Source organism: Paenibacillus sp. JNU01 (assembly GCF_059130585.1).
Genome location: NZ_CP169723.1, coordinates 6,459,200 through 6,689,885 on the forward strand (window position 1 = coordinate 6,459,200; position 230,686 = coordinate 6,689,885).

The 230,686-nt window shown below is 45.2% G+C and carries 228 protein-coding genes and 1 other annotated feature (2 of these 229 cut by a window edge); of the genes, 213 read left to right on the forward strand and 15 right to left on the reverse strand.

Annotated elements, in window-relative coordinates; translation table 11 throughout:
• On the forward strand, positions 1-36 hold the end of the coding sequence (locus tag NLBNIHML_RS28390) for a hypothetical protein (RefSeq protein WP_494353307.1). It extends 1,212 nt beyond the left edge of the window; the window shows 36 of its 1,248 coding nt (coding positions 1,213-1,248); its start codon lies beyond the left edge, outside the window; it ends in the stop codon at positions 34-36.
• Between the two features lie 3 nt (positions 37-39).
• On the opposite strand, the gene NLBNIHML_RS28395 is transcribed toward NLBNIHML_RS28390, so the two are convergent.
• A complete protein-coding gene (locus tag NLBNIHML_RS28395) occupies positions 40-1,005 on the reverse strand; it encodes a polysaccharide deacetylase family protein (RefSeq protein WP_494353308.1) in 966 nt (321 codons plus the stop codon).
• Positions 1,006-1,399: 394 nt separating this feature from the next.
• Between NLBNIHML_RS28395 and rplS the strand changes: the two genes are divergently transcribed.
• The 10 genes from rplS to NLBNIHML_RS28445 all read left to right on the forward strand — a co-directional run bounded on the left by rplS (position 1,400) and on the right by NLBNIHML_RS28445 (position 10,135).
• A complete protein-coding gene (rplS, locus tag NLBNIHML_RS28400) occupies positions 1,400-1,741 on the forward strand; it encodes a 50S ribosomal protein L19 (RefSeq protein ID WP_024630190.1) in 342 nt (113 codons plus the stop codon).
• 358 nt (positions 1,742-2,099) lie between these two features.
• Complete coding sequence (lepB, locus tag NLBNIHML_RS28405; protein ID WP_339241544.1) at positions 2,100-2,720, forward strand: signal peptidase I; 621 nt, start codon at positions 2,100-2,102, stop codon at positions 2,718-2,720.
• Positions 2,721-2,750: 30 nt separating this feature from the next.
• A complete protein-coding gene (gene ylqF / locus NLBNIHML_RS28410) occupies positions 2,751-3,614 on the forward strand; it encodes a ribosome biogenesis GTPase YlqF (protein ID WP_339241545.1) in 864 nt (287 codons plus the stop codon).
• 462 nt (positions 3,615-4,076) lie between these two features.
• Positions 4,077-4,778 (forward strand): ribonuclease HII, encoded by a 702-nt coding sequence (gene rnhB / locus NLBNIHML_RS28415; RefSeq protein ID WP_339260415.1) that lies wholly within the window; start codon positions 4,077-4,079, stop codon positions 4,776-4,778.
• A gap of 30 nt (positions 4,779-4,808) precedes the next feature.
• Positions 4,809-6,875 carry a TP0910 N-terminal domain-containing protein gene (locus NLBNIHML_RS28420; protein ID WP_494353309.1) on the forward strand — a complete coding sequence of 689 codons (2,067 nt, stop codon included), beginning with the start codon at positions 4,809-4,811 and terminating at the stop codon, positions 6,873-6,875.
• Complete coding sequence (locus NLBNIHML_RS28425; protein WP_253433732.1) at positions 6,872-7,183, forward strand: EscU/YscU/HrcU family type III secretion system export apparatus switch protein; 312 nt, start codon at positions 6,872-6,874, stop codon at positions 7,181-7,183. The genes NLBNIHML_RS28420 and NLBNIHML_RS28425 overlap by 4 nt, the downstream gene beginning before the upstream one ends.
• On the forward strand, positions 7,177-7,575 hold the full coding sequence (locus NLBNIHML_RS28430) for a YraN family protein (protein WP_339260422.1): 399 nt from the start codon (positions 7,177-7,179) through the stop codon (positions 7,573-7,575). The genes NLBNIHML_RS28425 and NLBNIHML_RS28430 overlap by 7 nt, the downstream gene beginning before the upstream one ends.
• Before the next feature lie 380 nt (positions 7,576-7,955).
• Positions 7,956-8,057 (forward strand): hypothetical protein, encoded by a 102-nt coding sequence (locus tag NLBNIHML_RS28435; RefSeq protein ID WP_494353310.1) that lies wholly within the window; start codon positions 7,956-7,958, stop codon positions 8,055-8,057.
• A 56-nt stretch (positions 8,058-8,113) separates the two neighbouring features.
• Positions 8,114-9,289, forward strand: coding sequence for a carboxypeptidase-like regulatory domain-containing protein (locus NLBNIHML_RS28440; RefSeq protein ID WP_472478723.1), 1,176 nt, complete (start codon positions 8,114-8,116; stop codon positions 9,287-9,289).
• Between the two features lie 294 nt (positions 9,290-9,583).
• A complete protein-coding gene (locus tag NLBNIHML_RS28445; protein WP_339241560.1) occupies positions 9,584-10,135 on the forward strand; it encodes a nitroreductase family protein in 552 nt (183 codons plus the stop codon).
• A 183-nt stretch (positions 10,136-10,318) separates the two neighbouring features.
• On the opposite strand, the gene NLBNIHML_RS28450 is transcribed toward NLBNIHML_RS28445, so the two are convergent.
• The gene (locus tag NLBNIHML_RS28450; protein WP_339260426.1) at positions 10,319-11,929 is read right to left on the reverse strand and encodes a YifB family Mg chelatase-like AAA ATPase; all 1,611 of its coding nucleotides are present in this window, start codon (positions 11,927-11,929) and stop codon (positions 10,319-10,321) included.
• Positions 11,930-12,395: 466 nt separating this feature from the next.
• On the opposite strand from NLBNIHML_RS28450, the gene NLBNIHML_RS28455 reads away from it, so the two are divergent.
• The 104 genes from NLBNIHML_RS28455 to NLBNIHML_RS28970 all read left to right on the forward strand — a co-directional run bounded on the left by NLBNIHML_RS28455 (position 12,396) and on the right by NLBNIHML_RS28970 (position 119,942).
• Complete coding sequence (locus NLBNIHML_RS28455; RefSeq protein WP_339260428.1) at positions 12,396-12,851, forward strand: MarR family winged helix-turn-helix transcriptional regulator; 456 nt, start codon at positions 12,396-12,398, stop codon at positions 12,849-12,851.
• 244 nt (positions 12,852-13,095) lie between these two features.
• Entirely contained in the window at positions 13,096-14,256 is a 1,161-nt protein-coding gene (gene sucC, locus NLBNIHML_RS28460) for an ADP-forming succinate--CoA ligase subunit beta (RefSeq protein WP_339241565.1), read from the forward strand.
• Between the two features lie 63 nt (positions 14,257-14,319).
• Positions 14,320-15,249 carry a succinate--CoA ligase subunit alpha gene (sucD, locus tag NLBNIHML_RS28465; RefSeq protein ID WP_036609382.1) on the forward strand — a complete coding sequence of 310 codons (930 nt, stop codon included), beginning with the start codon at positions 14,320-14,322 and terminating at the stop codon, positions 15,247-15,249.
• A 245-nt stretch (positions 15,250-15,494) separates the two neighbouring features.
• Positions 15,495-16,625: a DNA-processing protein DprA gene (dprA, locus tag NLBNIHML_RS28470; protein ID WP_339260430.1), complete on the forward strand. Its 1,131-nt coding sequence runs from the start codon at positions 15,495-15,497 to the stop codon at positions 16,623-16,625.
• A 116-nt stretch (positions 16,626-16,741) separates the two neighbouring features.
• Positions 16,742-18,841 (forward strand): type I DNA topoisomerase, encoded by a 2,100-nt coding sequence (gene topA / locus NLBNIHML_RS28475; protein ID WP_339241569.1) that lies wholly within the window; start codon positions 16,742-16,744, stop codon positions 18,839-18,841.
• Between the two features lie 56 nt (positions 18,842-18,897).
• The gene (gene trmFO, locus NLBNIHML_RS28480) at positions 18,898-20,241 is read left to right on the forward strand and encodes an FADH(2)-oxidizing methylenetetrahydrofolate--tRNA-(uracil(54)-C(5))-methyltransferase TrmFO (RefSeq protein WP_445252948.1); all 1,344 of its coding nucleotides are present in this window, start codon (positions 18,898-18,900) and stop codon (positions 20,239-20,241) included.
• Between the two features lie 26 nt (positions 20,242-20,267).
• Positions 20,268-20,810, forward strand: a complete 543-nt coding sequence (gene hslV, locus NLBNIHML_RS28485) for an ATP-dependent protease subunit HslV (RefSeq protein WP_076208907.1) — start codon at positions 20,268-20,270, stop codon at positions 20,808-20,810.
• A 116-nt stretch (positions 20,811-20,926) separates the two neighbouring features.
• Complete coding sequence (gene hslU / locus NLBNIHML_RS28490) at positions 20,927-22,327, forward strand: ATP-dependent protease ATPase subunit HslU (protein ID WP_339260435.1); 1,401 nt, start codon at positions 20,927-20,929, stop codon at positions 22,325-22,327.
• A gap of 977 nt (positions 22,328-23,304) precedes the next feature.
• A complete protein-coding gene (gene flgB, locus NLBNIHML_RS28495; protein ID WP_339241571.1) occupies positions 23,305-23,712 on the forward strand; it encodes a flagellar basal body rod protein FlgB in 408 nt (135 codons plus the stop codon).
• Between the two features lie 6 nt (positions 23,713-23,718).
• Positions 23,719-24,168, forward strand: coding sequence for a flagellar basal body rod protein FlgC (flgC, locus tag NLBNIHML_RS28500; RefSeq protein WP_253433759.1), 450 nt, complete (start codon positions 23,719-23,721; stop codon positions 24,166-24,168).
• A 58-nt stretch (positions 24,169-24,226) separates the two neighbouring features.
• Entirely contained in the window at positions 24,227-24,538 is a 312-nt protein-coding gene (gene fliE / locus NLBNIHML_RS28505) for a flagellar hook-basal body complex protein FliE (RefSeq protein ID WP_253433762.1), read from the forward strand.
• Between the two features lie 137 nt (positions 24,539-24,675).
• Entirely contained in the window at positions 24,676-26,259 is a 1,584-nt protein-coding gene (gene fliF, locus NLBNIHML_RS28510; RefSeq protein WP_339241576.1) for a flagellar basal-body MS-ring/collar protein FliF, read from the forward strand.
• An 11-nt stretch (positions 26,260-26,270) separates the two neighbouring features.
• The gene (gene fliG, locus NLBNIHML_RS28515) at positions 26,271-27,287 is read left to right on the forward strand and encodes a flagellar motor switch protein FliG (RefSeq protein WP_047842476.1); all 1,017 of its coding nucleotides are present in this window, start codon (positions 26,271-26,273) and stop codon (positions 27,285-27,287) included.
• Positions 27,280-28,143 carry a FliH/SctL family protein gene (locus tag NLBNIHML_RS28520; protein WP_253433768.1) on the forward strand — a complete coding sequence of 288 codons (864 nt, stop codon included), beginning with the start codon at positions 27,280-27,282 and terminating at the stop codon, positions 28,141-28,143. The genes fliG and NLBNIHML_RS28520 overlap by 8 nt, the downstream gene beginning before the upstream one ends.
• Positions 28,130-29,449 (forward strand): flagellar protein export ATPase FliI, encoded by a 1,320-nt coding sequence (gene fliI, locus NLBNIHML_RS28525; protein WP_339241579.1) that lies wholly within the window; start codon positions 28,130-28,132, stop codon positions 29,447-29,449. Before NLBNIHML_RS28520 ends, fliI begins: the two co-directional genes overlap by 14 nt.
• An 11-nt stretch (positions 29,450-29,460) precedes the next feature.
• Complete coding sequence (fliJ, locus tag NLBNIHML_RS28530; protein ID WP_339241582.1) at positions 29,461-29,913, forward strand: flagellar export protein FliJ; 453 nt, start codon at positions 29,461-29,463, stop codon at positions 29,911-29,913.
• Between the two features lie 43 nt (positions 29,914-29,956).
• Complete coding sequence (locus tag NLBNIHML_RS28535) at positions 29,957-30,898, forward strand: MotE family protein (RefSeq protein ID WP_339241584.1); 942 nt, start codon at positions 29,957-29,959, stop codon at positions 30,896-30,898.
• 40 nt (positions 30,899-30,938) lie between these two features.
• A complete protein-coding gene (locus tag NLBNIHML_RS28540; protein WP_494353311.1) occupies positions 30,939-32,327 on the forward strand; it encodes a flagellar hook-length control protein FliK in 1,389 nt (462 codons plus the stop codon).
• Between the two features lie 19 nt (positions 32,328-32,346).
• Complete coding sequence (locus NLBNIHML_RS28545) at positions 32,347-32,904, forward strand: flagellar hook capping FlgD N-terminal domain-containing protein (RefSeq protein WP_339260439.1); 558 nt, start codon at positions 32,347-32,349, stop codon at positions 32,902-32,904.
• 50 nt (positions 32,905-32,954) lie between these two features.
• Complete coding sequence (locus NLBNIHML_RS28550; RefSeq protein ID WP_494354774.1) at positions 32,955-33,284, forward strand: TIGR02530 family flagellar biosynthesis protein; 330 nt, start codon at positions 32,955-32,957, stop codon at positions 33,282-33,284.
• 81 nt (positions 33,285-33,365) lie between these two features.
• Positions 33,366-34,181 carry a flagellar basal body rod protein FlgG gene (gene flgG / locus NLBNIHML_RS28555; protein WP_315936327.1) on the forward strand — a complete coding sequence of 272 codons (816 nt, stop codon included), beginning with the start codon at positions 33,366-33,368 and terminating at the stop codon, positions 34,179-34,181.
• Between the two features lie 68 nt (positions 34,182-34,249).
• Complete coding sequence (locus tag NLBNIHML_RS28560) at positions 34,250-34,471, forward strand: flagellar FlbD family protein (protein WP_494353312.1); 222 nt, start codon at positions 34,250-34,252, stop codon at positions 34,469-34,471.
• Positions 34,471-34,929, forward strand: a complete 459-nt coding sequence (locus tag NLBNIHML_RS28565) for a flagellar basal body-associated FliL family protein (RefSeq protein WP_339241590.1) — start codon at positions 34,471-34,473, stop codon at positions 34,927-34,929. The genes NLBNIHML_RS28560 and NLBNIHML_RS28565 overlap by 1 nt, the downstream gene beginning before the upstream one ends.
• 40 nt (positions 34,930-34,969) lie before the next feature.
• Positions 34,970-35,968 carry a flagellar motor switch protein FliM gene (gene fliM / locus NLBNIHML_RS28570; protein WP_253433786.1) on the forward strand — a complete coding sequence of 333 codons (999 nt, stop codon included), beginning with the start codon at positions 34,970-34,972 and terminating at the stop codon, positions 35,966-35,968.
• A complete protein-coding gene (fliY, locus tag NLBNIHML_RS28575; protein WP_339241591.1) occupies positions 35,958-37,232 on the forward strand; it encodes a flagellar motor switch phosphatase FliY in 1,275 nt (424 codons plus the stop codon). Before fliM ends, fliY begins: the two co-directional genes overlap by 11 nt.
• Positions 37,233-37,260: 28 nt before the next feature.
• Positions 37,261-37,626 (forward strand): response regulator, encoded by a 366-nt coding sequence (locus NLBNIHML_RS28580; protein ID WP_017689175.1) that lies wholly within the window; start codon positions 37,261-37,263, stop codon positions 37,624-37,626.
• A gap of 11 nt (positions 37,627-37,637) precedes the next feature.
• A complete protein-coding gene (locus NLBNIHML_RS28585; RefSeq protein ID WP_339243021.1) occupies positions 37,638-38,174 on the forward strand; it encodes a flagellar biosynthetic protein FliO in 537 nt (178 codons plus the stop codon).
• Positions 38,171-38,926 carry a flagellar type III secretion system pore protein FliP gene (gene fliP / locus NLBNIHML_RS28590; protein ID WP_315936325.1) on the forward strand — a complete coding sequence of 252 codons (756 nt, stop codon included), beginning with the start codon at positions 38,171-38,173 and terminating at the stop codon, positions 38,924-38,926. Before NLBNIHML_RS28585 ends, fliP begins: the two co-directional genes overlap by 4 nt.
• Before the next feature lie 25 nt (positions 38,927-38,951).
• Positions 38,952-39,221 carry a flagellar biosynthesis protein FliQ gene (gene fliQ / locus NLBNIHML_RS28595; RefSeq protein WP_047842485.1) on the forward strand — a complete coding sequence of 90 codons (270 nt, stop codon included), beginning with the start codon at positions 38,952-38,954 and terminating at the stop codon, positions 39,219-39,221.
• A gap of 10 nt (positions 39,222-39,231) precedes the next feature.
• On the forward strand, positions 39,232-40,020 hold the full coding sequence (fliR, locus tag NLBNIHML_RS28600) for a flagellar biosynthetic protein FliR (protein ID WP_339241596.1): 789 nt from the start codon (positions 39,232-39,234) through the stop codon (positions 40,018-40,020).
• 23 nt (positions 40,021-40,043) lie between these two features.
• Positions 40,044-41,126, forward strand: a complete 1,083-nt coding sequence (gene flhB, locus NLBNIHML_RS28605) for a flagellar biosynthesis protein FlhB (RefSeq protein WP_445252554.1) — start codon at positions 40,044-40,046, stop codon at positions 41,124-41,126.
• Between the two features lie 25 nt (positions 41,127-41,151).
• Positions 41,152-43,185: a flagellar biosynthesis protein FlhA gene (gene flhA / locus NLBNIHML_RS28610; protein ID WP_339241599.1), complete on the forward strand. Its 2,034-nt coding sequence runs from the start codon at positions 41,152-41,154 to the stop codon at positions 43,183-43,185.
• On the forward strand, positions 43,182-44,534 hold the full coding sequence (flhF, locus tag NLBNIHML_RS28615) for a flagellar biosynthesis GTPase FlhF (protein ID WP_494353313.1): 1,353 nt from the start codon (positions 43,182-43,184) through the stop codon (positions 44,532-44,534). The genes flhA and flhF overlap by 4 nt, the downstream gene beginning before the upstream one ends.
• Positions 44,531-45,418, forward strand: a complete 888-nt coding sequence (locus NLBNIHML_RS28620; RefSeq protein WP_339241604.1) for a MinD/ParA family protein — start codon at positions 44,531-44,533, stop codon at positions 45,416-45,418. The genes flhF and NLBNIHML_RS28620 overlap by 4 nt, the downstream gene beginning before the upstream one ends.
• 32 nt (positions 45,419-45,450) lie before the next feature.
• A complete protein-coding gene (locus NLBNIHML_RS28625; protein WP_494353314.1) occupies positions 45,451-46,887 on the forward strand; it encodes a chemotaxis protein CheB in 1,437 nt (478 codons plus the stop codon).
• Positions 46,888-46,919: 32 nt separating this feature from the next.
• Positions 46,920-48,992, forward strand: a complete 2,073-nt coding sequence (locus tag NLBNIHML_RS28630) for a chemotaxis protein CheW (RefSeq protein WP_472478714.1) — start codon at positions 46,920-46,922, stop codon at positions 48,990-48,992.
• 41 nt (positions 48,993-49,033) lie between these two features.
• A complete protein-coding gene (locus NLBNIHML_RS28635; protein WP_494353315.1) occupies positions 49,034-49,495 on the forward strand; it encodes a chemotaxis protein CheW in 462 nt (153 codons plus the stop codon).
• Positions 49,496-49,505: 10 nt separating this feature from the next.
• Entirely contained in the window at positions 49,506-50,126 is a 621-nt protein-coding gene (locus NLBNIHML_RS28640) for a chemotaxis protein CheC (RefSeq protein WP_338594906.1), read from the forward strand.
• Positions 50,119-50,616, forward strand: coding sequence for a chemotaxis protein CheD (locus NLBNIHML_RS28645; RefSeq protein ID WP_017689162.1), 498 nt, complete (start codon positions 50,119-50,121; stop codon positions 50,614-50,616). The genes NLBNIHML_RS28640 and NLBNIHML_RS28645 overlap by 8 nt, the downstream gene beginning before the upstream one ends.
• 4 nt (positions 50,617-50,620) lie before the next feature.
• Positions 50,621-51,064, forward strand: coding sequence for a hypothetical protein (locus NLBNIHML_RS28650; RefSeq protein ID WP_339241611.1), 444 nt, complete (start codon positions 50,621-50,623; stop codon positions 51,062-51,064).
• A 15-nt stretch (positions 51,065-51,079) separates the two neighbouring features.
• Complete coding sequence (locus NLBNIHML_RS28655) at positions 51,080-51,868, forward strand: FliA/WhiG family RNA polymerase sigma factor (protein ID WP_339241613.1); 789 nt, start codon at positions 51,080-51,082, stop codon at positions 51,866-51,868.
• Positions 51,869-51,930: 62 nt separating this feature from the next.
• Entirely contained in the window at positions 51,931-53,340 is a 1,410-nt protein-coding gene (locus NLBNIHML_RS28660) for a flagellar assembly protein A (RefSeq protein ID WP_339241614.1), read from the forward strand.
• A gap of 52 nt (positions 53,341-53,392) precedes the next feature.
• Positions 53,393-53,707, forward strand: coding sequence for a hypothetical protein (locus NLBNIHML_RS28665; protein WP_339241615.1), 315 nt, complete (start codon positions 53,393-53,395; stop codon positions 53,705-53,707).
• 66 nt (positions 53,708-53,773) lie between these two features.
• Positions 53,774-54,358, forward strand: a complete 585-nt coding sequence (locus NLBNIHML_RS28670; protein ID WP_494353316.1) for a hypothetical protein — start codon at positions 53,774-53,776, stop codon at positions 54,356-54,358.
• Positions 54,359-54,361: 3 nt separating this feature from the next.
• Positions 54,362-54,988 carry a hypothetical protein gene (locus tag NLBNIHML_RS28675; protein WP_494353317.1) on the forward strand — a complete coding sequence of 209 codons (627 nt, stop codon included), beginning with the start codon at positions 54,362-54,364 and terminating at the stop codon, positions 54,986-54,988.
• 293 nt (positions 54,989-55,281) lie between these two features.
• On the forward strand, positions 55,282-55,980 hold the full coding sequence (gene rpsB, locus NLBNIHML_RS28680; RefSeq protein ID WP_024630243.1) for a 30S ribosomal protein S2: 699 nt from the start codon (positions 55,282-55,284) through the stop codon (positions 55,978-55,980).
• Positions 55,981-56,095: 115 nt separating this feature from the next.
• A complete protein-coding gene (gene tsf / locus NLBNIHML_RS28685) occupies positions 56,096-56,746 on the forward strand; it encodes a translation elongation factor Ts (RefSeq protein WP_124114084.1) in 651 nt (216 codons plus the stop codon).
• A gap of 230 nt (positions 56,747-56,976) precedes the next feature.
• Positions 56,977-57,705: a UMP kinase gene (gene pyrH / locus NLBNIHML_RS28690; RefSeq protein ID WP_017689153.1), complete on the forward strand. Its 729-nt coding sequence runs from the start codon at positions 56,977-56,979 to the stop codon at positions 57,703-57,705.
• Entirely contained in the window at positions 57,705-58,259 is a 555-nt protein-coding gene (gene frr / locus NLBNIHML_RS28695; protein ID WP_253433837.1) for a ribosome recycling factor, read from the forward strand. The genes pyrH and frr overlap by 1 nt, the downstream gene beginning before the upstream one ends.
• 89 nt (positions 58,260-58,348) lie before the next feature.
• A complete protein-coding gene (gene uppS, locus NLBNIHML_RS28700; protein WP_017689151.1) occupies positions 58,349-59,116 on the forward strand; it encodes an undecaprenyl pyrophosphate synthase in 768 nt (255 codons plus the stop codon).
• A 16-nt stretch (positions 59,117-59,132) separates the two neighbouring features.
• A complete protein-coding gene (locus NLBNIHML_RS28705; protein WP_339241625.1) occupies positions 59,133-59,927 on the forward strand; it encodes a phosphatidate cytidylyltransferase in 795 nt (264 codons plus the stop codon).
• A 70-nt stretch (positions 59,928-59,997) separates the two neighbouring features.
• A complete protein-coding gene (locus tag NLBNIHML_RS28710; RefSeq protein WP_494353318.1) occupies positions 59,998-61,137 on the forward strand; it encodes a 1-deoxy-D-xylulose-5-phosphate reductoisomerase in 1,140 nt (379 codons plus the stop codon).
• 113 nt (positions 61,138-61,250) lie between these two features.
• The gene (gene rseP / locus NLBNIHML_RS28715) at positions 61,251-62,522 is read left to right on the forward strand and encodes an RIP metalloprotease RseP (RefSeq protein WP_339302971.1); all 1,272 of its coding nucleotides are present in this window, start codon (positions 61,251-61,253) and stop codon (positions 62,520-62,522) included.
• A gap of 68 nt (positions 62,523-62,590) precedes the next feature.
• Complete coding sequence (gene proS / locus NLBNIHML_RS28720) at positions 62,591-64,045, forward strand: proline--tRNA ligase (protein ID WP_494353319.1); 1,455 nt, start codon at positions 62,591-62,593, stop codon at positions 64,043-64,045.
• A 151-nt stretch (positions 64,046-64,196) separates the two neighbouring features.
• On the forward strand, positions 64,197-68,516 hold the full coding sequence (locus NLBNIHML_RS28725; protein WP_494353320.1) for a PolC-type DNA polymerase III: 4,320 nt from the start codon (positions 64,197-64,199) through the stop codon (positions 68,514-68,516).
• Between the two features lie 257 nt (positions 68,517-68,773).
• A complete protein-coding gene (gene rimP / locus NLBNIHML_RS28730) occupies positions 68,774-69,235 on the forward strand; it encodes a ribosome maturation factor RimP (RefSeq protein ID WP_062833826.1) in 462 nt (153 codons plus the stop codon).
• Positions 69,236-69,358: 123 nt separating this feature from the next.
• A complete protein-coding gene (gene nusA / locus NLBNIHML_RS28735; RefSeq protein ID WP_062833827.1) occupies positions 69,359-70,456 on the forward strand; it encodes a transcription termination factor NusA in 1,098 nt (365 codons plus the stop codon).
• 25 nt (positions 70,457-70,481) lie between these two features.
• The gene (rnpM, locus tag NLBNIHML_RS28740) at positions 70,482-70,787 is read left to right on the forward strand and encodes an RNase P modulator RnpM (RefSeq protein ID WP_339260457.1); all 306 of its coding nucleotides are present in this window, start codon (positions 70,482-70,484) and stop codon (positions 70,785-70,787) included.
• The gene (locus NLBNIHML_RS28745; protein WP_017689142.1) at positions 70,780-71,109 is read left to right on the forward strand and encodes a L7Ae/L30e/S12e/Gadd45 family ribosomal protein; all 330 of its coding nucleotides are present in this window, start codon (positions 70,780-70,782) and stop codon (positions 71,107-71,109) included. Before rnpM ends, NLBNIHML_RS28745 begins: the two co-directional genes overlap by 8 nt.
• Positions 71,102-73,687 carry a translation initiation factor IF-2 gene (gene infB / locus NLBNIHML_RS28750; RefSeq protein ID WP_339241635.1) on the forward strand — a complete coding sequence of 862 codons (2,586 nt, stop codon included), beginning with the start codon at positions 71,102-71,104 and terminating at the stop codon, positions 73,685-73,687. The genes NLBNIHML_RS28745 and infB overlap by 8 nt, the downstream gene beginning before the upstream one ends.
• 25 nt (positions 73,688-73,712) lie before the next feature.
• The gene (gene rbfA, locus NLBNIHML_RS28755) at positions 73,713-74,072 is read left to right on the forward strand and encodes a 30S ribosome-binding factor RbfA (RefSeq protein ID WP_062833829.1); all 360 of its coding nucleotides are present in this window, start codon (positions 73,713-73,715) and stop codon (positions 74,070-74,072) included.
• 19 nt (positions 74,073-74,091) lie between these two features.
• On the forward strand, positions 74,092-75,069 hold the full coding sequence (locus tag NLBNIHML_RS28760; RefSeq protein WP_339260459.1) for a DHH family phosphoesterase: 978 nt from the start codon (positions 74,092-74,094) through the stop codon (positions 75,067-75,069).
• Positions 75,063-75,986, forward strand: coding sequence for a tRNA pseudouridine(55) synthase TruB (gene truB, locus NLBNIHML_RS28765; protein WP_494353321.1), 924 nt, complete (start codon positions 75,063-75,065; stop codon positions 75,984-75,986). Before NLBNIHML_RS28760 ends, truB begins: the two co-directional genes overlap by 7 nt.
• A 73-nt stretch (positions 75,987-76,059) precedes the next feature.
• The gene (locus NLBNIHML_RS28770; RefSeq protein WP_445252553.1) at positions 76,060-76,998 is read left to right on the forward strand and encodes a bifunctional riboflavin kinase/FAD synthetase; all 939 of its coding nucleotides are present in this window, start codon (positions 76,060-76,062) and stop codon (positions 76,996-76,998) included.
• Positions 76,999-77,157: 159 nt separating this feature from the next.
• Positions 77,158-77,427 (forward strand): 30S ribosomal protein S15, encoded by a 270-nt coding sequence (gene rpsO, locus NLBNIHML_RS28775; protein WP_056700672.1) that lies wholly within the window; start codon positions 77,158-77,160, stop codon positions 77,425-77,427.
• Between the two features lie 259 nt (positions 77,428-77,686).
• On the forward strand, positions 77,687-79,789 hold the full coding sequence (gene pnp / locus NLBNIHML_RS28780) for a polyribonucleotide nucleotidyltransferase (RefSeq protein ID WP_472478710.1): 2,103 nt from the start codon (positions 77,687-77,689) through the stop codon (positions 79,787-79,789).
• A 175-nt stretch (positions 79,790-79,964) separates the two neighbouring features.
• A complete protein-coding gene (locus tag NLBNIHML_RS28785) occupies positions 79,965-80,960 on the forward strand; it encodes a polysaccharide deacetylase family protein (RefSeq protein ID WP_494353322.1) in 996 nt (331 codons plus the stop codon).
• Between the two features lie 99 nt (positions 80,961-81,059).
• Positions 81,060-82,343 carry a M16 family metallopeptidase gene (locus NLBNIHML_RS28790; protein WP_076326816.1) on the forward strand — a complete coding sequence of 428 codons (1,284 nt, stop codon included), beginning with the start codon at positions 81,060-81,062 and terminating at the stop codon, positions 82,341-82,343.
• Complete coding sequence (gene dut / locus NLBNIHML_RS28795; protein WP_339241652.1) at positions 82,303-82,749, forward strand: dUTP diphosphatase; 447 nt, start codon at positions 82,303-82,305, stop codon at positions 82,747-82,749. Before NLBNIHML_RS28790 ends, dut begins: the two co-directional genes overlap by 41 nt.
• Before the next feature lie 157 nt (positions 82,750-82,906).
• Entirely contained in the window at positions 82,907-83,806 is a 900-nt protein-coding gene (gene dpsA, locus NLBNIHML_RS28800) for a dipicolinate synthase subunit DpsA (protein ID WP_339302964.1), read from the forward strand.
• Entirely contained in the window at positions 83,803-84,399 is a 597-nt protein-coding gene (locus NLBNIHML_RS28805) for a dipicolinate synthase subunit B (RefSeq protein WP_062833836.1), read from the forward strand. Before dpsA ends, NLBNIHML_RS28805 begins: the two co-directional genes overlap by 4 nt.
• 375 nt (positions 84,400-84,774) lie before the next feature.
• Positions 84,775-85,992 (forward strand): aspartate kinase, encoded by a 1,218-nt coding sequence (dapG, locus tag NLBNIHML_RS28810; RefSeq protein WP_494353323.1) that lies wholly within the window; start codon positions 84,775-84,777, stop codon positions 85,990-85,992.
• 47 nt (positions 85,993-86,039) lie between these two features.
• Positions 86,040-86,918 (forward strand): 4-hydroxy-tetrahydrodipicolinate synthase, encoded by an 879-nt coding sequence (dapA, locus tag NLBNIHML_RS28815; RefSeq protein WP_339241657.1) that lies wholly within the window; start codon positions 86,040-86,042, stop codon positions 86,916-86,918.
• Positions 86,919-87,394: 476 nt separating this feature from the next.
• Positions 87,395-89,074: a ribonuclease J gene (locus NLBNIHML_RS28820; RefSeq protein WP_062833839.1), complete on the forward strand. Its 1,680-nt coding sequence runs from the start codon at positions 87,395-87,397 to the stop codon at positions 89,072-89,074.
• Positions 89,075-89,295: 221 nt separating this feature from the next.
• Positions 89,296-90,069: a ClpP family protease gene (locus NLBNIHML_RS28825; RefSeq protein WP_339241658.1), complete on the forward strand. Its 774-nt coding sequence runs from the start codon at positions 89,296-89,298 to the stop codon at positions 90,067-90,069.
• Complete coding sequence (locus tag NLBNIHML_RS28830; RefSeq protein WP_036609282.1) at positions 90,066-90,296, forward strand: YlzJ-like family protein; 231 nt, start codon at positions 90,066-90,068, stop codon at positions 90,294-90,296. The genes NLBNIHML_RS28825 and NLBNIHML_RS28830 overlap by 4 nt, the downstream gene beginning before the upstream one ends.
• A gap of 90 nt (positions 90,297-90,386) precedes the next feature.
• Entirely contained in the window at positions 90,387-93,125 is a 2,739-nt protein-coding gene (locus NLBNIHML_RS28835) for an FtsK/SpoIIIE family DNA translocase (RefSeq protein WP_494353324.1), read from the forward strand.
• A 186-nt stretch (positions 93,126-93,311) separates the two neighbouring features.
• Positions 93,312-94,142: a spore cortex-lytic enzyme gene (sleB, locus tag NLBNIHML_RS28840; RefSeq protein WP_339260469.1), complete on the forward strand. Its 831-nt coding sequence runs from the start codon at positions 93,312-93,314 to the stop codon at positions 94,140-94,142.
• A 126-nt stretch (positions 94,143-94,268) separates the two neighbouring features.
• Complete coding sequence (yfmF, locus tag NLBNIHML_RS28845; protein WP_342572596.1) at positions 94,269-95,549, forward strand: EF-P 5-aminopentanol modification-associated protein YfmF; 1,281 nt, start codon at positions 94,269-94,271, stop codon at positions 95,547-95,549.
• A gap of 3 nt (positions 95,550-95,552) precedes the next feature.
• A complete protein-coding gene (gene yfmH, locus NLBNIHML_RS28850; RefSeq protein WP_472478707.1) occupies positions 95,553-96,833 on the forward strand; it encodes an EF-P 5-aminopentanol modification-associated protein YfmH in 1,281 nt (426 codons plus the stop codon).
• A gap of 1 nt (position 96,834) precedes the next feature.
• The gene (gene ymfI, locus NLBNIHML_RS28855; protein ID WP_253433898.1) at positions 96,835-97,605 is read left to right on the forward strand and encodes an elongation factor P 5-aminopentanone reductase; all 771 of its coding nucleotides are present in this window, start codon (positions 96,835-96,837) and stop codon (positions 97,603-97,605) included.
• Positions 97,606-97,768: 163 nt separating this feature from the next.
• On the forward strand, positions 97,769-98,032 hold the full coding sequence (locus tag NLBNIHML_RS28860; RefSeq protein ID WP_017689119.1) for a DUF3243 domain-containing protein: 264 nt from the start codon (positions 97,769-97,771) through the stop codon (positions 98,030-98,032).
• 197 nt (positions 98,033-98,229) lie between these two features.
• The gene (locus NLBNIHML_RS28865; RefSeq protein WP_036609270.1) at positions 98,230-98,997 is read left to right on the forward strand and encodes a DUF3388 domain-containing protein; all 768 of its coding nucleotides are present in this window, start codon (positions 98,230-98,232) and stop codon (positions 98,995-98,997) included.
• A 66-nt stretch (positions 98,998-99,063) separates the two neighbouring features.
• The gene (locus NLBNIHML_RS28870; protein WP_494353325.1) at positions 99,064-100,137 is read left to right on the forward strand and encodes a helix-turn-helix domain-containing protein; all 1,074 of its coding nucleotides are present in this window, start codon (positions 99,064-99,066) and stop codon (positions 100,135-100,137) included.
• 67 nt (positions 100,138-100,204) lie between these two features.
• A complete protein-coding gene (locus tag NLBNIHML_RS28875) occupies positions 100,205-100,375 on the forward strand; it encodes a hypothetical protein (RefSeq protein WP_017689116.1) in 171 nt (56 codons plus the stop codon).
• A gap of 154 nt (positions 100,376-100,529) precedes the next feature.
• Positions 100,530-101,021, forward strand: a complete 492-nt coding sequence (locus tag NLBNIHML_RS28880) for a YajQ family cyclic di-GMP-binding protein (RefSeq protein ID WP_253433904.1) — start codon at positions 100,530-100,532, stop codon at positions 101,019-101,021.
• A gap of 320 nt (positions 101,022-101,341) precedes the next feature.
• On the forward strand, positions 101,342-101,929 hold the full coding sequence (pgsA, locus tag NLBNIHML_RS28885; protein ID WP_062833849.1) for a CDP-diacylglycerol--glycerol-3-phosphate 3-phosphatidyltransferase: 588 nt from the start codon (positions 101,342-101,344) through the stop codon (positions 101,927-101,929).
• 108 nt (positions 101,930-102,037) lie between these two features.
• Positions 102,038-103,294 carry a competence/damage-inducible protein A gene (locus NLBNIHML_RS28890; RefSeq protein WP_339302956.1) on the forward strand — a complete coding sequence of 419 codons (1,257 nt, stop codon included), beginning with the start codon at positions 102,038-102,040 and terminating at the stop codon, positions 103,292-103,294.
• A 245-nt stretch (positions 103,295-103,539) separates the two neighbouring features.
• Positions 103,540-104,604: a recombinase RecA gene (gene recA / locus NLBNIHML_RS28895; protein WP_062833851.1), complete on the forward strand. Its 1,065-nt coding sequence runs from the start codon at positions 103,540-103,542 to the stop codon at positions 104,602-104,604.
• Positions 104,605-104,878: 274 nt separating this feature from the next.
• Positions 104,879-105,616, forward strand: a complete 738-nt coding sequence (locus NLBNIHML_RS28900) for a regulatory protein RecX (RefSeq protein WP_339302955.1) — start codon at positions 104,879-104,881, stop codon at positions 105,614-105,616.
• A gap of 310 nt (positions 105,617-105,926) precedes the next feature.
• Positions 105,927-107,468 carry a ribonuclease Y gene (gene rny / locus NLBNIHML_RS28905; RefSeq protein ID WP_036670418.1) on the forward strand — a complete coding sequence of 514 codons (1,542 nt, stop codon included), beginning with the start codon at positions 105,927-105,929 and terminating at the stop codon, positions 107,466-107,468.
• Positions 107,469-107,682: 214 nt separating this feature from the next.
• The gene (locus NLBNIHML_RS28910; RefSeq protein ID WP_145146946.1) at positions 107,683-108,477 is read left to right on the forward strand and encodes a TIGR00282 family metallophosphoesterase; all 795 of its coding nucleotides are present in this window, start codon (positions 107,683-107,685) and stop codon (positions 108,475-108,477) included.
• A gap of 117 nt (positions 108,478-108,594) precedes the next feature.
• Positions 108,595-108,855: a stage V sporulation protein S gene (locus tag NLBNIHML_RS28915; RefSeq protein WP_007430104.1), complete on the forward strand. Its 261-nt coding sequence runs from the start codon at positions 108,595-108,597 to the stop codon at positions 108,853-108,855.
• A gap of 91 nt (positions 108,856-108,946) precedes the next feature.
• A complete protein-coding gene (locus NLBNIHML_RS28920) occupies positions 108,947-109,936 on the forward strand; it encodes a dipeptidase (protein WP_494353326.1) in 990 nt (329 codons plus the stop codon).
• A gap of 194 nt (positions 109,937-110,130) precedes the next feature.
• A complete protein-coding gene (pduL, locus tag NLBNIHML_RS28925) occupies positions 110,131-110,703 on the forward strand; it encodes a phosphate propanoyltransferase (RefSeq protein ID WP_017689107.1) in 573 nt (190 codons plus the stop codon).
• Positions 110,704-111,015: 312 nt separating this feature from the next.
• On the forward strand, positions 111,016-112,572 hold the full coding sequence (gene miaB, locus NLBNIHML_RS28930) for a tRNA (N6-isopentenyl adenosine(37)-C2)-methylthiotransferase MiaB (RefSeq protein WP_339241679.1): 1,557 nt from the start codon (positions 111,016-111,018) through the stop codon (positions 112,570-112,572).
• Between the two features lie 303 nt (positions 112,573-112,875).
• Positions 112,876-113,289, forward strand: a complete 414-nt coding sequence (locus NLBNIHML_RS28935; RefSeq protein WP_197997748.1) for a YlbF/YmcA family competence regulator — start codon at positions 112,876-112,878, stop codon at positions 113,287-113,289.
• Positions 113,290-113,614: 325 nt separating this feature from the next.
• Positions 113,615-114,019: a PaaI family thioesterase gene (locus NLBNIHML_RS28940; protein WP_339241680.1), complete on the forward strand. Its 405-nt coding sequence runs from the start codon at positions 113,615-113,617 to the stop codon at positions 114,017-114,019.
• 78 nt (positions 114,020-114,097) lie between these two features.
• Positions 114,098-114,901, forward strand: coding sequence for an NUDIX hydrolase (locus NLBNIHML_RS28945; RefSeq protein WP_339241682.1), 804 nt, complete (start codon positions 114,098-114,100; stop codon positions 114,899-114,901).
• A gap of 67 nt (positions 114,902-114,968) precedes the next feature.
• Positions 114,969-115,526 (forward strand): cysteine hydrolase family protein, encoded by a 558-nt coding sequence (locus tag NLBNIHML_RS28950; RefSeq protein ID WP_472478703.1) that lies wholly within the window; start codon positions 114,969-114,971, stop codon positions 115,524-115,526.
• A 193-nt stretch (positions 115,527-115,719) separates the two neighbouring features.
• On the forward strand, positions 115,720-117,174 hold the full coding sequence (locus tag NLBNIHML_RS28955) for a nicotinate phosphoribosyltransferase (protein WP_091017227.1): 1,455 nt from the start codon (positions 115,720-115,722) through the stop codon (positions 117,172-117,174).
• A gap of 385 nt (positions 117,175-117,559) precedes the next feature.
• On the forward strand, positions 117,560-118,213 hold the full coding sequence (locus tag NLBNIHML_RS28960) for a hypothetical protein (RefSeq protein ID WP_339241685.1): 654 nt from the start codon (positions 117,560-117,562) through the stop codon (positions 118,211-118,213).
• An 80-nt stretch (positions 118,214-118,293) separates the two neighbouring features.
• A complete protein-coding gene (locus tag NLBNIHML_RS28965; RefSeq protein WP_494353327.1) occupies positions 118,294-119,313 on the forward strand; it encodes an oxidoreductase in 1,020 nt (339 codons plus the stop codon).
• A gap of 74 nt (positions 119,314-119,387) precedes the next feature.
• Positions 119,388-119,942 (forward strand): hypothetical protein, encoded by a 555-nt coding sequence (locus tag NLBNIHML_RS28970; RefSeq protein ID WP_494353328.1) that lies wholly within the window; start codon positions 119,388-119,390, stop codon positions 119,940-119,942.
• Between the two features lie 67 nt (positions 119,943-120,009).
• Here NLBNIHML_RS28970 and NLBNIHML_RS28975 read toward each other — a convergent pair whose 3' ends face one another.
• A complete protein-coding gene (locus NLBNIHML_RS28975; protein ID WP_339241689.1) occupies positions 120,010-120,528 on the reverse strand; it encodes a MogA/MoaB family molybdenum cofactor biosynthesis protein in 519 nt (172 codons plus the stop codon).
• Between the two features lie 171 nt (positions 120,529-120,699).
• Between NLBNIHML_RS28975 and NLBNIHML_RS28980 the strand changes: the two genes are divergently transcribed.
• The 7 genes from NLBNIHML_RS28980 to NLBNIHML_RS29010 all read left to right on the forward strand — a co-directional run bounded on the left by NLBNIHML_RS28980 (position 120,700) and on the right by NLBNIHML_RS29010 (position 127,518).
• A complete protein-coding gene (locus tag NLBNIHML_RS28980) occupies positions 120,700-121,803 on the forward strand; it encodes a CobW family GTP-binding protein (protein ID WP_494353329.1) in 1,104 nt (367 codons plus the stop codon).
• A gap of 73 nt (positions 121,804-121,876) precedes the next feature.
• A complete protein-coding gene (locus NLBNIHML_RS28985) occupies positions 121,877-122,212 on the forward strand; it encodes a four-helix bundle copper-binding protein (protein ID WP_253433942.1) in 336 nt (111 codons plus the stop codon).
• 182 nt (positions 122,213-122,394) lie between these two features.
• Positions 122,395-122,687: a binding site (T-box leader), on the forward strand.
• 64 nt (positions 122,688-122,751) lie between these two features.
• Positions 122,752-124,482: an arginine--tRNA ligase gene (gene argS, locus NLBNIHML_RS28990; RefSeq protein WP_494353330.1), complete on the forward strand. Its 1,731-nt coding sequence runs from the start codon at positions 122,752-122,754 to the stop codon at positions 124,480-124,482.
• Between the two features lie 5 nt (positions 124,483-124,487).
• The gene (locus tag NLBNIHML_RS28995; protein ID WP_494353331.1) at positions 124,488-125,543 is read left to right on the forward strand and encodes an ATP-binding cassette domain-containing protein; all 1,056 of its coding nucleotides are present in this window, start codon (positions 124,488-124,490) and stop codon (positions 125,541-125,543) included.
• Complete coding sequence (locus tag NLBNIHML_RS29000) at positions 125,540-126,250, forward strand: hypothetical protein (RefSeq protein WP_339241694.1); 711 nt, start codon at positions 125,540-125,542, stop codon at positions 126,248-126,250. Before NLBNIHML_RS28995 ends, NLBNIHML_RS29000 begins: the two co-directional genes overlap by 4 nt.
• A gap of 99 nt (positions 126,251-126,349) precedes the next feature.
• Complete coding sequence (locus tag NLBNIHML_RS29005; RefSeq protein ID WP_494353332.1) at positions 126,350-126,895, forward strand: hypothetical protein; 546 nt, start codon at positions 126,350-126,352, stop codon at positions 126,893-126,895.
• Positions 126,892-127,518 carry a YdcF family protein gene (locus NLBNIHML_RS29010; RefSeq protein WP_494353333.1) on the forward strand — a complete coding sequence of 209 codons (627 nt, stop codon included), beginning with the start codon at positions 126,892-126,894 and terminating at the stop codon, positions 127,516-127,518. Before NLBNIHML_RS29005 ends, NLBNIHML_RS29010 begins: the two co-directional genes overlap by 4 nt.
• Positions 127,519-127,658: 140 nt before the next feature.
• Here the strand turns inward: NLBNIHML_RS29010 and NLBNIHML_RS29015 are convergent, their stop codons facing one another.
• Both NLBNIHML_RS29015 and NLBNIHML_RS29020 read right to left on the reverse strand, forming a co-directional pair.
• The gene (locus tag NLBNIHML_RS29015; protein WP_479491855.1) at positions 127,659-129,749 is read right to left on the reverse strand and encodes an ABC transporter ATP-binding protein; all 2,091 of its coding nucleotides are present in this window, start codon (positions 129,747-129,749) and stop codon (positions 127,659-127,661) included.
• Positions 129,750-129,761: 12 nt separating this feature from the next.
• A complete protein-coding gene (locus tag NLBNIHML_RS29020) occupies positions 129,762-131,507 on the reverse strand; it encodes an ABC transporter ATP-binding protein (protein WP_091031779.1) in 1,746 nt (581 codons plus the stop codon).
• 484 nt (positions 131,508-131,991) lie between these two features.
• Between NLBNIHML_RS29020 and NLBNIHML_RS29025 the strand changes: the two genes are divergently transcribed.
• Positions 131,992-132,297 carry a HesB/YadR/YfhF family protein gene (locus NLBNIHML_RS29025; protein WP_339241697.1) on the forward strand — a complete coding sequence of 102 codons (306 nt, stop codon included), beginning with the start codon at positions 131,992-131,994 and terminating at the stop codon, positions 132,295-132,297.
• 69 nt (positions 132,298-132,366) lie between these two features.
• Positions 132,367-132,816 (forward strand): NUDIX domain-containing protein, encoded by a 450-nt coding sequence (locus NLBNIHML_RS29030; protein ID WP_339241699.1) that lies wholly within the window; start codon positions 132,367-132,369, stop codon positions 132,814-132,816.
• A 93-nt stretch (positions 132,817-132,909) separates the two neighbouring features.
• On the opposite strand, the gene NLBNIHML_RS29035 is transcribed toward NLBNIHML_RS29030, so the two are convergent.
• The 3 genes from NLBNIHML_RS29035 to NLBNIHML_RS29045 all read right to left on the reverse strand — a co-directional run bounded on the left by NLBNIHML_RS29035 (position 132,910) and on the right by NLBNIHML_RS29045 (position 135,061).
• On the reverse strand, positions 132,910-133,422 hold the full coding sequence (locus NLBNIHML_RS29035; RefSeq protein ID WP_339260504.1) for an ADP-heptose synthase: 513 nt from the start codon (positions 133,420-133,422) through the stop codon (positions 132,910-132,912).
• 191 nt (positions 133,423-133,613) lie between these two features.
• Complete coding sequence (locus NLBNIHML_RS29040; protein ID WP_339241702.1) at positions 133,614-134,057, reverse strand: DUF441 domain-containing protein; 444 nt, start codon at positions 134,055-134,057, stop codon at positions 133,614-133,616.
• Positions 134,058-134,062: 5 nt separating this feature from the next.
• Entirely contained in the window at positions 134,063-135,061 is a 999-nt protein-coding gene (locus NLBNIHML_RS29045; protein WP_472478693.1) for a YpdA family putative bacillithiol disulfide reductase, read from the reverse strand.
• A gap of 178 nt (positions 135,062-135,239) precedes the next feature.
• On the opposite strand from NLBNIHML_RS29045, the gene NLBNIHML_RS29050 reads away from it, so the two are divergent.
• The 6 genes from NLBNIHML_RS29050 to NLBNIHML_RS29075 all read left to right on the forward strand — a co-directional run bounded on the left by NLBNIHML_RS29050 (position 135,240) and on the right by NLBNIHML_RS29075 (position 140,738).
• A complete protein-coding gene (locus tag NLBNIHML_RS29050) occupies positions 135,240-135,833 on the forward strand; it encodes a DUF2087 domain-containing protein (RefSeq protein WP_339243025.1) in 594 nt (197 codons plus the stop codon).
• A gap of 530 nt (positions 135,834-136,363) precedes the next feature.
• Positions 136,364-137,389 carry a ribosome small subunit-dependent GTPase A gene (rsgA, locus tag NLBNIHML_RS29055; protein WP_339243027.1) on the forward strand — a complete coding sequence of 342 codons (1,026 nt, stop codon included), beginning with the start codon at positions 136,364-136,366 and terminating at the stop codon, positions 137,387-137,389.
• Positions 137,390-137,445: 56 nt separating this feature from the next.
• Entirely contained in the window at positions 137,446-137,784 is a 339-nt protein-coding gene (locus tag NLBNIHML_RS29060) for a L,D-transpeptidase (RefSeq protein WP_076318547.1), read from the forward strand.
• 372 nt (positions 137,785-138,156) lie between these two features.
• The gene (locus NLBNIHML_RS29065; protein ID WP_494353334.1) at positions 138,157-138,693 is read left to right on the forward strand and encodes a GNAT family N-acetyltransferase; all 537 of its coding nucleotides are present in this window, start codon (positions 138,157-138,159) and stop codon (positions 138,691-138,693) included.
• Between the two features lie 172 nt (positions 138,694-138,865).
• Positions 138,866-140,341, forward strand: a complete 1,476-nt coding sequence (locus NLBNIHML_RS29070) for an aldehyde dehydrogenase family protein (protein WP_494353335.1) — start codon at positions 138,866-138,868, stop codon at positions 140,339-140,341.
• A 244-nt stretch (positions 140,342-140,585) separates the two neighbouring features.
• A complete protein-coding gene (locus NLBNIHML_RS29075) occupies positions 140,586-140,738 on the forward strand; it encodes a hypothetical protein (protein ID WP_339241709.1) in 153 nt (50 codons plus the stop codon).
• Positions 140,739-140,859: 121 nt separating this feature from the next.
• Here NLBNIHML_RS29075 and NLBNIHML_RS29080 read toward each other — a convergent pair whose 3' ends face one another.
• Positions 140,860-141,099, reverse strand: a complete 240-nt coding sequence (locus NLBNIHML_RS29080; RefSeq protein ID WP_074094612.1) for a hypothetical protein — start codon at positions 141,097-141,099, stop codon at positions 140,860-140,862.
• A gap of 422 nt (positions 141,100-141,521) precedes the next feature.
• Here NLBNIHML_RS29080 and NLBNIHML_RS29085 point away from each other — a divergent pair, with 422 nt between their 5' ends.
• From NLBNIHML_RS29085 to NLBNIHML_RS29135, 11 genes are all read left to right on the forward strand, one after another.
• Positions 141,522-141,842 carry a hypothetical protein gene (locus NLBNIHML_RS29085; RefSeq protein ID WP_339241711.1) on the forward strand — a complete coding sequence of 107 codons (321 nt, stop codon included), beginning with the start codon at positions 141,522-141,524 and terminating at the stop codon, positions 141,840-141,842.
• A 52-nt stretch (positions 141,843-141,894) separates the two neighbouring features.
• Positions 141,895-145,899: a type VII secretion protein EssC gene (gene essC, locus NLBNIHML_RS29090; protein ID WP_339260510.1), complete on the forward strand. Its 4,005-nt coding sequence runs from the start codon at positions 141,895-141,897 to the stop codon at positions 145,897-145,899.
• A gap of 16 nt (positions 145,900-145,915) precedes the next feature.
• Positions 145,916-146,746 (forward strand): hypothetical protein, encoded by an 831-nt coding sequence (locus tag NLBNIHML_RS29095; protein ID WP_339241715.1) that lies wholly within the window; start codon positions 145,916-145,918, stop codon positions 146,744-146,746.
• Between the two features lie 6 nt (positions 146,747-146,752).
• The gene (locus NLBNIHML_RS29100) at positions 146,753-147,301 is read left to right on the forward strand and encodes a WXG100 family type VII secretion target (RefSeq protein ID WP_339241716.1); all 549 of its coding nucleotides are present in this window, start codon (positions 146,753-146,755) and stop codon (positions 147,299-147,301) included.
• 184 nt (positions 147,302-147,485) lie between these two features.
• The gene (locus NLBNIHML_RS29105) at positions 147,486-147,761 is read left to right on the forward strand and encodes a WXG100 family type VII secretion target (protein WP_017689071.1); all 276 of its coding nucleotides are present in this window, start codon (positions 147,486-147,488) and stop codon (positions 147,759-147,761) included.
• 158 nt (positions 147,762-147,919) lie between these two features.
• Positions 147,920-149,995: a protein kinase family protein gene (locus NLBNIHML_RS29110; RefSeq protein WP_494353336.1), complete on the forward strand. Its 2,076-nt coding sequence runs from the start codon at positions 147,920-147,922 to the stop codon at positions 149,993-149,995.
• A 28-nt stretch (positions 149,996-150,023) separates the two neighbouring features.
• Positions 150,024-150,776, forward strand: coding sequence for a vWA domain-containing protein (locus tag NLBNIHML_RS29115; protein WP_076330724.1), 753 nt, complete (start codon positions 150,024-150,026; stop codon positions 150,774-150,776).
• A gap of 10 nt (positions 150,777-150,786) precedes the next feature.
• Positions 150,787-151,629, forward strand: a complete 843-nt coding sequence (locus NLBNIHML_RS29120) for a hypothetical protein (protein ID WP_494353337.1) — start codon at positions 150,787-150,789, stop codon at positions 151,627-151,629.
• 186 nt (positions 151,630-151,815) lie between these two features.
• Positions 151,816-152,622 carry an SDR family oxidoreductase gene (locus NLBNIHML_RS29125; RefSeq protein ID WP_339241720.1) on the forward strand — a complete coding sequence of 269 codons (807 nt, stop codon included), beginning with the start codon at positions 151,816-151,818 and terminating at the stop codon, positions 152,620-152,622.
• Between the two features lie 153 nt (positions 152,623-152,775).
• Positions 152,776-155,289 (forward strand): ATP-dependent helicase HrpB, encoded by a 2,514-nt coding sequence (hrpB, locus tag NLBNIHML_RS29130; protein ID WP_494353338.1) that lies wholly within the window; start codon positions 152,776-152,778, stop codon positions 155,287-155,289.
• A 1,012-nt stretch (positions 155,290-156,301) separates the two neighbouring features.
• Entirely contained in the window at positions 156,302-156,904 is a 603-nt protein-coding gene (locus NLBNIHML_RS29135) for a general stress protein (protein WP_339241724.1), read from the forward strand.
• A gap of 173 nt (positions 156,905-157,077) precedes the next feature.
• Here NLBNIHML_RS29135 and NLBNIHML_RS29140 read toward each other — a convergent pair whose 3' ends face one another.
• Complete coding sequence (locus NLBNIHML_RS29140) at positions 157,078-157,479, reverse strand: YidH family protein (protein WP_339260519.1); 402 nt, start codon at positions 157,477-157,479, stop codon at positions 157,078-157,080.
• A 67-nt stretch (positions 157,480-157,546) separates the two neighbouring features.
• Between NLBNIHML_RS29140 and NLBNIHML_RS29145 the strand changes: the two genes are divergently transcribed.
• The 6 genes from NLBNIHML_RS29145 (at position 157,547) to NLBNIHML_RS29170 (ending at position 163,823) form a co-directional block, all read left to right on the forward strand.
• Positions 157,547-158,695, forward strand: a complete 1,149-nt coding sequence (locus NLBNIHML_RS29145; RefSeq protein WP_339260521.1) for an acyltransferase — start codon at positions 157,547-157,549, stop codon at positions 158,693-158,695.
• Between the two features lie 503 nt (positions 158,696-159,198).
• The gene (locus NLBNIHML_RS29150) at positions 159,199-159,573 is read left to right on the forward strand and encodes a replication termination protein (protein WP_036609188.1); all 375 of its coding nucleotides are present in this window, start codon (positions 159,199-159,201) and stop codon (positions 159,571-159,573) included.
• A 2-nt stretch (positions 159,574-159,575) separates the two neighbouring features.
• Complete coding sequence (locus NLBNIHML_RS29155) at positions 159,576-160,583, forward strand: Gfo/Idh/MocA family protein (protein ID WP_494353339.1); 1,008 nt, start codon at positions 159,576-159,578, stop codon at positions 160,581-160,583.
• Positions 160,584-160,848: 265 nt separating this feature from the next.
• Positions 160,849-161,289 (forward strand): ribonuclease, encoded by a 441-nt coding sequence (locus NLBNIHML_RS29160; protein WP_494353340.1) that lies wholly within the window; start codon positions 160,849-160,851, stop codon positions 161,287-161,289.
• Between the two features lie 417 nt (positions 161,290-161,706).
• A complete protein-coding gene (locus NLBNIHML_RS29165) occupies positions 161,707-162,996 on the forward strand; it encodes an MFS transporter (RefSeq protein WP_339260526.1) in 1,290 nt (429 codons plus the stop codon).
• Positions 162,997-163,130: 134 nt separating this feature from the next.
• On the forward strand, positions 163,131-163,823 hold the full coding sequence (locus tag NLBNIHML_RS29170; RefSeq protein WP_339241732.1) for an ArsR/SmtB family transcription factor: 693 nt from the start codon (positions 163,131-163,133) through the stop codon (positions 163,821-163,823).
• 212 nt (positions 163,824-164,035) lie between these two features.
• Here the strand turns inward: NLBNIHML_RS29170 and NLBNIHML_RS29175 are convergent, their stop codons facing one another.
• The gene (locus NLBNIHML_RS29175) at positions 164,036-164,602 is read right to left on the reverse strand and encodes a TraR/DksA C4-type zinc finger protein (RefSeq protein WP_339260530.1); all 567 of its coding nucleotides are present in this window, start codon (positions 164,600-164,602) and stop codon (positions 164,036-164,038) included.
• 202 nt (positions 164,603-164,804) lie between these two features.
• On the opposite strand from NLBNIHML_RS29175, the gene NLBNIHML_RS29180 reads away from it, so the two are divergent.
• The 10 genes from NLBNIHML_RS29180 (at position 164,805) to NLBNIHML_RS29225 (ending at position 173,611) form a co-directional block, all read left to right on the forward strand.
• Positions 164,805-165,182: a DivIVA domain-containing protein gene (locus NLBNIHML_RS29180; protein WP_494353341.1), complete on the forward strand. Its 378-nt coding sequence runs from the start codon at positions 164,805-164,807 to the stop codon at positions 165,180-165,182.
• Between the two features lie 42 nt (positions 165,183-165,224).
• Positions 165,225-165,659 (forward strand): Rrf2 family transcriptional regulator, encoded by a 435-nt coding sequence (locus NLBNIHML_RS29185; RefSeq protein WP_339241736.1) that lies wholly within the window; start codon positions 165,225-165,227, stop codon positions 165,657-165,659.
• A 215-nt stretch (positions 165,660-165,874) separates the two neighbouring features.
• Positions 165,875-166,375 carry a metallophosphoesterase family protein gene (locus NLBNIHML_RS29190; RefSeq protein WP_494353342.1) on the forward strand — a complete coding sequence of 167 codons (501 nt, stop codon included), beginning with the start codon at positions 165,875-165,877 and terminating at the stop codon, positions 166,373-166,375.
• Positions 166,376-166,627: 252 nt separating this feature from the next.
• Positions 166,628-167,542: a sugar phosphate isomerase/epimerase family protein gene (locus NLBNIHML_RS29195; protein WP_494354775.1), complete on the forward strand. Its 915-nt coding sequence runs from the start codon at positions 166,628-166,630 to the stop codon at positions 167,540-167,542.
• The gene (locus NLBNIHML_RS29200) at positions 167,539-168,711 is read left to right on the forward strand and encodes a Gfo/Idh/MocA family protein (protein ID WP_494353343.1); all 1,173 of its coding nucleotides are present in this window, start codon (positions 167,539-167,541) and stop codon (positions 168,709-168,711) included. The genes NLBNIHML_RS29195 and NLBNIHML_RS29200 overlap by 4 nt, the downstream gene beginning before the upstream one ends.
• A 286-nt stretch (positions 168,712-168,997) precedes the next feature.
• A complete protein-coding gene (locus tag NLBNIHML_RS29205; RefSeq protein WP_494353344.1) occupies positions 168,998-170,095 on the forward strand; it encodes a Gfo/Idh/MocA family protein in 1,098 nt (365 codons plus the stop codon).
• A 325-nt stretch (positions 170,096-170,420) separates the two neighbouring features.
• Positions 170,421-171,293, forward strand: a complete 873-nt coding sequence (locus NLBNIHML_RS29210; RefSeq protein ID WP_111621511.1) for a phosphotransferase family protein — start codon at positions 170,421-170,423, stop codon at positions 171,291-171,293.
• Between the two features lie 233 nt (positions 171,294-171,526).
• Positions 171,527-172,084, forward strand: a complete 558-nt coding sequence (locus NLBNIHML_RS29215; RefSeq protein ID WP_494353345.1) for a DEAD/DEAH box helicase family protein — start codon at positions 171,527-171,529, stop codon at positions 172,082-172,084.
• 174 nt (positions 172,085-172,258) lie between these two features.
• Entirely contained in the window at positions 172,259-172,876 is a 618-nt protein-coding gene (locus NLBNIHML_RS29220; RefSeq protein WP_494353346.1) for a hypothetical protein, read from the forward strand.
• Positions 172,877-173,002: 126 nt separating this feature from the next.
• Positions 173,003-173,611: a hypothetical protein gene (locus NLBNIHML_RS29225; protein WP_494353347.1), complete on the forward strand. Its 609-nt coding sequence runs from the start codon at positions 173,003-173,005 to the stop codon at positions 173,609-173,611.
• 241 nt (positions 173,612-173,852) lie between these two features.
• Here the strand turns inward: NLBNIHML_RS29225 and NLBNIHML_RS29230 are convergent, their stop codons facing one another.
• A complete protein-coding gene (locus tag NLBNIHML_RS29230) occupies positions 173,853-174,140 on the reverse strand; it encodes a hypothetical protein (protein WP_494353348.1) in 288 nt (95 codons plus the stop codon).
• A 153-nt stretch (positions 174,141-174,293) separates the two neighbouring features.
• Between NLBNIHML_RS29230 and NLBNIHML_RS29235 the strand changes: the two genes are divergently transcribed.
• The 50 genes from NLBNIHML_RS29235 (at position 174,294) to NLBNIHML_RS29480 (ending at position 219,417) form a co-directional block, all read left to right on the forward strand.
• Positions 174,294-174,518 (forward strand): helix-turn-helix domain-containing protein, encoded by a 225-nt coding sequence (locus NLBNIHML_RS29235; protein WP_494353349.1) that lies wholly within the window; start codon positions 174,294-174,296, stop codon positions 174,516-174,518.
• Positions 174,519-174,910: 392 nt separating this feature from the next.
• Positions 174,911-175,351 carry a hypothetical protein gene (locus NLBNIHML_RS29240; protein ID WP_494353350.1) on the forward strand — a complete coding sequence of 147 codons (441 nt, stop codon included), beginning with the start codon at positions 174,911-174,913 and terminating at the stop codon, positions 175,349-175,351.
• A gap of 210 nt (positions 175,352-175,561) precedes the next feature.
• On the forward strand, positions 175,562-175,879 hold the full coding sequence (locus NLBNIHML_RS29245) for a hypothetical protein (protein ID WP_494353351.1): 318 nt from the start codon (positions 175,562-175,564) through the stop codon (positions 175,877-175,879).
• Between the two features lie 605 nt (positions 175,880-176,484).
• Positions 176,485-177,189 (forward strand): HAD family hydrolase, encoded by a 705-nt coding sequence (locus NLBNIHML_RS29250; protein ID WP_494353352.1) that lies wholly within the window; start codon positions 176,485-176,487, stop codon positions 177,187-177,189.
• A gap of 80 nt (positions 177,190-177,269) precedes the next feature.
• Entirely contained in the window at positions 177,270-177,821 is a 552-nt protein-coding gene (locus NLBNIHML_RS29255; RefSeq protein ID WP_339241754.1) for a hypothetical protein, read from the forward strand.
• Positions 177,822-177,961: 140 nt separating this feature from the next.
• A complete protein-coding gene (locus NLBNIHML_RS29260; RefSeq protein ID WP_494353353.1) occupies positions 177,962-178,339 on the forward strand; it encodes a hypothetical protein in 378 nt (125 codons plus the stop codon).
• Positions 178,340-178,400: 61 nt separating this feature from the next.
• Entirely contained in the window at positions 178,401-179,018 is a 618-nt protein-coding gene (locus NLBNIHML_RS29265; RefSeq protein ID WP_494353354.1) for a Type 1 glutamine amidotransferase-like domain-containing protein, read from the forward strand.
• 66 nt (positions 179,019-179,084) lie between these two features.
• A complete protein-coding gene (locus tag NLBNIHML_RS29270) occupies positions 179,085-179,852 on the forward strand; it encodes a nucleotidyltransferase domain-containing protein (RefSeq protein ID WP_494353355.1) in 768 nt (255 codons plus the stop codon).
• A 194-nt stretch (positions 179,853-180,046) separates the two neighbouring features.
• The gene (locus NLBNIHML_RS29275; protein WP_494353356.1) at positions 180,047-180,679 is read left to right on the forward strand and encodes a hypothetical protein; all 633 of its coding nucleotides are present in this window, start codon (positions 180,047-180,049) and stop codon (positions 180,677-180,679) included.
• Between the two features lie 77 nt (positions 180,680-180,756).
• Entirely contained in the window at positions 180,757-181,314 is a 558-nt protein-coding gene (locus tag NLBNIHML_RS29280; RefSeq protein WP_494354776.1) for an AAA family ATPase, read from the forward strand.
• A gap of 89 nt (positions 181,315-181,403) precedes the next feature.
• Positions 181,404-182,204 (forward strand): inositol monophosphatase family protein, encoded by an 801-nt coding sequence (locus tag NLBNIHML_RS29285; protein ID WP_494353357.1) that lies wholly within the window; start codon positions 181,404-181,406, stop codon positions 182,202-182,204.
• Positions 182,205-182,507: 303 nt separating this feature from the next.
• A complete protein-coding gene (locus NLBNIHML_RS29290) occupies positions 182,508-183,299 on the forward strand; it encodes an HAD family hydrolase (protein WP_494353358.1) in 792 nt (263 codons plus the stop codon).
• A gap of 229 nt (positions 183,300-183,528) precedes the next feature.
• Positions 183,529-184,104: a dihydrofolate reductase family protein gene (locus NLBNIHML_RS29295; protein ID WP_494353359.1), complete on the forward strand. Its 576-nt coding sequence runs from the start codon at positions 183,529-183,531 to the stop codon at positions 184,102-184,104.
• Between the two features lie 352 nt (positions 184,105-184,456).
• Positions 184,457-185,002: a GNAT family N-acetyltransferase gene (locus NLBNIHML_RS29300; protein WP_339261386.1), complete on the forward strand. Its 546-nt coding sequence runs from the start codon at positions 184,457-184,459 to the stop codon at positions 185,000-185,002.
• 1 nt (position 185,003) lies between these two features.
• A complete protein-coding gene (locus NLBNIHML_RS29305; protein ID WP_105598261.1) occupies positions 185,004-185,405 on the forward strand; it encodes an NUDIX hydrolase in 402 nt (133 codons plus the stop codon).
• Between the two features lie 77 nt (positions 185,406-185,482).
• Positions 185,483-186,466, forward strand: coding sequence for a phosphotransferase enzyme family protein (locus NLBNIHML_RS29310; RefSeq protein ID WP_339260561.1), 984 nt, complete (start codon positions 185,483-185,485; stop codon positions 186,464-186,466).
• A gap of 122 nt (positions 186,467-186,588) precedes the next feature.
• A complete protein-coding gene (locus tag NLBNIHML_RS29315) occupies positions 186,589-187,272 on the forward strand; it encodes a response regulator transcription factor (protein ID WP_339260563.1) in 684 nt (227 codons plus the stop codon).
• 11 nt (positions 187,273-187,283) lie between these two features.
• On the forward strand, positions 187,284-188,321 hold the full coding sequence (locus tag NLBNIHML_RS29320) for a sensor histidine kinase (RefSeq protein WP_472478660.1): 1,038 nt from the start codon (positions 187,284-187,286) through the stop codon (positions 188,319-188,321).
• Positions 188,322-188,481: 160 nt separating this feature from the next.
• On the forward strand, positions 188,482-189,261 hold the full coding sequence (locus tag NLBNIHML_RS29325) for an ABC transporter ATP-binding protein (RefSeq protein ID WP_494353360.1): 780 nt from the start codon (positions 188,482-188,484) through the stop codon (positions 189,259-189,261).
• Positions 189,258-191,186 carry an ABC transporter permease gene (locus NLBNIHML_RS29330; RefSeq protein WP_494353361.1) on the forward strand — a complete coding sequence of 643 codons (1,929 nt, stop codon included), beginning with the start codon at positions 189,258-189,260 and terminating at the stop codon, positions 191,184-191,186. Before NLBNIHML_RS29325 ends, NLBNIHML_RS29330 begins: the two co-directional genes overlap by 4 nt.
• A 14-nt stretch (positions 191,187-191,200) precedes the next feature.
• Positions 191,201-191,530, forward strand: coding sequence for a YxeA family protein (locus tag NLBNIHML_RS29335; RefSeq protein ID WP_494353362.1), 330 nt, complete (start codon positions 191,201-191,203; stop codon positions 191,528-191,530).
• A 181-nt stretch (positions 191,531-191,711) separates the two neighbouring features.
• Positions 191,712-192,239 carry a YfiT family bacillithiol transferase gene (locus NLBNIHML_RS29340; protein ID WP_494353363.1) on the forward strand — a complete coding sequence of 176 codons (528 nt, stop codon included), beginning with the start codon at positions 191,712-191,714 and terminating at the stop codon, positions 192,237-192,239.
• A 78-nt stretch (positions 192,240-192,317) separates the two neighbouring features.
• Positions 192,318-192,668: a VOC family protein gene (locus NLBNIHML_RS29345; protein ID WP_494353364.1), complete on the forward strand. Its 351-nt coding sequence runs from the start codon at positions 192,318-192,320 to the stop codon at positions 192,666-192,668.
• Between the two features lie 52 nt (positions 192,669-192,720).
• A complete protein-coding gene (locus tag NLBNIHML_RS29350) occupies positions 192,721-193,260 on the forward strand; it encodes a helicase (RefSeq protein ID WP_472478655.1) in 540 nt (179 codons plus the stop codon).
• A 54-nt stretch (positions 193,261-193,314) separates the two neighbouring features.
• A complete protein-coding gene (locus NLBNIHML_RS29355) occupies positions 193,315-193,971 on the forward strand; it encodes a DUF4367 domain-containing protein (RefSeq protein WP_494353365.1) in 657 nt (218 codons plus the stop codon).
• Positions 193,972-194,005: 34 nt separating this feature from the next.
• Positions 194,006-194,731 carry a metallophosphoesterase family protein gene (locus NLBNIHML_RS29360; RefSeq protein WP_494353366.1) on the forward strand — a complete coding sequence of 242 codons (726 nt, stop codon included), beginning with the start codon at positions 194,006-194,008 and terminating at the stop codon, positions 194,729-194,731.
• A complete protein-coding gene (locus NLBNIHML_RS29365; RefSeq protein WP_494353367.1) occupies positions 194,731-195,213 on the forward strand; it encodes a DinB family protein in 483 nt (160 codons plus the stop codon). The genes NLBNIHML_RS29360 and NLBNIHML_RS29365 overlap by 1 nt, the downstream gene beginning before the upstream one ends.
• 54 nt (positions 195,214-195,267) lie before the next feature.
• A complete protein-coding gene (locus tag NLBNIHML_RS29370) occupies positions 195,268-195,807 on the forward strand; it encodes a phosphotransferase-like protein (RefSeq protein WP_339260578.1) in 540 nt (179 codons plus the stop codon).
• Positions 195,808-195,886: 79 nt separating this feature from the next.
• Positions 195,887-196,366: a DinB family protein gene (locus NLBNIHML_RS29375; RefSeq protein ID WP_339241795.1), complete on the forward strand. Its 480-nt coding sequence runs from the start codon at positions 195,887-195,889 to the stop codon at positions 196,364-196,366.
• Between the two features lie 86 nt (positions 196,367-196,452).
• The gene (locus NLBNIHML_RS29380) at positions 196,453-197,388 is read left to right on the forward strand and encodes an acetamidase/formamidase family protein (RefSeq protein ID WP_494354777.1); all 936 of its coding nucleotides are present in this window, start codon (positions 196,453-196,455) and stop codon (positions 197,386-197,388) included.
• A gap of 48 nt (positions 197,389-197,436) precedes the next feature.
• On the forward strand, positions 197,437-198,018 hold the full coding sequence (locus NLBNIHML_RS29385) for an HAD-IA family hydrolase (RefSeq protein WP_339241798.1): 582 nt from the start codon (positions 197,437-197,439) through the stop codon (positions 198,016-198,018).
• A gap of 379 nt (positions 198,019-198,397) precedes the next feature.
• Positions 198,398-199,792 (forward strand): extracellular solute-binding protein, encoded by a 1,395-nt coding sequence (locus NLBNIHML_RS29390; RefSeq protein WP_494353368.1) that lies wholly within the window; start codon positions 198,398-198,400, stop codon positions 199,790-199,792.
• A 42-nt stretch (positions 199,793-199,834) separates the two neighbouring features.
• Positions 199,835-201,241: an ABC transporter substrate-binding protein gene (locus tag NLBNIHML_RS29395; RefSeq protein ID WP_494353369.1), complete on the forward strand. Its 1,407-nt coding sequence runs from the start codon at positions 199,835-199,837 to the stop codon at positions 201,239-201,241.
• Between the two features lie 167 nt (positions 201,242-201,408).
• Positions 201,409-204,276: an extracellular solute-binding protein gene (locus tag NLBNIHML_RS29400; protein WP_494354778.1), complete on the forward strand. Its 2,868-nt coding sequence runs from the start codon at positions 201,409-201,411 to the stop codon at positions 204,274-204,276.
• A gap of 72 nt (positions 204,277-204,348) precedes the next feature.
• The gene (locus tag NLBNIHML_RS29405) at positions 204,349-205,254 is read left to right on the forward strand and encodes a carbohydrate ABC transporter permease (protein WP_110896201.1); all 906 of its coding nucleotides are present in this window, start codon (positions 204,349-204,351) and stop codon (positions 205,252-205,254) included.
• A 3-nt stretch (positions 205,255-205,257) separates the two neighbouring features.
• Positions 205,258-206,121, forward strand: a complete 864-nt coding sequence (locus tag NLBNIHML_RS29410) for a carbohydrate ABC transporter permease (RefSeq protein ID WP_339241806.1) — start codon at positions 205,258-205,260, stop codon at positions 206,119-206,121.
• 17 nt (positions 206,122-206,138) lie between these two features.
• Positions 206,139-207,578 carry a gluconolactonase gene (locus NLBNIHML_RS29415; RefSeq protein WP_494353370.1) on the forward strand — a complete coding sequence of 480 codons (1,440 nt, stop codon included), beginning with the start codon at positions 206,139-206,141 and terminating at the stop codon, positions 207,576-207,578.
• Entirely contained in the window at positions 207,565-208,188 is a 624-nt protein-coding gene (locus tag NLBNIHML_RS29420) for a Yip1 family protein (protein ID WP_339241810.1), read from the forward strand. The genes NLBNIHML_RS29415 and NLBNIHML_RS29420 overlap by 14 nt, the downstream gene beginning before the upstream one ends.
• Positions 208,189-208,207: 19 nt before the next feature.
• Positions 208,208-210,859, forward strand: a complete 2,652-nt coding sequence (locus tag NLBNIHML_RS29425; protein ID WP_494353371.1) for a DUF5696 domain-containing protein — start codon at positions 208,208-208,210, stop codon at positions 210,857-210,859.
• Entirely contained in the window at positions 210,856-211,755 is a 900-nt protein-coding gene (locus NLBNIHML_RS29430; protein ID WP_339241813.1) for a carbohydrate ABC transporter permease, read from the forward strand. The genes NLBNIHML_RS29425 and NLBNIHML_RS29430 overlap by 4 nt, the downstream gene beginning before the upstream one ends.
• Positions 211,756-211,787: 32 nt before the next feature.
• The gene (locus tag NLBNIHML_RS29435; RefSeq protein WP_494353372.1) at positions 211,788-212,801 is read left to right on the forward strand and encodes a carbohydrate ABC transporter permease; all 1,014 of its coding nucleotides are present in this window, start codon (positions 211,788-211,790) and stop codon (positions 212,799-212,801) included.
• 95 nt (positions 212,802-212,896) lie between these two features.
• The gene (locus NLBNIHML_RS29440) at positions 212,897-214,447 is read left to right on the forward strand and encodes a glycoside hydrolase (RefSeq protein WP_494353373.1); all 1,551 of its coding nucleotides are present in this window, start codon (positions 212,897-212,899) and stop codon (positions 214,445-214,447) included.
• 144 nt (positions 214,448-214,591) lie between these two features.
• On the forward strand, positions 214,592-215,062 hold the full coding sequence (locus tag NLBNIHML_RS29445; protein WP_494353374.1) for an NUDIX hydrolase: 471 nt from the start codon (positions 214,592-214,594) through the stop codon (positions 215,060-215,062).
• A 103-nt stretch (positions 215,063-215,165) separates the two neighbouring features.
• On the forward strand, positions 215,166-215,942 hold the full coding sequence (locus NLBNIHML_RS29450) for a class I SAM-dependent methyltransferase (RefSeq protein ID WP_339260592.1): 777 nt from the start codon (positions 215,166-215,168) through the stop codon (positions 215,940-215,942).
• Positions 215,943-216,001: 59 nt separating this feature from the next.
• Positions 216,002-216,190, forward strand: coding sequence for a hypothetical protein (locus tag NLBNIHML_RS29455; RefSeq protein WP_339260593.1), 189 nt, complete (start codon positions 216,002-216,004; stop codon positions 216,188-216,190).
• Positions 216,191-216,193: 3 nt separating this feature from the next.
• A complete protein-coding gene (locus NLBNIHML_RS29460) occupies positions 216,194-216,826 on the forward strand; it encodes a methyltransferase domain-containing protein (RefSeq protein ID WP_339260594.1) in 633 nt (210 codons plus the stop codon).
• Positions 216,827-216,916: 90 nt separating this feature from the next.
• Complete coding sequence (locus NLBNIHML_RS29465) at positions 216,917-217,855, forward strand: hypothetical protein (protein WP_342572663.1); 939 nt, start codon at positions 216,917-216,919, stop codon at positions 217,853-217,855.
• Between the two features lie 182 nt (positions 217,856-218,037).
• Positions 218,038-218,484 (forward strand): GNAT family N-acetyltransferase, encoded by a 447-nt coding sequence (locus NLBNIHML_RS29470; RefSeq protein ID WP_342572664.1) that lies wholly within the window; start codon positions 218,038-218,040, stop codon positions 218,482-218,484.
• A 42-nt stretch (positions 218,485-218,526) separates the two neighbouring features.
• Positions 218,527-218,826 (forward strand): hypothetical protein, encoded by a 300-nt coding sequence (locus NLBNIHML_RS29475; RefSeq protein WP_339260597.1) that lies wholly within the window; start codon positions 218,527-218,529, stop codon positions 218,824-218,826.
• A gap of 66 nt (positions 218,827-218,892) precedes the next feature.
• Positions 218,893-219,417 carry a GNAT family N-acetyltransferase gene (locus tag NLBNIHML_RS29480; RefSeq protein ID WP_339241832.1) on the forward strand — a complete coding sequence of 175 codons (525 nt, stop codon included), beginning with the start codon at positions 218,893-218,895 and terminating at the stop codon, positions 219,415-219,417.
• A 457-nt stretch (positions 219,418-219,874) separates the two neighbouring features.
• On the opposite strand, the gene NLBNIHML_RS29485 is transcribed toward NLBNIHML_RS29480, so the two are convergent.
• From NLBNIHML_RS29485 to NLBNIHML_RS29495, 3 genes are read right to left on the reverse strand one after another with little or no spacing between them, the layout of a single operon-like run.
• On the reverse strand, positions 219,875-220,840 hold the full coding sequence (locus NLBNIHML_RS29485) for a sugar ABC transporter substrate-binding protein (protein ID WP_339241833.1): 966 nt from the start codon (positions 220,838-220,840) through the stop codon (positions 219,875-219,877).
• Complete coding sequence (locus tag NLBNIHML_RS29490) at positions 220,833-222,431, reverse strand: response regulator (RefSeq protein ID WP_339241835.1); 1,599 nt, start codon at positions 222,429-222,431, stop codon at positions 220,833-220,835. The genes NLBNIHML_RS29485 and NLBNIHML_RS29490 overlap by 8 nt, the downstream gene beginning before the upstream one ends.
• A complete protein-coding gene (locus NLBNIHML_RS29495) occupies positions 222,428-224,239 on the reverse strand; it encodes a cache domain-containing sensor histidine kinase (protein ID WP_339241837.1) in 1,812 nt (603 codons plus the stop codon). The genes NLBNIHML_RS29490 and NLBNIHML_RS29495 overlap by 4 nt, the downstream gene beginning before the upstream one ends.
• A 242-nt stretch (positions 224,240-224,481) precedes the next feature.
• On the opposite strand from NLBNIHML_RS29495, the gene NLBNIHML_RS29500 reads away from it, so the two are divergent.
• The 6 genes from NLBNIHML_RS29500 to NLBNIHML_RS29525 all read left to right on the forward strand — a co-directional run.
• On the forward strand, positions 224,482-225,504 hold the full coding sequence (locus tag NLBNIHML_RS29500; protein WP_339241839.1) for an ABC transporter substrate-binding protein: 1,023 nt from the start codon (positions 224,482-224,484) through the stop codon (positions 225,502-225,504).
• A gap of 85 nt (positions 225,505-225,589) precedes the next feature.
• Positions 225,590-227,101: a sugar ABC transporter ATP-binding protein gene (locus tag NLBNIHML_RS29505; RefSeq protein ID WP_339241841.1), complete on the forward strand. Its 1,512-nt coding sequence runs from the start codon at positions 225,590-225,592 to the stop codon at positions 227,099-227,101.
• Between the two features lie 4 nt (positions 227,102-227,105).
• A complete protein-coding gene (locus tag NLBNIHML_RS29510) occupies positions 227,106-228,149 on the forward strand; it encodes an ABC transporter permease (RefSeq protein WP_339241842.1) in 1,044 nt (347 codons plus the stop codon).
• On the forward strand, positions 228,139-229,113 hold the full coding sequence (gene yjfF / locus NLBNIHML_RS29515; RefSeq protein WP_339241843.1) for a galactofuranose ABC transporter, permease protein YjfF: 975 nt from the start codon (positions 228,139-228,141) through the stop codon (positions 229,111-229,113). The genes NLBNIHML_RS29510 and yjfF overlap by 11 nt, the downstream gene beginning before the upstream one ends.
• A gap of 112 nt (positions 229,114-229,225) precedes the next feature.
• Complete coding sequence (locus tag NLBNIHML_RS29520; protein ID WP_339241845.1) at positions 229,226-230,278, forward strand: ABC transporter substrate-binding protein; 1,053 nt, start codon at positions 229,226-229,228, stop codon at positions 230,276-230,278.
• A 218-nt stretch (positions 230,279-230,496) separates the two neighbouring features.
• On the forward strand, positions 230,497-230,686 hold the 5' portion of the coding sequence (locus NLBNIHML_RS29525) for a polysaccharide deacetylase family protein (protein WP_494353375.1). Its footprint extends 875 nt past the window's final position; 190 of the gene's 1,065 nt are visible here — the first part of the coding sequence; its start codon is at positions 230,497-230,499; its stop codon lies beyond the right edge, outside the window.

The following is a 230,686-nucleotide window of genomic DNA, read 5'->3' on the forward strand; positions in this document are numbered from 1 at the left end:
TCGACTCTGTATCCGGGCGGTGAAGTTAAACTCTAGGTTTTATCGGTCATTCTCCGATGGGGGTAATTCATTCTGCGGACTGGATTCGGGTTGAAGCAAGGTTGCCAAATCAGTACCTGTCGTGACCGTCAAGCGAGGTAGCTTCATGAGATCATCTCCTGGATGCACAAATCCAGACTTTACAGTAAAGGCCATGCGATATCCGTGCTGCTGTAACTTGTAAATCATCTGTGTACTGGTATACCCAAAAGGATAGGCCAGATAAGGTGTGTCTATTCCGGTTTGCTTCATTTGCTGAATATCATCATCCAGAAGACTGGTGTCAAGACCGACAGGTACACTGTTTCCACAGCGCATAAATCCCTTGTGATGCAGGTTATAGGTATGGCTGTTAAATTCAAATACGTCAGTTGCCGCCTGCATTTCTGGCTTGGAGATGAAACTGTCAATTGCGGGAGCAGATTCTGAAGGCTGATCTTGAATTTTACTACCAATGACAAACAGTGAGGCATGAAAATTATATTTTTGAAGCACAGGGTAAGCTAACGTATAATTGTTCTGATATCCATCATCAAAGGTAATTACAATGGACTTCTTTGGCAGGGAGAGCTTCCCGTTTACATACTGTTCAAGCTGATCCAATGTAATCGTGTGGTAGCCTTCGTCGTGCAGGTATTTCATGTTTTGCTTGAAATCTTCCAGACTAATGATGGATTTGTTATCTATCTGGTGATCGTTCAGTTCGGGCTCTATGTAATGATACATGAGTACAGGAACTTCTGTAGCCGTACCTGTTTCTATCTTGAAGGTGGAACGATCCAGTGCATTTTGACGGGTGTAGTCAGTGTGTGACAGCTGGAATGCTTTGCGTTTAACGATGTCCCAGGAGGTACAGGCTTTGTGTGACATGGCATTTGTAGGATGGGTTACGGCATAGGCATACAGTGTAATGGAGCATATGAGCATGGCGAGTAGGGCAAGTGTGATCTTTTTCCAATATTTCATGAGTCTTTGGGTTCTCCTTTTAAAGTGATCAATAAGTTATATCATAGACGATATTTCAATAGGGGAAGTTACAGTATTTTTTCCTATATCAGGTTGACTTGCAGATGAGAGCGTGGAGAAAGAGGAGACGGCATATCTGAACCCCTAGCTAGTTGTAAAAATTAAAATAGTTCAACGTTCTGCTGTCCATGAATATGCTTTAGGGGAATGATAGGGAGTTCCAGTGTTGCTGATGGCTCCATAGACATTTTGTTTAATTTCTCTTGTGTTTTGATATGCTGCGTGATACAATAAGTCTGTTATGTGGAATACGGCGGTCCTCTATGGATAATGAAGGAGACAAGGTGATCTCTGGAAGAAGTATGAACGCCTGTACGGAAGGAGGGAGTCATAGATGAATATCGTTCAAGCGATTACACAAGAACAACTTCGTAAGGATATTCCGAGTTTTCGTCCTGGTGACACTTTGAAAGTGCACGTTAAGGTAATCGAGGGAACTCGTGAGCGTATCCAATTGTTCGAAGGTGTTGTGATTAAACGCCGTGGTGGTGGAATCAGTGAGACTTTTACAGTTCGTAAAATTTCTTACGGTGTAGGTGTGGAAAGAGCTTTCCCGCTTCATTCCCCAAAAATCGATAGAATCGAAGTGGCTCGCCGTGGTAAAGTGCGTCGTGCGAAGCTTTATTATCTTCGTGAACTACGCGGTAAAGCAGCGAGAATTAAAGAAATTCGTTAATATAACGGATACCGGGAAGGGCTTGGAGACAAGCCCTTTTCGTTTTTGTCCGGGAAAAGTTGAACCGGAGGTACACTTCCGAGTAAAATGGTATGGCAACACATGCGTGGGATAGTCCGGGAGGCTTGTAAAATCAGTTATCGAAGTGCGTGTTCGAAAAGACCGGTTTTCAGTACCGACTTTTTGAACAACCTCTGAAGACATTTGAATTGTGGATTAAATGTATTGTAATGCTTGGTGTAAGATTACATAACTGATGTGAATGTTTTGTATCCATCCCTAGAGTTATTGGAACGATACAAAATGCTGGATATGTGTACTGCTATAATCATGTACTGTGAAGAGAGGAAGATCTTGAATGGAACAAGAAGTTCAACAGGACCAGGGCAATCCTGCCGAAGAGAAAAACAGTCGATCCAAAAAAGCCAAAAATGAAATTGTTGAATGGCTCAAAGCCATTGTTATTGCATTAGTTCTCGTCATTCTGATTCGGTGGTTGCTCTTCAAACCGTTTGTTGTGGATGGACCGTCCATGCAGCCGAACTTCGAAACGGGCGAACGTGTAATCGTCAACGAAATCTTATATGATATCCGAGAACCGAAGCGCGGTGAAGTTATCGTCTTCCACGTACCTTCCGAAGGTCGGGATTTCATCAAACGTGTTATTGCTGTTGAAGGTGATACGGTTGAGGTTCAGGACGATACGGTGATGGTTAACGGCAAAAAGGTTGATGAAACCTATATTCAAGGTGCCATTGATGCAGCTGAAGCCAATGGTGGAACATATAACGTGAAGGATTTCCCGAATGAGCAGTTCCCTGATGGCAAAGTGCCTGCAGGTCATGTGTTTGTCATGGGAGACAACCGTCCAAATAGTACAGACAGCCGTATGATCGGTTACGTTTCGTTAGAAGATATTATTGGTCGTGCAGATGTTATTTTCTGGCCGATCGGGCAGATTAAGTGGATTAACCACTGAAATTGAAGTAAACAATGAGGTGAAGACAAGTTGACGATACAATGGTTTCCAGGTCATATGACTCGAGCCAGACGCCAGATTCAGGATAAGTTAAAGCTCATCGACGTGGTCATCGAACTATTGGATGCCCGTCTGCCTGTCTCCAGCCGTAATCCGATGATTGACGAAATATTGCTGGATAAACCCCGGATGATTTTGTTAAACAAAGCGGATTTGGCAGATGCCAAAGTGACGCAAGAGTGGATTGAATATTTCAAAAAAGAAGGAATTACCGCCTTTCCCGTGGATGCCTCAACAGGCACCAATGTAAAAGACATTCCGGTACAGGCGAAGCTTCTTCTGAAAGAAAAAATTGATCGTCAACTGGCCAAAGGAATTAACCCTCGTGCGGTTCGCGGATTGATTGTGGGTATTCCAAATGTGGGGAAATCAACATTGATTAACCGACTGGCTGGACGGAGTATTGCGTTGACAGGAGATCGTCCTGGTGTGACGAAGGGGCAACAGTGGATTAAGGTAGGCAAAGAAATGGAGTTATTGGATACTCCGGGTATTCTTTGGCCCAAGTTCGAAGATCAGAATGTAGGTTATCGTCTTGCCGTAACGGGTGCTATCAAAGAGGAAATTCTGAATGCAGAGGATATCGCCTTTTTTGGAATCAGTTACCTGATGCGTTATTACTGGGACGCTCTGGAAGAGAGATACGGACTTCAGGAGTTCTCCAAGGATGCAGATGATTCAGACAGTGTTATTGCGATTATGGAACAAGTCGGCCGTATACGTGGTTGTGTTGTAAGCGGTGGACGTATTGACTTGGAAAAGGCATCGCGAGCATTTCTGCGTGAATTGCGAGCGGGTAAAATGGGACGGTTCTCTATGGAAGCCCCTTATTAAAAATAGGGACTCTACACGATGAAGAACATTATCTTGATCTGTTCATTTCATATATCCAAGTGCCGAAAGAAGCGGCCGTGACCGGATTACCGGGAACGGTCTTTTTTTTGTGTATAAAACTCGAAATTGGAGCTGGACTTACGTCCAAAACGATAAAAATGGAAGAGGATTGAAGAAAAGAGCGCTTTATGGAATTGACTGACCCATATATCAGGTGCATCTAAATCGTGCTATGATGAATGGTGGTGCAATTTAGATTAGACGAGGTCTGATATATTCAATTTAAACCATCAAATACCGATAAATGAAGACATCACTATCTTTATTATTGTAAACCTCAAGGAAAAGTTTTGCTGAGATGACAGGTTGTACAGAACAAAGACAAAGGATCTACGTCTATATTATAAAAAAGTTGTAAGTGATACGCATGCTGAAGAAGCGTGGGTAGAGGAGATGAGTATTATGGTTGAAAAGAATGAAGAGATCGGTTTCAATTTACTGGATCCCCCGATTGGAACAAAGAAGAAAAAAGAAGCCAGTGAACCGCGGGATCTGTTGCTCTACGAACGAGAGTATTGGGACAGTGGATTTGAACGGATTGCTGGTATTGATGAGGTAGGTCGGGGATGTTTGTTTGGGGATGTTGTCGCAGCGGCGGTTATTTTACCCAAGGACCTCATTCTGGAAGGTGTGAATGACTCCAAGAAATTGACGGAGAAAAAACGTGATGCACTATATGACGTTATTATGGAAAAGGCACTGGCGGTAGGTATCGGGTACGCGGATGCAGAGACGATTGATCGGCTAAACATCAAGCAGGCTGCGAGACTTGCGATGAAACGGGCTGTTGAAGCGTTGGGAGAAACGCCTGATTATATGCTGGTGGATGCCGAGAAGGTGGATGTGAATGTGCCTCAACTGTCCATTATTAAAGGGGATGCCAATAGTCAATCGATTGCAGCGGCATCTATCATTGCCAAGGTAACGCGAGATCGACTCTGTAAGGAAGAATGGGATACGTTATATCCGGAATATGGTCTGTCGATACATAAAGGATACGCAACAAAAGTTCATCGGGAGCAAATTATGGCTTTGGGGGCAACCCCGATGCATCGCCGCAGTTTTCTGGGCAATCTGCTTGGTGAGCAGCAATCGTTGTTTTAATACAGGCTTGAAGGAAGGAGGGGGAGAGATTTGAATATCGGTTCCGTGATCAAGGGATTATTGGGAGACAGCAAGCCAGGGAATGCCAAGCCGCTTGAATTAAAGGAAGGTCAGGTAGTTCGTGGCTCCGTGGTAAGTGTATCCGATGATGGAGGGGATGCGGTTCTACAGATTCAAGGTGTGCAGGTGCGCGCCAAATTGGAGACTCCACTCCGTCCGGGTGAGACCACATTGCTCCAAGTACAGCCTCCAGGTGAAAACGGCATTACGGTCATGAAGCCAATGTCGGGTACACTTGCTGAGCTGCCACAAGCTTCGTTGAACAACCTGCTACAGGATGTAGGGCTACCGGATACAAAAGGGAACCGGGAACTGTTGCTTGCCATGCAGCGTAGCGGTTTGCCGCTCACGAAGGATAATGTGGCTATGGTTCAGAATATGATGAATGCCAAACCCGCACAGGTCCCTGTGGAAGAATGGGTGCAGGCGACGGGAATTGCTTTTCAGCGTGGTCTTCCGGTTACGGCCGAAACGGTAAAAGGATTACACCAGACGGTGTTTGGTCCCCCCCTTCACCAGTTATTAAGCGGGTTGGCTGATCAGTTGGAAACGATGCTGACTCAAGCTACAGGTAAACCGGTACTGACTGGGGAACAATCTGCTACGCTGAAGCCAGCAGCCATGGCTGGTGCACCTGTATTGCCGAATGCAGCGCAGTTGGAAGAAGGGTTGGCTTCATCAGGCAATGGTCGTCAGGTAACAGGGACTGGAACTGGAGCACCTGTTCTGTCGACGCAGCAAGGACAAGCGGCATTGGCAGGAGCAACACCCATGACGGATGATGGGGCAGAGGTTGTAGGGGCTGCTGTGAAAGGAAACATACAGATGGCTGGAGGCACAGGAAGTGCTGAAGCTGCGGCGAAGCCAGTTGCCAACAACGTTGAATTGGCTGGCAAAGGTGGTACGAGTATTCCGTCGGGAACCGGAATACCTGGAGAGAGCCCGCGTGGGACTGACGCGGGTGAAATGGGTGGTAGCCGCCCGGGTACACCAGGGGCGGCAGCTGAATCTATGGCTGGCCGTGCAAGTGCAGGCCAGTCTGAAGCAAGCGCGGCCGGCCGGACTGATGGCCGCGCTGAAACGCCTGCTGCTGCGGGGACGCCGTCCGCAGCAGGCCAGGCGGCGCCAGCAGCGCCTACGGCAGCGCAGCTGGCGCCCAAGCTGCTGGCGCTGCTGGACGTCTTGCGCAGCGCGTCCACTGCCGCACCGGCACAGCCTGGTGCGGCAGCACAGGCCGCCCCTGCATCGCAGGGCGGCCAGGCGGCTGCGGCTGCCGGAGGCGTGCCGCAGCCAACGCCAGCCGGCGCTGATGCGCCGCCGGCTGGCGGTAGTGCCGCAGCACCTGCGGGAGCTGCGGCAGTGCACGCGCCTGTCACCCACGAGGGGGACCCGTGGGTGGGGCGCGTGCTGAAGCTGCTCGGTGCGGAGCACGAGCAGCAGGCCGTTCACGGCGCGGCAGCGCAGCCGCGCGTGGGGGAAGCGGCGAGTCCGGCGAATGCGGACACGCTGAAGGGTTTGCTGCTGCAGCTTGCCAGCAGCGAAGGTGCACCGGCGGCGCTTAAGGATGCCGCCGGACAGGCCGTGCAATATCTGACAGGTCAGCAGTTATTGCTGACGACAGATCGCAGTGCTACATTTGCACAGATGCACTGGTTTATTCCGATCACTGGACCGGACGGGGAAGAAACGGCATCTGTTCAGATTCAGTCACGCCGTGGACCACGTGGAGAGCTGGATGCGTCCAACTGCCGTCTATGGTTCGATCTGGACATGAAAAGTCTTGGGCCAACGCTGGTAGATGTACATGTGGTTAACAACATTGTCAGCTTACGTGTATTAAATGATCGCGAAGGAATGGGACCGCTTCTGGAGAGCGGACGAGAGGTAATCCATCAGGCGTTGGATAAGCTGGGTTATCAACTGCTGACTTTCAAGTCAGAACCGTGGCCTGTGGGCCAGGAACCGGGTGCAGAACGAAAAATGAAGGCCTCGGACTATAGTCCTGAACGATACAAAGGGGTGGACTTGAAAGTATGAAAGACGAGTCGTCACAACCGGACCTGCTCTCCAAAAAGGCGGTTGCCCTAAAATATGTCCCTGGAGAGAGCGAAGCGCCTGTTGTTGTGGCCAAGGGGCGCGGGAAAGTGGCAGAAGCTATATTAGATAAAGCCAGAGAAAACGGCGTCGCTGTTCAGGAGGATGCAGCACTTGTGGAGGTGCTCTCCAAGTTGGATCTGGATGAACAGATTCCGGCTGAACTGTATCAACTGGTCGCGGAAGTACTAACGTATGTCTACCGTGCAGATCGAATAGCCTCAGGACGTGAGGAAAATGAGTCATGGTAGAACGTAAATTGGGACAGGGGCTGAGTCTGAAGCTCACACGACAGCAAAAGGGCCGATTAGGTGAAGAGGCCGCCCGTCAATGGTTGCGAGAGAATGATTATCGGATCATTAGACAGAACTGGCGTTGCCGTAGCGGTGAGATTGACATCATTGCTTCTTACGAGGGACTGATTGTTTTTGTAGAAGTAAGGAGCAGAAGTGGAGCCGCTCAGTATGGTACACCTCAGGAATCGGTTGATATGCGTAAAATGCAGCAGGTGCGCTCAACTGCATCCGTTTATTTGCAAATGACGGGAGAGACGGAACATCAGATCCGTTTCGATGTAATTGCCGTAATGCTTGATCAAGCAGGAGAGACGATCTCTGTGAATCATATTGTTAATGCATTTTAAGCATGTCACGTAAAATCATTGCTGTATCTCAAGATACAAAATGTATCATATTGATATGGAAGTTCGTTTATTTCAAACTCCAAGTTTAATTATGTCTTATTATTGCATTCCTTGAAGTCTTGAAATTAGTTATTATACTTAAGCCGCAGTTCCTCATCATGCAGGAACTGTGGCTTTTTTTAATTTTACGATGAAATGATAAAACAGAGGAGACAAACACTGATAATAAAATCATTGTATTTTCTAAAAATATAGATACAAAATGTATCATTTGTTATAAACTAAAAAAGTTGAAAATTAAAGAGAGGTTGGTGGGATGTATGAAAGAGCTTCAGAATACGTCGAACAACACAGGAAAACGAGTATGGGAGTGCCCTCGGATGGAAGTGCTGGATATCAGCGAGACCATGAACGGTGGGCAAGGCATTTGGCAATATGTTTGGGACGGGGAGTTCTGGAAGCTTGAGCTTTTAGAAAGTTAAAAGAGGTTAGAGGGTAACGTTAGATTCATAAATATATCGTGAGGTGTAGTGAGAAGATGAAGACAAGTATCAAATGGATAATTCGACTAAGTACACTATCTTTATGTTTCATTATGTTTGGAATCATGTATTCTGGCGTTTCTTATGCAGCTGATCCGTCTACACAGGCAAAGGTATCAGGTAAAGTTACGGATCCTGAAGGATTTCCTATCCAGGATGCAACAATTAAGTATTCTCTTAGATACCAAGGGGAAAATACTGAAAAAAGCGTGAAGACAGATGCCACTGGAAGTTATTCCATCCTGGAGTCTGTTCAGGATTATACGGAAATCAGTTTTATAATTGAAGCAGAAGGATATGTGACAGACAGGCATCGTAATACCTACTATTTGTCAGAAGGGGAACAGATTTTGGTTAATTTTGAGCTTTACGAACCTTCTACGATTGTAGGATCTGTAACCGATCAAACAGGCAAGCCGATTCCAGATGCCCTGGTCAAAGTAACAGGGGCGTCGGATCGCCCGGTTAAAACGAATGAGCAAGGCCGGTATGCCGTTACTGGGCTTGATTTTGACTATAATCCGAACATTGCAATCTGGGTAGATTCTGCGGATTATATGCTTTATGAACAGGATCGTTTGAATGTTCAAGCTGGAAAAACCTTAATCGTAGATGTTGTTTTGACAGAAGCAGCACACGTCCGCGGAAAAGTAGTAGATGAGGAGGGCAACCCAGTCACTGGAGCTAAAGTGAATGCTGGAGTCTCGGCAACAACGGATGCTCAAGGCAACTATTTTATAAAACGCGTGCCAACAGGCGCCAGAACAATAACGGGGGAAGCATCAGGATACTTAAAAACTAGCCTTAACGTTACCCTTGTACAAGGGGATCATAATACGTTTAATATCGTACTTAAGAAAGATGCAGATGTTACTCCACCAGTAACCAAGTACAGATTAGTTCCAATCACAGACACCGTAAATGGGAAGACATACATCAAAGGATTTACGTTTAGACTCCAGGCTACCGACGAAGTCAAAGGATCAGGTGTAAAAACAACGCAATATCGAATCAATGGAGGAGCGTGGAAGAACTATGAAGGGCCTGTCCAATTTTTTGCTCCCGAGGTCAAGGTGGTAGAGTATTACAGTACTGATGTTGCTGGTAACCAGGAGAAGTACAACAAAATGGATTTTGTTAAAGGTACTTTTGAAGGAGCAGGTCCATACTGATTCGAGCGTTGACGTGATCGTAATTTCCTGACGGTGCAAATTGGCTGGTTCAAAATAGACGGCTCTGACTTGATGATCGCCATTAGTGGATCAGGATTCGGAGTCGTCTTTTTCATTCTTGCGCCTGTAGTCATAGTTTTCGGAGCCATCCCTTTGAATCTCCTGAACAGAAGGGTGTATAATCAAGGATGTAATCTGGAGTTATAATCTTTTGATTAGTCATAAACGAGTTATACAAGACCGTAAGTCTTTGTTACGGTTACAAGTGATATTATAATCAGGGAGGTACGGCCGATGAGTAAAGTTACAAAAACAAGTAATGTAGTCAGAGAAGCGATTCAAAATCGTCGCACGGTGAAAAAATTTAAAAAAGAAGCTGTTCCTACACAGCAAATTATAGAATTGCTGGACACTGCAGTCTGGGCTCCTAACCATAAACTGCGTGAACCTTGGAGGTTCCTGTTATTTACCGGGAATGGGCGGAAGAAACTGGCTGAGGCCATTGACGCAGAAATGGGAGAAGACAATAAATTTTCAGCGAATATTATGCAAGTTCCATCCGTTATGCTTGTTGTTCTGGAGGAAGATCCAAGACAGAATATCTGGGACGAAGACTTCGCTGCGGTAAGTGCATTGGTTCAGAACTTTATGCTTGCAGCCTGGAGTGAAGATATTGGTACATTCTGGGTGACCAAGCCATTCCTTTACGCTCCCAAATTCCGCAAACCTCTTGGCATAGAGGCGGGTGAGAAGATTATAGGCATGGTTTACATGGGATACCCCGATGTTATTCCTTCTGCCAAAGAACGTACACCTGCGAAGGACAAACTGACTCTTTTTGAGTGATGAAAAATTGACGTACAAGTACCTCTCCTCAAAAGAGAGCCACTTGTACGTTTTTTTGTTGTGATGACATATCCCTATATTAAAAATTCAATGATATATTCGTCTTGACCATGCTATTCAGCCTACAGGTTGATGATATCGGGTTATGATTTTTGGTGAACTTGTTCTTCCTTCGTATACTTCTCAAAATAAATTAAGATCCAATTGACGATACTGTATGGCTTCAGCCACATGAGCTGTCACAATTTCACCATCATGGTCCAGGTCGGCAATGGTCTGTGCCATCTTGATAATCCGATCATGTGCACGCATGCTCAGGTTCAAGGTTTGCAGTGTTTGCTCTAACAGTTGCTCTGCCTCATGGGGGAGATGGATCGTTCGTCGCAAAAGTGTGCCCGAAAGCTGGCTATTCCAGCGAACCAAACTTTGGGCATAACGGGTCGCCTGAATGTGATGAGCATGGATGACTTTTGACTGCATTTCTTCAGAGGAAGGGGAAGCAGCAGACTTGCGCCACTCGCCTGGTGGAGGAACCTCAACCTGAAGATCAATACGGTCCAGCAATGGCCCTGAAATTTTGGCCCGATACGCCGCAACACGAGCGGGACTGCATATACAGCGCTGCTCCTCCGAATGAGCGGACAAATATCCGCAGGGGCAGGGATTCATGGAACATGCGAGCATGAACTGGGCTGGGAAGGTGAATGCTGCCCGCGCCCGGCTAATCGTCACTGTGCGATCCTCTAACGGCTGCCTTAATACCTCCAGCACTTGACGCTGGAACTCAGGTAATTCATCCAGAAAAAGTATGCCCCGGTGGGCAAGGCTAACTTCACCCGGTTTTGGTATACCACCGCCTCCAATCAGACCAGAGGTGGATATCGTGTGGTGAGGGGAGCGAAAAGGTCTGTCTGCAATCAGGCCTTGAGGCGCTTCTTTTAACTTGCCTGCGGCACTTAATACTTTGGTTACTTCTAACGCTTCATCTTCTGACAGTGGTGGAAGGATGGTAGGCAAACGTTTGATTAACATCGTTTTGCCCGTGCCTGGTGGTCCAACGAGCAGTATATTATGCATGCCGGCTGCAGCAATCATAAGCGCGCGTTTGACATGATGCTGTCCCAGAACATCACTATAGTCATCTGCAAATGATGGTATTTGACTCGCATTTCCATCCGCCTTCTTGTAAGTTTTATCTGTTATAGGAGCAACGAGGTGAGCATAGTTTTTCAACACAATGGGTCCTGAATTTGAATGATGTGGTGTTCCCACTGAACTAGTTGATTGATCTGGGTTTACCGGAGCTATATCCTGCAAATGCCGAATGCCATACACCTGGATACCTCGAATCAGTGACGCTTCCTCCACGTTATCATAAGGGAGGAGCATGGACGTAAAGCCTTGTCTTTTGGCCAGATCCACCATGGATAAAATGCCGGGTACGGATCTGATCGAACCGTCCAATGCCAGTTCGCCAACCACGAGTGTCCGTTCCTGGGGAGGAAGTACAAGCTGGCCGCTTGTCATAAGTAAACCAATAGCAATGGCTAGATCAAAGGAAGATCCTTCCTTGCGCAGATCGGCAGGGGCCAGATTGATTGTGATCCGCTGTAAAGGATACTGATATCCGCAGTTTTTAATCGCTGCACGAACACGTTCAACAGCCTCACGAATGGCTGAATCCGGTAAGCCGATGATGGAGGTCTGTGGCAGACCATTGGATAAATCGGTTTCCACCTCAATCAGAACGCCATCGATTCCGTACAAACACGCACTGTGTAATTTTCCGTACATGACAAAGAAACACCTCACTCGATTCTTGACTCCGCATAACACGGGCCAGTCTACGAATTAAGGTGCTTCCTCAGCTTCTATTAAGCATTTTATATAAAAGGAATCATGGAGTCAACCTGTCATTATCATAGCTGTAAACATCATTCCTGATCCCTGAATTTTATTTTTGGAAGGAAATCATTCAATAGCTTTGGCGAAAATGGCCTACGTATAAAATGTCATTAATGGTTATCAAATTGAGCCGGAGAAAGCGTGGATTTATTCCATGGACTTATCTTTTATTTTTATTGAATCATGATGATGTATATTTATTTCTATTTTACACAATCTAATTTAACATAATTAAATTGAATAGTAAAATCATTTGTGCTCAATTATTCTGTTTTTTTTCTAATTTGTGATAAGATAGATTTATAGTTCCTTTCTATAAGGAATAGAATGCACAATAGGCAGGTGAGAAAGACATATGCAGACTGACAGTTTGAAGCTGGATAACCAATTATGCTTTGCCATATATGCTTGTTCACGTGAGATTACGAAGATGTACCAACCTTATTTGGAGGTACTTGGCGTAACATACTCCCAGTATCTGGTCTTGATGGTATTGTGGGAACGTGAAGAATGTACGGTTAAGGAGATCGGGGAGGCGCTCTATCTCGATTCGGGAACATTGACACCACTTCTCAAACGGTTGCAGTCAGCAGGACTTATTAATCGCGAACGCTCGGCTCAGGATGAACGAAAAGTATTAATTACACTAACAGACTCCGGCCGTGAGTTGCGGAACAAGGCATTGTCCATACCTGCAGCCATTCAGGGAGACGCGTGTTTGAACAGTACAGAGTTTGAAGCTTTATTGGGTCAGTTCAAAGGGTTGCTGGAAAAAGTTCACGAAACCAACACGAACGCAGCCAAAAAATAAAATGTAGTTTTACATCAAGGAAACCTTAGCTTATAGCTGAGGTTTTTTTCCATATATACCCAAGCATTCACAATATGGGATCATACTCATATCAAAATACTGTCTATTAACCATTAATTTTTTAAGGAAAGCGTTTTAAAAACGTGTTACAATGAATTGGGTTTAAGTGAAAATAGTCAACATTTGTCTTTTGTTAGTCTACCAACCCGCCTTGTTGCAGTCATGTTGATAGGAGGATTCGAGAATGAATATCCATGAATATCAAGGAAAAGAAGTACTGAAACAGTATGGAGTTACCGTTCCAAACGGAAAGGTTGCTTATACAGTCGATGAAGCGGTTGCGGCCGCAGAGGCACTGGGCAGTCCGGTGACTGTTGTTAAAGCGCAAATTCACGCAGGTGGCCGGGGTAAAGCCGGCGGCGTAAAAGTGGCGAAGAGTACGGATGAAGTTCGTGCCTATGCTTCCGAAATTCTGGGTAAAGTATTGGTAACACACCAAACTGGACCAGAAGGCAAAGAAGTGAAACGTCTTCTGATTGAAGAAGGATGCGATATCCGCAAAGAGTATTATGTGGGTGTTGTTGTGGACCGTGCCACAGGCCGTGTAGTTATGATGGCTTCCGAAGAAGGCGGTACTGAGATTGAAGAAGTAGCTGAAGCTACACCTGAGAAAATTTTCAAAGAAATTATTGACCCTGCCATTGGATTGCAAGTGTTCCAGGCGCGTAAACTGGCTTACAGCATTAAGATTCCGAATGAATTGGTGAACAAAGCCGTTAAGTTCATGCTCGCGCTGTACACTGCATTTGTCGAAAAAGATTGCTCTATTGCTGAGATCAATCCTCTCGTTGTTACCGGAGATGGAAACGTTATCGCTCTAGATGCGAAATTAAACTTTGACTCCAACGCCTTGTTCCGTCACAAAGACATTATGGAACTGCGTGATCTGGATGAAGAGGATGAAAAAGAAATCGAAGCTTCCAAATACGACCTCAGCTACATAGCACTTGATGGCAACATCGGCTGTATGGTCAATGGTGCGGGACTTGCGATGGCAACGATGGACATTATCAAATACTACGGTGGAGACCCGGCCAACTTCCTTGACGTTGGGGGCGGTGCTACAACGGAGAAGGTGACAGAAGCATTCAAAATCATCTTGTCCGATGCCAAAGTAGCGGGGATCTTTGTTAACATTTTCGGTGGTATCATGCGCTGTGATGTTATCGCCAATGGTGTTGTTGAAGCCGCGAAGCAGCTTGGCCTGACCAAACCGCTGGTTGTTCGTCTTGAAGGAACTAACGTGGAGCTTGGCAAACGTATTTTGGGTGAATCTGGCCTGAATATCGTTCCTGCTGATTCCATGGCCGATGGTGCACAGAAAATTGTTGCCCTCGTAAAATAAGTTCATTCCTTAGTACCGGAGCTGTCCGGGAATTGAAAAATAACCGTAAGGATGTGAAGCAACGTGAGTATTTTGATCGATAAAAATACAAAAGTCATTACGCAAGGCATTACGGGTTCAACGGGAATGTTCCACACGAAGGGCGCATTGGACTACGGAACCCAGATGGTAGGCGGAGTTACACCGGGTAAAGGCGGAACTAATGTGGATATCACGCTGGAAGACGGTACAGTAGCCAGTCTGCCGGTGTTCAACACTGTGCAGGAAGCGAAGGAAGCTACAGGCGCAACAGCGAGCGTCATTTACGTTCCTCCTGCATTTGCAGCAGATTCTATTATGGAAGCTGTTGACGCAGAGCTGGACCTCGTAATCTGTATTACAGAAGGTATTCCGGTTCTTGACATGATTAAGGTTGACCGCTTCATGGAAGGTAAAAATACCGTCCTGATCGGACCGAACTGTCCAGGTGTCATTACACCAGGCGAATGTAAAATCGGTATCATGCCTGGTTATATCCATATGGCAGGGCACGTGGGCGTTGTTTCCCGTAGTGGAACACTTACCTATGAAGCCGTTCATCAACTGACGACGCGTGGCATTGGACAATCTTCTGCTGTAGGAATCGGGGGAGACCCTGTAAAAGGCTCCGAGTTCATTGATATCCTCAAACGGTTCAATGAAGATCCACAGACTCATGCGGTCATCATGATTGGTGAGATTGGTGGTACAGCTGAAGAAGATGCTGCTGATTGGGTTCGCGAAAACATGACCAAACCGGTTGTGGGCTTTATTGGTGGCGTAACAGCGCCTCCAGGCAAACGTATGGGCCATGCTGGCGCTATTATCTCTGGTGGTAAAGGTACAGCCAAAGAGAAGATTGCCAAGCTGGAATCTTGCGGTATCAAAGTAGCCCCAACACCTGCTGAGATGGGCTCGACTTTGGTGAGTGTACTTGAAGAGCGTGGTATTTTGAATTTGTGCACGACACATTAATTCCTTTTCGTTATAATAGAAGAAACGGCTCAGAAATGATGTATTTTTGGTAAGCCGACTATTATGGATACGGAAAAGGTAAGCAACCTTTTGTCCTTAAACAGGGCGAAGGGTTGCTTTTTTGCGTTTTTTTACGAGAAAAAGAAAGTGAAGTTACTTCTTATCTACGTAAACGCTTGCAATCCGTGACCACATCACACACAATATGAGGGAAGATTCTCTTCCCGCTCTGGGAGGTTTATGGTATGAAAGAACGATGGATCTTGTTTGGTTTGCATGAGATGGAAGGGATAGGCAAGAAAACAATCTCGAAACTAGTTCAGGGACAACATGAATTGTCCGATCTCTTGAATTATGAAGAAGGGGATTGGGCTACGGCTGGCTTGCGTAAAGATCAGGCTGCCCGTTTGGCTAGTCAATTTAACCAGAACTGGATTGAGTGTAGAAGAGAACACGTTTACAATCAGGGAATAGAGGTTATTACTTATCTGGATCAGAATTATCCCATATTAATGAAGGAAACCGTTCAGCCTCCTTGGGTAATGTATGGTCGAGGAGATGTTAGTTTGTTACATACCCCTTCGATGGCAATGGTGGGAACTCGTATGCCGACCGTGTATGGGCGCAAAGTTGGTGAGAAGCTGGCAGAACAATTATGCAATGCAGGACTGACGATCGTAAGCGGACTTGCCCGTGGTATTGATAGTGCATGTCATGATGCAGTATTACGTGCTAAGGGCAAAACGATTGCAGTATTCGGAACAGGGATTGATAATATATACCCGCCTGAAAATACAAGCCTTGCCGAGCGAATTGCGGAGACGGGTCTGCTTTTGTCAGAATATCCACCAGGTACGAGAGCACGTCAGGGACTATTTCCGGAACGGAATCGCATCATAGCCGGACTGACTTTGGGAACATTGGTTGTTGAGGCTGACATTCGCAGTGGTTCACTTATCACAGCAGATGCTGCGCTTGAAGCAGGAAGGGATGTATTTGCAGTGCCTGGACCCATCACCTCACCGAAGAGTAGGGGAGCACATAATCTAATCCGTCAAGGGGCCAAATTGGTTACTTGTGCAGCAGATATATTGGAAGAGTATCGTTTGGGCTTGCCAAATGCAGATCAACTTCCTTACAATAGAGGACGTTCGACTGAAACAACGGAGCCTTCCAGGCAGGGGATATTCACTGAGGTTAAGGTCTCTCCCGATGAACAACGTGTGATTTATCTGTTGGAACAGGAGAAGCAATCCCTTGATCAATTGGTTGAACAGCTAGGTTGGGATTTTGGACATTTGCATTCAGTTCTGTTATCTTTAATCATAAAAAAGCAGATTAGCCAATTACCAGGCACTAAATATGCGAGGGTATGATGATGCTGCAATCTAAGCAGCGTGTGGAAATATATAATTAGCTGAAGTTATTACCTATGCATAAGCATACAGAAACAGTTACATGACAGTTTCATGACTGAGAGGAGGATGAACCTATGGCGGATGCACTCGTAATCGTGGAGTCGCCCTCAAAGGCGAAGACGATAGGCAAATATTTAGGCAGCAAGTTCATCGTGAAAGCTTCGATGGGACATGTTCGCGATTTGCCAAAGAGTCAGATCGGCGTTGAGGTGGAGAATGATTTTAATCCGAAATATATTACGATCCGCGGCAAAGGTTCAATTTTGAAAGAACTGAAGGATGCACGAAAGAAAGTGAAAAAAGTGTATCTCGCAGCTGACCCGGATCGCGAAGGTGAAGCTATTGCATGGCACTTGGCCCATGCTCTCGAATTGGACGATACGGCAGATTGCCGTGTAGTATTTAATGAAATTACTAAACAGGCTGTCAAGGATGCGTTCAAAACGCCGCGGAAAATCAATATGGATTTGGTGAACGCGCAGCAGGCAAGACGTATTCTGGATCGGCTTGTTGGATATAAAATTAGTCCATTGTTATGGAAAAAAGTTAAAAAAGGCTTATCTGCAGGCCGGGTTCAGTCCGTAGCTGTCAAAATCATTTTAGATCGTGAAAATGAAATTGATGATTTTGAACCGGAAGAATACTGGAGCATTACCGCTAAACTGACAGCAGACGGCAATCCGTTTGAAGCTAAGTTTCATAAACTGAACGGGGCCAAAACAGAACTGGGTAGTGAAGCGGAAGTGCAAGCGATCTTGAAACAGATCGAAGGTGCAGACTTTACGATCAAGGAAGTGAAAGAGAAAGAACGCAGTCGTAACCCTTCCGCTCCGTTTACAACGAGTTCTTTGCAACAGGAAGCAGCTCGTAAATTGAATTTCAGAGCTTCCAAGACGATGTCGGTCGCCCAACAACTATATGAAGGTGTAGACCTTGGAAAAGAAGGCACAGTAGGTCTCATCACGTATATGCGTACGGACTCCACACGAATTGCGGCATCTGCACAAGAAGAAGCCAAAGAATATATCGTTGGGAAGTACGGGGAGTCATTTGCGCCTGAGACACCACGGAATTATTCCAAAAAAGCTACTAATGCTCAAGATGCGCATGAAGCAATACGTCCAACTTCAATTTTGCGTGATCCCGATTCAATCAAGTCATTCATGAGTCGCGATCAGTTCCGTCTGTATAAACTAGTTTGGGAACGTTTTGTGGCGAGCCAGATGTCTTCAGCCATTTTGGATACACTTTCTGTAGATATTGCTGCGGGAGACACGATTTTCCGTGCAGCAGGTTCGAAGGTGCGGTTCCAGGGCTTCATGAAGGTATATGTTGAAGGGAACGATGATGGTACAACTGATGAAGATCGTCTGCTGCCTCCGCTGAAAAGTGGAGATGTGCTGGAGAAGCAGGAAATTGAGCCAAAACAGCATTTTACACAACCGCCACCCCGATATACGGAGGCAAGGTTGGTTAAAACGCTTGAGGAATTGGGTATAGGGCGTCCGAGTACATATGCGCCAACACTGGAGACCATTCAGAAGCGCGGATATGTTGCGATAGAGGAAAAGAAATTCATGCCGACCGAGCTGGGTGAACTGGTCATTGAGCAGATGGAAGAGTTCTTCCCGGAAATTCTGAATGTTGAATTTACCGCAAACATGGAAGGTGACCTTGACCATGTGGAAGAAGGTTCGGAGGATTGGGTTAAAGTACTCGCAGAATTCTACGAATCTTTTGAGAAACGGCTTGAGTTTGCGGAAGAAGAAATGAAAGAAATCGAGATTGAAGATGAAGTATCGGATGAGATCTGTGAGAAGTGCGGCAAACCGCTCGTTTACAAGCTTGGACGATTTGGCAAGTTTCTCGCGTGCTCTGGCTTCCCTGATTGTCGGAATACCAAACCGATTATTAAGGACATCGGTGTAACTTGTCCGAAATGTAAGGAAGGTCATGTTGTTGAGCGTCGTAGTAAAAAGGGACGTATTTTCTACGGATGTGACAAGTATCCTGAATGTGATTTTGTCTCATGGGACAGACCTTCAGCCAAACCATGTCCAAGTTGTGGATCGTTAATGATTGAAAAGCGGAACAAAAAGGGAGCACGATTGCAGTGTACTTCATGTGATCATCAGGAGCCGGTGGATGAACCGGATGACGAATCAGCGGATTAACATATATGTGAATCAAATCAATTATAGTGAAATATGAAATTGCTTTATGGGGGTAAATGATTTTGACGAATGAACAACAAGTAACCGTTATTGGTGCCGGGCTGGCAGGAACAGAAGCGGCCTGGCAGATTGCAAGTCGCGGCGTACGCGTAAAATTATACGAGATGAGACCTGTTGTGAAAACGCCAGCTCATCATACGGATAAATTTGCAGAACTGGTATGCAGCAATTCGCTGCGTGCGAATGGATTGACCAATGCAGTGGGTGTGTTAAAAGAAGAAATGAGAATGCTCAATTCTCTTGTATTGTCAGCAGCAGACAAACATGCGGTTCCCGCAGGTGGAGCACTTGCTGTGGACCGGGATGGATTTTCAGGCGAGATTACATCCAAGTTGCATCAGCATCCGCTCATCGAAGTGGTGAATGAGGAACTAACATCTCTGCCGGAAGATGGCATCGTTGTTGTTGCAACAGGGCCGCTGACTTCACCTGCATTGTCTGAGCAAATTAAGGCACTAATGGGGGAAGAGTATTTCTACTTCTATGACGCAGCTGCACCGATTATCGAAAAAGATTCAATTGATATGAACAAGGTGTATCTGGCTTCCCGTTATGATAAGGGTGAAGCGGCATATCTGAACTGTCCGATGACAGAAGAAGAGTTTGATGTCTTCTATGAAGCTCTCATCACTGCTGAAGTCGCTCAATTAAAAGAGTTTGAGAAAGAAATCTACTTTGAAGGCTGTATGCCAATCGAAGTGATGATGAAACGCGGAAAACAGACGGCTCTGTTTGGTCCTATGAAACCGGTAGGTCTGGTTAACCCGCATACAGGAGAGTTACCACATGCGGTTGTTCAGCTTAGACAGGACAACGCAGCTGGAACCCTGTATAATCTGGTGGGCTTCCAGACGCATCTGAAATGGGGAGAACAAAAACGTGTCTTCTCGCTTATTCCGGGACTTGAAAATGCAGAGTTTGTCCGTTATGGTGTAATGCACCGTAATACATTTATTAATTCTCCTAAACTTCTTCTTCCGACATACCAGTTTAAAGAGCGTCCAAACCTGTTCTTTGCAGGTCAGATGACCGGTGTAGAAGGATATGTGGAATCTGCTGCATCAGGGCTTATTGCCGGTATGAACGCAGCCAAAGCAGCGCTTGGGCAGGAACTGGTGGTACTGCCGGTAGAAACAACACTTGGCAGTATGGCTCAGTATATTACAACTGCTGACTTCAAGCACTTCCAACCCATGAATGCAAACTTTGGTTTATTGCCGAAGCTTGAAACGAAAATCCGTAACAAAAAGGAAAAAAATGAAGCTCTTGCACAGCGTGCACTGGATGGTATCACTAGTTTTGCTGCGGCAGAAGGTCTAACTGTTCCGGAACGCGTATAAATTATTCGTGGGAGGAGGCTGATATCATGGATATGTCATTTCATGCTACAACGATCTGTGCTGTTCGTCATAATGGTAAGGCAGCAATCGCCGGAGATGGTCAGGTGACCATGGGCCAAAGTGTTGTGATGAAAAATACAGCCAAGAAGGTAAGACGTTTATACCGCGGACAGGTTGTTGCTGGCTTTGCTGGTTCTGTGGCGGATGCGATCACCTTGTTTGAGAAATTCGAAGGTAAGCTGGAGGAGCATCATGGTAACTTGCAGCGTGCTGCTGTGGAGCTTGCCAAGGATTGGCGTCAGGATCGGATCTTGCGTAAGCTTGAGGCATTGTTGATTGTAATGGACAAATCAGGTATGTTGCTCATTTCAGGCGGTGGAGAGATTATTGAACCTGATGATGACGTTATTGCGATCGGATCAGGTGGGAATTTTGCTTTATCTGCTGCACGAGCGTTGAAACGTCACGCTGTGAACCTGGAAGCAAAAGACATTGCGCGTGAATCGCTTCAGATTGCCTCGGAGCTATGTGTATATACTAACAGTAATATTATTGTAGAAGAGTTATAAGCCAAAGAAATCTCCCGTAGTGGAGCATGATTACATAATCTGCTCCAGGACGTCTAGGGGATTCTTTGTCCTTGTTAGGTAAAATTAATTCAACATACTGGTAGGAGGGAAGCAATATGAATACTCAAGCGCTAACACCGAGACAGATTGTTGCAGAGCTTGACAAGTATATTGTAGGTCAAAAGAAAGCTAAAAAATCGGTAGCTGTAGCCCTTCGTAATCGTTATCGGCGGAGCCTTTTGCCTGAGCATACTCAGGACGATATTGTACCTAAAAATATCCTGATGATTGGACCTACCGGTGTGGGTAAAACGGAAATCGCCCGTCGCCTTGCTAAACTGGTAGGTGCACCATTTGTGAAAGTGGAAGCTACCAAGTTCACGGAAGTAGGTTATGTTGGTCGTGACGTTGAGTCCATGGTGCGTGATCTAATTGAGACATCCCTGCGCATGGTGAAACTGGAGCGGACTGAAAAAGTGAAGGACAAAGCTGAAGAAGCTGCAAATGAACGAATTGTACATATTTTGGCTCCTTCACAGTCCAAGTCCAAGAATCAGCGCAATCCTTTTGAGATGATCTTTGGTAATAATGGGAACAACGCTCAGGAACAGGATGATCCAGCACCCGATACTGGGATTGCGGAGCGTCGGCGTAAGATCAAGTTTGATCTGTTATCTGGCAAGTTGGAGGATGACATCATTGAAATTGATGTCGAAGACACTGCACCTAACATGATGGACATGTTTGCTGGTCAAGGTAATGATCAGATGGGCATGAACATGCAGGAAATGTTTGGTAGTTTGTTACCTCGTCGTACAAAAAAACGTAAACTCGCTATTAAAGAAGCACGCAAAGTGTTGACTCAGGAAGAAGCAGGAAAATTGATTGACATGGACGATGTTACCCAGGAATCCATTCGCCGGGCCGAGCAGACAGGCATCATATTCATTGATGAAATTGACAAGGTTGCCAGTCAAGGACGCGGTAGCGGACCTGATGTATCCCGGGAGGGGGTTCAACGGGACATTCTGCCTATTGTGGAAGGTTCTACAGTGATGACGAAATATGGCCCTGTTAAAACGGACTATATTCTGTTTATGGCAGCTGGCGCATTCCATGTGGCCAAACCCTCTGATCTGATTCCCGAGCTTCAGGGACGCTTCCCGATTCGTGTAGAATTGAGCAGTCTTACATTGGAGGAGTTTGTATCCATTCTGACTGAGCCTCAAAATGCACTGACCAAGCAGTATGTTGATCTGCTGCGCACCGAAAATATTGAGATTGAATTCTCGGATGAAGCGATTCGCGAGATTGCCAAATTGGCTGAATCCGTGAATCAAAATACAGAAAATATAGGTGCTCGTCGATTGCATACGATTCTTGAAAAGCTTTTGGAGGATCTGTCCTTTGAGGCACCCGAGCTTACACTGGAACGTATGGTGATCACTCCAGAGTATGTCCGGGAGAAATTGAATGATATTGCGCTTGATCGTGATTTAAGTCAGTATATCCTGTGACAAGGGTTTAACAATGAAATGTTAAAATGATGCTATATATGAACGGTATGCACGAGAGTAGAGTACATTTGCGAGATCGACAAAGGGTAGCAATCCTTTTACGAATCACAAGAGTCTCTTACTGTATGCATATCGTTTATTTTTATTTCCATCTAAAGGATTTGAGTGTTACAACCGATAAAAGAGGTGGGGTTGTTAACGGATCGACAAAACCTAGGACTTGTGCCGCATGTATACGGCATTAAAACCTATCGGAGTGGTCGTTATTCGTCGTATCTGTATCCAATGATTACCATTAAAAGAATTCTACTTATTCCAAGTCTGGTTATCGGTTTAGTCGATAGATTGGTAAATGTTGCGTAAATGCGCAAAATGATGAATTATAGAAAACTGTGAAGTTACAATTTATTTTCTTGAGATTAAAATATATAGACTCTGCTTAATTGTTAAGAAAGTGTTGTGTGGGAAAGTCGAGTTTTCTTAATTGTTGAAACATAACTTGTCAATTGATTAAGATACAGCTTTATATGCATACCTATGATAATGCACGTAAACCCTTAGTATAACGGCAAAAAATTCTAACATTAACAACGATGAAATATTCGGAAATATACATAATAACGAGCGCTATACGCTCTTGTAGGGACTTGAAAGTATTTTTTTATTTTAAGAATGTTTAAGGACAATAAGGAAGAGTATTAACAGACTTTTGTTTTGGGACTGAACATTTACGAAAAAATTCATAATTTGCAGAAAATACACAAAAAGCCCTGTCTTTCAGAAAAGATAGGGCTTTTTTCTTATTGTAATAAATCCCAAACTCGAAGAAACTTATGTTATACGACAACATCAGAGTTAATTCTACTTAAGTCCTAGAAAACCGTGTAAAGACGAATGTTTTTGTCGAAAAAACATAAGAATTTTCAAGGGGAAATATTCAATGTTTTTCCATAACTTCTAAAGAGAGGAGGGGGATTGTGAATCTTTTAAATGATATCAGCTTTAAAAGATTGCAGGGTGCACTCGATGCGTCCAATATCAGACAACGAACGATTGCTGACAACATCGCGAATGCCGATACCCCGTATTTCAAGCGCTCAGACGTTTCTTTTGAAGAAATGTTGCAAGGGCAAATGAATGGAGATATGCCTGTTCTTAAAGGTAAAGTCACTGATGCAAGGCATTTTGTCATAGGTCCTTCCTCTTCCGTACCAACGCCAGTAGTTAATATGGACCAGTCAACATCCATGAATAACAACCAGAATAATGTCGATATCGACAGAGAAATGAGTCTTCTGGCGGAGAATCAGTTGCGTTATAACGCTTATATTCAGCAAGTGAGCGAACAAATTAAAATGATGCGTGTTGGCGTGGAAGGGAGATAACCTAAATTGAACATTAGTAATAGCTTTAGTATTAGCAGCTCAGCATTGACGGCCCAACGGTTGCGAATGGACGTTATATCTTCTAACATTGCCAACGCAGAGACGACGCGCGCGAGCGTATCCAATGGTGAAGCGGTTCCTTACAAACGCAAAATGGTCGTACTTGAGCCGAATAAAACGTCATTCGGTACGATGCTGCAAAATCAGATGAGAGGTAGCGGCTCAGGAGATGGTGTTAGAGTAACCGAGATTCGTGAGGATCAGTCACCATTGAAGCCTGTGTATGACCCTACTCATCCAGATGCCAACGCTGAAGGATATGTATTTATGCCTAATGTGGATATTGCAAAAGAAATGGTCGACATGATCTCTGCTTCGCGTTCCTATGAAGCAAACGTGACAGCACTGAACTCAACCAAAGCGATGATCTCCAAAGCTTTGGAGATTGGAAGATAATTTACTTCGAAATAAAAATAAGAAAGATACAAACCAGGGATGAAGGGGAGGGACATTAATGATTCAGAACAACATGTTTAGCACACAAGGTATACAACCGCTACAGATGAAGAATGCAACCGAAAGTAAGCCTTCTACACCAGCCGAAACCATTCAGAGCTTCGGTACATACTTACAGAATGCATTAGGGTCCGTCGCCGCACAAGAGACTCAATCGCATGAAATGTCGAATCAATTTTTGGTCGGCAAAGCGAATGTGGATCAGGTGATGATTGCTTCAGAGCAGGCCTTGTTAAGTCTACAACTCACAACTCAAGTCCGAAACAAAGTGGTCGAAGCATACCAGGAAGTTATGCGAACGCAATTATAAGATAACCTACTTGCGCTTCGATAATAGCGCTGATCATTACAACAAAGCAGCTGCGATGCTGCTCCTGATCCTCAACCTGTGGAACGGCTAAGGTTGAGTAAGGACAGACTAAGCAAAGTTTCGGATGGGGTGACAGAGTGAATGAGAGAATTGCCCAGTACAGGGATAAGGCATCCCAGTATTGGAATAGTTTTAGCAAAAAGCAAAAAGTATTATTTATATCCACCTTCCTGTTTCTGATTTTGGCTGCAGTTGTACTCACGATGCAATTGTCCAAGACCGAATATGAAGTTGCTTTTACAGACTTGAATGCAAGTGATTCAGCGGGCGTTATCAGTTATCTCGATTCATCCAGCATTCCATACAAATTAAGTTCAGATGGCAAGACCATATCCGTACCAAGTACAAGTGTTGCAATTGCAAAGGTGAATGTCGGATCTCAAGGGATTATTCAGAATGGTTCATTGGGGTATAAGTCATTCGAGGAGTCATCATCCCCCATTGGGATGACGGATAAAGAGTTTGATGTAAAATACAACAACGCTATAAACGGAGAAGTAGAACAGTTACTTCAGCGGATGCAAGGCATACAGGATGCTAAAGTACTGGTGAATATGCCGAAAGATAACATTTTTGCCGGTTTAGAAGAACAGGACAAAGCATCAGCATCGGTAGCTCTCCAATTTAAACCGGGGTATCACCCAAATCAGGCAGCAGTAGATGGCTACTTTAACTTGGTTAAGACTGCAATTCCTAATCTGCCTATTGAGAACATCACCATTACAAACACAGATGAAGCAGAATTGATTCCAACTGCCCGTGGTGGCAGTGGCGGGTTGTCTTCCGAAGTTCAAGAAAACATGGCTTTACAGAAAAAGTTTGAAAACGATGTCCGCAATAACGTAAAGCAATTTCTTTCCCAGATTGTAGGCGAAGACAAAGTTAATGTGTTGGTAGCCTCCAAGCTTAATTTTGATAAAGAAACACGCAAAGAAAATCTGGTCACACCTGTTGATGTAGAGAATATGAAAGGCATCGAGATCAGTGTGCAGGAGATTCAAAAGAGCTACACTGGGGCAAGCAACCCAACTGGTGGTGTTGCTGGCACAGGACAAGAGGAAGTTCCTGGTTATCCATCATCTGATGCAACAGGTAACTCCACCTCAGAAGAATCATCAAGTACTATTAACTACGATGTTAATCGAATCGCCAAGGATATTATTTCCAGTCCGTATACTGTAAAAGACTTAACCATTAACGTTGCAGTTGAACCACCGGATGGAGAAACAGAATTACAGGGACCTGTTCAAGACGCGATTGAGAACATTCTGGTTAACATTGTGCGCGCTTCATTGGCAGACTCAGGCACTGTAATAAGTGACGCTGATCTGACAAAGAAAGTTTCAGTCATGTCACAAGGGTTCCAGGCTGCATCAACAGCAAATACAGGCTTCCAGTTGTCCCCAGCCATGATGTGGGGCGGAGGCGCACTCATAGCGGCATTGATCGCAGCGGTTGTTATTTTGTTAGTACGCCGTCGCCGCAAACAAAACGAAGTCGAAGAAGAAGAGATTCCTCTTCCAATAGCAACAGAGTTCCCGTCCATTACGCTGGACAGTGTAACGAACGAAAGTCAGGTGCGCAAACAATTGGAGAGTTTGGCCAAGAAAAAGCCAGACGAATTCGTCAATCTGCTGCGTACATGGCTGGCTGACGAATAGAGGTGAACGCATTGGCGAAGGCAAGCAGTCAAGGTTTGACTGGAAGACAAAAAGCAGCAATTTTGTTGATTACATTAGGTCCGGAAGTGTCGGCTCAGATCTTCAAACATCTGCGTGACGAAGAGATTGAGCAATTAACGTTGGAGATTGCCAACGTTCGCAAGGTTGATTCTTCTGAAAAGGACATGATTATGGCCGAGTTTCACCAGATCTGTCTGGCGCAGGAATATATCTCTCAGGGCGGTATCAACTATGCGAGAGAAATCTTGGAGAAAGCTCTGGGTTCATCAAAAGCACTTGAAGTCATTAACCGTTTGACAGCTACACTGCAAGTCAGACCGTTTGACTTTGCACGCAAAGCGGATCCGAATCAAATTTTGAACTTTATTCAGAATGAAAGTCCGCAAACGATCGCGCTGGTTCTCTCTTATCTTCAGTTCGAACAGGCTGCAGCGATTCTATCATCTTTGCCACAAGAGAAGCAGGCAGATGTTGCTCGCCGAGTGGCGGTTATGGATAGTACTTCGCCAGAAGTCATCTCTCAAGTGGAGCGAGTTCTGGAACAGAAGTTATCTTCTACCGTAACCCAGGATTACACCAATGCGGGTGGTATTGAATCGATTGTACAGATTCTGAACGGAGTCGATCGTGGTACAGAGCGTACCATTTTGGACTCGCTTGAAATTCAGGATCCGGAGCTTGCAGAGGAAATCAAAAAACGCATGTTTGTATTCGAAGATATCGTCAATGTGGATGATCGTTCTATCCAGCGTATTATTCGTGATATCGACAACGCTGATCTGCAACTCGCACTCAAGGTGGCAAGCGAAGAAGTTCGGGATGCGGTGTTCCGGAACATGTCGAAGCGGATGTCCGAAACATTCAAAGAAGAGATGGAGTTCATGGGTCCTGTGCGATTGCGTGATGTTGAGGAAGCTCAGACACGCATTGTAGGCACGATACGCAGATTGGAAGAAGCCGGTGAGATCATTATCGCACGCGGTGGAGGAGATGATATCATTGTCTAATTTGATTAAATCTTTCCAGTATGTACCCGTTGATGACCACAAAAAACTTGAAAACCATCATCATTATGGTGGTGACGAAGAGTCTGAGACGGAATTATCCGGTGATCGTGCTGAAGGTTCTGAAGCAGAGACGCTTCAAGCACGCGTGGACGAAGAAACACAACGTCTTACCGCAGAAATGCTGGAAGATGCCAAGGAGTTTGCAGAAAAGCAAGTACGTGAAGCTTCAGAAGAGGCAGAGCGCATGCTTCAAGAAGCCCGTGAACAGATCGACAGCTGGTGGCAGGAACAACGACAACAGGATGAACATCTGACCGAAGCGCTTCGTTCACAAGGTTTCCAACAGGGTTTTGAAGAAGGAAAAGTACAAGCTGAAGTAGATCTCCAGGTGCAGATCGATAAGATGATGATTGAAGCTCAGGAAGTACTCAAGGAAGCTTATGTAGCTAAAGATCAGATCATTCAGGAAGCCGAACCGTTCCTTGTGGATCTCGCTTGCGGGATTGCTGAGAAAGTCATTGATAAGCAACTTACCATTGAACCTGATCATACACTGGAATTGATTCGTCAGAGTTTGTCACGTAAACGGGAGCAGGGGTTAATCACACTTTGTGTGGCGCCCGATCAGTTTACATTTGTACAGGCAGCTCGTGAAGAATTGTCTCTGTCTATTGACTCTCAGGCAGAACTGCAGATTTTGCCTGATTCAACAGTCAAAGATAAGGGATGTGTCATTCGTTCTTCGTTCGGAAGTGTAGATGCGAGAATTGATACACAGCTTGCTGAGATTAAAAAAGAACTGGTCCGCATAGCACTTGAGGATGAGGAGCGAAGAAATCAACATGAAGGTTCTTAGTTCACAGCGATATATGGAACATTTGAAGCAATTCGATCCTGTTCGTATTAACGGCAAAGTTACTCAGGTCATTGGTCTTATGGTGGAGTCAGAAGGGCCAGATGCAAGTATCGGTGACGTATGTTATATCTATCCAGGTAAATCGGCCAAGCCTCTTCAAGCCGAAGTCGTTGGGTTTCGGGATAACAAAGTGTTGCTTATGCCGCTGGGTGAACTTCAATCCATTGGTCCTGGTTGCGATGTAGTAGGTACGGGCAAGCCACTGGGTGTTCAGGTGGGCTCCGAATTGCTCGGTAAAGTATTGGACGGACTTGGACAACCGCTGGACGGCTCACTCCTTCCATCAAGAATGCCAATGTACTCCACCTCCAATACTCCGGTCAATCCAATGGATCGTCCACGTGTACTTGAAACGATGGGTGTTGGTGTAAGAGCTATCGATGGATTGCTGACTGTAGGTAAGGGACAGCGTGTGGGCATTTTTGCTGGTTCTGGTGTTGGTAAGAGTACATTGATGGGCATGATTGCTCGTAATACAGCAGCGGATGTTAACGTCATCGCGCTTGTGGGTGAGCGTGGACGTGAGGTGCGCGACTTTATTGAACGGGATCTGGGTCCGGAAGGACTGGAACGCTCCGTAGTCATTGTTGCAACTTCAGATCAGCCTGCTCTGATTCGGATCAAGGGAGCAGTTATTGCGACCACGATTGCAGAGTATTTCCGAGATCGTGGAATGAACGTGATGCTCATGATGGATTCGGTCACTCGATATGCGATGGCACAGAGGGAAGTTGGTCTGGCCGTAGGTGAACCTCCGGCAATGAGAGGATATACGCCATCGGTTTTTGCAAGTTTGCCCAAACTGCTTGAACGAGCGGGTACAGGACCTACAGGCTCGATTACAGCCTTTTATACGGTGCTGGTTGATGGTGATGACATGAATGAACCGATCGCGGATGCGGTAAGGGGTATTCTGGATGGCCACATTGTGTTAAATCGATCCATTGCGAACAAAGGACATTTTCCAGCGATTGATGTGCTAGCCAGCATAAGTCGTGTTATGAAGGATATTGCTCCGGAAGAGCAGTTGGAAGCTGTTAATAATATGAAACGTTTGATGGCTGTGTACAAAGAATCGGAAGATTTGATCAATATTGGGGCTTACCAGCGGGGATCAAATGCAGCCATAGATGAATCGATAGACCAGATTGATAGTATATGGAACTTTACCAAGCAGAAAGTCGACGAGAAAGTCACCTTAAGTGAAGTGCAGGAACGTTTGATTCTTGAATTTGCAAGGAGATGAATGGGTAAACGATGAAATTTCGATATCATTTCCAGAAAGTTGTTGACTTGAAGAGTAATGAAAAAACACAGGCAGAATGGATGTTATCCACAGCGATCGGTAAACTTCAGACGGAGGAAGAACATCTGATACAACTTCTTAATGACAGAAGTAATCTGGTCGCCATTATCCAATCTGCTACGGAAAATAAAGCGTCTGTAAACAGTCTGCAGGAGATGCAGCGTTATGTACATCACCTTGACGAGTGCATTTCACGCAAAAACAGTGATGTTAAACATGCTCAGGTCAACGTGCAGCGGAATCAGACATTTCTCAACGGTAAGATGATTGACGAAAAAGTATGGCTTGGAGCGAGAGACAAGGCCAAAATCAAATTTCAGCAGGAGATGCTCCTCCGGGAACAGAACGATCTGGACGAGATGGCTACTGTACGCTTCGCTGCCAAAGCCGGACGCGCGAATTGATGTGAGCCGGACGCGAAGTTGTCTCGTGAAGGAGGAATGAACGATGGCTGTTAAAGATGATAGCGACATGGAAAAAGAGTCGGGAGGCGGTTGGGAAAAGTTTCTCATGATTTCAATCCCGATTGTATTCACCGTAGTATTGCTAGGTGTATTACTTACCCTATTTAATGTAGATATTCGTAATAACTTGTTTGAATTCGCCAACAAAATACCGGTAGTCAAGGAATGGGTACCTGATCCTGTACTGGATCCAGAGAAAGAAAAGCTGGAGAAGAGTGAGCAGCAGGTTGAAAGTGCTGAAGCCACAATCGAAAAGCTGAAGTCCCAGGTGACGGCTAAAGAAACAGAGCTCAAAGCAGCACAGGCAGCGACAACCACCGAAGCGAAGAAAGCAACGGAGCTTCAGAAAAAGTTGGATGATGCGGAAAAAGCGGCTGAAACCGCAACAGCGGCAGCGCCTGAAACGGAATCCGATTATCAAAAGCAAATCAAAGATTTGGCAAAGATGTATGCTGATATGAGCCCGAGCAAAGCTGCACCGATCCTGCAAAATATGACGAATGAAGAAATGGTTTTGTTATTGAATGCCATGCAATCATCTGCTCGGACCAAGGTGCTTGAAAAGATGGATCCGAAAACAGCAGCCGATGTGACCATGATGATGAAGGATGCCAAACCGTCCGGCGATCTGGCACTGGATGCACTGCAATCCCGATTGAAGAAGGAAACCGCAGCAACTTCAACTGCATCCACAACGACAAGCAAAAACCTGGATAAAAATCAGCTTAGTCAAACATTTGCTTCGATGTCTGCTTCAAGTGGTGCCAAGTTATTATTGGAAACATACAAGTTAAGTCCTGATAAAACATTGACCATCCTGAATTCGGTAGATGATGCAACACGCTCTCAATTGCTTGAGAACATGTCTTCAGAGGACTCGGTTGAAACTGCAAAAATTTTGAACAGATTAATGGGCAACAAATAGATCTCATTACACTGAACTAACCGAGAGGAGGTGAAAATAAATGTCGATTGTATATCAAATGGCATCCACAGCATCTGCAAAAGCAACGGGAACAGGTCAGGCGACTGGAGCACAATCGAAAGGTTCAGCTGCAGGGGCTAGCGGTGAATTTCTCCAAACTCTTGCACAATCGTTATCTGGAGGAAACACAGAAGGTGATAGTTCAAGCGCTGCTGGAAGTTTAACTGCTAATCCGCTGATGTTTTCCTTTGCTGCGAATGAAGAAGGGGAAGCGACATCAATCACGGATATACTGAATTCGTTGTTCACGGACTTGGATTCACTTGACGAAGCTTTGGAAAATGATCCAGCTCTACTTGCAGGTTTACAAACTCTGATTCAACAGATGTATACACAATTAAGTAATCCTTCAGGTTCTAATGCGGAAGGCTCCGACGAACCTTCGAACGGAGCGGAAAGCATAAATACAGTACCTGCAATTGAACTGTCCCAACATCCGGCAGCAGTACGTTTTGTTCTGCAGGATATGCTTACACAATTAGTAGCCGGAATGAATGATCCTGAGAGTAACGTTGCGAAGAACGCTCCGGAATTCAAGCAACTACTACAATCTCTGCAGGGTCAGCTTCAAGAGGCTGGAGTGGATACTAGCCATAACAAAGGATGGACTCAACTGAAATCCATACTGGAAACATTGACTGCAGTTAAGGATCAGACTGCACAAGTCGCTCCAAGTACTTCACTTCAAGCACCCAAACAGGATTTGGTCGTACCTCAGGTTCTTGTTGCGGCAGTGGCAAACACTGGAAGCCAGGTGAAAGATGAGACGGAGACGACATCTGCTTCGAATGCAGGTGGAGAAGTCGAACACTCAACGATCATTACTGCGGGAGAACTGTCCTTGCGTTCATCAGGTACAACAGCAGGGAAACCGGCTGAACCTGTAATGCAAACATCACAGTTTGCCAAAGAAATGACACAATTTGTAGTCAACAAGCTGGATATTGTGCAGCAAAAAGGATTTTCCGAGGCGACCATCTCACTGCGGCCTGAGCACCTAGGGAAGTTGGATGTTCAAATCACCTTGCAGAATGGGCAGTTGGTTGCACGGTTTATGACTGAACATACGATGGCCAAAGACATGCTTGAACAGCAAATGACACAGCTGCGTTCTTCACTTCAAGCCCAGGGAATTCAAGTGGAACGACTTGAGGTTACCCAGAACAGTTCAATCGGATCACAGTTGTATCAGGACGGAGGCCGTCAGCCGGGAAGTAATTCTCAGCAACAACGCCGTTCGCGTGAGCGTGAGGAACAATCGGATGATGCTATAGCTACAGCAGGAATTCAGGAAGAATTGCGTAACTGGCGTAGCGAACAAGTCGATGGAAATGAATTACAGAGAGATACGTTTAGTGCAGAGGCTTAAACAGAAATGAGGTGAGCAAATGGCTAACGAAATTGTTTCAATGAATAATACCTGGCCGAATTATTCGGCAGCCAATAAAGCAACCACAAGTGCTGCAACAAAAGAATTGGGCAAAGATCAGTTTCTAAAAATCCTGATTACCCAGCTGCAAAATCAAGATCCTATGCAGCCGATGGAGGATAAGGAATTTATCGCTCAAATGGCACAGTTCAGCTCCGTGGAGCAACTGGTCAATATTTCTACACAGCTTAAAACATTGAACCAGTCACTTGGTGCTGTATCCGGCATGATTGGCATGGAGGTAAGTTGGCTTTCTTCTAATAAAGATGACAACGGAACTCTTCGTCAGGGTATTGTGGATTCCATCATTGTAAGAGATGGTGTTCAATACGCAAAAGTGGGCAACGACGAGATTAAGCTGGATGAGATCATTCAGGTGAATTATCCAAAACAGGCAGAAGAGAGTCAAACTCCGGTACAGAACGTTCAAGGCGTAGCCCCTGAAACGAACGAGAGCCAGGAAGTTGAATCATCCGCTGAACCGGGTGATACGGAAGATAGCGGGAAAACGATATGAGTGATCGCATAACGGTTGGACAATTATATGCAGGCCCGATTACACCGAATATGCTTCAAAGACCCAAAACGGGAGAATCTTCGGCTGTCCCGGAAAAACCCTTTGCCAAGGTGCTGGAAGACAATCTTCTGAAATTGAGCAATCATGCTGCCAAACGATTGGAACAGCGAGGTATTGAGCTCAAGACCGAGCAAATGGAACAGATTGGTTCTGCTTTGGACAAAGCTGCTGCCAAAGGAGCCAAAGAGTCATTGATCTTAATGCAGGATATGGCTTTTATCGTCAATGTCGAAAATCGTACTGTGGTTACAGCTATGGATAGTGAAAGCATGAAGGATAATGTGTTCACTCAGATTGATAGTGCTGTAATCATTTCTTGACCGGCTGGCCCTTCTCGGGAGCCGGAATGCCGCTGACCGACTGATGCGGTAACCAAATGAAGACTGGGAGGATTTTTAAAAATGTTGAAATCAATGTACTCAGGCGTTTCCGGGATGCGGGGTTTTCAAACAAAACTCGACGTAATTGGTAACAATATTGCGAACGTAAACACGGTTGGCTTCAAGGGCAGTCGGGTTATGTTCAAAGATATTATGAGCCAAACGACGGCGGGGGTGACTGCCCCTGGAGATGCATCTGGTGGTGTCAATGCGAAACAAATCGGTCTTGGTGTATCCGTAGGTTCGATTGATACGCTGCATCTGGCAGGTAGCCCAATGACAACGAATAATCCAACAGATCTTCGGATTAATGGAGACGGATTCTTCTTGGTACGTTTGAGTGAAGATCAGGAAGTGCCCTACCTGACTCGTGCTGGGGACTTCCACGTGGATGCTGCGCGTAACCTTTTGACATCGGATGGATTGTTCGTTCTGGATAACGGTGGTGGAAATATTACCATTCCAGACGACGTCGTTTCCTTTACGATTGGTCAGGATGGAACGATTAACCAGACTATGGCAGACGGAACGATCGAAGCTGGAGCACAACTTGGTATCGGAAAAGTGGTCAATCCGGAAGGTTTAGAGAAGATCGGCGGTAACCTGTACCGTATGACAGCTAACGCGAATCCGGACGGGGCACTGGAACCATTGACAGCAAACAGTGCTGAGGACGGAACAGGAGCGATCATTGCTGGACAGCTCGAAATGTCAAACGTGGACCTGACTGGTGAATTTACTGAGATGATCGTAGCTCAGCGTGGATTCCAGGCCAACTCCCGGATCATTACAACGTCGGATGAAATACTTCAGGAAGTTGTTAACCTGAAACGTTAATAGCTGATTAATGAATTTTTAAAATGTGGGGGAGCTTGCTCCTCCCACTCTGATCAAGGGGGCTTAGCATGATTTCGGTTACGCGGTTAAATGGTTCTCCCATGTGGTTAAATGCGCTGATGGTTGAAATAGTGGAAGAGACGCCGGATACGTATATTACTCTGGTAACTGGAAAGAGACTGATTGTGCTTGAAAAAGCCAATGACGTTATTTCCAAGATTAAAGATTACAACCGTGAAATCGGGGTTCAGGCAGCCACTATTAAAGTGCAGCAAACGGAGGAATCCTGATGAAAAAAATGATGCCCTGGCTTGCAACGATGTTGCTTGCAATAACACTCATTGTGGTGGTTGTGTTTGTATTTATGCAAGGACAGAACGGGAATAAGGACGACACACATACGGCGGCAGCTTCAGAAAAGAAGATGACTGCGGATGAGATTGTAGAGGTTTCCTCTGAGCTTGGAGAAATTAAAACCAACTTGGCTGATACGGATCATGTTGTAGTTGTCAGCTTCTCATTCAAGTTGTCAGACAAAACAGCCAAAGAAGATTTTGAGAAAATTAAAGAAATTACAGTGAAGCCTATTATCATTCAGACGTTTGCGGATACAAAGTCTGAGGAGCTGGCTACAGCGAAGGGCCGAGTACAATTTAATGAGAGATTGACCGGACTAATTAATGAAGCTTTACCTGAAGGTAAGTTGAGCAGCACCAGTTTTTCAGCTTTTGTAATGGCGCCAATGTAAATGAACAGAACACGCTGTAGACCTGTAAGGGGGTGAGAACATGGTGGATGTATTATCACAAAATGAGATTGACGCCCTATTAGCAGCCCTTTCTTCTGGTGAGATGGATGCGGAAGAATTGAAGAAGGAAGAAACTCAGAAGAAAATCAGATCGTACGATTTTAAGCGGGCAGTGCGTTTTTCCAAAGACCATATCAGAAGCTTGACTCGTATTCATGAAAACTTTGCACGCTTTCTCACCACTTATTTTTCAGCCCAACTGCGGACGTTCGTTCAAATCAATGTCGTTCAGGTCGAACAGTTGCCTTATGATGAGTTTATCCGTTCTATTCCTAAGATGACGATATTGAACATTTTTGAAGCGGAGCCACTACAGGGAAGAATGGTGATGGAAGTCCATCCGAACGTGGGATATGCGATGTTGGATCGCCTGCTTGGTGGAACGGGGAGTGCTCCGACAAAGATTGCATCGATGACGGAGATTGAAACGACTATCATGGAGCGAATATTCAGCCGTGCATTTGAAAGTTTGCAGGAAGCATGGAAGACCGTGTTGGATATTTCCCCAAGGATGGAAGCGCTCGAGACCAATCCGCAATTTATGCAGATTGTATCTCCCAATGAAACGATTGCTCTGATCTCGCTCAGCACCAAAATTGGTGACACGACAGGCATGATCAATCTATGTATACCGCATGTCGTTCTTGAACCTATTATGTCACGGTTGTCAACTCATCAGTGGTTTGTTTCGGAGAAGAAAACCAGAGCTCCGGAAGAATATGATGCTTTAAGAGAGCGTGTGAACAAAGCCAAGTTACCCATCGTTGCGGAATTGGGAGAATCCAGAATTTCAATTGCAGAATTTCTGGGTCTGTCCGTTGGTGATGTCATTACGTTGAACAAACCAGTGGATGAGGGACTTTCCATTAAAGTGGGTGACAAACTGAAATACATGGGCAGTCCGGGGACAATCAAGGACCGTGTGGCTGTGCAAATAGACGAGATTGTCACCGAAGGAGTTGAAGAATTTGACGAGTAAGGATTATTTATCCCAAGAAGAAATCGATGCTTTGCTCAGGCAATCGGAGTCGATAAACAGCTCGGAGCCCGCTGAAAAGACGGTTGATGATTTTTTGACCGAGCTGGAGCAGGATGCCTTGGGGGAGATTGGTAACATTACATTTGGTAGCGCGGCAACAGCCTTATCCACGCTATTGGGCCTCAAAGTAGATATTACAACACCTAAAGTTTCTATTATTAGTCGAACGCAGTTTGAAGAAGCCTTTCCCAAGCCGCATGTTGCCGTTCATGTGAATTACGTGGATGGATTTGAAGGCATTAACTCGCTTGTTATCAAGAAGAGAGATGCTCAAGTCATCGCTGATTTGATGCTGGGTGGCGAAGGAAATCCGGTCGATGAAGAACTGAACGAAATCCATATTAGTGCAGTGCAGGAAGCAATGAACCAGATGATGGGTTCCTCTGCGACTTCAATGTCCACGATTTTTAATCGTTTTGTGAATATTTCTCCTCCGGGAATCGATATTCTCAATCTGGAGAGTGGAGAAGGTGTAAGTAATCTCCCGGCAGATGAGACTCTTATCCAAGTTTCATTTCGTTTGTTAATCGGGGATCTGATTGATTCCAATCTGATGCAGTTGCTTCCAGTGCATTTTGCCAAAAACATGGTAGATATGTTGATTGGAGGTGCTCAGGAGTCAACTGCCAGCGCACCAGTGGCATCAACCCCTGAACCTGCACCAGCACCCGTACCCGCAACGCCACCACCAGTGGCTGAGCAGCCGCCCGTTCAACACCAGCAGCCTCCACAGGCTCCTCAGCAGCCTGTTCAGGACTATAACGGATATGGACAGACTCCGATGGGGATGCCGCAAGGAATGCCGCCACAGCAGCCGTATGGCATGCCACCGCAGCAACCTTATGGTGCACCTCAACATTATGGTGGAATGCCAAATAGGAATGTTAACGTACAGCCAGTTCAATTCGCCAATTTACAAAATGGGGCGTACGGTCAGGTAGACGAAAACAATTTGAATTTATTGATGGACATTCCCCTTAAAGTCACCGTAGAATTAGGAAGGACCCAGAAGCAAATTAAAGATATTTTGGAACTGTCACAGGGTTCGATTGTCGAACTGGATAAGTTAGCCGGGGAACCTGTCGATATTTTGGTGAATAACAAACTGATCGCCAAGGGAGAAGTTGTCGTTATAGACGAAAACTTTGGTGTTCGTGTTATAGATATCGTTAGCCAATGGGACCGAATTCAGAAATTACAATAAGCACAATTTAGGGAGGACTTGAATCAAGATGGCAAACCGAATTTTAGTCGTAGACGACGCTGCATTTATGAGAATGATGATCCGGGACATTTTGTCCAAAAATGGATATGAGGTTGTTGGTGAGGCACAGGATGGTTCACAAGCCATTGAGAAATTTAAAGAGCTACGTCCGGATCTGATCACAATGGATATTACGATGCCTGAGATGGATGGCATTGCAGCCTTGAAAGAAATCAAGAAGATTGATGCTAACGCTAAAGTGATTATGTGCTCTGCCATGGGTCAACAAGCAATGGTAATCGACGCTATTCAAGCAGGTGCCAAAGACTTTATCGTTAAACCGTTCCAATCTGATCGGGTTATCGAAGCGATTAGCAAGACACTGGGCGTTTAAGAGACATGATGATGGCTCAGGGTGATATACCAGGAGGAGCTGGCGCGGGAACCAATTATTATTTACAGCTTGTATGGGTGATTGTTGTCCTGGCCGTCATCCTGGCCCTTATTGTCTATCTGATCCGGTTCTTAAACAAACGGAATCAGCAGTGGTTACGTCATGGCACGATTCGTACCCTGGGCGGGGTTGGACTGGGGCAAAACAAGTCGCTGCAAATTATGGAAATTGGTGGCGTTGTATATCTGCTTGGTGTAGGTGAAGACATCCAGTTGATAGATAAGGTTTCGGACCTGGAAGAGGCGCAAAGAATCATTGATTCCTTCGAACGGGATGCTGCTTCACAACAAGGGAATCTCTCACCTCTCATTGCCAAGCTGACAAAACGTTTCCGTAGAGAAGAACCGCCGAGGGAAATGGAACTAGAGGACACAACTTCTTTTCACGAAATGTTTGAATCCAAACTTCGGCAGATGCCTAACCGTAAAGAGAAGATGGAAAAGCTCCTGGATAAAGACAATACTACAGATCGGTCGAGGGATTCATGAAGAAAAAGATTTGGTTAGCGTGTTGTTTATTAGGACTTATCAGTCTGGCATCTGTAACGGTTGCCTTTGCCGAACCTATTCCGAATATTGATATTCAGATTGGGAACGGAGATGGAGGGACACCAAGCACGAGTTCACTGTCCATTATACTGTTAATTACGGTGCTTAGTATTGCTCCGGCCATGCTTGTGCTGATGACCAGTTTTACTCGGATTGTGATTGTACTAGGTTTTGTACGTACATCTTTGGGTACACAACAAATGCCACCCAATCAGGTGTTGGTCGGTTTGGCGCTATTTCTGACACTTTTCATTATGTCGCCAACGTTGTCTTCCATAAATCAGGTAGCGCTTCAGCCCTATCTCCAGGGAGATCTTACACAAACCGAGGCACTTGAAAAAGCAGCGGATCCGATAAAGAAATTTATGTTTAGTCACACCAGAGAAAAAGATCTTCTGCTGTTTATGAAGTACAATCAGACTGAACAACCCAAGACTTATCAGGATATCCCAATTACTGTTATGGTGCCGGCATATGTAATCAGTGAGTTGAAGACAGCATTCCAGATGGGATTTATGATTTTTATTCCGTTTCTTGTTATAGACATTGTTGTTGCGAGTACACTCATGGCAATGGGCATGATGATGCTTCCGCCGGTCATGATCTCATTACCTTTCAAAATACTGCTCTTTGTCCTTGTGGACGGGTGGTATCTGGTTGTCAAGTCACTGTTACTGAGTTTTAACACTTGATCCGGAAAGTTAAAGGAGGACGGTCATGACTTCGGAATTTATTATCGGTCTGGCCGGGAAAGCGGTATACACGTCATTGCTGGCCAGTGCACCCATGCTTATACTAGCTCTGGTTGTAGGACTTGCAATCAGTATTTTTCAAGCGACAACCCAAATTCAGGAACAAACATTAGCTTTCGTGCCAAAGATTGTTGCCGTACTTTTGGCGGTACTTTTGTTTGGACCTTGGATTTTGAATATCTTGGTCGATTTTACGTTTAACATTCTCGATAATCTATACAGATACATAGGGTAGGCTTTAGCAGATGGAGACATTATTGCAAAGTTTCCCTGTCGCTCTGCTTATGTTTTGTCGAATCACATCATTTTTTGTAACTGCGCCGGTTTTTTCGGCTCGAAATGTACCCGCTTCAGTTAAAATTGGACTCTCTGCTTTTGTCACATTGACCGTATATATGACATATGGCATAAACCAGACAGTACCCACGGATCTGAGTTATATTTTGCTCATCATCAGAGAGATTCTAATAGGTTTGCTTTTGGGATTTGTTGCGTATCTATTGATGACAGCTGTACAGACAGCAGGTGCTTTTATTGATATACAAATTGGTTTTGGTATTGCGAACGTATATGATCCAATGACAGGTGCTTCAGCACCGCTTACAGGTAACTTCAAATATGCATTCGCAGTGCTTTTATTCCTAACCATGAATGGACATCATTATCTCCTGGATGCCCTTGTATACAGTTATCGCTGGATCCCGTTGTCGAATGTATTTTTCATAAGGCTGGCCGATGGAAGTATTGCTGAATTTTTGATTCGTACGCTAGGTGAATCGTTTATGCTTGCGTTTCAGATGGCTGCACCTATGGTAGTTGCGTTGTTTTTAACGGATGTAGGATTAGGATTTTTGGCAAAAACAGCTCCTCAATTTAATGTTTTTGCTGTCGGAATGCCGCTTAAAGTGCTCGTCGGGCTTGCTATTTTGCTTTTGCTGGTTCCCAGCTTCGCCTTTGTATTTGGTCAATTGTTCGAAGTGATGTTCAGATCCATGGAAAAATTGCTTGGGACCATTGGGCAAAGGCCGGGATGAGTGAAACGGAGGACAAGATTCGAATGAAACTTCAACTCGACCTCCAGTTGTTTTCAGGGGAAAAGACGGAGAAAGCTACCCCAAAAAAGAGACAGGATACACGTAAAAAGGGACAGGTTGTCAAAAGCATGGAGATATCAGGTGCCTCGATTCTCCTGTTTACCTTTTTAATCATGATGGTTTTCAGTGATTTTTACAAGGAGCGTACGGTTCGACTCTTCACGGATATCTTCATCAATCGATTGAGCATGGAAGTCACTGATGAAAATGTAATGTCGCTTATGATGCGATACGGTATAGAAGTGATGTTGTTGCTTGCTCCTGTTCTGCTTGGTGTAGCATTAGTTGCTCTGATCGTTAACTACATGCAGGTAGGTTTTCTACTTGTAGGTGAAGGTTTAAAGCCGAAGCTGGAGAAGTTGAATCCGATTAAGGGATTCAAAAATATTTTTTCTCTTCGTTCGTTGGTCGAATTTGCTAAATCCATTTTGAAGATGACCATCATTGGTTATCTTGTGTATAGCACAATCACAAGTTACCAGTCCGACATTGCTTCACTTTCTCATTTTTCAATGGATGCCATTTTACATTTTGCTGCTTCAATTACTTTAAGTCTTGGAGTCAAGATTGCGGTAGCTCTGTTGGTACTTGCGATCTTTGATTACATGTATCAGAAGTATGATCATGAGAAGAAGATCCGTATGTCCAAGCAGGACATTAAGGATGAGTACAAAAAAATGGAGGGTGACCCGCTGATCAAAGGTAAAATCCGGGAACGTCAGCGTCGTATGGCTATGCAGCGTATGATGCAAGAAGTACCGAATGCGGATGTAATCATTACGAACCCAACTCACTTTGCGGTTGCATTAAAGTATGAAGGTTCCGAGATGGAGGCACCACAGATTATTGCCAAAGGTCAGGATTATGTCGCCTTGCGAATCAAGGAAATTGCCAAAGAAAACGGTGTTATTACGATGGAAAACAAGCCGTTAGCACGGGCGTTGTTCCAGAGAGCCGAGATTGGTGACGCCATACCGGCCGATTTGTTCCAAGCGGTAGCCGAAGTGCTAGCTTATGTATATAAACTAAAGGGCAGAACGAAATAAAAGGGGATCGGAGGCCGTACATTCATTGAAAATTAAAGATATAGCTGTCCTTGCGGGTATCATTGGCATTGTGTTAATGATGATTCTCCCGATCCCGACCTGGCTGTTGGACTTGTTACTGGTCGTCAATATTTCAATTGCTCTGATGATACTCCTTGTTGCCATGAACAGCAAAGAAGCATTGCAGTTTTCTATTTTTCCGGCTTTGCTGCTGATCACTACACTATTCCGACTGGCACTGAACATTTCCACAACCAAGTTGATTCTTGGTAATGGTGATGCAGGAGCTGTAGTTGCTACCTTTGGTAGTTGGATTGCTGGAGGGCAAATTGCAATTGGATTTATCGTGTTTTTGATCCTCGTTGTCGTTCAGTTTATCGTTATTACCAAGGGTTCTGAACGCGTAGCTGAAGTTGCTGCTCGATTCACTCTCGATGCGATGCCTGGTAAACAAATGAGTATTGATGCGGATCTGAATGCAGGTCTGATCAACGAGCAACAAGCTCGTGAGCGTCGTTCCAAAATTGAACGTGAAGCCGATTTCTATGGAGCGATGGATGGAGCAAGTAAATTCGTAAAAGGTGACGCAATTGCAAGTATTATCATCCTCCTGATCAATCTTATCGGTGGATTTATTATCGGTATGACTGTACATGGGATGGCTTTCGCAGATGCAATGTCAACGTACTCTGTTTTGACTATTGGAGATGGATTGGTAAGCCAAATCCCTGCTCTGCTTATTTCCACAGCAGCAGGACTTATTGTCACCAGAGCGTCATCAGAAGGAAACTTGGCAGATGATATTACGGGGCAACTGTTTACATATCCAATACTTATTTATATCGTAGCTTTCGTTATTGCCATGCTCGGTTTCTTTACGCCAATTCATGTTATTACTACGCTTCCGCTGGCAGGTGTGTTGGCATATGCCGCGTGGCGCATGCAGAATAATTTGAACTTGAAACAGGAAGCGGAAGAACAGTTGGAAGAAGAACAGCAGATTGAAGAGGTCAGAAGTCCTGAAAGTGTAATTAACCTGCTTCAGGTGGACCCTATTGAGTTTGAATTTGGTTATGGTTTAATCCCGCTTGCTGATAATCAGCAGGGTGGGGACTTGTTGGATCGGATCATTATGATTCGGAGGCAGTGTGCTCTTGAACTGGGGTTGGTTGTTCCGGTTATACGGATTCGAGATAATATCCAGCTCAGACCCAATGAGTATGTGATCAAAATCAAGGGTAATGTGGTAGGTGGCGGAGAGCTGCTGTTGAATCACTACCTTGCTATGAGTCCAGGTTATGATGAGGAGTCCGTGACAGGTATTGAAACGACAGAGCCTGCTTTTGGACTTCCGGCACTATGGATTGATGAAGTAACCAAAGACAGAGCGGAACTTGCAGGATATACGGTCGTAGACCCGCCTTCCGTTGTGGCTACACATCTGACGGAATTGATCAAAAAGCATGCGCATGAGTTACTTGGAAGACAAGAAACGAAAGCCCTTGTGGATAATCTCAGAGAGAACTATTCTGCCCTGGTGGATGAACTGATCCCTTCACTGCTTTCCATTGGTGATGTGCAGAAAGTACTTGCCAAGTTATTGCGTGAGAAAATATCCATTCGTGATATGGTTACCATCTTCGAGACACTAGCTGACTATGGTACATATACGAAGGACCCTGATGTGTTAACCGAATACGTCAGACAATCCCTCTCACGTCAAATTACTCAGCAATTCTCACAGAAAGGTGAGACACTTCGGGTGATCACCGTTGGACCTGGTCTCGAGAAGAAAATTGCTGAAAGTGTGCAACAATCGGATCAAGGTAGCTATCTTGCGCTAGATCCTGTTTCTACACAAAGTGTTTATCAGAAGCTGAGTGAACAAGTGAACCGTTTGATTCAATCAGGTCAACAACCTGTTGTATTAACTTCTCCAACCATTCGGATGTATCTGCGTCAGGTTATTGAACGTACTATGCAGGACATTCCTGTGCTTTCCTACAGTGAATTGGAGCCGAATGTTGAAATTCAAAGTATCGGGGTGGTGAACTTATGAGAGTAAAACAATACGTTGTTGAGACCATGCCCGAAGCTATGCTTCAAATTCGCAAAGACCTGGGAAGTGATGCCGTCATTCTGTCCACCAAAGAGATTAAGGTGGGCGGTGTGATGGGAATGTTTCGCAAAAAACGGATCGAAGTTGTAGCTGCAGTGGATAAGGAAGAAAACAAGCAAACGACAAAGCCCGTACAAAATCAATTCACACCTGTACCTCGTGCATTTGTACCTGAGGCTTATCGGCAAACAGCACGTTCGTTTGTTGCGGCTTCTGATGAGTCGGCGACAACGAATACAGCTGATCAAAGTGTACAGGAACAATCTGCTGCCGCGCCATCTGTGTTTGAATCGCGTAATATCAGTTCAGACATAGACAGCGGCTCAGGTTCTTCGAGCACGGATCATAAACCGCGACCGCAAGGGGCGGATTTTTCGGGTTCAACAACTGCGACGAAGCTAACAGGTTCAGACCTGCAGCAGGATAAGTTGATGACTGAATTGCAGGATCTTAAACAGATGGTGACCATGCTTTCTAAGCAAGGTACTTCCGCGGACCCTCTGACAGAGGAACTGCAACCGATCCGAGAACGTCTGACAGAACAAGATGTTTGGCCTGAAGTTTGGGAAGCCTGGTTCGATTCAATTCAAGCAAGATTGTCTGAGGATGAATTAAAGGAACAGGATGTAGAACGCGTTGTGAAGCTTGAGGTCATGCACTTTTTGGAGCAGCGTATTGAAGAAGGCATCCTTCCTACCACTCGAATCGTCTATGTTGCTGGACCAACAGGTGTAGGAAAAACAACGACAATCGCAAAATTGGCTGCTGAGCAAATGTTCAAAAAACATCGTAAAGTTGGATTCATTACATCAGATACGTATCGGATCTCGGCGGTAGAACAGCTTAGAACATATGCATCTATACTGAATGTCCCACTTGAGGTGGTGCAATCGCCCGGGGATACACAACGTGCCATTTCTCGATTAGAGAATTGTGACTTGATTTTTATGGATACAGCAGGTAGAAACTACAGAAATGAATTGCTTGTTTCGGAACTGCAAAGTTTGCTTGCTCCGGTAGAGAATAGCGAAACCTTTCTGGTCATGAGTATGACTTCCAAAAGCGCTGATATGGTTCAGATTACGGAACATTTCAGTAAATATGGCCTGGATAAGGTGATTTTCACCAAAATGGATGAGACTGGGAGCTGCGGTCCGTTATTTAATTTGTTACACCGTTTTCCACTCAAGCTCGCATATGTGGCTAATGGACAAAATGTTCCGGACGATTTGTTGAAGCCGGATGCAGATTCATTGTCTAAACAGTTGCTGGGAGAAGGGCCACAATGAAGGATCAGGCAGCTGCACTTCGAAATATGGTCTCCGCGCCATTGGAATTGGAAGGTATTGAGCGAGATATTCGATCCTCTAAAATCATTACTGTGGCCAGTGGTAAGGGAGGTGTTGGTAAATCCAATTTCACACTGAACTTTGCCTTGGCACTGCAGGCTTTGGGGAAAAAGGTACTTGTGTTTGATGCCGATATTGGAATGGCTAATATTGATGTTCTTATGGGTACGTCTTCTTCCTATAATCTTTATCACCTGTTATACCGACAAAAATCTATAAGGGAGATCATACAACTGGGTGCCAGCGGCTTGCCTTACATTGCTGGTGGATCGGGCATGAAAGAGTTATTCTCATTGTCTGATCGTGATCTGGAGTTCTTCGCCAGTCAAGTCGAGGATATTGCCCAGGAAATGGATTATGTCATCTTCGACACTGGGGCAGGACTCTCCAGGGAGAATATGAAGTTCATCGGTGCTGCCGATGAATGCCTGATTATAACCACACCTGAACCGACTTCAATAACCGATGCTTATGCTTTAGTCAAAGTTATGCACGGCCAGGAAAATGCTACGCCCTTTCGGATGATCGTTAACCGGGTGGAGGACGAACGAGAAGCGGAACGGGTGGCAGATAAAATAGCTGGAGTGGCAAGACGGTTTTTGCAGACGGATATTCCGCTGCTTGGGTATATTTCGGAAGACGCCCAGGTAGTCAAGGCGGTTAAAAGGCAAATGCCCTATAGTCTGGCTTATCCCAATGCCAAAGCCTCCAAAGATATAGAGAAACTTGCTCTTCGTTATCTGGCTGTACCTGCAACTCCGGGATCCGGAACCTTGACAGGAATCAGGGGATTTATGAATAAGTGGCTTAAACGGACAACATGATTTCTGAAAAAAGGAAACAGGGGTGACACAACATGGCGGTCTATCAAGTATTGGTTGTCGATGATTCCGCTTTTATGCGTAAGATTGTTACGGATTTGATCCAAGCGGATCCGGAATTCAAGGTCACGGCAACGGCATCAAACGGTAGAGAAGCGATTCAAAAATCACTGGAATTGAAACCTGATATTATTACAATGGACGTTGAGATGCCCGAAATGAATGGGTTGGATGCATTAAAATCAATTATGAAGGAATCCTTCGTTCCTGTGATTATGCTCTCTGGTATCAATGAACAAGGCATGAAAGAAACCATTATGGCGCTTGAAGCCGGAGCTTTCGACTTCATTCGGAAACCATCTATTTCACATGACCAGGATATTGCTCAAGTCGGTAAGGCCTTGGTTGAGCGCATGCGTGCTGCGATGAATGAGATCAAGCGAAAAGCTGATCGTGAGTTATCGTTGAAAAATAGAGAGATTTCGCGAGCAACAGTTGTCCCTTCAGCTCAGCAGCTACACAAAGAAATGCCAGGCAAGGATCGAGTAGAGCCTGCGAAAAAAATGATTGAACCTGCGAAGACGAGTCAACGCTCTCTTCAAGAGCGGACTGACGTCTTTCAGGCCAAATCTAAGAAACCTATTGAGCCATTATTACCTTCGAAACCAGGCCGCTTGGAGAAAAAAACGGAACCTTTGCCGAAAGCAGAGCGGACTTTGGAGACGAATGTAGAGAGAGTAGTGAAGTCAGCTAATCCAGTGCAGACTCCGAAGGAAGTTCGGCTACCTAATGCAGCTAGACTGGCAGCTGACCAAATAGCAGCAGCCTCTGCAAAAGCCAAGGAAGTAATCAAGCCTAATCCTGTCCCTAAAGGCGCAGGGGGACCGGAAGGAACATTCAACAAGCTTGTGGCAATAGGTTGTTCCACGGGTGGACCGAGGGCTCTCAAGACATTGCTCGAGCAGTTGCCTGCTGATTTGCCTGCACCGGTCATTATTGTGCAGCATATGCCGCCCAATTTCACACGTTCTTTGGCTCAACGATTGAATACATTCAGTCCACTGCATGTGGTTGAAGCTGAAGAAGGCATGGTCCTGAAAAAAGGTACCGCCTATATAGCACCCGGCGGATTCCATGTGAAAGTTAACAAAACAGCAGACGGGAAGTTTATCGTGAAGTTGACTGAAGATCAGCCAGTGAATGGACATAGACCTTCAGTGGATACGATGTTTGAGTCACTTCTGCCGTTTACATCTTTACAAAGGCATCTTGTTTTGCTGACAGGAATGGGAAGTGATGGAGCACGTATGATGAAGAGATTATACGAAGCTGGAGTTACATCAACCTTTGCCGAGAATGAAGAAACATGTGTTGTATATGGTATGCCGCGTTCTGCTGTAGAGCTGCAATGCGTTCGTCATCTTTTGCCACTGCAGGAGATTGCGTCTAAACTTGTTCAAGCAGTGAAATAACGGAGTGTAACTCACGGAGGAGGTGCCTCACAATGGACATGAACCAATATTTATCCATGTTTATTGATGAGTCTAATGATCATCTGCAATCGCTTAACGAAAACATGCTTCAACTTGAAGGCAATCCAGAAGATCTGGGTATAGTTCAGGTGATATTCCGCTCTGCTCATACCTTGAAGGGTATGGCAGCAACAATGGGTTTTGAAGATTTGGCATCACTGACACATAAAATGGAAAATGTGTTGGATCTGGTTCGTAATGAGAAGTTAAAAATGCAGGATTACATTTTTGACACCATGTTTAAGAGTCTCGACGCCTTGGAAACGATGGTTCAGGATATTACCGAAGGTGGACAAGGTAAAGCTGATGTTTCGTCAATCGTAGCTTCGCTTCAGGCCATTGAAAACGGTGAAATGACAAACGGAGATGCATCTGCTACGGAAACAAAAAAGCCAGCTAACGCTTCAATTGCTTCGGCTGTGGAACTGGATGAATTCCAATATTCGGTGCTGGATCAATCGATTGCCGAAGGTCATCGTGTGTTCTATGTGGATGTACTCGTTAGCGAGCATAGCCAGTTAAAAGGTGTACGGGCTTATATGGTCTTTGATATGCTGGAACGTTCAGGTGAAGTCGTAAAGGCTTACCCTTCCGTTCAGGATATTGAGCAAGAGAAGTTTGAGCGCAGTTTCTCGTTGTATTACATAACAACTAAAGAGGCGCACGAACTGGAAGAAGGCATCATGAGTATCTCTGAGATTGAAAGTGCAAAGCTGATTCAACTGGATCAGGAGACTCTTCAGCAGATGGCTAATCAGGTAGCAGCTACAGTTGAAGCGCCACCCGCACCAACAGCTGTAGCTGAAGTTGCTTCGCCGGATAACAATTCTGCACCTGCAGAAGAATCCAAAACGGCACCAGCCAAAACTGCTGCGCCGAAGCAAGCTGCTGCACCTTCACGTACCATTCGTGTGGATATTGAACGTCTCGACGTATTGATGAACCTGTTCAGTGAATTGTTGATTGACCGTTCACGTCTGGAGCAATTGGCCAGTGAGACAGGCAACAATGATTTATCCGATACAGTTGCACATTTAAGTCGAGTTAGCACAGATTTGCAAAATATTGTACTGAAATTGCGGATGGTACCGGTAGATACCGTATTTAACCGATTCCCGCGTATGATCCGTGATCTGGCCAAGACACTAGATAAAAAAATCGATTTGGTTATTACAGGTGCTGAGACGGAATTGGACCGTACGGTAATTGATGAGATTGGTGATCCGCTTGTGCATTTACTGCGTAACGCGGTTGACCATGGTGTGGAATCCATTGCAGAGCGTGTAGCTGCAGGTAAGCCAGAGATGGGTACAGTAAACCTGCGTGCCTTCCACAGTGGAAATCACGTGTTTATTGAAATTGAAGATGATGGTAAAGGTATCTATCGCGACAAGCTTTTGAAAACCGCGATCAAACGTGGTGTTGTAACCGAAGAACAAGGTGCCAAGATGAGTGATGATGAAGTGAATCAACTGTTGTTCGCACCTGGTTTCAGTACTGCAGATATTATCTCGGATATCTCTGGCCGGGGCGTTGGCTTGGATGTAGTAAAATCGAAGATCACTTCGCTTGGTGGTAATGTAACGATTCATTCAACTCCAGGCAAAGGTACTAACTTCTCTGTTCAGCTTCCGTTGACTCTATCCATTATCGCGGCGATGCTGGTACGACTTGGTTCAGAGAAATACGCTGTTCCGTTATCCTCCATTGTAGAGACGGCCATTGTACAACGGGAACAAGTTCGTAATATTCACGGCAATAAAATGATTACGTTCCGTGAGTCACTGATTCCGTACTTGTCCTTGAGCGAAGTTTTCTCCGTACCGGACTTTAATGACGCTGATGAGCAGGAAACAGAAATTGTCGTGATTCGCAAAGGTGACCGTCTTGCAGCCGTAGCTGTTGAAGAATTCATTGGACAAAGTGAGATTGTTCTCAAATCAATGGGAACCTATCTTCCTGCTATTGAAGGAATCTCTGGAGCAACCATACTCGGAGATGGACAAGTAGCCCTGATTCTTGATCCTAATGCATTTATTAAATAAGCATAGAGCGAAGTCTTACATTTAATAGGGAGGTTTTTTACATGGAAGAAGAGTTGAAAGTCATCGTCTTTAAATTGGGTTCCGAAGAGTATGGTATTGAGGTAGACAAAGTTCAGACGATTGAGCGCATGATGCCAATTACCCGTGTTCCCAAGACACTTTCCTTTGTAAAAGGAGTTATCAATCTACGCGGTGTTGTTATTCCGGTCATTGATCTGCGCGGTCGTTTCTCCCTTCCGGAATCAGAATACACGGATCAGACTCGTATTGTTATCGTAGGTGTTGACGACATGCAAGTTGGCTTCATCGTAGATTCTGCTAATGATGTTATCGATATCAAGAGCAGTGCGGTCGATAGTCCACCAGAAGTGGTTGGCGGCGTTAAAGCGAGATACCTGCGAGGTGTTGCTAAATTGGAAGATTCACGCCTGTTGATTATGCTTAACTTGAACGAAGTATTAAATAAAAGCGAGATTGTACAGCTGGAAAGTGTTGAGGGCTAGTACCGTGGAGATGTTCAACCGATTTGAGGTATTCCAGATGGATGTGCTCAAAGAGGTCGGTAACATTGGAGCAGGCAACGCCGCAACGGCGTTGTCTCAACTCCTCAACAGACCGATTGACATGGGTGTACCTAAAGTACAAATGCTCCCTTTTGAAGAAGTTGCCGAAAAAGTGGGCGGAGATGAACGCATCGTTGTTACCGTTTTTCTTCGTGTGGAAGGGGAAGCACCGGGAAATCTTTTCTTTATGATGACACCAGAGGCTGCTAAAATGTTGTTGAATAGACTCGCCGGGTTTGATTTGAAAGAAGGACTTGCTTTTACAGATATGGAGCAATCAGCGCTTTCCGAGATTGGAAATATTTTGGCTGGATCCTATCTTTCTTCTTTGGCAGATTTCACGAAATTGTCCATGTATCCAACCGTTCCTGGACTTGCCATCGACATGGCGGGTGCCATTCTAAGCTATGGTTTGTTGCAGTTTGGCGAGATGGGTGACGCTGCATTGTTGATTGACACATCTTTCTTTGAAGGTGAAGATCAGGTTGAGGGTCAGTTTTTCCTCATTCCGGACCCACCATCCTTTGCAAAGATATTTGAATCGCTAGGGGTGCCACTGAGCCATGATTGAGGACAAAAGCGTCGTTAAAGTCGGTATGGCGGATCTAAACATCGCTCATCTTCCCGGTGTAATCCGCACGACTGGCTTGGGTTCGTGTGTGGGATTAACAATGTATGACCCACATTTGAAGCTGGCTGGAATGGCGCATGTCATGCTTCCTACTTCAGAGATCGCACGCGAAGGGAAACTGAACACTGCGAAATATGCGGATACGGCGTTGCCTGAGCTTTTGGAAAAGATGATAAAACTAGGCGCTTCTCACTCACGTATTGTGTCTAAAATGGCCGGAGGCTCTCAGATGTTTGCCTTTGCCGGGGCTGGAGATACCATGCGCATTGGACCACGTAATGCAGATTCTTGTCGAGAGTGGCTTCAAAAACTCAATATCCCTCTTCTTGCAGAAGATACCGGTGGAAATTATGGACGAACAATTGAAATGGATTGTGAAACTGGACTTTTGACTATTCGAAGTGTACAAATGGGTGTAAAGGAATTATAAGACTATGATAGGAAACTACCGCATTAATCTTGGAGCAGGCATCGTTGGGTTTATTATTACTTTTTTTGTAGCATACAGCAGCAATGTGTTGATGACCAGTTTAATTCGCGGATTGATCGGATTCGTAGCCTGGTTTGTCCTTGCATACGGTTTACGCTGGGGATTGGGATTGCTGCTGAACCCTCAGGTCGAGGGAAATGGATATGGTTATGATTCACCAAATGCTCAAGATCAAAGAGGTTCACAGGTGGACATTAAAATCGAGGACGATGGACAAGAGCTGAATGATTTGCTCAAGAGTGGACAGAACGCTTCATCTGGGGACGATCTTCCGCCATCTGAGACGAAAGCTCCAACGGGATTCGCTCCTTTGGATCCGCCTAAACTTGTCCGGACCAAGGATCCGGAGGAATTGGCGCAGGCCGTTCGTCACCTGACAGACAAATAAGGAGGGTGAAAGCAATTGAACGAGCGTAAAGCTTCACATTTGAACCATTCTGATCTGTGGGAAAAGTGGAAAGAACATGGAGATCTTGAAGCCAAGAAAGCTTTGATTGAAAAGTATCTTCACATTGTAAATTATGTATCCGGTCGACTGGCTGTTGGTTTGCCCAAAAATGTTCCCAAAGATGACTTGGAGAGTAACGGCGTTATGGGGTTAATTGATGCTTTGGAGAAATTCGACTATGAACGTGGTTTGCAATTTGAGACGTATGCATCATGGAGAGTCCGCGGAGCCATTCTTGACGGTCTGCGTCAAGGTGATTGGGTTCCGCGTTCTGTTCGAGAGAAGGCCAAGCGTATTGAAGACGCCTACCAACAGCTGGAACAAAGCTATCTGAGGTCCGTTAGTGATGAGGAAATGAGTCAGTATCTGGACGTGTCTACCAAAGATTTTCAACATATGCTTCAGGAAGTGGCAGTCATGTCACTTTGCTCGCTGGAGGACCCCATTCGTGAAGAAGAGTCTGAGACTCGTCTGTCTTTGATGGTGGATGAAAAAGCTAAAAATCCGGATTATAAAGTGAATGAATTTTATTTGAAGGAAGCTTTGGTGCAAGGGCTTGACAAATTGACGGTAAAAGAGAGAACGGTTGTATCACTCTTGTATTACGAAGATCTTTCTCTTAGTGAAATTGCGGAAGTCATGTCTCTTTCTCCGTCTCGTATATCTCAGTTACATTCCAAGGCAATATTACGACTACGCGGCACATTGGACAAACAGAAAGATTTGTTGATGCGTAAAGATTAATAGAGATAAGTAATATAATTGGAGTTTGGGGAGTGGAAAGTCAAAAAGGGGGAAGAACTGCAGTGACACAGCGGACTGCTTTGGAACAATGTTTAAACATTGTTTTATCGGACGACAAATGCATAGCCTACCTTGAATTTTCCAAAGAGGAAGAGGGCTTTGCCTGCACGATCGATGAACTCGAACAATTCGTGGCGAACAAGGGCATCAAACAAGGTGTATTGCGGGAGGCATTACTTCTTTTTGTTAGTAACCCTGAAACCTATTTAAAAGATAAATATAAGATTGCCGAAGGAATCGCTCCTATCCAGGGAACAGATGGATTCATCAAAATTCTGGTTGGGATGGACGATACAAACGAACGGCGACCGCTTGAATCGGAAGATGGAACCGTCGATTACAAAGAAGTGACCCGGTTAAACAATGTCCGTAGTGGTCAGATCATTGCAGAGCGAATCGCTCCTTGCGAGGGCATACCAGGCAGGGCAGTAACGGGTGAGGAAATTCCTTATCGTCCGGGAAAAGAAGCTCGGTTTAAAGTTGGAAAAAACGTTGTGATTAACCCGGATGGTTCTGCAATGTATGCTGCACTGGATGGGCTGGTTACCAAAACGGACGGTAACAAACTGAATGTGTTTCCAGTCTATGAAGTCAATGGCGACGTTGACTACAATAACGGTAATATCGACTTTGTAGGCACGGTTGTCATACGCGGCAATGTACTTACCGGATTTAAAGTAAAAGCAGCAGGTGACATTCGTGTCGTCGGAGGTGTCGAAGGAGCGGAACTGGAAGCAGGCGGCTCAATCGAAATTACCGGTGGTATTATTGGGTATAACAAAGGACTTGTACAAGCAGGCCATAATGTTAAATGTACGTTTATTCAAGAAGGCAACGTGGATGCTGGTGAAGATGTTCTGGTTTCCCAAAGCATAATGCATTCCAATATTCGTGCTGGCCATGGTGTCATCTGTGCAGGAACTAAAGGTCTAATCGTTGGTGGTTCAATTCAGGCAGGTCAGAATGTATCAGCTCGTGTTGTAGGTAACAGTATGTCGACGGTCACTTCCATTGAAGTGGGTGTTCTGCCAAGGCTGCGTAACGAACTGAATGATCTGCGCAAGGAAGCCAGAGAACAGATGGACTCCTTGGACAAAACGAAGAAGGCTCTGACTTTGTTAGACCAGTTAGCTGCCGCTGGACAATTAAGTCCGGATAAGATGTCGATGCGAATCAAGCTGAATGCTACGCAGAAATCTGCTCTTCGGATTAGCGAAGAAACGAAAATGCGTATCTTTGAAATTGAAAAGGCACTTGAAGATACAAGTAAGGCTCGTGTTGATATTCTGAAGATGATTTATGGAGGCTCTAAAATAGTTATCGGCAGATACACGAAATTTATTAAAGATCCAGTGAGTCGAATTTCATTTTATTATCATGATGGCGATATTACGATGGTTCCATACGTTTAAGTACAGCATTCAGGCACAGGAAGAAATCCATTCGAAACCGTGAGGTGAGCGTATGAGTTTCAAAGCAGTGGAGTTGCAGATTGCGGTACCACGAACAAGCGAAGCGGGACGTTATCAAAGTGAAGCCCAGCAGCGACCGATTACGGATCAGAATCTTCTGGCAGAGCAAACGACGAAGGAAGCCAATGAAGCAAGGCAACGAAGTGAAGCAATGGACGAAACTTCACAGACTTCGGTGCGTGATGGTCAAACCAATGATGGGAATCAGCAGAGTGGTTCCGATGGACAGCAGACTGTTGAGGCTCAAGAAACTGTCAAACCTGCAGAACACCCGTACAAAGGAAAACATATAGATCTGTCTTTATAATAAATGGTTGTTATAGACAATGCAGTCTTGCGCACCGATGGTTGAATCAGAAGGAGAGAACCCAATTTGTCACCATGGATCATTATTGTCATATTAGGGGCCTGCGCCATCGCCTACGCTTATATTATGCCTCGGAAAAATAAGGCGCAAGAGCCAGGGCATCAACTGGTGCAGGAGATGGAATCTACGCTTGAACACTACATGACCGAGATTGAAAATGATAATGATGCCCTTATTCAACGTGTGGCTGAAATGAAGGGAGAAGCGACAGCAGCCGATCAACGTATGCAATTGCAACTTCAGGAATTACAGCAGCGGTTGGATCAGCTGGAACAGAGCAAAAAGAACGAACCTGTCGCATCGCCTGTTCTACACTCAGGTAATGTACCCGTACAAGCTTCCGAAGGTTTGCAAGCACAAGCGCTCGTGAAAAGTGTACAAGCAGAGGCGGCCCAGCAGGCGTTAGATTCAGACCCACAGATCGGCAAGGTCGAAACTTTGCCTGGGCGTGAATCAATTAAAGATCGATATGCAGAACTCTTTAATTTACATGCTGAGGGCAAGTCGATGGATGCCATATCCAAGCTGACAGGTATTCAGCGTGGTGAGGTACAGTTAATACTGCAATTGGCAGAACGGGAGGAAAGCTAAGTCATGGACAAGCGATCCTTATGGATTGGTCTGGGGAGCGGCATGATTATTGGGGCAGTTTTGCTTCAACTGGCTACAGTTGGACAAAATGCATTAGCAGATAGTAATCTGGCCCCCGAGCAGACTACCAATATGACCAAAGAACAGCTTGAAACAGCGGCAAAAAGCCTGGATATGAAGTTGGTCGGTTCTGAAGAGGAGCTATACACAGAAGCAGAGTGGGTGGCGAAGAAAAAGCAGGAGAGCAGTGAGTTGCAGGGGAATACAGCAACACCGCCTGAGACAGTAACCTCTACGGATACACCTACAGAGCCTGAGAAGCCACAAGAACCTGCGGCAAATGAAGTTGAAGGACAGAAAGAGATAACTGAGCCGAAGACATCAGAACCTGTAACGCCGAGCAATCCGAAAGGCGCAACAGTATCATTTAAGGTACGTTCAGGCAATAGTCTGGCGATCGTTGCAGCAAATCTAAAAAACGCGGGAATCGTAGATGATGCTCAAGCGTTTATAAAAGCTGGCAAAGCTGAGCGAATCAACACCAAAATTCAAGTGGGTACTTATGCGCTTGAAAAAGGCGAAAGTTTTAAATCCATTATCGCAAAAATTACGAAAGAACCGTCAAACTGAGCATGCTCGGACAGGACGGTTTTTGCTTATTGAACGGTGCAATTTCAAAACTGAACAATAATTTGGTGTTGAGTTACATATCAAGGTTAAAATGATTCGATACTAGCAAAAAGTAAAAATAGAATTAGCTTCAAATACTGTTGCATCAGACCTCCAGTTGTGCTATATTAGATAACGGTGTTAAAACACACGCATGTGCTAATTTTGTTGAGGGTGCTTTCCTTATGGAGAGTCTTGGCGAAAAATGATGCCGGCGGAGGACACAATAAAACCATATTAGGAGGTGTGTGAAGATGGCAGTAATCTCCATGAAGCAGCTTCTCGAAGCTGGGGTACACTTCGGTCACCAAACTCGTCGTTGGAACCCAAAAATGGATCGTTATATCTTCACTGAAAGAAACGGAATTTATATTATCGACTTGCAAAAGACGGTGAAAAAAGTCGAAGAGGCTTACAACTTCGTTAAAGGAATCGCAGGAGAGAATGGTACAATTCTTTTCGTGGGTACTAAGAAACAAGCTCAAGATTCTGTTAAAGAAGAAGCTGAACGCGCTGGTCAATTTTACATCAACCAACGTTGGTTGGGCGGTACCCTGACTAACTTCTCAACTATTCAAAAACGTATCGATCGTTTGAAACAGTTGGAAGCTTGGGAAGAAGACGGTACATTCGCTGTATTGCCTAAAAAAGAAGTTATCTTGCTTCGCAAAGAAAAAGATCGTCTGGAGAAATTCTTGGGCGGTATTAAAAATATGAAAGGCCTGCCAAGCGCCCTGTTCATCATCGATCCACGCAAAGAGCGTATCGCTGTTGCGGAAGCTCGCAAATTGGGTATCCCAATTGTAGGTATCGTTGATACTAACTGCGATCCGGATGAGATCGATTATGTTATCCCAGGTAATGACGACGCGATTCGCGCTGTTAAATTGCTGACAGGTAAAATGGCTGATGCTGTAATCGAAGCTAACCAAGGCGAAGAAACTTCCGCTTAATAGATTCGAACATATGTTATAAACTAAATGAAAAGGGTGGTTGGCAGGTGGATAACCTCTCACTGCCCTTTTTTTAGAGTGTACGTACAATACTTAATTTTGGAGGGAATTTATAATGGCAGTTAATGCGAGTGCAGTAAAAGAACTTCGCGAAAGAACGGGCGCAGGTATGCTCGATTGTAAAAAAGCACTGGAAGAAGCAAACGGTGATGTAACCAAAGCAGCTGAATTGTTGCGTGAGAAAGGTCTTTCCGCAGCAGCGAGCAAAGCTGGCCGTGCAGCAACTGAAGGTGTTGTTGAATCTTACATCCACGCTGGTGGACGTATTGGTGTATTGGTTGAAGTTAACTGTGAAACAGACTTCGTTGGTAAAACGGATCAATTTAAGGATTTCGTTAAAGATGTAGCTATGCAAATTGCTGCAGCTAATCCTAAATTTGTTACACGTGAAGAAGTTCCTGCAGATGAGCTGGAAAAAGAAAAAGAAATTCTGAAAGCTCAAGCTCTTAACGAAGGCAAACCAGAGAAAATCATTGAAAAAATGGTTGAAGGTCGTATTGGTAAATACTACGAAGAGTACTGCCTGATGGAACAAACTTTCGTTAAAGATCCAGACAAAACGATCTCCCAATTGTTGAATGAAAAAATCAGCCAAATTGGTGAAAATATCTCCATCCGTCGTTTCGTTCGTTACGAACTGGGTGAAGGTCTTGAGAAAAAAGTAGACAACTTCGTAGAAGAAGTAATGTCCCAAGTAAACAAATAAGACGGTTTTTAAACCGGCGAGCAGGATTGATTTTCGAAGATATAAGAATGAACATACTTCGAAGCGTAAACTCCCTTATATCTCAGGAAAACAGTGCCTTACCGGTTAAACGTTTTTCCTAAAAGAGCGGAACACAACTGTGTTCCTTTCTTTTTAAGCAGGAGGCCATGCGCGAGAAGTTTTGTTGGTTGAACACCAAGCGTGTTCGATTCAAAGTGGAGGGTGAATAATTGGAACAGCCAGTATTTAAACGTGTTGTCTTAAAGGTCAGCGGAGAGTCTCTTTCCGGTCAAAACGGCTACGGTATTGATGCAGATACGATCTCGTCGATTGCCCAACAGGTAAAAGAGGTTGTTGCACTTGGTGTACAGGTTGCTATTGTATGTGGCGGCGGAAACATCTGGCGCGGAATTGCAGGTAGCGAAAATGGCATCGATCGTGCAACTGCCGATTATATGGGAATGCTGGCGACAGTAATGAACTCGCTGGCACTGCAGGATGCTTTGGAACAGATTGAAGTACCTACGCGTGTACAAACATCTATTGCAATGCAACAAATTGCAGAGCCTTATATTCGTCGTAGAGCTATTCGCCATCTGGAGAAAGGCCGGGTCGTTATTTTTGCAGCAGGTACAGGTAACCCGTTCTTTTCCACGGATACAACAGCAGCACTGCGCGCAGCGGAGATTGAAGCAGAAGTTATCTTGATGGCCAAAAATAAAGTTGATGGTGTATACTCAGCAGATCCGTTTAAAGATAGTACAGCTGTGAAGTTTGATCAGTTGACTTACATGGATATTCTTAACAAAGACCTTGGTGTAATGGATTCAACGGCATCCTCGCTTTGTAAGGACAACAACATCCCGTTGATCGTATTTGCCATTACGGAACAAGGTAACATCAAACGTGTTGTTCTGGGCGAACGTATCGGAACAATCGTTAAAGGGAGTGTAGATTAATGCCACAAGCGGTTAAACAACATGCCGAAGAGCGTATGGAAAAAGCAATTCAAGCATTGCGTCGTGACCTGGCTACTTTGCGTGCAGGCCGCGCAACTCCAGCTCTTCTGGACCGAATTCAGGTAGAGTATTATGGAGCGATGACACCACTGAATCAACTCGCTAATATCAGTACTCCGGATTCCCGTACACTGATGATTCAGCCTTGGGACAAATCTTCCATGGGTGAAATCGAGCGTGCCATCATGAAATCCGATCTGGGTCTTACTCCAGCCAACGATGGTAACATGATTCGTTTGTCTATTCCGGCATTGACGGAAGAACGTAGAGCGGAACTTGTGAAGCTGACTAAGAAGTTCGGTGAAGAAGGTAAAGTAGCGATTCGTAACATTCGCCGTGATGCGAATGATGATATCAAGAAAATGGAAAAGTCCGATATTTCCGAGGATGAATCACGGAGACATCAGGAAGATATCCAAAAATCGACCGACAAGTTTATTGCTGAAGTCGATAAGGTACTCGCTGCCAAAGAAAAAGAAATCATGGAAGTGTAAGACAAGCGCAGCCCCTCCAATACGGTGGGGTTTTGTCTCTTTTTCCAAGCTTCAGATGAAGAAACTTCAGGGATTTTGGAGGAACAGGAATGATCAAACGGGTTCGGTCGTGGTGGAATGGGGCTGACAAGCAGGAAACGCTGACTATATCCGAGGACAATATCCCGCAGCACGTCGCCATCATCATGGACGGCAATGGACGATGGGCCAAACGTTTGGGACTCCCGCGTATAGCCGGGCACCAAAATGGCATGAAGGCGGTCAAACGTGCGACCATCGCGGCGGATGAACTGGGCATCAAATATCTGACGATGTACGCTTTTTCGACAGAAAACTGGACGCGTCCAAAAGAAGAAGTGGATTTTCTGATGCGACTTCCGCAAGAATTTCTGGCCATAGAGCTGGATGAACTAATAGAAAAAAATGTGCGCATTCGCATGATGGGCCAAGAGGAACATTTACCTTCTCATACCATCAATGCCTTGCGGGAAGCCATTCGTCTTACGGAACATAATACAGGTCTCGTTTTGAACTTTGCAATGAACTATGGAAGTCGTCGTGAAATGACGGACTGTGTTAAACAGATTGCTCTGCAAGTAAAATCGGGGGAACTATCTGCAGAGGACATAACACCCGAACTCATTGACAGGCATATGCTGACGGTTGATATGCCTGATCCGGATCTGCTGATCCGGACGAGCGGAGAGCTTAGATTAAGCAACTTTATGCTTTGGCAACTTGCATATAGTGAATTATGGTTTACGGATATATACTGGCCCGAATTTGGCAAAAAGCATTTGCTTGAAGCAGTAGCCGAATATCAGCGCAGAACAAGGCGTTACGGCGGTTTGAAATAGATGGAGGATGAAGCCGTTGAAACAGCGATTAACTACAGGAATCATAGCAGGTGTGTTGTTTTTAGGTTTTTGCATGCTGGGCGGACCCTGGTACCATGGTTTGGTATTGCTTATGGCTCTCATCGGTTATTATGAATTTGTTAAAATGACCGGGGTGAAGCCTTTTTCAGGTGTGGCCCTGATTGGATATGCTGGTGTTTTTGCCATTGTGTTTCCTTGGGAAATGCTTTGGGAGGCCAGACCGCTATCCTTATTTCAGGTCATCTGGATTGTAATGCTTGTACTGATGACCGCTTCGGTTGTTACCAAAAATAAGGTGCCCGTAAATACAGTGGCCATGCTTTTCCTTGGCGTGTTGTATATAGGAATCGGTTTCTATTACATTGCAGAATCCAGACATCTGCATCATGGGTTGTTCTGGACGTTTCTGTTGCTGGGCTCCATATGGGCCAGTGATGCAGGAGCTTACTTTGTAGGGAAACTCATTGGTAGAAATAAGCTGTGGCCTTCCATCAGTCCAAACAAAACCGTGGAGGGTGCATTGGGTGGCATCGTAATTGCAATTGTTACGTCTATTATTTTTGCATTAGTGTCAGATGGTTTGCTTTCCTGGCAGAGAGCAATTGTGATTGGGATTGCCTGTGCAGTTGTAGGTCAGATGGGTGACTTGATCCAGTCTGCTTACAAACGTGTATATAATATCAAGGATTCAGGTAATCTTCTCCCAGGGCATGGAGGCATTCTTGATCGGTGCGACAGCTGGATTGTTGTTTTTCCATTCGTACATATACTAATGCTACTGCCCTATTAAAGAAGAACATAAGTCTGAGATAACAGCATTGTTCGCCGTAGGCATTGGATAATTAAAGATGAGGTGCAGCATGAAAAAAATTGCGATTCTCGGCTCGACCGGTTCCATTGGAACCCAGACACTGGATGTAGTTGACATGCATCCTGAACTCTTTCAAGTGGAGGGACTGGCTGCCGGAGGCAATACAGACCTGCTGATTGAACAAACCAAACGTTACCGACCGAAGAAGGTATCGGTGGGGTCCAAGGAATTGGCGGATAAGGTTGCTCCACATTTGCCTGCAGGAACGCAACTGTTTTATGGCACAGAAGGACTTGTAGAAGTGGCGGCAGGAACTGATGCGCATATGGTTGTAACAGCAGTGGTGGGAAGTGTTGGATTGGAGTCGACGCTTGCAGCCATAGATGCAGGTAAACAGATCGGACTGGCCAACAAGGAGACATTGGTTACGGCAGGGCATATTGTTACTACAAGAGCGACTGCCAAAGGAGTCTCTTTACTACCCATCGATAGCGAGCACTCTGCGATTTTCCAATGCTTGAATGGTGAAAACAGAGAACGCTTGACAGGTATCACGCTAACTGCTTCAGGCGGATCATTCCGTGATCTTACCCGTGAACAGTTGAAGAGTGTGACTATAGAGGATGCGCTTAAACATCCGAATTGGTCAATGGGTTCCAAAATTACGATAGACTCGGCAACCATGGTTAACAAGGGACTTGAAGTGATTGAAGCACATTGGTTATTTGGTCTTCAATATGATCAGATTAATGTATTGCTTCATCCAGAGAGTGTGATTCATTCTTATGTGGAATTGGATGACACCAGCATCATCGCCCAACTGGGGAATCCGGATATGCGAGTTCCAATTCAATATGCATTGACTTACCCTGACCGTCTGCCATCGCCAGCACAGCGTCTGTCTCTTGCTCAAGTTGGGAAATTACATTTCCGCGAGATGGATATGGAGCGGTTCCCATGTTTAAGAATGGCATATGAGTGTGGTAAAATGGGAGGAACCGCAACAACGGCGTTTAATGCAGCCAACGAGGTTGCCGTAGCCCGTTTCTTGCGTAAAGAGATATCATTCCTTAAAATAGAAGATATTATTGCTTCTGTGCTGGAAGCACACCACAATGTGGACGAGCCTGATCTGCAGGAAATCGCCCGTTGTGATCAGGAGAGCCGTAAGCTTGCGTCCGGTCTGTAATCTCTTTTTTCATAACAAATTGGAAGAAGTGATTCTCTTGTGCGGCATCAGAGAATAATGATAATCTAGAGGGACAGACTGCGGTATGTGCCGTGAAGGAGGATGGATAGGGATTGGAAACCATACAAGTGGTATTTCTAACGGTGCTCATGTTCTTTGTCATCGTGACGGTTCATGAATGGGGGCATTACTATTTTGCCAAACGCGCCGGTATTCTTGTACGGGAATTTGCGATCGGTTTTGGTCCCAAATTGTTCTCATATAAAAGAAACGAGACCCAGTTTACATTGCGTTTGTTGCCTTTTGGTGGATATGCACGGATGGCAGGGGAAGATCCGGAACTGGTAGAGATCCAAGAAGGACAGACCATTGCGGTAAGATCAGCGGATGACCAGGTGAAGATGATCTATCTGGACCAGCTGGATAACCGTAAAAATGTAATACGTGGTGAAGTCATCTCCATTGACATGGAGAATGCCCTGAAGCTTCAACTTGATGTAGATGGTGAAATTCAGGAATACCGAATACATCCCCAAGCGATGTTGGTAAGTCGGGGTAAACAAACGCAGATTGCACCGAAAGATCGTCAATTTGGAAGCAAAACGGTTGGACAGCGTGCGTTGGCTATTTTTGCTGGCCCGCTGATGAACTTTATTTTGGCCTTTGTGCTGTTCGCTGTATATGCGCAAATGGCAGGAGTTCCGGTGGAGAACCCTAAAAATCTCCAAATTGGCGAAGTGCTTGAAGGTGGGGCAGCTGATCAGGCGAACCTGCAAAAGGGCGATATTATCGAGACGATTAATGGTACTGCTATTGGTACAGATTCACAAAAAATGGTGTCGATGATTGCCGACTCCAAAGACAAGCCGATGGAATGGACACTGCGCCGGGGTTCGGATACGTTTAATATAACGATTACTCCACGTGCTGTAGAGGGACAAGAAGGCGGTAAAGTGGGGATCGTACCTACGCTACCAACCCGATCTGTTGGATTTGCAGAGACATTTAAAGTCTCAGGTGTGGCCATGGTTGATACAACCAAAGTGATATTTGAAGGTTTTAAACATCTGATCAATCAATTCAACATGGATGATATTGGTGGTCCGGTTCGTACATTTGAAGTAACAGGGCAAATTGCCAAGCAAGGGATTGAGCAGTTAACGAGATGGGCAGCGATTTTGAGTCTGTATCTTGGGATATTCAACCTGCTACCAATACCTGCACTGGACGGCAGCCGCCTGGTATTTTTGGGAATTGAAGCGCTGCGCGGCAGACCAGTTGATCCCAATCGGGAAGGTATGGTTCATTTCATCGGATTTGCGATGTTGTTCGTCTTGATGTTGGCAGTAACGTATAATGATATATTACGTTTAATTAACGGATAATTACGTTTGGACTATGCTCTGAACTTTTCTTTCAGAGTATAGTCGTTATGGGAGGACGCTGGAGTCTTATGTCAAAGGAAAATGATAAACAGTTCGTGACCGAAATCACACCACAGGGTGAGGATTTCTCACGCTGGTATATTGATGTTATCAAAAAAGCTGATCTCATGGACTATGCACCCGTACGCGGTTGTATTGTGTTCAAACCAGACGGATTTGAAATCTGGGAACATATTAAGGATGAGTTGGATCGTCGTTTCCGGGAAACGGGTCATCGCAATGCGTATTTCCCAATGTTCATTCCTGAGAGCTTCTTTCAAAAGGAAAAAGAACACGTGGAAGGGTTTAACCCTGAATTACCATGGGTTACGGAAGCTGGGGGAGAGAAGCTGGAAGAACGTCTGGCAATCCGCCCTACATCCGAAACGATTATTGGTCACATGTATTCCAAGTGGATTCAGTCGTATCGGGATCTTCCAGTACTGATCAACCAATGGGCTAACGTAGTTCGTTGGGAAAAAAGAACGTTGCCTTTCCTTCGCACAAGTGAGTTCCTGTGGCAGGAAGGTCATACTGCGCATGAGACCGAAGAAGAAGCACGGGAAGAAACGATGAAAATGCTTGAGATTTATCGTGAAGTCGTTGAGGAGTATTTGGCTATCCCTGTAATTGTCGGTCAAAAAACCAAATCCGAGAAGTTTGCGGGTGCGGTGGACACGTACTCCATTGAAGCCATGATGAAGGATGGACGGGCTGTACAAGCAGGTACATCTCACTACATGGGTACGAACTTTGCAAAAGCATTTGAAATTCAGTATCTTAGCCGGAACAATGTACTGGAGTTGGCCTACACTACTTCATGGGGAGTAAGCACACGTTTGATCGGTGCATTAATTATGGTTCACGGGGATGACCGTGGTCTCGTACTTCCTCCTAAAGTTGCACCGACACAAGTGGTCATGATCCCAATTGGACCTCCGAAAACGCGTGATGCTGTGGTTGGGCGTGCAGATGAACTGTTCACTGAGTTGAAAAAAGCTGGAGTCCGTGTGAAAATGGATGATCGCAGCGACGTTCGCCCAGGCTGGAAGTTCAACGAATACGAGATGCGTGGTGTTCCGATTCGTCTGGAGATTGGTCCACGTGATATGGAAAATGGCGTTTGTGTACTCGTATCACGGATCACAGGTGAGAAAAAAGTTGTAGAACAAGCGAACTTGGTAGACGAAATCCAGTCTATGCTGACACAGATTCAGGTAGATATGTTAGAGCGTGCTCGCACATTTATGTCGGATAACTTCTACTCCGTGGATACACTCGATGAGATGAAAGAACTGATGGAAAATAAACGCGGGTTTACTCTGGCTGGATGGTGCGGTTCAGAAGCTTGCGAAGATAAAGTAAGAGAAGTCACTGGTGCAACAAGCCGGAACATTCCGTTCCAGCCTGCGGAAGAAAAGCATACGTGCCTGGCTTGTGGTGAAAAGGCAGAACACACGGTTGTGTTTGCAAGAGCGTATTAAGTCAGGATAACCTGACGAAGAGCACTTTTTCACCAGTTGAGTAATAAATGGGAGCTTCTGTCGGATAAAATGAGTCGGTGCGAGTTCGGATCGGTGACATTTTTGAATGCAGGGGCTTTTCATGCTTTAAGGGGGTACAAGGAGGAACACGATGAGCGGATTTGATGAGAAGAGAAAACGGTTTGAGTTGTTGATGAAACAGGCAGAGCTTCCATCTGGTCTGTTAGATCCCTATTTTTTAGATGGATGGATTGAACAAGTAGAGACCAATCGAACTAATCGGGAATGGAATATTCTGATTGCGAAGGATACATTAGTACCGGCTCCAATCTATCGCACATTTTGTCTGCATATTCAAGAGAAGATGAATCATATCGCCAAAATTTCATTTGGCTTTAAATATACGGACAAGGTACAGAATGGCGATATCGTTAGTGAATATTGGAATTTGTTTCGGGAGTGGGTTACACGTGAGATTCCATCCGTGAATGGTTGGATGAACCGGACTACGTTTGAATGTGAAGCAGATCTCCTGCAACTGACGATGAGTGATGCAACATCAATGGAATTGGCTCGTAAGAAACAGATTGATCAGGCCATTAAGACGTTCTATGAAAAATATTTTCATCTACCGCTCCGCATCAAGATGCAAGTAGGCGAAGTGGGAAGCAATAAAGAGGCCATGGAACAGTTCCAGGCCCAAAAACGTGTTGAGGAACTTGAAGTCATCGAAAAGATGATGAGTGAAGTGGATACAGAAATCCCGGTGGATGAGGAGCAGGGCGATCTGCGTTTGCAGATGGGTTACGATATCAAGGAGCCAGCAGTGCCTATGCAGGAAATCCAGGATGAAGAGAAAAAGGTTACGCTTCAAGGTACGGTGTTTGGTCTGGATCGCAAAGAACTGCGAAACGGCAATACGTTGTTTACCTTCTATCTAACCGACTTCACGGACTCCATGCAAATGAAGATGTTTGCCAAAACAAAAGAGGATGTTAAAATTCTCAGTTTGCTTGCTAATGGTAAATGGGTAAAAGTGCGTGGTCGTGTAGAGTACGACCGGTTTATGCAAATTCCTGAACTTGCAATGATTCCATCCGATCTGATTGAAGTCAAAGCACCTCCTTCTCGCAAAGACAATGCACCAGAGAAGCGGGTGGAGTTCCATCTGCACTCTACGATGAGTACCATGGATGCTGTAACTTCAATTGACACATACGTGAAAATGGCAGCAGAGTGGGGTCATAAGGCCATTGCTGTCAGTGATCATGGCGGGGTGCAGGTATATCCCGAGGCTTCCAAGGCTGCTAAGAAAAATGGAATTAAAATGATCTACGGTCTTGAGGCTAATGTCGTGAATGACTCTGTCGCAGTTGTAATGGCTCCGCAGCCTTTGGATCTGCAAACCGCGACATACATCGTATTTGATATCGAGACCACAGGTCTTTCGGTTACGCAGAACAAAATTATTGAGATTGCTGCCGTGAAGATGCAAGATGGCAAAGAAATCGACCGGTTTGCGACCTTTGTCAATCCGCATGAGCGTATTCCCTACAACATTCAGCAATTGACGAATATTAATGATGACATGGTAAAAGACGCACCTGAACTTGAGCCTGTTATTCGTGATTTTGTGCAGTTTGCGGGAGATGGTGTACTTGTTGCCCATAATGCACGTTTTGATATGGGCTTTATCCAAGCTTCCCTGAAGCAAATTGGACTGCCGGAGCTCCCTAACCCGGTTCTTGATACGTTGGAACTGGCGCGATTGTTATTTCCGAAAAATAAAAACCACCGTCTGAATACGATGGCGGATAAATATAAGGTTGGACTCGAAAGCCATCACCGTGCCATTGATGATACGGTTGCACTCGCGGGTATCCTGATTGGACTGCTAAATGATGCTGCACAGATGAAAGGTTTGACGAGGCTCGATCGTTTGAATGATTATGTGGGTGTCGATTTGTCGAATACAAGACCTTTTCATTGTGGAATCTATGCACTGAATGATATCGGTAAGAAAAATCTATATAAGCTGGTATCTCTCTCTCATACGGAACATTTCAAGCGTGTACCTTGCATTCCCAAATCAAAACTGATTAATTTGCGTGAAGGCCTTGTTGTGATATCGGGCTGTGAAAAAGGGGAGTTTTTCGAAGCGGTACTTAACAAATCGCTCGAAGAAGCGGAAGAGATCGCCGAGTTCTACGACATACTGGAGATCCAACCACTTACCATGTATATGCATTTGGTGGATAAAGGTCTGGTGGCTACACCCGAAGAGATCAAAACAGCGATCCGTAAAGTCATTGATATAGGTGCAAAGCTTAACAAACCGGTCATAGCCACAGGTAACGTGCACTATCTGGAGCCGCGTGACAAGTTATATCGGGATATCACCATTCACGGAATTACAGGATTTAGTCCACTGAAAGATCAACGTAAACCGGATGCACATTTTAGAACGACAGAGGAGATGCTGGAAGAGTTCCAGTTCCTCGGTCAAGACAAAGCATACGAGGTTGTTGTTACTAATACGGTGGAGTTGTCTGACCGATTTGAGGAAATTAAGTTATTCCCGGACAAACTGTTTACTCCGATTCTGGAAGGTGCGGACGAAGAAATTCGTAATACCTGCTATAACACTGCCAAGTCCATCTATGGCGAAGAATTACCAGAAGTAATCGTGGCACGACTGGAGAAAGAACTCATTCCAATTATTAAATATGGTTTTTCTGCCAACTATCTGATCTCGGAACGCTTGGTTAAAAAATCGAATCAGGATGGTTATCTCGTAGGTTCGCGGGGATCGGTAGGCTCCTCTGTCGTTGCTACATTCCTGGGTATATCCGAGGTTAATCCGCTGCCAGCTCATTATATTTGTGTGAATTCAGAATGCAAATACAGCGAGTGGTTCTTGGATGGTAGTGTTCGGAGTGGATTTGACCTTCCAGAGAAAGAATGTCCGAATTGTGGTGGTACGCTTAAAGGAGAAGGCCAGGATATTCCGTTTGAGACTTTCCTTGGCTTTAAAGGAGATAAAGTTCCCGATATTGACTTGAACTTCTCTGGTGATTATCAGCCTCATGCTCATAACTATACGAAAGTACTGTTTAGTGAGAAGAGTGTTTTCCGTGCCGGGACCATTGGTACGGTGGCTGAGAAAACAGCATTTGGTTTTGCCAAGAAATATGAGGAAGAACATCACAAGAAATGGCGCGGAGCTGAATTGAATCGATTGGCTTCGGGATGTACAGGGGTAAAACGGAGCACTGGACAACACCCCGGCGGTATTGTGGTGGTTCCTGATTACATCGAGGTCGAAGACGTTACACCTGTTCAATTCCCGGCTGATGACGTTAATGCAGAGTGGAAAACGACACACTTTGATTATCATGCTTTTGAAGAAAACTTGCTGAAACTTGATATTCTGGGACACGATGATCCGACGATGATGCGGATGTTGCAGGATTTGACAGGGGTCGATCCAACGACCATTCCGATGAATGATCCCAAAGTCATGAGCATGTTTAACTCCACCGAAGCGCTGGGAGTTACACCGGAACAGCTTCGGTCGCCAGTTGCGACATTTGGTGTGCCAGAGATGGGAACGAAGTTTGTACGTCAGATGCTTGTTGAATCCCAGCCGACATCTTTTGCCGATTTACTGCAAATCTCCGGATTGTCACATGGTACAGGGGTATGGCTTGGAAACGCTCAGGATCTGATTAAGAACGGAACGTGCAACATTAAGACTGTAATCGGTTGTCGGGATGACATCATGTTATTCCTGATCTATAAAACGGGAATGGACGCCAGTCTGGCCTTTAAAATCACGGAGAGCGTTCGTAAGGGACGTGGTTTGCCACAGGAATGGATTGACGAGATGAAGAATTGTAAAGTGCCTCAATGGTACATTGATTCCTGTCTCAAAATCCAGTACATGTTCCCGAAGGCTCACGCGGCCGCTTATGTTATTTCAGCAGTACGTACGGCGTTCTTCAAGCTATACCATCCGATTGAATATTACGCAACCTACTTTACCGTGCGGGCGGATGAGATTGATATCGAACTGATGTGTCAGGGATATGATGCGATCTATCGAAAAATAACGGAAATTGAGCAATTGGGTTTCCAGGCACCTCCAAAAGAGAAAAACATGTTGCCTGTCTTGGAAATGGGTCTGGAAATGACAGCACGCGGATTCTCGCTGAAATCCATTGACTTATACCGTTCGGAAGCAACGAAGTTCATCGTTGACGGAAATTCATTAATCCCTCCATTTTCGGCGCTGGCAGGAATCGGTGATAATGCCGCTCGTAATATTGCTGCAGCTAGAGATCATGGTGAGTTTCTGTCGGTTGAGGACTTCCAGCAGAAGTCGAAAGCAAGTAAGACCATTGTTGAACTGCTGTCGAATATGGGATGTTTCCGCGGCTTGCCAGAGAGCAATCAGCTTTCTCTTTTCTAGGCCTGAATTTGGATCTTAAAATGGTGATTGATGGGAGCAACGTAATTTTTCCTTCATTAGTAAGTAAACCGCCTGAATCATCGCTTACTTGTCACTATTACCAGACTATGTTATAATTTTTGAAGTGAACGAGATAGTACGAATTTCTAAAGAGTGGGGAAACCCACTCTTTAGTCTTTGGTATACAAGAATCTTGGGTATTGAATAATCTGCCAGTGCTTTTTTGCTGGTGTAACCTAAGTTGGAGGTTATTGGTTTTGAGCACAACGAACATTAAATCTACCGTGGAAGAAATGATCCAACCCTACTTGAACGAACAAGGCTTCGAGCTGGTTGACATCGAATACGTCAAAGAAGGCAGCAACTGGTTTTTACGGGTGTATGTCGACAAAGAGGGTGGCATCGACATCGACGATTGCGTCTTGATCAGCGAAAAGCTGAGCGCCAAGCTGGATGAGAACGATCCGATTCCAACCATCTATTTCCTTGAAGTGTCTTCTCCCGGTGCGGAGCGTCCACTGAAAAAACCTGAGGACGTTACCAAAGCTGTAGGCAAAAATGTTTTTGTTACAACCTACGAGCCGGTGAACGGATTGAAGGAATTTGAAGGCAAGCTGCTTTCCTTTGATGACGGGGAACTCGTGATTGAAGCGGGTAAAAAACAGCATGCCATTTCTTATGATAAGGTTGCCAGTGCGCGCCTAGCTATTTTGTTTTAAGTGCCTTGTTCACTTTATTAATGAAAAAGACACATCTCACGATAACGGCAAGGTGCTCATGAGTTCAGAGCCTTTCGCCGTTTTATGTATGAGATGCCATGTTTGAAAGGGGGATCAACATTCATGAGTATGGATTTTATTGAAGCAATGAATGAATTGGAACGGGAAAAAGGGATCAGCAAGGATGTGCTGTTTGAAGCGATCGAGGCTGCACTAATTTCCAGCTACAAGCGGAATTTCAACACGGCCCAGAATGTGCGTGTTGACATGAACCGTAATACGGGAGTTATACGGGTGTATGCCCGCAAATTGATCGTGGAAGAAGTCCTGGATTCACGTACCGAAATTTCATTGCCTGCTGCACGAGAAATCAACCCACACTTCCAGCTGGAAGATATTGCGGAGATTGAAGTTACGCCGCGTGATTTCGGACGTATCGCCGCACAGACTGCCAAACAGGTAGTGACCCAGCGGATTCGTGAAGCCGAACGCGGCCTGATCTACAACGCTTTCGTAGATAAGGAAGAAGATATCGTTACGGGAGTGGTGCAGCGTCAGGATTTGCGCAATATCTACATCGATCTGGGCAAAATCGAAGCGGCTCTACCGCTAACCGAATTGATGCCGAACGAGAAGTTTGTTCATGGTGACCGTATTAAGGCGTATATCACCAAGGTCGAGAATACGACCAAAGGGCCGCAAATCATCTTGTCCCGTACCCATCCGGGTCTCTTGAAACGTCTCTTTGAACTGGAAGTGCCTGAGATCTTTGACGGTGTAGTTGAAATTCGCTCCGTCGCTCGCGAAGCAGGGTTCCGCTCCAAGATTGCCGTACATTCCCGCAACGAGGAAGTTGATCCAGTTGGATCTTGTGTAGGTCCTAAGGGAATGCGCGTGCAGACCATTGTGGGTGAGCTGCGCGGTGAAAAAATCGACATCGTTCGTTTCTCCGATCAGGTAGACGAATATGTTGCCAATGCACTGAGTCCTTCCAAAGTGTTGGAAGTTCATGTATTTGAGGAAGAAAAGATGGCTCGGGTTATCGTTCCGGACTATCAACTGTCGCTCGCAATTGGTATCAAAGGCCAAAATGCCAGATTGGCAGCCAAATTAACTGGCTGGAAAATAGACATTAAGAGCGAGAGCCAGGCGGAACAGGAATTCGGCAGAGAAAAAGATTCTTCTTCTGAAATGCATCAGGATTCCGTCTCCGTCGACTAAAGTAAAGTACGGGGGGCGCTGACGTATGAAACCAAAAAAAGTGCCGCTGCGCAAATGTGTGGCATGCCAGGAAATGATGCCCAAAAAGCAGCTGATTCGCATCGTTAAAACGCCAGAGGATGAAGTGCTGATCGATTTGACTGGCAAAAAATCCGGACGTGGTGCCTATTTATGCGGCAAAGAGTCCTGTTTTAAGCTCGCACTCAAAAACCGGGCTTTGGATCGGGCGTTAAAAGGCAAAGTCTCACCTGAAATTTACGAGCAACTAGCAGCTGACTTCATCGCGGTTGAGGATGAATTCATAGCAGCACAGGAGCGTGAAAATGACTAATATTAAAACGCTGTCTTATCTGGGACTCTCTATGCGTGCAGGTAAACTTGTAACAGGTGAAGAAATTGTACTTAAAGCGATCCGTTCTTCCGAAGCTAAAATGGTTATTGTTGCGGGTGACGCCTCAGCCAATACACAAAAGAAATTTCGCGATAAATGCGGAACTTATAAGGTTCCTCTGTTGATCGGATTTGACCGGGATAGTCTGGGTTCAAGTATCGGTAAAGACACGCGTGTTGTTCTTGCAGTAACGGATCGAGGGTTTGCAAAAATGATCTCCAAGCAAGTCGGTATAATGTCGGAGGTGGAGTATATTGAGTAAACAGGAAAACAAGGATAAATTGCGAGTTTATGAATATGCGAAGTCCCTTAATATGAGTAGTAAAGAAATTATAACCATTCTTAAAAAGCTGGAAATTCCCGTAAACAATCATATGAGTGTCATGGAGAATGGTTCAGTCGGTAAGGTGGAACAATTTTTTAAAGATATAAAATCCACTGCTGCTTCCAAAAAAGGCAACGAAGCAAAACCAGTTGCTACTTCGGCAGTACGCAGTGACAAACCAGTGGACAGCAACAAGCCGGCCGGCGGAGTGAACACGCCGAATAGCAGTAACACATCCGGTAGTCCCGTACAAACAAAAATACAACAGGAAAAGCAGGTAGGTATGAACAATAGACCAAATTCCAACAATAACAATGGCACCCAAAGACCCAGCGGCCAAGACAGCCGCAACAGAACGAACTCTTCCCAAGGCTCAAGCCAAGGAGGACAATCAACTAACCGTCCAAGACCGGCTCAAGGTGGACAAAGCAGTACTGCATCCCGTCCGCAAGGAACGGGTCAACGTCCAAATAACAGCGGTGGCGGTCAAGTAAGAACTTCAGGACCTAACAGCGGCGGTAATACAGGTACTGGCGGCAACCGTAGCGGTGGCCAAGGTCAGAGCCAAGGACAAGGCCAACGCAGAAGTGGCCCAGGTGGTACTACTGGCAACAATAACAATAGTGGCAACCGTTCAAACAGCGGTGGCGGTGGACGTCGTTATGATGACAATCGTGGTGGCAACTATCGTGGTAACCGTGGTGGCAAGAACAATCGCAACAGAAATCAACAACAGTACCAGCAACGTGAGAAAATTGATAACACACCTAAGAAAATCATCGTTCGTGGTGATATGACCGTTGGTGAAACAGCGAAGTTGCTCCATAAGGATGCTTCCGAAGTTATCAAAAAACTCATCGCGATGGGTGTTATGGCAACAATCAACCAAGAACTTGATATCGAAACAATTCTGCTGCTTTCTGGAGAGTTCGGTGTCGAAGTTGAAGTGAAGATTGTGCTCGAAGATGACCGTTTCGAAACACTGGAAGAGAATGATGATCCTGCAGATTTGCAGTCTCGTCCTCCAGTAGTAACCATCATGGGACACGTTGACCATGGTAAAACGACATTGCTTGACGCGATTCGTTCTACGAATGTAACAGGCGGCGAAGCAGGCGGAATCACGCAACACATCGGTGCGTATCAAGTTGAAATCAACAACAAGAAAATTACGTTCCTGGATACTCCGGGTCACGAAGCGTTTACAGCGATGCGTGCGCGTGGAGCACAGGTTACGGATATTACAATTATTGTTGTTGCTGCGGATGACGGTGTTATGCCACAAACGGTTGAGGCCATTAACCATGCCAAAGCTGCTGGGCTTCCAATTATCGTAGCTGTCAATAAAATCGATAAACCGGGTGCTGATCCGGATAAAGTAAAACAAGAATTGACTAACTATGAACTCGTTCCGGAAGAATGGGGCGGAGATACCATCTTTGTTAACGTGTCTGCGAAACAAAGAATGGGTCTGGAAGGTCTGCTTGAAATGATTCTGCTCGTTGCAGAAGTGAACGAATACAAAGCTAACCCGGACAAACGTGCCCGTGGTACAGTGATCGAAGCCGAGCTGGATAAAGGACGTGGCCCAGTTGCCCGTATCCTCGTACAGCACGGTACATTGAAAGTCGGAGATGCTTTCGTAGCAGGTAACTGCTTCGGTCGTGTCCGTGCGATGGTCAATGATAAAGGTCGTCGTCTGAAAGAAGCTGGACCTTCAACACCTGTCGAAATCACAGGTCTGACAGAAGTTCCAGGTGCTGGAGATCCATTCATGGTGTTTGAAGATGAGCGCAAGGCGCGTTCCATCGCTGACAAACGTGCGATTACGCAACGTGAATCCGATCTGGGGACACATACTCGCGTAACGTTGGATGATCTGTTCCAACACATTAAAGATGGCGAGATCAAAGATCTGAACGTTATCATCAAAGGTGACGTACAAGGTTCGGTTGAAGCATTGAAAGGTTCCCTTGCTAAGATCGAAGTTGAAGGTGTTCGCGTGAAAATCATTCATAGCGGCGCTGGTGCAATCACTGAGTCCGACATCATTTTGGCTGCAGCATCCAATGCCATCGTAATTGGTTTCAACGTTCGTCCTGATAACCAGGCGAAAGCAACTGCAGATCAAGAGCAAGTAGACATCCGTCTGCATCGCGTAATCTACAGTGTTATCGAAGAAATTGAACAAGCGATGAAAGGAATGCTTGATCCGATCTACAAAGAAAAAGTTATTGGTCATGCTGAGGTTCGTAGCACGTTCTCCATCAGTAAAGTGGGTACCATCGCTGGTTGTATGGTTACCTCAGGTAAAATTACGCGTTCTGCGGAAGCACGCCTGATTCGTGATGGCATCGTCCTTTACGAAGGTAAGCTGGATTCCCTGAAACGTTATAAAGATGATGCCAAAGAAGTAGCCCAAGGCTATGAGTGCGGTATCACACTGGATAAATATAATGATCTCAAAGAGGGCGACGTTATCGAAGCCTTCATCATGGAGACAGTACAACGATAAGCAAGGAAGCATGAGGTGAACAACAATGGCTAAGATTCGTACAGGTAGAGTGGGCGAGCAAATCAAGAAAGAATTGAGTTTGCTCATCCAGTCTGAACTGAAGGACCCGCGTATCGGCTTTATTACCGTAACGGGAGTCGAAGTGACAGGAGACTTGTCGCAAGCCAAAGTTTATCTGAGTGTCTTCGGTGAACAGGAACAAAAAGATAACTCGCTCAAAGCACTGGCAAAAGCAAATGGATTTTTGCGTTCCGAGCTGGGCAAACGTATCCGGTTTCGTCATGTTCCCGAGTTGATATTCAAGATTGACGAATCCATCGCTTATGGTAGCCGAATTGAGAAGCTGCTTGGCGATATTGGTTCCGACAAGAACGAATCCCAGTAACAGAATAGAGGAGACGGCAATGCACACTTATGAACAGGCGCTCCAGGCCGGAAAGCAATTTCTGCTGGAGCATGATGATTACCTGGTCGTGTCGCATGTACAGCCGGACGGTGACGCAGTCAGCTCGACGGTAACGGTGGGCTGGCTGCTGTCATGTCTGGGTAAGACATTCACGATGATTAATGAAGGCGATATCCCGCATCGCATGCAATTTTTGTGGGAAGCAGGCAACATTGTGAACATGACCGAACAACCACCGCAGCGAAAATATAAAGCTGTTATCTGTGTGGATTGTGCAGACTTTGCCAGAGTAGGTTTGACGCGTCATTATTTCGAAGAAGATGCTGTTATTTTGAATATCGATCATCACCCTACGAATGACGGTTATGGTACTGTCAACATCATTAAGTCAGATGCTGCTGCAACGGCTGAAATTTTATTCGATTTTCTGAACCTTTTCCAAGTAACATGGGATAAAGATGTTGCGACAGCAGTTTATACAGGATTGCTTACGGATACAGGTGGTTTCCGTTATGCCAATACCAGTCCAAATGTAATGACAACGGCCTCCAGACTGCTTGAACATGGTGTGGATGGACCTTATCTTGCCCAGACCTTGCTGGAGCAGGTGACTCTTCCACAAGTTCGAATTTTGAATCAGGCACTAACAAGCCTACAGATGACAGATGATGGAAAGATAGCCTGGGTTGTTATTACACCTGATGATATGGTAGCTTGCGGAGCGGCTAATGAAGATCTTGAAGGGGTAGTAAACTACCCGCGCAACATTCAAGGCGTGGAAGTGGGTATCTTTTTCAAAGTCATCAACGAGAACGCCGTCAAGGTTTCTCTGCGTTCGGCTGGCAAGATTGATGTTGCTGCATTAGCACAGACCTTTGGCGGAGGCGGGCATGTGCTCGCAGCCGGATGTCGTCTCGAAGGCAGTCTTGATGAAATTGTTGCAAAAGTACTGAAGCAGGTGAATTCACAATGGTAAAGCCATTTGAAGGTGTACTTCCGGTATATAAACCGGCGGGATTTACTTCTCATGATGTTGTAGCCAAGATGCGTCGCATTCTCAAGATGAAGCGCATTGGTCATACGGGCACACTGGACCCACAAGTTACAGGCGTCCTGCCGCTCTGTCTTGGACGGGCGACACGCGTCGTAGAATACATGCAGGAGCTTCCGAAGGAATATCTGGCTACGCTTAGATTGGGACTGTCTACTGACACAGAGGACATGACAGGGGAAGTCATTGAGCGTGCTGAAACACCGGTGGAAGCCACACAGGATCAGGTTCAACAGGTGCTTGAGCAGTTTCTGGGCACGATCTCTCAGGTTCCTCCCATGTATTCTGCGGTAAAGGTAGACGGCAAACGTCTTTATGAGCTTGCTCGTGAAGGGAAGACGGTAGAGCGTAAGAGCCGTGAGGTCACAATCTATGAGCTTGAGCTTACAGGGATTGAAACTCAAGGCGATACGACCGATATATCTTTCCGCGCCTTGTGTTCAAAAGGTACCTACATACGTACATTGTGTGTAGACATCGGTCGACAACTCGGATATCCATCGACCATGGTTCGACTGGAGCGTACGATATCGGCAGGTATCACTGCAGATCATTGTCTTCGTATTGAAGAAGTGGAACAACTTATGGCTGAGGGAACTTTGGCGGAGGCGCTGATTCCTGTTGACGAGGCTATTGCTTCGATTCCGGCCCACAAGGTTGGCGATGAACAGGCCAAAGGAGCACTTCAAGGTCAGAAGCTGTCTGCACGTCTTCTGGAACCGCCAGTAGAGCAACCAGGTTTATTACGGTTGTATGCTCAGGATGGTACGTTCCTGGGGATATTTGAACGGGATGAACTAAAACCAACGGTGAGGGCAGTTAAAGTCTTTTTGCCGGAATAAAGAGGTATCGGGCTTGGAGTTGAAGTGGTAATGCTCAAGCCTGGCCTATCTAGTGAAATGCAGGTGAATGATTGTGAAAACCGTAATGCTAACCTATCCGCAGACGTTACATTCGACTGAGCTGGGCGCACTTCCCCAAGTGCTTGCAATTGGTCAATTCGACGGACTGCATCTCGGACATGCAAGTGTCATTTTATCAGCTGTCCGCATTGCGCGGGAAACGGGCATGCAGGCAGCGGTCATGACCTTTCATCCACATCCGAAGGAAGTTATGCGCAAAGGGGATTACGAGGGTTATCTAACTCCCTTGAGAGATAAAGAAGACATCCTGGCAGGAATGGGCGTTGATGTACTTTATGTGGTGGAGTTCAATGAAGAGTTCTCACGTTTGACTCCACAGCAATTTGTACACGACCTGTTGATTCCTCTTCAAACACGAACAGCGGTTGTGGGTTTTGACTTCCGTTTTGGTCATAAGGGGGCAGGGGACGAACAGCTTCTTCGTACGTTGGGAGAAGGAGAGATGACGGTGGAAACCGTTCCTCCTTTCTTGTTAAATGGTGAAAAAGTGAGCAGTTCTCTCATTCGTGGCCTGTTGAAGCGTGGGGAGATGGATGAGGCCAGTCAGTGGCTTGGCAGACCTTACAGCATCAGAGGAACCGTCATTCACGGGGAGAAGCGTGGACGAACGATTGGATTTCCCACAGCCAACCTTGAACTCACGGATCATTACGTTACTCCATCGAAGGGTGTTTACGCTGTTCGTGTGCAGTATGGCGAACAGGAACTGCATGGCGTAATGAATCTCGGTGTGAAACCTACGTTTCACGAAAGCGGGATGAAACCTACGTTTGAAGTGCACCTGCTTGATTTTGACGGACACTTGTATGACCAGGAACTAAAGGTTGAGCTCGTTCACTATATTCGTGCAGAACGAAAGTTCGACTCTATTGATGCATTGATTAGTCAGATTCGTGAAGATGCATTAACCGCCGGTCGCCTGTTATCTTAAAGGTTCTGGATTAAATGCATGTTTACATTTACTTTGACTAGGCAATTATGATATACTGTACTACGTTGTCGATTGAGACAACATTAACCTTGGCTTGGTTGCTTGCTCTCACCGGCGGTGACGAGGCTAATGGCGATTATATTGAAGGAGGTGAACAGGATGGCATTGACTCAAGAACGTAAACAACAACTGATCGACGAGCACAAAACTCACGAGTCCGATACAGGATCTCCAGAGGTGCAAGTTGCTATCCTTACGGAAAACATCAGAAGTTTGACAGACCACTTGCGTACGCATAAGAAAGACCACCACTCACGTCGTGGACTTTTGAAAATGGTAGGTCAACGTCGTAAGCTTTTGGCTTACGTGAAAAACAAAGATGTTAAACGTTACAGCGCACTGATCGAAAAACTCGGATTGCGTCGTTAATTATCGTACATGTTTTCAAAACCAACCTGGCTGTTATCCGTCATTCTTTTGTCTAAAAGGACAAGCGGAACTTACAGCCGGGTTGTTTTGTAGATGAACATGTTGCCATATATTTGTAGATGGGGCTCCGTGAGGAGCTTTTGTTGTGCAGGTTAGCATGTTGAAAGATCCATACATAGCTAATGAATGCAGGACAAGCAGGAAATACTGTGAATATGCAGAATCCATTGAATTAGGAACGAATAAAAGGAGGGGTTTCATGGAACAGCGTGTTGAAATGCAGCTTGGTGGAAGAAAGCTTACGCTTGAGACTGGGCGTTTGGCCAAGCAGGCTAATGCTGCCGTTAAGGTAACATACGGGGATACCGTTGTATTGTGTACCGTGACAGCATCAAGTGAGCCGAAAGATCTGGACTTTTTCCCATTAACGGTGAACTATGAAGAAAGATTGTACGCCGTAGGTAAAATCCCGGGTGGATTTATTAAACGTGAAGGCAGACCGAGTGAGAAAGCAATTCTTTCAAGCCGTCTGACAGACCGTCCAATTCGTCCATTGTTCCCGGAAGGCTTCCGGAATGATGTACAAGTTCTGAATATTGTTATGAGTGTGGATCAGGATTGCGAACCGCAAATCGCTGCAATGATTGGTACATCAGCAGCATTGAGCATTTCGGATGTTCCATTCAGCGGACCGATTGGTGGCGTAAAAGTTGGACGCATTGATGGCCAATTCATCATTAATCCAACGATTGCACAGCTTGAAATCAGTGAACTTGAACTGGTGGTTGCAGGAACTAAGGATGCCATCATGATGGTTGAGGCTGAAGCAAACGAATTACCTGAAGAAGTGATGCTCGAAGCAATCATGTTCGGACATGACGAGATCAAAAACATTGTTGCGGTAATCGAACAACTCGTGCAAGTTGCCGGTAAGGAAAAAATGGCTGTTAAGTTGCATGCCGTTAATACTGAAGTCAACAGCAGTGTGCGTGATTTTGCAAGTGCTCGTCTGGTTGAAGCTGTTAAAATTGCTGAGAAGCATGCTCGTCAAGATGCAATCGATGTAGTGAATGACGAAACGGTTGCTCACTTTGAAGAGAAATATATTGAAAGTCCTGAATTGCTTAAAGACGTGAAGGAAGTTCTGCACGATATCGTTAAAGAAGAAGTGCGCCGTCTGATTACGCATGATAAAGTTCGTCCAGATGGACGTGGTCTTGCTGAGATTCGTCCAATCGAATGTGATACTTCCCTGCTGCCACGTACGCATGGTTCAGGTTTGTTCACACGTGGTCAAACGCAAGCACTTAGCATCTGTACACTTGGTGCACTTGGCGATGTTCAAATTTTGGACGGAATTAGCCTTGAAGAAACGAAACGTTTCATGCATCATTATAACTTCCCACCATTCAGCGTAGGTGAAGCTCGTCCATTGCGTGCTCCAGGCCGTCGCGAAATCGGACATGGTGCTCTGGGTGAGCGTGCGCTTTCCAAAGTAATCCCTTCCGAAACAGACTTCCCATACACGATTCGTCTGGTATCAGAAGTTCTGGAATCCAACGGTTCAACTTCCCAGGCAAGTATCTGTGCCAGCACACTAGCTATGATGGATGCAGGTGTACCTATCAAAGCTCCAGTTGCGGGTGTAGCTATGGGTCTGATCAAAGACGGAGATCATGTATCCATTCTGAGTGATATTCAAGGTATGGAAGATCACCTCGGCGACATGGACTTCAAAGTAGCCGGAACACCTGAAGGTGTAACTGCGATTCAAATGGACATCAAAATTGATGGAATTGATCGTCAAATTTTGTCTGAAGCATTGGCTCAAGCCAAAGAAGGTCGTTTGCACATCTTGAGCAAAATGACTGAAGTGATGAATACACCACGTGAGCAGTTATCACAATATGCGCCTAAAATTACAACGATGCATATCAATCCGGACAAAATCCGTGATGTTATTGGTGCAGGTGGTAAAATTATCAATAAAATCATCGAAGAAACCGGTGTTAAAATTGATATTGAACAGGATGGACGTGTCTTTATCGCTTCTTCCAACCAGGAGATGAATGATAAAGCCAAAGCGATTATCGAAGGTATTGTACGCGAAGTATTGGTCGGCGAGATTTATGTCGGTAAAGTAAAACGCGTTGAGAAATTCGGTGCATTCGTTGAAGTACTTCCAAACAAAGAAGGTCTGGTGCACATCTCACAACTGTCAACAGAACGTGTTGCCAAAGTGGAAGATGTTGTAGCCATCGGTGATTCCATTACGGTAAAAGTAACGGAAATTGACCCACAAGGTCGAATCAACTTGTCCCGTAAAGCGGTTTTGACTGCTGAAGCTCCGGCTCAATCCTAGGATACCGAAGCAACAGGTTATAAATGGATAGATTGAATGAAGAGACAGAATGTGAATTTCTGGCTCTTTTTTTAACGTTTAAATACGAAAAACAAGGATGAAACCATGGCTTAGTATTCATATTCCTGCCCTTGTCTTCATATGATGGGGACAAAGACGGCGGGAGGATGGAGCTGTGGGAAACCAATCCAAAAAGCTGGCGGCTGTTCTGGCAGGTGTGACTGCGGTCATGTTGATCGGACAAGTTGGCAGTGTACGTACATACATTACGGAGATCCGTGATGGGCCAGGTACGCAAAATGCTTTTGACATGTTCAAGGAAGCAACGGGAGAAGATGCGCTGTTGTCGGCGATTCGGGATAAAGCGGCTGAGACAAAAATTGCTCCGGTAAATGCCAGGGTAGATCGGGTATGGAAAGCGATTCCTGGCTATAATGGCATGGAGATTGATGTGGAAGCGACATACCGTAAGGCACTGAGTGGAACGTTGAATACCAAAATTGCTTATATCTACCGTCAGATTGAACCGGCGATTCAGCTTAAAGATTTGGGTGCACATCCGATCTATCGGGGAAATGCGAACAAACCGATGGTTTCTTTTATGATTAATGTCGCGTGGGGGAACGAATATATCATACCGATGCTGGATACGCTCGATGCAGAGAAAGTGAAAGCCACTTTTTTTCTGGATGGAAGTTGGTTAAGCAAAAACGTTGAACTGGCCAAGGAAATTCAGAAACGAGGGCATGAGCTGTCCAATCATGCGTATTCTCACCCGAATATGAGTCGATTGAGCGCAGAACGAGCCAAGCTGGAAATTAGTAAAACGCAGGATCTGCTCCATAAAACACTGGGGGTAGAGAATCGCTGGTTTGCTCCGCCTTCAGGTGACTTTAATCAGAAGACCGTTGATATTGCTTCTTCCATGGGATTGCAGACCGTGTTATGGACAGTAGATACTGTAGATTGGCGTAAACCAAGCCCGGATGCCGTTGTTGCCAAAATTGCGAAAAATACCGAAGCAGGCACGTTAATTCTAATGCACCCTACAGCTGCTTCTTCGGGAGCTTTAAAGGGTATGATTCAATCCATTCGGGCCAAAGGTCTCGTGCTCGGAACGGTAAGTGAGACGTTGTCTTCGGAGCGTGTAAATACCCCTGCGGTTGAGTGAACGTTGTTTTTTTGTTAATATCAAAAAGTTGGAACCAAATGTCGATTTCAATTTCAAGGTTGAGATCAAGGCAATTATAGAGATGTAGGAGGGCCAACCATGAAAAAAATTCAGCTGGGCAATGGCCTCAGAGTTGTCATGGAACAGATACCGACCTGCCGTTCTGTGTCTTTCGGAATATGGGTCAAGACAGGTTCGCGTAATGAGCAACCTGCAAGTAACGGAGTATCACATTTTATTGAACACATGTTATTTAAGGGAACAGATCGTTATGATGCCAAGGCGATTGCGGAACAGTTCGATGCGATTGGTGGTAACGTGAATGCGTTCACTTCCAAAGAATACACGTGTTATTATGCAAAAGTGTTGGATGAACATTTACCGATTGCCGTTGATGTGTTATCTGATATGTTTTTCCGTTCCAAAATGGATGATGGTGAATTGATCAAGGAGAAAAACGTCATCCTGGAAGAAATCTCAATGTATGAAGATACGCCTGATGATATGGTTCATGATCTGATGGCCTTGGCCGCTTATGGTGAGCATCCGCTCGCATACCCTATCCTGGGTACGGAAGAACGTCTCAAAGCGATGGATTCCAGCCATCTGCGTGCATATATGAAGGAGCACTACACAATTGAGAACACGGTCATTAGTATTGCGGGTAATATTGACGACAGTGTAATTGATCTGATGGAGAAGCATTTTGGTGCTTTTGATGTTAATGGAGTAACAGAAGCAGTGACGATGCCGGCGTTCCAAAGCGGACAGCTCTTCCACAAAAAGAAAACGGAGCAGAATCATATCTGTATCTCGTTCCCAGGCTGTAAAATTGGAGATCCGCTTCAATTCGCTATGGTTGTTCTGAATAACGCTATTGGTGGAGGCATGAGCTCCAGACTGTTCCAGGAAATTCGTGAGAAACGGGGACTTGCATACTCCGTGTATTCCTATCATAGTTCTCATGCAGACAGCGGACTGTTCACGATATACGCGGGTACAGCGCCGAAACAGACGAAAGAAGTGCTCGACCTCACCAAAGAGGTTCTAGGCGACCTGGCTGTAAACGGCTTGTCCGAAGATGAACTCCGCAAAGGAAAAGAACAGCTGAAGGGAAGCCTGATTCTCAGCTTGGAAAGCACAGGCAGTCGCATGAACCGTCTGGGTAAAAACGAGCTGATGCTGGGCAGACACCATACGCTAGATGAGATGATCACCAAAATTGAGCAAGTAACCATGGACGATATTAACGCGGTGCTTGATCTGATGTTTGCTGAGCCTTTTGCACTTGCCATGGTTGGCGCTTCAGATAAGACGATCGCTGGATTGAGAAGGGATGATTTTGTTGCATTACGTTCAAATACAGAAACTGCCGGGCAATGAAGATATTAAACTGCCTCAAAAAATGTCGGAGCTGGCATCCGGCTTTGATGTCGTAGCTGCACTTCAGGAAGATGTTGTATTGCAGCCGGGTCAGCGTACGCTGATTCCAACAGGACTGGCAATGGCAATGCCGGCTGGATTGGAAGCACAGATTCGTCCTCGGAGCGGACTGGCTTTCAAACATGGAATTACCTGCCTCAACACACCGGGTACCATTGATGCGGACTATCGCGGAGAAGTCAAAGTACTGTTGATCAATCTGGGTCAGGAACCGTTCACGATTGTACGGGGAGAGCGCATCGCACAGATCGTCTTCCAGACGGTGCCTGCGGTTGAATTGACGGAAGTGACGGAACTTTCAGAAACGGTACGTGGCGAAGGTGGATTTGGTCATACCGGGAAATAAACAGCGTATATATACCCATTCTTTAGAGTCGTCCCTGACAGGGGCGGCTCTTTTTTACATTTGAGAAACGGACGGTTGAATGCAATTATTGTTTTCACCCCGCTGTGGGCCCCTGCATACGATAAGGCATACATGTGGTGAAAGGAGTGACGTCCCGATGCTGACCGGAGTCCGGATTGTAGTCCTGGGCGGAGATGCGCGGCAGCTTGAAGTCATTCAAAAGTGCGCAGAGCTGGATGCAACGGTAAGTGTGGTGGGTTTCGATAAAATAGAGCGTTCCATTCCGGGGATTGAGCATCAGGAACTGGAGGACGAAGTATTTGCTTCCGCAGATGTACTGGTACTGCCTGTTGTCGGTTGCGATGACCAGGGAAAAGTGAGTACTTCATTTAGTGACACGCCGATCTATTTGAAAAAGGAACATATTGCAGCATTACCGGAGCATTGTATTGTGTTCACAGGTATGGCTAAGCCATTTTTGCGCGAACTTTGTCTTGAAAATGGGCTGCGACTTGTTGAAGTACTTGATCGTGATGATATTGCACTGTACAACTCCATTCCAACAGCTGAGGGAGCCATCGCCATAGCTATTCGGGAGACGGACTTCACAATCCATGGTTCGGAATGCATTGTGCTTGGCCTTGGTCGAACAGGATTCACAATGGCCAAAACACTGCAGGGACTTGGAGCAAATGTACGGGTGGGAATCAGGCGGGAAGAGGATGCTGCCCGCGCTACAATAATGGGCTGGAAGCCTTTCATGACAACGGATTTGGCCGCTCAAACCGGGGAAGTTGACTTGCTTTTTAATACGATACCGACTATGATAATCACAGCACAAATCCTGTCCAGAATGCCGCAAAAGGCTGTTATTATCGACCTTGCATCCGCTCCTGGCGGCTGTGATTTCAGGTATGCAGACAAACGCGGTATCAAAGCGCTACTTGCGCCTGGCCTCCCCGGCATTGTTGCTCCCAAAACGGCTGGCGGCATTATTGCCGACGCGTTGATCCGTTTACTTTTGGAAGAACAGAACGCACGGGAGGTTAAATCATGAACTGGCAGGGAAAAACGGTAGGTTATGCAATTACGGGTTCTCATTGTACGTTTGAAGAGGTTATGCCGGTTATTAGCCGCTTCGTGGCTGAAGGTGCCAATGTCATTCCGATTATTTCGAATTCGGTGCTGACGACCGATACACGCTTCGGTACGGCGCAAAATTGGCAAAAACAGTTGAAAGATATAACAGGTAATGATATCATTTCTACAATTGTTGAAGCGGAGCCATTAGGGCCTTCCAAGCTGCTTGATGTGCTGGTGATTGCTCCATGCACAGGGAATACAACAAGCAAGCTGGCTAATGCGATGACCGACAGTCCAGTGCTGATGGCAGCCAAAGCGCAGATGCGCAATCAGCGTCCGCTTGTACTTGCCATTTCCACGAATGACGGTCTGGGCTTGAATGCTGCGAATATCGCCAAATTGCTCGTGGCCAAATACTTGTATTTTGTGCCATTTGGGCAGGACGATCCAGTGAAGAAACCAAACTCGTTAGTCGCCAAAATGGAATTGATTCCAGAGGCTTGCTGGAGTGCCCTTGAGGGCAAACAGTTGCAGCCGATGATTGTGGAGCGTTCTTCACAAGCTTAAGAGATCAATGATTCGGTGACAACGTTTATGCGCTTGGAGAAATGAAGGGTTTGAGAGACAAAGAAAATCATGGGGGACGATATGCTGGATTGAACAGCTACTTGTGTCCACGTTCCTGTCTATAAGGCATTCCTGCTTGCGGGCAGTAAAGGTTAAGCAAGCGGGAGAGGTCTATTGTGAATGTATGCGTCAGGATCTCGATAACAACCGCCACCTTTGAGTTGTGATTGTCTAAGACAATTACAAAAAACAAAGAGTGGCATGGAATGCCGTATAAAATGCTGAAATTATCGCATCAGAACGCTCCCTAGAGTGATCCATTTGTTGATTTGACCCGTGTCCAGTCTTCTTGCGTACACAAATGGAGGAATAAAGATGCGTATCATGGTACAGAAATTCGGAGGCACGTCTCTCTCCACTGTTCAGGCGAGAGAGCATGTGCTCCGTCACGTTAAACGTGAACTTGAGGCAGGATTGAGTATAGTCATTGTTGTGTCTGCGATGGGACGCCGAGGCGAGCCATATGCGACCGATACGTTGCTGGACTGGGCTGCACAGAACGGAAACGCACTATCCGCACGCGAAAAGGATTTACTGCTGTGCTGTGGTGAAATCATATCGGCGACAACTTTGAGCAGTTTACTCGAACATGAAGGCATTCCAACTACAGTGCTGACCGGTGCACAAGCAGGTTTTGTGACGGACGACAATTTCGGGAATGCCCGGATATTGGATGTCCGTCCTGTTCGTGTGTTGGAGCAGCTGCAGCTCGGGCGTGTCGTTATTGTAACCGGATTCCAGGGGCAGACGGAGAATGGAGACTTCACGACATTGGGTCGTGGGGGAAGTGATACATCTGCGACAGCGCTTGGTGCAGCGTTACGTGCTGAAATGGTGGATATCTACACCGATGTGAACGGGATACTCACAGCCGATCCGCGAATTGTTGAAGATGCGCGTCCGCTGACTGTTGTGAGTTATGCCGAGATCTGTAATATGGCCCACCACGGGGCCAAGGTAATCCATCCACGTGCGGTCGAGATTGCCATGCAATCCCAGATTCCAGTGCGGGTAAGATCTACTTTTGCAGACACGGAAGGAACGCTGGTCACGCATCCGGAAGGATTTCGGGATGTGCAGACAGGCATTGTTGACCGTTATGTAACAGGTATCGCCTACGTGAGCAATGTCACGCAAATTACGGTGGATGTACCTGGTGGTGCAGATCGGCTGCAACTAAAAGTGTTCAAAACCATGGCTGAGAATTCGATCAGCGTTGATTTTATTAATGTTACCCCCTCGGGAGTTGTCTATACGGTTTTTGACAGTGATTCCGAGAAAGCCATACAAGTATTGCAGGAGATAGGTCTCAAGCCACAAAGCCTGTCCGGTTGTGCCAAAGTGTCCGTCATCGGCGGAGGCATTAATGGTGTACCCGGAATTATGGCTCGAATCGTCGAGTCCTTGACACTGGCTGACATTCAGATCCTGCAATCAGCAGATTCGAATACAACGATCTGGGTACTCGTAAAAAAAGAAGATATGGTTCAGGCCCTGAGGGCACTTCACGCCTCATTCGAACTTCATTTGTAAATAACTGAAGTTAGAGGAGCCAAACCTGTTTTGAAGGAGGAATCGAATTGGACTTTGGAAGATTGATTACAGCAATGGTCACTCCGTTCAATGAACAAGGAGAGATTCATTGGGAGGAAACGGCACGTCTAATCGACTATCTGATTGTAGATCAAAAGTCGGAGACGCTCGTAGTTTCCGGAACAACAGGGGAGTCTCCAACACTTAGTGATACTGAGAAAGTTCAATTATTCGAATTTGCAGTGAAACATGCAGCCGGCCGGTGCAAAATTATAGCCGGAACGGGAAGCAATAACACGGCACATTCCATCCATTTGACACAGGAAGCTGAACGTGCCGGAGTGGATGGCATATTGTTGGTTGTTCCGTATTACAACAAACCAAGCCAAGAAGGCTTGTTCAGACATTTTGAAGCGATTGCTGGCTCTACCAAGCTGCCAATTATGCTGTACAACGTGCCTGGGCGTACAGTAACCAGCCTGTCAGCAGCAACAACGCTTCGTCTTGCAGAAATCCCGAATATCGTCGCTACGAAGGAATGTGCCTCTACAGAGCAGGTTACGCTGATTGCAGCAAGTGCTCCAGAACATTTCAGAGTCTATTCCGGTGACGATGCTTCAGGCTTGCCGGCGATTGCGGTTGGAGCACATGGAATTGTCAGCGTGGCGAGTCATGTCGTAGGGGCAGAAATGAAGAAAATGATTGACGCCTTCTATGGCGGTGCACCTCTTCAGGCCGCTCAGATTCATCAACAGCTGTTCCCTGTGTTTAAAGGCCTGTTCGAGTGTCCACAGCCTCTACCGAACCCGGTAGCGGTAAAATATGCACTGACATTGCGTGGTTTGAACGTTGGCTCTGTACGTTTGCCTCTTATTCCGCCAACGGAAGAGGAGCAGGTGTATATCAAAGGTCTGCTTAATTTGTAAACATTTTGGTTGTATATGGAACTATTTTATTAATCATGGGAATATCTTCAGATCAGGAAAAGAACCGCTCCTCTTCATAGAGGCAGCGGTTCTTTTTTTACGAGTAATGTGAGGTTTCTTTTCCATTGCTAAGGGGAAACCTACAGGTTAACGAGAGAGTGACTTGTTTTTTTTGTTTTTAATCATGTATAATGATGTCAAGTGACTGGGTGCGGTATTTTTTTGAAATTGAAAGCGACATCGTTTCGTGGTGTGGCTTTGCGGTGAAAAAGGAAGGAACGGCTAAGAGGGAATTTTCAACTCCAACTTGTTGGTAAAAGGGAATAACTTCGAAGAACTTCTTCCAAATATCGTGAATAAAGGTGTTCTTTTGCATTCATCCCAATAGATGGGCATGTGATGTATGGACTACTTTTCTTAACTTACAATAAATAATAAGGTACGACGTCCAACTACCATAGGAGGTTTAGATTCATTTGTCTAAGAAAAATAATAACGATAAACTGATGATTTTTGCTTTGGGCGGCGTAGGCGAGATTGGTAAAAACATGTACGTCATCCAATACGCCAACGACATTGTAGTCGTAGATGCTGGTCTGAAATTCCCTGAAGAAGATATGCTTGGTATTGATATTGTCATCCCTGACATTTCTTACCTGACTGAGAACCGTGACAAAGTAAGAGGAATTATCCTTACTCACGGACATGAGGATCACATTGGTGGTCTGCCATATGTTCTCAAACATCTGAATGTTCCTGTATACGGAACAAGACTTACGCTTGGACTTGTAGAGAACAAGTTGAAAGAAGCGAATTTGCTAGGTGAAACAAAACGTATTCTGATTGATGCGGATTCCGAGATTCAACTTGGAACTGCATTGAAAGCTTCGTTCTTCGCTACTAATCATAGTATTCCGGATTCTGTTGGTGTATGTGTCGAAACACCGGAAGGTGCAGTTGTTCACACAGGTGACTTCAAATTCGACCACACGCCAGTCAATGGTCAATATGCAGATCTTCAGCGTATGGCACAGATCGGAACAAATGGCGTGCTTGCGCTTTTGTCTGACAGTACGAACGCTGAGAAACCTGGATTCACACCATCGGAGAAAAATGTGGGTATCGTTCTGGAAGATATCTTCCGTAAAGCAAGTCAACGTGTTGTCGTAGCGACATTTGCTTCCAACGTACACCGTATCCAACAGGTGATCAATGCTGCAGAAGTGACTGGACGTAAAGTTGCAGTTATTGGACGCAGCATGGTGAATGTGGTGGGTATTGCTTCTGAACTGGGTTACCTTGAGATTCCGGATGGCATGATCATTGAACCTGAAGAAGTAGGCAAGATGGCTGCAGATCGTGTCGTGATTCTCTGCACAGGAAGTCAAGGAGAGCCAATGTCAGCACTGACACGTATGGCTCGTTCCACGCACCGTAAAGTGGACATCCTGCCAGGCGACACTGTCATTATCGCTGCAACACCGGTTCCAGGTAACGAAAAATATGTAGGCCGTACGATTGATGAACTGTTCCGTCTGGGCGCTAACGTGCATTACAGCGGTGCTAACAGTGGTGTTCACGTATCTGGTCACGGTAGCCAGGAAGAGTTGAAACTGATGCTCAACCTGATGAAACCGAAATTCTTCTTGCCAATTCACGGTGAATTCCGTATGCAGCGTCGCCACGCGGTTCTTGCTGAATCTGTAGGCGTTGAACCGGAAAACATTTTCATCACGGACATCGGTGAAGTGATTGAAATTCAAGGTGGAGCAGCACGTAGAGCAGGTAAAGTCACTGCAGGTAACGTATTGATCGACGGCTTGGGTGTAGGCGATGTGGGTAACATTGTACTGCGTGACCGCAAATTGTTGTCACAAGATGGTATCCTTGTTGTCGTGGTAACACTGAGCAAACAGGATGGAAAAATTGTTTCCGGTCCTGACATCATCTCTCGCGGATTTGTGTATGTACGTGAATCGGAAGGACTTCTTGATGAGGCCAACCGGATCGTTAGCAGCACATTGCAGAAGTTGATGAGTGAGAACGTTAACGAGTGGGCTTCACTCAAAACAAATGTTAAAGATGCTTTGGGACGCTTCCTGTATGAGCAAACTCGTCGTAGACCGATGATTTTGCCAATCATTATGGAAGTTTAAAATAGGCTAAACAAAAACATATATTCAGGCACACAGTCGCCCCTTCTCTACGAGTAATATTGGACGGTTCCTCGTAGAGAAGGGGCTTTTTTTGCGTTTTTCAGGAAGATCCGCAATATGGTCAATATGTAAGCAATTTGGATGTAGCGGGTATAAGGCGGCTGGAAAAATCCCCATACTAAGGAATACATTAAATGTTTCTGGAGAAGGGGATTAATGAAATGAATGAACGTATGAATGGCAAGCAGGCGTCAAAATCCAATCAACCGGAAGTTGAAGCGCCAGAGATTCCGATTCAAGAGGACAAGAACATCTCGCCCGTGACAGAGACGATTCAGCAATTCGGGCAGACACAGTCGCCGGCAGGTGAATCAAATATTTTCTGTATGACCATTATTGGACAGGTCGAAGGGCATCTGATTTTGCCGCCACAAAATAAAACAACAAAGTATGAGCATATCATTCCACAGCTGGTGGCTGCAGAGCAGAATCAGCGTATTGAAGGTATACTCATCATTTTGAACACGGTAGGTGGAGATGTAGAGGCCGGTCTGGCCATTGCAGAGATGATTGCTTCTCTAAGCAAACCTACGGTCACTGTGGTCATTGGAGGCGGACATAGCATTGGAGTGCCGATTGCTGTAGCTTCAACGTATTCTCTGATTGCCGGAAGTGCAACGATGACAATCCATCCCATACGGATGAACGGCCTTGTCATTGGTGTACCTCAGACGTTTGAGTATATGGAGAAAATGCAGGAGCGGGTTGTACGGTTCGTGACGTCTCATTCGAATATCTCGGAAGAGATGTTCAAAGAACTGATGTTTAAGACCGGTGAGTTGAACCGGGACATCGGCACAGCTGTAGGAAGCGCGGATGCAGTGAAATATGGATTGATGGATGCGGTAGGCGGAATTGGACAAGCTATTGCTCAGTTAAATCAGCTCATAGGAGACAAGAGACAGACGCTGCAAGCGGGAGGTTATACCCAATGACGTTATATACAGTGATGCCCCCTGAACAACTCTGGTCAGGAATGTGGAAAGAGGGCGAAGATACAAGAGAAATCAAGATGAATGGTTTATTAATGCAGGTGAGGCCTGTAAATGACAATGAAGCCGTTATTGTACGTTTGCTGGATTGTCCACTCGAAGCCTATCTTAATCCTGCCAATATGCCCGGTTCGACCATTCCGCTTTCGGGTAACTTGGGATCAGCATAACGCGACGAATTCAGACAAATTGAGCAGAAAAAGAACATATGTACGGATTATATTTGTATGGTATAATATTCTTCTGGGGGTGACCTGATTTTGGCCAGAAGAAAAAAGAGGAAAAAAAAGGGCGCTGGTTTTAGTGGCGTTTTAAAATATGAAATTTACGGAATTGTGCTTATTACCCTTGCTGTCATAGCATTATCGGGTGAAGCCACCGTTGGACGTTCGCTTTCCAAGATGTTCGGACTGATGCTTGGTAAGTTTTATTTTGCGATTCCGCTTGTTGGTATTTATTATGGTCTCATGGTGATGATTCACCGGAAATGGCCGAGTGGCTGGACCACACGCAAAACAGGACTGGTATTGCTGGTCTTTGCCTTAACCCTGATGAGTACCGTCTCCGCAATGCACCAGAAGCTCATTCCGGTTGGTGCGCTTGAGCCTGGTGCTGTGATTACACAGGTACATAATGATATGCAAACCGAGTTGTTAACCCCTGTTGTACCAGGGGAGAGGGACTCCATGCTTAACAAGGATATCAGCGGTGGTTATCTCGGAGCTGGGCAATTCGCTCTTTTCCTGTGGCTGTTCGGCAGTCTGGGTGCGAGACTCATCATGATTGTCATGTTTGTCATCAGTTTTATGTTGATTACGAGTCTATCTTATGTGGATCTGATTCGAATATTCCGAACCAAGATTTGGGATGCCGGGAGTTCGATGTACAAGAAGATGGAATCGCGGTCTTCTGCACGATCAGCTGTAACTTCTGATGGAAGGAAAAAAGGTAACGCTCGTAAAGTGGTACCTGTCCCTGTTGAAGATGATGAAGACGAGTACGAGGATGAATTAGAGGAACAACATTTGCCAAAACGAAAAGCCCCAATATTCTTTCAGCTTTTTGGAAAATGGGGAGCTAATCGAGAGCAAGAGACATCAGGACGTGAAATGGATGAGGTCGATTCAGTTGAAACAGAACAGGTTGTATACCGCGCCGAGCAAGATCACAATGTAGAGACGTGGCAGGATGCAACCGAAGACGTAGCGAACAAATCAGCTTCATCACATGTTCCGGTTCAGGCCAAACCTAACTCAGCGCCGATCATTCGAGACTTTTTTGAGCATGTCAGAGCCGAAGATGCAGGCATTGAAGATGATTTGGACGATGCTTATCCTTTCCCTGATGATCTCGCTGATCCAAACGTAGTTCAACAGGGCGAACATGACATTAAAATAACGGATGAACTTGTAGAGACAGAGTGGTCAGCATCCGGTGCAGGTATGGACGAGCTGAATGCTGAGGATGGGCTTCAGAGTGGAGAAGAAGTGCCTAATGATGCAATGTTGGGAGCAGATACTCCAACTCCTGAAGGGCAGGACACACAACCAGTGAAACCACCACCCCCTCCTCCGAAGCCGTACAAGCTGCCATCCTTCCGTCTTCTTGCCAAGCCTAACAATGCGGGTAAGGCAGGCGACCAGAAGGATTATATGCAGACAGCGCGTAAGCTGGAAGCTACACTGGAAAGCTTCGGTGTTCGTGCCAAAGTACTTGAAGTGGTTCGGGGTCCTGCTGTTACAAGATATGAAATTCAGCCTGATATCGGTGTCAAGGTCAGCAGAATTGTCAGTCTGACTGATGACATTGCGTTGGCTCTGGCTGCAAAAGATATTCGGATGGAAGCGCCGATTCCCGGGAAGTCCGCTATAGGTATCGAGGTTCCTAATGGCGAGGTGTCGGTTGTAACGATGCGTGAAGTAATGGAGACGGCAACATTCCAGGATGCAGAATCCAAAGTGACCATTGCATTTGGCCGGGATATTTCCGGACAGACAATCATTGGTAACTTGGCTCGCATGCCCCATTTGCTGGTCGCGGGTGCGACAGGTTCCGGTAAGTCTGTGTGTATTAACGGAATTATTACCAGCATATTGTACAAAGCAAAGCCGGATGAAGTGAAGTTCCTGATGGTCGATCCCAAGATGGTTGAGTTGAACGTATATAACGGCATTCCTCATCTGATGGCGCCAGTTGTAACTGATCCCAAACGAGCGTCACTTGCTCTCAAAAAGATTGTGGTCGAGATGGAGAAACGATATGAACTGTTCTCCAAATCAGGTACACGTAACGTCGAGGGTTACAACAATCTGATGAAAGACAATCCTGCGGCTGTTCTGCCTTATATTGTTGTCATTGTGGATGAGCTTGCAGATCTCATGATGGTTGCAGCCGGAGATGTCGAGGATGCCATTGCAAGACTCGCTCAAATGGCTCGTGCAGCCGGAATCCATCTGATTATTGCCACACAACGTCCGTCTGTTGACGTTATTACCGGGGTAATCAAGGCCAACATTCCATCGCGAATTGCCTTCGGCGTATCTTCACAAGTGGATTCCCGAACGATTCTGGATATGGGTGGGGCTGAGAAGCTGTTGGGTCGTGGAGACATGTTGTTCATGCCTATGGGTGCATCCAAACCGGTTCGTGTACAAGGTGCCTTTATGAGCGATGAAGAAGTCGAGAATATTGTAAACTATGTACGGGGTCAAGGTGAAGCGCAGTATGATGAGTCCATTGTACCTGAAGTGGATGATTCCATTCAGGCGGCAGATGAAGTACAGGATGAGTTATATGAGCAAGCGGTACAGATTATTTTGGAGGCAAAACAAGCGTCAGTCTCCCTATTGCAACGTCGTATGCGGGTTGGTTACACACGTGCGGCGCGTTTAATTGACTCCATGGAAGCCCGGGGGGTCATCGGTCCTTACGAGGGTAGCAAACCACGGGAAGTGCTGGTATCACTTGAACAGTATCAACAGAATAAAATAAGCTCATAGTGACTTGGAGCATCGGTCGTTTAAGCCCTCAACCTATTGGTTGGGGGCTTTTTGTATGCTCTGCAGACTGAAGTTTTGCCATCTACTCCAAAGATCGGATGATTTGGTGCATAGGAAACAAGCAGGCTTGTCATAATAACCTTAGCGATTCTGTTAATCCCACAAGAGAAAGGTAGAGCACAGTCGATGCGAAAAATGAACCTATGGCTTTTCACTGCTATTTTGCTGATATCCGCATTGGGAATCCGTTATTTGCTTCCTGGGAATACAGCAACGGAAAGTTCAGCCGAGCGTACACCGCAGGTAGAAGAAAAGGCCTTGCCTACGTTTAGCAGCAATACAGTGAAATATGGAAGTTACGGTCAGGATGTATATGAGCTTCAGGGACGTCTGAAGTATCTGGGATTTTACAATGGTAAAATCGACAGTAATTTTGGCAGCAGCACACTGAAATCCGTCAAATGGTTTCAATCCGAGTTTGGCATGAAGGCAGATGGGGTGGTTGGAGCTGAAACCAAGCTCAAGCTGTACAATGCGTCAACCAAATGGTCGCCAACAGAACCGCCGCTACACAAGGAATCCTCAGGTGGGGGTGGAGGAAGCAACAACAATACGGCAGATAAAGAGCAAGACAATATGGGATCTGCCAATGCACTCGGTCTCTCCGAGAATGAACTCAAGATTATGGCTAACGCCGTATATGGTGAAGCCCGGGGTGAACCGTTTGAAGGTCAAGTCGCAGTAGCGGCAGTTATTCTGAATCGCGTAAAATCCCCAAGCTTTCCGAGTACACCCTCAGGGGTAATTTTTCAACCCGGTGCATTTACAGCTGTAGCGGACGGACAGATCTATCTAGAACCAAACGCACAAGCCAAGAAGGCAGTTGAGCAGGCCCTGAATGGCTGGGACCCATCCGGTGGTTGTCTCTATTATTTTAATCCCAAGACAGCAACATCCAAATGGATCTGGACCCGTCCACAGGTGAAAACAATCGGGCAGCATATTTTTTGTATGTGATGATGTTGGAAGCAACCAGAAGGCGTGACTTCGGTTGCTTCTTGCCTTTTGAATGGGTTAAAATGGTTGTTACATTTAGCGTAATACGATTGCATGACAAATGACGCCGTAAAGGGGTTTTGACATTTGAATACATCAGGATTCGAACGAGGCAGCAAGAGAGAGTTTCGTATACATGTGCTTCCGACTAAACGTTTCAAAACGTTTGCTATATCGCTATATGCAGGCGTTCCCTTACGAGAAGATACAGTAACCAAAGTAGCGCTGACACCTTTTGTACTACGACGGGGGACGGAGTCCTATCCGGAAACAACGCAATTTCGTGAACAGCTGGAGCATCTGTATGGAGCCGGTTTTGGTTTTGACGTCTATAAACGCGGGGATTATCAGATAGTACAGTTTCGGATGGATACCATTAATGACTCCTTTGTTGGAGGCGATGAGCAGCTGCTGGATCGGTCATTTGCCTTCCTGGGAGAGGTTCTTACCCGACCTGCACAGGAGAATGGACATTTCAGGACGTCGTATGTACAAGCAGAGCGAGAGACGGTTCGGAAAAAGCTGGAGTCCATCGTTAATGATAAAATGCGGTATGCCGCTGAACGCAGTATCGAGGAAATGTGCAAGAACGAGCCGTACCGTCTTCACCCCCTGGGTGAGCGAAAGGATCTGCCCGGGATTGAGCCTGACATACTGACTGCGTCTTATCAGGAGTGGCTGCAACAGGCGAGTATGGATCTGTATGTGGTAGGGGATACGACACTGGAGGAGGTGGAGAACCTTGTTCAGCGTCATTTCAATGTAGATCGAACGTCCTCCTCCGATTACCAGACACAGGCCGCGGTTCGAGGAGATAAGGAAGTAGAGACCGTTGTTGAGCGACTGAATGTGAGTCAGGGAAAACTCAATATGGGACTCCGTACATCGATTACTTATGGAGATCCTCAGTATGCAGCGGCACTCATGTACAACGGGATTCTCGGTGGGTATCCTCATTCCAAACTGTTTGTTAATGTTCGTGAAAAAGAAAGCCTGGCGTATTACGCTTCTTCGCGATATGACGGACATAAGGGCATTGCCACGATTCAATCCGGAATTGAAATCCCTAATTATGAGAAGGCTGTCACCATCATCAAGCAGCAGCTGGAGGAAATGAAAAGCGGTACAATCAGTGATCTGGAAATGTCCCAGACCAAAGCAATGATTCGTAACCTGCTTAAGGAGATGCAGGATTCTGCTTTTGAGATGATCGCTTATGATTTCAATCGACAGTTGTCTGGCAAAGAGAGAACGGCTGAAGAACTGCTAGCTCAGGTAGAACATATTAGCAAGGAAGATGTTCGTGAGGCGGCAGAACAGTTCCGTCTGGATACGATTTATTTCTTGCGGGACGAGAAGGAGGAATAGTCGGTGGAGAGCATTCGGTATGAACATTTGCAGGAGACACTATATTACGAAGTAATGGATAACGGACTGCATGTCTATATTTTGCCTAAACCGGGATTCCAGAAAACGTATGCTACGTTTGCAACCAAGTATGGATCGGTGGATAATCATTTTCAGGTTGAGGGACAGGAAGCAGTCAAGGTTCCGGATGGAATTGCCCATTTTCTGGAACACAAAATGTTTGAAGAACCCACAGGCGATATTTTTGCAACATTTGCGTCTCACGGTGCCTCAGCTAACGCATTTACGAGCTTCGATCAGACGGTTTATTTGTTTTCAGCGACCGAATATGTGAATGAAAATATACAAACATTAGTTGACTTTGTGCAAAATCCTTACTTTACGGATCAAAATGTGGAAAAGGAAAAAGGCATTATTGGGCAGGAAATTGATATGTATGCTGACAATCCGGATTGGCGAGTTTATTTTGGATTGATCGAAGCCATGTATCAGAAACATCCGGTGCATATCGATATTGCAGGAACGGTGGAATCCATTCGTACGATTACCAAAGAGATGTTGTATGAGTGCTATAACACCTTCTATCACCCCAGTAATATGCTCTTATTCGTGGTAGGTGGTGTAGATCCACAGGAAGTGATTGATATGGTTCGTTCGAACCAAGAACAGAAGGATTATAAGCCACAGGGGAGTATCGAACGTTTCTTCGAACCGGAGCCAGAGCAAGTAGGAGAAGCCAGACGGGAAGCAAAACTGGCTGTTTCACTGCCAAAATGTCTCTTTGGATTCAAGGAGACGGACATTGGACTTACTGGAGAAAAATTGTTGCGGCGGGATATGACAACGCAGCTGATGATGGATCTTTTGTTTGGTTCAAGCACACGATTATTTCAGAAGCTCTATGATGAAGATCTGATCTCGGACAGCTTTGGACATGAGTATAACAGTTCGCCGCAATATGCGTTTTCAGCTATTGGTGGTGACACGAAAGATCCGGATCAACTGCTGGCACGTATACGTGAAGAAGTGGATGCCATTGTAGAAAAGGGGTTCGAATCCACGGATTTTGAACGTGCACGCAAAAAGAAAATAGGCGGATATTTGCGTATGCTCAATTCTCCGGAGAACATTGCGCATGAATTTACACGTCAGCAATTCCGTGGCGGTGATTTCTTCAATATGCTTCCGCTCTATGAATCGATTACACTGGAAGATGTAAATTTCAGACTGAGAGAGCATATTCGCTGGGATCAACTGGCTGTATCGCTAGTCGTGAGTCCTTGATATGGAGAGGGGAACAGGACAATTGAAGGCAATTGGGGAAATGACTGTACTGGTGACTGGAGCAAGCGGTGGCATCGGAGCCGCTATCGCAGAACGTTTCGCCAGAGTGGGAATGAATGTTGTTATACACTATATGAAATCGCATGAGGCAGCGAATGAAGCTGCCAGACGGTGCATGGAACAGGGCAGTGGGAGAATCATGACGGTGTCTGCGGATCTTCGCAGCCGGGAACAGATTGAACGTATGCGTGAGAAGCTGGAGTCACACAATCTCATGCCAGATATCCTCGTGAACAATGCAGGAATCTCGCACTATGGGATGTTGTCTGATGTTACAGAGGAGATCTGGGATGAAGTGATGGCCATTAATCTCAAAGGCACGTTTATGTGTACACAGGAAATGATGCCTCACATGATCTCCCAAAGGTATGGTCGAATCATTAATGTATCGTCGATCTGGGGGCTGTCTGGTGCCTCTTGCGAGGTGCTGTATTCCACAACCAAGGGCGGGGTGAATGCATTCACCAAGGCACTTGCAAAAGAACTCGCACCTTCCGGAGTAACCGTAAATGCTGTGGCTCCTGGCGCCGTTCAGACATCCATGTTGAACCATCTGGATCAGAGTGAACTGAAGATGCTGGAAGAGGAAATTCCGGCAGGAAGACTTGCTCAACCTGATGAAATCTCATCACTGGTTTATTTTCTGGCCCTCCCTGAATCGGGGTATATCAATGGGCAGATTATCAGTCCAAATGGCGGTTGGTTAACGTAAGCAGCAAGTAAACTTGAGTTGCTATGAACGAAACAAGTGAAGGTTGGCCGAGAAGCATCCGTCTTCCGGATTATTTTCAAAATGCTCGTATATAAAATGCTTCGAAAGCACATATTACAACTGTTGATTTTAAATCTCATGCGTCATCTAAGGAGGATTTATCATGTCAACAGAAAAAACAGTGCTCTCCAGCTTTGACACATGGAAGAAGTTCCTGGGTGACCGCGTACTGCAAGCAGAGAAGATGGGGATGAGTGAAGAAACCATCAACAAACTTGCGTATGAAATCGGCGATTTCCTTGATGAGAAAGTCGATCCGGCGAACCATTCCAACCGGGCATTGAAAGAGTTATGGGATGTCGGCGATGCAGATGAGCGTCGTACGATCGCGTGCCTGATGGTCAAATTGGCCAAACAAAACGCATAAGATTACAGATGAAGAGCTCCCGCAAGGGGGCTTTTCTCTAATGATTACAAACGGATTACAGAGCTGTTCTTGTAATTCATTTTCATTTTATATATCATTAACGTGACCCATTTTTAGAAGATGTCTCAGTTTGCTGTCCAGTGGACACGTTCTGTTGCTGTCGAATAATGTGGAATAATGCATTACGGGGTGTTGAAATGGAATCTAAACAATGGTACATGGAATATAAAATACATAAGAACAGACCCGGTTTGTTAGGCGATATTGCCTCTATGCTGGGGATGCTTGAAGTGAATATATTGACCATTAACGGTGTGGAAGGCAAAACGCGAGGTATGCTACTTGAATCGGATGATGATGAGAAAATCCGTTTGCTTGGTGAAATGCTTGGCAAAGTCAACAGCATCACCGTATCGGCTTTGCGTCAACCTAAATTGGTGGATATTTTGGCTGTGCGTCATGGCAGATATATTGACCGTGACTCGGATGATCGCAAGACATTTCGTTTCACACGAGATGAACTTGGGTTACTTGTGGACTTTTTGGGTGAAGTATTTAAGAGGGAAGGCAATCAGGTCATCGGTTTGCGCGGAATGCCTCGTGTTGGTAAAACGGAGTCCATTATTGCGGGCAGCGTATGTGCGATGAAGCGATGGACTTTTGTTTCCTCCACACTTCTTCGTCAGACGATAAGAAGTCAAATGTCCGAAGACGAATTGAACCCGAACAATGTTTTCATCATTGATGGAATTGTAAGTACGATTCGTTCCAGTGAGCGGCATTACAATTTGTTGCAGGATATTATGTCGATGCCAAGTACAAAGGTTATCGAACATCCGGATATTTTTGTGCAGGAATCCGAATATGATTTTAATGATTTTGATATTATTATTGAATTGCGCAATATTCCAAATGAAGAAATTATTTATGATACGTTTACGGCAAGCTATACCGACGAACTATAAGGCTCCGTACGGAATCATGGAATAGATTAGCAACAACTCATGAGATAAACATAAGGAGGAGATGGCATGTCTGAACTGGGTCAGCAGTTAAGAGAGGCCCGGCTGCAAAAAGGGATGAGTCTTGACGATGTACAGGAAATGACAAAAATTCGCAAGAGGTATCTGGAGGCCATAGAAGCAGGAGACTATAAAGTGCTGCCGGGTAGCTTCTATGTGCGTGCTTTCATTAAAACCTATGCGGAGACCGTTGGACTGAACCCTGATGAGCTGCTGGAGGGACACAAAAAAGACGTACCGGCAGAAGAGGCGGAAGCAACGATGGAACCGGTAATACAGAAGCGTTCCAGCCGTCCGGTTGAGCGTAGTAATCGATGGATGTCTGTCGCACTGATGTGGACATTCCCTGTTTTGATCGTAGTACTGTTGTATGTATACGTGGTGTATAACAATGGTGATGAAACGGATAATCAAGGACTTGATTCGGTCAAAATTACAGACAGTCAACAACAGCCTGAAGATAAACCGGATCAGCCTGCCGATAACGGACAGGCATCTAATCCGCCTGCAACAGACTCAGGCACTGATGGTAAGGGTGAAGGCGACGCTGGCGGTAACGGTGGCGGAACAGACACGGAAGGACAGACGGATGGTCAAACTGATGGTCAAACTGATGGCCAAACTGATGGCCAAACAGACGGTCAGACGGGAGAAAATCAGGAAGAACCGACAGATAATTCATCGTCTGCTGTAACGGTTGCAGAAGATGGGAAGTCAGGCAATATTACGAACTTTAAAGTTAACGGAAGTGCAGGCAAACCTGTAACGGTTACGATCAAAGCCACAGGTCATAGCTGGCTGGAAGTATACAAGGGCGAGAACTCCAGCGGAGAGAAGTTGGAGTATGGTAACACAGCCGAAGGCGACAGCTATACTTTTGAGCTGGATAGTGCAGGCATGTACATTAAGTCCGGTTACGCTGCAGCGACCACGATTGAGGTTGGCGGGCAAGTTGTAACGGATGGTAAGGCAACCAATCGGATCCGTTTGAAGCTTGGTGAAGACACTGGCAATACTGCTACTTCCACAGGTGCTGAAAATGGTTCAACGGACAGTACAGAGGGTACCACTGGTAGCGAATAACCCGGTCAACTGCAGGAGACAATAACTGTGTCTTAACTTGCAGTTAACTTTTGGTGAAGTGAGGTGGATGGCTGTGACAGTCAGCTGGATCGTAACGGGTTTAGGGATCATTGTCAGCCTCCTGGGTTATTATCTGACTCCAAGTGCTTGGGGTTACGGAATATTGGGGTTTGGACTTGCACATGTGCTTTTGGGTGTGCTCGATATGTTCAGACAGCCCAACCGCAGCCGCTATTAGTTGGAAGCTGGACCAGTAAGCATTTTTGGCAGCCACTTCAGGTGGAAGCCAAAAATGCTTTTTTCTTTGTATAGAACATCTTGAAATTAGACTTTTGCTTGGGGTATCCTCTATAATGTTACAGAACATATGATTAACTGAAAGGGTGACTGTTTTGAGTTCAGAAAATTCATTTGATATCGTGTCCAAAATGGACTTGCAGGAACTGACAAATGCTGTTACACAAACCGAGAAGGAAATTGGCACTCGTTATGACTTCAAGGGCAGCAAGAGCAGCCTGAAACTGGATAAGGATGCGTTAACAATCGTATCTGATGATGAGACCAAACTTAAGGCTGTCATTGACGTACTTCAATCCAAAATGGCGAAGCGTGGTCTACCATTGAAAAACATTGATTACGCAAAGGTAGAGCCAGCATCTTCTGGTACTGTCCGCCAGCGCTTGAATTTTAAACAGGGGATTGATCAGGACATCGCCAAAAAAATCAATATTCTGATTCGGGATTCCAAGTTGAAAGTGAAGAGTCAGATTCAGGGAGACCAGCTACGGGTAACGGGTAAGAGTAAAAATGATTTGCAAGCAGTCATGCAGCTGTTAAATGGTGCCAACCTGCCTCTGGATTTGCAATATACAAATTTCAAGTAATAAGACCTTCTTGTAGCAGAAGTGTTTTTTGACATGGTATTAGGCGTATATTATACTAAGTGTGCATTGCTGGCAGTCATGCATCAAGTCCAGTCCTCATCGTTTGCTGACTTTGTGAAAAGCAGTACATCTTCTGGAAGTCACCGGAACGTTTAAAGCGGTTTTGCTTTTGAGCGGTTGACTTTATTTTTTGCGTTTCTACATAGTGGGATCATGTTAATATGGATTGACATTGAAACTGTACATTTCATGTTCCGGATGATGATAACGGGATTATGATGATTGTTTGGAGTAATGGAGGATATGAGGGAGGGCGTCTTGTGAATTTACCCAACCGGATTACGCTTGCACGAATTTGCTTAATCCCTTTTTTGATGGTGTTCCTGCTCGTGGATTTTCCATTTTATCCAGAGCCGTTGCAGCTTGGAAGCTTTTCGCTTCCGTATAATCAACTGATTGCTGCTGTTATTTTTATCATCGCCGCAAGCACAGATGGAATCGACGGATACCTTGCGCGGAAAAATAACATGGTTACCAATCTGGGAAAACTGCTTGATCCGCTCGCAGACAAGCTGTTGGTTACTGCAGTTTTGATCTCGCTCGTGGAGATGGGCAAGCTGGATTCTTGGATTGCAGTGGTTATTATTAGTCGTGAATTTGCAGTTACCGGCTTGCGCCAAATCGCATTGCTGGATGGTTCGGTTGTTGCTGCGAGTGCCTGGGGCAAGCTGAAGACGGTAGTGCAGATTGTGGCAATTGTGTTGTTGCTGTTGAACAATTTCCCGTTCTCATACACGGGTATTCACGTCGATATTATCGCAGTATGGGCAGCAGCGCTTATTACCATCTGGTCGGGTATCGATTACTTTATCAAAAACAAAAACCTGCTTCATTTAACAAAAGCATAATAGTTGGTTCTAAAAATGGGTAATCATGAAGGAAGCATTGGGTCAGGGGCAATAGGAAATTATCCTATTGCCCTTTGATCACTCACCACATGTACAGGAGGATGCTCAATGAAGGCAGAAATCATTGCAGTTGGCACAGAGCTACTGCTTGGACAAATCGTCAATACCAATGCCAGATACCTATCCCGTGAATTGGCTGCGATGGGGATCGATGTATATTTCCAAACGGTGGTTGGGGATAACCTGAACCGACTTAGTGAAGCTATTCGCATTGCACAGGGCCGTGCTGACGTTATTTTATTTTCCGGTGGCATCGGACCCACTCAAGATGATCTGACCAAGGATGCGCTCGCAGCTGTTCTTAACCGAAAACTGCATACGGATCGAATGGCGATGGATAAAATTGAGAGCTTTTTCAGAGATCGTAATGTGGACATGACAGAGAATAACCGACGTCAGGCAATTGTTATTGAGGGTGGGACACCTCTGGCCAATGAAACGGGTCTTGCGGCAGGAAATGCGATTTCTGATAATGATAAACATTATGTTGTGATGCCTGGACCACCCAAAGAGCTAATTCCAATGTTCGAACAGGAAGTCAAGCCTTGGCTGTTCCAGCATGTGCTTACAGAAGAAATGCCGATCTATTCCCGAATGCTCAAATTCGCAGGTATCGGTGAATCTGCTCTGGAGGATCGACTGCTGGATCTGATTGACGCGCAGACAGACCCTACAATTGCTCCTTACGCGAGCGAAGGCGAAGTTACGGTACGTGTCTCCACTAAGGCTGCGAGTGAAGGAGAGGCGAAGCTGAAGCTGGATGCGATGGAGGTTCAGATTCGGGAGCGTTTGACAGAACATCTCTACGCGAATGAGGATGTGCCTATAGAGTACACAATTGTAACCATGATGTCTGACATGGGGCTGACGCTTAGCGCTGCTGAGAGCTGTACAGGAGGTCTTGTCATGCAAAGTTTGACTTCTGTACCGGGAAGTGCCTCAATGCTCAAAGGTGGAATCGTATGTTACTCCAATGAGATTAAGGAAAAGCTGCTGAATGTGCCTCATGATTATCTGGAAGGTGAAGATGCACCTGGAGCGGTAAGTCCTGAGGTTGCAAAAGTGCTTGCTGAGCAGATTCGCATGATTGGCGATGCTGATTTTGGCTTGGCTGTTACCGGTGTAGCTGGACCGGGATATTCGGAACGCAAGCCACCCGGACTTGTCTTCATCGCTCTGGCTGAACGTGGAAAAGAGACGGAAATTCATGAGCTGCGTATTAATGGTAATCGCGAGACTGTCCGCATTCGTTCAGCCAAAGCGATTCTCTATCGCCTATGGCAAAAACTTGTGGCGATGGATTGATTAGTTAATAGCTTCGATTGCATTTGAAGCTCTAAAGAAGTATAATTAAGGAAGACGGAAGAACCGCAGAATTAGGCTTTACAGCCTTGTTTACGGTTCTTTTTTCTGTTTAATGGAAAGTTTCTTTGAGGAAGAGGCGCCTCGGCCTTTACAAAAAAAAAACGAATGTATGTTCGAAAAAAAGCTTGGCAAACGTGTTAAAACAAGGTATCATTATCTTATAAACAGTAAAGGGTGTGAGCTTATTGTCAGACCGTCGTGCCGCGCTTGATATGGCGCTCCGTCAAATAGAGAAGCAATTTGGTAAAGGATCCATCATGAAACTGGGTGAGTCCACTCATATGAATGTGGAAATTATTCCCAGTGGTTCCTTGGCTTTGGATATTGCATTAGGAACAGGCGGCTTGCCTAAAGGCCGTATTGTTGAAATATATGGACCTGAATCTTCAGGTAAAACAACTGTCGCATTGCATGCGATTGCTGAAGTACAACGTGTTGGTGGACAAGCAGCCTTTATCGATGCTGAGCATGCTCTTGATCCTCAATATGCAAGTAAATTGGGCGTTAACATTGACGAATTGCTTCTATCTCAGCCAGATACGGGTGAGCAAGGGCTGGAAATTGCAGAAGCTCTTGTACGCAGTGGTGCAGTAGATATCGTCGTTATTGACTCTGTAGCTGCATTGGTTCCAAAAGCAGAGATTGAAGGCGAAATGGGTGATTCACACGTTGGTTTGCAAGCGCGTTTGATGTCTCAGGCGTTGCGTAAATTGTCTGGTGCAATCAGCAAATCCAAAACAATCGCAATCTTCATCAACCAGCTTCGTGAGAAAGTCGGCGTTATGTTTGGTAACCCGGAAACAACACCTGGGGGTCGTGCTCTGAAGTTTTATTCTACGGTACGTCTGGATGTACGTCGTATTGAGAGTATCAAATCAGGCAATGACATGATTGGTAACCGTACTCGTATTAAAGTTGTGAAAAACAAAGTGGCACCTCCGTTTAAACAAGCGGAAGTGGATATCATGTATGGTGAGGGTATTTCGAGAGAAGGCAGTATCATTGATATTGGTACTGAGCTGGACATCGTTAATAAAAGTGGTGCTTGGTACTCTTACGAAGGTGAGCGTTTAGGACAAGGCCGTGAGAACGCGAAGCAGTTCATGAAAGAGCATAAAGATATTGCTGAAATCATTGAACAAAAAATTCGGGTAGCTAGTAACTTGACTACCGCAGTTCCTGCGCCAACGAGTGAAGAGCAACAAAAAGAAGCAGAAGAAGAACAAGAATTGTTTGAAATCAACGAGTAATCTCTCAAAGCCTCCCTTACTGGGAGGCCCTGAGGGTGTTTCCCACTGGGCTCCATAAACTTATCTGATTGAGCTTGGATCAATCTGGATAAGTTGATTGTAGTGGGACTGCTCTTGCTGTCCAACAGCCCCTGTCCCAGTGGACAGGGGCTGTTGGCACGCTACTGTGTAGATAAAGGCCGGGCTGAGTTCCCGGCCTTTTGTATTAGCATTCTTTATGTGAAGATGTGCTTGACGTAGTCAGAATAAAAATGATGTGAAAGGGGAGACCTGAATGGATCAACATGACGAGGATTTATATGAAGAAGCAGAACAGGATGGCCTATCCCAATTTCCGGACAACGAAGAACTTATAATTACACGTGTAGAACGGACAAAGCACAGGCAAGCTCGTTATCGAATCACTTTTGGCATCCACTCCATAACGGTTCTTGAAGATGTAATGATTAAATACAGGATGACTCAAGGCAATTCGTTTATGAAGAAGGATCTGGAAGAAATCATTGTAGCTGACGAGCGACAGCGGACGTATACACAGTCTCTGCGTTTTTTGGAGCATAAGCCGCGTACACGACATGAGTTGAGTCAGAAACTTCGTCAAAAAGAGTTTGCTGCTCCTTTAATTGAAGAGACGCTGGATCGACTTGAGCGCGAGAATTTGGTGGATGATGACCTATTTGCGAAGGAATGGACAAGACAGCGTATGGAGGGCAAGCGGAAGGGAAAACTGTGGATAAGGCAAGAGCTCCGTCAAAAGGGCATTGCCAATGATCTTATTGTTGAAGCGCTGGAAGGTGTCAGTGCGGATGCGGAATTTGAGACTGCATTGAGTGCCGGACGAAAAAAATGGAATCAGGTCAAAGGGGACGTCAAAGAGAAGAAAAATAAAACGCTTCCCTTCTTAATGAGACGTGGTTTTTCAATGGATATGGTGCGCCGGGTCGTGAATTGTTTAATTGAAGAAGATGAGGCTGAAGACGCCGAAGATGACGAAGCGTTGTTATGGGATTAGCAGACTAGAGTCTCTATACTGCATTCTCTTGACAATTTCTTTCGTCAAATACTAAAATGGACATGAGTCTGTAAGAAATGGACAACCCTTTTTCCTTCCAAAAAAGCGGTTTCGGTTTCTTAAGATTTATACCATTCTTAATTATGGGTTCGCTGGAAACAGTGAATAGTACGTGGAAACATGTACATGTGAAATGAAAATCGGCGGGGGATCGCCGTGAGTATTCGTTATTCCCAAAAATATGTAAGGTTTGAAAACTGCAAATTGACCCAAGGAATGCCTTGGAGGAACCAACGAGGAGGTGAACAGTATGGAAATTGCAATCACGATCGCTCTCGTTGCAGCCGCGCTATTCATTGGGTTCGGAGTAGGATATTTTATTCGCAAATCTCTTGCAGAGGCTAAAATCTCTAGTGCGGAACAAGCTGCCGTACAAATCGTGGAGAACGCGAAGAAAGAGGCAGAAGCACTGAAGAAAGAAACAGTGCTGGAAGCGAAGGATGAAATCCATCGCATTCGCGCTGAAGCTGAAAAAGACACTCGTGAACGTCGGAATGAAATTCAACGACAAGAAAGACGATTGTTGCAAAAAGAAGAGTCGCTGGATAAAAAATTGGAATCACTCGAACGTAAAGAAGAGCAAGTGGCTAACAAAGAGAAACGAATTGATGAGACTCAGCAGCAGATCGAAATGATCTACAAAAACCAGGTGACAGAGTTGGAACGTATATCCAACCTCACTATGGAAGACGCACGCAGTATCATACTGTCCAACGTAGAACAGGAAGTTCGTCATGAGACGGCTCAAATGATCAAGGACATTGAACAACAAGCGAAGGAAGAAGCGGACAAAAAGTCCCGCGAGATTATTACACTCGCCATCCAACGTTGTGCGGCTGACCACGTAGCGGAAACAACGGTATCTGTTGTTACCCTGCCGAATGAAGAAATGAAAGGCCGGATTATCGGTCGTGAAGGACGTAACATCCGTGCGCTTGAAACCCTTACAGGGATTGACCTCATTATCGATGATACGCCAGAAGCTGTTATTCTGTCGGGCTTTGACCCGATTCGCCGTGAGATTGCCCGTACTGCCCTGGAGAAACTGGTGGCTGACGGACGTATTCACCCGGCACGGATTGAAGAGATGGTTGAGAAATCCCGCAAAGAAGTGGATGAGCGCATCCGTGAATACGGTGAGCAAGCTACCTTTGAAGTTGGCGTGCATGGTCTGCATCCGGATCTGATCAAAATTTTGGGCCGGTTGAAGTTCCGTACAAGTTATGGTCAGAACGTCTTGAAACATTCGATGGAAGTCGCTTATCTGGCTGGATTGATGGCTGGCGAACTCGGAGAAGACGTAACTCTGGCAAGACGTGCAGGTCTATTGCATGACATCGGTAAAGCGCTGGATCACGAAGTGGAAGGATCACACGTCGAAATTGGCGTGGAACTGGCGAAGAAATACAAAGAACATCCGGTTGTAATCAACAGTATCGCGTCCCATCACGGAGATTGCGAAGCGACTTCGGTCATTGCCATGTTGGTTGGTGCAGCAGATGCACTCTCCGCAGCAAGACCAGGCGCACGCCGCGAAACGCTGGAAACGTATATCAAACGACTGGAGAAGCTGGAAGAGATTTCGGAATCCTTCGAAGGTGTCGAGAAATCGTACGCCATTCAGGCCGGACGCGAAGTTCGTGTTATGGTACAGCCTGAGAAGATCGATGATGCTGAAGCCTTCCGTCTCGCCCGTGACATCACGAAGATGATTGAGAATGAACTCGACTATCCGGGTCACATCAAAGTCACCGTCATCCGGGAAACCCGTGCGGTTGAATACGCAAAATAGAGCAATACGGAAAAGTGGCCGCGGTAATGGGCCACTTTTCCTTTTGATAGCCTCTTAAAGTGTGTTTTCAAAAAGAGGCTAGGCTTTTTCGACTGAATTCCATATTCAATCAAAGGCTTTTTGTATAAATACAGATCATGGAACAAGAGATAGAGTCCTGCAGGTTCAACATTCGAAAAAGAGAACTTTGCAGGAATTGAGGAGGCAGTAATCAGTGAAAGTTTTGTTTATTGGTGACATTGTAGGCAACGTGGGACGTAAGGCATTAAAGGAAAATTTACCGTACCTGAAATCGAAGTATAAGCCACATGTGGTGATTGTGAATGGTGAAAATGCGGCAGCAGGTCGCGGCATTACCGGGGCAATTGCAAATGAATTTTTCAACTGGGGTGTACATGGTATTACACTTGGTAATCATACTTGGGACAATAAGGATATTTTTGATTTTATAGATGATGAGCCTCGCATGATTCGTCCAGCGAACTTTCCACCAGGCACACCAGGACGAGGATACACGGTTGTCAAAGGTGAAGGGAAAGAGCTGGCGATTGTCAATCTGCAAGGAAGAACGTTCCTGCCTGCTCTGGATTGCCCGTTCCGTGTAGCTGATGAGATTGTTGATGAGCTGCGTCAGGACTATAAATGTATTCTGGTCGATATGCATGCTGAAGCGACGTCAGAGAAAATTGCCATGGGATGGCATCTGGATGGACGTGCGTCTCTCGTTGTAGGTACACATACACATGTACAGAGTAACGATGATCGGATTTTGCCTGGAGGAACGGCATACTTGACGGATGCGGGTATGGTAGGGCCGCGTGACGGCATATTGGGCATGGAGCGTGAGGCCGTGCTGCGCAAGTTCTACACCCAGCTCCCGGTACGTTTCGTTGTGGATGATGGCAAATGGCATTTCCATGGTGTGTTTGTTGAAATTGATGAAGCTACAGGTGCGGCAACACGCATCGAAAAAATTCGTCTGATGGAGGACGAGTGGCGCATGGAATAGGGGTATTGTCCCATTTTGCAGGGAAACCCGTCTAAAAAGAAGGAATTTTTTTGCCTCCCGCGAATAACATCTAGTAAGTGGAAACAAACTTTCAACATTCCCAGGGAGGTACTTACCATGGATGTATTAAAAGTTTCAGCAAAGTCCAATCCTAATTCTGTAGCCGGCGCTCTTGCAGGGGTTCTTCGTGAACGTGGAAATGCTGAACTGCAGGCAATTGGAGCGGGAGCACTGAACCAAGCCATTAAAGCGGTAGCGATAGCCCGGGGATTTGTAGCACCAAGCGGAGTTGACCTGATTTGTATTCCAGCTTTTACAGACATTGTGATCGACGGCGAGGACCGAACGGCCATTAAGCTGATTGTGGAGCCCAGATAATACATGCAGTATGCATTGAACCTGTTTACGATGGATGTAGACAGGTTTTTTTGCGTTTTCTTCGCAATAAAATATTGAGGAGGGTTTGTCCATGTCTGATTGGCGTGTAGCTGATTTTCACTGTGATGCACTGAGCAAAATTTTGATGCAGCCTGCTCTTTCTTTTGAAGATGCTCCAGAACTGGATGTGAATTTGCAACGCTTGAAAGAAGGGAAGGTAGGGTTGCAGGCGTTCGCCATCTATTTACCCGAAGTACTTGGCAGAGGCAAGTTTGAACATGTGATGGGGCAGTTGGAGATTTATCGTAGTCGTGTAGAGAGAAGTCAGGGTCGGCCGGGCGGCACACAGACGTTGTTATGGCGTGAGCAGGTGGCTCAGGTGGAGCAAACAGAGGGTACGTGGGGATTAATCACACTGGAGGGTGTGGATGGTCTGGAGGGCAACTTGTTCTATCTGGAGTTATGTTATCAGATGGGCGTTCGAATCATTGGACTAACGTGGAATTATGCCAATTGGGCGGCTGACGGAGTCATGGAGAAGCGTGGGGCGGGTCTGACCGAGAAAGGGAAAGAACTGGTGCGCCAGTGTAATGAAATCGGAATGCTGTTGGATGTGTCGCATCTGACGGAGAAAGGGTTCTGGGAACTGGCTGACTTGAGTAAGCGTCCTTTTATCGCCTCCCATTCCAACAGCTATAGCGTATGTCCCCATGTGCGCAATCTGAAAGATGATCAGATCCAGGCCATCATTGCCCGGGAAGGGCGGATCGGACTGACGTTTGTACCCTGGTTTGTTAAACAGGAGGGGGAAGTGCTCATAGAAGACCTGCTGCCTCATATCGAGCAGATCTGTTCTCAGGGCGGACACAACCATCTGATGATGGGGTCTGATTTTGACGGAATCTCAACGTATATTCAGAGACTTGAACACTCGGGGCATTATCCAAGACTGACGGAAATCCTGCTCAAACATTATGATGAACATTTAGTGCGCGGCTGGTTGTGGGGGAATGCGATGAGTTATCTGAGGGAACACTTGCCAGAGGGAAATCCAAAAATAAAGGGGGCTTCCGTGAAATAGTAAAGTGGTCTGTGGGACAGAATGGGTTGAATAAAGCTTGTTTTCCAAATAAAGGAGGGGAATGATGGTGAAATAAGTGTATTTCATGAATTTTCACCAGTTCGTTTTCATTTCACTCCAAAAAGGGGTATAATACCATTGGATTGTTAAGAGCCTGAGTTCAGGCCATAGATAAACAAGGAGTGAAATTTACAATGAGTAAAACAGTACCTGTGGGCGTATCTGCCCGTCACATTCATGTATCCCAAGAGCACGTTGAAATTTTGTTTGGCAAAGGTTATGAACTGACTGAATTTAAACCTCTGTCCCAGCCTGGCCAATACGCTGCTAACGAAACGGTAGCGGTTATTGGTTCGAAAGGACAGTTTGATAAAGTGCGTATCCTTGGACCTGTTCGCCCTGAAACGCAACTGGAGATCTCCATGACAGATTCATTTGCGATTGGTGTTAAAGCACCTGTTCGTGAATCTGGAAGCATTGAAGGTACACCAGGAATCACGATTAAAGGTCCTGCTGGCGAAGTAACGATCGATAAAGGTGTCATCGTAGCTGCTCGTCACATTCACTTCCATACTTCGGATGCTGCTAAATGGGGGATCGAGGACAAACAAATGCTGAAAGTTCGCCTCGGCGGAGATCGCGGTCTGGTACTGGAAAATGTACTGGCTCGTGTATCTGATTCTTTCGCACTGGACATGCATATTGATACAGATGAGGCTAACGCTGCTGGCGCTCGTAATGGCGACACTGCTGAAATCATCGATTAATACCATGGAATAGCTTCAGCAGCCTACTAGGGCAGTCTGAATAACGTATAAACCTGAGCACAGCCATTAAGGGCCGGTTAATTCCAGCCCTGTTGGCAAAGCTCAGGTTTTTCTGTTTTCTAAGTGTTCATTAGAGCATGGCATGTCTCGGATTAGGCGAAGGGACGTGCGGTTTGCATGTGGAACTACAGCCCAATTCATGCTATAATTTGCTGTAATGCTCTTTTAATGTTCCCGGCAAGAAATTCACGTGGAACAGGGATGAATGAACGATTTTTTATTAATTGAGGCTGTAAGGAGTGACCGAAGGAAATGGCTAAAGACTCAAAAAAGGATTACTCCCAATATTTTGATTTCTCCGATGCCAAAGTAATTTCGCAAGATGAATTCAGCAAAAAGATAAGAATCCGGGGTCGTGAGATTAACATCAAATCGGAACCTAATCATCGTCAGGAGAAACAGCGGGGCAAGGAAGACGTCCAGGTGTTATACGAAAATGCCGTTCCCGATGAACTGAAAAACATAGGGAAAGGCAAACACTATATTGTATATACGTATGGATGTCAGATGAATGAGCATGACTCAGAGACCATCAAAGGACTTCTTGAATCAATGGGATATCAGGCTACAGAGGATCGCAAAGAAGCTGATATTATCCTGCTCAATACATGTGCCATACGAGAAAATGCGGAAGATAAAGTATTTGGTGAGCTTGGTCACCTGAAAACGCTAAAACTTGAACGCCCGGGATTGTTACTTGGTGTATGCGGGTGTATGTCCCAAGAAGAAGGCGTCGTCAACCGAATCATGCAGAAGCATGGCTTTGTGGATATGATCTTTGGTACACATAATGTGCATCGACTGCCACATCTAATCCAGGAAGCGCTGTTCAGCAAAGAAATGGTTGTTGAGGTGTGGTCCAAGGAAGGCGACATTATTGAGAACCTGCCGAAGAAACGTGAGGGTATGCGCGGCTGGGTGAACATTATGTATGGTTGCGACAAGTTCTGTACATATTGCATCGTCCCGTTTACGAGGGGCAAAGAACGCAGCCGTCGTCCTGAAGATGTCATTGCCGAAGTTAGGGATTTGGCACGACAAGGCTTTAAGGAGATCACTCTACTTGGTCAAAATGTGAATGCGTACGGCAAGGACTTCACCGACCTGAAGTACAGCTTTGGGGACTTGATGGATGCCATTCGTCAAATTGATATTCCGCGAGTGCGGTTTACAACCAGTCACCCACGTGACTTCGATGACCACTTGATTGAAGTGCTGGCCAAGGGCGGAAATCTCGTAGAGCACATTCATCTACCAGTGCAATCTGGCAGTTCGGAAGTACTTAAACGCATGAGCCGCAAGTATAGCCGGGAACACTATCTGAAACTGGCTGACAAAATTAAGAAAGCCATCCCGAATGTTGTGTTGACAACGGATATTATTGTTGGTTTTCCGGGGGAAACGGAAGAACAGTTTGAAGATACACTTTCCCTTGTCCGTGAAGTAGGGTATGATTTTGCCTATACCTTTATTTATTCCCCACGGGAAGGTACACCGGCTGCGGTGATGGAAGACAACGTACCGATGGAAGTGAAGAAGGAACGTTTGAAGCGCTTGAACGAAACAATCAACGTATATAGCCATCGAAGCAATGAAGAACAACGTGGCAAAGTTGTTGAAGTGCTCGTTGAAGGTGAGAGCAAGCGGAATTCCGAAGTTCTGGCAGGACGTACGCGCAGCAACAAGCTGGTGCATTTTGAAGGACCCAAAGAGTTGATCGGTACTTTCGTACAAGTGGAAATCACCGATCCGATGACTTTTTATATTCGGGGCAACCTGCTCTCTGAGCCGGTAGCTGCCAATCAGTAATACACACACCAATAAGATGAGAACTTTGGGGTTCAATATCAGGTTCGGACATTCGCCCAAGTAGCGGAGGGACGGAATCGGTCTGTAGAAGCGAAGCGTTCGCCTTTGTCTCCGGATTTTAACCTTGAAAAAGTGTAATTAGAAAAAACCGGAGACAACAGCGATCAAAAGAACGATCCGTACTCGTAGCGGTCATGGAGCAGACGTTTGAACTCATTTGAGCCCAGGTTCTCATCTTATATCATCTCATAGAATGGAGCGATTTCAGTGGCGCAGGAAGAAGTGCAGTACAACCATTACGGAATGCCTACCTACGATACGCGCAATCTGGTCATACGCGACGACATTATGGGAAAAGCCAAAGAATTGGCTGATATGCTCGGAACGAGTGAGGAAGTTAGACAGTTCCAACAGGCTGAAACCAAAATTCGTGATCATGAGCGCATCCAGCAGTTGATCGCAACGATCAAGAAGAAACAAAAAGAAATCGTTGCTTTTGAGAGCTTCAAAAATGTGGAGATGGTTAGCAAAATTGAACAGGAAATTGAAGATCTGCAAAGCGAACTGGACAGTATTCCATTGGTTACGGAATTCCAGCAGAGCCAGAGCGACATCAACTACTTGCTTCAGTTAGTGATCTCTGTAATCCGGGATACGGTTTCCGAAAAAGTAAACGTGGAGGCTGGAACGGATTCACCTCCGACAAGTTGCGGTTAAATGACGGAAGGGTGCGGACGCTGTCCGCGCCTTTTTTGACGATTATAGAATTATAAGTTTTCAGCGGAGCTGAAGGATTCGATAATCGCAAGAAAAGCAACTGCCAAACCACGAATGTGGCATCATCGATAAGGCTTCAATCAGAAGTTTTTCTTACATTGCATAACTCTTAACGTGGAGTGGCTGTCGCCAAGTACTCGGAATATCATTCCAAGCAAAGCTCCACGTTGTGGGGTTATTTTGTGTGGCGCGCTGATTTTTTAATGTTAAAGGCACATGACATCAAGAGAGCATGATACGTACAGTGAAAAAGGAGAAATGAATAATGAGCATTTTGGACAAAATGGTAGAAGACGGAGCCGAACGATTCTGGGGATTTCTCGGATGTCGATATATTAAAGGAGATGGCAAAGAAGTACAGATCGCGTTGACAGCAGGCGAACATCATACCAACTCCATGGGGATTATTCATGGGGGTGTATTAACTTCACTGATGGATCAGGCGATGGGGATGGTTGCAACAGCAGCAATGGAAGTAGATGGCTGTGTGACAACCAATCTGAATGTACATTTTCTCGCACCCATGAAACAAGGGGAATTAACGGTGACGGCTACAGTGTTACATCAGGCTGGACGCAGTGTTACGACTCAATCAGAGGTTCGTGATGCATCTGGCACGTTGGGATGCATGGCTACGGCTACTTTCCGTATAGCACGTCCGAGAACGTAAAGTATGAATCCCGCTGTTGACAAAAGATATTATTATGTCATAATGAAATTATCAAAATGAAAATAGTCGGTGGTGCCCATGAACGAAAACTACGAACACTTCAATTCAGAGAGCGACGAACAAGCAGCACGTGCCTATAGTTCCAAGAAATATCGTACCCCCGATGGAGTTCCTGCGGATATCGTTATGTTCACCTTGACCAAGCGGGAGCGCAAGACGGTGACCAAGACACTTCCCATTCGGGAATTGAAAGTGATGCTGATTAAGCGCAAAGGCTGGCCTTTTGCAGGTAGATGGGCATTACCCGGTGGTTTTTGTCAGGAGAATGAATCCATCTACGGTGCAGCAAAACGTGAGTTGATGGAAGAGACAGGTGTAGACGGTGGACATCTGGAGTACTTGAATGTATACAGTCAGCCGGGTCGTGACCCGAGGGGCTGGATTATATCTCACGCATTTTTCGCGCTTGTGGAGGAATGGATGCTGGATCAACGTCAAGCAGCAGATGATGCTGAGGACGTTGGATTGTTCACGATTCAGGAGGCGTTGCAAGAATTGGAACTCGCCTTTGATCACAGAACAATCATTGAAGATGCATATCGACGCATTCAACAACAGATGCTGGAGACGACGATTGCTCGTCAGTTCCTGCCACGTGATTTTACATTAAGTGAATTATATCAGGTTATTCAAAGTGTTGTACCGGATTTTGAAGAACCAAACTTCATTCGCAAGATTACGTCTACCCGCAGTCGCAAAGGCATTGTGGAAGAAGTTCGGGATGAAGAGGGGAACTTGGTGAGTTCCAACCAGTACTCGCAGCGTCCGGCGCAGCTATATCGTTTTACAGAACTCGTGCCACGCCTTTCCATCTACACGTAAAAAGGTGCAGATGTGTCAATTGGATTGAATCAGGATCAACCATTTCTGAGCTAAGGGAGTGTTGACGATGAAAGCACTGATTGTGATTGATTTTACGAATGATTTTGTGACAGGTTCTTTACCTGTAGGTCAGCCGGCGGTAGAGATCGAAGAGACGATTGCAGCTGTAACCGAGGCTTATTGTAATAACAAACATGAGGTAATCATGGCCGTGGACCTGCACGAAGAAAATGATCCGTATCACCCGGAGACGGTACTTTTCCCACCTCACAACATCAGAGATACAGCGGGGAGACAGTTATATGGACGTCTTGCCCAAGTGATGGAAGTACGGAAAAACGATATTCGGTGGATGGATAAGACGAGATATAGTGCATTCTGTGGAACCGATCTGGAACTCAGACTGCGTGCACGTGGAATTACGGATATTGCACTCATAGGGGTATGCACGGATATTTGCATATTGCATACCGCAGTGGACGCTTACAATAAAGGATTTCATATTACGGTGTATGAAGATGCTGTTGCCAGCTTTAATCCTGCAGGACATGAATGGGCGCTAGGACATTTTCGTTCCAGCCTGGGTGCTTCGGTGGTTAAGGCGAGTGAGACAGTCCTTGCGTAATTTAATCGATAATTCTGTTTGGTTCTGCCTGTTAAGAACCGGATGAATGTGGTGAATGGTGTATAGAGTTTTACGGGAGACTTGTTTGTTTAATGCGGATGAACAGAATCATGAAGAATGAGTCTCCATATGTTAACCCGTGTCCTCAATTGAAATCTGGGGGCACGAGCGGAAGTCAGAGAGGATGAGACAAATGCAGACAACTAGCCTGGCTTTACATACGGATAAATATCAGATCAATATGATGTACGCCCATTGGGTGAATGGTACTCACAAGCGGAAGGCGGTATTTGAAGCCTATTTCCGTAAGCTTCCTTTTGGCAACGGATATGCGGTATTCGCCGGATTGGAACGGATTGTGAACTACATCAGCCAGCTTCGGTTTACAATGGACGACATCAAATTTTTATCCAAACAAGAGGAAAATTACGATCCGGTCTTTCTGGAAGAGTTGCTCCAGTTTTCATTTCAGGGCACGATTCATTCCATGAAGGAGGGAGCAATTGTTTTCCCTGACGAACCGCTCATTCGGGTAGAAGGCTCCATTATGGAGACACAATTGGTGGAGACGGCAATACTTAACTTCATGAATTATCAGACGTTGATTGCAACCAAGGCTTCGCGGATCAAACAGGTAGCCCAACAGGATACGTTGCTCGAATTCGGTACACGGCGTGCACAGGAAGCGGATGCGGCGATCTGGGGCGCACGTGCTTCGTATGTAGCAGGCTTCCATGCAACCTCCAACATGCTGGCCGGAGAGCGCTTCGGAATCCCAACAGCAGGTACACACGCCCATTCCTGGGTACAGAGCTTTATGAGTGAACAGGAGGCGTTTGACGTGTATGCCAAGGTCTTGCCTGATCAGGTTACGTTATTGGTTGATACCTTTGACACATTGAACAGTGGAGTACCTCACGCCATCAAGACAGCCAAGAAGCTAGAGAGCCAAGGCAAAAAGATGAATGCGATTCGTCTGGACAGCGGTGACCTTGCGTACTTGTCCATTCAGGCACGTCAGATGCTGGATGAGGCTGGCCTGGATTATGTGAAAATTGTAGCATCCAATGATTTGGATGAAAACACGATTTTCAACCTGAAGGCACAAGGAGCACGGATTGATACATGGGGTGTCGGCACACAGTTGATTACCGCTTCTGACCAGCCATCTTTGGGTGGGGTGTACAAATTGGTAGAACGTGAAGTGGACGGTGCCATGCTGCCTACGATCAAAATTTCTGCCAATCCTGAAAAGGTGTCCACTCCAGGTAAAAAGGAAGTGTTCCGGATCATTGATCCGAAACATGGCAAAGCGATTGCGGATTATATCTGCTATCCAGATGAAGAGCAGCCGCTCCAAGGCGGACCGCTCAAGCTGTTCAACCCGCTACACCCTTACCTGAAAAAAACCGTTACCCGCTACGAAGCGGTCAATATGCTGGAGCCGATCTTTGTGAACGGACGCAAAGTGTATGAGCTGCCTAATCTGGATGAGATTCGGGCGTATCACCGGGAACAGATGAATCTGTTCTGGCCTGAATACCAACGGAAGCTCAACCCGGAGATCTACCGTGTAAACATTAGCCCTGCGGCATGGAATATGAAGCAGAAGCTTATTGCGGAACATGTGAAATCCACAGAGGAATGATCTAAACTTAAGAATGACAAAAAGGCATAACCAGGTAAGAATACTGGCTATGCCTTTTTGATGGTCATGGAATGTATACGTGTTTAGCGAAGGTTGAACGATTCGACGCTTACAAGCAAAATTTCAGCTAAACGCGGTCTGTCTTCAGAAAGTATGTCGATAGACGTTTTTTATATGATCCGATTAACTCGGACCCGTATGTAAGAAATCTCATGGACAGACTGCCAAGGTAGCAGGCTATACTGGAAATGGTCATGCGCAATTCAAGAAGTTATTCTGGAGAACGCAGTAATTATTTCTCGGGAAAGCGCAGGAGACGCCAAATTCTGCATCTATTGATTCAATCCCGCAGCTGTAGGGGATGAAAGTAAGAGGAGGTGCAGACATGAGATGGATATTAGGACTGGTCTGGATCGCTTTTATTGCCTATGCATTGATGCTGGCACCGGGGCAGTCACCTGGAAGTGATCCAATATTCAAAGAACTGATCACCATGCAAAGCAAAGAGCCTTGGTTGCTTACTGTGTTTTCGTGGTTAGGTATTTTCCCGGCAGTTTATGCCTGTATGCTGTTAAGAACATCGGTGAAAGAACGAAGTGGCCGTGTACCGGCTTGGCCTTTTGTTCTGCTTTCTTTTGGACTAGGTGCTTTTGCCCTGCTTCCCTACTATGTGTGGTCATCATCCGCAAATAGAGCTTCGGGTTATACAAGCTTGCATTTTGGTCGTCAGCGGGAGTCGGGAATTGGAAGAGTGGCAGCTCACAAGTTGACGCATGTAGTCCTTCTGCTGTTGACGCTGGGGACCGCATTCTACGCCGTGACGCAAGGTCATCCGGATGTATATGTGGAGGCGTTCAAGCAATCATCCTTTGTACATATTATGACGATTGATTTTGTACTGTTGACCTTGCTTTCCGTAATTGCAATATACAGGGACGCCAAAGGTAGTCGACGTTCACCAGCTTGGGCCGCGGCAGGCATCATCCCTATTGTGGGTCCGCTAATTTATCTGTTGACGCTCAGGAGAGATAGAGCTTGATGATTACGTTAAGCCTGAATGCGAACAATTCATGTGCTTAATGGAAAAATATATAAAATCCGAAAAAGGAGTGGCTATCGATGAAAAACCATTTTAACGCATATGTTGTTCGTAAAGAAGAGCAGGGCGGAGTGAAAGCGGAAATAGAGCAACTGAAGAAGGAAGATCTTCCGAATGGAGATGTAACGGTACAGGTGCAATATTCCAGTGTCAATTATAAAGACGGACTTGCGACTCTTGAGAAGGGTGGCGTCGTTCGTGAATACCCGATGGTACCGGGAATCGATCTGGCCGGAACGGTAGAAGAGTCCGTGAGTGGACGTTTTGCACCAGGAGATCGGGTAATCAGTACAGGATTCGAACCTGGCGTATCTCATTACGGAGGGTACAGCGAGTATGCTCGTCTGCGCAGTGAATGGCTAGTGCCTCTTCCACCGGGTCTCAGTGAGAAAGAAGCCATGGCGATTGGAACCGCAGGATTTACGGCTGCACTTTCGGTAGATGCGCTGTTACAGGCTGGAGTAACCCCGGCGATGGGCAAGATTCTGGTTACGGGTGCAACGGGGGGCGTTGGAAGTATGGCCGTGGCGATTCTGGCGAAACTTGGCTTCCAAGTAACAGCCAGCACAGGCAAGAAGGATCAGGAGGAGTCATTGCTCCGGAACTTGGGAGCTTCGGAGGTTATTACTCGTGAAGAAGCTGATGCTCCAGCTAAAGGAGCCATGGGGAAACAGCTATGGGCGGGAGTTGTTGATCCAACAGGAGGACCTGCACTCGCGGAGCGATTAAAACAGATTCAATACGGAGGAGCGGCAGCGGTCTCCGGGTTAACGGGAGGCACAGCTTTTGAATCCACGGTACTTCCGTTTATATTGCGTGGTATCCAGCTTATTGGTATAGACTCTGTATATTGTCCGATGGAACGTCGGGAACGGCTGTGGGAACTGCTCGGCGGAGAATGGAAACCGGAGCGTGCGCTGGAACTGGGAATCCGCGAAATTTCTCTAGACCAGTTGCCGCATACACTTGAGACGATACTCCAAGGTGGTGCAGTAGGTCGGACTGTGGTCAATACAATATCAGATCTGCCATCCGCATAAGTTTCCAAGTCCTAAGACATGCTAATTCTACCTGATTGGGTCACAGTACATGTGGCTGGAAAGGAAGGATTGGCATGTGTTTTGATAGAAAAAAACGAAGTCTGGTTCGAAGAACAATGAAGTCGATACTTATAAGTGGAGTGTTGATCACAAGTGTCTGGACCCTGGTGGCATGTTCGGCATCATCCATTGAGCAGGAGCGGAAGGTCTACACCCGTGAAGCGACAGATGAAGGGAATGTGCGGGCACAGAGTCAAGGACACGGATTAAACGGTGAATTGGTAAGTGAGATCAGTAAGAGTTTTGAAGCAAAAAGCATTCAGCTGATGAATAACATGTTTGAAGATGATGGCCATGGTGGGATCTCTTATATGTACTTGTTGAATGGAAGTAGTAGACATATCGTGAAAGTCCACATTTTCAGTGATGCAGCAACCCGTGCTGCCGGCATGAAACAAATGTATAGTGAGAATGCTGATGAGGCTGTCTTGGAGAATGCGCTTGGCCGGACAACGATTCGCAGCAAAGGATACGTCTCACTCGTGTATACAGCTTCGGGTGGGGAAAAGGACAAGTATGAACAGGATGTCATGCAGGTGTTCCAACATGTGCTGGGGCAACTAAGGTAAGTAGAGTGAGATACCCGTCGTACTATAACTTACAGCTGAAAATAAACCCGAAAACCCGTCTGATCTTTCAGACGGGTTTATATATTTCACGCATGACATGCCGCAGTTCAGGCAAAATGAGTTTTTCCATGGCCAATTTGACGGCACCTCTGGAACCTGGCATGGAGAATACCGCAGTGCGTCCAATCGTACCAGCGACGGCTCTGCTCAGGATGGCAGCTGAACCGATATCTTCGGTGTAACTGAGAAATCGGAAGATCTCACCGAAACCTGGAAGTTCCTTGTCGAGCAATGAGGATACCGCTTCGTATGTCGTATCTCGGGGAGCAATTCCTGTTCCGCCGCTAAGCAGCACGGCTTCAATATCATCACGAACAGCTGCATCCTGCAGGATGCTTCGAATGTTCTCCGTTTCGTCTGGTGTAATGATGTATTCAACAATCTGATACCCTGCTTCATTCAGAAGCTGATGCATGAGCTGGCCACTGGTGTCCGTGTCTTTGGTGCGCGTGTCTGACACTGTAACAATCATGCACGATACCGTGGTCGGAGCTTCCTGGCGATGTTGTTCCACTGAACTAGTCATGAAACTTCCTCCTTCAATCAACATGTCCTCATAGCATAGACCATCCGTTAGCATCAGGCAATGTACTGGGGAAGAATTGAACATGATTGCATAACGAATGCGGGATGGTGTACACTCGCTAGATACAGATAGATCAGGTTACAAGAAGGACAATCAGAGAGGTGTATACGCATGAATGAAACAATTTTAAAAGAACAATCCATACCTGTATATATACTGTCAGGTTTTTTGGGGAGTGGCAAAACAACACTGCTTGTTCAGTTGATCGAACATTGGCAACAGCAGGGTTTGCGTCCCGCAGTGGTTATGAATGAGTTAGGCGAAGTCAATCTGGATGGTCAGATTGTGGATTCCACCGTTCCCATGACAGAGATGTTAGGTGGATGCATCTGTTGTACCGTTCGTGGTGACTTGGGATTGCAACTTGCTGATCTCGTTCAGGAGGAATCACCTGATGTGATCGTTATTGAAGCAACCGGTGCGGCGAATCCAATGGAGATTCTGGATGCGGTAACGGAGACCTCACTCTACATGCGACTGGAACTGAAAAGTCTCATCACGGTTGTGGATGCAGCACATCTATCTGGTCTGTATCAGGAGCAGAAGGGGCAGACCTTCAAACTAATGCAGGAGCAGATTCGTTGTGCGTCTGTGCTTCTCTTAAACAAAACGGATCGGGTGAGTGCACAGGAGCTGAAGGATCTGGAACAGCTCTTGGCAAAATGGAATGGCTTCGCACCTGTAATTCCTACAGTCAAATGTGAGGTGGAGATGGATCTGTTGCTTCGCAGTGGGGCAGACGTGCATGTGCATGATTCAGCTTCTGAAGCAGATAAGCCGGCTCACCATGAGCATACGGAAACCTGTGGTACACATGGATGCAATCATGGACATGAACATCAGTCGGTTCAAGGCGATGCTACGAATAATGACGCATCCTATAGCCATGTTCATGACCACAGTCACGAGCATGCTGTTCCTCATGCATCACACGAACATGTCATGGTTTATACGCATTATTTCAGTCAACCGGTGAACAGCGAGGCGTTTGAACAATTTGTATCCGCATTGCCACGTGATGTGTATCGAGCAAAAGGTATTTTATCATTTAGTGACACGGCGAGCCGCTTCTGGTTCCAGTATGCCTACCGTGAATCGGACTACATGAAGATCACACCTCAGGGAAATGTCCCTAATGTTGCTGTGTTTATAGGTGAACATTTTGACCAAACTGTCATTCGTGACCAATTACTGGAATTGGAAGCGATAAAGTAAGTTAGATGATTCAATATTCCTCCCAACTGGGTATTAAGAAGCATAGCAAACTTTGCCTGGGAGGTAACTTTAAATGACACAACAACAATATCAACAATGTATCGATGCTTGCCTGGAGTGCATGAATGCTTGCAACGTATGTTACATATCGAGTCTGAAAGAATATGATCTGGCGATGCTGCGTGATTGTATCCGTTTGAATCGGGAATGTGCGGAGATCTGCAGTTTTGCTGCACAAGCGATGACACGTGGAAGTGATTTCATTGCTGAAATATGCGAATTGTGTGTGAAAGCTTGTGAAGCTTGCGCCGCAGAGTGTGGCAAACACAACCACGATCACTGCCAAGCATGTGCAGAGGCTTGCCGCAGATGTGCAGAAGCTTGCCGGTTGATGGCAGCAGTAGCATAATTACTATTTCACTGGAACATATAATAAAAACCGATAATGACCTTGGTCCCCTAAGGGAAGGTAGTGAAACACAGGCATCTGAGACGATGTGCCTATGTGTATTGCCTTTCTGTAGGGGATTTTTAATGCAGGTTGCCAAGTCTAAACGTGGTATGTATAATGATGGGAATGAATTGAAACGAAGAATATCAATGATCGGGAGAGTAGCCAGATCCATACATGACAGCGAGCCGGGAGAGGTGGGAGCCGGTATGACATGACCTGTGTGAACCGCACCCGTGAGATGGTTATCCGAAAAGATGTACGTATCCCGATTGGGGATAGGCCAGATCTGTCTGAGGGTAACTCGGCTTGCGACCGTTATACGCATCGAGCGGAACAGGTTCTGCGGGTATGCATGTTGATGCATATGAAGAGCAACCTGTTCACTTAGAGTGGTACCGCGGGAACTGTTAAGTCAGCTCTCGTCTCTTATGTAGAGACGGGAGCTTTTTTGTGTTAATTTTCAGCCACTAATGAATGGATAAGGAGTGTTTGACATGTTGATGAAGCAGGCTGCGGCCGATATTGCGCCTTTAACGGGATTGACTGAAGAAGAAGTTATGAGATTACTGGAGGTTCCACCACAAGCGGAGATGGGGGATGCAGCATTCCCTTGTTTTGCATTAGCGAAGTCATTAAAAAAAGCACCGGCAGTCATTGCAACTGAGCTCGCAACGGGATTACAGGCATCTGGAATTGAAGCGACTCCGGCCGGGCCGTATGTAAATATCCGCTTTAATCGGGAGGCGCTCGCGCCGAATCTGCTAAAAGAACTGGGAGATGCCGCATTCGGTAAGCTTCAGCTTGGTCAGGGTTCGCGTGTCGTGATTGATATGTCTTCTCCTAACATCGCGAAACCCTTTGGTATCGGACATTTGCGTTCTACTGTCATTGGTGCAGCACTGTATCGGTTGTATAACGAAGCGGGTTATACCTCTGTAAGTGTGAATCATCTGGGAGACTGGGGAACCCAGTTTGGTAAGCAGATTGCAGCATACAAAAGATGGGGCAATGATGAAGCATTGCAGGCAGATCCGATCCGTACGTCCCTGGAACTGTATGTGCGCTTCCACGATGAGGCAGAGAACGATCCTTCCCTGGAGATGGAGGCACGGGAGTGGTTCCGCAAGCTAGAGCAAGGGGATGAAGAAGCGCAGCGGTTATGGGCGTTCTTTGTGGAAGTCAGCATGAAGGAATTCAACCGGATGTATGAACGTCTGAATGTACAGTTCGACCATACGTTGGGGGAGAGCTTTTACAATGACAAGATGGGCGCGGTGGTTGAAGAACTCAAGGCGAAAGGTTTACTTGAAGAGAGTGATGGAGCACTCGTGGTACGTCTGGAGGACGAGAACATGCCCCCGTGCCTGATTATCAAAAAAGACGGAACAACCATCTATCCTACACGGGATTTGGCTACGGCGGTGTATCGTCATGAGGTGATGAAGGCAGATCGCTTGTTATACGTGGTCGGAGGCGAGCAGAAGCTGCATTTCCGGCAGGTATTTGCGGTCCTTTCCCGGATGGGGCATGAATGGTCTGCGAAATGTGAACATATCCCGTTTGGATTAATGCGTTTTGAGGGACGGAAAATGTCTACACGTCGCGGTAAAGTCGTCTTCTTGCAGGAAGTGTTGGATGAGGCAGTCGCTCGTGCTTTGCAGATTATTCAAGAGAAAAACCCGAATCTGGAGAACCCTCAGAAGGTAGCTGAGGCTGTTGGTGTAGGTGCTATTATCTTCGGTGATCTGCGCAATAATCGGTTAAACGATGTGGACTTCTCACTGGAAGATGCGGTGAGTTTTGAAGGAGAGACCGGACCTTATGTGCAATATACCCATGCTCGGATTCAAAGTGTGCTTGCCAAGGCAGAAGAAGCGATACGTGTAGAAAATGAAAACCATCTGACTAACGCCAGCCTTGCGGATGGTGAGAATGAAAAAGTGACCACTTCATCCGGTATCGGAGATACCGCTTGGGCATTACTGAAACTGCTCGGTGAATATCCCGAATATCTGGCAAAAGCAATTCATCGGAATGAGCCTTCGGTCATTGCCAAATATACAATAGATGTCGCTCAGGCGTTCAACCGCTTCTATCACGCCGAACGGATTGCGGATGCGTCATCTGATGTAAGATCCTTCCGGGTGGCATTGGCCAAACGGACTGCCGAACGCCTCGCTTACAGTTTACATTTGCTAGGTGTGCAAGCTCCAGAACGGATGTGATCCCAATGACATGGAGTACACGTGGTCTTTTCAGGAAGTCGGATCAAGCTTCACCAGACTCATCAGTCCGAGGTATATTGCTTCAACAAGTGAGCAAACGATTAGGTACTGCTCAAGTATTGAATCAAATTAATCTGGAAGTAAAACAGGGCGAATGCGCTGTGATTGTTGGCAGAAATGGCTCGGGCAAAAGCACATTGCTTCGTATGATGGCGGGTATTCTGTTACCTGACAAAGGATCGATTCATCGCACATTGAAGGGTTCTGCAAAGTATGCAGTAGATGGCCTGCCACGTGTACCCTTTACATCTAGGGAGTACTTGTGGGAGATGGGACGGATTCGGGGCATTCGCCCCGAAGAACTACGTGGGCGGATAAGAGAACTTAGCGAACTTTTATATCTTGATACCGCGATCGATCAGAAGTTACTCCTATTGTCCAAGGGCACATTGCAAAAAGTAAATTTGATTCAGGCCCTTTTAGCTGGACCGGGTGGTCTTTTGTTGCTGGATGAACCGTTATCAGGCTTGGATATTCCAGCGCAAGAGGCAGTCGTATCCCTATTGGGGGAATGGAAGGATGAAGGGACATGCATTGTTACAGCTTGTCATGAACCCTTGCTTATTGAACTTTTGGCAGACCAGGTGATTGTGTTGAAGAAAGGCAGTGTGCTCCGCTACTGGAATCGTGAGGATATACTGCAAGCTGGCGAACCGGTTGTATGTATTCAAAGTCTGGCTCCTGCTGGAGAGGATCTGGCTAATGATCCATCCATTTCACATCAACCGGGAGTGTTGTCTTTAGATCGTGATACGAGCTTGGGGAACGCAAAATCTTGGTTGTGGGATTGGAAAGTGGTTCAACAATCCACAGATGATGTCCTCCGAATGATTCTGGCTTCCGGAGGTTCGGTAGTGTCTGTACAACAGGAGGAAAGTCAATTACATATGGAAAGTCTGCTTGGAGGACAACATTCAGCTGTACATGCGAGTCGTGGAGGTGTCACAGAATCTGTGGACTTAAGCTCTTCCATGGATGGTGCGGGGGGAGAAGCCGAATGATCTATCTGACCCGATATTTGTTAAGGCATCACATTCGCTCACAGAAATATTTTGCACCGGTTATCTTTTATATCATTGCCATGTTACTGATCTATTCTTACAAACCCAACCCAATTGCGGACAGTTACAGTGTCACGGCTATGTTGTTATTTCTGGCAGCAGCTTGGCATGGAGTCATGGTGATGAATACCGAACCTGCGAAGCAGTTTCAATTACTGGTCCTTCATGCAGGAAGCAGGCGTAAGGTTGTAACAAGTCAACTCATCTGTGCCTGGATTATGCAATTCATGCTTACCGCAATTACTGTGCTATATCCCGTGTTCGCTGGAATGTTCGAAAGACAACCCACAGGTGAGGAGTGGATGATGACCTGGTTAGGACATCTGGGATTATCGCTGCTGGGATTAGGCATCAGTGTATTCTTTCAAAAATCGTACATTCCCTTGCTTAGTCGCAGTATGCCTGCCCTCATTATTGTATTATTACTATCGTTTATCCAAGGCTCGTTAAGCGAACGTTTGCCTGAATCGTTAGAATGGCTTGGTCGCATACTTCCACCAGCCTTTTATCTGGTTCGTGAGATGATGTTATTTGATGAATCAAAGATGGACTCGTTTGTTTCGGTTATGCTTTGGACTGTGCTCTACGCAATGGGGTTACTGATTATCCATGTGTGGCTGTCCGGAAGAAGAGATCTGCGGGGTTAGAAGACGCGCTTCCCGATAACTTGAATGTTGCTCTTGGTTTGGTTAGGATAGAGGGACATAGAATGGATAACATCGTACGGTTGAAGGAGGCGCTCGCATATGCAAAATACAGATATCCAGAATGGTGACATGCTGGACAGCGAACACTCCAGGGAATTGTTTGCCTATTACGGATTGGCCGTGTACTACGGGCAGGCGCTTGAACAGCAGCTGGTCAATCTAATTTTATTAATGAAAATGTCTCAGGGCAAGGCTGTGTCTGAAGAAGACCTGGAAGATCTGTACGAACGAAAGATGAGCAGTTCACTGGGGCAGCTCATTCACGAAGTACGTCATCATTTTACATTCTCTGAGGAAGAGACACGCCAATTGAATGAATTATGGCAGCAACGTAACCGTATCGTACATCATTACTTCAAGGAACGCATTCATGAGACATTCAGTCCGGAAGGACGATCCCGCATGATTAAGGAATTGGAGGATTTCAAAGACCGCGCACAGGAGTTGGAGATCCGTCTTCAGCAATATACGGGTGCCTGGATTGCAGAGCTTGGTCTGGATGCCGAATCTGCAGCAGCTCTGCAAACGCTGGAGCGTATGCATACCGAGAGTATGCAAGCAAGGGTTTTGGAAGAGGATGAATGACAAGCAGACGGATAACGAAACGCTGGATATTAATTATGGCTCTGACTGTAGTATTCGTTGGAATCCTATGGACCGTGGTTACGGCAGTACGCATATCTGCTTATACGGATGAGGATTCATCGAGGGTATCGGATGCAGCAATCATTCTGGGTGCAGCAGTGGAGGGAGATAATCCTTCACCTGTATTTCGTGAACGCATCGAACACGGGATTGAATTATACCGTCAGGGTACAGTTCGTAATCTGCTTTTCACAGGCGGGTCGGCTGATGATGGAGAACATACGGAAGCTGAAGTGGGTCAGAAGTATGCCATCGCACATGGAGTAGATCCTGCGGACATTCGCATAGAGACCAAATCCAGAATTACCGAGGAGAATCTGGTCAATTCAATTCCAATTGGTGAACAGGCCGGTTATCACACCTATACAATTGTGAGTGATCCGCTGCATATGAAACGGGCCATGAAGCTGGCTGTCGGGCTGGGCATGGATGCCGTACCCTCTCCGACACGAACAACGGCTTATCGAACCTGGCGCAGCAAGTTTCCTTTTCTCGCAAGGGAGACCGTAATGTACATGGGATATACGATCAAAGGATGGATAGACAATCCGCAGCAGCCGTGAGGTTGCGCGCGGATTGTTTTTTGTCTGGGGGAAATAAGCAGTAGAGGAACATGGCTCCTGATGAAACTAAAAACCGATCTACACCGCAATCCCCTAGGGTAGCTGTGTAGATCGGTTTTTGTGTTGCCTGTTTTATTATATTATGCATTTCCTCCTGCAAAGGAGGCTGATGTTCGGACGGTGTCGCCCGATGGATTCTCGAGTGTCGCGACCGCTGCTGCTTGCGCACCTTGCTGAAGCTGGTACATCTTATAATAGCGGCCTTTAAGCTCCATCAGTTCATCATGTGCACCCTGCTCAACGATTCGCCCACGATGCAGAACCAGAATCTGATCTGCGGAACGAATGGTGGAGAGACGGTGAGCAATGATGAAGGTGGTACGTCCTTTTTTGAGGACTTCGAGTGCGTTCTGAATAAGTGCTTCCGTTTCCGTATCGATATTGGCAGTCGCTTCATCCAGAATGAGGATGGCCGGATCAAATGCCAGCGCACGAGCGAAGGAGATTAACTGACGCTGACCAGCAGACAATGTGCTTCCTTTCTCGATTACAGGTTCGTCAAAGCCTTGAGGCAAATGAGCCAGTATACGCTCAGCGCCTACATCACGCAGCGCCTGTTCAATGCGTTCACGGGAGATCTTCTCATCGCCTAGACTGACGTTGGAAGCAATGGTGCCGGTGAACAGATACGGGTCCTGAAGTACAATCCCCATATGCTCACGAATCCACTGTTTAGGCAGATCCTTAACGTTCTGACCATCGATCGTGATCTTGCCCTTTTGCGGATCATAGAACCGGAACAGCAAGTTGATGATGGAGCTTTTACCCGAACCGGTGTGGCCGACCAGAGCCACCGTCTGACCTTGTGATGCTTTGAACGAGATATTGTTGAGCACATAGTCCTTTTTATAGGCAAAGGATACATCGTCGAAGACAACATTCCCTTTGTATCTTGGCATGGAGCCATCGGTTACGGGTTCTCCTTTTTCATCCATCAGCTCAAAGACGCGACCAGCAGATACGAGGGAGGAGTCCAGGTTGGCGAGCTGATTCACCATACCGGTGATCGGCTGGAACAAACGGCCCAGGACATCGACGAAGGCATACAGAACACCCAGGGAAATAATACTTGTGCCATCCAGCACACTGGAACCGAAGTACCACAGGACCACTGCAAAGGCGATATTCCGTAATACGTTAACCAGGTTGTGTGAGGTGAAGGCATTCAGGTTGAGCATTTTGTTCTGGTGTTTCATATAGTCATCATTCAGATCTTCGAATTCCTGCTTGGTTTGTTTCTGATGGCGGAATACGCGGATAATGGACATCCCCTGAATGGACTCGTTAATGATCGCATTGATCTCACTCAGCCTTGACCGAATGATCGTGTTGTAGCGAGTGGCGAACTTGCGATAGAGCACAATCCATGTAATAAGCATCGGCACGACGAATAATGAGATCAGGCCCAGACGAACATCGAGCAGGAAGAGTGCGACATACACACCTGTAATCGTGATGATTCCTGAGAAAAAGTTCGAAAGAACGGCAACGAACAGATCCTTGACGGCTTCTGTATCGTTTGTGACCCGAGATACAACTTTACCTGCGGGCAGGTTATCAAAAAAGTGCACTGGCAGTCGCTGAATGTGGGCATACACATCGTTACGCAGTCTTTGAATGACCTTGTTGGCTGAGGACTGCAGCCAGAATGTTTTACCAAACTCCATAATGACCGAGATCACGAGGAAGATCATGTAGTACACAATTAATTGATAGATGCTGGGCATCTCCGGTTTGTAAAAAGCAAACAGTTCACCGGCGGACAGGGGGGCTGCCGCATATTGGCCTGTTACTTCACCTGCGCGTGTAACCGTGAGGATTCCATCCGCATATGTGCGGTCTCCGTCAGGGGCATTGACCGGTTCGTTTACAAAATAAAAACTTTTGCCGGCCTGTAATACCCGCACTTCGGAACCTTTGTTTTCATCCGGTTCGAACAAGCCTTCGCGTTTGTAGTTCTTACCGTTGTAGACTGCGGCTTCATCTGAAGCTGTGGTCTCATAGAAAGGCTGCTCAATCGCGAGCAAGTGATTGTCGATCATGGATTTGGCGATGAACGGCCCGGCAAGCTCGGCCGCAACACCAATGGTAAGCATAATTAATGCAGCGATAAATGTTCCTTTGGCTTTCAAGGCGTAATCAAGCAGCCTTTTGCCTGTATTAGACTTCAATGTATTGACCTCCTACGTGGACAGATTGGACTCGACCTGTTGCCGTTCATACTGTTCACGGTACCAGCCGTTCATGGCTAACAGTTCCTGGTGAGTGCCTTCTTCCGTAATTTTCCCGTGCTCCAGTACGATGATTCGGTCAGCATGTTCAATAGCAGACAGGCGATGAGTCGAGATCAGCGTGGTTTTGCCCGAGCGTTTGTTGCGTATATTTTCAATGATTTTAGCTTCAGTACGTGCATCGACAGCAGATAAAGCATCATCAAGGATCAGAATATCAGGATTAGCAATAAAGGCACGTGCCAGCGATACCCGCTGTTTCTGTCCACCGGACAGAGAGATTCCTTTTTCACCAACGAGTGTATCCAGTCCATCCGATAAGGTTCCCAGATCCCCGTCAAAAGCGGCGGTACGGATGGCTTCCATGATGACTTCATCACTGGCCCCAGGTTTACCAAATTGAATGTTCTGACGAACGGACTTGGAGAACAGCACTTGTTCCTGTGGTACATAGCCGATCCAGCTATGCAAGTCATCTTTGGCGATATCCTGAATCGGATGACCCGAGATGCTTAATGTACCCGAACCAGCAGGGTATTCATGAAGCAGTTGTTTGAGCAAAGTAGACTTACCGCTACCCGTACGACCCACAACACCCAAGGTTTGACCCCTTCGCAGCGAAAAGCTGATATGACTGAGATTGTCGACAGTGGAGCTAGGATAACGGAATGTAACATCTTGCATCGCAATTTCTTCCGGATTCGTAACGTGAGCAGGTTGCTCCACATCCTGTACAGCAGGTTCAACCGATAATGTCTCGTTGACCCGATCAAGTGAAGCGCTACCGCGCTGCATCAGGTTAATCAATTCGCCGATGGCGAACATAGGCCAGATCATCATCCCCAGGTACATATTGAATGATACGAGATCACCCAGAGTAATTTCATTATGGAATACAAGATATATGCCGTAGGCCAGTGCAATCACATAACTGAGTCCAACGAAGAGCCGGATGGTGGGTTCGAATAGGGCATCCATTCTGGCAACAGCGAGGTTTTTGCGATACACATCTTCGGTCACATCGGCGAACCGTTTTTCGTCCAGACGTTCCTGCACATAGGCACGCACGACACGGATACCGGCAATGGATTCCAGCACCTGGTCATTCATATCTCCGAATGCATCCTGTGCGAGGGTGTAACGTTGATGTACAGCTTTACCATAGATCATCATGGCAATGGCGATAAAAGGTAATGGCAGGATTGCCGCCAGGGTCAGTTTCCAACTAACCAGAAAACCCATAGCGAACAGTACGGTGGCCAGAAAGGCTGTAGAGTCTGTTAAAGTCAGCATGCCGAAGCCTGCTGTAGTGGCAATGGAACGAAGATCATTGGTGGCCCGAGCCATCAGATCGCCAGTTCTGTTTTTCTCAAAAAAGGGAGGAGTCATCCGCAGCAAGTGGTCCATAAAGCGCGAACGAAGAAGCCGTTCCACCAGATTGGCACCACCAAACAGTTTGTGCATCCAAACGTATGTAACCAGATAGATAATGATGACCGTTCCTAGAATAAGCAAGATATAACGCGTAAGTGAGGTGCCGGTAATGGAACCGCGCACAATCTCGTCGATGGCATTGCCAAGAAGACGAGGAGGCAGCAGTTCGGCAATGCCCACCAGAATAAGCAAGATGACACCGGTTAGGTATCGTTTGCGTTCCAGCCGGAAGAACCAGGCCAGGTTTTTAAGTACAGAGAACAAGTGTTATCCCTTCCTTTCGATATCCGAAAAATGCAGATTCCGTTCATGTATGCCGAAATGTACCCACAAAAAAAGACATACCGCACGCAGGCGGTATGTCTTCATATCATCATACGGCAGCATGGCTCAGAGAACAGAGCCGCCACCATATATAAGTTCGATTGTGAGTAAACATCACAGAGGTTCTAATGTAAGACCGCCTGTAATGCCGACTTATGAACGGAATAATGATTTCGGGTGTGCTCCGGTATTTAATTGTGTGTTGAATTGAACAATCATATGTTTGTTAAACACCGTAATCACCCTTTCTTTTTTGGAAATAAATACAATGTAGACCTCGTATGTTTGCATCTTAACACCGGCTTTTACAATCTGTCAAACATTTTTCACAATTTATTTTGTCTTTATAGGAGCACTCGGGTTTGTATTCAAGTCCCTGTAGAGATATGATGGAACATATATATACAGAAGGAGCTGACACCAAATGAGTACCATACATGTATCCGATCAAGCTGCTCGCTGGTACAAGGAAGAACTGAATTTGAGCGAGGGAGACAGCATTCGATTTTTTGCCCGTTATAGCTCAGGCGGAGGTCTTCACCCTGGATTTTCGCTAGGTATTGCTGTGGAAAAACCAAGACATCCTGCCGATCAAACCGAAGTATCGGGAATTCAATTCTTTATGGAAGATCACGATTATTGGTATCTGAAAGGGCACCAACTGCATGTAGATATCGTTGATGAAGGTCAGGATATCGAATATCGTTACACTGAAATATCTAATCCTTGAAGTATTCTGCTAGGCAATAAATGAATCACAGGTCGCCACCGGCTTCCGAATAGGAGGAGGGGATAAGCAGTGAATCTGCCAGCACGAGATTTGGCCCAGTATATCGCAAAACGCTCTCATATTGTTGTAAAAGCGGCGGTGCGGGCTGAGAACGAACAAGGTGAATTACTGCTGATTCAGCATGCGGAACACGGTCAATGGCGGTTGCCAGCTGGTGAGATGCGCCCTGGGGAAGCCATAGAAGATGCTGCGCATCGGGAGTTATGGGAAGAGACAGGTTGGACCGTTGATACCATGACACTGGAAGGTCTGTATTCAGGGCCTGATCTTCGGTCTCTGCATTCGAGCGGAGATGAAGAGTATTATGTCATTGCCCTGTTCCGGACAGTGATCATTCAGGATGATCTTGTGGAGTCACGTGTCAATAGTGATGCGGGTCTTAAGTTTTACGCACAGGAGTCGTTACCACCTCTGAATGAAATTAGCCGAATTCTGTTAGCTCGGGATAATGTAGAATAAAATAAGTTGACGCAAAAATGACCTTGGCATCCACGTAAAATGGGTGACAAGGTCATTTTTTTGAAAATCGGATTCACGTGCTCTAATCATGAATTACACCTGATCCAGTGATTCATCATCCATCGCAAAATCAAAATCATCGATATCGAATACCTGTACAGGTGATTCAGACTCAATGATGCGTGCGATCAATTCAACCTGATCGGTGAGAATCGGGATACTCAGGCGCTGAGATGTCAGCAGCAATTCTGTCTCAATGGGATCGAAATACTCCCCGTACTGTGCCGTATCTATTGCATTGATAATGGCAATGGATACTTGGTCACCAAATAAAATGGAGGGGCTTTTGGCCCATGGAACAAGTAACGCACGCTCTATTTTTTTCTTATTCAGTGGTTCCTCGAAATAAGAAATCATTTCATTGATTTTGGATTTTACATGCTGATCATCTGCCGGGTTATCCATCATGGGATCAGGACTGGTCTGGAATTCATATAGCTCAAGGATGGTGGTATAAGGAAAAATATATTCAACAGGCGCGGGCGGCGCTAGCAATTGACCGTAAATAGCCACCATCACGGCTTCTGTAATAAACTGACGTGACATGGTTCCTTATTCCTCCTGGGCCATTAATAGTTGCAAAGTGAATCTATATCTTATGCAACAGCATAACCATAATATGGGTTATTCTGCTGTAGACTTGTGTACATAATTTGCATGAATAGAAGTATATCACACAACGGTGGGAAATACAGCCAATCTGCAGAGCATGTCAGGTCACAACGATCACAACCGAATCAGGATTTGCCCAGTAGCAGTGACAGTATTCCTGCAGCAATCAATGGACCCACAGGTACACCCTTGAATAGGGCAACCCCAAGTACCGTTCCGATTAACAGCCCTGCAACGACAGTTGGCTGTGTACTCATCAGCGTAGCGCCACGTCCTCCGAGATATGCCACCAGTAATCCTACGCCAATGGCGAGCAGTGATTTCCAGTGCAGGAAAGACTCACCGATCGTCTGCAGACTCATCTTGCCACTGGCAAGAGGTGCCATCACGCCAATGGTCAGAATGATGATGCCCAGTGTAAGTCCGTATTTTTCAAGCCATGGAAATGCCTGATTCAGGTTCAGGACTCGTAGCAACAACAGAAATACCATCGCTACGGTCACAGGTGTGTTGCTGCTGATAATCCCGAGAGCCGCAAAAACAAGTAGCAGCAGGGAAGTCATATCCATGGTTTTCATTTCCCTTCAGTCTGTCCACGTTGTTTGCTAACGATATGTTCCGCAATGTACCGTCCATGCCAGCGCCCGGATTCAATAAAGACTTCATTGGCATTACGCCCCGAAGCGATGACTCCGCCCACATATACACCAGGTACGCTGCTTTCCATCGTTTGTTCATCATATAGAGGTTTATCCATATCATCAGACATCTCCACACCTACCGACGTGAGTAGTTGACGATCTGGACGGAAACCGGTCATTGCCAGTACGAAGTCATTATCCAGTTCCCGAGTGGAACCATCCGTGTGTATCAGACGAATTGAATCATCGAGTATTTCATTCACGCGTGATTCCAGGTGCAGTGTGATATGACCTTTTGTCACCATGCTCTCGAATAGCGGGCGTACCCATGGTTTAATATGCTGGGACAAACCACTGCCGCGATACACCATATCAATATGTGCTCCGACCCGAACCAGTTCCATGGCCGCGTCTACGGCTGAGTTGCTTCCGCCAATAATGGCGACACGTGTACGGGTATAAGGGTGGGCTTCCCGGAAGTAGTGGGTTACCTTATCTTTATCTTCTCCAGGGATGCCCAGATAGTTAGGATGGTCAAAATAACCGGTAGCTACAACGACATTGCGTCCAACATGAACGATGGCTTCCCCGCGGCGATTGAGCGTATGTACCTCAAACGTACCATCATCCTTGCGTATGATTTCACGGGCTTCTTCATAGTTATGAACACGCAGACCAAAATGTTCGGCTACCCTGCGATAATAGGCAAGTGCTTCATAACGAAACGGCTTATCATTAGGTGTGCTGAACGGAACGTTTCCGATCTCAAGCAGCGGCGCTGTGCTGAAAAACTGCATATGGGTTGGATACAGATAAATAGATTGAACGATATTGTATTTCTCAACGATCACAGCGGACAGTCCCAGCCGCTCACATTCAATGGCAGCAGACAGACCGCATGGGCCTCCGCCGATAATAATGACATCTTCCATGTTCTTAATCCTCCTTATTTCAAGCAATATAATCCTACCGTAAAAAGCGAGCTAATGCCAGTTCAAGAGAGAGTTAAACCCAGACAAGCTTACTTGAATCCAAAGGAGTTGACGTGGAGAGAGGAAAAGACTAATATCAAATTAGATATTTATCTAAATGAAAGCGAGATGAACGATGATGCAGCTGGAGAAAATTGTGGCTTATCATAAAGCGTTGGCTGACCCGACCCGGCTTCGCATGCTGCTGTTGTTGGCACAGGGTGAACTGCACGGACAGGCACTTGCCGAGCGGCTGAATCTGTCACAGCCCACCGTGACACATCATGCATCCAAGCTGAGAGAGGCGGCGCTGATTAAGGAACGACGGGAGAAAAATACAGTGTACTTCACACTGAATCCTTCGTTTATCCGCGAGAATGCGCAGGCTTCGGTTGACTTTATCTTTAAGCGAGAGGAGGTTACGGATATGAGTGATGTGAACGAAACACTGAAAGCGTCGGTCATGAGAAATTTTTTCTCCAAAGATGGACGACTGCGGCAGATTCCCGCTCAATACAAGAAAAAGCTGATTGTACTTGGTCATCTGGTCGAGCAGCTTGAGTTCGGTCGGAAGTATACCGAGAAAGAAATGAATACATTTATACAGAAGTATCATGAAGATTTCGCTACCATTCGGCGGGAATTTATCATGCATCAGTTCATGTATCGGGAAGAAGGGATCTATGAACTGAATCCGAAGGAAATGTGGACGCGCTGGGATCAGGTCAAATAGAGTAGGCTGGAAAAAAAGTTTGGGCTTGACAAATGCAAAGCCCAGTGTGTAACATAATGGATAATTCTACAAGGGAGGCGATTGTTTATGACAAAGTTAAATGCAGTATACGTTAATTTGAATATGAACAGCGTCTCCGGAACGGATCAAAGCATGTAATTTTGCGTTAGTTGGATAGCAGTATCCATTGTAACGTGGAGTATGTCATGCTCAGATGAAGCCACGGGTGACGCACCCGTGGCTTTTTGGTTTGCCGATAAAAGGGTGTTCCTGAATTGAATATAGCGGATGGTAAAGTATGATATCCGGTATATCTACGAGAAGGGATGATCTTTAATTCGTCTAACTACTTATTGCCGCGGGTGTATTTCTACTCGTGGTTTTTTGTTTTGATCTGAACCGGAGATGATTGTTCACTGGTCTTGAACGAAGTAAACAAACTTATTTTGGGAGGAATTTATATTTTAGATAACCATATTGAAAAGTACGGCTGGTCTGCAAAGTGGCAGGAACTGTGGCAAGTGACAGGAATGGAAGAGCAGGATAGAAAGCCAGCCAGAATTATCGCAGATCATGGACACCTGCAACGTTTGATTACAGAAGAGGGCGAACGCTGGGGGAGAATTTCGGGCCGAATGCGTCATGATAGTCTGGAAACGAGTTTGGTACCAGCAGTTGGAGATTGGGTGGCGATTACAGGCCAGGCAGGTGAAGAAGCAATTATTCATCATCTGGTGCCACGTCAGAGCAGGGTATCGAGACAGGCGGCAGGTCCAGTGACCAAAGAACAATTAATCGCTGCAAACGTGGATACACTGTTAATCGTGGCTGCACTTAATCATGATTTCAACCTTAGACGACTCGAAAGATACGTGATGATGGCTTGGAATGGTGGCGTAAGGCCAGTCATTGTCTTGAGCAAAAGTGATCTGTGCAACAATGTGGAAGAACAGATCCGAAATGTAGAAGGAATCGCTCCAGGTGTTGAAGTGCTTGCGATATCTGCAGTGGAGGACCAAGGCAAATCTTTACTGGAACGATATTTGCAGCCAGGGTTGACTGTTGCGCTCACAGGATCTTCGGGCAGTGGCAAGTCTACGCTGGTGAACTGGATGATGGGTGAGGATGTGCAACTTACACAGTCTGTTCGTGAGGGCGACAGCCGAGGGAGACATACCACAACACACCGGGAGATGTTTGTACTTCCACAGGGAGCCGTATTGATCGATACTCCAGGAATGCGTGAGCTTAACCTATGGGATGAGGGGAATGATGGGCTGTCGCATGCGTTTGGAGAAATTGAAGAACTTGCGGCAACGTGCAGATTCCTGGACTGCAGTCATACACGGGAAGCAGGATGTGCAGTGAAAGAGGCCATACAGGATGGTTCATTAGATGAAAAAAGACTGAATAATTATCTGAAAATGCAGAAGGAATTGCAATATCAGCAACGCAAGGAAGAAGTGGCATCCAGAAAGCGTACCGCTTCCAGCAAACCGGCCACTAGTCGCAAACCCAAGCACTCCCGCAGTGTGAAAGAGTGGGAGGAAGTCTGAAATCAGGCGGGCATCATCTGTTACCTTGCATAAGATAGGTCAGGAGGGATGTCATTATGCCAGATTACAGGATTATTGTAGATCTGTCTGACCACATGTTATATCTTCTTGATGGCAATCAGGTGATTAAGGGCTATCCCGTAGCCACAGGCAAGATGCTCACGCAGACGCCAAACGGGGAGTTCACGATTATTAACAAGCAATCCAATCCAGGTGGGCCATTTGGCGTGTTGTGGATGGGGCTGTCTGCTCCCCATTATGGGATACACGGAACCAATGAGCCTTGGTCTATTGGCAAATCCGTCTCCCATGGTTGTATACGCATGTACAACTCGGATGTACTGGATCTGTCGTCCAAGGTTTCTGTAGGCACTAGAGTAACGATCCGGCCCTAGGGCCGGATTTCACTTTATGGGAGGTAGTTCAAAAAGTCCGCTTTTGATTACGAATCATACCTAGCGGCATGATCAGCATCGAATATGAAACTCAACCGAAATAAGCGGGTGGCTTTCGAAGTATGTTTCCTGAGGAAACATTGTGGTTGCTCACGTAGCTCTATCTACGCTCCGCTACTCCATTTCTAGCTTCATTCCATCTTCTTGGTACTTAAAACCAGACTTTTTGAACACGTATTATAAGGTTAAGATAGCCAGTTACCAAATAAGTTCTTACAACCAGAACTGGAGTGGATGAATTTGGAATTATAGAAAGATGAACATATAATATGGTAAAGCTATGGCAGTTATGAGAGAAAGCGAGTGATAGCGATGTTAATCCGGCCGGCGCGCGAAGGGGATGCGCAAGGAATAGCCCATGTACATACAGAGAGTTGGAAAACAACGTATCGAGGAATTGTGCCCGACGATTTTTTGGATCATTTGACTATAGAATCAAGATTGTCGCAGTGGGAGAGGACCATTCGTTCTGGCGAAAAAGATCAGATCTTGGTGGTAGCTGAACAGGATCATGGGAACATTGTCGGATTTGCTTGTGGGGGTAAGGAGCGTGAAGGCAAATTACCTTATGATGGAGAGTTGTACGCTATATATTTGCTGAAGGAAGTGCAACAACTGGGGATAGGTGGGCAACTGGCAACACATGTCGTTAATCATCTGCAGTCCTTCAATATGAAACGTTTGATCATATGGGCTTTGGAACGTAATTCAGCTTGTCGCTTCTATGAGAAGATGGGAGGCACTCCCGTCCACACACAGTCTATCCGTATTGGTGGTCAAGATCTGATTGAGGTTGGCTACGGATGGGAAGAATTGAGCCTCTTTGGAGAGAAGAGCCTGCCCGATTGATGAAAGAGGTACAGATGGGGGACAGAATACTCGGGTTGTATTGTTTCCTTAAACTTAAAGAATGGAATAGCTAATTCAGGTCTGCACGTTTGCGTAATTCTGAACAAGGTTAATGATGTATTACACCGTTGTGCAGGTGTGACATTCAATTTTGATCAGGAGGCGTATTCACATGACTTTAATGGAAACCGAACATAAAACATGGACGAAACAATATATTAATGGCGAATGGGTAGATGGCTCCGGTGAGAAAACAATGGAGAATATCAACCCTTATACGGGAGAAGTTATTGCCACATGGCGCTCTTCCAATAAAGAAGACATAGATAAGGCGTATGAGTCTGCTCATAAAAATTCGATTGAGTGGGCGAAGTCATTACCTGCTGTGAAAGAAGAGGTACTGCGGAAAGTTTCATCTCTGATGGCAGAGCGAAAAGAGGAGATCATTCAACTGTTGATCATAGAATCCGGGAGTACCCGAATCAAATCGGAGGCGGAGTTTGCAGCGGCTAAACGCATTGTGGATGAGTCAGCATCTTTTCCTTATCGTATGAAGGGTGAGATTATTCCGTCCAATACTCCTGGTAAAGAGAATCGTGTAATTCGGGAGCCGAAGGGTGTGGTCGGTGTGATCGGGCCGTGGAATTTCCCTTTACATCTATGTCTTCGATCCGTAGCTCCGGCGATTGCTCTCGGCAATGGGGTGGTAATTAAACCGGCATCAGACACTCCGATTACGGCAGGTTGGCTCATTGCTGATTTGTTCGAACAAGCCGGTCTGCCTGGGGGCGTGCTAAATGTCGTTGCCGGAAGTGGCAGTGAGATCGGGGATTACTTTGTGGCTCATCCGATTCCCAAAGTAATTTCATTCACGGGTTCCACAGAAGTTGGACAGGGAATCGGTAAACTGGCGGGTGAACATTTAAAAGAAACGGCACTGGAGCTAGGCGGCAACAACGCCATGGTTGTGCTGGAAGATGCGGATATTGAACGTGCTGCCGAAGCCGCGGTCTTTGGCAAGTTTTTGCATCAGGGACAGATCTGCATGGCTCTGAATCGTATCATTGTGCATGCTGATATTTACGACAGATTCGTTGATTCATTTGTTGCCAAAACGAAGAATGTGCAGGCAGGTGACCCGGCTAATGCCAAAACACTCGTAGGTCCTCTCATTCGTGAAAAAGAGGTAACACGGTTGCAGGATCTTGTGAACAAAGCCAAGGACGAAGGCGCACGTCTATTGCTTGGTGGGATCAACAAAGGCAGTGTGCTGTCTCCTACTGTACTTGCTGATGTTAAACCTGAACAAGATATTGTGCAGCAGGAATTGTTTGGCCCGGTGGCAGTGATCATGAAGGCTCATGATGAGCATGAAGCTGTGCGTTTGGCGAATGATACTCCTTATGGACTTAGTGGTTCCGTATTCACCAAAGATCTGAATCGAGGATATCTGGTTGCCCAGCGCATTGAATCTGGTATGGTGCATGTAAATGATCAGTCCGTGAACGATGAAGCGCATGTGATGTTTGGCGGTGAAAAGGCTTCAGGGATTGGACGTTTCGGTGGTGATTGGGCAATTGAGAAGTTTACACGTACTCGTTGGATCAGCATTCAGCACCAATATCGGGAATATCCAGGAGTGAAATAAGTCGAAAAAGGATGAACTAGCAGGGTCGTTTATGAACGATTAGAGTGAGTTGCAAAAAGATCGACAAATCATGCGAAAGCCCGTCCCAGCTTGGTGGGACGGGCTTTTTGCAGAATTTTACACCACAGCAAAATACGACTTAATATAAGAGTGGAAAAGCTGTTTGGCTCTGACGCTATCTGGTTATTTATGGATACACGGAAGAATCGATCCGTAAATCCAATGGCAAAGGGGCTTTAAATTCATGTCCATTGACCGCTTTATTCTGAGGAAACTGAATACCTGTCAGGAAGAACATACACGTGCCAATTTGGTTCGGCTGTTTGTCATTCGTATTCGTAAAGCCGAGATTGCGGAAGAGCATGATGCCGCCTATGTCCTTAGCAAAGTGCACTGAGTGATGGCTGATCATAACTGCAATCCGCTGTTAACGTGTATACACCTCAAAAAGGAAGCTTGTCTATAACGACAGCTTCCTTTTTCATGTCTTGTCATAAATGTGGCTTGGTAGACTCCTTTTAATATAATGATAAAGCAAGGGAGTCGTTTTCACTTCGACTGTGGAGAATCGCTTCTCCATTAACAATCTCAATACTAATTAAAGAATGCAGACATTTTTGAATGGCACGTTTACCGTTGCTAATTTTATGCTCAAGAGCACTGCTAAGCAATCTTAATGTCTTCTGCATGGGCTGTTTGTTTTCTTGATTAAAGTATACAGGGATTGATTTGTTTTGAAAGGTTATTAGGGTTCTCACTTGAAATCACCTCACGGTTGTTATTTCATACAGGTAATATTAAATTCCAATGCTTAAAATTACCTTAAAATCAGCTTATGAAAACATAAAGGTGGGTAATGTTTGAAAAGTGTTCACAATTCAATTGTGAGCGAAGGAATAAAAGTCCCGAAAAACAAAACCTAATTACCATTTAAATGGAATAGAAAATGAAAATTTTCGTATCCTCGCAATATTCAAAAGCATAACTGCCACGAAAGTTCTGAGTCAAATGTACGATATTTTAATATATACGTGGGTCATATGTAACAAAATTACAGGTGGCACATTGCAAACAGGGTGTTTATGTAAGAAAATAGGGTTGATATAACGATTCATTCTCTTTTTTTTGATTTAATCTGACATTAGGACAATTTACATATGAGACCATGGGAGGGATTCGGATGATTCTAACCGTGTATTCCGGCCGCGAGGAAGGAGAATGGTTCGACATCGATGTTCCGGATGAATGCACCATTGAACATTTGAAGACATTACTTGGCGTTCGCATTTTCGGACAGGCACCGGGAGACGGCATTCAGTACATCCTTGAAGCCAAGTTTCCGGAGGGGCTGTGGTTCTCTCCGCAGAACGCACAGCAGTTAATGGAAACAGGGCTGCGGCAAGGCAGTTGCGTACGTGTCCAGCGGGCTTTTTCAACGACTTCGGAAGAAGCGCCTGTATATGGGAGACGTTCATTATTTCAAAAGGACAGCAACGAATAGGGCTTTTGAACGTATACATTCTATTGAACGAACTAAAGGAGGTCTTCTCTTCGTGAATGTGTTATATCAGCGTTCTCCAAGAATGACACCGGTTCTCAAGGAAGAAGGACTCGAAATACTCAGGCCTCCAACAGAACCGAGCAAACCCACGTTTTCCATGATATCCATTATTGTGCCGATCATGATGACCATGGTCAGCATTGGTTTCTACGTATATATCAATATGACCGGCAAAATGGGCAACAGCAATTATATGATGTTTCAGATGATGACGGTCATGATGATGCTTACTTCTTACACCATTCCATTCTTCGTGTATCTGAGCAACAAGAAATCATATCGCAAAAAATTGGAAGAACGAAAAACAATGTATCTTGCCCAACTGGACAAACACCGGGAAGAACTGAAAGAAGCTCAGGCGGAGCAAGTGAAGAGCCTGTATGAAATTCATGGGGATCCGGGTGTGTGCCTTCAAGTGGTGAAGAACCGGAACAGTTCCTTGTGGGAGCGTTCACCAGAGGATGATGATTTCCTTCAGGTGCGCATTGGTACGGGAGAGATTCCATTCCGTATCAAACTTCAGGTTCCACGGATTGATGGTTATGAGAAGGATGAGCTAATTGAAGCCGCCCATGAACTTGCGGGTGAATTTCAGACGGTACCGGATGCTTCCATTACATTGCCTTTGTTCCAATCGAAGGTTATGGGACTGGTCGGTGATCGAGAGGAAGTGCTTGCTTCCCTGCGAGTCATCATCTCACAACTGACGGTACGTCACTCCCCGGATGAACTGAAGCTTGCTGCTTTCTATGAAGAAAAGGACAGCAAGGAATGGGATTGGCTTCGCTGGATGCCCCATATCTGGGATGAAGACCAGGGACAACGCTATATGGCCGACAGGCACAGCGGTGCGCATCAATTGGCGGACAGCTTGTTTTCCGTGTTGAACCGGCGCCGCAACAATAAGGAAGACCGCTACAAGAAAAGCATACAAACGCCGTGTTACGTTGTGATTCTCTCCGATACGCAATTAATTGAAGAAGAACCGTTGCTCCCACTGCTACTGGAATCGGCTCAGGACATCGATGTATGCACCATCATACTGGCTAATCGCAAGGAGTCTCTACCAATGCATTGTCAGTTGATTATGGAAGCCTCCAAAGGCAAAGGGGTATATATCAAAAAAACGGAAGATGCGGATGTTATTCAACAAACGTACAAGCCTGATGTGATCTCGAAGGAAATGGCAGAGGCGCTTTCCCGTTATATGTCACCGATCCGGTTAAAACGGTCATCTGCATCAGATATCCCGCAAGTGCTTCCGTTATTCGATATGCTGAGCACATCACGCGTGGAAGATCTGGATGTGGTATCCAGATGGGGGCAGACGAGATATCCGGACACGCTGCCCGTACCAATGGGTGTACGAGCTGGAGGCAAAAAAATAGCGATAAACCTGCATGACAAAATTGAACGTCAGGGTCATGGTCCCCATGGTCTGATTGCAGGTACAACCGGTTCAGGTAAAAGTGAAGTCATCCAGTCCATCGTAGCTTCACTGGCTGCTGAATTCCATCCGCATGATCTGGCCTTCATGCTGATTGACTACAAAGGTGGCGGTATGTCCAATACATTTGTTGATCTACCTCATGTGGTAGGGACAATCACCAATCTGGATGGAAATCTGATCGAGCGGGCGAATATCTCACTTCGTGCCGAACTGGTCAGAAGGCAAAAAATATTAAATGATGCGGGAAATCTCCAGCACATTGATGAATACTATAAAATTCTGCGTTCCAGACATGAGCAACCGCTCCCGCATCTCGTCATTATCATTGATGAGTTTGCTCAATTGAAACGGGACCAGCCAGAGTTCATGGATGAACTGATTAGTATCGCGGCCATTGGCCGAACACTTGGGGTTCATCTAATTCTGGCAACCCAGAAGCCAGCCGGTGTTGTGGACGATAAAATATGGAGTAATTCGCGCTTCCGGATCTGCCTTCGCGTACAGAGTGAGGGAGATAGCAGGGACATGATCAAGATTCCAAATGCTGCCTGGATTACGAAGCCTGGTCGTGGATATTTTCAGGTGGGTAGTGATGAAGTATTTGAAGAAATGCAATTCGCCTGGAGTGGTGCACCGTATAACCAACAGGAGGATTCAACGACGGTATTGCCTGTCATGGAAGTACGCCTAAACGGTAAGCGGGAGCCCCTGTTAACGGGAGAGCGCAGAGCCGTTCTCAAAGGTGAAGATGTTCCGAAACAGCTTCAAGTATTTATTGATTATGTTGCTCAGTCTGCAGCGGATGCGGGCATCCGTCGGTTGCCAGGACCATGGTTGCCACCTTTACCAGAAACACTGGAATGGGAAGGTCTTCAGGAATGGCAGGAAGAAGAGAATCGGGATCTGCTGCTTGATGGTGGGGCAAGTGGTCTGAAACCCCTGGTTGGTTTGCTGGATGATCTCCCCAATCAGCGCCAACAACCGCTCGCATTGCCTGTGGATCAAGGCCATCTGGTCGTTTACGGCATGCCGGGACTGGGAAAAACAACATTTGTTCAGACCTTGCTTATGTCTCTGGCCCGTTCTCACAGAACTGAGCCTTGGCATGGTTACATTATCGATATGGGCCGCATGATGAAGGACTTTGCAGGACTACCACAGATCGGTGGCGTGATGATGGCGGAGGAGGAAGACCGGATCAAACGGTTATTCCGTTATATCCTCAAGCTGTCAGCACAACGCAAAGATATCATCTCGGAGGCGGGTGTTAAAACGATCTCGGCCTACCGACGGACAGCTCATGCGGCTGTCCCGCAGGTTGTGGTGGTTATCGATGGTTATCTTTCATTCCGCAATGCCTATCCGGAAGAAAATGAACTTCTGGAGACGATCCTGCGTGAAGGCGGAAGTCTGGGGATTACCTTTGTACTTACTGCGAATCGGGTAACAGATGTATTTGAGAAATTCAGAAGCAATATTCCCAATGCGGTTTCATTTGAGTTATCTGATCCAAGTGATTATTATTATGCCGTGGGAAGACCTTCCAAAGCACCAAGCCAACTTCCGCCAGGAAGAGGTCTGGTCAAAGGGCAAGTGCCTCCGTTGATGTTCCAGGCGGCATTACCTTCTTCCGGGGCAGATGAAGGCAAACGTTCATCGGCATTGCGCCGCACGATCGCTGAGATTCGCCAAGGCTGGACAGGGGAAGAAGCACCTCAAATTGCTCCGCTTCCGGAAGAGATCAAACTCAAGGATCTGCTCATTCAGATAGGATCATATGGTCAGGCATGGGATACATCATCTGTAACTGTCCCTGTAGGACTGCTTACGGATGATCTTGAACCATTCCAGCTTAATCTGCGTGAAGGTCCACATTTCATGGTGACGAGTCCGATGGAAGGCGGAAAAACGACATTTTTGTTGACATGGATGTTATCACTGGCTTATCATGCTTCTCCGGAAGATGTACAAATATACACAGTAGATATGCGTTATGGCGCAGGTGGGCTGGGGGAAATCAGCAGTTTGCCCCATGTCCGTGGACATGTATCGCGAGAAGAACAGCTTGCACCTGTGATTCAACAGTTGTACGATGAAGTTCTGAAAAGAGGCGAGATTTCCGGTGGACCGGAACTTGTGCTTGTTATCGATGATGCGGACACCTTGTCCAAACAGCTAAACGATTTTAATGTAAAAGATCAATTGGGAGCGATTGTTCGTCAAGGAAGGGATCGTGGTGTACACGTGATTCTGTCCGGGGTTCCGGCAGACTTCCCGACCTTCGGTTCGGATTGGGTAACGGATGTGAAGGCTTCCCAGAGCGGAATGCTGTTCGGGACTTTAGACCCTAACGATCTCTCGTTCTTCCGTATACCTTATTCGGAATCCGGAGGTAGTTCAGGTGGGCTGAAGGTACTGCCTCCAGGTCAAGGTTATTATGTAAAACGTAAATATTCCAGGGTTAAAGGTGCAGTTCCATGTGATGACAGCTGGAAAATGACCGATTGGATTTCTGAAATTCGTGACCGATGGCATGTTGTAGTTTGAGGGGAGGTGGCTCATAATGTTGACGGTTCATGATTCTAAGCAAAAGGTAGTCACGTTGCAAACAAAAGAACTTTTTTTCCTGGCGGGTATTCTCGGTTCAGACCGACTGCTTGGTGTGGAAGATCCGTTTCGCGGCTATATGGCGGAGGATATCGCGATGGAGTGGGAGCGTGTGAAAACCTCCCTGCTTGACAAAGGATATCTGATTCGGGATCAGGATACCGATGAGCTGATCATGACACCGACCGTTTTCTCCAGGGTAGCCATTGCCGGATTGTCCGACAGAGCTTGTTGGATTCGATACACGATCAACGGCAAGTCGTATGAAAGTTATATACATTGCACGGATGAGCGGGTCGTTGAAGTTTCCCGTGTTGACGACGTACCGGACTCGTTCCGGCTTAGCGATCTGGGAAGTGTTCGTGAAGCCATTGATGTTCTGATAGAGCGGATGAAATGGAGCGGCCATTCTCCTGCGGAGAAACCGGCACTAATGTGCTCCAAGAAAAAATTTTATGATGTCATGAATGAGCTTGAGAACAGCGGGGTACAGACCGTAGCAGATGAACTCGCACAGGAGACAAGTGATCCTGAGGGCTCGCTTGCGCTGGCACGCTGTCTGGTGGGTAAGGAGTCAGATGGGGAGCTTCGTTTGCTCGTATGGAATGAAGACGGGTGGAAGTCGCAGTCTGCAGCATTTGCTGCAAGTGCGGTATCCAATTGGTTGTTCCGGATGAGCACTGCGGCTTCAGATGATTGGCTAGTTGCAGCACTGACGACTAGAGAACAGTTTCACGAGATGCTGCTGGACTGGCTTAAACAGCCTGCAGGGGAAGAGGAAAGGTGATGGTAAATGCGCATTCGTGTGGAACCGGATGTGCTTCGGGCACTGAGCAAGCAGATTCAGTATGCAGCGGAGCAAATACAGCAAAAGATGACAGTGTTGGATCAGGCGATTCATTCGCTGGAGTGGGAGGTTGAATCCCGCGCAGCGGTGATGAGTGAATGGAATCACAGTAAACGACTGGGCGAGGATGCGCTTCGTCGATTAATGGACTTAAGCGTACAGCTGGGACGCAAAGCATTGTTATTCCAGCAGGCAGACATGGAGTATCGTTCCGTGCTGAGTCATGTGAACACAGCCTATGGTAATGCGGTCAATATGCTGAATGTTCTTCAGAACAATCGTACAGGAGAAATCATGCCTGCACATTCTGCAACTGTAGCTGTAGTATCCGATCCCCTTTCCGCAATGGCGGCCGTATATCGTGTACAGGATGCCGCACCGCCTGATGGCTCCCCTGCTACATTGGTTCAGGCCATGCAGCCTGAGCCGGTAGCATGGAGATTCACTGATCCTTCCTTTCGGGGAAGAAGAGGAACCGAGCCTGTGGTTTCCTGAAAAGGGTGAATAAAAGTAACAGCAGGAAGTGAATTTTTTTGTAAATAGGCTGTTAGGAGAAGTTTCAAGGACTGAAAATGGGGTAAATAGGATTAGGTCCTTCGACTTTTGTTCGATCGATCCTGGTATAGTACAATTTGAACAAGTCAAAATTTAATTGCACAAACCAAGGAGGAATTTACCAATGGCAGGACGTATTTTAGTTACCCCAGAGCAGCTTGATCAGGTTTCCAACCAATTTAAACAAAGCGGTGAGCAAAGTCAGCAAATCGTATCCACATTGACTCAATCCATCACAAGCATGGAAGGACAATGGGAAGGTATGACAAAGCAACGCTTCTTCCAGGAGTTCCAAGAAGCTAGCAAACAAATGCAATCGTTCGTTCAAACGCTGAACAGCATCAGCGCTGAACTTACAGCTATTGCTAACAAATTCCGTACAGCTGACCAAGCTCGTTAATCTGCTTTACATAGATCAGGCCGAGTTGAAGTCTGAATTCGCCCTGAATCATTGGCGGGTAGCAAGCTGAAGATGTATAACTACAGCAAAAACCGGGCGTTGTCACAACACCCGGTTTTTGCTGCAACTATGACACTAGGACAGAGAGAGGGATAAGCATGTCTTTTCAACCGAATCCCGGGGATGAAGTGGTGATTAACGACATTGCCTATACGATTGGGCAACATCCGGCTGCGCCGGGTCTAGCTTATGCCCAAGCTGGAAGGCAGGGGATTGTTTATCAGTTGTTACCCCGAAACGGTTCCCTTCATGGGGCCAAAGCACTAAAAGTATTTTTTCCTAAATTCCGTATTCCAGCTATGGTATATCAGTCTGAGCATATGGAGTCTTATAGTGAACTGCCAGGTTTGCAAGTATGCAAGCGTGATGTGCTCACTCCGGAAAGAAACGGAGCGCTCATTGGAAAACATCCCGATCTGTTATATGCGGTGTTGATGCCATGGGTGCAAGGTCAGACCTGGTTCGATGTGATCAGTGATCAGAGACAGTTGACGGCTGAGGAGAGCCTGAAGCTGGCCAGAGCGCTTGCTGGGACGGGTTCGGCCATGGAACAACGTGGACTAGCTCATTGCGATATGTCCGCTCCCAATGTAATGATTCCGTTTTTTTCCGAAGTGGAGAACCTGGGGAAGACGTCTGCGGTAGAACTTGTGGATGTCGAGCAGATGTACGGTTCCAAGATGGATCGTCCGGATGCCCTGCTTGCCGGGTCACCCGGTTATGCAGCCCATCGCACAGTGCACAGCGGTTTGTGGAGTTCATATGCTGACCGATTTGCCGGAGCTGTTATCATTGCTGAAATGTTAAGCTGGTCGGACCCTGTGATTGTAGAGAAAGCGTGGGGCGAAAGTTATTTTGACCAGCATGAAATGCAGACGGTGAGTGAACGGTATTATGCAATGCGGGAGTCCCTTGAGAAGCGTTGGGGTTCCAAACTGTCCGATCTGTTTATTCGAGCTTGGGAAAGTCACGATCTGAGCAGTTGTCCAACGTTTGGTGAGTGGTATGTTGCATTGGCTGCGGTAGACGTGGATCAGGCCAATGCGGCAGCTGCTGCATCGTCGGAAGAAGAAGCTGGCAATCCGTCCGAAGCGGATGGGATTCTGAAGGAGAGCTCAGAACCGGTAAGTGAACCTGGGAATACGCAAGAGGGGGACATTCCCCAAACGCCGCACTCTCCCGATCAGGAAGCGATTGTGAACCGTCTGTTCTTACAGGCAAGATCCTTGGAGGATGAAGATAAACCAGCTGCTGCACTGGAAGTGTATCGTTCGCTGTATCATTTCATTCCTCATAACAGCGCGATGCAGATGGAAGTGGAGGCTGCAATCAAGGAACTGGACGCCAAGCTTAATCCAAAAGAAGACACAGATAAGCCTGTACCTGTGCCATTCTACCGATCCAAGAAGTTCATGATTTCTTCCGCTGTGCTTATTGTATTGCTGGCAGGTGGTGTTCCAACGGTCAAAATACTGGCCGATCAGGCAGAAGTGAAGCAGAAAGAACAGCAGGAAGCTACACGACTGGCAGAGGTCAAGGCTGCGGAAGAGGCTGAAGCTACAAAGGCAGCTGCGATCAAGCAGCAGGAAGAGCAAGAGAAGCAAAAGGCCGCAGAAGCTGCAAAACTGGATGCTGAGGAAAAGAAAAAGCTTGCTGAAGCCAAACAGAAGGAAGCAGAAGCGAAGAAAAAAGAAGAAGAACGCAAGGCATTACAGGCCAAGTACGACAAACAGGCGAAATATGAGGCCTATCTGGTGAAGCAGGAACAGCAGAAGAAAGAAGCTGCCAAGAGAGCACAGCAGGAGAAGTACGATAAACAGGCAAAATATGAAGCTTATCTGGTCTGGAAAAAAGAGAATGATGCCAAGCTTGCAAGACAGGAAGCGGAGCGTAAAGCGGCAGCTGAAGCTAAACGTCAACAGGAGATTGCTCAGAAAGCCGCGCTCAAGAAAAAACGTGCCGAGAATGTGGTCACGTTGATTGCTCATTACAATAAAACGTATAACGCACAAAAAGGCAGAAAAATTGAAAATGCCGAAGCGTATGCCCGTGATTTTAAAAATCTATACAATACCGATGCTGCTTATTTCAAAGGAGTCGGCAAAGTGGCCGCTCGAATGAGTGCCATTAACAAATTCCTGAGCAACACCAGTTATACGTTGCCTAACTTATAAAGTAATTGACGGAGGTGACTCATCCTAGATGAACTACACAATTCAAGCATCACAGCGTACACCTGCACTCATTATCTATTTAATTGATATTAGCGCCTCCATGAACATGGTTCTGGAAAATCGTCGGCGGATTGACGTCGTCTATGATGCCTTATCTCTCGCGATACGCCAAATGGTATTTCGGTCCACCAAGGGAAATCGTCTGACACCTCGCTATCGCATAGCCATATTGGCTTACAGCGATGATGTATATGACCTGTTGAACGGCATCAAAGGAATCGACGAGATCGCTGCAGTTGGATCTTTGCCTGACCTGACCCCGAAACGGTTCTCGGACTCGGCAAAGGCTTTTCTGCAGGCGGAAAAGATTCTCCAGGCCGAAATTCCGAATATGCAGGATTGTCCTGCTCCACTTGTGTGCCATATGACCGACGGGGTAGCCACAGGTGAAGATCCCGAGCCTATTGCGAAAAGAATCATGGGCATGAGTGTACCAGATGGCAATGTGCTGGTGGAGAATATTTTTATATCCGATCATCTGCTGGAAGGGCCGATTGCTGAACCTAGAAGATGGAAGGGAATCTCTTCTGAAACAAATCTACAGGATGAGCATGGAGAGAAGCTGCGGAATATGTCTTCCGTTCTGCCCGAAAGTTATCGGGAAATGCTTGTTGAAGCTGATTATTTGCTTGCACCCGGTGCACTCATGATGCTGCCAGGTACATGTGCAGAATTGGTATCGATTGGATTCCAGATGTCCGCTGCTACGCCTGTGAGATAGGAGGGGAATCATGAGAGCAATGCGTTTGGCAACATTGTCTGCTGGAGATAAGGGGGGCCATGCCGAGCAGCGGCATGGCAACTTTCGCTATGTGAGTGTACAGACGGGAGAACAGCCACTAACCCGCTATCAGGGCACATTTAAGTGCAGATATGGTTATGGCAGAGCGGCTGAGACGGTACATCAGGGAGATACCGGACAGGACTTTGCTGCGGTGCGTATGAAAGGGAATATATGTAATTTCGTACTGTGTGATGGGGTAGGCATGAGTTATCTGGGAGACTTTGCAGCGCGTTTTCTGGGGAATGCTTTACTGGATTGGTTGGAAGCGACGCAACACCCGACAGAAGAGGGCGTTGAGCGACTGCTTCGGGATCTGACCCTTCCTGCATCTGAGCAGCTGGAGAAATTACAGCCGCTGGAAAGCTCTCCTTTGTTGCTGCGTGAAGTGTTGATGGAAAAGCGAAGTCGAGGCAGCCAGGCCATGTATGTGTGTGGACGGATTGAGCTTACGGGAGGCGGTCGCAAAAGTCGGGTGTGGCTTGCTTGGCAAGGAGATTCCCGTATTCGCCTGTGGCGGAACGGCCAGGAAGATTCTGAATTATTTCAGACTCACTGCAAGACCAATGAGCGTTGGTCTACACTTGAAGGCCCTCTTGGTGGTAAGCCGCACATTTACGAGACCAAAGGGTCCGCCAACGATTCACTGCGTCTTCAGTTATATACGGATGGATTAAACGACTTGGATGCGATTCAGGCCTATGTCCCCGATGAACACATTCAGGTACTGCTGGATGCTACACATACCGGCGGTCTTGAAGATGATGCCGCTTTCATTGAGCTGGAATGGTGAGCGCCGGATATCAAATTGTGCATTGATCCGAGTGATGCTGTGACTTTGTTGAAGTCCAAACGTGAAAAAACTTGTTGGTGTTGATTTAAAAGACACTCTTTTTGGGTAATCTTGTGAAGAATTGGCTAATGATAGCTTCAATGTACATTCTTACATAATTGCTAAAATGAAGGAGTGGAATGGATAATGACACAACATAACGGCAAGTCACGGTTTCAAGGCAAGGTTGCGATTATTACCGGAGCAGGCTCAGGTATTGGGAAGGCGACTGCGGTCAAGCTGGCAAAAGAGGGTGCACATGTTGCATTGTTTGATCTGGTGAATGATCGGATCTCGGAAACGGAAGCAGAGATTAATGCGCAGCACCCGGGTGCGGCAAGAGCATTTGATGTTGACATCTCCGACCCGGCACGTGTGGAAAAGGCTGTGCTGGAAACCGTTGAGTTATTCGGCGGTTTGGATATTGTTTTTGCCAATGCGGGCATTAATGGTGTATCAGCACCTATTGAGGAAATTTCGGTTGAAGATTGGCAGCAAATTATCACAACCAACTTGAACGGCACATTTTTCACCGTAAAATATGCTTTGCCTCACGTGAAGAAACGGGGTGGCGGCAGCATTATCATTACAAGTTCGATTAACGGCAATCAACGCTTCTCAAGCTTTGGCATGTCGGCGTACAGCACATCCAAGGCAGGACAGGTTGCTTTTGCAAAGATGGCTGCGCTTGAGCTGGCGAAGTTCAAGATACGTGTGAACGTGATCTGCCCAGGAGCGATTGCGACGAATATTGATCAAAGTACGGTCAAAACGGATGATCTGCAACAGATCATTATCCCGATGGAGTTCCCGGAGGGACAGCAGCCGCTTGCGGACGGACCGGGTCAGCCGGAACATGTTGCCGATCTGGTAAGTTTCCTTGCATCGTCCGAATCCAGACATATTACCGGAGCAGAGATCGTCATTGATGGTGCAGAGTCATTGCTCAGCTAAGTGAGCATACGGGATAAATTTCATTTTTACTAAGGCGTGTCTTAGGGTGTGTCTGCGATAGTCGTTCCTCTGGAACGGCTTTTTTTGTTATAATGCTAACATTCGAATAGAGATACTGAAAAGCAGTAGGGTACATTCATTAGGAGCGATTATATGCATATAGAGTTACCGATACAAGAGGTTATTCCGGAGTTAAGACAATTATTTCGGGATCAAGATACAGGGGTGTTAATTGCAGAGCCCGGAGCGGGAAAAACAACTGTTGTACCGCTGGCTTTGCTGGAGGAGCCATGGGTCGCGGGACGGAAAATCATCATGCTGGAACCCCGAAGACTCGCCGCGCGTTCGGCTGCATCAAGACTGGCAGCTACGCTTGGGGAAAAAGCGGGGCAGACTGTAGGATATCGTGTGCGCATGGATACCCGGGTGAGCCAAGGGACACGTATCGAAGTTGTGACGGAAGGGGTATTGACCCGAATGTTGCAGCAGGACCAGGGTCTTGAGGATACGGCCATGATTATATTCGATGAATTCCATGAGCGTCACTTACATGGAGATTTGGGTTTGGCTCTGGCACTGGAATCCCGAGCGATGTTACGTCCGGATCTGAAATTGCTGGTCATGTCGGCTACTTTAGATCCAGATCCTGTCTGTGCATTACTGGGCGAAGGTACAAGATCGATTCATTGTCCGGGACGTACGTTTCTAGTGGATACACGATATGTGCCAAGACCGGTATCTATGCCACTGGAACAGTTCACGGCTCAGACGGTCAAGAGAGCATTAGCCGAACAGGAGGGGGATGTGCTTGTTTTCCTTCCTGGCGCAATAGAGATACATCGTACAGAACGGGAGCTATCGAATGCTTCTCTGCCTGCACATGTGAACGTCTATTCTCTTTACGGCAGCATGCCCGTGGAACAACAGGATGAGGCCATACGTCCTGCGGCTGAGGGTTCACGCAAGGTGGTCTTGTCCACCTCGATTGCGGAATCCAGCCTTACTCTCGCTGGAGTGAAGATTGTGGTGGATGCAGGGCTGAGCAGAGCATCGGCATTCTCGCCGCGCACGGGTATGAGCCGGCTTGTCACCCTGCCGGTGTCCAAGGCGTCAGCCGATCAACGGCGGGGTCGTGCGGGGCGAATTGCCCCGGGGGTGTGTTACCGGCTATGGAGCGAAGAGGTTCATGGGGGGCTGCCTGAGGCAGCTCGCCCGGAGATCACCTCCGCGGATCTTGCGCCGTTGGTGCTGGAGCTTGCCGTCTGGGGTGTCCAGTCCCCAGCAGAGCTGCAATGGCTGGACACCCCGCCTGACGCCGCCTACGGCCAGGCACAGGCGCTGCTGCGCCAGCTGGGCGGCCTGGATGACGCAGGCCGCGTCACGCCCTTCGGGCGGCGGATGAACATGCTCGGCGTGCATCCGCGACTGGCCAGCATGTTGCTCCGCGCGGCGGAGCTTGGGCTGGCCAGCTACGCCAGCATGCTGGCGGTACTGCTGCAGGAGCCTGCCGGCCTCCGCAGCAGTGCAGGCGCGGGCACGGACCTGCGCCCGCGCGTAGAGGCGCTGCTGACCGCGGACAGCAGCGGCATGCCGCAAGCGGCAGCGGCTGCCCTAGACGGCGCGGCCGTGCGGCGCATGCTCCAGGAGAGCCGCCAGCTGCGCTCGGCGCTCGGCCCGGCGGCCGATCCGGTACGGCCGGATGAAGACAGCTGCGGATTGCTGCTGTCCTTCGCCTATCCGGACCGGATCGGGCAACGCCGGGAAGACGGCCGCTATCTGCTGAGCAGCGGCCGCGGCGTACGGCTCGCAGCGACAGAATCGCTGAGCCGTTCAGCGTATCTGGTCGCAGCCGAGGCAGACGACCAGGGCGCAGATGCGCGTATCCTGCTGGCTGCGCCGTTGCAGGAGCAAACATTGTTACAGGCAGCTCAGCACCTGCTGCACGATGAAGTGCAAGTGGCCTGGGATTCCAATACCCGCAGCGTGCGAGCCCATAAGAGACTTCGTATTGGAGCCCTTGTGATGAAAGAGAGCAGTATTGCACAGCCACCTGAAGATCAGGTGCTGGAAGCATTGTTGGCCGGAATACGGATGGAAGGGCTGGATTGTCTGCCATGGACTAAAACGTCCAGACAACTTGCGGACAGGCTGCGGTTCCTGCATCTCCATCTACCTGAGTGGCCCGACCTGATCGAAGATGATCTGACCGAAGAGTTGGCTGAGCATCTTACACCTTATCTGACAGGCATGCGATCGGCAGCCGACCTCAAGAGATTGTCGATGCAAGATGTATTGCTTGGTGGTCTGAGCTGGGGGCAACGACAACAACTGGACGATGAAGCTCCGACGCATATACAGGTGCCCAGTGGATCGCGTATTCCCGTGGACTATAGCCGTCCCGAGGCTCCTGCTCTGGCGGTGAGATTACAGGAGATGTTTGGACAACAGGAGACACCGCGTATAGCTGGTGGGCGAGTCCCAGTGACCATTCATTTGTTATCGCCGGCTCAGCGACCTGTACAGGTCACACGAGATTTGGCCAATTTCTGGCGTGAGACCTACTTTGACGTCAAAAAAGATCTGAAAGGACGTTATCCGAAGCATTATTGGCCGGATAATCCACTTGAAGCCGTGGCCACTAATCGGGCCAAACCACGGGGGAAATAGATGAATGATTTCGTTTTTTTTAGATATCAACACCAGGTTCCCGAAGGGTGCATTACATCAGGCTTAGATTCGGATGAACCACAACAATCCGTATTGTAACTGATCGAATCATACTCTACCTTAACTAAGTAATCACCTTCTAATCAGGATGTGTCTCCAAACTCGCTGACCGCATAGTGAACTGTCTTTTCGTACCGTGTTACGTCAATTTTCCTTTTCGCCACTTGCTGCGTCACTTTGCCTTTTCGACTGCTGCGTTTTTAGGCTTGGCGTGCCCTCGGTTCGCTTGTGGCAAACTCCCGGCATGGGACGAAATTCGGGCAAAAACTGCTTTTTTAGAGGTTGAAGCACGTCCCGGTGTGTTTTCAAACCTAAAGAGAGTCGGGAGGGGCACTGGATGGATAAGATGTTTTGGAACCGCCATCCTTCAACCTATGATCGATCGACCATGAATCGGAGGCTAACGAACCTGTGACGTCTTATTCAGTGATTTGAAGCGCCCGCAACATTCTAAGGAATCTGAAACACGTTATAGTTGAACAACAAGCCATTTAGAGCGTCTTTTCCAGGTGATTTTGATAAATAACGTGTCTCATGTTCGTTACAAAATAAAATAGGACCGAAAGGCCAAATAAGACGTCCTCAGTTCCTTAGAAAATTTCCGTAGAACATCCCTTAGAAAATCTCCATAAAAAATCGTCTGGATAACTGATAACTGGCAGGATTACACAGCCTCTACTTCAATATGATTTGGCCCCGGTCATATTCTGCAATGTATCACCAGAACATGGATTGGAGCGCTAATGAACCTGTGACATCTTATTCTGCGATTGGAAATGCCCGTAACATTCTAAGGAATCTGAAACTCGCTATCGTTGACACTCTATAGTTGGTTGAATAACGAGCCGTTCATTGCTATTAACACATACTATATTGCCTTGCAAGCGTTTGAAAGAAAATAAGGCGGGTAATAACATAGCGAACCACTCAATCAGATGAGGAGGGATTCATTATGCAAAAGAAAATCGTAGGTGTGTTTAATACAGAACGTGAAGCATCGCAGGCTATCGAGGGTCTGAAAGCACAAGGATTTACTTCAGACGAAATCTCCGTTGTTACTCAGGATCGGGATGAACTGAAGGCGATTCGGGAAGAGACAGGTACAAAAGCCCCTGAAGGCGTGGCTGCGGGTGCAGCAACAGGTGGTGTACTTGGTGGCGTAGCCGGTCTGCTCGCAGGTATCGGTGCACTAGCCATACCCGGCATAGGACCCATTCTGGCCGCAGGCCCTATCGCAGCAGCATTTACCGGTGCAGCTGTGGGTGCAGGAGCTGGAGGACTGGTTGGTGGCCTGGTAGGTCTTGGTATCCCGGAAGAGGACGCTAAACAGTATGAGGAGTATGTACAGAACGGCAAAATTCTGCTTCTCGTAGACTCCACGGATCGGGACACCGATGTGTACGATGTGTTTAGCAGCAACAGCCAACTTAATCGGGACAGAGCTCAAGTTCATGGTACAGAAGTACCTGCTGAACGTCCAGATCTGGATATGGAAGAACGCAGATTGGATGCCCAGAGCAAGGCCGCTCGATTGGGTAACAATACATTCTTGTAATCTTCCTGCTGAGCTGGTTGATAAGAGATCGAACCTAATGAGTTAATACCTGCAAAATGGAATGAAATAGATGATCCACAAGATGGTCATTAGCCGGTTTCCTTAAGGGAAGCCGGCTTTTGTCCCTGTGTTGCATGTTTGAGTCAATAATGGCGGTTGGTGTTTTTACCCAGTCAAGCAGGGAATAACAATACATATAACAGTACAGCCAAAGCGAGTCCTATGACCAGTAGCATCAATGTGAGAAACCGAATTAAGCCGGTCGATGCTTCAAACGTCTGCTCATTAATTTGAGTACGCTTCCGATGATAGGCTGCTGCCGAATACAGAATGATGGATATACCGCCAATCAGAGATGTGATACCTGTAATAATCGCGGCAATATGTGCTAGTCGATCATACGCCGAGGAGTTGAAGCCGAATCCAGCTGCAAGAAAGCCGATGCCTGCCATGGCAATACCCGTGCGTACCCAGGCCAGAAAAGTTCGCTCGTTAGCCAGGTGCTGTTGGACATATTTGGAATCGATGGTGGTTATGTCTGTGTCTGTTCTAGAAATGTGAATCACCCCGCTCATTAAGATATACGGCTTCATTGTACTTTGTTTTTATTGTAAAACCAAGCAAGAAAGGACGGCTGAATGTATGCCTCGCAAAGAACGAATTACAGAAATAGAGAGCTTGCGGGGAATCGCCTTTGGAGCGGTGGTTCTCCAGCACTCCATTGCACATTACTCTTTGGTCCCGGAAACGAGACTGGAGGATGGCGTGTTGCTGGCCATACTGCTGATGCTCTCCAAATTTGCAGTTCCTTTATTCATATTCATAACAGGTATGGTGCTTTTTTATAACACGGGAGACAAGCTGCATTATGGCAAGTTTATGAGAAAAAGAGTAAATGATGTTATCGTGCCTTACCTGATCTGGTCACTCATTTACTTTACACTTGCACCACGAAGCTGGACCGGTTTCGGATGGAATGATATCCCCGATCTAGGATTGAAGCTGATTACGGGCAAAACGACTTCACACTTCTGGTACATCATTATGCTGATCCAGTTTTATCTGTTATTTCCGCTCTTCTTGCGTGCAATTCGTTATGTATATAACCGATATGAGGCCAAGGGACGCATGATCGCATTATTGATTTCGGGTGTGGTGTATCTTGTGCTTGCGGATCAATTAAGAAACATCGCCAAGTTCATGGAACGACTGAATATCCCGGTACTGACAGATGCTTTTACAACGTATGCAGATCGCAATTTCCTCTATTTCTTTATTTATTTTGTGCTCGGTGCAGCAGCGGGGTTATCCGTTCAGCACTGGAATGAATGGATTTATCGATTGCGCTGGATATACTGGACTGTGTTTATTGTTCTGGGTCTTCGGTTTACTTATTTATTAATGCTGGAGTTTCAAAAGCCGGAGGGCATCAAAATTACGTTTTACACGGTCAGCCTGATCCGCCCTGATATGGCACTCTTTCTGATTGCGTCCATTATGGTCATGTACCAGCTAGCCGGGAAACTGCACAACCTTAGGGCTACACGATTGCTAGGGTGGATTGGTGGTGTATCGTATGGCGGTTATCTGATGCATATGTTGATGCTTCGGTATAGCTATATTCCAGATGAATTGTTCTATGTTGCGATGGGCTGGAACCCTGTCGTTCGCATGATCATTACTTGGTTGCTCGCTCTTGCATTATCCTGTGTACTGACATGGCTCATCTCTCGCGTAAGCTGGGGGAAATGGATTGTGGGAGCCGTGCCAAAATCTGTCCACAAAAAATGAATATATCATCATATGAAAAATTCTCAACAGAATCGCAGCAGTACAGATTGTACAGGATATATGCCGGTACAGAAATAAAGAACTCAGTAATATAGGCAACAGAGAACCCATTAATGCAGGCTACACAGGATTCAATAATAAAGACAACAGAGAAACTCAGTAATACAGGCCACTCAGGATTCACGTATGCAGGATAAAGGATTCAGGAGTAACTATGTATGTAACAGCCTTTGCTCAGTCTTATGATTAAAATTCGATTGAACGAATCGCTAAGTTCCTGAAATAAAACAAACTTTTGAGTATGAATTAAAATTTCAATGCATGAAAAATTCACAATAGAAAACCTTTTTTCCTGCTCCCACAAGTCATTCCGTATTCTCACGATTTCTTGCTCGTCCTCTATGAAGATGGATAAAGGGGAGACCAAGCGGAGAAAGATGGCAGAACCCGAACATAAGTTTTATAATACTAGATATATAGGTTCTGATAGGAGGGAAATGAACGTGGCCTTTATGATTGCACAGCGGGCATTTATCAAGCTGTATTTAATTACGATGGTTGAACAGCACAGGGGATATGGTTATGAGATGCTGGAGGCGATGAAGCAGGAGTTCAAAGACTACGGTTATGTTCCACCCCAGAGCGAGGTATATCGGGCACTGCATGAACTGGTACAGCAGGGGGTATTTTATCGAACGAAGAAGCTGAAGGGCAATGATCCGAAGGTCGATTTTCAGGAAATCGTTCTATATCATTTCACGGATGATGGTGCGGAGAAAGCTGAGTTATACAAGAAACAGGTCAAAACGGATCTGGATCGTTGTCTCGGCATGTTACACAAGGCAGAAGAGGACAATTACGGTACGAAAGGAAGATGAGCATGAACAGACAGTTACAGTGGGGGGTACTCGGTACGTCAACCATTGCCAAAAATGCAGTCATTCCGGCGATCCAGCAGTCCGAACGCGGTGAGGTGTTAGCGATTGCCAGCCGCAGCAAAGAAAAAGCGGAGTCCCTTGCCAAAGAACTCGACATTGCCAGATCGTATGGCAGTTATGAAGAGCTCATCGCAGATCCCGATATCGAAGCCGTCTATATTCCTTTGCCTAACCATATGCACAAAGAATGGACCATCAAAGCGGCACAGGCTGGCAAACACGTGTTGTGTGAGAAACCAGCTGCCCTGAATGCTGATGAATCGGCAGAAATGATTGAGGCGTGTGAGCAGCATGGCGTTCTTTTTGCAGAAGCGATTATGTATCGATATCATCCCAAGCACAGACGTGTGCAAGAGATTATAGCCAGTGGAGAGATTGGTATCGTCAGAGCCATCCATGGCAACTTTACCTGTAATACCGCTGATGACAAGGAAAATGTAAGGTTCAAAAGAGAGATGGGCGGCGGATCCTTATTCGATCTAGGCGTATATCCGATCTCTGCAGCCCGGATGTATCTGGGACAGGAACCCGAAGCGGTGACGGTGCACGCTCTATTCTCGGACGAACATGATGGCGTCGATATGATGGCGTCGGGACTGGTAGAATTTCCGAATTCGGTCGCTTTAACTTTTGACTGTGGCATGTGGGCTTCAGGACGAGCGGAGATGGAGATTCTCGGGACGGAGGGGCGGATTGAACTGCCCAAAGTGTTTGGCTGGGAGAACAGTGATATTCCACCTCAGATTATCATTCATACCGATTCAGTCAGTCGTGAGGAGCGTGTGTCGGTATCGAATTCCTATGTGCTTCAGGTGGAGACGTTTGCAACGGCTGTGCTTGAAGGAGCAGCACTACCTTTCAGTCCGGAAAATACCATTCAAAACATGCGGGTAATTGATGCGTGCCTGGAATCGGCTCGGACTCGTCAACGTGTTCAACTGATCGATTAGGTCAGGTCCGTTTAAATATATCAGAACGTGCAGGCTCCATCTTTAGGGATGAGAGTCTTTTTTTATGTCACAAAATGTTATAATTATAATATTTTACAATTTAAACGCTTGAATTTGATATTTCTACCAAATTGGTGTGATATAAATAGTCATGAGATGACTTGTTTACTATAATCTAGCAGAACGTGCAACTAGACAGTTACCGTTTGCAGTACGCATATCGAGACAATGTTCATCTACTTTGAAGGTTTGGGAGGCCGGATTAATGAAAAAGTTGTTATCGACCGCTTTACTGGCATTCTTGTTAACATTTGTTTTCTTCACAGGTTCACAGTTCACCCCAGCCCCACAGCAGAAAGCATCTGCTGCAACATGTACCATCATCAATACGTTTACCGGTGTGGCCAACTATTTGAGTGCAAACGGAACGTTGCCATGTAACTTTATTACCAAATCACAGGCCACAGGACTCGGCTGGGTAGCGTCACAAGGGAACTTGGCTGTAGTGGCTCCTGGGAAAAGCATCGGCGGAGACGTATTCGGCAATCGGGAGGGGCTACTGCCTTCGGCCAGCGGACGTACATGGCGCGAAGCGGATATTAACTATACATCCGGCTTCCGTAATTCCGATCGGATTGTGTACTCCAATGATGGACTTATCTACAAAACGACAGATCACTATGCATCATTCACACGCATGAAATAGAGGAAGGAGCAGTCGTGAACACCGTGATTCTGAATTGAGGATGGACCAACTACCGAATCAGCGAGGAACGCATGGAGTATGAAGCAGGACAGGTGCGTGATCTGATGATGGAGGTACAGGCGGAACAGTCTGGATTTATATTGCGTGTTGAGAAGTAGCAGCAAATAAAGGAGTTTCAGATACATTCATTCCAGCAGGCAGACCATATGTGGTCTGTTTTTTTGTGTTGTAGCAGATTGTTCAAAAAGGTTGTTCAAAAAGCCCTTGTGTTGATTACGATTGATCTGAAAGCAGAGTGAGATTTTACTTTGCTCACCTAACGTTAAAATTATTTTCACGGAGGTATTGATTTCTGCATAACTTACGTTAAAATAAAATTAACATGAAAAATATTTTAACGTTAGGGAGTGGGAAGTCATGAACGATAACACAGCAGTTGGCAAACAAGGTATGGGTGAGTTAATACGAATCAGACCGTATATGCAGTTTATGCTTAGTAAAGTAGTATCCAGATTTGGTGATTCCATTGATTCGATTGCATACAGCTGGATGGTGTACATTCTGACCGGTTCAAAAGTGCTGATGGGGACATTGCTGGCGGTGAATTTTTTGCCGAGTATCTTTCTTGGTCTGTTCGCCGGGGCTTTGGTAGATCGCATGTCTCTCAAAAAAGTAATCGTGATTACGAATACCGGTCGCGGGTTGTTCGTAGGGATTACAGCGCTGCTGTTTGGATTGGGTCAACTTGAAGTCTGGCATCTGTTTGTCATTACCATTCTGAATTCTTTGCTGGAATGCTTCACTGTTCCTGCAGAAGTGTCCAGTGTCCCCAGATTGCTTCCCAAATCGATGTTGCTCTCGGGTAATGCCATGTCCTCTTCCGCAACCAGAGTGGCTGAACTTGCAGGACTTGCATTGGCTGGTGCGTTAATTGCCACAATAGGTATTGCTTGGACGATCCTGATTGATGCGGGGTTGTTTGCGCTAAGTGCGTTAATAATGAGCCGAGTGGGCTATCCTCAAGGTTCATCATCCGCTAACAATGAAGATAAATTATTATCTGAAAAGGATTCTGTTCCATCCAATAAACGTAGTATATTCTCCGAAATGGCGGAAGCTTTTCATTTTCTCCGTAAACATACCTTATTGTTAATCGTTTCCTTCCTGTTTGCATTCGTTAATTTCTGTCTGATGCCATTCAATGTTCTCCGTACACCCTATGTAATTGAAACGTTGCACGCTGGCGCTTGGGGATTAAGTCTGCTTAGTGGGCTGATGGTGGGAGGCATGCTGTTAAGTGGTGTGTGGTTGACCCAAAAAGGGGCACATTATCGTAAAAGTGTGCTTGTGATCAGCGGTATTGTCATGCTGGGTCTCAGTTATGCCATGACGGCACTACCCGCCTATATGACGTCCTTCCAATTGCCCGTTGCGGCTGCCTTTTGTCTTCTGATGGGGATGGGGATTCCACTGGCTACGACCCCTCTAGGTACCTATCTAATGGAAGTTACTCCTTCGGAGATGCTAGGCAGAGTGTATGCTCTTCAGAGTATGCTCGTCGTGAGTGTCGCACCACTTGGGAGTCTGGTTTCGGGAGCACTTGCAGATTGGATGAGCATGCCTGTTCTGTTTATCGTCTTTGGGATTATGCTTGCCATGTCCGCAGGTATGCTGTTATTTAGCAAAAGCTTTCGGAGTGCGATGTGAAGGATATTTAGAAAGAACCTGATCTGATTATGTGATAACATGTCATCGCCGGCTTGCTTTGACCGAAGTCCTGACGCAGCGGTATAATAGAGATATCGATGGACAATAGGTACCCCGGAAATGAGGATACAGGAATGGAGCACAAGGTTCTTTCAACCATTGAAGAAATTAAGATCTACTCCGATCCGTATCGGATACAGATTATGAATATGTTTAACAGGCAGGGCAGACCATCCACTGTCAAAGAAATCGCCGACCAGATGGGTGAGGTGCCAGCCAAAGTTCATTATCATGTAAAAAAGCTGGAGAAAATTGGTCTGCTGACGATCGTTTCTACGCGTGAGATTAATGGCATTATCGCAAAATACTACGAACCATTCTCTGGAGAAATCCATCTTCGTCATGAAGATGAAGACAATCAGAGCTCACCACTGAAACAGGTGTTTCGGTCTGAAACACTCAAATTATTAAATGAGATGTTCGAACAGAGTCGTCAGCGATTTATGCATCAGGCGGAAAACGAAGATCGGATGTTTCTCTCGGACATGACGCTGTATGCAACTCGTGAGGAAGTAGAGGAGTTATATAAAAACATCATAAAACTCTGTGAACCCTATACAACGAAAGAGAATCAACAAGGGGAGCAAGAGGTCTTTCAATTATTTTCTGCCCTCTCTAAACCTATAATGCAGACACCTGCTTCCAAGACAGATACGAAACAGAATAAGAAATCTGCGTCGGGTAAGGGCAAATCAACTTCGAAAACGTCTCGCTCTGTTGCTAAGGGGCAGAAATCTGCATCATCTGATCGTGAGTCAGAAGAATAAACAGACGGTATGCATGAGTTCAGTGTTAGTTATACCTTGAAGACAAGTAAGGCTTATGTGTCAGACATGTTGGAGATAACAAGAAAAAGCCGCCATAGGCGGCTTTTTATCGCATGATACGAGGGAGAAACGGTCGTATGTTGTGTATTGTATTGAATTCATTACAACATTAATTTCATGAAGACGCATAACCGTTTCAGTTCGCTATCATGTTACATATTCTCATCATAGTCTTTTACATCACGTTTGGCAGCGGTTGCGGGTGAATTGGAAGTACCGTATTCTTCGACCGCTTCCCAAGCATCTGCGTTGTCGAACTTGCCGGCGTTCTGCTGTCTTCCTTCGCCAGCACCACTCGGAGGCATGGTCATGACTTCTTCTTCAATGGGCCGATCGTTGCTGGTCTCCCGGTTAGGCGTGTCATCAATACAGTAAGCGGTATATGGGATAGCTTCAAGGCGTTCAAAAGGAATATCTTCTCCGCACGTTACACAGGTTCCGTATGTACCTTGTTCCATACGTTCCAATGCATCGTTCACTTGATTGAATTCGTCTGTTAATGTATCGTCGATCGCCAGATCACGGCTGCGTTCAAATGTTTCCGTACCGGCATCTGCCGGATGATTATCATAGGAGGACAGCTCACCAGTTGAATCTTTCAGCGACTGGGCCGGAGCACCGTCTTCCATGCTGGATTCAAAATGGCGCTGCAAGTTTTCACGTTGCTCCAAAAGGGCCTTTTTCAATTCTTGGTGTTGATCTTTGGTTAATGTACTCATAAAAAACACGCTCCTTTTCCCGTTGTGGGTTGTAGTGAGTCTTTACCCCAATTGCATGAAAAGCAATCATTTTCGAGAGGAATAGGGCCGTAGCGTTTTATATCTGACGAATAATGTGTTATAAAAAATAGAGAGAGAAAATGCCGCATGTTCTTCACTGGATAAAGGAACCACGGCTTGGCTTATAATGGAGGTTGTCAATATGGATGAACATATGAAACGAAGATTGGATAAACAGAAACAATTGTTCAAACAATTGGGAGTACAGCTTGATGCGTTATCGATTCATGAAAAACAATTTAATTATAAACTTCGTGGTTATGATCCGGATGAGGTAGATGCTTATCTCGACTTGGTCATCAAAGATTACGAACGTTTTTATGCCAATATTGCAGATCTGATGGACAAATGGCAAGAACAGCAGTTAACGATTCGAGATCTCAAATCATCCACGAAGCCGGTGGAAGATCCAACCAAGATTGATCGCAAACAGCTGGATGATATTGTGAAACAACTGGAATACAGTGTGCGGCAGCTCAAGATCAGAGCACGTCCCGAGAAGGATCTGTTCTCTGAATAAGCTCAGCAACTCTAGGATTATATTAAATAAAGGTGGTTAATCATGAGTACTCATTTTTCGGTCAGTGTGCATTGTTTGTTGTTATTGTCACTCAGCGCGCCTGAACGAATCACGTCTGCACATATTGCAGGTAGCGTGAATACCAACCCGGTCGTCGTCAGACGTATTCTGGGCGGGCTGAAAAAAGCGGGATTAGTGAACTCTTCTCCTGGAACAAGAGGTTTCTATCTGGCCAAGCCGGCAAGTGAAATTACGTTAGCCATGATCTATCAGGCTGCCAAGGACGAAGGTCCATTATTTCCGATTCACGGCAACTGTAACCCGGATTGTGAAGTGGGCTTGCATATAGACAGCTTGCTGACCAATCTGTATCAGGTTGCCGAGGAGAAGGTGGAGCAATTCTTTGCATCGATTACACTTGAAGATATGGAACGTTCCAGTTCCCAGATGCAAGCTGTGTCATCGCAGACAGAGTAGAGTGTAATCAGGACTTAAAGTACATGTTCGAAAAGGGCGGTTTTCAGTACCGTGAAGATGGGATGAAGCTAGAAATGGAGTAGCGGAGCGTAAACTACTTGAGGAAAGGACATTTCGGCTGAATTCCATATTCGATGCTACGATGTCATTAGGCATCCTACGTAATCAAAAGCGGACTTTTTGAACAACCTCTTAAAGGAAAGGTGGGTTGTGATATGAAAAAAATTGTTGTCATTTCTGATACGCATTGTTCACGTAAATCACAGAAGTTACCTGCCAGGCTCGTTGATGTACTTGCGAGTGCCGATCTCATTCTTCATGCGGGTGACTGGTCGGATTGGAGCGTATACCCATTGCTTAGCGAGTATGCGCCTGTTGAAGGGGTAGCTGGCAATACGGACCCGTCCGAAATTGCTGAAAAACTGGGGTATTCCCGTATTGTTGAATTGGAAGGTCTTCGTCTGGGTCTTGTGCATGGGCATCTGGGATCAAAAGGTACGGAGCAGAATGCAATTCATACCTTTGCAGGTCAGCATGTGGATGCTGTGATCTACGGACACTCGCACATCCCGGTGATGCATACCGTGGACAATACACTAATATTTAATCCTGGGTCGCCTACGGATAAACGTTTTCAGAAGCAATATTCATTTGGCATCATGACAATAGATCAGGGTAAATTACAGGCTGAGCACGTTTTTTTTGATCGGGAATAGAGAGAGAGGATTTCATCCTATATATAGTTATGGTACAAGGCATCTTTGAACAGAATTGAATTCTGTTTCAGGGATGTCTTTTTGATATGCGATCACATCATTCTCTTGGAAGTTATCTCTGAATGGGGAATGTGCTCTGTTCGTTATCTGTCATTCATCTGTTGCGGTTTTCCCCTATGGTGACGTTCAGTGGAGTGATACAATGCCTTTACGACATAAAATGAATACGTTTACATAAGGAGATGGAGCATGATGAAACTGTCTGTATTCACTGTGGCTACCCCTGATCTGAATGCAGAAGAACTGGCATCTGCTGCGGCAATAGCGGGGATTGATGGAATAGAGTGGCGTTTCCGCGGAATTCCTGAGGATGCCATGTCCGAAGAGCCGTCTTATTGGAGAAATAATCGATGCTCGGTAGATCCAAGCCGTTGGCAGGAACAGGTTCCTGTTTTTCGTGAAGCGGCGGTAGGGCAAGGCAGGAAATCTATTGCACTCGTACCGTATCTGAACTGCGGAGATATTTCTGCCACCGAGCAGGCGTTTCAGGCTGCGGCTGGGTTGGGAGCATCCATGATGCGTGTGGGTGTTCCTGGATATGATCGCAAGACCCATTATTCTGAGTTGTATCGCAAAGCCGTTGATTACCTGAGTGAAGTACAGGATTTGGCCAAACAGTACAACATCAAGGCAATTGTAGAGACACATCATCAGACGATTGCACCGACGGCATCGCTTGCCTATCGTCTTGTTGAGTCGCTCGACCCACAGCATGTGGGTGTGCTGTACGATCCAGGCAACATGGTGCATGAAGGCTATGAGAATCATCGGATGGGGCTTGAGTTGCTAGGTCCGTATCTCGCTCATGTGCATGTGAAGAATGCCGGGTGGTTTGAACCCGAAGTTAAGGATACGCAAAAGGATAATGTAACTGAGAAGAATAGCGGATTGACTCTGAATACAGCATGGAAATGTCAATGGACCCCCCTGACTGAAGGCATGGTCGATTGGGTACAGATGGTGCGGGATCTTCGTGCCGTCGGGTATGACGGATATTACGGAATTGAAGACTTTAGTGGGGCCTTGAAATCCAAGGCGATGTTACAGCATTTTGCAGACGTTTTCGCCGAAATTGAGCGTCGTGTGGACGAGGAGGAGCAGTCATGAGTATCGTACGAGTAGCGGTGATTGGTATAGGCAACATGGGGGCAGCTCATGCCAGAACATTGGTTGCCGGAGAAGTACCGGGTGCAGAATTGGTCGCTGTATGTGATGTAAGAAGAGAAATGGAGAGCTGGGTTTCGAGTCATCTTCCGGCTACGGTCACCTATTGGCAGGATGCAGAGCAGATGATGGCTTCGGGTACGATTGATGCGGTCATTATTGCAACGCCGCACTACGATCATCCCGAACAGGCGATTCAGGCTTTCCAGCATGGTTTGCATGTCATGATCGAGAAGCCGGCCGGTGTGTATACGAAACAGGTACGCAAGATGAATGAAGCGGCCGCAGCCAGCGGTAAAGTCTTTTCCATGATGTACAACCAGCGGACCAACCCACTCTACATTAAACTAAGAGATTTGATCGCTTCGGGGGAGCTGGGTGAGGTACGGCGTACCAACTGGATTATTACGAACTGGTACCGATCCCAGAGTTACTATGATTCCGGCGGCTGGCGGGCAACTTGGGCAGGCGAAGGTGGAGGTGTACTGATTAATCAGGACCCGCACCAACTGGATCTGTGGCAGTGGACCATCGGCATGATGCCGGTAAGAATGCGTGCGTTCTGTTCGTTTGGCAAGTATCGGAATATTGAAGTGGAAGATGATGTAACCGCTTATGTGGAGTATGAAAATGGAGCAACAGGTGTCTTCGTAACGACTACGGGCGAAGCACCAGGTACGAACCGATTTGAGGTTAACGGAGACCGGGGTAAAATCGTCATCGAAGATGGAAAGCTGACGTTCTGGCGACTTCGCGAATCTGAGCCTGAATTCAATCAGCGGTTTACCGGAGGTTTTGGACAGCCGGAATGCTGGAAATGCGAGATTCCACTTACAGGTGTGGAAACGGGGCACCCGGGTCTGATTCGTAACTGGGTGGATGCGATTCGCACAGGTGCACCCCTTATTGCTCCCGGTGAGGATGGGATTCACGGATTAACATTATCGAATGCGATGTTGTTGTCTACCTGGACGGATAACTGGGTGGATCTGCCGATCGATGAGGATCTGTTCTACGAGCATCTGCAGGAACGCATTGCTAGTTCAACGACGAAGAAAGACAAAGCAATAAGCGGCAGTCAACCTGCTGATCTGAGTCAGACGTTTAAATGAAGAAGATTTGTTATATAAGTTGAACTAATCATTTACACGTAACGGAGAGGACAGAAAATACCTGAAAAAGCGAAGCGTTCGCCTAAAAGCTTTCTGAAAGAAAGCTACATCGGAAGCATACGCTTATCCCCGAATTTTCCCCTCTGGAAAAGAGAATCGAAAAAACTGGGGATAACAGCGATTGGAAGGTAATTCTGTCGTCGTAGTATCAGTGTAGATAATCCTTAGTTCAGCTTATATAGGCGAGTTCATTGTAAACAACATTTTATAATAAGGATGGGATGACATGGCTAAAGACGGAATGTTCTATGCACCGAAAAGTGTTACCAAAGAGGTCGTATGTGGTCCGGGTGAGTTCACGATTGCTGCTGTTGCGCTGGATCATGGACACATCTACGGCATGGTTGGGGGATTGTTAGAAGCAGGGGCTACCCTCAAATGGGTATATGATCCGGACCCGAAGAAGGTAGAGGCATTTCGAAAGCAGTTCCCACAGGCTCAAGTCGCTGGATCTGAAGCGGAAGTGCTTGCAGATGATGAGGTATTATTGGTGGCGAGTGCAGCGATCACTTCAGATCGTGCGCCGCTTGGCATGAGAGTGCTAACCGCAGGCAAGGACTATTTTACAGACAAAGCCCCGTTTACCACGCTGGAGCAATTAAAGCTTGCACGAGAAGAAGTGAAGCGAACAGGCAAAAAGTACATGGTGTATTACAGTGAACGACTGCATGTAGAAAGTGCGATCTATGCCGGACAACTCATTGAACAAGGGGCAATCGGCAAAGTCGTGCAAGTTATGGGTACAGGCCCGCATCGACTGAATGCAGGAGGAAGACCTGACTGGTTTTTCAAGCATGAGCAGTACGGCGGCATTCTCTGCGATATCGGAAGTCACCAGATCGAACAATTTCTGACGTTTGCATCATGTACGGACGCTGAGGTAGGGTTCAGCCGGGTGCATAACTTCAATCACCCACAGTTCCCGGAATTGGAAGACTTCGGCGAAGCTTCGCTGATCGGGGATAACGGTGCTTCCGGTTACTTCCGAGTGGACTGGTTCACACCGGATGGTCTGGGCACATGGGGCGATGGACGTACCGTTATTCTGGGAACGGACGGTTATATCGAGCTGCGGAAGTATATCGACATCGCAAGGGAATCTCAGGGGGATCAAGTGTACTTGGTCAATCATGAAGGAGAGTACCGCTACAATGTAAAAGGAAAGGTCGGTTACCCGTTCTTCGGCCAACTCATTCGCGATTGTCTGGATCGCACCGAGACAGCCATGACACAGGAACATGCCTTCAAAGCGGCAGAACTCTGCCTGATTGCACAACATAAAGCCATGAGCGAGCGTGTGGTTTGGAGTGGTGGAGCGAAGTAAATGCTTTGTGTGAAGGCAGCAAAGGTAGCAAAGTCAGATCACTGAAGACTATCGGTGATTCTTCTATTGTTGAGTGAGGAAAGAGCAGCCCTGGTGTGAACTGCATCCAAAATGTTAGTTATGGCTAACATGTGGGACAGTTTACTCGGGCTGCTTTTTTGAGTACGTTGGTGACTTCGCAGATGGATTATTATGGGTTATATTATATGTAGTTCGGATATTCGTTAAAAAGAGAGGTATTTACGAAGTTCGTAGATATGATGTTATAGGAAATCAGCTAAAATTCATGAATGTAAAACAGTTATTATCAAAGGAGCTTGTATACATGATCTCTACTTACGTTCAACGCATTAAAGAAGTTTATCCAGATTTACATATTCAAGATGTAAAACGAAATGAGATCGGTCAGAATAATGACGTATTTATTATTAATCGATCTCTCGTCTTTAGGTTTCCTAAGTATAAGCAAGGATTAGAAAAATTTAAGCGAGAAACAGGATTGTTAGAAACAATTAGAAAGACTGTAACTCTGCAGATTCCCTATCCAGCCTATCAATCATTCGATGAGTTGGAGGTGGGTAAGACCTTCATGGGTTATTCACTGATTGAAGGCGCTCCTTTATGGAAGGACGAATTAATAACTATCAAAAGCCAAAAATTTATAAATGAAATTGCCTCACAACTTGTTATGTTTCTTATTGAACTCCATTCCATAGACATACCGAAAGCGATAAGATTGCAAAAACAGTATGAAAGTATACATGGAATTATAGAAGTTTTGTTTACTAGAATAAAAGAAAAACTATTTCCATTTATGCGGTTAGATGCGCGAGAAAAAGTAGTAGAGAACTTTAATGCATTTTTAAATAATATTGATAATCAGAGTTTGAAGAAAACTTTGATTCATGGAGACTTTGGAGCAAGCAATATTATATGGAATCCAAAAGATAAAAGAATTGCAGGCATTATTGACTTCGGAGGCTCAGGACTTGGGGATCCAGCCTATGACTTAGCAGGAATTCTTTCTAGCTACGGAGAAGAATTTTTCGAAATCTGCACGAAGTTATACCCAAATGGAAGACAAATTTCAGAAAGAGTCCATTTTTATAGAAGTACCTTTGCTTTACAGGAAGCTCTACATGGGATAGATCATAATGATGCAGAAGCTTTTGAAGACGGAATTAAAGAATTTAGATAGAACCACTTAATTGTTTGTTTGTGGTTGTGAATGAGCAATAACAATTTATATTTAGTGTTTCAAAGAAGAAGCTGAAATCCTATAACAAAATATTCACGCTGCGGCTCCTTTGGAGCCTTGGTCTGCGAGGTGAATTTCGAAGAGGCATATCAGCAGACAACCCCGTTGGAGTTCGTGGATACAACAACGTTATAAGACATTGGCGCAAGATATTAAGAACCGGGGTGATACCTATGAAGTTCATATTGATATTTGGCCCACAGGCCGTTGGAAAGATGACGGTTGGTCATGAATTAACGAAAATAACGGAATTGAAATTGTTTCACAATCACATGTCGATCGAGCTATTTCATCCCTTTTTTGGTTTTGGTAGTGAAACTTGGAGGTTATCAAGTATCGTAAGAAGAGAGCTTTTTGAATCGTTCGCAAGCAGCAACCAGTATGGACTTATTTTTACTTACCTTTGGGGGTTTGATCTTCAGAAGGACTGGGAATTCGTCAAGCAAACATGTAACTTGTTTGAATCGAAAGGGGCAGAAATTTATTTTGTTGAATTAGAGTCAGATATAGAAGAACGATTAAAACGAAATAAAACGGCGTTTAGACTTGATCAAAAACCAACAAAAAGAAATATTGAATATTCTGAAATGGACTTAATCAAAACAATGGAAGAACATCGACTCAATTCTAAAGAGGGAGAAATTACTAGAGAGAACTATTTGAGAATCAATAATACAAATTTAAGTGCAAATGAAGTCGCAAGATTAATTAAAGATGAATTTAATTTATAGTAAGTGTGAGTAATTCAAGAAGGCGCCAACATCTTATAACATAATATTCACGCTGCGGGCATACGCCCTTGCCCGGCATTCGCCGGCCACCGGACATGCGTTGGGTCGTGAATACGGGAACGTTATACGAAATCATCCCACAGAAGAAAATATTTCACTAAAAGGAGATTCAAAATGAGTTTGAATTCTAAAGGCTTCTTATGGAAAGATGTCTATTTATCTTGGAAATATTTTATTGAAGACTACAATCATAAATCTATCGAAGACCCAATCTTTAAACAAGTTCAAATAGGATCACATTCGAATCCTAATCTTAGTATTGGAACTGAAATCATAGATTGGTGGCCGACCAATGAAATTAAATATAGAACTAAAAAGTTGAATGATAGAGGTATCCTAGGTGCTGATTGGGACACAGTAGTAGGATTTAACCGAACTGCTGAAATGTTATGGGACGCTAAAGATGATACTGAGAAACAAGCTTTGATTTGGATTGCTGCTGGATTAAATGAAATATTAACTCATCTTCCGCAAGAGTGGAGGGGAGACTCATACAGGTTTATATACGAAACTCAAGCGAATATTATGAAAGAATTTAAAGATAGGAATATGTGGTCGTGGCACGCATCTACTAAGAATTTCTTGCCTATTAAAGTTAATAAATTTATGGAATTGTATTCTCCTCCGATGGAAATAGATAACTTAATAAATATCATAGCTATTGATAATGCTTTTTCAAGAAGTGCATGGACATTAGTGTATGTTTCTCGTGAAGAAGATGACTCCGTATAACATAATATTCACGCTGCGGACATACGTCCTTGATCCGGCAGTCGCCGGACACTCGACATGCATCGATTCGTGAATATAGGAACGTTGTAAGAAAGGGGCGCTAGCTAATATTAAGGGGGATCAAGGATGTTTAACTTTTTTGGTAAGAAATCGAAAGAAACAAAGATCTCATTAGAAAACCAAATAGAGGTTCTCAAAGATATTGGTATATCTTTCACAACTAGTGATGATGGTGTTGTGAAAGAGTTGTTGTATCATTTTGATCGAGAAACTTACGAAGACGATCCCTATTCTCTCTTACTTTCGATGATGGGTTCAGATCTTATTGATGAAAATGACAATGAAGTTAGATTGTCGAAGGATGTTTGGAGCTTTGATACCGAATGCGTTGAGAACGAAGAGATTTATTCGAAAATCATTAATGAACTCGTAAGTTTAACTGGTGGTATATTGCAAATACAACAGGTAAACAGCCATGTAGATTTTGATAATGAAGATGCTAAAGTATCGTTTATTTTAGATGATCAGAAATATGAATGGGAAATACATTTTGAAGATGATTGGATTGACTTTAATTTGCTGATGAAGATAGGGGAACTAGCTATCAGAAATGACAAGGAAAATTACTTTATTCATTTTAATGATGGTCAGAATCTTACAATACTATATACAAGTAAAGTCAAACACAAATTAATTAATGACTTAATAAAAGATCGATTTTCTAAGTTAGCGTAGTCGAGGAAGGCGTCCTCATCATATAACAAGGTGTTTACGCATTGGCGGACAAGCCGCCTCGATCGCCAGGAGATAAGTCAGGGAAGTGGATTCAGGCGACACATCCTACCACCCAACCGCGGTCGTGGCCAGTTGATCGAACTAGTCGTTCGGCGAGCAGTTTAGGGTGCTAGGACCTTGTGAACACGGAAACGTTATACGACAGGATTAAATATAATAGAAAAGAGGATCATATGATCCTCTAAATACTAGAGTTTTGCAATTCACTAAAGAGGTGTAGAGCATCTTTGAAACCTTGTATGTAGATACTTCTTTCTAAGATGGATTGAAGAGAAATTTGAGCGTCTTCGTAAAGAAAAACCGTATGTTGAAGTTGATCGGGTAAAGCATCACGAAGTGTTTTAAAGTATTGTTCTGACTCAGAAGAAAATTGAGTGTATTCCGCATGACACTCCAAAAGCTCAGTATAGAGTAATTCCAGACGTATTCTTATAAGTGGTTCTGTTAGCGATTCTACTGTATTAACCATATCTTATTCCTCCTTTAATTAACTCTATAGAGTTATTATATAACCTCGTAAAGTTAATTACAAGGTGAAAATTTGACTTTATAGAGTTAAAAATTCGCTTTTCATTGATGATTACTAATATGGAAGATAAGATAGAACTATGGAGGGGAGAAGATGAACATAATCAAGTGCAATATACGAGAACTCATGGCAGAACATCGAATAGATGATATAACCGAATTGATGCTGAGATCTGGCTTAAGTCGGAACTCAATCAACAAGTTATATAGGGAAACGAATATAGAAACAACAAAGCTGGAAACCTTATTCAAACTATGCGATACATTTAACTGCAAATTATCTGATTTAATTGAATATGTACCTGAAGAAGAAAAATAGTGAAAGTATTTTCGTGAAGTGATTCCGTCGTATAACATAATATTCAAGTAAAGGCTCCTTTGGAGCCTTGATCTGCTGATGGATTTCGGAGAGGCATTTCAGCAGACAATCCCTCTGGGGTTCGTGAATACAGGAACTTTATACGCAACCTCTGAAGAATGTTAAACCATGCAACCAATTAACAACAAATCATAAATATAGGTGAAAGAATACATTTACAACGTAGCAGTTGAAAACCAGGATGAACGGAATATTAGAAGGTGTAACATATAACAATAAATTTCCACATCGTTAGTTATGCTCCCCGGTCATCAATTGGAATTCCAGAGATGCGGACTCATAATAAGGGTGCAAACTAAAGAATATTTTGATTATGCGAAAGAGAGGATCAAATGAATTATCATTTTGGTTTTTCGTGGAAGGGTCTGCTAATCTTTCTATTGCCAATGATACCAAATATTTTTTATTTTTTAATTCCTACGTCAGATATATTAGGAAATAATGCAATTAGCCATTTGATTTTAGATGTTTTGGAGCACGGAAGTCAGGCGATATTTTTCTTTCTTCTGATATTTGTTGTAAGAGAACAAGCATCGGAAATGCGATGTCCATGTATAATTGGTATGGCAATAATGTTGATTTTTTATTATGGGCTATGGATATTGTATTTTACAGGCAACGCAAACTCGATTATTTTTTTGGGGATGGCCGTTCTCCCGGTAGTATATTTTATATTAGCTGAGATTTGGCTTCAAAATTATCTGGCTATTATACCAACAGTACTTTTTGGTATTGTGCATGTCATTAATACATATTTGTCTATTGCGAATTAAAGGGAGGATAACAATCCTCTTAAATTTTGATTGTGCGTTCAGCATGTATTCTATATTAAGGATTATCTTCCGAATGTTGAGCGTAAAAGTAAACCATAGTTTGAGACAGGGTGTCCCACGTGAGCAGGAATCTGATTGAAGCCATCGGAAATCTCCGGTCTAGGAAACTTCTGCAAAAGCAAAAAATATACACACTAAGAGAAGATCATTATGACTGGAATATATAAATTTTCAGAACCTTGGGTTGAAGAACAATCTGATATCTATGTAAGTGAATTGTATAAAGAGTTATCAAGCTCGCATCTTCTTAAGGATGAGAAAGTCAAAATTATCGCACGACGAATTGACTGCGATGAAGTTTTATTTCAACTACTAAATAAACCTGAAAAATATGCTCAAGTCCATCTGACTTGGAATGGAAAAACTGAACAAAATATGAAATGGCCAAGGACTAAAATATATGATTCATTTGAAGAATGGATAAGTGCAAGAATGGTGATAGATAAAAATGAATATGAAGCTGATTAAGTTATGAGTGTGGTTCATGAATACAGGAACGTTATGTAGAAGTAGTGCAAAATACTATTAAATCATAAAAAGTCAAAGAGGAAAAATAAAAATTATGGCTTATGACTTTCGTGGAATTATTACATCAGTTGATTTTATTGATTTATATAGAAACATATATAAGAATATTTAACAGACTCGATCGGAAAGTTCTGTTCAGAAATATCACAGTCTAGTAGGACAACTTATGTTGAAGCAGAATATTTTGGTGGAGTCGGGTCGCAAAATGGTATTGTTTGGGAAATGGGAGAAGTGATTTTTGAAGAGACCTTAAGCAATAATGCAATCAATAAGTCACTAGAAATACTAGGAGTAATGAGACTGAAGAAAAAGATGAATTTGATACAGTTCGATTAGGGAGACATAGATCTATTGATGATTGGTTGAATAAAGAAACTCATTTGTAGATATCTTTCGAAGGCAGTATCATTGCATAACATAATATAATATTCACGTTGCGGACATTCGTCTTTGGCCCGGCATTCGTTGGGTCGTGAAACCAGGAACGTACACGACAATACTACTACAGAATAGGCTTAGAGAGTTTAACCAAAGGAGATGAGCTGATGAGTATTAAAGCAATATTTTTGGACTTTTATGGAACCTTGGTTCATGAGGATGACGATATCATCCCATTGATCTGTAAGGAAATACAAGAAAATAGTGTGGAAGAATGTGAAGTCAGTGATATAGGGAAGTACTGGTGGAAGATGTTTTCGAGTATGTTTAAAAACAGCTATGGTAAGACATTTAAATCTCAGCGCGAACTCGGGATCCTATCTTTATATGAGACGATTTCTAAATATAGTTCAACCTGTGATGTAAATGAGATCATCCAGAAGCAATTCGATCACTGGATTAAGCCTAAAATATTTAGTGATACATTTCCATTTCTAGAATCTCTTCAAGGATATGAAGTCTACATTTTATCGAATATTGACACAGCTGATGTAAAAGCCGCAATAGCTTATCATGGCATAAAGGTAAATGAAATAATTACAAGTGAAGACGTTAAATCATATAAACCAAGACCAGAATTATTTATTGAAGCCCTAGAAAGACACAATCTGTCTCCTAAAGAGGTGTTACATATCGGGGATTCTTTAATGAGTGATGTCGGTGGAGCAGGTAATTTAGGAATAGCCACAGTCTGGTTAAATCGATTAAATAAGATTAAAACAGATATTGCAGAACCCAACTTTATATGTAGAGATCTAAAAGAAGTAAGAGATATTATTAGTGGAATCGAAGAAGGTAGTATCATTGTATAAAGATTAAATCACTACAAGCAATAAAGTATTTCAATAATTTTTTTGGAAGTATAGTTTTTTGTATATTTGGAGGGAGATTGATGGAGAAACTGAAAAATAGAAAATTGGAATTTTTATTTATATTTGTGAGTATTATAGCGCTTATTCTTGGAGTGCATAATGTTTTTTTATACAAGCATATCAATGAGTTAAAGAAAGATGCTGTACAAAATCTGACTACTGAATACAATGAAATCTATAATTTATGTAAAACAATAGACCAATACTATATAAAAAATGATTTCCGAGAAGCTAGTAAATATCGATTATTGGTCAATCAAACAACTCACAATGTTTCAACTCTCTTATCAAAAGACTTGAAAAATCTTCTGGCACTTGCTTATGATCCGTTGTTTGCCGATTTATCACTTGGCCAAAGTACTTTAAATAAAGAAGAAGCTTCAAAATTGATAACCGATATGAATAACGCCGTCATGCTGATTAGTAAAGACATAGTAAATATGCAAGATGAAGTAAAAGAAGAACTGTTAGATCAAACTTCACCAGAATTTATAAAGGTAAATACTCAAATCGAAAATATGTATGCTAAATATATAAAGCTAGTAGATGATTATTTTAAAAACAATAAGTAAATATTCTTTCGAATTATATAAAAAGGGATTAATGAGCAGTGCGGTATAAGATATTGACAATACCCTAAAAGCCAAAACCGAAGAAATTAAAGAATAAGTATAAAGAAGAAAGATAATAAAACTTATTGAAGGTGATAATTATGAAAGAATGGGACTACAGTAAGCCTTGGTTCCATGGTTCTCCAATGCTCTTAGATGAACTACTAGTCGGAAGCACAATAACTCAGGATCGAGAGTTAGCAAGAATCTTTTCACACAAACCATCTATTGTTGCTTTGGATGAGCACGGCACAAGACTCCATAATGGTAAGTTATGTGGATACATTTACATACTTGATGAAGAAATTACAAGTGAGGATGTATACCCACATCCAGCAACTACAATGAATCCTGGTGAAGAATGGCTCATCAAAAGAGGATTAAATGTACGAAAGATAGATGAAACAAAAACAAGAGAGGAAGAACAACTTTCAGAGGAAGAGGGGGTAGAATTATCGGATAAGCTAAAAAACAGATAGCGAATAGTTTGTTCGTAGAAGAGGCTGCTGCGTATACTATTATTAAAGGATGGGGATTTCTATGAGTAGATTGTTACTAACCTCTTGTGGTTTTTATACTGAAGATATTAAAAATCAATTTTTGGAGTTTATTGATGGAGATATTTCTAAATTAAGAGTCTCAATTATTACAACAGGATCCCCTTCAAAAGAAACTAATAGATATGCACAAAGAGCATTGCAAGAGTTTAAGGACATGGGATTTCAGCATATCCATTTTGTAGATATTGAATTTGATGATCCACAAATTCTCCTACATAGCGATGTTATATATATCAATGGTGGAAATCCATATACATTATTGTATTACGCTAAGAAAAGTGGTGCTGATGAAATTATCAGAACACTGGCCGCACAGAATGTAATTATCGTTGGAGTAAGTGCAGGAACACTATTATTGGGGCCGAATATTAAGTTAGTGGATTGCTTTACTCCACAGATGAACACAATGAATTTAACGGATTTTAAGGCATTAGGAGTAACCGACAAGCTTATTTTTCCTCACTATGATCGAGATGACCTATTTAAAGATAGTACTAATAAAACAATTGAAGAGAGAATAGTAGAATTTGAAGCCAATGAGAACTGTAAGGTGACAAGGCTTAAAGATGAAGAATATATCTCAATCTTAATAAAATAAGAACATTGAAAGTCGTAAATTCAATATAAGTAGCTCGAAGGAGCCCATTGTTTAGGAGGAGTCTATATGATATTAGAAAAAGTTATCAATAGAATTGAAATACAAAGTGAATATAAGGATTTGGTTGATAAGTATGTGGATCGTATCCTTAACGAATTCAAAGATAAGATTCATAGCATTTATATGTGTGGCTCGATTCCCAAAGGAACAGCTCAACCTTTTAAGTCAGATGCAGACTTTACTATTGTATGTGCAAATCCCGAAGATATTGATTACGAAAGATTGTCAATGATCAAAGACAGGCTTTTGGAAGAATATCCATTCGTCACTAAGATGGATACGATCATTTGCTCGATTGATGATGTATTAAGAAGACCAAATGATTGGGGGTTTTGGATTAAGATCATTTGTGTTTGCATACATGGGGAGGACATTGGTGAAAAAGTACCCCCGATCATAATTTCTCCAGAATTCATTGTAGACTTGAATACAGATACCAAGGATGAAGTAGATCGTGTACGTCGTTCACTTTCTAATGTTAGTGATCACTCATTGAAAACTAGATATATTAAAGGTTACTCTAAAAGATTAATTCGTGCATTATACTCTTTGATTTTAGAAGATACCGGGATATGGGAAGATGAAATCTTTAAGATGAAGGATGCCATAATAAACTATTGCTCGATTGACGGCGCTTTAGTTGAGTATCTGTATGCTTGTTACTTGGATAGCGATGTATCTGTTAAAGAGTTTCTGGAAATTGCAGATGAAGTATATAGCTACTTTGAGAACGCCTTAAATACAATGGCTGCTTCCAGGGCTTCCTCGGGTTAACAACATTTTGACGATATTGGTCACTCTGAGAGGCTATTTCGTCGTATAACATAATATTCAAGCAGCGGCTCCTCACGGAGCCTTGGTCTGCTATATATATATTGAAAGCGCTTTATAAAAACCATTCAACTAATGTTGAACGTTATGAATACAGGAACGTTAGGTAAAATAATGGTTAGTGAGAGGAGAATGAAATGCATATTAGAGGAGTAATTCTTGAGGGGTACTCAAATGCCGGGAAGACTTCAGTATTAAAAGCGATTAAACGATATCAATCACAAGAAGAAACCTCAGAACGGAGCGTAGTTATTCTTGGAGAACATTATTCTCAAATTTTGAATAATAAACATGGAGAATATGTGAGTCTAACGCGAGAAGAACACATTGAGTTACTTAAAGAGCGGGTTGAAATGCTAAAGAAACTTAACGATTGGGCAATTCAACTTGGTCCTGCATCTAGAGCATCTAGGGGACTATTTTATGTGCTGGAGAGATTTCACTTAAATCATAGAGCTGCATTTGCAGATTCGGATGTGGATGAGATCAATAAAATAGAAGAACAGCTCGAGTCTTTAAACGCCAAGTGTATTTTGCTTACAATCTCGCCCGAAGTCGTAGAAGAAAGAATTAAAAGCAGACAACCCGAAGAATGGATCTATAAAACAGAAGAAGAAGTAAGATCGTCGGTAAATGAATTATTAAAAGTCCAAAATGTATTAAGACATCAAGCTCAAATCTCAAGAGTCCCAACAATCGAAATCAATACAGACGGTAAGGATTGGGATGAGTATGTAAGGGGAATCATGGAGGGCAACGACATTGCTTAACCAAATGTTCACGCATCGTCGTTAGTGCTCCGCACAAAACGTAAAACTAAACCAGAAGGAGTGATCATTTGATTATTATGATTAATGGATCATTTGGATCCGGCAAAACCTCGACTTCTCAAAAGCTGCAGCCTTTAATACCTAATAGTATGATTTATGATCCTGAAGAAATTGGATATATGCTGAGAAAACTCTTAACAGAAGAGATCTACTTTGAGGAAGAACGAACGGATGATTTTCAGGATATAGCACTATGGAGAATACTTGTAGTACAGACAGCTCAAGAATTAATGAATAGGTATAAGAAACATCTTATTGTTCCAATGACCATTTATAAGCCCGAAAATTTCAACTACATATTAAATGGATTTAGAAGTATCGATCGAGATACTTTTCATTTTTGCCTCTTAGCATCTGAAAAGACGATCAAAAAACGAATTGAAAAACGTGGAGACAAATTTGATTTTTGGTATCAGGAGCAAACAAACGCGGCTCTAATTGCATTTAAAGATACTAATTTTCAAGAACATATTGACACCGATAATAAAGAAACAGAAGAAGTTATAAGCATAATTTTAAGAAAGATTTCAAAATCAATTTGTAAGCAATTCAACGAAATGAATGAATCCACATAAAAAAATGTTCATTCATCGGGCTACCCTCGTTCCAGCAGAAGTTATGGGTGAATTCAAAGAGAAAAATCAAAATCAATAAGGGGTGCATAATGGATCGTAAGATTATTCAAACCGCAAAAGAGATTGCAATAACAATTATTCGCGAAGCAGGTTTAATCTCTAAGGAGAAGTTTGATAACTTTATTGAACTGAGATCTAAAGATGAATTTGGGGATGTAGTTACTGAAGTTGATCATATCTGTGAAGAAATCATGATCAAACAAATACAGAACGTATTTCCAGATCATCAGATACACAGTGAAGAGGCAGGGCTTATCGGAACTGAGCACGATTGGTTATGGTTAATTGATCCTTTAGATGGAACTAATAATTTTGCAATTGGTTTACCTGTTTTTTCGATATCCATTACCTTAATGTATAAAAGAGAGCCTGTTCTTGGAGTAGTCTATGAACCTCTAACAGAACGTTTATTTGTATCTGTTATTGGTGAAGGGACAAGCTGTAATAATCGACGAATACAATTGAAGAGTAACCCGAATATGCTCAAAGGAAATATAGGTTGGATCCAAGGTCACAGAGTACAAAACGACCCACTAGCAGTAAAACTAAGACAATACATTGATATCAGATTCAAGCGAATGTTAAGATTATGGGCTCCAACGCTTCAATGGTGTATGTTGGCCAAAGGAGATATTGATGGGATTGTTCTGTACAATTCTGAAGGTGATGACTTGTATTCAGGTATCTTAATGGTCAAGGAAGCGGGGGGACTTGTTATAGATTTTGAAGGAAATAAATTTAATGGAATGAAAGAAGAACCTTATTTAATTGCATGTCACCCGAACCATAAAGAGGAATTATTGAAAATTGTAAGAGAAGGATTGAGTTAATGTTACAAACAACTGACTTCATCTAATATTATATCCACGTTTCGGGGCTTACACCCCTTGATCATTCCGATGTATAATTATAGGAGATATTTCTGATGACATCCGAGCCGACCTAAGATAAGAGCTATCTAAGGTCGGCTCGGGTCGTGAATGCAGGAATGTAGATGAAATCGGTATAAGGCGATACATTCAACGGGCTAAGTCTATCTACCCGTTCCCTTGAGTTTTTTTAAGCCGCTTGAACGTCAGGAATGCACAAACATTAGATGAAAACCCGATGAATTATGTAGAGGAGGCGTTTCATTGAATTATTCAACAGTTGTCTTAGATTTGGATGGTACATTTTTAAATTCTAAAAATCAAGTCTCTGAAAGAAACTTTGAAGCCGTACTTTCCTGTTATGAGAGCGGGATGAGAATAATTTTTGCAACAGCACGCCCTCCTAGAGCTGTAAAGTTTTTTCTTCCTAAAGAGTTGTTGGATATTGGAGCGTTTGTGTATTATAACGGAGCACAAACAATATGTAATAAATCCAGGACCGAATTTTATGAATCAATTCCATCTGATTTAACTTCCGAAATCATCGATTATTGCTTACATCATTATCCGCAACTCGATATGACAATGGAAGTAAAAGATGAATGGTTTGGCTTACGCCAATATGACTATACTACCACAATGAATGCAAGGTCTAACCCAATAGTTAAATCATGGAGAGAATTAAAACAATATGAAGCTACAAAGATATTGCTCTCAGGCGAACATCAGATTCCAGGACTTATTTCTAAGTTTGGACAGCAAGTAAATATACTGATTACGGATAAAAATCAACTGATTCAAATAATGCCAATTCAAGCATCGAAAGAGTTAGCAATTACTAGGCTTTGCAATATATACAATGAAGAACTGGATTCATTGATTGTATTTGGTGATGATCACAATGATGTAGGATTGTTCAAGTCAGCTGCATATTCAATAGCAATGAGGAATGCAGTAGTTGAATTGAAAGATATTGCAGATGAAATAACAGAAACTAATGATAACGATGGAGTAGCAATAATCTTAGAAGGATTGTGTGAGAAACGGAAACTTTAGGTATCATCATCTAACACAACATTCGCACTACAAGCCATTGGGTTCTTGATCTGGCAGAAGTATATTGAAGATGAATGAGGTATATATACATCTATTCCCTAAGATAAGAGCTATCTAAGTCGGCTTGGGTCGTGAATGCAGGAATGTTAGATGAAATCAGTACAAGAATAAAAAAACATGGTATCTTGTATTCAATACATTACATCATATTAATAAAGGAGATCTGAAAATGAGAAAACTCGTTTTATTTCTGCACGCTTCACTTGATGGGTTTGTAGAAGGGCCGAACGGTGAAATGGACATTGGCTGGGTTTCCTACGATGCTGATTTGGAGAAACACGCACAAGAAGTTTTGAGTACTGCCGACACTGTCCTTTGGGGACGTGGAACTTATCAGATGATGTATAATTACTGGCCATCTGTGTCTTCAGACCCATCAGCTTCACCGTATGAACGGAATCATGCAGAGTGGATCGAAAAGACAGCCAAAATCGTATTTTCCACAACGCTGGAGAACGTGGAATGGAACAATTCCAGACTGGTGAAAGAAGATGTCGAGGAAGAGATTAGGAACCTCAAACAGCAGCCAGGCAAGGATATGGTAATCCTCGGCAGTCCAAGGTTTGCACACCACGTGATGGGTCTTGATCTAATCGATGAGTACAAAATCACAGTGTCTCCTGTCCTGATCGGTAGCGGGTTGCCATTGTTTCAAGGACTCCAAGAGAAGACCAATCTTAAGCTTATTGAAAATAAAACTTTCAAGTCGGGAGCTATTGGTCTCTGCTACCAGGCGGTTAGATGACTAGCCTCGTAAAGATGAACATAAAGAAATCGATGGGGATTTGACTCCTGTACTAGAGAACGAAATTACAACAAGGAAAGATCTGAAATTACAATGGGAGAGTAGTTCCTCTGTGTATCTCGATCCAGAAGTAATGAATTGCGGAAGGTGTGCAAAATGTAATTCATGGGCAACGGATAGAGAGAAACCAAATCATATGGATGAACTTAATAATGGAGCAGTTATTGAAGGGCAATTACTTTGTGATGAGTGTTTGCCAGAGGAGCATCGATGGGCTTTTTAAATCATGGATAATGTAAGTAATTCGCAGAAGTCCATCTACAACAGAAAATCATGGAAAGGATGATTAATGTTGTCATATATTTTTGGTGACAGGATAACACTTAGAGATTATCAAAATGAAGACTTAGAACATATTCGAGGATGGGTAAACGATCCGGATATTACCCATACCTTATCTGATCAATTTTTATATCCTCATTCGAGGAATGAGACGGAGTCCTTTTTTAGAACAATGGTTGAAGGTAAGTCGAGTAATAGAAGTTTTATTATAGCGTTTAGAGAATCACTCGAATATTTGGGTCAAATAGATCTATATAGGATAGATTGGAAGAATCGATTTGCATATTTGGCTATCGTTATAGGGAAAAAAGATCAATTGGGAAAAGGTTATGGTAGTGAAGCAATAAAAGTACTACAGAAATTTGTCTTCGAGGAATTAAACTTAAATAGGTTAGAGCTTGAGGTATACGAATATAACGAGAGAGCATATAAAAGTTATGTTAAATGTGGGTTTAAGGAAGAAGGGAGATCTAGAAATAAGATATATAAGAAAGGTAAATATTGGGATGTTATTTGTATGAGTATTTTAAAAGATGAATTTGATAGGAGGAATTAGAATGAAATTTATCGTGTCTGCAAGTGTAATCGTTCTCAATGAACATAATGAGATTTTACTCATGAAAGGTCGAAGAGGCTGGGAAATGCCTCAAGGTTGTGTTGAAGAAGGAGAGACTATTAGGCAGGCAGCAGTTCGCGAAGTGAAAGAGGAGACAGGGATTGACATTGAATTAATTAAATTTTGTGGGTTGTATCAGAACATAACGCGCGGCGTATGCAACAATATATTTACTGGAAAACCGATTGGTGGAGCTTTAACTACGAGTGATGAAAGTGAAGAGGTGGGTTACTTTACTTTAGAAGAAGCTGGGCAAATGATAACATGGGGAAATTTCTATGACAGAATTCATAATGCATTAGATGAGAAAAGCCATCCATTTTTGATTGAATTTTCAGAATAAGGGCATCCATAAGATCTCAATACATTAAACGTATCGGGTTTGCTCCCTCGGTCCGGCAATAGAAAAGGAGAATCATTTTGCTCGGTAATGAAATACTTTCTCAATCAGCTAATTCATTTGGATTTGATACTAATTCGTTAAAGTTCGTAAGCAATTCTTGTAATGAAGTATACAGGTTTAATAGAGGGGATAAGGAATATTTTTTACGTTTATCAGAAAAACCAGTTGAATTTGAACTTAATATTAAGGCAGAAGTCCATTGGGTACGGTATTTAGTTGAAAGAGGCATTCATGCATCATTGCCAATCCAGACTTTTGAAGGTGAATTAACTGCTGTATGTAAGCACTATGAAAAGTGCTATATTGCGACTGTGTTCGAGGGAGCCCCTGGCATTTTTTTCGATAGCAATCCAGAATTATGGGGACCAAGCTTGTTTAAAACATGGGGCGAAACAATGGGGGCAATGCATCGGTTGACCAAATCTTATGATCCTGGCGATTTGAAATACAAAAGGATGGAATGGGATGTAGCGGAAATAAACAATCCACATTTACATTTTGGTAATTATCAAGTACTCCTCAACAAACTCAGAACAATTGAAACAGAAATGAAAAATCTGCCTAAGGGCAAAGAATCATATGGTCTGATTCATTATGATTTTCATCCTTATAATTTTCTTATCGATCAAGGAGAAATAACTGTTTTTGATTTTGATGATTCGTTGTATGGATGGTTTGCACTTGATATTGGAATCGCCGCTACTCACGCTGTTTGGTGGGGTTCTCATTTCAAGGCCTGGAGATCGAAAGATGAATTTGCAAAGCATTTCTTAAATGAGTTTCTAGAAGGTTATATCAAACAGAATAACATAGAGCAAGAATGGATCCAGAGGATCCCTTTGTTTATGGAATATAGAAATATTAGTTCCTTCTTTTGGTGGCTTACCAATTGGGATGGGAATGAAGAGAATCTTAATGATAGTCAAAAGAATGCTATTATTGAAACGGTAAATCGTATTGAAAGTGGCAAACCTCTTGATGGATGTGACATTCAATTATAGGTTGTGAGGGCTGACGTAAAGACTCACCTTAAACTCGCTCCTTTCTTGGTTGGTGATGTTTTAGATAAACACCATTCGACCCAAGATCGGGGCTACTGCGATATAAGATAAGGAGGTAATACATGAATATGAATATCTTCATTATTGAGGATGACCTTCTTCTCCTGGAAGCACTTCGAGAAGCGTTAAGTCAGTGGTCATATGAAGTAAGTTACCCAAGTGATTTTTCTCATGTGATGGATTCCTTTGTTGATCATTCGCCACACTTAGTGATTATTGATATACAGCTTCCCAAGTTTGACGGTTTTCATTGGTGTAGAGAAATACGTGCCGTGTCCAAAGTTCCGATTATCTTTCTTTCATCCAGAGATCATCCGACAGATATGGTGATGGCCATGAACCTAGGGGCGGACGATTACGTTCAGAAGCCTTTTCATATGGATGTACTTCTAGCCAAGGTTCAGGCTATTCTTCGTCGAGCGTATACGTATGAAGAAGTGTCCTCCGATGTAATGGAATGGAACCAAGCAATTATTGATTTGAAAAGTTGTGAAATACATAAGGATGGGAAGACGATTGGCCTGACAAGAAATGAGTTTTTTATTCTTTCGATTCTAGTAAGGTCCAATAATAAGATCATCTCACGTCATGAACTGATGAAAAGGCTCTGGGATGATGATCAATATGTGAATGACAATACACTCACTGCCAACATCACAAGATTACGGCAACAGCTCGCTTCTCTCCATTTAGCCGAAGGGATTGTAACTAAAAAAGGTCTGGGGTATATGGCCGTTACGCTTTAGGAGGTTTCTCATTGTTCATCGCTTATCTTGTTTATAAAAAAAGTTGGATCGGCTTAATTGGGTTACTGCTGCTGCTCACCAATGCTTTGATACAATTTGACGCCGGTATAGATGTGGAGCCGCATTCACTTATCTATTTGAATACGTTGTTTCTAACCATCTGTATTGTTTTTTTGATCTGGAGATATAAGAAGGAAACAGCCTACTATAAGTCTTTACATACCCTTACTAACGATGTGGGAGATGACTGGTTTGAAAACATTCCCCAACCCCAAAGTCGTTTTCCTGACGAGGTGATGTATACCTTTCTGCAAAATATTCATGAGCATGATCTGAACAAACGTCGTGCGGATCAGTTAACCCAACGAATGGAACATGATGACCTTTCCTCATGGGTTCATGAAGTGAAAACGCCGCTTACCGCAATGAAGATTATCCTTGATGGCCACCGTTCTAATGAGTTAGCACAAAGGTTAAATTCACCCTGGTTGAGAATGCATTTATTGATCGACCGGCAGCTATATATTTCACGATTAGCTAACTTGGACTCAGACTTGCTCCCGGACAAGTTGAAAGTGCAAGATTTGATAAGAGAAGAGGTGCGTGAGCTATCCACATGGTGTATGGAAAAAAATATAACCATCGAGGTTATGGGGAATACCGGTGCTGCCGTGTATACGGATAAAAAGTGGTGCGGATTTGTGATGAGGCAGCTTTTAACAAATGCGATTAAATACAGTCCAACCGATGGAAAAGTATCTATCCATATTGATTTCCAAGATAATAAATATGTCACTGTCTCCGTTAAAGATGAAGGGCCCGGCATTCAAGTACATGACCTGCCACGTATATTTGATAAAGGCTTTACTGGAGAAAATGGAAGGGTTCAGCACACAGCCACCGGTATGGGGCTCTATCTTGCCAAAGAAATAAGCAAGAAGTTACGCATTCGACTTGAGGTTGCTACGGCTGTTGGCGAAGGTACGTCGATTGGGATGGTATTTTCTAGTGACAATCCATTCGAACGAATTAGACGATCACCGATTTAATAAGCAATGAAGCAGTTAGGAGATGTAAACCTGACTGCTTTTTATTTTGGCAAAGTGACAAAAATATCACATTAGATCTTATTTTATCACCTAAAGCTTACGACCAAGAGACATAAAAGAATTACACTGTGTATAGAACAACTGGATTGGAGTGTATGGAATGAAAGATCAGATCACACCGAAGACCGTTTTACTTGCTGAGGGACTACGAAAATCATATGGTTCAAAAGGAAATGATCAACAGGTGTTACAAGGCATCAACCTTCGCGTGACAGAAGGAGAGTTTGTTGGCATTATGGGACCATCTGGCTCAGGCAAAACCACGCTTCTCAATACATTGGCTACTATTGACCGTCCCACGGATGGCGAAATTTTCATACAAGCGTACGATATTTCCAAAATGAAGGACAGACAGCTTTCAGATATTCGTCGTCAGCATTTAGGTTTTATCTTTCAGGATTACAATTTGCTTGATACGTTAACGGTCAAAGAAAATATATTACTGCCGGTGTCTTTAACCAAAATCAGTAAAATGGAAGCTGAACATGAGTTTAATGAGATTGCAGAGATTTTAGGCATTAAGGAATTAGCGGATAAGTATCCTACTGAAATCTCAGGCGGTCAAAAGCAGCGTACCTCTGCGGCACGAGCGTTGATTCATTCGCCTTCGCTTGTTTTTGCGGATGAGCCTACCGGTGCTCTGGATTCCAAAGCAGCCTCTAATCTATTAGAGAATTTACATGAGATCAACCAGTTACGGCAGGTGACCATTGTTATGGTTACACATGACCCGCTGGCATCAAGCTATTGTAGCCGGGTCGTTTTTCTGAAGGATGGCAAGGTTTTTGCTGAATTGTACCGGGGAGAGAAAACGAGAGAATCTTTCTTCAAAGACATTCTGGATATGCAGGCTGTCCTTGGAGGGGGTAGCCCGAAATGAACATACGGAAACTGGTGATGCGCAGCATGCGGAAAAACATCAAGATGTATTATCTTTATTTTTTTGCGATGATTTTCAGCATCAGCTTGTACTTTATTTTTTCTACTCTGCAAAATGATCAAACCGTTATGGAAACCGTTCAAACCAGTGTAAACTTCTCAACGGCTTTTCAGATCGCAGGCATACTGCTTATCCTCATCACCATTGTTTTTACGATGTATACGACACATATCTTTATCAGAAGGCGAAGTCAAGAAATTGGATTGTATCAGTTCATTGGCTTGTCCAAGGCTTGGGTCGCTCGAGTACTCATCTTGGAGCACACTATACTTGGCCTAGGGGCTCTCTTGATCGGAACATTCGTTGGAACTATGCTCTCACGACTCTTTCTCTTGCTATTAATGAACCTGTTGGGGCTAGATGCCAAGTTTGGCTTAACCTTCTCAGGCCAGGCTCTTATTCAAACGATTGCTGTATTTACCTGCTTGCTGGCGGTTACAACCTTACAAAACATATGGACAGTATATCGCAGTACATTGCTGCAATTGTTTCAGGCTAATCATCAAAATGAAAGTTTTGTCAAACGTCCAAGCAGTGTGTCAGCCATTTTAGGGGGAGCGGGAATAGTTCTGATCGGGTTTGGTTATTATGTGTCCACCTTTATTGGATACAATGCAGATGCGCTAATTTTGATAATGTTAATTGTTCTCGTCAGTACCATACTTGGAACCTATTTGGTCTTCCATACAACCATAAGCTGGATATTCTATGTCTATCGGAAAAGGCAGAAGGGGAACCTGGGCTTAATGAATAGCCTTTCGGTAGCATCTCTAATGCACAGAATGAAAGGTCACGCCAATTCATTAACGTTAATCACAATCTTGTCAGCGATGACCATTACGATGATTTCCCTGTCCTATTCCTTATATTATTCCATGGAAAAGGATGTAAGATTGGCGATGCCTTTTGATTTTGCAATGGAAAATATGCCGGAGGAAGCCGCTGTGATCACAAATAAGTTAGAAGATGCGCAGATTGAATTTGAGTCTCATCAAGTACATGCCATTCGATTTGATGGCGCATGGGTGGATCAGAATCAGAATTCAAAACCGAGCCATCGTAACAGACCATTTTTGCTTTTCTCAGCAGAGCAGATGGCACAGGCTGGATTAGATCTGGAACGTCCCCAAGACGGTGAAGCCATCTATCATAGCAAGCGAGCCATTTTAGAAGGAATGGAGATTTCATCTCCCTGGGAAGTACAGTACGCATCAAATGATGAAACCAATCTGCTACCTGTCTCCAAGTCTGAGCTTAATAATGTGATGAATTACATCCTTCATGGCGACCAATTAGTTGTCTCTGAAGATACCTTCGCGCGAATGAGAGACAGCATTCAGGAGAATGAGTCCAAAGAATTAGTGACATTTGAGGTGTTTAACGTATTGGATACGGAGAAAACAGATATCGCGTCGAATATCTTTCGAACGAGCGTAGACAGTGATCTGTTACTCAGGGACTTTTATTCAACATACGAGGGATCACGTCAAAACTTCGGGCTGCTCATTTTTATTGCTGGATTTTTAGGTTTGGTATTTATCCTTTCAACAGGAAGTATTTTGTACTTTAAACAAATGACCGAGGCCCAGCAAGAGAAACCTCAGTACAGAACATTGCGACAACTCGGTTTTCAAATCGACGACATCATGAAAGGCATCATCCGTAAACAGCTCTTTGTTTATTTGATCCCTCTGGTCATTGGGCTAACTCATGCTGCTTTTGCCTTGAAGGTGGGTACTATACTCATTGCTGCAAGCATGCTTAACCCAATCCTCCTCAGTATGGCAGCGTATATCGTCATCTATTTAGTGTTTATGATTGTTACGATTCGGTATTATAAAAATATGGTTATCCATGCTCTATAGAAAGGAAGAGATTGATGAAAAAAAGAATTCTTATTTCATGTTTCGTTGCTATTGTTATGATTACTGGTCTCTATTTCTTCATGCGTGAGCCATTTGATCGTTTTAATCCAATGATGAAAGAGGAATATGTATATGTTAAGGTCCAAGCTGAACCTGTAGATGATGACGGCAGATATAAGTATAAGGAGCAGGGGGTCACCGAAAGTGGTGAGATGAAACGAGTGGTATTCAGCACTAGTACCAGACTCGATCAAGGCACATTTTTAAAAGTACTCGCCAAAGGTACCTATACAGCAGACTATAAGTTTATCAAAGAGCTTGAAATGCCATCGAATTTGAACTGAGTTTGGAACTCTTCGTATCAGGTGAAATGGTTAAGGGTACAGATATGAGAGAAGTTCAATAGAAGAAGCAGCCTGATAATAAGGGTTGCTTCTTTTTCGCTTTTACACTTCGCAAATGGAACATTGTGGGTTATATTGGATATGATTTGGTTCTGTAGTAGGAAATTGGAGGTACTCAACTTTGGATGAAAATATACGCTTTCCGATAGGACACTTTGAGCCAAGTCTTAACTTCTCTAATGAGGACCGAATTCACATCATAGGTCAAATTCCCGGAATTACGAAGACCTTAAAAGAGATTACACAACATCTCAATGATGATCAACTCTCTACTCCTTATCGTGAAGGCGGTTGGACAATCACACAGATTGTGCACCACCTTGCGGACAATGACATGAACGCTTATATCAGGTTCAAGAGAGCATTAACTGAAGAGGAACCGATGGCAAGCTCGTATCGAGAGGATTTATGGGCATCATTACATGATTACAGGAGTACGCCCATCGAAGAATCAATTTTGCTGATGGAGATACTGCACAAGCGATTTCTCGCTCTACTGTATGGTTTACATCGGGATCAGTTTAGACGAAAACTCGGAACAGAAGTGTTAGGTACAATTACACTGGATATCGCAATTCAAAGATTTGTATGGCACGGGCAGCATCATATTGCTCAAATTAAATCTTGTGTAACATCGCAAGGGTGGTAGGGTCTTATACATATCTCAAGTTTGGAGGTAATATATGGGAATGGAAGGATTCTGGGCATAGCATATAATGTAATTCCAGTGAAAGACCTTGATGTATCAGCCGCTTGGTTTGTAAAACATTTTGCATTTAACATTCGCCACCAACGCGAAGGATATTTGAGTTTATTTCGGGGGAATCGACCAATTTTGGATTTGATCCAAAGCGATCATGAAACACGAGCGACATTTGAAGTGCATCAGAAAAAGAGATGGGTCATTACATTTTTCACCGACGACATTGGTTCTTTACATAACTATCTAACATCAGAGAATGTGAAAGTAGGGGCTATTAGTGATGAGGGACACTATGGGAAGTTTTTTGTGTTAGAAGATCTGGACGGCAACTTATTTGATGTGTGGGAACACCATGATTGTGAATTGAATTTTTAATGAGGAACTTTGGTCAGCTGCTATCATTAACCGAGGGATTTGGGGGATACGAATGTTGATTGAAGACGAGAAAATATATCCTGACTGTTCAGTTGAAATAAGAATAGTAGAAGTTGGCGGCTTAACAAAGCCACAGCTTATTCAGAAACTGGACCAACACTCTATTTTATTGAATAAATATGGAGAACAGTTGTTACATGATGAGAGATTTATAGTTTCGAGTGTAAAGCAAAGCTTGCAAACGGTTGAGTTGACCGTCAGACAACTTGGATTTTCGGAGGGTGCTACAACTCTCCAGTTATTTCGAATAGCAAATGAACTTGGATTGGAATCTTGTCCGGTTGAGTTAGGACCTTATCTAAGACTGCAATATTTGGATCAGCCCGAGATAGGTTCTACCAACATTTCAGAGGAGAAAAAGGCTCCGTCTGGCTCCCTTACCATAGCCTCTGAAGCCCTTACGGAGGATATAGATTTTCCAAAAGGTTTTTATCTCAGACGAATAAACGACAAGTTATGGTTACGAGGATATCTTGCGGACCATTTGCATATTTGGAGTCCTCATGATCGCTTTATCTTCTGCAGGGCTTAGGTTCTATTGTGTGAAGATCGAAAGGTATTTTGAAAGAAAAGGAGTGAAAGACCAATGGATATCAAAAACAAAAGCGGAGATGTGCTTGGAAAAATTCAAATTGAATCCTTACGCAAAGATCGTGCGATTGACCGGATCGTCATTGACTTAAAGCCTGGTGAGGGGAAGGCGATTTATACCGCAGATGCTTCAGAGAACCAATTCACGCAACAGACCAATTATGCAGCCATTCCATGGGAAGACGGGTTGGAACAATTGCAGAAACTTTATTCTCCATGGCAGCCGAAATTTCCGATTGATTCTGATATCGGTGCCATTCATGTATTTTATGGATTTGATAATCTAACTCCGCAAGAAATCGAAGAAATGGTTGAGGAAAGTAACAGGTCAGGCAGCAATGTAGTGATACGAGATTTGAAACCCAATAAGAAGGTTGTGGGCATCAGCATCACGTATCAAGAATACGGTGGTTATACACTTAATATTTTCGGGACTACAAAGAGCCGAATCGCATTGCCTGATCATGGTGGTGCTACGGTTAAACAAGCAGCCATACGTGGCGTCCAAGCATTTTTTATTGTCAATAACGAAACTTCCCAATTGATATGGATCGAAGAGGATGTGCAGGGGAAGGCATTACAATACGAAATCAATGGAAGAAATATGTCAGAAGATCTTGTGATGAAGATTGCGAAATCAATGAACGGATAAATTTTATATTAAAGCTGCTCTAAAAGGAGTTTCTATGAATCGGACGATAATGGTTAGCGATATCCATGGCTGCATTGATCCATTTAATCAGTTATTGCATGATATCAATTACAATTCCACAAATGATCAATTGATTCTGCTTGGAGACTACGTAGATCGGGGGCCCAATAGCAAAGAGGTTGTTAATAAGGTGATTAAATTAGTAAAAGAACATCATGCGATCGCATTAAGAGGCAATCACGATCAACGATTCGTTGATTTTATAATTGAGGGAAGTTCATTAATTAAAGCCAAGTTTATTGAACATGGAGGGCTTCAAACACTTCAGAGCTATTGTAATATTGAAGGCGCAATTTCTGATGAAATGTTGGAACTAGCCAGAGAGACAATAAAAATGGACTATGGTCATCATATTAATTTTTTGAGTGAATTACCTCTATACCATGAGGATGAGACACATATTTACGTTCATGCCGGATTAAACCCTGATTACATAGAATGGAGGAATCAACCAGAGCATGATTTTATGTATATCAAAGATAAATTTATTGATCATACGTTCACAAATCTACACCAAAAGATCATCTTTGGACATACAAGGACAATAGACATTCATGAAACTTCGGATGTTTGGTTTGGTGAAGATAAAATAGGCATTGATGGTGGATGTGCCTATGGAATGCAATTAAATGCTTTAATTCACGAAAATGGTTCTTACACAACTGCTGATTCAAAGTTTAATCTGAATGAGGTGAAGTGATGAGTTACAAAGCTATTCTCATAGACCAAATGAACGCCTGTTATCATGACAAGAGCTGGTTTATTCCGCTTCATGATATATTGATAAACCTCAATGCAGCGCAGGCCGCTTATTCAAAGAATGAGGGAGAGCATTCCATTTGGGCGATCGTCAATCATCTTATTTTCTGGAATGAGAGGTGGCTTGAGAGATATATTGCCGAACAGGTCGACGGGCAGCATTCAGTGAATAATGAGGATACATTTGACATAGATCCGTCTAACCTGAACGATGTGGAGTGGCGCAAGACATTACATAGACTGAAAACCGTCTTTGGTGATTGGAACAGGGCACTCGAAGATAGCGAAGAACATAAACTGACCCGTGAAATCCCTTCCTATTTTAACGCGCCATGGTGGGGAGTTGTATCGAATCTATGTATTCATAATGCCTATCATATTGGCCAGATCATGCTGCTCAAAAAATCAATGAAACACACGTAATACACGCTGTATTACATTTATAAAATTATACTTAAGCAAAGGAAGATGACTATCATGGAAAAAGGCAAAATTATATTTTTGAACGGTGTAACCAGCTCTGGTAAAACTTCAATTGTAGAGGCGATGCAATCATACGATGATCCGTTTTTCTATGTTGTCGCTAATGATCTTTTTGAAAATACGATCGGTGATAAACATCTTCAGACGGATTACTGGAAGTATCTGAGTGAAGCGATTGTAATGATGTATCATACGGCAAAAGTATTCTCAGACCATGGCAAGCATGTTCTGATCGATGGCATACTTGTGGAAAGACCGGAGCTCGCGCCGCATTATGAACAAGTCAAACAGATATTTGAAGGCTATCCACTGGATATTGTGGAGTTATATTGCCCCCTCGACATCTGCCGTCAGCGGAACATTGAACGTGGGGATCGCAGAGAAGAGCAATCGGATGAGCAGCATCAGATCATGGCCAAAAACATTAACTACAGGTACTCCATTGATACAAGTATGAACACACCGGAAGAATGTGCAGAGAAAATTATTGCAGCGTTGTTCAAGTCCCATCATGAACCATTGAAAAATATGTAAAGATGCTATTACAAGGCTGGACATTCATGAGCATGGTGTTCCAGCTTTTTGACTATTTGAAGAAGGGGGAAATGTAATCATGACCAAAGAGATTGAACTTTTGCTTCAAACTTTTGAAGAATGGACGCTCTTTGTCAGAACGTTGACTAATCTTGAAGAAAAGATCTGGAATTCCAGCTTGGAAGAAGGGAAGTGGACGATAAAATCAATCGTAAGTCATATCATGTTATGGGATCGATATTTTTACAAGGAAGCGATTGAGAAGATTGCTCTGAGGCAGCCTGTTATGTTGAAACATCTGGATTTTGATGAGTTTAATCGCAAAGCTATTGAGTACGGGAAACGCACAGAGACATCTGAAATCGTAAATAAGGCTATCACGTACCGCTATAAAATTATGAATGACATTCGAGGGTTATCGGAGGAACAGCTTCATCAGACGTATTTGGATGCAGAGGGTAACGTATTTTATATTCCCCAATATCTTAAAGATTTTATATGGCATGACCAGCATCATATGGAACCGTTGAAAAAGTATGTTGCCAGCCTTGAAGCGTAAAGGATTTAGCAAGCGGTGGGCGGCATGGAATACAGCATGTGGCGTGCTTTGAATATAATATGTATCCCAAACCAGGGAGGGACATGATGACCATTTATAAGATTGAATTAACTCAGGGAAATCTAATCGGTTCATTTACCGATGAGGTAACTCCCATGTTGAGCGTGAAATCTGGGGATTCCATTTGGTTTCAGACACTGGATGCGGGCTGGGGAACGGGTGTGAGTTATGCGGAACGCATGAAACCTTTTGATCGACAAGGTGAAAAAGATGGAGGGCATGCCTTAATCGGTCCGATCTATATCGATGATGCCAAGAAAGGACAGACGTTGGAGATTGTTTTCAATGAGATTGTACCCGGTCAATACGGGTTTACTTCCGCCGGCGGATATCCGAACTGGCAGAACCAGAAATTACATCTAACAGAGGTTGAAGAACTGTCGCTAAATTGGACACTTGATCTCCACACGATGAGTGGAACCTGTGAAATAAATGGGAAACCCTTCACGGTATCTCTCTCACCGTTCATGGGAGTCGTGGGCATGCCACCAGAGTCAAAAGGAATTCATACGACTTGGCCGCCTCGTTATTGTGGAGGGAACATCGACTGCAAGGAACTGGTGCAGGGAAGCAAATTATACTTACCTATCCCCGTAGACGGAGGTTATCTCGCGATTGGTGATGGTCATGCACGCCAGGGAGATGGTGAAGTCAGCTGTCAGGCGATTGAATGTCCAATGGAACTTGTGGATATCACCATCAACGTAATTGATAATCTAGCTCTGACCAATCCTCGTGCACATACGCCATCCGGCTGGATTACCTTCGGTTTTCATGAAGATCTGAATGAGGCTACCGTTCAAGCATTAGACGGCATGTTAAATCTGATGGGTGAGTTGTACGGATTAGAACGAGTGGAAGCGATTGCACTTGGAAGCGCGGTAATCGACCTGCGTATCACGCAAATTGTGAATGGCGTGAAGGGTGTGCATGCTGTCCTTCCCCATGATGCTTTTCAATAACTTGAAGTCTGTTATACGTCGTATTAGATGAACTTGGGAGTCGATAAAATGAGAGGCAGACCACAGATCGTTCTAGATATCGCAGGTGTTTTGTTAAGTAATATGTCATTGACGTGCTGGAAAGATATGATTCAGGAAACCAACCTATCGGCAGAATCCCTGAAAGTACATTTTACAGGAATCAAGCGGCAGCTCTGGACAGGAATAATGCGAGAAGAAGAGTTCTGGCAATCGTTGAAGGAGGCGTATCCCGAATTATCAATAAGCCGAGCGAAGGAGATCTTGTATAGCTCAATTGTTCCTTTACCAGCGGCTCGATACCTTGAGCGATGGAGTGAGTTTGCCGATATCCATCTGCTCAGCAATCATTGTAAGGAGTGGATTGAGCCGAATCTTAGCCGTTTAAGCTCATTCACCAAAAGTGTAACCATCTCTAATCAAGTGGGTTTATGCAAACCTGAGATTGAGATATACCAACGGGTCCAAACCTTCCTGGCAGCTGGAGAAGAGGTTCTATTTGTAGATGATCAAGAGAAAAATTTACATTCGGCTAAGCTACTTGGTTGGAAGACTCTACTGGCTGACGAAGAAGGAGATTGGGTTAATGAAGTTGAGTCATTGCTAATCTAGGAGGAACAGGATGCAATTTTCACTTCTGCATAGGAATTAAGAAGCTTAGCCTTCGAAAAAATAGAATTTAATATCCCATCTGGAGCCCTATGCAATAAAATTCAATTTTATAGCATAGGGTTTTAATATTAACCTCCTTTAAATGTTTTAATATCCTTAAATTGTAATTATATTAACCTTAATAATCAAATTAAACTAAATAATAACATAAATAGTATTGACCATAGGCTTTTCCCAATACTATAATGAAATGGGTTTCATGAAAGCCGTTTCATTATCACTCAGACAACTTAGTAAGCGCTTTCTATTTGAAGCGTGCTTGCAGGTTTTCAAGTTCCCGATTCATCTTTATCTAACTTTAAGGGGGAGTGTGTGTAAGATGAAGTTTATGAGACAGAAGCGGTTTACCTTTTTGGTGATGCTTACCTTGGTGGTAACCGTAATCGCTGGCTGTAGCGGTGGAGCGGGTACACCAGCTGAGGTTGTTAACAAGTCGCCAGCAGAAGAAAACAAGCAAGTCGCAGCTGAGCCTGCTGAAGAGAAGCAGGAGCCGGCCGTCGATCTGAAGGGCAGAGCTGTTCGAATATCCAATTGGTGGGATGCGGCCCCCAAAGGAGACTCGGAGGCAGATGAACGTGCCCGTGAACGAATCCAAAATGTAGAGAAGAAATACAACGTCAAAATCTCTTATCTAAATACAGACTATGGAGCAACGTCGGAGAAAATATCTTCATCCGTGATGGCGAATGAGCCTTTTGCTGAAATTGTGCGTGTGCCTGACGGTAATATCTGGGGGTTGATGCAAGGCGGATTTCTGACACCGCTGGATGACGATTTGAAGGATACGAAAATCCAGCCGGATGTCATTGATTCCATGCGGTTTGGCAGTGATAACGTATTTGGTTTGACAGGGTGGTATACCCCGAATGACAGCGGCATGTTTTATAACAAACGTCTGTTTAAAGAAGCTGGATTGAAGGACCCGCAACAGCTAATGGAAGAGGATAACTGGAACTGGGATACGATGCTGGAAGCGGCCAAGAAGCTGACCGTAGACAAAAACGGGGATGGCAAGATGGATCAGTATGGTCTGTCAGGTGCGTATTATGTGCTGCATGAAATGCTCATCGGAAGCAATGGCGGCAAGATGTACGATGAGGCAACGCAGAAGGCAGCGTTTGACTCACCCGCATCTTTGGAAGCGCTTAACTTTCTGTACAGCCTGTATAACGATCACAAAATCGTGAAGGCTAACGCAGGCAATGACTGGGAGGACCCGTCCAAATATTTCTCAGAGGGCAACATTGCGATGTATCCTGGCGGTTTATGGGAAGTGGAAGGGCGCATTCTTGACAAGTTAAAGGATGACTGGGGGTATATATACATGCCTAAAGGGCCCAAAGCATCTACTTATCTCGATACGGTAAATAGCACAGAGAGTTTTGTAATCCCCAAAGGTGTTAAGGATGCAGACGTCATTGTGAAAATTTGGGAGGAGCTTCAGGACTTCGATAACTGGCAGGAGAATCATCGTCTATGGTTGGAGAACATTTTGCCAGATGAAGCTTCTATTGCGAATGCCATGAATGACAACGGAGAGGTTGAACGGGTTTATGGCGCACGTGCCGGGGGATTGGGTGTGAAGGAAGCTCTTGGCAGTGTAACTGAAAAGTTTGTGAAAGGTGAGGTTACACCATCCACAGGCGTTGCACAGATTATTGGACCTGCACAGGCTGGCATCCAGAAGGTGTTAAAGGGAGAGAAGAGCAAGTAAGGCGTAAGCAAAGCAGGATCATTTACTTGAGGGAGGCAGCCCATGTTGAAAAAAATGATGATCAGCAAAATCATGTTGTTTGTTTTGTTTGCCGCATTCATTACTCTTTTGTCTGCATGCACGGGTACAAGTGAGAAGCCAGCCGAGCCGGTTGCTCAGCCAGCTGAAGTCGAGACGAGCACAACACCAGTGAAGGAAGAACAAGTGGAGGAGGCTGAGCCAGCCCCGAACCTGAACGGACGTGTCATTCGAATCTCTCACTGGTGGGATGCGACACCAAAAGGTGATTCGGAATCCGATGAGCTTGCGCGGGAACGGATCAAAATGGTGGAAGAAAAGTATAACGTGAAGATCAAATATCTGAACACAGAATACTGGTCCACTTCTGAAAAGCTGTCTTCCTCCGTGCTCGCTAACGAGCCTTTTGCGGAGATTGTCCGAATTCCAGATGGATTCATCTGGGGACTCATGCATGGCGGGTTTCTGACACCGCTGGACGAATATCTCAAGGATACACGGGTAGAGCAGGATGTCATTGATTCGATGCGCTTTGGGGGTGACAAAATCTATGGCCTGGAGAGCTGGTATTCGCCAAATGATAGCGGCATGTTCTATAACAAACGGATTTTTAAGGAAGCTGGATTGAAGGACCCTCAGCAATTGATGGATGAGGATAACTGGAACTGGAATTCGATGCTGGACGCGGCAAAAAAGCTGACCGTAGACAACAATGGTGACGGCAAAATGGATCAATACGGCCTCGCTGGCGCGCATTATGTGCTGTCCGAGATGCTGATCGCGAGTAATGGTGGCAAGTTATATGATGAGCAGACGGGTAAAGTCACGTTTAATTCACCGGAAGCTATGGAAGCGCTTAACTTTTTGCACAGCTTGTACACGGAGCATAAAGTAGTTAAAGCGAATGGAGGAAACGACTGGGAAGATCCCGCCAAATATTTTGGGGAGGGCACGATTGCGATGTATCCAGGCGGGCTGTGGGAGATTGAAGGCCGCATTCTTGATAAGCTCAAGGATGAGTGGGGTTATGTGTATATGCCAAAAGGTCCACAAGCCCAGTCTTACCATGAACCTTTTGGTCAGACCGCAGCTTATGTCATTCCAAAAGGGGTGAAGGATGCAGATGTCATCGTAAAGATTTGGGAAGATCTGCAGGACTTCGATAACTGGCAGGACAATCGCAGACTCTCCCTAGAAAATATTTTGCCGGATGAAACGTCCATTGCCAATGCCATGAACGATGATGGCAAAGTGCAGCGTTTGTTTGGCGGACGCTTCGGTGGTCTGGGTATCAAGGATCAACTGGATAGCGTGACTGAGAAGTTTGTTAAAGGTGAGATTACGCCTTCGACGGGTGTTGCTCAAGTGATCTCCAAAGCTGAGGCTGCGGTGAAAAAAGTGTTAAGTGGAGAGCAGGAAAAGAAAAAATAACGCTTGGTAGTTAAACAGCAATAGGGCGGCCTGATGATTGTTTTCGAGTGGGGTTAGTCGAAGCACAATATACAAGCCGCACCTCATTGCTTTCACGAAAGTCATCTAAAGGGGGGCATTGGGTGAAGTTCACATTATCCCGAGTGACGATCGTTGTCGTCACACTAATGCTCGTCGTGGTGTATGCGATATCCAGTTCCGGTGCGAGTGGCAATGCCAAGACCGGAAGTCGATCATCAGATCCGAGTCGTGTCATGCCGATATCTGAATCTGCTGCTGAGGATAGCTATGATATGTATCTGAAGCAATTTCAGAACGAGAAGCGGCCTGCGAGGGACATTGTCATCCATGGGGCTGATTACTCAGCTGCCGAAGGCATGAACCCGCAGATGATCACGGAGCTTGGCGGCGAGGTAGGCGAGTTCATAAGGACAGAGGAAAGTGGATCGGTGGAGTGGAAAGTGAATGTTCCTGAATCAGGAATGTATCATATGTCATTACGCTATTACCCAATTCAAGGGAAAAGTTCTGCTATCGAACGGGAATTGTGGATTGATGGAAAGCTGCCGTTCAGCAGTGCTCGTAACATGAGCTTCCACCGGGTATGGGTCAACGAAAAACCGGAAATCGAACAGGACAACAGAGGCAATGACCTACGTCCGCGCCAGGTTGAAGAGCCAATGTGGCAGGAGTCGATCCTGAGAGATAAAGAAGGCTATTATGAAGAGCCTTATCAGTTTTATTTTTCAGAGGGGAATCATTCCATCAAGTTGGTCTCTACACGTGAGCCGGTGGTGATTGATACCATCAAACTGCATCATTACGAAGCTCCGCCATCCTATGCAGAACTCAAGCAGGAGTATGAGACTAAAGGATACAAGGAAACAACCGGGCATTTGATCAAGGTTCAAGGGGAGAAGGCTTCATATAAGTCATCGCCGACACTATATCCCATCACAGATCGCTCCAGTACATCGACAGAGCCGTATGATGTTTCCAAAATCAGAATGAACACGATTGGTGGAAACAACTGGCGGGTGCCAGGACAATGGATTGCATGGGAGATGGATGTACCAGAAGACGGTTTATACAAGATAGCGATCAAGGGCCGACAAGAACTGCTGAGAGGCATATATTCAACTCGCTCATTGCAGATTGATGACAAGGTTCCTTTCCAGGAAATGATGCAAATTCCTTTTTTCTATGACGCCGATTGGCAGATGAATGTGTTGGGCAATGAAGAAGAGCCTTATTTGTTTTATTTAACGAAGGGACAACACGAACTGCAGCTTGAGGTCAGTCTCGGGGCCATCGCACCGCTAATTCGTCAGGTTGAAGCCAGTGTGCTCGAGATCAATGCGATGTATCGAAAAATTCTGATGATCACGGGCAATGTACCGGACCCGTATCGTGATTATCAATTAGACAAACAGATTCCGGATATGGTGGATGTGTTTCGGGAACAGAGTGATATTTTAACTGCAGTCTCTGAAGAGTTAATTCGTTTGACAGGGGAGAAAAGCGACAAAACAGCCATTTTAAATAAAACCGCCTATCAGCTTGCTGATCTGGCCGATAAACCCGAAACCGTTCAGAAGCGGCTTGGTCAATTCAAAATCAATGTCGGCAGCGTCGGCTCCTGGCTTCTTGAAGTGCGTGAGCAGCCGCTTGAGATTGACTATCTACTGCTTGCCTCACCTGGTGAGAAACTGCCCAAAGCGAATGGGTCTGTGTTCAGTAAAACAGGACATGAGGTGTCATCCTTCCTTCATTCCTTTTTCGAAGATTATGACACCATTGGCAGCACCGCCGATGAAGACAAGTCGGTGACCGTCTGGATTGGAACGGGCCGCGACCAGGCACAGGTACTGAAAGCGATGATTGATGATACGTTTACACCGCTGACAGGCATTAGCGTTAATCTCAAGCTGGTTAATGCAGACGTGTTGCTTCGTGCCTCGCTTGCAGGAGAAGGTCCGGATGTAGCCATGCAGGTTGGCAATGATGTGCCGGTGAACTTCGGGATGCGACACGCGGCGGAGGATTTGTCCACATATCCAGGCTATAACGAGTTAATCAAGCAGTTCAGGGACAGTGCAATGGTTCCATATCAGTTTGAAGACCAGGTATTCGCGCTTCCGGAACAGCAGATTTTTAACATGTTATTTTATCGTAAAGATATTCTGGAGCAGCTTGATCTGGAGCCGCCGCAGACGTGGGATGACGTGTATGCCATGATCCCGGTGCTGCAGAAGCACAACATGGAGATGGCGCTGCCGTTGGCTCAGACAACTGGCGTACCCGTGTTGGAAGTTAATCGGGCGTATGCCATGCTGCTGTATCAGATGGGCGGCTCCTTCTACTTAGACAAGGGTGCCAGAAGTGGTATGGATACGGAGACTGGACTGGAGGCGTTCAAGGAATGGACGGATTTCTATACCAGTTACAAGCTGCCACTGACCTTTGATTTTCCCATGCGCTTCAGAACGGGGGAAATGCCTGTGGGCATCATGGACTATACCTTCTATAACTACTTGTCTGTATCTGCGCCAGAGATTAAAGGTATGTGGGAATTCATCCCGGTTCCAGGCCTCAAGCAGCCCGATGGAAGCATCAAACGTGATGTGGCAAGCGGTGGTACGGCGACGGTGATGCTCAAGCAGTCGAAACATAAAGATGCGGCATGGGAATTCATGAAGTGGTGGGTAAGCAAGGATGCCCAGGTTCGCTTTGGACGGGAAATGGAAGGTCTGATGGGTGCTGCTGCGCGCTATCCAACGGCGAACATCGAAGCTTTACAGGAGCTGCCTTGGCCGATCCGTGATTATCGCAGTCTGGAAGAACAGTGGGAGTGGGTACAAGGGGTACCTGAGGTTCCCGGAGGTTACTTTACAGGTCGCCATCTGGATAACGCATTACGTGAGGTCGTCAATAACGGTACGAACTCAACCGATGCTTTATATGATTACGTTCAGGAAATTAATTACGAAATTCAGCAGAAACGAAAAGAGTTTAAATTGGACGGAATGCGCTAGGGAGGGACTCTTTTGCAGAAGGTAAACATCGTGACCGAACCCGGTTCTCAGCCCAAGCGCACGCCTGCCGGCATGCCGGGAAGATGGGAGCTCTTTGTCAGAGATATGAAGCGGGATAAACATCTTTATATTCTTTTATCGCCATATATGCTGTTATTTCTGCTATTCACCGTGTTTCCAGTCATCATTTCGATCTTTTTCAGTTTTACCAACTTCAACATGCTGGAGTTTCCGCAATGGGTCGGCTGGGAGAACTATTCCAAGCTGCTCTGGAATGATGATGTGTTCTTGATAGGTCTCAAAAATACGATTATTTTCTCAGTGGTTACTGGCCCGATCAGCTACATAGCCTGCTTTGTATTTGCGTGGCTCATCAATGAGCTGAATCCGAAGGTAAGAGCGTTTATGACACTAATATTTTTTGCGCCTTCAATTTCGGGCAATGTGTTTTTTATTTGGCAGATTATTTTCTCCGGGGACTCCTACGGCATTATGAACGGTTTTCTAATGAAAACGGGCATTCTGTATGAGCCGATCCTGTGGCTTCAGGATCCGAAATATATGCTTGCCATTATCATGCTTGTGCAGCTATGGCTTAGTCTGGGAACGAGCTTCCTTGCATTTATTGCCGGTCTGCAAACGGTGGATCGTACGTTATATGAAGCGGGAGCCATCGATGGGGTGCAGAATCGCTGGCAGGAGCTGTGGTATATTACGCTTCCTTCGATGCGCCCTCAGCTTATGTTTGGCGCCGTTATTCAGATTACTGCATCTCTAGCGGTTGCCGAAGTGGCCACTGCACTCGCCGGTTTCCCGAGTGTGCAGTATGGGGCACATACGATTGTTACGCACTTAATGGATTACGGAACGATTCGTTTTGAAATGGGTTATGCATCGGCCATCGCAACGGTGCTGTTTGGTCTGATGCTGGGCTCCAACCTGCTTGTTCAAAAGCTTTTGAAGAGAGTGGGGGAATAGCCGATGAAGATAGCCCTGCTTATGAAACGAAAAATCAATCGATCCTGGCAGGTCGATATTCTGCTGTTCCTGTTGCTTGGCGGATTTGGCGCATTTATGGCGGTTCCGCTCATCTATGTCATCAATAATGCCTTTAAACCGTTGGATGAACTGTTCATTTTCCCGCCAACCTTGTTTGTACGGAACCCGACGTTTGAAAACTTCTCCGATCTGTTTCAGGTCATGAAAAATTCATGGGTTCCCTTTTCGAGATACATTTTCAACACCGTATTTATTACAGCAGCGGGTACGTTTGGCCATATAATCCTGGCTTCGGCAGCGGCATATCCGCTGGCGAAACACAAGTTTCGCGGTCATAAAGTTTTGTTCACCGTTATTGTGCTGTCGCTGATGTTCTCGCCACATGTAACAGCGATCCCGAACTATATGATTATGTCAACTCTCGGATGGCTCGACTCCTACCAAGCGATCATTATTCCGGCCTTTGCTTATCCGCTTGGCTTGTATCTGATGAAACAGTTTATGGAGCAGATTCCGGATGCGCTGCTGGAGGCGGCAAAAATGGATGGCGCAAGCGAGTATCGGATTTTCTTCCAGGTGGTTATGCCGCTCGTCAAACCGGCCTGGCTTACACTGCTCATTCTGATGATGCAGATGTTGTGGGGTACGGACGGTGGAAGCTTTATCTACAGTGAACAGCTTAAAACGATGCATTACGCCATGGGACAGATTGTGCAAGGCGGAATTGCCCGAGCAGGAGTAGGGGCTGCTGTAGCTGTCATCATGATGACGGTGCCGATTGTTACATTTGTATTGTCACAGAGCAATGTCATTCAAACGATGGCATCATCCGGCATGAAGGATTAAGGGAGAGGGTGTTAGAGATGAGAGTGAAATCATGGCTGATCGTTCTGGCAGCTTCCCTGCTGATTGCCGGACTCGGAACTAACCAGGCTCATGCGGCACCGTATGAGGGATATACCTATAACTACTGGGGGAATGCAGTAAAGTCACCGATTGCTTTTCTCCCTTCCAGAGTCATTACAGGTGAGGAGGCCGGAACTGGGACGTGGCAGTCCCCCCTGGATATATATGCTGCGAAGGATGGCCTGCTCTACGTGCTGGATTCAGGAAATGCGCGAATCGTTGTGTTAAACGATAAATGGGAGACGGTACGAGTCATTCAGCAGTTCGAGCATGGAGGCAAACAGGATAGCTTCCTGAATCCAGAAGGGCTTTTTGTTACGGATGCGGGCCAAATCTACGTAGCGGATACCGAAAACAAACGAATTGTGGAGCTGAATCAGGACGGTACATTTGTGCGTGCCATCGGTGCACCGGAATCGGATGTGCTCAGCGAGACGTTTGAATATTTCCCGCGAAAAGTCATTGTGGACAAAGCCGGGCGAATCTATGTGGTTGGCCGGGGTGTCTACGAAGGCTTGATTGAGTTTGATAGTGACGGGCGTTTTACCGGATTCATGGGTACAAACCGTGTGCAGTTTGATCCGGTCGATCTATTCTGGAAAACGGTATCCACCAAGGAGCAACGGGAGAAAATGATTCGTTTTATTCCGCTGGAATTCAACAACGCCGATGTGGATGATGGCGGTTTTATCTACACAACAACAGCGGATAAAAATACAACGTCTGCGGTCAAAAGGCTGAATCCATCCGGAATCGATGTGCTCCGGGTTAACGGAGAATTTGCGCCGGTTGGGGACTTGAGCATGAATCGTTCCTCTTTCATTGATATCAAAGTGTCGAGCAATGGGGTCTACCGTGCACTGGACTCCACGCGTGGGCGTGTGTTCACGTATAACGAAGACGGCAATTTGCTGTATGTCATTGGTCAACTGGGCAATCAGGTAGGCACGTTCAAAAATCCGGTGGCGGTTGAAAGCTACGGTGATGCCATCTATGTGCTGGATCGTGACCTGGGCCGGATCACCGAGTTCAAGGCTACCACCTTCGGAAGCCTGGTGAACGAAGCGAACCGTCTATACAGTTCGGGGAAACATACAGAAGCCGCTAAGCTCTGGGAAGAAGTATTACGTCTGGATGCCAATTATGAAATGGCCTATGTCGGGATCGGCAAGTCGATGCTGCGGGAAGGGAAATACAAGGAAGCGATGACGTATCTGAAGCTCGGTAATGATCGGGAGTATTACTCCAAGGCACTCGCGAAGTATCGCAGGGAATATATGCGAGAATATTTCGGCATGTATATGACAATAGCCATCGGATTGCTGATCGGAGTAATCGCATGGCGCCGCATCACTAGAGCAAAAAATGAGAGGAGGATCGGAGATGTCGCTAATTAAGGAACTCAGGTATTCTCTGCATGTCGCGGTACGCCCTTTTGACGGATACTGGGATTTGAAATATGAAAATAAAGGCAGGCTGCGTGTGGCACTCCTGGTACTGTTTGCAGTCACCGTAACGATGATTGTAAAACGTCAGTACGCGGGGTATGTCGTGAATGACAATTATCCGCTTTCGCTGAACAGTATCAATGAGTTCAAGTATATCGTGCTTCCTTTTTTGCTCTGGTGTATTGCCAATTGGTCGCTGACCACGCTGATGGATGGGGAGGGCAAGTTCAAAGATATTCTGATTGCGACCGGATATGCGATGCTTCCGCTTATTCTGGTCAACATTCCGAATATTTTGCTGAGTAATGTTATTACGCTGCGTGAATCCTCCTTTTATTATTTGCTGGATTCGTTCGGTATGCTCTGGTTTGTGTGGCTGCTGTTTATCGGAACGAAGACGGTACATCAATACTCTGTGTTCAAAACCATTAGTACGATGCTGCTCACACTCGTCGTGATGGGCGTCGTTATATTTCTGGGCCTGCTTTTCTTTAGCTTGATCCAGCAGATCATCAGTTTTGGCTACACCCTCTATCAAGAGATCACGCTGCGCGAATAGGAGGAAGGAGGTGCCGGAGATGAAAAGAAGACGTACCGCTATCGTAGCGGTCATGCTCATAAGCAGTCTTTTAATCACACAAAGTGTGAATTATGCGGAGGGCGAAAGACCAGCGACTTCGGAGCAACAAACAACTTCAGAGCAGCAAACGGCAGATTCTCAACGTGCTGGAACTGATACACCTGACAGTACAGATCAGGCAAAGAGCAGCGCATCAGACGTGGCAGCTACGCCAAATGCTCCAGATGCAGAGGCTGCGAACAAGTCCAACCCTAGCGAGATGACGGTCCCTGAGGGCATGGAAATGGTTGCTGAGAACGAGCAGATGATTCTGTATTTGCACCCGGAGACGACTGAAATTGCAGTCAAGGATAAGCAGAACGGGGCAATATGGTTTTCCAATCCGCAGGATCGCGAGCAGGACGCCATTGCCACGGGGTATAACAAGTCTCAGTTGAATGTGCAGTTTGAGCTGACGTATTACGATAATACGGGCAATGCGCTGAAATACGATAATTTTACGCATAGTGTACAGAGTGGTCAGTTTGAGATTGAAAAAGTAGAGCAAGGACTCAACATCGTATATACGCTTGGCGAAGTCAAAAGTGATCTCGAAGCGATCCCCAAATATATTAGCGAGGAGCGCTTTAACACATTGATTCTCGCTAAGCTGGAGGAGAAGGACCAGAAGGAGATTGAGAAGCGCTTTCGTCATGATGAGCAGAACAAACGTTTTGAGAGACGGGACTCCTCTCTGAAGGGCGTGGGCTTGTCAAAGGTTACCCGGATTTTTGAATCCATCGGCTACGATGAGGCTCAGATTACGATCGACAAAGCCGCTTACGGGCAGGAAGAGAGCGGGAGTGCCAATGTAGTTGTTCCCGTTCACTATCGGCTCGAAGATGCACACTTGAGGGTATCCATACCTGAGAATGGCATTGAATATCCGGAAGCGATGAAAATTCAATCCTTGTCCTTGCTGCCTTTTTTCGGAGCCAGCGGTCCTAAGGAAGAAGGCTACAGCCTGGTGCCTGACGGGTCGGGTTCCTTGATTTATTTTAATAACAAAAAGACGTATGCATCACCTTACAGTACAGCGCTGTACGGCAGTGATCATGCGATCAACCAGCTTACACAGATTCAGAAGGAGCAGAAGGCGAGAATGCCCGTATTTGGTATGAGTTACGGAGACAAAGGATATCTCGCTGTCATTGATAAAGGGGATGCTGTTGCATCCGTGGAGGCGGATATTAGCGGCAGATTGAATCAGTACAACACCGTGTATCCAAGCTTTGCGCTGAGCAGTATGGAGGAAGTTACCCTTACGAATGGCTGGCGTTCCAGCACAGTCAAACGGTTTCAGGCGCAGCCTTTTCACAACGAAATAGCTGTCGTTTATGATTTCCTGGATTCCGACGATGCGAGTTATTCGGGAATGGCTTCCAAGTATCGGGATTATCTCATCGGGCAAAAGAAACTCACACGTCTGGCGGATGATACCACACTGCCTTTCTACGTGGAACTGATCGGTGGCATTCCCAAGAAAAAGTTTTTTCTCGGGATCCCGTACAATGCCTACGAGCCGCTGACCACATTTGAAGAGGCACAGGAGATTGTAAAAGAGATGCAAGATCTAGGTGTGCAGGATATTCAGCTGCAATACACCGGATGGTTCAACGGAGGGGTGCATCACGATCTGCCCAAATCCATCCAGGTTGACAAGAAACTTGGAGGTGCAAAGGGTTTGCAAAGCCTTCAGGCGTACATGCAAGAAAATGGCTTTGGTTTATACCCGGATGTATCGTTTCTGGAGGTGTTCCCGGAGGCTGACGCTTTCAAGAAATCGTACGCATCACGTCAAATTACGGGCAAACTTGCGCAAGTTTTTCCGTATCGCATGTCCACGTTTATGCGGGATGAAGAGTCTACTCCGGGCTATGTTATTACTCCCGAGGCCGTACCGGGCATTGTAAACGGATTTATGCAGGACTATGCACTGCTCGGGCTCAATGCCATTTCTCTTCGCGATTTGGGCGATCAGCTTAATTCCGATTACAACCGGGCCAACGTGATCAACCGTGAGCAAGCCAAGCAGGTTGTTGTGCAGCAGCTTGAGCAGGTGAAGGGTTCCTCAGATGTATCCCTTCTCCTGGAAGGAGGCAATGTGTACGCAAGTCCCTATGCCAGACATATTGTGGATGCACCGATGAGCAGCAGTGGCTTTAATATCACGGACGAGACGGTTCCCTTTTTCCAGCTGGTCTATCACGGCTACATTAAATACACAGGCCAAGCATGGAATATGGCAGAGGATCAGGATTCTCTCAAGCAGATGCTGCGAGCGATTGAAACCGGCTCAGCGCCGTATTATACGTGGTTCCACGCTGATCCGTCCGCGATCAAGCTGACGGGCTTCGACGAGTTATATTCGGCCGATTATCGACGCTGGATTCAGGAGTCGGCTAAGCGGTATGCCGAGCTGAACGAGGTGCTGCATGACGTGCAGAATCAATCCATTGTTAAACATGAAAAGCTGAGCAATGGTGTCTATCAGACCACTTTTGAAAAAGGAAAAACGGTCATTGTGAATTACAACGATGCTGCTGTGAAGGTGAACGGTGTAAGTGTGGCAGCGCAGAGTTACCAGGTAGGAGGTGACACACCGGAATGAAAATCAAAAAATTATCATTGGAGCAAAAAAACAGATATTACGGTTTGTACTTCATCCTGCCCTGGTTCCTCGGTTTCCTGTTTCTGTTCATGGTGCCGCTGATCTCATCGTTCCGTTACAGTCTGAGCAATCTGCAGGTGTCTAATGAAGGTTTCAGTCTGGAGTATATTGGTCTGGGCAATTTCCGTGAGGCATTATTCTCACATGAATCCTATGTACGCATGTTGACGGAATCGGTGCTGGATATCGTGGTAAATACACCGTTAATCATCATTTTCAGCCTGTTCTTTGCCGTTATTCTGAATCAGAAGTTCCATGGCAGGGTGCTGGCAAGAGCAATCTTTTTTCTGCCCGTGATTTTGGCTTCGGGCATTATTGCAAGCATCGAAAACGGCGATCTGATGCAGTCTGTCGTACGTAATGCAAACGATATGACTGGCGGTGGTCTATCCGTCATGAAAAATCTGGATCTCACCATTATGCTGCTAGAGTCCGGTATGAGTCCGATTCTTGTTGAATATTTGACAGGTGCAGTAAGCCGGATATACGAAATCGTCAGCCAGTCTGGTGTCCAGATTCTGATCTTCCTTGCTGGCTTGCAGTCGATCTCACCTTCATTGTATGAAGCCGCCAAGATCGAAGGATCAACGGGATATGAAGCCTTCTGGAAAATTACATTTCCCATGCTAAGCCCTCTGATTCTCACGAATCTGGTCTATACCATTGTGGACAGCTTTATCCGTGATCAGACGAGCCGACTTGTGGTGGATACGGCCTTCAAGAGCTTTAATTTTGGACTCAGTGCGGCGATGTCCTGGATCTATTTTGCCGTCATTGCACTGATTCTGTGGGTAACCACCGCAATTGTATCCCGCAAGGTCTTTTATCAGAATTAGCAATGCTGGAAAAAAGGAAAAGGAGGTCTGACATGAAGACAGAAACCGCAACAGGGCAGCCGTCTGTGAAAAAGGAATGGCTACAGCGCTTGGGCTCCGCGGCGTACTGGTTTGAAGCGATCAAAAAGTGGGCATGGATTCTGATCCGGTTTGTTCTGATCTTTGGCATATCATTTGTCATTCTCTATCCCATTTTATTGAAGATATCCATATCATTCAAAAGCATGTCCGATTTGTACGACCCAATGGTGATCTGGATTCCGCGAACCTTTACGCTAGAGAACTTCAAGCTGGTCTTTACAGCTATGAATTACCCTAGCGTGCTGATGAATACCTTGTGGTTATCGTCAGCGGTGATGCTGCTGCAGACAATAACCTGTGTCCTGGCTGGCTACGGGTTTGCACGAATCAGATTTAAAGGCAGCGGGTTGTTGTTTGCTGCGGTGATTTTTACCATTCTGGTACCGACACAGACGATTATGATCCCGCTGTATCTGAATTTCAAAAACTTTGATGTGATGGGGCTGATTGAGCTGTTTCGAGGCAGTCCTGCCAATCTGATCAATACGTACTGGCCGTTCCTGATCTCGGCTGCCCTGGGTATGGGTGTCAAGACCGGACTGTATGTGTACATTTTCCGCCAATTTTTCAGAGGCATTCCACGGGAGATCGAAGAGGCAGCTTATGTGGATGGAGCAGGATACTTTAGAACGTTTGGCCGAATTATCCTGCCAAATGCGATCCCATCCATGGTTACCGTCATGCTGTTTTCGTTTGTATGGCAGTGGAACGATTCATTTTTCACAAATATGTATCTGAACGAACCTAAGGTGATGTCGTCGATGATGTCATCGTCCGGGTTCACCATTGCAACTTATTTGACGGGTGGCGGTCAGGCTGCTGCCTCATATACGCAAGATCCGTTTTTCATGTCGATGATGATGAACACGAGTGTGCTGATGGCGATTCTACCGCTAATTATTATTTATCTGTTCGTTCAGCGTCATTTCGTAGAGAGTGTGGAACGTTCTGGTCTTGTAGGATAACGGGGAAGTGGGGGCTGCCCGGCTAAACGGGCAGTCTACTATTGGTATTGTTGGCAATACAGTTGGCTGTACAGGTCAGGAAGAGGGGAAGAAGAATGCAGATCAATACAAGAGAAACACAAACGAAACTGGATAAGAGGGTAACGATTGACGGGGAGATACGTTATCAGGGTATAGACAACTTCGGGGCTTCGGATGCGTGGTCGATGGAGCCGCTCGGGAAGTATTGGAGTGAAGAGAACAAAGCCCGGGTAGCCGATCTTTTATTTTCCAGAGAACAAGGAATCGGATTATCTGCATGGCGTTTCAACATTGGTGCAGGCTCGGCGGAAACAGATCAAGATCGGATTCCCGACCCGTGGAGACGAGCGGAAGCTTTCAAAACGTCGGAGGACGGTGAATATGATTGGAGCAAGCAATCAGGTCAACAGTGGTTTCTTGAGGCCGCTCATGATCGGGGAGTGGAGACACTTATCGCTTTTGTGAACAGTCCTCCGGTATGGATGACCAAGAATGGTCATGCTCAGCCTGATCCTGGAGTTGGTTCGACCAACCTGAGAACAGGGTATGAAGGCAAATTTGCAGCCTATCTTATGGATGTATTAACGCATTTCGAGCAGAAAGGATTTCTTTTTAATTATATCAGTCCGATCAACGAGCCGACCTGGGACTGGAATCAGGCTTGGCAGGAGGGCAATCGCTACAATAACGATGATCTAAAACAAGTCATTCTCGAATTATATCGTCAGCTACAGCAGAGCGATCTGCACACGCGAATCAGCGCACCGGACGGTGTGGAGATCACTTCACTGCTGGATGATGAATATTATCGCCAGTTTGCGGGCAGCGGAACCTATTCCAGCGGTGCTAATCAGCTCGGCACGGGCAAGTACCGGGAATACATAAAAGACCTGATTGGCGATCCTCAGATGAAGGAAGCGGTGGGCAATAAAATCGCTTCGCATTCCTATTGGTCTGATTACAGTAATCCCGGAGATGATCGTCTGGTGAGACTCAGGCAGCTGCTTCATCACAACCTGAACCATTATGATCCAGACAGCAAATATTGGGTTACTGAATACTGCATACTCGGAGACTACGGACCTGGACGTGATTTAGGCATTGAACCCGCTCTGCATGTAGCGAGAACAATTCATTTTGATCTAGTTGAGGCTCATGCTGCGGCCTGGCAATGGTGGACGGCTGTCTCCAAGGTGGATTATAAGGATGGGCTGATCTATACGGATTATAGTGAAGCTGGCGATGAGCAAAATATTCTGACCTCGAAAATGCTGTGGGTACTCGGCAACTACAGCAGATTTATTCGGCCTGGAGCGAAGCGAATTGAACTCACCGGGCTTGGAGAGGAAGCCGACAGCGGACTACTCGGTTCTGCCTATATTCATGAGGAAGAGCAAACGGTAACGGCTGTTTTTGTAAACCATGGTCAATATGACAAGTGCATTCAAGTGAGTCTTCAGGAACTCGGCTTAAATGGTCCAATTACCACAATGAAGTCTTATGTGACCAGTGCTGAACTGGATTTAGCCTGTCAGGAGACGGTTATAGCCGGAGAAGAGATGCAGTCATTTATCCTTACCATTCCAGGGAAATCAGTTGTGACCTTTACGGGAGGTGTGGAGTAAACAGCGAAAAAATAAATTGTGAGGTTTCACTCAATATCGCCCATGATATAATGAGGTTTGATACATGCAGAAATGTGTTATTAAGCTAAATTCTGTCATGGGCTTTTTTTACAGCCTGCAAATGCACGATAAGAGGAGAAAAAAATGAATATTCGCACGGTCGCGTTGGCCATTTTTACATGTAATGAGGATCAGATCCTTGTGCAAGCATTTCGATCCCCAGGAAGTTCAACCACGTTCTATCGTCCTGTGGGTGGTACAGTTGAATTCGGAGAAAACAGTCAGTACACATTAATGCGAGAAATAAGAGAAGAGTTGCATCAAGAGATTGAACCTCCACAGCTGATTGCTGTAATCGAGAATATTTTTCAGGTAGAAGAGACGGGGCATGAAATTGATTTTATCTATGAAGCAAAATTCAAGAACACTGACATGTACAGTAAGATAGAGCTTCAAGGCATAGAAGGAAAGGAATCCTACCGAGCCGTGTGGAAGTCCATTGGCGATTTTAATGAAGGAAAAGAGGACATCAAGCTGGTACCAGATGGATTATTGGCTCTATTAACCGGGAAAAACAAAGACGCTCAGTCCATAATTCATATCAGGACAAGGTAGCATTCAATATGTATTGTAACCAAATCTCTTCATCTGAAAAAAGAGGGGAATAGTTTAGTCAATGTATATCGGGAGAATGACAATAGAAATCGGAGGATACGACATGGAAAATAAGGAAACATTTAATCTTGTAGTTCAAGAATATGATCGATATAGACCCGTCTATCCAAGTGAAATGTTTGAAGATATTTTTACATATTTACAGATCAACAAAGAAGATCCCGTTCTGGAGATTGGGTGCGGAACAGGACAGGCGACCAGTGGATTGGTGAGCAAGGAATATACCAATATCACGTGTATTGAATTAGGCAGTAATCTGGCTCAGTTCACCGTAGACAAATTCAAGTCCTATCCCTCGATTCAAGTGATCAACACTCCTTTTGAGGACTGGGATGACGAAGGAGAACGCTATTCCTTAATCGTGTCGGGAACCGCCTTTCATTTTATCAGACCGGAAATCGGTTACCGTCGGGCTTGGGAGCTGTTAGAGGATCGAGGTGGCATCGGCCTTTTTTGGACGATTCATGTTCCGAACTTTGAACCGCTACATACTGAAATTCGTTCCCATTACATCGCATTAGCCCCTCATCTGGATGATTCTCACTATCCTTCCCCAGATGAAGTTATCCAGGAGCGTAAAGAAATAACAGAACAATCCGGCTTGTTCACGGATATTGAGGTGAAGGAGTATAACTGGATCCAGACTTGTTCCAGCGAAGAATATGTCGCGTTGTTAAATACAAATTCCAAGCATCAACAGCTGGCTGAGGATGTGCGGCGTTCACTTCTGGAACGCATCAAACACTCCATTGATGCTGCAGGTGGAACGATAGAAAAACAACATAAGGTTGCTCTTTATCTAGGGAAGAAAAAGGTCTAAGGATATTTGTGTCTAAGGATATATCTTTATCATTCCATTGCAAACAGGAGGAATAAAATATGAGTGACTTGCGTTCAACATATAATATTCAAACGGCGGTGTTAAGTTTTCAAGAGGAGTTGGAGCGGTTAAGGGTTCAGGCGGTCATGGGGTGGAGCAAAGAGTTCCGCAATCTGGAATGGTATGGTTTGAAAAACGGGATGCGTGTATTGGAGGTCGGAAGCGGACCAGGGTACATTACAGAGTAGCTATTGAACAGTCTGCCTGACAGCGAGCTTACCTCGCTTGAGATTGATCGTTCACTGCAAGCACAAGCCAAAGAACGGCTGAAAGACATCCCTTCCATGCGGTTAAAATTTGTGGAATCGTCTATATACGGAATGGATCTGCCGGATGACTCTTTTGATTTTGTCGTGGCAAGATTGATCTTTCTTCATTTGAACAATCCTAACGAAGCCGCACAAGAGATATATCGTGTACTGAAGCCTGGCGGCCGCCTTGCCATTATTGATGTAGATGATGGTGTTTTTGGTGCAGTGAATCCTGATGTCCCTGCATTGCATACGGTATTAATGAAAATTTCGGACTATGTGGCACAACACGGCGGTAATCGTTTAATTGGCAGAAGCCTGCCACGTCTCCTTTCTGAGAGCGGATACATCGATGTTGACATTGACTCCGTGCTTCAACATAGTGATCTGTTAGGCATAGAAGGGTTTAAGCAGCAGTTTAATCTCAATCGGTTTGTCCATTTTGCTGAAAAAGGTGTGATCAGTTCGGAGGAGTTTGCCCAACTGCAACAAGCCTCTGATGCGATAAATCATTCGCCGGAAGCCTATGCCATGATGAATTTCATTACAGCTTGCGGCACGAAGCCTCTGTAAGAGCTGTGTACGTTCGAAATAAGGTTTACCTGCTCGGTGCATTAGTACTGTCTATGACAGAATAAGCTTCCTAAGAGACGGAGGATGGGAATGAATATCGCTCAAGCTTTCCAGGAGTTTGTAGTTCAAGATGATCATCAAGGCATGATTGATTTGCTGAAAAAATATGAACAATCCAGAAGATTGTCTGTCCATGAACGAGGCTGGGTCTACTGGAATATTTCTGATGGTTATGCCTTGTTAAGAAAGTCGGAACTGCTTTTTGCGAATCACCGGGAATTCTTCGAATGGGGGAAAGAAAACCTCGCCCCTGAGCAATTACACTGGATCGTTTCGGATTCGACACAAGCGTTATCATTATCCTTGGGAAACTATTTTGATCATTGGATCGAGTGGTACCATTATGCTTGTGATCATGCACCCAAGCTGGATACCAACCGAGGTGTTCGATTCGAGAGCCATCGGGCTTTGGGCGGTTCGCTTTGGGTTTTGGAGAGGTACAGTGAAATGGACAGTGTGCTTGAAAATATGAACGAGCTCATACAAGAAGATGAGACATGGTCCAATACTCTTTTTGCCCGAATTACATACAACAAACAGCGTCTGACTAGGCTTTATCATGCTGGGGATGTTGTCGGAGTTCAAGCTCTTGTGAACGAAACGATGGATTCGATTGATGACATCAATGTTGGAGCACTGCCCATTTCAAGAAAAGACGAAGTGGTCGGTAGCTGGGAGAATATTAATGTCTCCAGAAATTCACAGAGAGATATCAACATTGCGTTGAACAATCTGGCCTGTATTTTAACGGATATTGAAAGGTATGAGGAAAGTATGAAATTGTTCATGCAGATACAGGAACGTGATCATCGCATGAATGCATATGGTTCTTCCAAATGGATATATTCGATCTGGAAAACAAGAGGGACTGAGGCAGTTAAAGATGCATTATCAGCTAATGCATCTTATGAACTAGCTGACCTCGTCAAACATACTCCTGAACTATCAGAGATCAAAGGTTTAGCATGAGGTGATTGAAGTGGTAAGAGGTTTGCATAACAATGTGAAAGGAGTGATGTGATATGAGAAACAATACGAATCTGAGTAGAAGAAACGGAGTTGCCAGAGGTGTTTTTGTCTAGCACAGAGGAATCAAGGAAGCGTTCCGAGGGATTCCTCTGTGTAATTTTCACAAGGAGGAATTTCAAACTATGATTCATTTAAAACGTGTCTCGGTAGATAATTGGTATCCATGTACCCAACTGAATGTAACTGAACAACAGAAAAAAAGTTTCCCCGCGCCGGTTGTATATTGGATTGCTGAATCCAAGGTAGTTGAAGACTTTCAACCCATGGCCATCTATTTTGATTCGGAATTAGTTGGATTTGCGGTGTACTCAGATCGGCCGGATCATGAGGATAACTATTGGCTTCTTGCTCTAATGATAGATACCAAATATCAGGGCAGAGGTTATGGAAGAGAAGCCCTTAGGAAGTTGATTGATCTAATGAAAGAATCGCTGAAATGCAAACGCATCATGATTGGACACAGGCCGGAAAATGATATTGCCGGGAAGCTGTATGAATCATTTGGTTTTCACCGAGTAAGTGAAGGTCTGATTGGTGGCGAAGTTGTTCGTCTTCTAAGATGCAGGTAGTGCCAAAATACATGCGATTCGGATTGTAGAGGAGGTAGGTCTTTGAAGCATTTACAGAGTATTTTCTCATTACTCTTTATCATGTTAGGCATTGTGATTATTACAATCTCGAAAATGATTGAAGAGGTGATTCCGAAGCTAGGGTATGCAGCATTCCAGTCAGCAGCAGCGGGTAGTTATACTCCGAGTGATTATCAAGTGAATTTTGAACTGAATTATTGGATAGGTGCGATATGCATTTTGGGTGGAGTTATCTGTATAGTAGCTAGAATGAATTGGGTTCAGAACTCCATTCGTGAAATGAATGCAAGAAACAAAGAGTTTGATGAAACTCATCATTAGGAAGGATGACACAAGAGAACTGAAATAAGTTATGATATGACATAAAAGAAGAAAGGGCAGATCAACATGATTACATTCCAATACTTTGAACCGGAAGATTTTGATCAACTAATCGAATGGAGTGGAGATGAAGCGTATCTGCTCCAGTGGGCTGGCCCGCAGTTCCATTATCCACTTTCCAAGGAACAGCTAGCAGATTATTTGCATGGTGCGAATGATAAGAACACTTCGAATAAGTTCATTTATAAAGTGATGGATGAAACGACTCAGGAGATTGTGGGCCATATCGCTCTTGGCGGTATCGATCGATATAACCGTTCAGGACGTATCGGTAAGGTGCTTCTTGGCAAGCCCTATCAGGGTAAAGGCTATGGAAAGCAAATGATCGATGAGGCACTTCGAATTGGATTTGAAGAGGAGAAGTTACACCGGATCAGTCTGGGTGTATTTGATTTTAATGTCTCAGCCATCCGATGTTATGAAAAAGCGGGCTTTGTACGAGAAGGACTTATTCGTGATGCGAGAAGACATGAAGATACCTTCTGGAATCTGATCGAGATGAGCATATTAGAGGACGAATGGAAGAAATAGCTTCTCAAAAGGACTCATCGTACTTGAGAGGAGGTTTACCCACCCGTCATGCTGAACATACTGAAAAAGCTGACTTTTTGGTTTGTTATTTTCTCGCTAACCGTATGTTTCATTAATCTATCAGGGAACGATGATAAGAATATTCTGATTTATTTAACGAATCCTATAAATCCGTTGCTGAATGACTGGTTAACCAAAATAAATACAAATCCAGAGACGACTTCATTTTTCAGGCCATTAATATACTTATTCCATTTGATTTTTTGGGGAGGAGCGGGGTTCATCCTCGATCGGGTCATTATGAAGCTTAAGCGTAATAGGTAGATATGAACAACTCTCAGGCAGAGGTCATCTTTCTTGAGGAACACTTGATGAACGGATGTAATAACTACGTGTACGAAAATTTAAATGGGGGATGTTCGCTTGTCATCTGAATGACAGGCAGACATCCCCTTAATTATTTACTTCCTTCCTGATTGATTACAATGATCCCCGTATCAATAAATTCCTGCACGGGCAAACCGTCGCTTGCGAGTAACAAGGTCTCCATCATTTTGGCACCCCAGACTCCCTCATTCTGTGAAATAACGGCAGACAATTGACCGTTGAGCAACCCGTTTTCACTGGTCGGGCTGTCTCCGAACGCGATCAAATGCCGGTTAAGTCCTTTCGCTTTCCAGATCAGGGTAGAGGCAGAGACGGAAACAAAATCGAGTCCGATAATCGCATTGAAGTGAGGATGAGCTTGAATCATGTTCTCCATATCGGACATGGCGCGATCTTCATTCCCTTGATGATAACGAACCTCCAAGATTTCGATGTCTGTTTCACTGCGGATGTAGTCGATGAATCCATTAAGTCGCTGCTGCAAACCTTGCATCTCCTCCAAACCATTCTCGACAAGAATCATGCCTTGATTATGCAGAAGTTCTGTAGTCGTCATCGCGAACTGCTGGCCAGTGCGATAGTTATCAGCGCCCACATAAGCGATTCGATGACTGGATGGGACATCTGACTCGAATGTAATGACAGGAATACCCGCAGCTTGGGCTGCATCAATTACGGGTGTAAGTGCAGCAGCATCCACAGGAGATATAGCTATTCCGTCCACATGCTGTTTGATCATATTCTCCATGATACGGATCTGTTGTTCAGTATTGGCTTCATCAGGTGCGTTTACAATTAATTTGATATTGTGTTTGCCTGCATACTCCGTTGCATCCTTCGTGATCATCTCATAGGTTGGATAGGTCATTGGATAAATAATACCGAAAGTTTTACTCGCGGCAGATTTCTCGACAGGTGAAGTTGCAGGAAGTGATGCGGCCATTTGCTGTGGGCGAATGTGTGCCGAACCGGATGAAATGATCATCGGGAACAGCAGTATGAGTGTAAGTAAAAGTGCAAATTTAATTTTATTCATACATCGGCTCTTTTCTCATATCTGATGGTCTGGCCTGCGATTCCTCGGTCCCTTGCGTTCGGTATTCTCTTGGTGTAAAACCTGTTGTTTTCTTGAATATATTAGAAAAATAGTGAGAATCGTTGTAACCGACTTTGTAAGCAATCTCAAAGGTTTTGTTGCTGGTCGTTTTTAGCAGCTCTTTGGCTTTACCGATTCGAATCCGGGTTAGATACTCCGTTATCGTTTGACCCGTTTCCTGACTGAAAATCTTGCTTAGATGACTTGGACTGATTCTGACGTGTGCAGAGATCAGCTTCAGCGAGACTTGTTCGTTACTGTATTCCCGGGATACATAGGCTTTTACCTGATCGATGACATCACTGTATTTTCCGGAGCAGGCTGCTCTTCTCTGCCATAACAGGTTAAGCAGGGAACATAGATATTGGGTGCAATCCTCCCAGCACGTAATTTTCCGGATCGTCTGCTGCAGGGAAGTGATGTTCTCATCCGAATGGTCACTCATGCGGAACAGCTGATTCGCAAGCCGAAACGACTCGAGCGTAAGATCATTCAACAGATAGAAGCCATACGATGAGGACTTCCAGTCGAAGGACTGTAATGGAGCGGCAAACTCCTGCACAAAAGGGTCACGCAGATTGGGGCTACCGATTTTGAGAAATTCAAGAAACGAATTCCTGTCGAGAAATAGAGTCGTTTGCTCATCCAGGTTAATTTCAGTTAGAGTAGCTCTGTTCTGAAGGGTAAGCCGGGTAATATATTTATCCTCCTCCGCTTCCAGATACGAGACATGAATGCCTTGCAGCCGCTCTTGTTGACTGCCAATACCCAGAATAATATTACATTTGAACATATGCTCTAGCTGCATACGAACCCGCCCACGAAGCTGCTCCAGATATGCGGATATGTTCTCAGCGTCATTATACTTGAGCAGAAGCACGATCTCCGTCCGGCTTCGAATATAAGGAAGAAGTTCTACGTGGGGATCACAAGTTTCCTCCAGTACGGGAATCAGCTTCTTCATCATGGATTCCGAATCCGGGGAATCCTCTGTTAATCGAACGTCGATAATGACAATGGTGTAATACCTGGCTGAGAGAGGAAGTGCGAGTTGTTTGGCTGATTCAATCGCATCGGTTGTACCGATGAGTCCCCCACACAGATCGGCTAGCAGTTTTTCTTTGGTGATCGTTCGGCTTGTCATGCGCTGTTGTTCTTCATCCATTTGTTTGCTGACCTTATGAAGCATCTGAATCAGCTCTGCTGCGCTAATGGGCTTTAGACAGTACTCAGTTACACCGAGTCGGATGGCCTCCTGGGCATAGCTGAATTCATCATGACCGCTCATGATAATGATTTTGATATCAGGTTGCTGATTGCGAACGATGGAGGTCAGTTCCAGTCCGTTCATAAATGGCATTTTAATATCCGTAATCAGAATGTCCGGTGCCCATTCATGAATTAAAGGTAATGCAAGCTCGCCATCGGGTGCATCCCCGCAATAGCGAAAACCTTCCTTTTCCCAATCAATGCAGCTCCGTATATTCTCCCGAATCCCAATTTCGTCATCCACAATCATGACTTTTTTCAACGGTTAACCTCCTTGCTTTTGGGGATACGAATCATAAATGTGCTTCCTTCCATATACGTACTGTCCATTTCAACGCCATAAGCTGGTCCGAAATAGAGCCGAATCCGGTGATGTACATTGAGCAGACCGAATCCGCCTTCCTGCTCGTCATCTTGGGGGGAACGAGAACCCGCCGGTTTCTCCAGCTCTTCACGTAATTGAGCCAATCGATCCGCAGACATGCCGATTCCGTTGTCTTGTACGGTGAGAATGATGCTATTTTCCTCAATATATCCGTGGATGGATATACGCCCTTGACCGCGTTTGTTTTTGATTCCATGGTAGAGCGCGTTTTCAACTAGGGGCTGCAAGGTCATTTTCAGAATGGGATAATCCTGAAGCTCACGGTCAACGCTGATCTCGTAGGTGAGAATATCGTGATACCTCATCTGTTGAATGACCAAGTAACTCCGCGCATGTTCAAGCTCGGTTTGAATCGATACCCAGTCGAATCCTTTGTTTAGACTCAAACGAAAGAACTTCGAGAGGGCCTGCACAAGTTTGATTACATTTTCTTTTTTCTCTGCTTCAGCCATCCATAGAATGGATTCCAACGTGTTATAGAGGAAGTGAGGGTTGATCTGAGCTTGCAGCGTACGTAGTTCAGCTATTTTCACCTGTTCATTCTCTCGAATACTCTTTTCGATTAATGTTTTGAGCTTATCCAGCATCACATTGAAGCTTTTGCCCAGATCAGCAATTTCGTCTGAGCCGTGTGGTGTGACTTTGGCCTCCAAGTAACCGTTTGCAGCTTTACGCATCTTGTTCATCAGAATCCGGATGGGAAGAATCAGTCGATTATTCAGGAAAAAATATAATGATATTGCAAAGAAGGCACTTAATAAAACCGTGATGATGATCAATTGGCGAATGCTATTGGCCTCTGCAATGATTTCCTGATAAGGGGCTACCCCGATCATTTTCCATCCGGTCTGTTTGGAGGTGCTGTATACAACGAATTGCGGCTTGGATCCTGCGGACAGGATAAAGCTGTCATGTTGCAAATGTAAGGGGATTGATCGGATCTGATCCATCATGCTTATGGATGCCGGGGTGGCATCCGGTCTGAAAAGAGTATTTCCGTGTTGATCACTGATGTAGAAAAAACCTGAATCCTTAATGGGGGTGCTCGTCAAAAAATCATCAATAAACGAATCATTCAAATCAATTACGATAAATCCGATGACCTCATGCGTGATTCGTTCCTTGACGGTGGTTATAATTGAAAGCGCATTCTGTTTAGGGTAAGCAAATCCATCCAGCCTGTTATATTCGGCATGGGCTGCAGAATGAGGGATGCGTAGAATGGCATCCGGATACTGTATCAGATACTTGAAGTACGGGTTACGTAGCGGATTCCGTTCCAGCTTGAACACGCCTTTTCGTTCACTTATGCCTTTTCCATAGAAATTCACAAATGAGATATTAAGTACCTTGTCATACTTGTAAGTTTCCCGATATAGATTGTAGGTCTGAAGGATGGCTTTGGCTTCCGGGTAGGACTCCGATTGAGAATAAAGGTATTGAAGCACTTGTGGATTCTTGCCCAGTTCGAGCAATCGTTCCGTATCCTCAAACAAGATATCAATGTTCCTGGCAAGCTGGTCGGCGACCAATTGTGTCGAGGCCTTGTTATGATTGGATACGACCGTATAGGATTTGTGGTAAGAAATCAATCCAACCACGATCAGTGGTACTGAACTGAGGATGATAAACATGCTGAGTAATTTAAGCCTTAGGCTTGAAGCAATCCACTGAATGAGTTTCAACGTATTCCACTCCATCTGAAGGGATCGAAAATGTACCATTAGTATAACATGATTTTTAGATATTTAAGAGAATCGCTAAATACTACACCATTAAACAAAGAAATTACACATTTTGGATCTCTGTTTTTGAAATTGCTAAATTATTACATTAAAAAAACAAGATACTCCATATAAGCTTGAAATGAAAGCGTTCTATAATGTGATCACACCACAAGGTGAAATGAAAAAGGGAGGATCACAACATGCGAACCAAAAAAAAGTGGGGACTTGCCATAACATTGGCTATGGTGATGCTGGTTAGCACGGCATGCAGCAGTACCAATGGAGGAGCAGGCTCCGATAATGAAACTTCAACAAATGGCAATGGGGGTACACCTGCCAGCGCCAAAACAATTACGCTCGGTTTTTCGCAGGTTGGTGCGGAGAGTGGCTGGCGTTCGGCGAATACCAAGTCGATCCAGGAGTCAGCCAAAGAAGCAGGCTATGATTTGAAGTTTTCGGATGCGCAGCAGAAGCAGGAAAATCAGATTAAAGCCTTGCGATCCTTCATCCAGCAGAAGGTGACGGTGATAGCTTTTTCTCCTGTTGTGGAATCCGGTTGGGATACCGTATTGAAGGAAGCGAAGGATGCAGGCATTCCCGTAATTTTGACGGACCGTGCTGTGGATTCCCCGGATAAAACCCTCTACAAAACCTTTATTGGCTCCGACTTCGTAGAAGAAGGACGCAAAGCAGGTCAGTGGCTTAATGACCAATATAAGGACACACAAGACGAGATCAATATCGTAGAATTGCAGGGCACAACTGGCTCCGCACCAGCGAATGACCGTCAAGAGGGCTTTATGGAATTGATTGCTTCCAATCCAAAGCTTAAAGTGATCGCTTCACAATCGGGAGACTTTACACGTGCCAAAGGCAAAGAAGTCATGCAGGCTTTCCTCAAAGCACATAAAAAAATCGATGTTCTCTACGCACATAATGACGATATGGCACTTGGTGCAATTCAGGCCATTGAAGCGGCAGGACTGAAACCAGGCGTAGATATCACCATTATCTCGGTTGATGCCGTGAAAGATGGGATGCAGGCTGCTGCTGATGGCAAAATCAACTTTATCGTGGAATGTAATCCGTTGTTAGGACCTCAATTAATGGAAGCGGTTCAAGCGGTAGTGGACGGGAAAGACATCGAACCCCGAATCGTGACAGATGAGACAACGTTCACATCGGAGCAAGCCAAAGAAGCATTGCCAACACGCGAATACTAAACGCAGATTCGTATAACACCGAAAAGTCATTTTTCGACCAGGCTGTCGCTAAATGACTTTTTTCCATAACAAAGGAGAGGGTTATATGGCCGAGCAAGCACCCATTTTGCAAATGACAGGTATCACCAAACAATTTCCCGGCGTTAAAGCGCTATCCAGCGTCAGCTTTCGTTTGTTTCCGGGCGAGATTCATGCCTTGATGGGTGAGAACGGAGCGGGAAAGTCGACACTTATTAAAGTTCTGACTGGCGTGTATTCCATTGATGAGGGAACGGTAACGATGGGTCATCGCGAACTTTCCATTTCCGGTCCGCTCGAAGCACAGAAGGCGGGAATCAGTACCGTTTACCAGGAGGTTAATCTCTGCCCGAACTTAACAGTTGCTGAGAATATTTTTATCGGGCGGGAGCCGATGCGATTTGGCAAAATCAATTGGAAGCAAATGAACCAAGATGCGGAGAACCTGCTGCGAGACAGATTACATCTGTCCATCGATGTTAAGGCCCCTTTACAGAATTACTCAGTCGCGATTCAACAACTGATTGCGATTGCAAGAGCACTCAGCATCTCAGCCAAAGTGCTCATACTGGATGAGCCTACATCCAGTTTGGACAAAAACGAAGTTCAGCAACTGTTTCGAATTATGCACAAATTAAAGAGTGAAGGTCTCGCCATTCTTTTTGTTACTCATTTTCTAGATCAGGTATACGAAATGTCGGATCGTCTAACGGTGCTCCGTAATGGGGAATTGGAAGGAGAGTACATAGCCGCAGAACTTCCACGCATGGAACTAGTGCTCAAGATGATCGGCAAGGAGCTTGAAGTGTTAGAGGAGCTTCCGAAGGAAACGGATGCTGCCCAGGCGGAGTCGGGCGAACTGTTAATTACCGCCAAGGGGCTTGGACGGAAAGGCGCAATTGAGCCGTTCGATCTGGATATCCGTAAGGGAGAAGTCCTGGGCTTGGCTGGATTATTGGGGTCTGGTCGGACCGAGATCGCTCGCCTCTTCTTTGGTGCAGATCGATCGGACGAAGGCAAGCTGCTTGTTGTGGATACAGGAAGCATGGTCAAATCGCCACGTCATGCGATTGATCAGAATATTGCCTTTTGCTCCGAGAACCGTAAAACCGAAGGCATCATCGATGATTTGACCATCCGGGAGAACATTATTCTGGCTTTACAGGCGACACGCGGCTGGTCTAAACCGATCTCACGCAAGAAGCAGGATGAGATTGCCGAAAAGTACATCAACCTGTTAAATATCCATCCCAAAAATCCGGAGCATTTAATTAAAAATCTGAGCGGCGGTAATCAGCAAAAGGTGTTGCTTGCCCGGTGGCTGCTGATGAACCCGGATCTGTTGATTCTCGATGAACCTACGCGTGGCATTGATATTGGTGCAAAGACTGAAATACAGAAGCTGGTGCTCTCTCTGTCGAAGCAGGGCATGGCCGTGCTGTTCATTTCTTCTGAGTTGGAAGAAGTGATTCGTGTCAGCCAACGGATTGCCGTACTTCGGGACCGCAAAAAAGTGAAAGAACTCAGCGGGGAACAGATCCATCAGCAGCAAATTATGAAAGCAATGGCAGGAGGTTAAAGAGATGGCGGGCAAGATGCGTAAACATCATTTGTTTTGGCCGTTATGTATGCTTGGTTTACTTTTAATCTTTAATTTGCTGTACTCTCCGGATTTCTTCTCCCTTGTCATGCGTGAAGGAAATCTGTATGGCAGCTTGATTGATATTCTCAACTTTGGAGCGCCTTTGATTCTGGTATCCATCGGCATGACACTGGTCATTGCGACCGGAGGCATCGATTTGTCCGTGGGCTCCATTGTCGCGATCTCCGGTGCCGTGGCTTGTATGAGTATCAGCAGAGGAGTAGACCAGAGTTCCTTGGGGCTTGTACTGGGTGCGCTTGGATTATCAATGGGGCTTTCCCTGATCTTGGGTGTATGGAACGGGGCGCTTGTTTCGGTTGCCCGAATTCAGCCCATTATTGCGACGCTTATTCTAATGGTGGCCGGACGTGGGATTGCACAATTGATTACGAGTGGACAGATTATTACGGTATCCAATGCCAACTACGCCTATATCGGAGCCGGTTCGCTTGCAGCATTGCCTTTTTCCATCTTCATCGTATTAACTGTCCTGATTGTGGCCACTCTGTTGACGAGAAAAACGGCACTGGGACTGTTTATCGAATCGGTCGGAAGTAACGCGAGCGCGAGCCGACTGGCAGGTATTCGTTCCAAAACGGTTATTCTCACAGTTTATGTGTTCTGTGGACTGTGTGCCGGTATTGCCGGGCTTATTCTCAGCTCGAATGTATCCAGTGCGGATGGAAATAACGCGGGTCTGTGGTATGAACTCGATGCCATTCTTGCGGTAGTCATCGGGGGTACTTCGCTCAATGGAGGACGTTTCTATCTCATGGGTACCGTCGTTGGAGCGTTGATTATTCAAACCTTAACAACAACGATCTATATGATTGGCGTTCCGCCAGAAGTTACGTTGGTTGTTAAAGCTTTTGTTGTATTAGCCGTATGTTTGATTCAATCTGATTCATTCCGCAATTCCATGGTGATCCGTTGGAAAAAACGGAAATATCCAGCCGAACAGGGGGTTAACCGCCATGTTTCTTAATCGTAAGTATCTCCCGGTCTTTGTCACTTTCGGCTTGCTGGCCGTGATGTTTGCCATAGGGTCTTTCAGGTACACGGGATTCTTCTCCACACAGGTGCTGCTTAATCTTCTCATTGATAACGCATTTCTGATTATCACGGCAATTGGCATGACCTTTGTCATTGTATCGGGGGGAATCGACTTGTCGGTTGGTTCAGTCATAGCGCTGACAACCATTATTAGCGCAAGTCTGGTGGAGAAGCAGGGCTGGTCACCTGCCATTGTTATACCGTTGGTGCTTGTGATGGGTGCATTGTTTGGCACAGTTATGGGGGCGATCATCCACTATTTTAAAATTCAGCCCTTCATTGTGACGCTGGCCGGCATGTTTTTGGCGCGGGGGCTGTGTTATGTCATCAGTCTCGACACCATTACGATTACGAATCCATTTTATACACAGGTAGCACAGGCGAAAATATCCCTGCCAGGGGGCAGCTTTGTCTCCATTAATGTGATTATTGCTCTGATCATTCTACTGCTCGCGATCTACCTGGCACATTATACCCGGTTCGGGCGCAACGTTTACGCCCTTGGTGGAAGTGAACAATCTGCGCTGCTCATGGGATTGCCGGTTGCACGTACCAAAATCCTGGTGTACACGTTCAGCGGTTTGTGCTCCGCGCTTGCCGGTGTCGTCTTCACCTTCTATATGTTATCGGGTTATGGATTACACGCCATGGGTCTTGAACTCGATACCATCGCGGCTGTTGTCATCGGAGGTACCTTGTTAACAGGTGGTGTGGGGTACGTGGCGGGAACCTTTATTGGTGTATTGATCCAGGGAGCTATCCAAACTATAATTAGCTTCGAAGGCACGCTCAGCTCGTGGTGGACCAAGATTGTGATTGGCCTAATGCTGTTTGTTTTTATTTTGTTCCAACGACTGCTTAGCGGGCGGCGAGTATCCTCGAAATCACTGCATTAAGTGGATCGAATGAAATGATATGATATTGGACGCAAATACCGAACAATGAAATGACCATATGTGCTCTGCATCGGTGGCTGCGGAAACTAACATGGAGATGGGGGATGCGTGAATGAGAAGACATGTGAACGGGTTGTGCTTGTTCATACTGCTGCTGCTTGTCGGCTGTACAACACCTGAGTCTGAATCTGTGCCTCCGCCCATCTCGTCTAACAACTTGGAAACTCTCCCATCTGTTGAGGAATGGATGGAATCAGCGGTAGCAAGGGATACCTCTACGAAACCAATTGTCTTGGGTTTTTCACAACTGGGGAGAGAGAGTGCCTGGCGTCTGGCTAACTCCATGTCTATTCGTACTGCTGCGGCTGAATCGGGAATTTCCCTTGTGATAAAAAATGCAGAACAGTCTCAGACGAAACAGTTCGAGGCTGTTCGGTCGTTCATCAGGCAAAAGGTAGACGTCATTGCCATTGCACCTGTCGTGGAATCGGGCTGGGAGAGTATTCTTCAGGAGGCCAAGGATGCAGGCATACCCGTGATCATCGTAGACCGGTCAGTCGATGTCCAAGACACTTCACTTTTTGTGACAACGATTGGATCTGACTTTTATGAGGAAGGTGTGAAGGCGGGGAAGTACATTCAGGATCGGATGCGAAATCATCCGGGTACGATACGAATTGCCGAACTGCAAGGCACAAGTGGTTCTACGCCTTCCATCCAGCGTGGCGAGGGATTTAGAAGCATTTTCGACACCAGAACAGACATCATCTTCTCACAAAGTGCTCCTGCCGATTTTACGGAGGCCAATGGGAAACAAGTTATGAAAGGTTTCCTTCAGGTTCCGGAAGAAGAAAGACCGCAGGTTCTTTTTGCCCATAATGACGAAATGGCTTTTGGCGCCATTCAAGCGATCGAAGAAGCTGGGCTGAAGCCGGGAGAGGACATCATCATTGTCTCGGTGGACGGCTCCCGCAAAGCACTTGAAATTCTGGCGAGTGGGAAAATCAACGCTGTCGTGGAATGTAACCCACTGCTTGGTCCTCAGCTTATGCAGGCTACCAAAGAAATTATCGCAGGACGTACACTTCCGAAGCGCATGGTCCCCCCGGAGGACATTTTTACACAGGAGAGTGCTAAACGGGAGATGTACAATCGGCGATTTTAGAGTACGTAGAAAAATAGAATATTTTGGATAAAATAGAATTTACTTTAAATCACCTTATCGTTTATACTAAACTCACCTTGAACTAAAGTCTTATCTATGAGAAAGGAGGCTGTGGTTTATCTTTAATTGAAAGCGCTTTTTTTCGAGGGTTGAACGTTGATAAAGAGAGGGAGTGTAGTAAGGTATTATGCTGTGAATAAATATGAGGAGGTAATATTATGTTCAAAGGAAAGCTGGCAAAAGCGGTAATATCTCTCGCACTCTTCAGTACATTGTTCTCCATTCCTGCAGTGCCTGATGCTCGTGCTGCGGACGCAGCCTGTCCAAATGGTTATGTAGGCTTGACGTTTGATGATGGCCCATCTGGAAATACAACAAACATGCTTAACGCATTGAAGCAGGCTGGTT

Excerpts from the sequence above, each read along its gene's own strand:
- NLBNIHML_RS29440 (WP_494353373.1), top strand. The coding sequence starts at position 212,897 with ATGCAGATCAATACAAGAGAAACACAAACGAAACTGGATAAGAGGGTA.
- fliR (WP_339241596.1), top strand. The coding sequence starts at position 39,232 with ATGGAGACATTATTGCAAAGTTTCCCTGTCGCTCTGCTTATGTTTTGT.
- NLBNIHML_RS29520 (WP_339241845.1), top strand. The coding sequence starts at position 229,226 with ATGAGAAGACATGTGAACGGGTTGTGCTTGTTCATACTGCTGCTGCTT.
- NLBNIHML_RS28890 (WP_339302956.1), top strand. The coding sequence starts at position 102,038 with ATGAAGGCAGAAATCATTGCAGTTGGCACAGAGCTACTGCTTGGACAA.
- NLBNIHML_RS29195 (WP_494354775.1), top strand. The coding sequence starts at position 166,628 with ATGAAACTGTCTGTATTCACTGTGGCTACCCCTGATCTGAATGCAGAA.
- NLBNIHML_RS28935 (WP_197997748.1), top strand. The coding sequence starts at position 112,876 with ATGCCTACCTACGATACGCGCAATCTGGTCATACGCGACGACATTATG.
- NLBNIHML_RS29095 (WP_339241715.1), top strand. The coding sequence starts at position 145,916 with ATGTTGACGGTTCATGATTCTAAGCAAAAGGTAGTCACGTTGCAAACA.
- NLBNIHML_RS29145 (WP_339260521.1), top strand. The coding sequence starts at position 157,547 with ATGCCTCGCAAAGAACGAATTACAGAAATAGAGAGCTTGCGGGGAATC.
- NLBNIHML_RS28955 (WP_091017227.1), top strand. The coding sequence starts at position 115,720 with ATGCAGACAACTAGCCTGGCTTTACATACGGATAAATATCAGATCAAT.
- NLBNIHML_RS29170 (WP_339241732.1), top strand. The coding sequence starts at position 163,131 with ATGGAGCACAAGGTTCTTTCAACCATTGAAGAAATTAAGATCTACTCC.
- NLBNIHML_RS29470 (WP_342572664.1), top strand. The coding sequence starts at position 218,038 with ATGATTCATTTAAAACGTGTCTCGGTAGATAATTGGTATCCATGTACC.
- fliQ (WP_047842485.1), top strand. The coding sequence starts at position 38,952 with ATGACTTCGGAATTTATTATCGGTCTGGCCGGGAAAGCGGTATACACG.
- NLBNIHML_RS28940 (WP_339241680.1), top strand. The coding sequence starts at position 113,615 with ATGAGCATTTTGGACAAAATGGTAGAAGACGGAGCCGAACGATTCTGG.
- NLBNIHML_RS29210 (WP_111621511.1), top strand. The coding sequence starts at position 170,421 with ATGATCTCTACTTACGTTCAACGCATTAAAGAAGTTTATCCAGATTTA.
- NLBNIHML_RS29215 (WP_494353345.1), top strand. The coding sequence starts at position 171,527 with ATGAAGTTCATATTGATATTTGGCCCACAGGCCGTTGGAAAGATGACG.
- NLBNIHML_RS28535 (WP_339241584.1), top strand. The coding sequence starts at position 29,957 with ATGGCTGTTAAAGATGATAGCGACATGGAAAAAGAGTCGGGAGGCGGT.
- NLBNIHML_RS28675 (WP_494353317.1), top strand. The coding sequence starts at position 54,362 with ATGGACAAGCGATCCTTATGGATTGGTCTGGGGAGCGGCATGATTATT.
- NLBNIHML_RS29465 (WP_342572663.1), top strand. The coding sequence starts at position 216,917 with ATGAATATCGCTCAAGCTTTCCAGGAGTTTGTAGTTCAAGATGATCAT.
- NLBNIHML_RS29360 (WP_494353366.1), top strand. The coding sequence starts at position 194,006 with ATGAATCGGACGATAATGGTTAGCGATATCCATGGCTGCATTGATCCA.
- NLBNIHML_RS29435 (WP_494353372.1), top strand. The coding sequence starts at position 211,788 with ATGAAGACAGAAACCGCAACAGGGCAGCCGTCTGTGAAAAAGGAATGG.
- truB (WP_494353321.1), top strand. The coding sequence starts at position 75,063 with ATGGTAAAGCCATTTGAAGGTGTACTTCCGGTATATAAACCGGCGGGA.
- dpsA (WP_339302964.1), top strand. The coding sequence starts at position 82,907 with ATGCTGACCGGAGTCCGGATTGTAGTCCTGGGCGGAGATGCGCGGCAG.
- NLBNIHML_RS28580 (WP_017689175.1), top strand. The coding sequence starts at position 37,261 with ATGGCAAACCGAATTTTAGTCGTAGACGACGCTGCATTTATGAGAATG.
- NLBNIHML_RS29110 (WP_494353336.1), top strand. The coding sequence starts at position 147,920 with ATGTCTTTTCAACCGAATCCCGGGGATGAAGTGGTGATTAACGACATT.
- NLBNIHML_RS28865 (WP_036609270.1), top strand. The coding sequence starts at position 98,230 with ATGGAATCTAAACAATGGTACATGGAATATAAAATACATAAGAACAGA.
- NLBNIHML_RS28425 (WP_253433732.1), top strand. The coding sequence starts at position 6,872 with ATGAAAGACGAGTCGTCACAACCGGACCTGCTCTCCAAAAAGGCGGTT.
- NLBNIHML_RS29330 (WP_494353361.1), top strand. The coding sequence starts at position 189,258 with ATGAACATACGGAAACTGGTGATGCGCAGCATGCGGAAAAACATCAAG.
- NLBNIHML_RS28725 (WP_494353320.1), top strand. The coding sequence starts at position 64,197 with ATGAGCGGATTTGATGAGAAGAGAAAACGGTTTGAGTTGTTGATGAAA.
- argS (WP_494353330.1), top strand. The coding sequence starts at position 122,752 with ATGTTGATGAAGCAGGCTGCGGCCGATATTGCGCCTTTAACGGGATTG.
- NLBNIHML_RS28445 (WP_339241560.1), top strand. The coding sequence starts at position 9,584 with ATGAGTAAAGTTACAAAAACAAGTAATGTAGTCAGAGAAGCGATTCAA.
- hrpB (WP_494353338.1), top strand. The coding sequence starts at position 152,776 with ATGCATATAGAGTTACCGATACAAGAGGTTATTCCGGAGTTAAGACAA.
- rplS (WP_024630190.1), top strand. The coding sequence starts at position 1,400 with ATGAATATCGTTCAAGCGATTACACAAGAACAACTTCGTAAGGATATT.
- NLBNIHML_RS29125 (WP_339241720.1), top strand. The coding sequence starts at position 151,816 with ATGACACAACATAACGGCAAGTCACGGTTTCAAGGCAAGGTTGCGATT.
- NLBNIHML_RS28645 (WP_017689162.1), top strand. The coding sequence starts at position 50,119 with ATGATTGAGGACAAAAGCGTCGTTAAAGTCGGTATGGCGGATCTAAAC.
- NLBNIHML_RS29050 (WP_339243025.1), top strand. The coding sequence starts at position 135,240 with ATGCAGCTGGAGAAAATTGTGGCTTATCATAAAGCGTTGGCTGACCCG.
- NLBNIHML_RS28825 (WP_339241658.1), top strand. The coding sequence starts at position 89,296 with ATGAATGAACGTATGAATGGCAAGCAGGCGTCAAAATCCAATCAACCG.
- flhB (WP_445252554.1), top strand. The coding sequence starts at position 40,044 with ATGAAACTTCAACTCGACCTCCAGTTGTTTTCAGGGGAAAAGACGGAG.
- NLBNIHML_RS28875 (WP_017689116.1), top strand. The coding sequence starts at position 100,205 with ATGGCTGTGACAGTCAGCTGGATCGTAACGGGTTTAGGGATCATTGTC.
- NLBNIHML_RS29060 (WP_076318547.1), top strand. The coding sequence starts at position 137,446 with ATGCCAGATTACAGGATTATTGTAGATCTGTCTGACCACATGTTATAT.
- NLBNIHML_RS28745 (WP_017689142.1), top strand. The coding sequence starts at position 70,780 with ATGACTAATATTAAAACGCTGTCTTATCTGGGACTCTCTATGCGTGCA.
- NLBNIHML_RS28585 (WP_339243021.1), top strand. The coding sequence starts at position 37,638 with ATGGCTCAGGGTGATATACCAGGAGGAGCTGGCGCGGGAACCAATTAT.
- pnp (WP_472478710.1), top strand. The coding sequence starts at position 77,687 with ATGGAACAGCGTGTTGAAATGCAGCTTGGTGGAAGAAAGCTTACGCTT.
- dapG (WP_494353323.1), top strand. The coding sequence starts at position 84,775 with ATGCGTATCATGGTACAGAAATTCGGAGGCACGTCTCTCTCCACTGTT.
- NLBNIHML_RS29235 (WP_494353349.1), top strand. The coding sequence starts at position 174,294 with ATGAACATAATCAAGTGCAATATACGAGAACTCATGGCAGAACATCGA.
- NLBNIHML_RS29405 (WP_110896201.1), top strand. The coding sequence starts at position 204,349 with ATGCCGGGAAGATGGGAGCTCTTTGTCAGAGATATGAAGCGGGATAAA.
- NLBNIHML_RS29260 (WP_494353353.1), top strand. The coding sequence starts at position 177,962 with ATGAAAGAATGGGACTACAGTAAGCCTTGGTTCCATGGTTCTCCAATG.
- NLBNIHML_RS29140 (WP_339260519.1), bottom strand. The coding sequence starts at position 157,479 with ATGAGCGGGGTGATTCACATTTCTAGAACAGACACAGACATAACCACC.
- hslV (WP_076208907.1), top strand. The coding sequence starts at position 20,268 with ATGGATATGTCATTTCATGCTACAACGATCTGTGCTGTTCGTCATAAT.
- NLBNIHML_RS28395 (WP_494353308.1), bottom strand. The coding sequence starts at position 1,005 with ATGAAATATTGGAAAAAGATCACACTTGCCCTACTCGCCATGCTCATA.
- NLBNIHML_RS28960 (WP_339241685.1), top strand. The coding sequence starts at position 117,560 with ATGAGATGGATATTAGGACTGGTCTGGATCGCTTTTATTGCCTATGCA.
- NLBNIHML_RS28545 (WP_339260439.1), top strand. The coding sequence starts at position 32,347 with ATGGCTAACGAAATTGTTTCAATGAATAATACCTGGCCGAATTATTCG.
- frr (WP_253433837.1), top strand. The coding sequence starts at position 57,705 with ATGCCACAAGCGGTTAAACAACATGCCGAAGAGCGTATGGAAAAAGCA.
- NLBNIHML_RS29045 (WP_472478693.1), bottom strand. The coding sequence starts at position 135,061 with ATGGAAGATGTCATTATTATCGGCGGAGGCCCATGCGGTCTGTCTGCT.
- NLBNIHML_RS28965 (WP_494353327.1), top strand. The coding sequence starts at position 118,294 with ATGAAAAACCATTTTAACGCATATGTTGTTCGTAAAGAAGAGCAGGGC.
- NLBNIHML_RS29500 (WP_339241839.1), top strand. The coding sequence starts at position 224,482 with ATGCGAACCAAAAAAAAGTGGGGACTTGCCATAACATTGGCTATGGTG.
- NLBNIHML_RS28540 (WP_494353311.1), top strand. The coding sequence starts at position 30,939 with ATGTCGATTGTATATCAAATGGCATCCACAGCATCTGCAAAAGCAACG.
- NLBNIHML_RS28805 (WP_062833836.1), top strand. The coding sequence starts at position 83,803 with ATGAACTGGCAGGGAAAAACGGTAGGTTATGCAATTACGGGTTCTCAT.
- NLBNIHML_RS29115 (WP_076330724.1), top strand. The coding sequence starts at position 150,024 with ATGAACTACACAATTCAAGCATCACAGCGTACACCTGCACTCATTATC.
- NLBNIHML_RS29445 (WP_494353374.1), top strand. The coding sequence starts at position 214,592 with ATGAATATTCGCACGGTCGCGTTGGCCATTTTTACATGTAATGAGGAT.
- rpsO (WP_056700672.1), top strand. The coding sequence starts at position 77,158 with ATGGCATTGACTCAAGAACGTAAACAACAACTGATCGACGAGCACAAA.
- sucC (WP_339241565.1), top strand. The coding sequence starts at position 13,096 with ATGAATATCCATGAATATCAAGGAAAAGAAGTACTGAAACAGTATGGA.
- NLBNIHML_RS28945 (WP_339241682.1), top strand. The coding sequence starts at position 114,098 with ATGAACGAAAACTACGAACACTTCAATTCAGAGAGCGACGAACAAGCA.
- NLBNIHML_RS29295 (WP_494353359.1), top strand. The coding sequence starts at position 183,529 with ATGAGAAAACTCGTTTTATTTCTGCACGCTTCACTTGATGGGTTTGTA.
- NLBNIHML_RS28565 (WP_339241590.1), top strand. The coding sequence starts at position 34,471 with ATGAAAAAAATGATGCCCTGGCTTGCAACGATGTTGCTTGCAATAACA.
- NLBNIHML_RS28560 (WP_494353312.1), top strand. The coding sequence starts at position 34,250 with ATGATTTCGGTTACGCGGTTAAATGGTTCTCCCATGTGGTTAAATGCG.
- rnpM (WP_339260457.1), top strand. The coding sequence starts at position 70,482 with ATGAAACCAAAAAAAGTGCCGCTGCGCAAATGTGTGGCATGCCAGGAA.
- NLBNIHML_RS28630 (WP_472478714.1), top strand. The coding sequence starts at position 46,920 with ATGGACATGAACCAATATTTATCCATGTTTATTGATGAGTCTAATGAT.
- NLBNIHML_RS28665 (WP_339241615.1), top strand. The coding sequence starts at position 53,393 with ATGAGTTTCAAAGCAGTGGAGTTGCAGATTGCGGTACCACGAACAAGC.
- ymfI (WP_253433898.1), top strand. The coding sequence starts at position 96,835 with ATGGAGAGGGGAACAGGACAATTGAAGGCAATTGGGGAAATGACTGTA.
- NLBNIHML_RS29175 (WP_339260530.1), bottom strand. The coding sequence starts at position 164,602 with ATGAGTACATTAACCAAAGATCAACACCAAGAATTGAAAAAGGCCCTT.
- NLBNIHML_RS29230 (WP_494353348.1), bottom strand. The coding sequence starts at position 174,140 with ATGGTTAATACAGTAGAATCGCTAACAGAACCACTTATAAGAATACGT.
- pduL (WP_017689107.1), top strand. The coding sequence starts at position 110,131 with ATGAGTAAAACAGTACCTGTGGGCGTATCTGCCCGTCACATTCATGTA.
- NLBNIHML_RS29430 (WP_339241813.1), top strand. The coding sequence starts at position 210,856 with ATGAAAATCAAAAAATTATCATTGGAGCAAAAAAACAGATATTACGGT.
- NLBNIHML_RS29400 (WP_494354778.1), top strand. The coding sequence starts at position 201,409 with ATGCTCGTCGTGGTGTATGCGATATCCAGTTCCGGTGCGAGTGGCAAT.
- NLBNIHML_RS28625 (WP_494353314.1), top strand. The coding sequence starts at position 45,451 with ATGGCGGTCTATCAAGTATTGGTTGTCGATGATTCCGCTTTTATGCGT.
- NLBNIHML_RS29305 (WP_105598261.1), top strand. The coding sequence starts at position 185,004 with ATGAAATTTATCGTGTCTGCAAGTGTAATCGTTCTCAATGAACATAAT.
- rpsB (WP_024630243.1), top strand. The coding sequence starts at position 55,282 with ATGGCAGTAATCTCCATGAAGCAGCTTCTCGAAGCTGGGGTACACTTC.
- NLBNIHML_RS29315 (WP_339260563.1), top strand. The coding sequence starts at position 186,589 with ATGAATATGAATATCTTCATTATTGAGGATGACCTTCTTCTCCTGGAA.
- NLBNIHML_RS28970 (WP_494353328.1), top strand. The coding sequence starts at position 119,388 with ATGTGTTTTGATAGAAAAAAACGAAGTCTGGTTCGAAGAACAATGAAG.
- NLBNIHML_RS29485 (WP_339241833.1), bottom strand. The coding sequence starts at position 220,840 with ATGAATAAAATTAAATTTGCACTTTTACTTACACTCATACTGCTGTTC.
- NLBNIHML_RS28435 (WP_494353310.1), top strand. The coding sequence starts at position 7,956 with ATGGAAGTGCTGGATATCAGCGAGACCATGAACGGTGGGCAAGGCATT.
- NLBNIHML_RS29005 (WP_494353332.1), top strand. The coding sequence starts at position 126,350 with ATGCAAAATACAGATATCCAGAATGGTGACATGCTGGACAGCGAACAC.
- flgG (WP_315936327.1), top strand. The coding sequence starts at position 33,366 with ATGTTGAAATCAATGTACTCAGGCGTTTCCGGGATGCGGGGTTTTCAA.
- fliM (WP_253433786.1), top strand. The coding sequence starts at position 34,970 with ATGGTGGATGTATTATCACAAAATGAGATTGACGCCCTATTAGCAGCC.
- NLBNIHML_RS29325 (WP_494353360.1), top strand. The coding sequence starts at position 188,482 with ATGAAAGATCAGATCACACCGAAGACCGTTTTACTTGCTGAGGGACTA.
- NLBNIHML_RS29275 (WP_494353356.1), top strand. The coding sequence starts at position 180,047 with ATGCATATTAGAGGAGTAATTCTTGAGGGGTACTCAAATGCCGGGAAG.
- yjfF (WP_339241843.1), top strand. The coding sequence starts at position 228,139 with ATGTTTCTTAATCGTAAGTATCTCCCGGTCTTTGTCACTTTCGGCTTG.
- NLBNIHML_RS29155 (WP_494353339.1), top strand. The coding sequence starts at position 159,576 with ATGAACAGACAGTTACAGTGGGGGGTACTCGGTACGTCAACCATTGCC.
- NLBNIHML_RS29100 (WP_339241716.1), top strand. The coding sequence starts at position 146,753 with ATGCGCATTCGTGTGGAACCGGATGTGCTTCGGGCACTGAGCAAGCAG.
- NLBNIHML_RS28900 (WP_339302955.1), top strand. The coding sequence starts at position 104,879 with ATGGATCAACATGACGAGGATTTATATGAAGAAGCAGAACAGGATGGC.
- NLBNIHML_RS29270 (WP_494353355.1), top strand. The coding sequence starts at position 179,085 with ATGATATTAGAAAAAGTTATCAATAGAATTGAAATACAAAGTGAATAT.
- NLBNIHML_RS29085 (WP_339241711.1), top strand. The coding sequence starts at position 141,522 with ATGATTCTAACCGTGTATTCCGGCCGCGAGGAAGGAGAATGGTTCGAC.
- NLBNIHML_RS29025 (WP_339241697.1), top strand. The coding sequence starts at position 131,992 with ATGAGTACCATACATGTATCCGATCAAGCTGCTCGCTGGTACAAGGAA.
- NLBNIHML_RS29455 (WP_339260593.1), top strand. The coding sequence starts at position 216,002 with ATGAGTGACTTGCGTTCAACATATAATATTCAAACGGCGGTGTTAAGT.
- NLBNIHML_RS29425 (WP_494353371.1), top strand. The coding sequence starts at position 208,208 with ATGAAAAGAAGACGTACCGCTATCGTAGCGGTCATGCTCATAAGCAGT.
- NLBNIHML_RS29355 (WP_494353365.1), top strand. The coding sequence starts at position 193,315 with ATGGATATCAAAAACAAAAGCGGAGATGTGCTTGGAAAAATTCAAATT.
- rnhB (WP_339260415.1), top strand. The coding sequence starts at position 4,077 with ATGGTTGAAAAGAATGAAGAGATCGGTTTCAATTTACTGGATCCCCCG.
- NLBNIHML_RS28440 (WP_472478723.1), top strand. The coding sequence starts at position 8,114 with ATGAAGACAAGTATCAAATGGATAATTCGACTAAGTACACTATCTTTA.
- NLBNIHML_RS28635 (WP_494353315.1), top strand. The coding sequence starts at position 49,034 with ATGGAAGAAGAGTTGAAAGTCATCGTCTTTAAATTGGGTTCCGAAGAG.
- rny (WP_036670418.1), top strand. The coding sequence starts at position 105,927 with ATGGAAATTGCAATCACGATCGCTCTCGTTGCAGCCGCGCTATTCATT.
- NLBNIHML_RS28950 (WP_472478703.1), top strand. The coding sequence starts at position 114,969 with ATGAAAGCACTGATTGTGATTGATTTTACGAATGATTTTGTGACAGGT.
- hslU (WP_339260435.1), top strand. The coding sequence starts at position 20,927 with ATGAATACTCAAGCGCTAACACCGAGACAGATTGTTGCAGAGCTTGAC.
- NLBNIHML_RS29165 (WP_339260526.1), top strand. The coding sequence starts at position 161,707 with ATGAACGATAACACAGCAGTTGGCAAACAAGGTATGGGTGAGTTAATA.
- NLBNIHML_RS29040 (WP_339241702.1), bottom strand. The coding sequence starts at position 134,057 with ATGGATATGACTTCCCTGCTGCTACTTGTTTTTGCGGCTCTCGGGATT.
- tsf (WP_124114084.1), top strand. The coding sequence starts at position 56,096 with ATGGCAGTTAATGCGAGTGCAGTAAAAGAACTTCGCGAAAGAACGGGC.
- NLBNIHML_RS28550 (WP_494354774.1), top strand. The coding sequence starts at position 32,955 with ATGCTTCAAAGACCCAAAACGGGAGAATCTTCGGCTGTCCCGGAAAAA.
- NLBNIHML_RS29415 (WP_494353370.1), top strand. The coding sequence starts at position 206,139 with ATGAGAGTGAAATCATGGCTGATCGTTCTGGCAGCTTCCCTGCTGATT.
- NLBNIHML_RS28870 (WP_494353325.1), top strand. The coding sequence starts at position 99,064 with ATGTCTGAACTGGGTCAGCAGTTAAGAGAGGCCCGGCTGCAAAAAGGG.
- NLBNIHML_RS28790 (WP_076326816.1), top strand. The coding sequence starts at position 81,060 with ATGAAAAAAATTCAGCTGGGCAATGGCCTCAGAGTTGTCATGGAACAG.
- NLBNIHML_RS28985 (WP_253433942.1), top strand. The coding sequence starts at position 121,877 with ATGACACAACAACAATATCAACAATGTATCGATGCTTGCCTGGAGTGC.
- NLBNIHML_RS29410 (WP_339241806.1), top strand. The coding sequence starts at position 205,258 with ATGAAGATAGCCCTGCTTATGAAACGAAAAATCAATCGATCCTGGCAG.
- NLBNIHML_RS28450 (WP_339260426.1), bottom strand. The coding sequence starts at position 11,929 with ATGTACGGAAAATTACACAGTGCGTGTTTGTACGGAATCGATGGCGTT.
- NLBNIHML_RS29105 (WP_017689071.1), top strand. The coding sequence starts at position 147,486 with ATGGCAGGACGTATTTTAGTTACCCCAGAGCAGCTTGATCAGGTTTCC.
- fliJ (WP_339241582.1), top strand. The coding sequence starts at position 29,461 with ATGAAATTTCGATATCATTTCCAGAAAGTTGTTGACTTGAAGAGTAAT.
- NLBNIHML_RS28455 (WP_339260428.1), top strand. The coding sequence starts at position 12,396 with ATGCAGACTGACAGTTTGAAGCTGGATAACCAATTATGCTTTGCCATA.
- NLBNIHML_RS29510 (WP_339241842.1), top strand. The coding sequence starts at position 227,106 with ATGGCGGGCAAGATGCGTAAACATCATTTGTTTTGGCCGTTATGTATG.
- NLBNIHML_RS29185 (WP_339241736.1), top strand. The coding sequence starts at position 165,225 with ATGAGTACTCATTTTTCGGTCAGTGTGCATTGTTTGTTGTTATTGTCA.
- rsgA (WP_339243027.1), top strand. The coding sequence starts at position 136,364 with ATGGAAGAGCAGGATAGAAAGCCAGCCAGAATTATCGCAGATCATGGA.
- NLBNIHML_RS28620 (WP_339241604.1), top strand. The coding sequence starts at position 44,531 with ATGAAGGATCAGGCAGCTGCACTTCGAAATATGGTCTCCGCGCCATTG.
- NLBNIHML_RS28995 (WP_494353331.1), top strand. The coding sequence starts at position 124,488 with ATGACATGGAGTACACGTGGTCTTTTCAGGAAGTCGGATCAAGCTTCA.
- NLBNIHML_RS28975 (WP_339241689.1), bottom strand. The coding sequence starts at position 120,528 with ATGACTAGTTCAGTGGAACAACATCGCCAGGAAGCTCCGACCACGGTA.
- NLBNIHML_RS29420 (WP_339241810.1), top strand. The coding sequence starts at position 207,565 with ATGTCGCTAATTAAGGAACTCAGGTATTCTCTGCATGTCGCGGTACGC.
- NLBNIHML_RS29010 (WP_494353333.1), top strand. The coding sequence starts at position 126,892 with ATGACAAGCAGACGGATAACGAAACGCTGGATATTAATTATGGCTCTG.
- NLBNIHML_RS29255 (WP_339241754.1), top strand. The coding sequence starts at position 177,270 with ATGGAGAAACTGAAAAATAGAAAATTGGAATTTTTATTTATATTTGTG.
- NLBNIHML_RS29200 (WP_494353343.1), top strand. The coding sequence starts at position 167,539 with ATGAGTATCGTACGAGTAGCGGTGATTGGTATAGGCAACATGGGGGCA.
- NLBNIHML_RS29480 (WP_339241832.1), top strand. The coding sequence starts at position 218,893 with ATGATTACATTCCAATACTTTGAACCGGAAGATTTTGATCAACTAATC.
- NLBNIHML_RS29395 (WP_494353369.1), top strand. The coding sequence starts at position 199,835 with ATGTTGAAAAAAATGATGATCAGCAAAATCATGTTGTTTGTTTTGTTT.
- NLBNIHML_RS28650 (WP_339241611.1), top strand. The coding sequence starts at position 50,621 with ATGATAGGAAACTACCGCATTAATCTTGGAGCAGGCATCGTTGGGTTT.
- NLBNIHML_RS29000 (WP_339241694.1), top strand. The coding sequence starts at position 125,540 with ATGATCTATCTGACCCGATATTTGTTAAGGCATCACATTCGCTCACAG.
- NLBNIHML_RS28830 (WP_036609282.1), top strand. The coding sequence starts at position 90,066 with ATGACGTTATATACAGTGATGCCCCCTGAACAACTCTGGTCAGGAATG.
- lepB (WP_339241544.1), top strand. The coding sequence starts at position 2,100 with ATGGAACAAGAAGTTCAACAGGACCAGGGCAATCCTGCCGAAGAGAAA.
- proS (WP_494353319.1), top strand. The coding sequence starts at position 62,591 with ATGTCAAAGGAAAATGATAAACAGTTCGTGACCGAAATCACACCACAG.
- NLBNIHML_RS28640 (WP_338594906.1), top strand. The coding sequence starts at position 49,506 with ATGTTCAACCGATTTGAGGTATTCCAGATGGATGTGCTCAAAGAGGTC.
- NLBNIHML_RS29205 (WP_494353344.1), top strand. The coding sequence starts at position 168,998 with ATGGCTAAAGACGGAATGTTCTATGCACCGAAAAGTGTTACCAAAGAG.
- flhF (WP_494353313.1), top strand. The coding sequence starts at position 43,182 with ATGAGAGTAAAACAATACGTTGTTGAGACCATGCCCGAAGCTATGCTT.
- nusA (WP_062833827.1), top strand. The coding sequence starts at position 69,359 with ATGAGTATGGATTTTATTGAAGCAATGAATGAATTGGAACGGGAAAAA.
- NLBNIHML_RS29390 (WP_494353368.1), top strand. The coding sequence starts at position 198,398 with ATGAAGTTTATGAGACAGAAGCGGTTTACCTTTTTGGTGATGCTTACC.
- rbfA (WP_062833829.1), top strand. The coding sequence starts at position 73,713 with ATGGCTAAGATTCGTACAGGTAGAGTGGGCGAGCAAATCAAGAAAGAA.
- NLBNIHML_RS29160 (WP_494353340.1), top strand. The coding sequence starts at position 160,849 with ATGAAAAAGTTGTTATCGACCGCTTTACTGGCATTCTTGTTAACATTT.
- NLBNIHML_RS29075 (WP_339241709.1), top strand. The coding sequence starts at position 140,586 with ATGTCCATTGACCGCTTTATTCTGAGGAAACTGAATACCTGTCAGGAA.
- NLBNIHML_RS28430 (WP_339260422.1), top strand. The coding sequence starts at position 7,177 with ATGGTAGAACGTAAATTGGGACAGGGGCTGAGTCTGAAGCTCACACGA.
- NLBNIHML_RS28980 (WP_494353329.1), top strand. The coding sequence starts at position 120,700 with ATGAATGAAACAATTTTAAAAGAACAATCCATACCTGTATATATACTG.
- NLBNIHML_RS28915 (WP_007430104.1), top strand. The coding sequence starts at position 108,595 with ATGGATGTATTAAAAGTTTCAGCAAAGTCCAATCCTAATTCTGTAGCC.
- NLBNIHML_RS29065 (WP_494353334.1), top strand. The coding sequence starts at position 138,157 with ATGTTAATCCGGCCGGCGCGCGAAGGGGATGCGCAAGGAATAGCCCAT.
- NLBNIHML_RS29035 (WP_339260504.1), bottom strand. The coding sequence starts at position 133,422 with ATGTCACGTCAGTTTATTACAGAAGCCGTGATGGTGGCTATTTACGGT.
- NLBNIHML_RS29225 (WP_494353347.1), top strand. The coding sequence starts at position 173,003 with ATGTTTAACTTTTTTGGTAAGAAATCGAAAGAAACAAAGATCTCATTA.
- NLBNIHML_RS29450 (WP_339260592.1), top strand. The coding sequence starts at position 215,166 with ATGGAAAATAAGGAAACATTTAATCTTGTAGTTCAAGAATATGATCGA.
- NLBNIHML_RS29380 (WP_494354777.1), top strand. The coding sequence starts at position 196,453 with ATGACCATTTATAAGATTGAATTAACTCAGGGAAATCTAATCGGTTCA.
- trmFO (WP_445252948.1), top strand. The coding sequence starts at position 18,898 with ATGATTTTGACGAATGAACAACAAGTAACCGTTATTGGTGCCGGGCTG.
- NLBNIHML_RS28920 (WP_494353326.1), top strand. The coding sequence starts at position 108,947 with ATGTCTGATTGGCGTGTAGCTGATTTTCACTGTGATGCACTGAGCAAA.
- NLBNIHML_RS29365 (WP_494353367.1), top strand. The coding sequence starts at position 194,731 with ATGAGTTACAAAGCTATTCTCATAGACCAAATGAACGCCTGTTATCAT.
- NLBNIHML_RS29265 (WP_494353354.1), top strand. The coding sequence starts at position 178,401 with ATGAGTAGATTGTTACTAACCTCTTGTGGTTTTTATACTGAAGATATT.
- fliP (WP_315936325.1), top strand. The coding sequence starts at position 38,171 with ATGAAGAAAAAGATTTGGTTAGCGTGTTGTTTATTAGGACTTATCAGT.
- NLBNIHML_RS29250 (WP_494353352.1), top strand. The coding sequence starts at position 176,485 with ATGAGTATTAAAGCAATATTTTTGGACTTTTATGGAACCTTGGTTCAT.
- uppS (WP_017689151.1), top strand. The coding sequence starts at position 58,349 with ATGATCAAACGGGTTCGGTCGTGGTGGAATGGGGCTGACAAGCAGGAA.
- NLBNIHML_RS29375 (WP_339241795.1), top strand. The coding sequence starts at position 195,887 with ATGACCAAAGAGATTGAACTTTTGCTTCAAACTTTTGAAGAATGGACG.
- NLBNIHML_RS29350 (WP_472478655.1), top strand. The coding sequence starts at position 192,721 with ATGTTGATTGAAGACGAGAAAATATATCCTGACTGTTCAGTTGAAATA.
- dprA (WP_339260430.1), top strand. The coding sequence starts at position 15,495 with ATGAAAGAACGATGGATCTTGTTTGGTTTGCATGAGATGGAAGGGATA.
- NLBNIHML_RS29335 (WP_494353362.1), top strand. The coding sequence starts at position 191,201 with ATGAAAAAAAGAATTCTTATTTCATGTTTCGTTGCTATTGTTATGATT.
- NLBNIHML_RS29180 (WP_494353341.1), top strand. The coding sequence starts at position 164,805 with ATGGATGAACATATGAAACGAAGATTGGATAAACAGAAACAATTGTTC.
- miaB (WP_339241679.1), top strand. The coding sequence starts at position 111,016 with ATGGCTAAAGACTCAAAAAAGGATTACTCCCAATATTTTGATTTCTCC.
- NLBNIHML_RS29190 (WP_494353342.1), top strand. The coding sequence starts at position 165,875 with ATGAAAAAAATTGTTGTCATTTCTGATACGCATTGTTCACGTAAATCA.
- NLBNIHML_RS28710 (WP_494353318.1), top strand. The coding sequence starts at position 59,998 with ATGAAAAAAATTGCGATTCTCGGCTCGACCGGTTCCATTGGAACCCAG.
- fliE (WP_253433762.1), top strand. The coding sequence starts at position 24,227 with ATGATTCAGAACAACATGTTTAGCACACAAGGTATACAACCGCTACAG.
- NLBNIHML_RS29240 (WP_494353350.1), top strand. The coding sequence starts at position 174,911 with ATGAATTATCATTTTGGTTTTTCGTGGAAGGGTCTGCTAATCTTTCTA.
- NLBNIHML_RS29285 (WP_494353357.1), top strand. The coding sequence starts at position 181,404 with ATGGATCGTAAGATTATTCAAACCGCAAAAGAGATTGCAATAACAATT.
- NLBNIHML_RS28760 (WP_339260459.1), top strand. The coding sequence starts at position 74,092 with ATGCACACTTATGAACAGGCGCTCCAGGCCGGAAAGCAATTTCTGCTG.
- topA (WP_339241569.1), top strand. The coding sequence starts at position 16,742 with ATGGCGGATGCACTCGTAATCGTGGAGTCGCCCTCAAAGGCGAAGACG.
- NLBNIHML_RS29505 (WP_339241841.1), top strand. The coding sequence starts at position 225,590 with ATGGCCGAGCAAGCACCCATTTTGCAAATGACAGGTATCACCAAACAA.
- NLBNIHML_RS28860 (WP_017689119.1), top strand. The coding sequence starts at position 97,769 with ATGTCAACAGAAAAAACAGTGCTCTCCAGCTTTGACACATGGAAGAAG.
- NLBNIHML_RS29370 (WP_339260578.1), top strand. The coding sequence starts at position 195,268 with ATGGAAAAAGGCAAAATTATATTTTTGAACGGTGTAACCAGCTCTGGT.
- NLBNIHML_RS29280 (WP_494354776.1), top strand. The coding sequence starts at position 180,757 with ATGATTAATGGATCATTTGGATCCGGCAAAACCTCGACTTCTCAAAAG.
- NLBNIHML_RS29385 (WP_339241798.1), top strand. The coding sequence starts at position 197,437 with ATGAGAGGCAGACCACAGATCGTTCTAGATATCGCAGGTGTTTTGTTA.
- NLBNIHML_RS29135 (WP_339241724.1), top strand. The coding sequence starts at position 156,302 with ATGCAAAAGAAAATCGTAGGTGTGTTTAATACAGAACGTGAAGCATCG.
- NLBNIHML_RS29120 (WP_494353337.1), top strand. The coding sequence starts at position 150,787 with ATGAGAGCAATGCGTTTGGCAACATTGTCTGCTGGAGATAAGGGGGGC.
- NLBNIHML_RS29220 (WP_494353346.1), top strand. The coding sequence starts at position 172,259 with ATGAGTTTGAATTCTAAAGGCTTCTTATGGAAAGATGTCTATTTATCT.
- NLBNIHML_RS29070 (WP_494353335.1), top strand. The coding sequence starts at position 138,866 with ATGACTTTAATGGAAACCGAACATAAAACATGGACGAAACAATATATT.
- fliI (WP_339241579.1), top strand. The coding sequence starts at position 28,130 with ATGAAGGTTCTTAGTTCACAGCGATATATGGAACATTTGAAGCAATTC.
- NLBNIHML_RS29245 (WP_494353351.1), top strand. The coding sequence starts at position 175,562 with ATGACTGGAATATATAAATTTTCAGAACCTTGGGTTGAAGAACAATCT.
- sleB (WP_339260469.1), top strand. The coding sequence starts at position 93,312 with ATGCGAAAAATGAACCTATGGCTTTTCACTGCTATTTTGCTGATATCC.